Source organism: Peptoniphilus sp. Marseille-Q6390 (assembly GCF_965119475.1).
In genome coordinates, this window is record NZ_CBCPLS010000002.1 from 57672 (window position 1) to 288357 (window position 230686).

Annotated in this window: 211 protein-coding genes, 18 tRNA genes, 6 rRNA genes, 2 other RNA genes, 2 pseudogenes, 3 riboswitches and 1 other annotated feature (2 of these 243 only partly in view); of the genes and pseudogenes, 199 read left to right on the forward strand and 40 right to left on the reverse strand. The window is 35.6% G+C overall.

Annotated elements, in window-relative coordinates:
• On the forward strand, positions 1-2047 hold the 3' portion of the coding sequence (locus ACWPVO_RS06120; protein WP_454207268.1) for a glutamine synthetase III. Its footprint begins 26 nt before the window's first position; the window shows 2047 of its 2073 coding nt (coding positions 27-2073); its start codon lies off the left edge, out of view; it ends in the stop codon at positions 2045-2047.
• An 8-nt stretch (positions 2048-2055) separates the two neighbouring features.
• The gene (locus tag ACWPVO_RS06125; RefSeq protein WP_060799755.1) at positions 2056-3654 is read left to right on the forward strand and encodes a CTP synthase; all 1599 of its coding nucleotides are present in this window, start codon (positions 2056-2058) and stop codon (positions 3652-3654) included.
• Positions 3655-3846: 192 nt separating this feature from the next.
• On the opposite strand, the gene ACWPVO_RS06130 is transcribed toward ACWPVO_RS06125, so the two are convergent.
• Positions 3847-4647, reverse strand: coding sequence for an NAD(+)/NADH kinase (locus ACWPVO_RS06130; protein WP_454207270.1), 801 nt, complete (start codon positions 4645-4647; stop codon positions 3847-3849).
• A gap of 76 nt (positions 4648-4723) precedes the next feature.
• Here ACWPVO_RS06130 and ACWPVO_RS06135 point away from each other — a divergent pair, with 76 nt between their 5' ends.
• The 14 genes from ACWPVO_RS06135 to ACWPVO_RS06200 all read left to right on the forward strand — a co-directional run bounded on the left by ACWPVO_RS06135 (position 4724) and on the right by ACWPVO_RS06200 (position 18589).
• Positions 4724-5620, forward strand: coding sequence for an RluA family pseudouridine synthase (locus tag ACWPVO_RS06135; protein ID WP_454207272.1), 897 nt, complete (start codon positions 4724-4726; stop codon positions 5618-5620).
• A 34-nt stretch (positions 5621-5654) separates the two neighbouring features.
• A non-coding RNA gene (ssrS, locus tag ACWPVO_RS06140) (6S RNA) lies at positions 5655-5839 on the forward strand.
• Between the two features lie 133 nt (positions 5840-5972).
• On the forward strand, positions 5973-6530 hold the full coding sequence (locus tag ACWPVO_RS06145) for a YtxH domain-containing protein (protein WP_005957857.1): 558 nt from the start codon (positions 5973-5975) through the stop codon (positions 6528-6530).
• 17 nt (positions 6531-6547) lie between these two features.
• Positions 6548-7042, forward strand: coding sequence for a hypothetical protein (locus tag ACWPVO_RS06150; RefSeq protein ID WP_005957876.1), 495 nt, complete (start codon positions 6548-6550; stop codon positions 7040-7042).
• A gap of 59 nt (positions 7043-7101) precedes the next feature.
• On the forward strand, positions 7102-7995 hold the full coding sequence (locus ACWPVO_RS06155) for a diacylglycerol/lipid kinase family protein (protein WP_005957863.1): 894 nt from the start codon (positions 7102-7104) through the stop codon (positions 7993-7995).
• 10 nt (positions 7996-8005) lie between these two features.
• Positions 8006-9016, forward strand: a complete 1011-nt coding sequence (locus tag ACWPVO_RS06160; protein ID WP_060799759.1) for a LacI family DNA-binding transcriptional regulator — start codon at positions 8006-8008, stop codon at positions 9014-9016.
• On the forward strand, positions 9013-9540 hold the full coding sequence (locus ACWPVO_RS06165) for a LuxR C-terminal-related transcriptional regulator (RefSeq protein WP_454207275.1): 528 nt from the start codon (positions 9013-9015) through the stop codon (positions 9538-9540). Before ACWPVO_RS06160 ends, ACWPVO_RS06165 begins: the two co-directional genes overlap by 4 nt.
• A 64-nt stretch (positions 9541-9604) precedes the next feature.
• On the forward strand, positions 9605-10405 hold the full coding sequence (locus ACWPVO_RS06170) for a putative ABC transporter permease (RefSeq protein WP_454207277.1): 801 nt from the start codon (positions 9605-9607) through the stop codon (positions 10403-10405).
• Positions 10406-10822: 417 nt separating this feature from the next.
• Positions 10823-12347 (forward strand): 16S ribosomal RNA (locus ACWPVO_RS06175).
• A gap of 40 nt (positions 12348-12387) precedes the next feature.
• Positions 12388-12463, forward strand: a tRNA-Ala gene (locus ACWPVO_RS06180).
• A 129-nt stretch (positions 12464-12592) separates the two neighbouring features.
• Positions 12593-15439: ribosomal RNA gene (locus ACWPVO_RS06185) — 23S ribosomal RNA — on the forward strand.
• Positions 15440-15470: 31 nt separating this feature from the next.
• Positions 15471-15587, forward strand: a 5S ribosomal RNA gene (gene rrf / locus ACWPVO_RS06190).
• Together the 16S, 23S and 5S rRNA genes with 1 tRNA gene alongside form the textbook arrangement of a ribosomal RNA operon.
• A gap of 277 nt (positions 15588-15864) precedes the next feature.
• Entirely contained in the window at positions 15865-16497 is a 633-nt protein-coding gene (locus tag ACWPVO_RS06195; RefSeq protein ID WP_454207279.1) for a hypothetical protein, read from the forward strand.
• Between the two features lie 211 nt (positions 16498-16708).
• Entirely contained in the window at positions 16709-18589 is a 1881-nt protein-coding gene (locus tag ACWPVO_RS06200; protein WP_454207281.1) for an S-layer homology domain-containing protein, read from the forward strand.
• 162 nt (positions 18590-18751) lie between these two features.
• On the opposite strand, the gene nrdG is transcribed toward ACWPVO_RS06200, so the two are convergent.
• Positions 18752-19246: an anaerobic ribonucleoside-triphosphate reductase activating protein gene (nrdG, locus tag ACWPVO_RS06205; RefSeq protein WP_454207283.1), complete on the reverse strand. Its 495-nt coding sequence runs from the start codon at positions 19244-19246 to the stop codon at positions 18752-18754.
• The gene (gene nrdD, locus ACWPVO_RS06210) at positions 19246-21369 is read right to left on the reverse strand and encodes an anaerobic ribonucleoside-triphosphate reductase (RefSeq protein WP_454207953.1); all 2124 of its coding nucleotides are present in this window, start codon (positions 21367-21369) and stop codon (positions 19246-19248) included. The genes nrdG and nrdD overlap by 1 nt, the downstream gene beginning before the upstream one ends.
• A gap of 205 nt (positions 21370-21574) precedes the next feature.
• Between nrdD and ACWPVO_RS06215 the strand changes: the two genes are divergently transcribed.
• The 3 genes from ACWPVO_RS06215 (at position 21575) to ACWPVO_RS06225 (ending at position 24327) form a co-directional block, all read left to right on the forward strand.
• Positions 21575-22381 carry a disulfide bond formation protein DsbA gene (locus ACWPVO_RS06215; RefSeq protein ID WP_454207285.1) on the forward strand — a complete coding sequence of 269 codons (807 nt, stop codon included), beginning with the start codon at positions 21575-21577 and terminating at the stop codon, positions 22379-22381.
• A gap of 154 nt (positions 22382-22535) precedes the next feature.
• Positions 22536-23369: a pantoate--beta-alanine ligase gene (gene panC / locus ACWPVO_RS06220; RefSeq protein ID WP_454207287.1), complete on the forward strand. Its 834-nt coding sequence runs from the start codon at positions 22536-22538 to the stop codon at positions 23367-23369.
• Between the two features lies 1 nt (position 23370).
• Positions 23371-24327: a bile acid:sodium symporter family protein gene (locus tag ACWPVO_RS06225; protein WP_454207289.1), complete on the forward strand. Its 957-nt coding sequence runs from the start codon at positions 23371-23373 to the stop codon at positions 24325-24327.
• Between the two features lie 56 nt (positions 24328-24383).
• On the opposite strand, the gene ACWPVO_RS06230 is transcribed toward ACWPVO_RS06225, so the two are convergent.
• Entirely contained in the window at positions 24384-24860 is a 477-nt protein-coding gene (locus tag ACWPVO_RS06230) for a pyridoxamine 5'-phosphate oxidase family protein (protein ID WP_454207291.1), read from the reverse strand.
• A gap of 77 nt (positions 24861-24937) precedes the next feature.
• On the opposite strand from ACWPVO_RS06230, the gene ACWPVO_RS06235 reads away from it, so the two are divergent.
• Positions 24938-25243, forward strand: coding sequence for a cupin domain-containing protein (locus ACWPVO_RS06235; RefSeq protein WP_454207293.1), 306 nt, complete (start codon positions 24938-24940; stop codon positions 25241-25243).
• 807 nt (positions 25244-26050) lie between these two features.
• Here ACWPVO_RS06235 and ACWPVO_RS06240 read toward each other — a convergent pair.
• Entirely contained in the window at positions 26051-28351 is a 2301-nt protein-coding gene (locus ACWPVO_RS06240; protein ID WP_454207295.1) for a bifunctional dihydroorotate dehydrogenase B NAD binding subunit/NADPH-dependent glutamate synthase, read from the reverse strand.
• A gap of 158 nt (positions 28352-28509) precedes the next feature.
• On the opposite strand from ACWPVO_RS06240, the gene proB reads away from it, so the two are divergent.
• The 10 genes from proB (at position 28510) to ACWPVO_RS06290 (ending at position 40826) form a co-directional block, all read left to right on the forward strand.
• Positions 28510-29292, forward strand: coding sequence for a glutamate 5-kinase (gene proB / locus ACWPVO_RS06245; RefSeq protein ID WP_060800791.1), 783 nt, complete (start codon positions 28510-28512; stop codon positions 29290-29292).
• Positions 29270-30526 carry a glutamate-5-semialdehyde dehydrogenase gene (locus ACWPVO_RS06250; protein WP_454207297.1) on the forward strand — a complete coding sequence of 419 codons (1257 nt, stop codon included), beginning with the start codon at positions 29270-29272 and terminating at the stop codon, positions 30524-30526. Before proB ends, ACWPVO_RS06250 begins: the two co-directional genes overlap by 23 nt.
• 228 nt (positions 30527-30754) lie before the next feature.
• A complete protein-coding gene (gene gltS / locus ACWPVO_RS06255) occupies positions 30755-32008 on the forward strand; it encodes a sodium/glutamate symporter (protein ID WP_005956931.1) in 1254 nt (417 codons plus the stop codon).
• A 190-nt stretch (positions 32009-32198) separates the two neighbouring features.
• The gene (locus ACWPVO_RS06260) at positions 32199-33131 is read left to right on the forward strand and encodes a CPBP family intramembrane glutamic endopeptidase (RefSeq protein ID WP_454207300.1); all 933 of its coding nucleotides are present in this window, start codon (positions 32199-32201) and stop codon (positions 33129-33131) included.
• A gap of 546 nt (positions 33132-33677) precedes the next feature.
• Positions 33678-34406 (forward strand): TraX family protein, encoded by a 729-nt coding sequence (locus ACWPVO_RS06265; RefSeq protein ID WP_454207302.1) that lies wholly within the window; start codon positions 33678-33680, stop codon positions 34404-34406.
• A gap of 253 nt (positions 34407-34659) precedes the next feature.
• A complete protein-coding gene (locus ACWPVO_RS06270) occupies positions 34660-35601 on the forward strand; it encodes a D-2-hydroxyacid dehydrogenase (protein WP_060800786.1) in 942 nt (313 codons plus the stop codon).
• 163 nt (positions 35602-35764) lie between these two features.
• Positions 35765-37375 carry a MutS-related protein gene (locus tag ACWPVO_RS06275; protein ID WP_454207304.1) on the forward strand — a complete coding sequence of 537 codons (1611 nt, stop codon included), beginning with the start codon at positions 35765-35767 and terminating at the stop codon, positions 37373-37375.
• A 119-nt stretch (positions 37376-37494) separates the two neighbouring features.
• Positions 37495-38100 carry a histidine phosphatase family protein gene (locus ACWPVO_RS06280; RefSeq protein WP_454207306.1) on the forward strand — a complete coding sequence of 202 codons (606 nt, stop codon included), beginning with the start codon at positions 37495-37497 and terminating at the stop codon, positions 38098-38100.
• Between the two features lie 9 nt (positions 38101-38109).
• Positions 38110-39045 (forward strand): NAD(P)/FAD-dependent oxidoreductase, encoded by a 936-nt coding sequence (locus ACWPVO_RS06285; RefSeq protein WP_454207308.1) that lies wholly within the window; start codon positions 38110-38112, stop codon positions 39043-39045.
• Positions 39042-40826 (forward strand): thioredoxin domain-containing protein, encoded by a 1785-nt coding sequence (locus tag ACWPVO_RS06290; RefSeq protein ID WP_285072534.1) that lies wholly within the window; start codon positions 39042-39044, stop codon positions 40824-40826. Before ACWPVO_RS06285 ends, ACWPVO_RS06290 begins: the two co-directional genes overlap by 4 nt.
• A 68-nt stretch (positions 40827-40894) precedes the next feature.
• Here the strand turns inward: ACWPVO_RS06290 and ACWPVO_RS06295 are convergent, their stop codons facing one another.
• Positions 40895-41530: an HAD family hydrolase gene (locus ACWPVO_RS06295; RefSeq protein ID WP_454207310.1), complete on the reverse strand. Its 636-nt coding sequence runs from the start codon at positions 41528-41530 to the stop codon at positions 40895-40897.
• A 76-nt stretch (positions 41531-41606) separates the two neighbouring features.
• On the opposite strand from ACWPVO_RS06295, the gene ACWPVO_RS06300 reads away from it, so the two are divergent.
• The 6 genes from ACWPVO_RS06300 (at position 41607) to ACWPVO_RS06325 (ending at position 46661) form a co-directional block, all read left to right on the forward strand.
• Positions 41607-42647 carry a DNA polymerase IV gene (locus tag ACWPVO_RS06300; protein ID WP_285072535.1) on the forward strand — a complete coding sequence of 347 codons (1041 nt, stop codon included), beginning with the start codon at positions 41607-41609 and terminating at the stop codon, positions 42645-42647.
• Positions 42648-42713: 66 nt separating this feature from the next.
• Positions 42714-43436 (forward strand): TMEM164 family acyltransferase, encoded by a 723-nt coding sequence (locus ACWPVO_RS06305; RefSeq protein WP_454207312.1) that lies wholly within the window; start codon positions 42714-42716, stop codon positions 43434-43436.
• A 130-nt stretch (positions 43437-43566) separates the two neighbouring features.
• On the forward strand, positions 43567-44487 hold the full coding sequence (locus tag ACWPVO_RS06310; RefSeq protein ID WP_454207314.1) for a glutaredoxin family protein: 921 nt from the start codon (positions 43567-43569) through the stop codon (positions 44485-44487).
• Positions 44488-44657: 170 nt separating this feature from the next.
• Entirely contained in the window at positions 44658-44921 is a 264-nt protein-coding gene (locus tag ACWPVO_RS06315) for a CD1871A family CXXC motif-containing protein (protein WP_454207316.1), read from the forward strand.
• 13 nt (positions 44922-44934) lie between these two features.
• Positions 44935-45828, forward strand: a complete 894-nt coding sequence (locus ACWPVO_RS06320; protein ID WP_454207318.1) for a TlpA family protein disulfide reductase — start codon at positions 44935-44937, stop codon at positions 45826-45828.
• 14 nt (positions 45829-45842) lie between these two features.
• Entirely contained in the window at positions 45843-46661 is an 819-nt protein-coding gene (locus ACWPVO_RS06325; protein ID WP_454207320.1) for a CPBP family intramembrane glutamic endopeptidase, read from the forward strand.
• Between the two features lie 43 nt (positions 46662-46704).
• Here the strand turns inward: ACWPVO_RS06325 and ACWPVO_RS06330 are convergent.
• The 3 genes and pseudogenes from ACWPVO_RS06330 to nhaC (ACWPVO_RS06340) form a co-directional block, all read right to left on the reverse strand.
• A pseudogene (locus tag ACWPVO_RS06330) lies at positions 46705-46974 on the reverse strand (IS30 family transposase); the annotation flags it as partial.
• Positions 46975-47179: 205 nt separating this feature from the next.
• Positions 47180-47935, reverse strand: coding sequence for a formate/nitrite transporter family protein (locus ACWPVO_RS06335; protein ID WP_454207322.1), 756 nt, complete (start codon positions 47933-47935; stop codon positions 47180-47182).
• A gap of 77 nt (positions 47936-48012) precedes the next feature.
• The gene (gene nhaC / locus ACWPVO_RS06340; protein ID WP_454207324.1) at positions 48013-49416 is read right to left on the reverse strand and encodes a Na+/H+ antiporter NhaC; all 1404 of its coding nucleotides are present in this window, start codon (positions 49414-49416) and stop codon (positions 48013-48015) included.
• Between the two features lie 113 nt (positions 49417-49529).
• Here nhaC (ACWPVO_RS06340) and ACWPVO_RS06345 point away from each other — a divergent pair, with 113 nt between their 5' ends.
• The 5 genes from ACWPVO_RS06345 (at position 49530) to ACWPVO_RS06365 (ending at position 54459) form a co-directional block, all read left to right on the forward strand.
• A complete protein-coding gene (locus ACWPVO_RS06345; RefSeq protein WP_060800808.1) occupies positions 49530-50039 on the forward strand; it encodes an adenine phosphoribosyltransferase in 510 nt (169 codons plus the stop codon).
• Positions 50040-50259: 220 nt separating this feature from the next.
• Positions 50260-51561 carry a phosphomethylpyrimidine synthase ThiC gene (gene thiC, locus ACWPVO_RS06350; protein WP_454207326.1) on the forward strand — a complete coding sequence of 434 codons (1302 nt, stop codon included), beginning with the start codon at positions 50260-50262 and terminating at the stop codon, positions 51559-51561.
• Between the two features lie 73 nt (positions 51562-51634).
• Positions 51635-51738: riboswitch (TPP riboswitch) on the forward strand.
• 28 nt (positions 51739-51766) lie between these two features.
• The gene (thiW, locus tag ACWPVO_RS06355; protein ID WP_454207328.1) at positions 51767-52261 is read left to right on the forward strand and encodes an energy coupling factor transporter S component ThiW; all 495 of its coding nucleotides are present in this window, start codon (positions 51767-51769) and stop codon (positions 52259-52261) included.
• 10 nt (positions 52262-52271) lie between these two features.
• Positions 52272-53078: a bifunctional hydroxymethylpyrimidine kinase/phosphomethylpyrimidine kinase gene (gene thiD, locus ACWPVO_RS06360; RefSeq protein WP_454207330.1), complete on the forward strand. Its 807-nt coding sequence runs from the start codon at positions 52272-52274 to the stop codon at positions 53076-53078.
• Positions 53068-54459: a hydroxyethylthiazole kinase gene (locus tag ACWPVO_RS06365; protein WP_454207332.1), complete on the forward strand. Its 1392-nt coding sequence runs from the start codon at positions 53068-53070 to the stop codon at positions 54457-54459. Before thiD ends, ACWPVO_RS06365 begins: the two co-directional genes overlap by 11 nt.
• A gap of 132 nt (positions 54460-54591) precedes the next feature.
• Here the strand turns inward: ACWPVO_RS06365 and ACWPVO_RS06370 are convergent, their stop codons facing one another.
• A complete protein-coding gene (locus ACWPVO_RS06370) occupies positions 54592-55092 on the reverse strand; it encodes an LURP-one-related/scramblase family protein (RefSeq protein ID WP_285072541.1) in 501 nt (166 codons plus the stop codon).
• A gap of 108 nt (positions 55093-55200) precedes the next feature.
• Complete coding sequence (locus ACWPVO_RS06375) at positions 55201-57192, reverse strand: urocanate hydratase (protein WP_454207955.1); 1992 nt, start codon at positions 57190-57192, stop codon at positions 55201-55203.
• 747 nt (positions 57193-57939) lie between these two features.
• On the opposite strand from ACWPVO_RS06375, the gene hutI reads away from it, so the two are divergent.
• From hutI to ACWPVO_RS06475, 20 genes are all read left to right on the forward strand, one after another.
• Positions 57940-59205, forward strand: a complete 1266-nt coding sequence (hutI, locus tag ACWPVO_RS06380; RefSeq protein ID WP_148466307.1) for an imidazolonepropionase — start codon at positions 57940-57942, stop codon at positions 59203-59205.
• 331 nt (positions 59206-59536) lie between these two features.
• Positions 59537-60916, forward strand: a complete 1380-nt coding sequence (locus tag ACWPVO_RS06385) for a Na+/H+ antiporter NhaC family protein (protein ID WP_005956907.1) — start codon at positions 59537-59539, stop codon at positions 60914-60916.
• Positions 60917-61437: 521 nt separating this feature from the next.
• On the forward strand, positions 61438-62973 hold the full coding sequence (nhaC, locus tag ACWPVO_RS06390) for a Na+/H+ antiporter NhaC (protein ID WP_060800769.1): 1536 nt from the start codon (positions 61438-61440) through the stop codon (positions 62971-62973).
• Between the two features lie 64 nt (positions 62974-63037).
• Positions 63038-63547, forward strand: coding sequence for a hypothetical protein (locus ACWPVO_RS06395; protein WP_250342423.1), 510 nt, complete (start codon positions 63038-63040; stop codon positions 63545-63547).
• Positions 63548-63622: 75 nt separating this feature from the next.
• Positions 63623-63775, forward strand: coding sequence for a hypothetical protein (locus ACWPVO_RS06400; RefSeq protein WP_412622379.1), 153 nt, complete (start codon positions 63623-63625; stop codon positions 63773-63775).
• A 159-nt stretch (positions 63776-63934) separates the two neighbouring features.
• On the forward strand, positions 63935-65536 hold the full coding sequence (locus ACWPVO_RS06405) for a gamma-glutamyltransferase family protein (RefSeq protein WP_454207336.1): 1602 nt from the start codon (positions 63935-63937) through the stop codon (positions 65534-65536).
• A gap of 11 nt (positions 65537-65547) precedes the next feature.
• Complete coding sequence (gene uvrB, locus ACWPVO_RS06410) at positions 65548-67539, forward strand: excinuclease ABC subunit UvrB (RefSeq protein ID WP_195444930.1); 1992 nt, start codon at positions 65548-65550, stop codon at positions 67537-67539.
• A gap of 12 nt (positions 67540-67551) precedes the next feature.
• Positions 67552-70368 (forward strand): excinuclease ABC subunit UvrA, encoded by a 2817-nt coding sequence (uvrA, locus tag ACWPVO_RS06415; protein WP_454207339.1) that lies wholly within the window; start codon positions 67552-67554, stop codon positions 70366-70368.
• A gap of 1 nt (position 70369) precedes the next feature.
• Entirely contained in the window at positions 70370-71170 is an 801-nt protein-coding gene (locus ACWPVO_RS06420) for a L,D-transpeptidase (RefSeq protein ID WP_454207341.1), read from the forward strand.
• A 113-nt stretch (positions 71171-71283) separates the two neighbouring features.
• Complete coding sequence (locus ACWPVO_RS06425) at positions 71284-72138, forward strand: transporter substrate-binding domain-containing protein (protein ID WP_454207343.1); 855 nt, start codon at positions 71284-71286, stop codon at positions 72136-72138.
• 60 nt (positions 72139-72198) lie between these two features.
• The gene (locus tag ACWPVO_RS06430) at positions 72199-72873 is read left to right on the forward strand and encodes an amino acid ABC transporter permease (RefSeq protein ID WP_005953908.1); all 675 of its coding nucleotides are present in this window, start codon (positions 72199-72201) and stop codon (positions 72871-72873) included.
• Positions 72866-73588, forward strand: coding sequence for an amino acid ABC transporter ATP-binding protein (locus tag ACWPVO_RS06435; RefSeq protein WP_005953850.1), 723 nt, complete (start codon positions 72866-72868; stop codon positions 73586-73588). The genes ACWPVO_RS06430 and ACWPVO_RS06435 overlap by 8 nt, the downstream gene beginning before the upstream one ends.
• A gap of 110 nt (positions 73589-73698) precedes the next feature.
• On the forward strand, positions 73699-74232 hold the full coding sequence (locus ACWPVO_RS06440) for a hypothetical protein (RefSeq protein WP_454207346.1): 534 nt from the start codon (positions 73699-73701) through the stop codon (positions 74230-74232).
• Positions 74233-74374: 142 nt separating this feature from the next.
• Positions 74375-74584, forward strand: a complete 210-nt coding sequence (locus ACWPVO_RS06445; protein WP_285072548.1) for a hypothetical protein — start codon at positions 74375-74377, stop codon at positions 74582-74584.
• A gap of 443 nt (positions 74585-75027) precedes the next feature.
• Complete coding sequence (gene hutH, locus ACWPVO_RS06450) at positions 75028-76566, forward strand: histidine ammonia-lyase (RefSeq protein WP_005953765.1); 1539 nt, start codon at positions 75028-75030, stop codon at positions 76564-76566.
• 80 nt (positions 76567-76646) lie between these two features.
• The gene (ftcD, locus tag ACWPVO_RS06455) at positions 76647-77540 is read left to right on the forward strand and encodes a glutamate formimidoyltransferase (protein ID WP_005953758.1); all 894 of its coding nucleotides are present in this window, start codon (positions 76647-76649) and stop codon (positions 77538-77540) included.
• A 9-nt stretch (positions 77541-77549) separates the two neighbouring features.
• Positions 77550-79229, forward strand: a complete 1680-nt coding sequence (locus ACWPVO_RS06460; protein ID WP_454207349.1) for a formate--tetrahydrofolate ligase — start codon at positions 77550-77552, stop codon at positions 79227-79229.
• 15 nt (positions 79230-79244) lie between these two features.
• Positions 79245-79871, forward strand: coding sequence for a cyclodeaminase/cyclohydrolase family protein (locus tag ACWPVO_RS06465; RefSeq protein WP_060800759.1), 627 nt, complete (start codon positions 79245-79247; stop codon positions 79869-79871).
• A complete protein-coding gene (gene glmL, locus ACWPVO_RS06470; protein ID WP_005953831.1) occupies positions 79868-81211 on the forward strand; it encodes a methylaspartate mutase accessory protein GlmL in 1344 nt (447 codons plus the stop codon). The genes ACWPVO_RS06465 and glmL overlap by 4 nt, the downstream gene beginning before the upstream one ends.
• A 295-nt stretch (positions 81212-81506) precedes the next feature.
• A complete protein-coding gene (locus ACWPVO_RS06475; RefSeq protein ID WP_454207351.1) occupies positions 81507-83201 on the forward strand; it encodes a DUF2207 domain-containing protein in 1695 nt (564 codons plus the stop codon).
• Positions 83202-83276: 75 nt separating this feature from the next.
• Here ACWPVO_RS06475 and ACWPVO_RS06480 read toward each other — a convergent pair whose 3' ends face one another.
• Positions 83277-83774: a hypothetical protein gene (locus ACWPVO_RS06480; protein ID WP_454207353.1), complete on the reverse strand. Its 498-nt coding sequence runs from the start codon at positions 83772-83774 to the stop codon at positions 83277-83279.
• A gap of 280 nt (positions 83775-84054) precedes the next feature.
• Here ACWPVO_RS06480 and ACWPVO_RS06485 point away from each other — a divergent pair, with 280 nt between their 5' ends.
• The 11 genes from ACWPVO_RS06485 (at position 84055) to ACWPVO_RS06535 (ending at position 92632) form a co-directional block, all read left to right on the forward strand.
• Complete coding sequence (locus ACWPVO_RS06485; RefSeq protein ID WP_005953848.1) at positions 84055-84543, forward strand: NUDIX hydrolase; 489 nt, start codon at positions 84055-84057, stop codon at positions 84541-84543.
• Positions 84544-84579: 36 nt separating this feature from the next.
• Positions 84580-85977: a cysteine--tRNA ligase gene (gene cysS / locus ACWPVO_RS06490; RefSeq protein WP_285072550.1), complete on the forward strand. Its 1398-nt coding sequence runs from the start codon at positions 84580-84582 to the stop codon at positions 85975-85977.
• Positions 85962-86369: a Mini-ribonuclease 3 gene (locus ACWPVO_RS06495; RefSeq protein WP_412622354.1), complete on the forward strand. Its 408-nt coding sequence runs from the start codon at positions 85962-85964 to the stop codon at positions 86367-86369. Before cysS ends, ACWPVO_RS06495 begins: the two co-directional genes overlap by 16 nt.
• Positions 86366-87127: an FAD-dependent thymidylate synthase gene (gene thyX, locus ACWPVO_RS06500; protein ID WP_282925004.1), complete on the forward strand. Its 762-nt coding sequence runs from the start codon at positions 86366-86368 to the stop codon at positions 87125-87127. Before ACWPVO_RS06495 ends, thyX begins: the two co-directional genes overlap by 4 nt.
• Positions 87124-87831, forward strand: a complete 708-nt coding sequence (rlmB, locus tag ACWPVO_RS06505; protein WP_256466637.1) for a 23S rRNA (guanosine(2251)-2'-O)-methyltransferase RlmB — start codon at positions 87124-87126, stop codon at positions 87829-87831. Before thyX ends, rlmB begins: the two co-directional genes overlap by 4 nt.
• 12 nt (positions 87832-87843) lie before the next feature.
• On the forward strand, positions 87844-88389 hold the full coding sequence (locus ACWPVO_RS06510) for an NYN domain-containing protein (RefSeq protein ID WP_005953837.1): 546 nt from the start codon (positions 87844-87846) through the stop codon (positions 88387-88389).
• 10 nt (positions 88390-88399) lie between these two features.
• The gene (locus ACWPVO_RS06515) at positions 88400-89413 is read left to right on the forward strand and encodes a zinc-ribbon domain-containing protein (RefSeq protein WP_454207357.1); all 1014 of its coding nucleotides are present in this window, start codon (positions 88400-88402) and stop codon (positions 89411-89413) included.
• A gap of 431 nt (positions 89414-89844) precedes the next feature.
• A complete protein-coding gene (locus ACWPVO_RS06520) occupies positions 89845-90075 on the forward strand; it encodes a FeoA family protein (protein WP_005953854.1) in 231 nt (76 codons plus the stop codon).
• A 3-nt stretch (positions 90076-90078) separates the two neighbouring features.
• Complete coding sequence (locus tag ACWPVO_RS06525; protein WP_005953898.1) at positions 90079-90321, forward strand: FeoA family protein; 243 nt, start codon at positions 90079-90081, stop codon at positions 90319-90321.
• A 1-nt stretch (position 90322) separates the two neighbouring features.
• Positions 90323-92470 carry a ferrous iron transport protein B gene (gene feoB / locus ACWPVO_RS06530; RefSeq protein WP_454207360.1) on the forward strand — a complete coding sequence of 716 codons (2148 nt, stop codon included), beginning with the start codon at positions 90323-90325 and terminating at the stop codon, positions 92468-92470.
• A gap of 21 nt (positions 92471-92491) precedes the next feature.
• Entirely contained in the window at positions 92492-92632 is a 141-nt protein-coding gene (locus ACWPVO_RS06535; protein ID WP_005953888.1) for a FeoB-associated Cys-rich membrane protein, read from the forward strand.
• A 254-nt stretch (positions 92633-92886) separates the two neighbouring features.
• Here the strand turns inward: ACWPVO_RS06535 and ACWPVO_RS06540 are convergent, their stop codons facing one another.
• Positions 92887-93081, reverse strand: a complete 195-nt coding sequence (locus ACWPVO_RS06540; protein ID WP_081451848.1) for a transposase — start codon at positions 93079-93081, stop codon at positions 92887-92889.
• A gap of 148 nt (positions 93082-93229) precedes the next feature.
• Here ACWPVO_RS06540 and ACWPVO_RS06545 point away from each other — a divergent pair, with 148 nt between their 5' ends.
• The 10 genes from ACWPVO_RS06545 (at position 93230) to ACWPVO_RS06590 (ending at position 102421) form a co-directional block, all read left to right on the forward strand.
• Positions 93230-93625 (forward strand): DUF4418 family protein, encoded by a 396-nt coding sequence (locus tag ACWPVO_RS06545; RefSeq protein WP_148466328.1) that lies wholly within the window; start codon positions 93230-93232, stop codon positions 93623-93625.
• Complete coding sequence (locus ACWPVO_RS06550; RefSeq protein ID WP_148466329.1) at positions 93625-94302, forward strand: ABC transporter ATP-binding protein; 678 nt, start codon at positions 93625-93627, stop codon at positions 94300-94302. Before ACWPVO_RS06545 ends, ACWPVO_RS06550 begins: the two co-directional genes overlap by 1 nt.
• A 2-nt stretch (positions 94303-94304) precedes the next feature.
• Complete coding sequence (locus ACWPVO_RS06555) at positions 94305-95642, forward strand: FTR1 family iron permease (RefSeq protein ID WP_060800747.1); 1338 nt, start codon at positions 94305-94307, stop codon at positions 95640-95642.
• Between the two features lie 9 nt (positions 95643-95651).
• Positions 95652-96317: an iron transporter gene (locus tag ACWPVO_RS06560; RefSeq protein WP_005953869.1), complete on the forward strand. Its 666-nt coding sequence runs from the start codon at positions 95652-95654 to the stop codon at positions 96315-96317.
• A 95-nt stretch (positions 96318-96412) separates the two neighbouring features.
• Positions 96413-97636 carry a Fe-S-containing protein gene (locus ACWPVO_RS06565; RefSeq protein ID WP_412593803.1) on the forward strand — a complete coding sequence of 408 codons (1224 nt, stop codon included), beginning with the start codon at positions 96413-96415 and terminating at the stop codon, positions 97634-97636.
• 8 nt (positions 97637-97644) lie between these two features.
• Positions 97645-98928 carry an ABC transporter permease gene (locus ACWPVO_RS06570; protein ID WP_005953865.1) on the forward strand — a complete coding sequence of 428 codons (1284 nt, stop codon included), beginning with the start codon at positions 97645-97647 and terminating at the stop codon, positions 98926-98928.
• Positions 98918-100066, forward strand: coding sequence for an ABC transporter permease (locus tag ACWPVO_RS06575; RefSeq protein ID WP_454207364.1), 1149 nt, complete (start codon positions 98918-98920; stop codon positions 100064-100066). Before ACWPVO_RS06570 ends, ACWPVO_RS06575 begins: the two co-directional genes overlap by 11 nt.
• An 11-nt stretch (positions 100067-100077) precedes the next feature.
• Positions 100078-100797 (forward strand): ABC transporter ATP-binding protein, encoded by a 720-nt coding sequence (locus tag ACWPVO_RS06580; protein WP_195444902.1) that lies wholly within the window; start codon positions 100078-100080, stop codon positions 100795-100797.
• The gene (locus ACWPVO_RS06585; RefSeq protein WP_195444901.1) at positions 100794-101219 is read left to right on the forward strand and encodes an FMN-binding protein; all 426 of its coding nucleotides are present in this window, start codon (positions 100794-100796) and stop codon (positions 101217-101219) included. The genes ACWPVO_RS06580 and ACWPVO_RS06585 overlap by 4 nt, the downstream gene beginning before the upstream one ends.
• Positions 101219-102421 carry an ABC transporter permease gene (locus ACWPVO_RS06590; protein ID WP_195444899.1) on the forward strand — a complete coding sequence of 401 codons (1203 nt, stop codon included), beginning with the start codon at positions 101219-101221 and terminating at the stop codon, positions 102419-102421. The genes ACWPVO_RS06585 and ACWPVO_RS06590 overlap by 1 nt, the downstream gene beginning before the upstream one ends.
• A 178-nt stretch (positions 102422-102599) precedes the next feature.
• Here the strand turns inward: ACWPVO_RS06590 and ACWPVO_RS06595 are convergent.
• Together ACWPVO_RS06595 and ACWPVO_RS06600 are read right to left on the reverse strand one after the other, a co-directional pair.
• Positions 102600-102923 (reverse strand): annotated as a pseudogene (locus ACWPVO_RS06595) (ISL3 family transposase); the annotation flags it as partial.
• An 11-nt stretch (positions 102924-102934) separates the two neighbouring features.
• On the reverse strand, positions 102935-103336 hold the full coding sequence (locus ACWPVO_RS06600) for a transposase (protein ID WP_454207958.1): 402 nt from the start codon (positions 103334-103336) through the stop codon (positions 102935-102937).
• A gap of 411 nt (positions 103337-103747) precedes the next feature.
• Between ACWPVO_RS06600 and ACWPVO_RS06605 the strand changes: the two genes are divergently transcribed.
• From ACWPVO_RS06605 to ACWPVO_RS06645, 9 genes are read left to right on the forward strand one after another with little or no spacing between them, the layout of a single operon-like run.
• Positions 103748-104080: a hypothetical protein gene (locus ACWPVO_RS06605; RefSeq protein WP_412428456.1), complete on the forward strand. Its 333-nt coding sequence runs from the start codon at positions 103748-103750 to the stop codon at positions 104078-104080.
• A complete protein-coding gene (locus tag ACWPVO_RS06610; protein WP_454207367.1) occupies positions 104073-105080 on the forward strand; it encodes a V-type ATPase subunit in 1008 nt (335 codons plus the stop codon). The genes ACWPVO_RS06605 and ACWPVO_RS06610 overlap by 8 nt, the downstream gene beginning before the upstream one ends.
• Before the next feature lie 4 nt (positions 105081-105084).
• Positions 105085-107010, forward strand: a complete 1926-nt coding sequence (locus ACWPVO_RS06615; RefSeq protein ID WP_454207369.1) for a V-type ATP synthase subunit I — start codon at positions 105085-105087, stop codon at positions 107008-107010.
• A gap of 14 nt (positions 107011-107024) precedes the next feature.
• Positions 107025-107444 (forward strand): ATP synthase subunit C, encoded by a 420-nt coding sequence (locus ACWPVO_RS06620; protein ID WP_005953789.1) that lies wholly within the window; start codon positions 107025-107027, stop codon positions 107442-107444.
• Positions 107444-107758: a V-type ATP synthase subunit F gene (locus ACWPVO_RS06625; protein ID WP_005953787.1), complete on the forward strand. Its 315-nt coding sequence runs from the start codon at positions 107444-107446 to the stop codon at positions 107756-107758. The genes ACWPVO_RS06620 and ACWPVO_RS06625 overlap by 1 nt, the downstream gene beginning before the upstream one ends.
• On the forward strand, positions 107759-108400 hold the full coding sequence (locus tag ACWPVO_RS06630; protein WP_454207372.1) for a hypothetical protein: 642 nt from the start codon (positions 107759-107761) through the stop codon (positions 108398-108400).
• Entirely contained in the window at positions 108381-110153 is a 1773-nt protein-coding gene (locus ACWPVO_RS06635) for a V-type ATP synthase subunit A (RefSeq protein WP_005953829.1), read from the forward strand. Before ACWPVO_RS06630 ends, ACWPVO_RS06635 begins: the two co-directional genes overlap by 20 nt.
• Positions 110150-111541 (forward strand): V-type ATP synthase subunit B, encoded by a 1392-nt coding sequence (locus tag ACWPVO_RS06640; protein WP_454207374.1) that lies wholly within the window; start codon positions 110150-110152, stop codon positions 111539-111541. Before ACWPVO_RS06635 ends, ACWPVO_RS06640 begins: the two co-directional genes overlap by 4 nt.
• Positions 111531-112175 (forward strand): V-type ATP synthase subunit D, encoded by a 645-nt coding sequence (locus ACWPVO_RS06645; protein WP_454207376.1) that lies wholly within the window; start codon positions 111531-111533, stop codon positions 112173-112175. The genes ACWPVO_RS06640 and ACWPVO_RS06645 overlap by 11 nt, the downstream gene beginning before the upstream one ends.
• 110 nt (positions 112176-112285) lie before the next feature.
• Here ACWPVO_RS06645 and ACWPVO_RS06650 read toward each other — a convergent pair whose 3' ends face one another.
• The gene (locus ACWPVO_RS06650; RefSeq protein WP_454207378.1) at positions 112286-113416 is read right to left on the reverse strand and encodes an aspartate-alanine antiporter-like transporter; all 1131 of its coding nucleotides are present in this window, start codon (positions 113414-113416) and stop codon (positions 112286-112288) included.
• A gap of 404 nt (positions 113417-113820) precedes the next feature.
• Between ACWPVO_RS06650 and ACWPVO_RS06655 the strand changes: the two genes are divergently transcribed.
• The 5 genes from ACWPVO_RS06655 (at position 113821) to ACWPVO_RS06675 (ending at position 117347) form a co-directional block, all read left to right on the forward strand.
• Positions 113821-114180 (forward strand): GntR family transcriptional regulator, encoded by a 360-nt coding sequence (locus ACWPVO_RS06655; protein WP_005953798.1) that lies wholly within the window; start codon positions 113821-113823, stop codon positions 114178-114180.
• Positions 114177-114863 carry an ABC transporter ATP-binding protein gene (locus ACWPVO_RS06660; protein WP_412593813.1) on the forward strand — a complete coding sequence of 229 codons (687 nt, stop codon included), beginning with the start codon at positions 114177-114179 and terminating at the stop codon, positions 114861-114863. The genes ACWPVO_RS06655 and ACWPVO_RS06660 overlap by 4 nt, the downstream gene beginning before the upstream one ends.
• A complete protein-coding gene (locus ACWPVO_RS06665) occupies positions 114863-115627 on the forward strand; it encodes a hypothetical protein (RefSeq protein ID WP_454207381.1) in 765 nt (254 codons plus the stop codon). The genes ACWPVO_RS06660 and ACWPVO_RS06665 overlap by 1 nt, the downstream gene beginning before the upstream one ends.
• 162 nt (positions 115628-115789) lie before the next feature.
• Positions 115790-116635: a 4-(cytidine 5'-diphospho)-2-C-methyl-D-erythritol kinase gene (gene ispE, locus ACWPVO_RS06670; protein WP_454207383.1), complete on the forward strand. Its 846-nt coding sequence runs from the start codon at positions 115790-115792 to the stop codon at positions 116633-116635.
• Entirely contained in the window at positions 116622-117347 is a 726-nt protein-coding gene (locus ACWPVO_RS06675; RefSeq protein WP_454207385.1) for a hypothetical protein, read from the forward strand. Before ispE ends, ACWPVO_RS06675 begins: the two co-directional genes overlap by 14 nt.
• Positions 117348-117379: 32 nt before the next feature.
• Here the strand turns inward: ACWPVO_RS06675 and ffs are convergent.
• Positions 117380-117644, reverse strand: an RNA gene (ffs, locus tag ACWPVO_RS06680) — signal recognition particle sRNA large type.
• A 3-nt stretch (positions 117645-117647) separates the two neighbouring features.
• Positions 117648-117737, reverse strand: a tRNA-Ser gene (locus ACWPVO_RS06685).
• Positions 117738-117796: 59 nt separating this feature from the next.
• On the opposite strand from ACWPVO_RS06685, the gene ACWPVO_RS06690 reads away from it, so the two are divergent.
• From ACWPVO_RS06690 to ACWPVO_RS06755, 14 genes are all read left to right on the forward strand, one after another.
• On the forward strand, positions 117797-118777 hold the full coding sequence (locus ACWPVO_RS06690) for a biotin--[acetyl-CoA-carboxylase] ligase (protein ID WP_454207387.1): 981 nt from the start codon (positions 117797-117799) through the stop codon (positions 118775-118777).
• Between the two features lie 58 nt (positions 118778-118835).
• A complete protein-coding gene (locus ACWPVO_RS06695) occupies positions 118836-120188 on the forward strand; it encodes an aminotransferase class I/II-fold pyridoxal phosphate-dependent enzyme (RefSeq protein ID WP_454207389.1) in 1353 nt (450 codons plus the stop codon).
• Positions 120185-120793 carry a dTMP kinase gene (gene tmk, locus ACWPVO_RS06700; RefSeq protein WP_148466343.1) on the forward strand — a complete coding sequence of 203 codons (609 nt, stop codon included), beginning with the start codon at positions 120185-120187 and terminating at the stop codon, positions 120791-120793. Before ACWPVO_RS06695 ends, tmk begins: the two co-directional genes overlap by 4 nt.
• Positions 120790-121116: a cyclic-di-AMP receptor gene (locus tag ACWPVO_RS06705; RefSeq protein WP_062571767.1), complete on the forward strand. Its 327-nt coding sequence runs from the start codon at positions 120790-120792 to the stop codon at positions 121114-121116. Before tmk ends, ACWPVO_RS06705 begins: the two co-directional genes overlap by 4 nt.
• Before the next feature lie 8 nt (positions 121117-121124).
• Positions 121125-121409: a cyclic-di-AMP receptor gene (locus tag ACWPVO_RS06710; protein WP_040541191.1), complete on the forward strand. Its 285-nt coding sequence runs from the start codon at positions 121125-121127 to the stop codon at positions 121407-121409.
• Positions 121409-122347: a DNA polymerase III subunit gene (locus ACWPVO_RS06715; protein ID WP_454207392.1), complete on the forward strand. Its 939-nt coding sequence runs from the start codon at positions 121409-121411 to the stop codon at positions 122345-122347. The genes ACWPVO_RS06710 and ACWPVO_RS06715 overlap by 1 nt, the downstream gene beginning before the upstream one ends.
• The gene (locus ACWPVO_RS06720; RefSeq protein ID WP_454207394.1) at positions 122344-123237 is read left to right on the forward strand and encodes a PSP1 domain-containing protein; all 894 of its coding nucleotides are present in this window, start codon (positions 122344-122346) and stop codon (positions 123235-123237) included. Before ACWPVO_RS06715 ends, ACWPVO_RS06720 begins: the two co-directional genes overlap by 4 nt.
• Before the next feature lie 29 nt (positions 123238-123266).
• Positions 123267-125369 (forward strand): MFS transporter, encoded by a 2103-nt coding sequence (locus ACWPVO_RS06725; protein ID WP_454207396.1) that lies wholly within the window; start codon positions 123267-123269, stop codon positions 125367-125369.
• A gap of 86 nt (positions 125370-125455) precedes the next feature.
• Positions 125456-125938, forward strand: coding sequence for a ferritin (locus ACWPVO_RS06730; RefSeq protein WP_005953759.1), 483 nt, complete (start codon positions 125456-125458; stop codon positions 125936-125938).
• Positions 125939-126050: 112 nt separating this feature from the next.
• A complete protein-coding gene (locus ACWPVO_RS06735; RefSeq protein ID WP_454207398.1) occupies positions 126051-126902 on the forward strand; it encodes a MerR family transcriptional regulator in 852 nt (283 codons plus the stop codon).
• Positions 126903-127142: 240 nt separating this feature from the next.
• Entirely contained in the window at positions 127143-127697 is a 555-nt protein-coding gene (locus ACWPVO_RS06740; protein WP_285072570.1) for a biotin transporter BioY, read from the forward strand.
• Positions 127698-127707: 10 nt separating this feature from the next.
• Positions 127708-128391 (forward strand): dethiobiotin synthase, encoded by a 684-nt coding sequence (gene bioD / locus ACWPVO_RS06745; RefSeq protein ID WP_454207401.1) that lies wholly within the window; start codon positions 127708-127710, stop codon positions 128389-128391.
• 15 nt (positions 128392-128406) lie between these two features.
• Positions 128407-129609 (forward strand): adenosylmethionine--8-amino-7-oxononanoate transaminase, encoded by a 1203-nt coding sequence (gene bioA / locus ACWPVO_RS06750; RefSeq protein ID WP_454207403.1) that lies wholly within the window; start codon positions 128407-128409, stop codon positions 129607-129609.
• 82 nt (positions 129610-129691) lie between these two features.
• Positions 129692-130372 carry an HAD family hydrolase gene (locus tag ACWPVO_RS06755; protein WP_454207405.1) on the forward strand — a complete coding sequence of 227 codons (681 nt, stop codon included), beginning with the start codon at positions 129692-129694 and terminating at the stop codon, positions 130370-130372.
• A 113-nt stretch (positions 130373-130485) separates the two neighbouring features.
• Here ACWPVO_RS06755 and ACWPVO_RS06760 read toward each other — a convergent pair whose 3' ends face one another.
• Both ACWPVO_RS06760 and mnmA read right to left on the reverse strand, forming a co-directional pair.
• Positions 130486-131121, reverse strand: a complete 636-nt coding sequence (locus ACWPVO_RS06760; RefSeq protein ID WP_005953813.1) for a 50S ribosomal protein L25 — start codon at positions 131119-131121, stop codon at positions 130486-130488.
• A 15-nt stretch (positions 131122-131136) separates the two neighbouring features.
• The gene (gene mnmA, locus ACWPVO_RS06765) at positions 131137-132198 is read right to left on the reverse strand and encodes a tRNA 2-thiouridine(34) synthase MnmA (RefSeq protein WP_454207407.1); all 1062 of its coding nucleotides are present in this window, start codon (positions 132196-132198) and stop codon (positions 131137-131139) included.
• 321 nt (positions 132199-132519) lie between these two features.
• On the opposite strand from mnmA, the gene ACWPVO_RS06770 reads away from it, so the two are divergent.
• Entirely contained in the window at positions 132520-132786 is a 267-nt protein-coding gene (locus tag ACWPVO_RS06770) for a Veg family protein (protein ID WP_005953776.1), read from the forward strand.
• Between the two features lie 267 nt (positions 132787-133053).
• Here ACWPVO_RS06770 and ACWPVO_RS06775 read toward each other — a convergent pair whose 3' ends face one another.
• Positions 133054-134238, reverse strand: coding sequence for a coenzyme F420-0:L-glutamate ligase (locus tag ACWPVO_RS06775; protein ID WP_005953873.1), 1185 nt, complete (start codon positions 134236-134238; stop codon positions 133054-133056).
• Positions 134239-134454: 216 nt separating this feature from the next.
• Here ACWPVO_RS06775 and ftsE point away from each other — a divergent pair, with 216 nt between their 5' ends.
• The 9 genes from ftsE to ACWPVO_RS06820 all read left to right on the forward strand — a co-directional run bounded on the left by ftsE (position 134455) and on the right by ACWPVO_RS06820 (position 143883).
• Positions 134455-135153, forward strand: a complete 699-nt coding sequence (gene ftsE, locus ACWPVO_RS06780) for a cell division ATP-binding protein FtsE (protein ID WP_005953895.1) — start codon at positions 134455-134457, stop codon at positions 135151-135153.
• Positions 135128-136030, forward strand: coding sequence for a permease-like cell division protein FtsX (gene ftsX / locus ACWPVO_RS06785; RefSeq protein ID WP_148466357.1), 903 nt, complete (start codon positions 135128-135130; stop codon positions 136028-136030). The genes ftsE and ftsX overlap by 26 nt, the downstream gene beginning before the upstream one ends.
• Positions 136031-136038: 8 nt before the next feature.
• Positions 136039-137280 carry a murein hydrolase activator EnvC family protein gene (locus ACWPVO_RS06790; RefSeq protein ID WP_454207410.1) on the forward strand — a complete coding sequence of 414 codons (1242 nt, stop codon included), beginning with the start codon at positions 136039-136041 and terminating at the stop codon, positions 137278-137280.
• Complete coding sequence (locus ACWPVO_RS06795; RefSeq protein WP_005953879.1) at positions 137280-138449, forward strand: S41 family peptidase; 1170 nt, start codon at positions 137280-137282, stop codon at positions 138447-138449. The genes ACWPVO_RS06790 and ACWPVO_RS06795 overlap by 1 nt, the downstream gene beginning before the upstream one ends.
• Before the next feature lie 1112 nt (positions 138450-139561).
• On the forward strand, positions 139562-140455 hold the full coding sequence (gene murB / locus ACWPVO_RS06800) for a UDP-N-acetylmuramate dehydrogenase (protein WP_454207412.1): 894 nt from the start codon (positions 139562-139564) through the stop codon (positions 140453-140455).
• Positions 140456-140477: 22 nt separating this feature from the next.
• Complete coding sequence (rapZ, locus tag ACWPVO_RS06805) at positions 140478-141344, forward strand: RNase adapter RapZ (protein WP_060800709.1); 867 nt, start codon at positions 140478-140480, stop codon at positions 141342-141344.
• On the forward strand, positions 141329-142297 hold the full coding sequence (locus ACWPVO_RS06810; protein WP_148466360.1) for a gluconeogenesis factor YvcK family protein: 969 nt from the start codon (positions 141329-141331) through the stop codon (positions 142295-142297). The genes rapZ and ACWPVO_RS06810 overlap by 16 nt, the downstream gene beginning before the upstream one ends.
• 47 nt (positions 142298-142344) lie before the next feature.
• Positions 142345-143361: a type 2 isopentenyl-diphosphate Delta-isomerase gene (fni, locus tag ACWPVO_RS06815; RefSeq protein ID WP_454207415.1), complete on the forward strand. Its 1017-nt coding sequence runs from the start codon at positions 142345-142347 to the stop codon at positions 143359-143361.
• Positions 143362-143883 carry a HutD family protein gene (locus tag ACWPVO_RS06820; protein ID WP_454207417.1) on the forward strand — a complete coding sequence of 174 codons (522 nt, stop codon included), beginning with the start codon at positions 143362-143364 and terminating at the stop codon, positions 143881-143883. It abuts the gene before it with no gap.
• Between the two features lie 59 nt (positions 143884-143942).
• Here the strand turns inward: ACWPVO_RS06820 and ACWPVO_RS06825 are convergent, their stop codons facing one another.
• A complete protein-coding gene (locus ACWPVO_RS06825; protein ID WP_454207419.1) occupies positions 143943-144830 on the reverse strand; it encodes a DUF2207 family protein in 888 nt (295 codons plus the stop codon).
• Between the two features lie 66 nt (positions 144831-144896).
• Between ACWPVO_RS06825 and trxB the strand changes: the two genes are divergently transcribed.
• Positions 144897-145847: a thioredoxin-disulfide reductase gene (gene trxB, locus ACWPVO_RS06830; protein ID WP_005953782.1), complete on the forward strand. Its 951-nt coding sequence runs from the start codon at positions 144897-144899 to the stop codon at positions 145845-145847.
• A gap of 58 nt (positions 145848-145905) precedes the next feature.
• Here the strand turns inward: trxB and ACWPVO_RS06835 are convergent, their stop codons facing one another.
• Positions 145906-147270 carry an MATE family efflux transporter gene (locus ACWPVO_RS06835; protein WP_454207421.1) on the reverse strand — a complete coding sequence of 455 codons (1365 nt, stop codon included), beginning with the start codon at positions 147268-147270 and terminating at the stop codon, positions 145906-145908.
• A gap of 268 nt (positions 147271-147538) precedes the next feature.
• Here ACWPVO_RS06835 and hydE point away from each other — a divergent pair, with 268 nt between their 5' ends.
• The 6 genes from hydE to ACWPVO_RS06865 all read left to right on the forward strand — a co-directional run bounded on the left by hydE (position 147539) and on the right by ACWPVO_RS06865 (position 152392).
• On the forward strand, positions 147539-148579 hold the full coding sequence (gene hydE / locus ACWPVO_RS06840) for a [FeFe] hydrogenase H-cluster radical SAM maturase HydE (protein WP_454207423.1): 1041 nt from the start codon (positions 147539-147541) through the stop codon (positions 148577-148579).
• 22 nt (positions 148580-148601) lie between these two features.
• Entirely contained in the window at positions 148602-150023 is a 1422-nt protein-coding gene (hydG, locus tag ACWPVO_RS06845) for a [FeFe] hydrogenase H-cluster radical SAM maturase HydG (RefSeq protein WP_454207960.1), read from the forward strand.
• On the forward strand, positions 150023-151198 hold the full coding sequence (hydF, locus tag ACWPVO_RS06850; RefSeq protein ID WP_454207425.1) for a [FeFe] hydrogenase H-cluster maturation GTPase HydF: 1176 nt from the start codon (positions 150023-150025) through the stop codon (positions 151196-151198). The genes hydG and hydF overlap by 1 nt, the downstream gene beginning before the upstream one ends.
• Positions 151199-151549: 351 nt before the next feature.
• Positions 151550-151795, forward strand: coding sequence for a hypothetical protein (locus ACWPVO_RS06855; RefSeq protein ID WP_148466368.1), 246 nt, complete (start codon positions 151550-151552; stop codon positions 151793-151795).
• Positions 151795-152226, forward strand: a complete 432-nt coding sequence (locus tag ACWPVO_RS06860) for a GTP pyrophosphokinase (protein WP_148466369.1) — start codon at positions 151795-151797, stop codon at positions 152224-152226. The genes ACWPVO_RS06855 and ACWPVO_RS06860 overlap by 1 nt, the downstream gene beginning before the upstream one ends.
• Positions 152219-152392 carry a hypothetical protein gene (locus tag ACWPVO_RS06865; RefSeq protein ID WP_454207427.1) on the forward strand — a complete coding sequence of 58 codons (174 nt, stop codon included), beginning with the start codon at positions 152219-152221 and terminating at the stop codon, positions 152390-152392. The genes ACWPVO_RS06860 and ACWPVO_RS06865 overlap by 8 nt, the downstream gene beginning before the upstream one ends.
• Before the next feature lie 82 nt (positions 152393-152474).
• On the opposite strand, the gene ACWPVO_RS06870 is transcribed toward ACWPVO_RS06865, so the two are convergent.
• Complete coding sequence (locus tag ACWPVO_RS06870) at positions 152475-153845, reverse strand: Na+/H+ antiporter NhaC family protein (protein WP_454207429.1); 1371 nt, start codon at positions 153843-153845, stop codon at positions 152475-152477.
• 227 nt (positions 153846-154072) lie between these two features.
• On the opposite strand from ACWPVO_RS06870, the gene ACWPVO_RS06875 reads away from it, so the two are divergent.
• The 31 genes from ACWPVO_RS06875 to ACWPVO_RS07025 all read left to right on the forward strand — a co-directional run bounded on the left by ACWPVO_RS06875 (position 154073) and on the right by ACWPVO_RS07025 (position 172361).
• Positions 154073-154813 (forward strand): DNA/RNA non-specific endonuclease, encoded by a 741-nt coding sequence (locus ACWPVO_RS06875; RefSeq protein ID WP_454207431.1) that lies wholly within the window; start codon positions 154073-154075, stop codon positions 154811-154813.
• Between the two features lie 168 nt (positions 154814-154981).
• A complete protein-coding gene (gene trmB, locus ACWPVO_RS06880; protein ID WP_285072586.1) occupies positions 154982-155623 on the forward strand; it encodes a tRNA (guanosine(46)-N7)-methyltransferase TrmB in 642 nt (213 codons plus the stop codon).
• Positions 155624-155685: 62 nt separating this feature from the next.
• Entirely contained in the window at positions 155686-156651 is a 966-nt protein-coding gene (gene bioB / locus ACWPVO_RS06885) for a biotin synthase BioB (protein ID WP_285072587.1), read from the forward strand.
• Positions 156652-157070: 419 nt separating this feature from the next.
• Positions 157071-158595, forward strand: a 16S ribosomal RNA gene (locus ACWPVO_RS06890).
• 40 nt (positions 158596-158635) lie between these two features.
• Positions 158636-158711, forward strand: a tRNA-Ala gene (locus ACWPVO_RS06895).
• A gap of 129 nt (positions 158712-158840) precedes the next feature.
• Positions 158841-161687: ribosomal RNA gene (locus ACWPVO_RS06900) — 23S ribosomal RNA — on the forward strand.
• Between the two features lie 31 nt (positions 161688-161718).
• A 5S ribosomal RNA gene (rrf, locus tag ACWPVO_RS06905) occupies positions 161719-161835 on the forward strand.
• A 21-nt stretch (positions 161836-161856) separates the two neighbouring features.
• Positions 161857-161931: transfer RNA gene (locus ACWPVO_RS06910), tRNA-Asn, on the forward strand.
• Positions 161932-161944: 13 nt separating this feature from the next.
• Positions 161945-162033: transfer RNA gene (locus ACWPVO_RS06915), tRNA-Leu, on the forward strand.
• A gap of 28 nt (positions 162034-162061) precedes the next feature.
• Positions 162062-162138 (forward strand) — tRNA-Met (locus tag ACWPVO_RS06920).
• Between the two features lie 11 nt (positions 162139-162149).
• Positions 162150-162226, forward strand: a tRNA-Met gene (locus ACWPVO_RS06925).
• Between the two features lie 44 nt (positions 162227-162270).
• Positions 162271-162345 (forward strand) — tRNA-Glu (locus ACWPVO_RS06930).
• A 4-nt stretch (positions 162346-162349) separates the two neighbouring features.
• A tRNA-Val gene (locus tag ACWPVO_RS06935) sits at positions 162350-162425 on the forward strand.
• A 5-nt stretch (positions 162426-162430) separates the two neighbouring features.
• Positions 162431-162507: transfer RNA gene (locus ACWPVO_RS06940), tRNA-Asp, on the forward strand.
• 54 nt (positions 162508-162561) lie between these two features.
• A tRNA-Thr gene (locus ACWPVO_RS06945) sits at positions 162562-162637 on the forward strand.
• Positions 162638-162663: 26 nt separating this feature from the next.
• Positions 162664-162749: transfer RNA gene (locus ACWPVO_RS06950), tRNA-Tyr, on the forward strand.
• A gap of 26 nt (positions 162750-162775) precedes the next feature.
• A tRNA-Gly gene (locus tag ACWPVO_RS06955) sits at positions 162776-162849 on the forward strand.
• A gap of 6 nt (positions 162850-162855) precedes the next feature.
• Positions 162856-162932 (forward strand) — tRNA-Arg (locus ACWPVO_RS06960).
• Between the two features lie 9 nt (positions 162933-162941).
• Positions 162942-163017, forward strand: a tRNA-Gln gene (locus ACWPVO_RS06965).
• Positions 163018-163022: 5 nt separating this feature from the next.
• Positions 163023-163098, forward strand: a tRNA-Lys gene (locus ACWPVO_RS06970).
• Between the two features lie 21 nt (positions 163099-163119).
• A tRNA-Ser gene (locus ACWPVO_RS06975) sits at positions 163120-163208 on the forward strand.
• A 45-nt stretch (positions 163209-163253) separates the two neighbouring features.
• A tRNA-Lys gene (locus tag ACWPVO_RS06980) sits at positions 163254-163329 on the forward strand.
• Between the two features lie 462 nt (positions 163330-163791).
• Complete coding sequence (locus ACWPVO_RS06985) at positions 163792-163938, forward strand: CD1871A family CXXC motif-containing protein (protein WP_197407902.1); 147 nt, start codon at positions 163792-163794, stop codon at positions 163936-163938.
• Positions 163931-164815 carry a 4Fe-4S binding protein gene (locus tag ACWPVO_RS06990; protein ID WP_005957338.1) on the forward strand — a complete coding sequence of 295 codons (885 nt, stop codon included), beginning with the start codon at positions 163931-163933 and terminating at the stop codon, positions 164813-164815. The genes ACWPVO_RS06985 and ACWPVO_RS06990 overlap by 8 nt, the downstream gene beginning before the upstream one ends.
• Positions 164808-165377 carry a TlpA family protein disulfide reductase gene (locus ACWPVO_RS06995; protein WP_060800439.1) on the forward strand — a complete coding sequence of 190 codons (570 nt, stop codon included), beginning with the start codon at positions 164808-164810 and terminating at the stop codon, positions 165375-165377. Before ACWPVO_RS06990 ends, ACWPVO_RS06995 begins: the two co-directional genes overlap by 8 nt.
• Before the next feature lie 195 nt (positions 165378-165572).
• Positions 165573-167180: a hydroxylamine reductase gene (hcp, locus tag ACWPVO_RS07000; protein WP_285073071.1), complete on the forward strand. Its 1608-nt coding sequence runs from the start codon at positions 165573-165575 to the stop codon at positions 167178-167180.
• A 315-nt stretch (positions 167181-167495) separates the two neighbouring features.
• A complete protein-coding gene (locus ACWPVO_RS07005; RefSeq protein WP_412446747.1) occupies positions 167496-168500 on the forward strand; it encodes a methionine ABC transporter ATP-binding protein in 1005 nt (334 codons plus the stop codon).
• The gene (locus tag ACWPVO_RS07010) at positions 168501-169154 is read left to right on the forward strand and encodes a methionine ABC transporter permease (protein ID WP_454207435.1); all 654 of its coding nucleotides are present in this window, start codon (positions 168501-168503) and stop codon (positions 169152-169154) included.
• A 65-nt stretch (positions 169155-169219) separates the two neighbouring features.
• Positions 169220-170047: a MetQ/NlpA family ABC transporter substrate-binding protein gene (locus tag ACWPVO_RS07015; RefSeq protein WP_454207437.1), complete on the forward strand. Its 828-nt coding sequence runs from the start codon at positions 169220-169222 to the stop codon at positions 170045-170047.
• Positions 170048-170085: 38 nt separating this feature from the next.
• On the forward strand, positions 170086-170928 hold the full coding sequence (locus ACWPVO_RS07020) for a MetQ/NlpA family ABC transporter substrate-binding protein (RefSeq protein WP_148465647.1): 843 nt from the start codon (positions 170086-170088) through the stop codon (positions 170926-170928).
• A gap of 173 nt (positions 170929-171101) precedes the next feature.
• Entirely contained in the window at positions 171102-172361 is a 1260-nt protein-coding gene (locus ACWPVO_RS07025) for a S1C family serine protease (protein WP_454207439.1), read from the forward strand.
• A gap of 67 nt (positions 172362-172428) precedes the next feature.
• Here ACWPVO_RS07025 and ACWPVO_RS07030 read toward each other — a convergent pair whose 3' ends face one another.
• On the reverse strand, positions 172429-173397 hold the full coding sequence (locus ACWPVO_RS07030; RefSeq protein ID WP_454207440.1) for a LysR family transcriptional regulator: 969 nt from the start codon (positions 173395-173397) through the stop codon (positions 172429-172431).
• Positions 173398-174525: 1128 nt separating this feature from the next.
• Between ACWPVO_RS07030 and ACWPVO_RS07035 the strand changes: the two genes are divergently transcribed.
• The 12 genes from ACWPVO_RS07035 (at position 174526) to ACWPVO_RS07090 (ending at position 185965) form a co-directional block, all read left to right on the forward strand.
• On the forward strand, positions 174526-176373 hold the full coding sequence (locus ACWPVO_RS07035; RefSeq protein ID WP_454207442.1) for an LTA synthase family protein: 1848 nt from the start codon (positions 174526-174528) through the stop codon (positions 176371-176373).
• Positions 176374-176381: 8 nt separating this feature from the next.
• Positions 176382-177569: a M20 family metallopeptidase gene (locus ACWPVO_RS07040; protein ID WP_285044362.1), complete on the forward strand. Its 1188-nt coding sequence runs from the start codon at positions 176382-176384 to the stop codon at positions 177567-177569.
• Positions 177570-177635: 66 nt separating this feature from the next.
• Positions 177636-178691: an L-threonylcarbamoyladenylate synthase gene (locus ACWPVO_RS07045; RefSeq protein WP_454207445.1), complete on the forward strand. Its 1056-nt coding sequence runs from the start codon at positions 177636-177638 to the stop codon at positions 178689-178691.
• 8 nt (positions 178692-178699) lie between these two features.
• On the forward strand, positions 178700-179131 hold the full coding sequence (gene rpiB, locus ACWPVO_RS07050; protein ID WP_005957310.1) for a ribose 5-phosphate isomerase B: 432 nt from the start codon (positions 178700-178702) through the stop codon (positions 179129-179131).
• Position 179132: 1 nt separating this feature from the next.
• The gene (gene upp / locus ACWPVO_RS07055) at positions 179133-179759 is read left to right on the forward strand and encodes a uracil phosphoribosyltransferase (protein ID WP_005957347.1); all 627 of its coding nucleotides are present in this window, start codon (positions 179133-179135) and stop codon (positions 179757-179759) included.
• Positions 179760-179768: 9 nt separating this feature from the next.
• Positions 179769-180797, forward strand: coding sequence for a glycosyltransferase family 4 protein (locus ACWPVO_RS07060; protein WP_005957336.1), 1029 nt, complete (start codon positions 179769-179771; stop codon positions 180795-180797).
• Position 180798: 1 nt separating this feature from the next.
• Complete coding sequence (gene wecB / locus ACWPVO_RS07065; RefSeq protein ID WP_454207448.1) at positions 180799-181902, forward strand: non-hydrolyzing UDP-N-acetylglucosamine 2-epimerase; 1104 nt, start codon at positions 180799-180801, stop codon at positions 181900-181902.
• A gap of 167 nt (positions 181903-182069) precedes the next feature.
• On the forward strand, positions 182070-183254 hold the full coding sequence (locus ACWPVO_RS07070; protein WP_060800448.1) for an acetyl-CoA C-acetyltransferase: 1185 nt from the start codon (positions 182070-182072) through the stop codon (positions 183252-183254).
• Positions 183255-183259: 5 nt separating this feature from the next.
• Complete coding sequence (locus tag ACWPVO_RS07075; RefSeq protein ID WP_285074338.1) at positions 183260-184036, forward strand: enoyl-CoA hydratase-related protein; 777 nt, start codon at positions 183260-183262, stop codon at positions 184034-184036.
• Between the two features lie 14 nt (positions 184037-184050).
• Positions 184051-184887: a 3-hydroxyacyl-CoA dehydrogenase family protein gene (locus tag ACWPVO_RS07080; protein WP_195445638.1), complete on the forward strand. Its 837-nt coding sequence runs from the start codon at positions 184051-184053 to the stop codon at positions 184885-184887.
• A 42-nt stretch (positions 184888-184929) separates the two neighbouring features.
• A complete protein-coding gene (locus tag ACWPVO_RS07085) occupies positions 184930-185427 on the forward strand; it encodes a group II intron maturase-specific domain-containing protein (RefSeq protein WP_454207451.1) in 498 nt (165 codons plus the stop codon).
• A gap of 181 nt (positions 185428-185608) precedes the next feature.
• Positions 185609-185965, forward strand: a complete 357-nt coding sequence (locus ACWPVO_RS07090; RefSeq protein ID WP_454207453.1) for a hypothetical protein — start codon at positions 185609-185611, stop codon at positions 185963-185965.
• A gap of 301 nt (positions 185966-186266) precedes the next feature.
• Here the strand turns inward: ACWPVO_RS07090 and ACWPVO_RS07095 are convergent, their stop codons facing one another.
• The 6 genes from ACWPVO_RS07095 to ACWPVO_RS07120 form a co-directional block, all read right to left on the reverse strand.
• Positions 186267-186941, reverse strand: coding sequence for an HAD family hydrolase (locus tag ACWPVO_RS07095; protein WP_454207455.1), 675 nt, complete (start codon positions 186939-186941; stop codon positions 186267-186269).
• A complete protein-coding gene (gene ribH, locus ACWPVO_RS07100; protein ID WP_005957919.1) occupies positions 186934-187401 on the reverse strand; it encodes a 6,7-dimethyl-8-ribityllumazine synthase in 468 nt (155 codons plus the stop codon). Before ribH ends, ACWPVO_RS07095 begins: the two co-directional genes overlap by 8 nt.
• Before the next feature lie 43 nt (positions 187402-187444).
• Positions 187445-188656, reverse strand: a complete 1212-nt coding sequence (locus ACWPVO_RS07105; RefSeq protein ID WP_454207457.1) for a bifunctional 3,4-dihydroxy-2-butanone-4-phosphate synthase/GTP cyclohydrolase II — start codon at positions 188654-188656, stop codon at positions 187445-187447.
• Positions 188657-188672: 16 nt separating this feature from the next.
• Entirely contained in the window at positions 188673-189317 is a 645-nt protein-coding gene (locus tag ACWPVO_RS07110) for a riboflavin synthase (RefSeq protein WP_454207459.1), read from the reverse strand.
• The gene (gene ribD, locus ACWPVO_RS07115) at positions 189310-190425 is read right to left on the reverse strand and encodes a bifunctional diaminohydroxyphosphoribosylaminopyrimidine deaminase/5-amino-6-(5-phosphoribosylamino)uracil reductase RibD (protein ID WP_454207461.1); all 1116 of its coding nucleotides are present in this window, start codon (positions 190423-190425) and stop codon (positions 189310-189312) included. Before ribD ends, ACWPVO_RS07110 begins: the two co-directional genes overlap by 8 nt.
• Before the next feature lie 49 nt (positions 190426-190474).
• Positions 190475-190586: riboswitch (FMN riboswitch) on the reverse strand.
• Between the two features lie 55 nt (positions 190587-190641).
• Entirely contained in the window at positions 190642-191178 is a 537-nt protein-coding gene (locus tag ACWPVO_RS07120) for a guanylate kinase (protein ID WP_195445441.1), read from the reverse strand.
• A 114-nt stretch (positions 191179-191292) separates the two neighbouring features.
• Between ACWPVO_RS07120 and pyrB the strand changes: the two genes are divergently transcribed.
• The 13 genes from pyrB to ACWPVO_RS07185 all read left to right on the forward strand — a co-directional run bounded on the left by pyrB (position 191293) and on the right by ACWPVO_RS07185 (position 203405).
• The gene (gene pyrB, locus ACWPVO_RS07125; RefSeq protein ID WP_005958019.1) at positions 191293-192204 is read left to right on the forward strand and encodes an aspartate carbamoyltransferase; all 912 of its coding nucleotides are present in this window, start codon (positions 191293-191295) and stop codon (positions 192202-192204) included.
• Positions 192201-192632, forward strand: coding sequence for an aspartate carbamoyltransferase regulatory subunit (locus tag ACWPVO_RS07130; protein ID WP_454207464.1), 432 nt, complete (start codon positions 192201-192203; stop codon positions 192630-192632). The genes pyrB and ACWPVO_RS07130 overlap by 4 nt, the downstream gene beginning before the upstream one ends.
• Before the next feature lies 1 nt (position 192633).
• Positions 192634-193335, forward strand: coding sequence for a dihydroorotate dehydrogenase electron transfer subunit (locus ACWPVO_RS07135; RefSeq protein WP_454207466.1), 702 nt, complete (start codon positions 192634-192636; stop codon positions 193333-193335).
• Entirely contained in the window at positions 193325-194230 is a 906-nt protein-coding gene (locus ACWPVO_RS07140; protein ID WP_195445435.1) for a dihydroorotate dehydrogenase, read from the forward strand. The genes ACWPVO_RS07135 and ACWPVO_RS07140 overlap by 11 nt, the downstream gene beginning before the upstream one ends.
• Before the next feature lie 273 nt (positions 194231-194503).
• The gene (locus ACWPVO_RS07145) at positions 194504-195229 is read left to right on the forward strand and encodes a DUF5058 family protein (protein WP_454207468.1); all 726 of its coding nucleotides are present in this window, start codon (positions 194504-194506) and stop codon (positions 195227-195229) included.
• Between the two features lie 5 nt (positions 195230-195234).
• The gene (locus ACWPVO_RS07150) at positions 195235-195942 is read left to right on the forward strand and encodes a hypothetical protein (RefSeq protein ID WP_454207470.1); all 708 of its coding nucleotides are present in this window, start codon (positions 195235-195237) and stop codon (positions 195940-195942) included.
• 1 nt (position 195943) lies between these two features.
• Positions 195944-196861: a glutaminase A gene (glsA, locus tag ACWPVO_RS07155; protein ID WP_454207472.1), complete on the forward strand. Its 918-nt coding sequence runs from the start codon at positions 195944-195946 to the stop codon at positions 196859-196861.
• Between the two features lie 49 nt (positions 196862-196910).
• Positions 196911-198269, forward strand: coding sequence for a sodium/glutamate symporter (locus tag ACWPVO_RS07160; protein WP_454207474.1), 1359 nt, complete (start codon positions 196911-196913; stop codon positions 198267-198269).
• Positions 198270-198300: 31 nt separating this feature from the next.
• Complete coding sequence (locus ACWPVO_RS07165; RefSeq protein WP_454207476.1) at positions 198301-199701, forward strand: amidohydrolase; 1401 nt, start codon at positions 198301-198303, stop codon at positions 199699-199701.
• On the forward strand, positions 199702-200880 hold the full coding sequence (locus ACWPVO_RS07170) for a M20 metallopeptidase family protein (protein WP_454207478.1): 1179 nt from the start codon (positions 199702-199704) through the stop codon (positions 200878-200880).
• A gap of 181 nt (positions 200881-201061) precedes the next feature.
• Complete coding sequence (locus ACWPVO_RS07175) at positions 201062-202018, forward strand: threonine ammonia-lyase (RefSeq protein WP_250342343.1); 957 nt, start codon at positions 201062-201064, stop codon at positions 202016-202018.
• A 10-nt stretch (positions 202019-202028) separates the two neighbouring features.
• Entirely contained in the window at positions 202029-203210 is a 1182-nt protein-coding gene (locus ACWPVO_RS07180) for a pyridoxal phosphate-dependent aminotransferase (protein WP_454207480.1), read from the forward strand.
• A gap of 30 nt (positions 203211-203240) precedes the next feature.
• Complete coding sequence (locus tag ACWPVO_RS07185) at positions 203241-203405, forward strand: hypothetical protein (RefSeq protein ID WP_005957975.1); 165 nt, start codon at positions 203241-203243, stop codon at positions 203403-203405.
• Between the two features lie 14 nt (positions 203406-203419).
• Here ACWPVO_RS07185 and ACWPVO_RS07190 read toward each other — a convergent pair whose 3' ends face one another.
• From ACWPVO_RS07190 to ACWPVO_RS07205, 4 genes are all read right to left on the reverse strand, one after another.
• On the reverse strand, positions 203420-205135 hold the full coding sequence (locus ACWPVO_RS07190; RefSeq protein WP_454207482.1) for a hypothetical protein: 1716 nt from the start codon (positions 205133-205135) through the stop codon (positions 203420-203422).
• Complete coding sequence (locus tag ACWPVO_RS07195) at positions 205125-206036, reverse strand: AAA family ATPase (protein WP_282925349.1); 912 nt, start codon at positions 206034-206036, stop codon at positions 205125-205127. The genes ACWPVO_RS07190 and ACWPVO_RS07195 overlap by 11 nt, the downstream gene beginning before the upstream one ends.
• Positions 206037-206401: 365 nt before the next feature.
• Positions 206402-206485, reverse strand: coding sequence for a putative holin-like toxin (locus ACWPVO_RS07200; protein ID WP_350310031.1), 84 nt, complete (start codon positions 206483-206485; stop codon positions 206402-206404).
• A gap of 257 nt (positions 206486-206742) precedes the next feature.
• A complete protein-coding gene (locus ACWPVO_RS07205; protein WP_005957914.1) occupies positions 206743-206880 on the reverse strand; it encodes a putative holin-like toxin in 138 nt (45 codons plus the stop codon).
• Between the two features lie 95 nt (positions 206881-206975).
• Positions 206976-207139 (forward strand) — a binding site (T-box leader).
• A 37-nt stretch (positions 207140-207176) separates the two neighbouring features.
• Here ACWPVO_RS07205 and serS point away from each other — a divergent pair.
• On the forward strand, positions 207177-208463 hold the full coding sequence (gene serS, locus ACWPVO_RS07210; RefSeq protein ID WP_454207485.1) for a serine--tRNA ligase: 1287 nt from the start codon (positions 207177-207179) through the stop codon (positions 208461-208463).
• 185 nt (positions 208464-208648) lie between these two features.
• Positions 208649-211345, forward strand: coding sequence for a cation-translocating P-type ATPase (locus ACWPVO_RS07215; protein ID WP_454207487.1), 2697 nt, complete (start codon positions 208649-208651; stop codon positions 211343-211345).
• Positions 211346-211432: 87 nt separating this feature from the next.
• Here the strand turns inward: ACWPVO_RS07215 and ACWPVO_RS07220 are convergent, their stop codons facing one another.
• Positions 211433-211702: a hypothetical protein gene (locus tag ACWPVO_RS07220; RefSeq protein ID WP_005957922.1), complete on the reverse strand. Its 270-nt coding sequence runs from the start codon at positions 211700-211702 to the stop codon at positions 211433-211435.
• Between the two features lie 302 nt (positions 211703-212004).
• Here ACWPVO_RS07220 and ACWPVO_RS07225 point away from each other — a divergent pair, with 302 nt between their 5' ends.
• From ACWPVO_RS07225 to gltX, 11 genes are all read left to right on the forward strand, one after another.
• Positions 212005-212685: an AzlC family ABC transporter permease gene (locus ACWPVO_RS07225; RefSeq protein ID WP_454207489.1), complete on the forward strand. Its 681-nt coding sequence runs from the start codon at positions 212005-212007 to the stop codon at positions 212683-212685.
• Between the two features lies 1 nt (position 212686).
• Positions 212687-212989, forward strand: coding sequence for a branched-chain amino acid transporter permease (locus tag ACWPVO_RS07230; RefSeq protein ID WP_454207491.1), 303 nt, complete (start codon positions 212687-212689; stop codon positions 212987-212989).
• Between the two features lie 180 nt (positions 212990-213169).
• Entirely contained in the window at positions 213170-214177 is a 1008-nt protein-coding gene (locus tag ACWPVO_RS07235; RefSeq protein WP_454207493.1) for a CPBP family intramembrane glutamic endopeptidase, read from the forward strand.
• Positions 214178-214270: 93 nt separating this feature from the next.
• The gene (locus tag ACWPVO_RS07240) at positions 214271-214651 is read left to right on the forward strand and encodes a GntR family transcriptional regulator (RefSeq protein ID WP_060800470.1); all 381 of its coding nucleotides are present in this window, start codon (positions 214271-214273) and stop codon (positions 214649-214651) included.
• The gene (locus ACWPVO_RS07245; protein WP_454207496.1) at positions 214648-215487 is read left to right on the forward strand and encodes an ABC transporter ATP-binding protein; all 840 of its coding nucleotides are present in this window, start codon (positions 214648-214650) and stop codon (positions 215485-215487) included. The genes ACWPVO_RS07240 and ACWPVO_RS07245 overlap by 4 nt, the downstream gene beginning before the upstream one ends.
• The gene (locus ACWPVO_RS07250) at positions 215484-216101 is read left to right on the forward strand and encodes a hypothetical protein (protein ID WP_454207498.1); all 618 of its coding nucleotides are present in this window, start codon (positions 215484-215486) and stop codon (positions 216099-216101) included. Before ACWPVO_RS07245 ends, ACWPVO_RS07250 begins: the two co-directional genes overlap by 4 nt.
• The gene (locus tag ACWPVO_RS07255; protein WP_454207500.1) at positions 216098-216718 is read left to right on the forward strand and encodes an ABC-2 transporter permease; all 621 of its coding nucleotides are present in this window, start codon (positions 216098-216100) and stop codon (positions 216716-216718) included. The genes ACWPVO_RS07250 and ACWPVO_RS07255 overlap by 4 nt, the downstream gene beginning before the upstream one ends.
• Positions 216715-217353: a hypothetical protein gene (locus ACWPVO_RS07260; RefSeq protein WP_454207502.1), complete on the forward strand. Its 639-nt coding sequence runs from the start codon at positions 216715-216717 to the stop codon at positions 217351-217353. The genes ACWPVO_RS07255 and ACWPVO_RS07260 overlap by 4 nt, the downstream gene beginning before the upstream one ends.
• A 148-nt stretch (positions 217354-217501) precedes the next feature.
• On the forward strand, positions 217502-218827 hold the full coding sequence (locus tag ACWPVO_RS07265) for an NCS2 family permease (RefSeq protein WP_005957948.1): 1326 nt from the start codon (positions 217502-217504) through the stop codon (positions 218825-218827).
• 351 nt (positions 218828-219178) lie between these two features.
• Positions 219179-220741 carry an S-layer homology domain-containing protein gene (locus tag ACWPVO_RS07270; RefSeq protein ID WP_454207504.1) on the forward strand — a complete coding sequence of 521 codons (1563 nt, stop codon included), beginning with the start codon at positions 219179-219181 and terminating at the stop codon, positions 220739-220741.
• Positions 220742-220758: 17 nt separating this feature from the next.
• Positions 220759-222234, forward strand: coding sequence for a glutamate--tRNA ligase (gltX, locus tag ACWPVO_RS07275; RefSeq protein ID WP_454207506.1), 1476 nt, complete (start codon positions 220759-220761; stop codon positions 222232-222234).
• 608 nt (positions 222235-222842) lie between these two features.
• Here gltX and ACWPVO_RS07280 read toward each other — a convergent pair.
• The 4 genes from ACWPVO_RS07280 to ACWPVO_RS07295 form a co-directional block, all read right to left on the reverse strand.
• Positions 222843-223853, reverse strand: coding sequence for a polysaccharide deacetylase family protein (locus tag ACWPVO_RS07280; protein ID WP_454207508.1), 1011 nt, complete (start codon positions 223851-223853; stop codon positions 222843-222845).
• 64 nt (positions 223854-223917) lie between these two features.
• Positions 223918-225918 (reverse strand): YcdB/YcdC domain-containing protein, encoded by a 2001-nt coding sequence (locus ACWPVO_RS07285; RefSeq protein ID WP_454207510.1) that lies wholly within the window; start codon positions 225916-225918, stop codon positions 223918-223920.
• A gap of 79 nt (positions 225919-225997) precedes the next feature.
• Positions 225998-226207 carry a DUF1858 domain-containing protein gene (locus tag ACWPVO_RS07290; protein ID WP_454207512.1) on the reverse strand — a complete coding sequence of 70 codons (210 nt, stop codon included), beginning with the start codon at positions 226205-226207 and terminating at the stop codon, positions 225998-226000.
• A gap of 33 nt (positions 226208-226240) precedes the next feature.
• Positions 226241-227143: a hypothetical protein gene (locus ACWPVO_RS07295; protein ID WP_454207514.1), complete on the reverse strand. Its 903-nt coding sequence runs from the start codon at positions 227141-227143 to the stop codon at positions 226241-226243.
• An 86-nt stretch (positions 227144-227229) separates the two neighbouring features.
• Between ACWPVO_RS07295 and ACWPVO_RS07300 the strand changes: the two genes are divergently transcribed.
• The 3 genes from ACWPVO_RS07300 to ACWPVO_RS07310 form a co-directional block, all read left to right on the forward strand.
• Positions 227230-228183, forward strand: a complete 954-nt coding sequence (locus ACWPVO_RS07300) for an AEC family transporter (RefSeq protein ID WP_148465719.1) — start codon at positions 227230-227232, stop codon at positions 228181-228183.
• Positions 228184-228226: 43 nt separating this feature from the next.
• A riboswitch (SAM riboswitch) is annotated at positions 228227-228319 on the forward strand.
• 138 nt (positions 228320-228457) lie between these two features.
• Positions 228458-229630 (forward strand): methionine adenosyltransferase, encoded by a 1173-nt coding sequence (metK, locus tag ACWPVO_RS07305; protein WP_195445381.1) that lies wholly within the window; start codon positions 228458-228460, stop codon positions 229628-229630.
• Positions 229631-229744: 114 nt separating this feature from the next.
• Positions 229745-230686, forward strand: partial view of a hypothetical protein gene (locus tag ACWPVO_RS07310; RefSeq protein WP_005957944.1) — the 5' portion only. 15 nt of this gene lie beyond the right edge of the window; the window shows 942 of its 957 coding nt (coding positions 1-942); it begins with the start codon at positions 229745-229747; its stop codon lies beyond the right edge, outside the window.

The window sequence follows — 230686 nt, forward strand, 5'->3', positions numbered from 1 at the left end:
TTTTAACAAGAAGAAGATGAAGGAATCACTACCCTATCCAATCTACTTAAAGTGGAAGGATGCACTAAGAAACGAAAAAGACCTAGACAGGGAGACAGCAGATGCCATTGCCCACGCCATGAAGGACTGGGCTTTAAAAAATGGTGCAACGCACTTTGCCCACTGGTTCTTGCCACTCTCTGGTCACACTGCAAAGAAGCACGAGGCCTTTATATCTAGGACCTCTGACAACGAACCAATTAATAGGTTCTCTGGCAAGGAGCTTGTCAAGGGAGAGCCTGACGCATCATCCTTCCCATCTGGAGGTATGAGGTCAACCTTTGAAGCAAGAGGTTATACTTATTGGGACCTTACAGCAAATTCCTTTGTAATTGGAAGTGTCTTATACATCCCAACTATTTTTATGTCCTACAAGGGAGAAAAACTTGATAAGAGGGGTCCACTCATTGACTCCACAAAAATCTTAAGCGAAGAAGGAACAAAGGTTGTTAACTTATTTGAAAAGGACGAGTATGCCTACAGGATGAGGGTCAAGGTTGGACTTGAACAAGAATTTTTCTTACTTGATAAGGAAGTCTACAAGAAGAGAAGCGATCTTAAAAATATTGGAAGGACCATTGTTGGTGCTCCATCTCCAAAGGGGCAAGAGCTATCAGACCATTACTTTGGTCAAATCCCTGCAAGGGTAGAAAAATTTTATAAGGACGTAGACAAAAAACTTTACGAGCTTGGAATTTATTCTGAAGCTGAGCACAACGAAGTTGCCCCAAATCAATTTGAAATGGCAATCCTATTCGAAAATGTAAATGTGGCAATAGATGACAATCAACTTTTGATGAATATCTTAAAGGAAACTGCCCTAGAAAATAATTTGGTATGCCTCTTCCATGAAAAACCCTTTAATAGTGTAAATGGATCTGGCAAGCACAACAATTATTCCATTGTCACAAACTATGGACTAAATGTCTTTGACCCAGGCGATGACCCTTACAATAACAATGTATTTTTATTATTTACTGCAGCGATTATCGAAGCTACAGACAAGTACCAAAGTCTTTTGAGGGTAAGTGCATCATCAACTTCCAACGACTTTAGGCTGGGAGCAGACGAAGCACCTCCAGCAATTATTTCCCTCTTCCTTGGATCTGACTTAGAAGAATTATTTAGGGACATTAAGGAAGACATCGAATACAAAAAAGATTCTGACAATAGCTTTAGGGGCTACAACCTCTTAAGTGTTCCTAGGGACTCAAGCGACAGAAACAGGACAGCTGCTGTTGCCTTTACTGGTAACAAGTTCGAATTTAGGATGCTTGGCTCATCTAAGACTGGGTCTGATTTAAACATTGCATTAAATTGTGCCATGGCAGACTCTCTTGCAAATATTTATGAAAAGTTAAAGGACTTCCAAGATGATCCTAATAAGTTAAGGGAAAAAACTCTTGGAATTGTAAGAGAAATTATGGAAAACCACGACAGGATAATTTGCGATGGCGATAATTATTCTGATGATTGGAAGGAAGAAGCTAAGAGAAGGGGACTTGCCAACCACAAGACTTATTTTGATGCCCTAGTTTCTTTGAGGGACTTTGACTTCCACGACATTTTCATCAAGAGGGGAATTTATACAGAAAAGGAAATCAAGGCTTCCTATGAGGTAAACCTTGAAGAAGTTGTAATTTATCAAAGTCTTGAGGCCAAGACTATGGTCTCAATGATTCACAAGGACCTAGTTCCTATGGGGATGGCTGAATTAAATGACCTATCTCAAATTTTAAAATTCAAAAACAATGAAAAACTAAGGATTAAGTATGATAGAATAGACAAGATGATTACGGACTTACTTGAATGTGGAGATGAAATCAATCTTCTCCTTGATCATTCAAATAATATAGATGACATATACAAAAAGGCAGAGTATGTTGAGAGAAATATTGCCACTAAGCTCCTTACAACAAGAAGGATAGCAGACCAAATGGAAAGATTAATCTCAAGAAAGAATATGACTTTGCCATCTTACGAAGATATTTTTAATTCATTAAGCTAGGAGGAAGTATGACGAAATTTATATTTGTTACAGGTGGAGTTGTTTCAGGAATTGGAAAGGGAATTTCTGCAGCAAGTATTGGTAGACTTTTAAAGGACAGGGGACTTTCTGTCTTTATGCAAAAATTTGATCCTTACCTAAATGTTGACCCAGGAACTATGAGTCCCTACCAACATGGGGAAGTTTTTGTAACTAAGGATGGAGCAGAAACTGACTTAGACCTTGGTCACTATGAAAGATTTATTGATGAAGAGTTGACTAAGGGTGCGTCAATTACAACTGGCAAGGTTTATTCAACAGTTATTGCCAAGGAGAGAAGGGGAGACTACGACGGAGCAACTGTCCAAGTAATCCCTCACATCACTAACGAAATTAAAAATGCAGTTTACAAGGCTGCCAAGGAATCCAAGGCTGATGTTGTAATAACAGAAATTGGTGGTACAGTAGGTGACATTGAATCCCTTCCATTTTTGGAAGCTATAAGACAAATTCACTCAGAAAATAAAAAATCTGACGTCCTATTTGTTCACACAGTTCTTGTGCCAAACATTCCTGGTTCAGATGAATTAAAGACAAAGCCAACTCAACACTCCTTCAAGGAGCTAATGTCTAATGGAATTAAAACAGATGTAATAATTGTAAGGTCTAATGGTCTAGTTACAGATGACTTGAGAGAAAAGATTTCATTGTTCTGTGACGTGCCAGTGGAAGCAGTTATCCAATCAACAAATGTTGAACTTATTTATGAAGTTCCCCTAGTTTTCCACGAACAACACCTTGACGACTACATCTTAAAGGAACTTGACCTAGAAGACAGACCAGCTTCCAAGGGCAAGTGGAGAGATATGGTTAAAAGATTTAAGGACGTCAAGGGTGACGTTACCATTGGACTTGTTGGAAAATATGTAAGCCTTCACGATGCTTATCTTTCTGTGACTCAAGCTTTAACTGATGCAGGTTGCGAAAATGGCTACAAGGTAAATATCAAGTGGATAGATGCAGAAGATATTGAAAAAGATGCAAGCATACTCGATGGACTTGATGGGATAATTGTACCAGGTGGCTTTGGATCACGTGGAACTGAAGGAATGATCATGGCTTCTAAGTACGCTCGTGACAACCACATCCCTTACTTTGGAATTTGTTACGGAATGCAAATCGCACTTATTGACATTGCAAGAAACAAGCTTGGATTTAAGGATGCCAACTCTACAGAGATAAATCCAGATACAAACTATCCAATCATTGACCTTTTAGAAAACCAAAAGGACATTAAAAATGTTGGAGGAACTTTAAGACTTGGCAATTATGACTGCACAATTGAAAAGGACTCCCTAGTTTACTCTCTTTATGGTCAAGAAAAAATTAAGGAAAGACACAGACACAGATACGAATTTAACAACGACTTCAGGGGCAAGATTAGGTCAGCTGGCGTAGTCTTCTCTGGTATCAACGAAGACAAGGACCTAGTTGAAATAATTGAACTAAAGGACGAAGACTTCTTCGTGGCTTGTCAATTCCATCCAGAATTTAAGTCAAGACCTACAAAGGTTCACCCATTATTTAACGGCTTTGTGAAAGCAGTAATCCAAAAGAAAAATAAATAAAAATATAAAAAATAAAATCTCATCCATCTTATGTGGGTGAGATTTTTTTTCTTTTGAAACTTTGAATTTTAAATTTTAATTTTTGGATTTAAATTTTAAATTTTGGATTTTAGTTTTAGTTTTAGTTTTAATTTCATATTAAAAGCAATTTATTAAAAAATAAAAAAGTCCTGGTTCTTGACCAGGATTTTCTTATAGGAACTTGTCTTTTAAATTATCCCAGTAGGAATTATTTGAGAAGACAAGTTTTTTTATTGTTTTGTTTGAGAGTCTTATGTTGACCCTGTGTAAGTTGTTGAAGAAGTATTCTGACCCGTCAACTAAGAGCAAATTGGAGTCCTTGTATCTTTTTTCAACAACAAGTGAAATTGTGTGAGCCCCTGGTACAATAACTGATGAGCCAAGAGACCTATAGGCAGCTGAGTTCATTGGGGAGATGGGAGTCATCTGCAAGACGTGAAGACTTGGATAGACTATGGCGCCTCCAGAAGAAAAGTTGTAGGCAGTTGATCCTGATGGAGTTGAAACTAGGACGCCGTCGCCAGAAAATTTTTCCACGTGGTTCCTATCTATAAAGACATTCATGTGAATTGTCTTTGAGTGAGCCGCCTTTAATACAACTTCGTTGATGGAGTAAAACTTGTAGGTCTTGCTTTTTGTGTAGATGTCAGACCTAATTAGTTTGATGTCGTCAACTTGGTAGTTGCCATCCTTGTAGTCCTTTACAAATTTTTCAACTTCTTCAGGTTTTATCTCTTGATAAAAACCTAGGTGGCCAGTGTTTATTCCCACGAAGGGCATTTCTGGAAAGTCGTTCTTGTGGATGGCCTTTATGAAAGAGCCGTCGCCCCCTATACAAATAGAAATCTCAGCATTTTTTTTGAAACCGTTAAAGGGTTCATATCCATATTTTGTTAAAACCTTGTGCAAATTTGTAGCAGTTTTCTTTGACTCGTAATTTGCGTTGGTAAGTATATTTATAATTTTTGACAAGACTTAAACCCCCTTGATTTTTTTTATCATTATTTATATTATAAACGAATAAAGTTCCCTTGACTAGAGGTGTATAATGTATAGATTAAATTCAAAAGATTTTATAAATTTTAAGTTCAACGGAAATTCGGGAAATAAAATAAAGGTAAATGACTTCTTAAAGGAGAGAGGACTTTCCTCAAGACTAATAAGAAAGTCAGTTAAGAGTGGAAATATTTATTTGAACTCCAGAGTAAATAGGAAAAATAAATTTTTAAAAAAGGGCGACCTTGTATCACTTAGGTTTGAAGATGAAGATCCCAATGGAGTAGTAGAACACAAAGACCTTGACATCATATACGAGGACGATGACCTTGTCATAGTGAACAAAGAACCCTTTATGGTGACTCACACTGCCAAGGACGATGCTGATGGGACTCTTTTAAATTATCTCTTGGGATATTTTGAAGATGAAGGCCTAAAGAGGAAGGTCAGGTTTGTAAATAGACTTGACAGGGACACTTCGGGTCTTGTCGTGGCAGCAAAAAATTCTTTTGCTCAAGATAAAATTTCCAGCGACTTTAAAGAAGATGTGGAGAAAAAATATCTGGCTGTAGTTGAGGGAATTCTTGAAGAGAAGGAAGGACTTATTGACGGACCAATTGCCACAAGTGAAGACGGTATAAGACGTGAAGTAAATTACGTCATCGGGAAGAGATCTCTAACTTCTTATGAAGTCCTAGATGAGTACAAGGATATGAGCCTAGTCCTCTTGACCCTTCACACAGGAAGGACTCATCAGATAAGAGTTCACATGGCCCACATAGGTCACCCTATCCTAGGTGATAGTCTTTATGGTAAGAAGTCAGATCTTATTAATAGGCAGGCCCTTCACTCCTATTCATTAAAATTTAAACTCCCAAGGAATAATAAGGAGATAGAAGTTTATGCAAAGCTTCCCAAAGATTTTTCCTTTTTTCCCTGCTCTTATTGAAAAAACACTTTCATTGCGTTATAATTTACTTAGGTAAATTCTGCGATGTACGAAGAATGCCTATTTAATTCAACCGACAAATTACACACGGGAAACTGTGTATGAGCGTCCTATGGCAATCCGTCTTTGAGCGGAAGTCAGAATACGCTATCAAGTTTTTTACCCACCATAATTTTTGGCGGGTGTGAATTAACTAGGTATCGGCATTGCGGTTTTTACTATTATTTTAAATGTTTATTTATATGAATTTTATTCTTGTTTTGAATAATCTTGAGTTAATGTGATTAATTTAAATGTTAAAGGGTAAAATATTAACAAGTATAACAAACAAACAATATAAAGGAGAGTTATTATGGGATTATTCGATTATTTAGAAGAAAAAAGAAATCAAGCAGTTAGAAGAAGAAGACTTAAAGAAATTTCAAAAATTGGTACTGGTCTTGCACTAGGAGCACTTGGTGGAATTCTTTTTGCACCTCAAGAAGGTAAAAAGACTCGTGAAGATATAGCAAACAAATCTAAAGAAGCAGCTAACCAAGCTTTAAACGCAGCTAATGATGCTAAGGACACTCTTGAATTCAAGGCTTACCAAGCTGGCGAACAAGCTAAGAAGACTTATGCTGACTTAAGAGAAAGAGCTGCACAAAAAAAATATGAATTTGACGAAGATGTTGAAGTAGCTAAGGCTAAAGCTAAAGCAATTGGCGAAGTTGTAAGAGCTGGCGCTGAAGACATTAAACATGATGTAAAAAATACAACAGAAGAAGTTAAAGATACAGCTAAAGACGTTAAAGAAGACCTAAAAGAAGGCGCTAAAGAAGTTAAAAAAGAAGCAAAAAAATCAGCTGAAAATGTAAAAGAATCTGTTGAAGAAACAAAAGACAAGGTAGAAAAAGAAGCAAGAAAATAAGATAGGGGGTATATAGGATGTTAGATCAAGCATTTACTATAGGTGGCCTACTTAGTTTCCTACTTTATGTAGCTGGTATAGCTGCACTTGTTGCACTATTCTTAGTGCTTATTAATGTATTTAAAATTTTAAAGAATGTTAATGAAATTGTTGAGAGAAACCAAGGAGAAATTGATCACACAATAAAGACTGTTCCTTCTATTATGGATAATGCCAAGGATATTTCTGACAATGTGAATGCAATTTCAACTGATGCTACAAAGCTTGTAAATGATGTAAAACCAGAAGTCGAAAGACTTATGTCAACTGTAGGTTCTGTTTCAGATACAGTTAATGGTATTACTAGACAAGTCGATGATACTTCTTTTAGAGTGTCAAATACAGTTATGAATATATCAGATGTTATTTCTGATACAGCTAAAACTATTTCACTTAGTTCAAATAACGCCATCGACTATTTTTATATTTTAAGAGAAGTTGCAAAGACTGTTAAAGAAGTCTTTCTAAGATAAACTAGGGACGGAGTTATTCTTCGTCTCCTTTTATTTTTATAAGTAGACAAGAGGAAAAAATGAAGAGAGTTAAAATTATTGCCAACCCAAACTCCGGCAGAGGGGCAGCGTTAGGCAAAATATTAGAACTTATAGAGTTGATGAGTGAGGACAGGTATGAGATTGAACTCCTATTCACTCACGAAGAGGGCGATGGCACTAGGTTTGCCTACGATTACTCTGGAGAGGACTTTATAATTTGTAGCGGTGGAGATGGGACAGTAAATGAAGTTGTAAATGGAATGTACCTATCAGGTAGGGATATTCCCTTGGGAATCCTTCAAAGTGGTACGGTAAATGATTTTGCCAACGCACAAGGACTACCAACATCCCCCAATGCCTTCTATAAAATGATAAAAAATTATAAGACAAAGACCATTGACCTGGGACTTGCTGGCGAAAGAGCCTTTATTAATGTTGCAGCAGGTGGCATGCTTACAGAGATTGCCTACACTGTTTCAGCTGAGAAAAAAGCAACTTTAGGTGACATGGCTTATTATCTTGAAGGTGCAAGGGTCCTTTTAGAAGAAAAAATTTTTAAATATAAAAAGAGTTTAAACTTTTATATAGAAAGTGAAGAGTTTACTGGAACTATTGAAGGACTTTTGTTTCTAATAACAAACTCGACTTCAGTTGGAGGCTTTAAAAAAATGGCTCCCTTGGCAGATATTTCAGATGGATTTCTGGATGTACTTATTTTTAAGGAAATCAGGATTTCTGATGTTCCTGAACTTTTTGCCTCTCTAATGGGTGGACGACATGTTGACCATAACAAGGTAATGTACTTAAAGACTAAAAATATAAAAATATCTAGTGATGAAAATCTAACAATTGATGTTGATGGAGAGAAAGCTTCAACACTTCCTATGACTTTTAAAGTTTTGGAAAATAAATTAAAAATAATAGTACCATAAGGAGGAAACTATGGCATCTACAATTAAAGATGTAGCAAAAATGGCAGATGTATCCATATCTACAGTATCAAGGGTAATAAATGACTCAAAACCTGTTAGCCCTGAGGCACGAAGAAGAGTCCTACACGCTATTGACGTTTTGGATTATAAACCAAACGAAGTTGCGAGAAGTTTAGTTACAAAGAAATCAAATTTAATTGGTGTAATTGTAGAAGACATTGGATCCAATTTTATTTCACAAATCCTTAGAGGGGTTGAAGAAGTTGGAAGAATGTACAAATACGACATACTTTTATCAAGCTCCTATGGTGACGCAGAATCTGAAATGAAGTTTGCCAACCTATTGGCACAAAAACAAGTTGAAGGTATTATTGTAATTTCAAACTTACACAATCCTAAACTTGAATACAAACTTGAAGAAAGCAAGATACCATATGTAATCATTTCAAACTTCTATGAAATTGAAAAATTCTCAACAGAAATAGACTATGAAAAAGCATCCTATGAAATGGTTAAGCTTTTAATAGAAAAGGGACACAAGAATATTGCTTCTCTTGCTGTAAGGAAGGACTATGACAGGACTTTTGAAAAGAAAAAGGTTGAAGGCTACAACAGGGCCATGGAAGAGGCTGGCTTAAAGAAGATAAATCTTTTTGTTGAAGGTCGTGATGCAAAGGACATAGAAGATGAAGAAGGAAAGATTCTTGACACAGTTAAGAAGGAGGGAGTTACAGCTTTCTTCACATCCTATGACACAATTGCCATCCACCTAATGAACATGTTGTTAGACAATGGCTACAAGACTCCAGATGATATTTCCGTAACAGGCTTTGGAGGATCTTATATTTCTGATATCTATAGACCAAAACTTACAACTGTAAAGATTCCTTACTACGACATCGGTGCAGTTTCAATTAGGAAGATCCTAAAGAAAATTGACAAGAAGGAAAGCGACCTATCAGAAAATCTTGTACTTCCATCACAAATTCTTGAAAGAGAAAGTGTAAAGGAATTGAGATGACAAGAGTTTCTATTGAGACCAAAAGTGAAATTATAATGAAGGGACTTCAAAATATCCTAGAAGGATATGAAGTCCTTGATTTTTATGAGGACGCAGGAGAAGACTTTGACATCCTAATCTTTGAAGACAAGAATTTAGAGAAGCTTGAAGTTGATAAGATCAGATTAATAGACGAGAAAAATATTCCCCTTGTAATAGACTATTCACTACTTAGCTATTGGGCGTCAGCTGATGATGTAAGAGAAGGGATAGATAAGACCCTAAGAGGCTACATCTATATAGAAGAAAGTTTAAAAGAAGCTAAGACTAATAGGAGCTATAAGTTTGAAAAACTAAAAACTCTCAACAGGAGAGAGAAAAAGCTTTTAGAAGAAATAATTTTGGGCAAGACCAACAAGGAGATCTCGAGAGAAATATTTATTAGTGAGAAAACAATAAAGAACAACTTAACTTCTGTCTACAAAAAATTAGGAGTCAGTGGAAGAAAAGAAATAATAAAAAATTACAGCCAAATTAAATATTAATAGTTTATAATATGTTAGTAAGACTAACATATTTTTTTTTACATAAAATTAGAAAGAGGAAGACATGAGAGACTATTTAATTTATTTTTTTATCTACGCCTTCATAGGTTGGGTAGTAGAAGTATCCTACCACGCAGTCACAAAGGGGAAGTTTATTAACCGTGGCTTCTTGGCAGGACCCTACTGTCCAATATATGGTTTTGGTGCCATATCAGTAATATACTTTTTGACAGACATAGCAGAGAAGAACAAGTTGGTCTTGTTCCTTGGCTCAATGTTAATAGCGACCCTAATAGAATTCGTGGCAGGCTTCTTGCTTGAAAAAATATTTCACGAGAGATGGTGGGATTACTCCGATAGAAAATTAAACATAGGAGGCTACGTCTGCTTAGAATTTTCAGTAATATGGGGGATGTTTTGCTTCCTATTATACGAAGCAGTCCATCCACTAATAAGAAAACTTGTGGGCTTTGTGCCAGATGCTTTTATAAAATATCTGGGGATTGGTTTAGTAATAATTATGACCCTAGATCTAATTGCTACTATTGTTACACTTATTGGATTGAATAAAGAATTTAAATCCATAGATAAGATTAGTAGAGACATTAAAAAAGTATCCGATAAGATTGGAGTAAGAGTTTACGACAAGACAGTCAAAATTGAAAGTAGACAAGAAGAACTAAAGAAGAAGCCAGAGTTTATAGAAATTGAAAATAGGATCAAAGATTTAAAAGAAAGAAAAGCTCAATTAGAAGAAAAGAGAATATTAAAATCCTTCCCTAACTTAAGTAAGAGACTAGGAGAAAGACAAAGAGAGATAGAAGAGTTAAGAGAGAGGATAAGAGATCAATACTCAAGAGACTAAGAGTAAAAAAATAAAAAACTTTTAAAAAAGTCATTGACAGATAAAAAAGAAAATAGTAATATATAGCAGTTGTCAAAAAAACAGCTGCTATATATTTTTTTTACAAAAAAATAAAAAAACAGTTGACAGATGATTTTCTAGATGCTAATATATAGAAGTTGTCACTTAAAGACAGCAAAAAAACTACTGGTTAGTTAAGTAAAAACAAAATAAAAAAAATGTAAAAATTACTTGACAAAGAAAAAACACGGTAGTATAATAAACAAGCTACTTCAAAAAGGTAGCAAATGAAACATGATAATTAAATAGTGTGAAGATAAACAAATTCGTGATAGAATCACAGATTCTTGTCAAAGAATCAAAAAGCAAACCAGATATTCGTTTAGTTTTGAGAAAACTAATGAGTCATACAAATTTTTAATTGAGAGTTTGATCCTGGCTCAGGACGAACGCTGGCGGCGCGCTTAACACATGCAAGTCGAGCGATGAAACCTTAACAGAACCCTTCGGGGCGAAGATAAGATGGATTAGCGGCGGACGGGTGAGTAACACGTGAGTAACCTGCCTTAGACATTGGGATAGCCTCGGGAAACCGGGATTAATACCAAATGAAATCACATATGCACATGCATAAATGATCAAAGCTCCGGCGGTCTAAGATGGACTCGCGTCCCATTAGCTAGTTGGTGAGGTAACGGCCCACCAAGGCGACGATGGGTAGCCGGCCTGAGAGGGTGAACGGCCACATTGGAACTGAGAAACGGTCCAAACTCCTACGGGAGGCAGCAGTGGGGAATATTGCACAATGGAGGGAACTCTGATGCAGCGACGCCGCGTGAACGAAGAAGGCTTTCGAGTCGTAAAGTTCTTTTATATGGGAAGATAATGACGGTACCATAAGAAAAAGCCCCGGCTAACTACGTGCCAGCAGCCGCGGTAATACGTAGGGGGCTAGCGTTGTCCGGAATCACTGGGCGTAAAGGGTTCGCAGGCGGAAATGCAAGTCAGGTGTAAAAGGCAGTAGCTTAACTACTGTAAGCATTTGAAACTGCATATCTTGAGAAGAGTAGAGGTAAGTGGAATTTTTAGTGTAGCGGTGAAATGCGTAGATATTAAAAAGAATACCGGTGGCGAAGGCGACTTACTGGGCTCATTCTGACGCTGAGGAACGAAAGCGTGGGTAGCAAACAGGATTAGATACCCTGGTAGTCCACGCTGTAAACGATGAGTGCTAGGTATCGGAATAATTCGGTGCCGCAGTTAACACATTAAGCACTCCGCCTGGGGAGTACGTGCGCAAGCATGAAACTCAAAGGAATTGACGGGGACCCGCACAAGCAGCGGAGCATGTGGTTTAATTCGAAGCAACGCGAAGAACCTTACCAGGGCTTGACATACTGAGGACCGGTATAGAGATATACCCTCTTCTTCGGAAGCCTCAATACAGGTGGTGCATGGTTGTCGTCAGCTCGTGTCGTGAGATGTTCAGTTAAGTCTGGCAACGAGCGCAACCCCTATCTTTAGTTACCAGCATTTCGGATGGGGACTCTAAAGAGACTGCCGATGATAAATCGGAGGAAGGTGGGGATGACGTCAAATCATCATGCCCTATATGCCCTGGGCTACACACGTGCTACAATGGAAGATACAAAGGGAAGCGAAATAGTGATATTAAGCAAACCTCAAAAAGTCTTTCCCAGTTCGGATTGTACTCTGCAACTCGAGTACATGAAGATGGAGTTGCTAGTAATCGCAGATCAGAATGCTGCGGTGAATGCGTTCCCGGGTCTTGTACACACCGCCCGTCACACCATGGAAGCTTGTAATACCCGAAGCCTGCGAGCAAACCGTAAGGAAGCAGCAGTCGAAGGTAGGATAGGTGACTGGGGTGAAGTCGTAACAAGGTAGCCGTATCGGAAGGTGCGGCTGGATCACCTCCTTTCTAAGGAAAATAATCTTCACACTATTTTAATTATATATATGGGGGTATAGCTCAGTTGGGAGAGCGCCTGCCTTGCAAGCAGGAGGTCAGGAGTTCGAATCTCCTTATCTCCACCATGAATAGCATGAAAATGCTACTCTGAACCTTCTTTGAAAAAAGAAGAGAACCATAACAACTTAAAAACTAATCAAAATTTCTTAAACAAACAATTAAACTGGAAATAAACAGAAATGTTTATTAACAAAGGTCAAGTTAAAAAGAGCACTAGGTGAATGCCTAGGCACCAAGAGGCGACGAAGGACGTGACAAGCTGCGAAAAGCTACGGAGAGGAGCAAATATCCATTGACCCGTAGATATCCGAATGGGGAAACCCACCGTAAGGTATCCTATAGCCAATCCATAACTATAGGAAGCGAACCAGGTGAACTGAAACATCTAAGTAACCTGAGGAAAAGAAAGAAAACTCGATTCCCTGAGTAGCGGCGAGCGAACGGGGAAGAGCCCAAAGTGTAAAAAGAGACAATAGCCAGCCAAATAATCTGGGAAGATTAACCAAAGAAGGTAAGAGTCCTGTAGGCGAAAGCGAAGATATCCGACACAAAAGAGTACCACGGAACACGAGAAATTCAGTGGGAAGATGGGGGGACCACCCCCTAAGGCTAAATACTACTTGGTGACCGATAGCGAACAAGTACCGTGAGGGAAAGGTGAAAAGAACCCCGAGAGGGGAGTGAAATAGAATCTGAAACCTAGTGTTTACAAGCAGCGAAAGTGGCATACGCCACGATCGTGTACTTTTTGTAGAACGGGCCAGCGAGTTACGATTACTAGCAAGGTTAAGCATTACAGATGCGGAGCCGAAGCGAAAGCGAGTCTAAATAGGGCGAAAGTTAGTGGTTGTAGACCCGAAACCGTGTGATCTATCCATGAGCAGAGTGAAGTTGAAGTAAAATTCAATGGAGGCTCGAACCGGGTAACGTTTAAAAGTTATCGGATGACTTGTGGATAGGGGTGAAAAGCCAAACGAACACGGAGATAGCTGGTTCTCCTCGAAATAGCTTTAGGGCTAGCCTCTAGTAAGACATGAAAAGGGGGTAGAGCACTGATTGGTTGCGGGGCATGCATATGTTACCAAAACCTATCAAACTCCGAATACCATATCATGCACTAGGGAGTCAGACTATGTGGGATGAGCTTCATAGTCGAAAGGGAAAGAGCCCAGACCATCAGCTAAGGTCCCAAAATTATAGTTAAGTGGGAAAGGATGTGGAGTTACTGAGACAACTAGGATGTTGGCTTAGAAGCAGCCACTCATTTAAAGAGTGCGTAATAGCTCACTAGTCAAGTGACTCTGCGCCGAAGATAACCGGGGCTAAACTATATACCGAAGCTATGGAACGAATAACGTTGGTAGAGGAGCAATGTATGAAGGACGAAGCATAAGCCGTAAGGCAGTGTGGACATCATACAAGAGAGAATGCTGGCATGAGTAGCGAGAGGTGAGTGAGAATCTCACCCGTCGAAAACCCAAGGATTCCTGAGCAAGGCTCGTCCACTCAGGGTAAGTCGGGACCTAAGGCGAGGCTGAAAAGCGTAGTCGATGGACAACAGGTTGAAATTCCTGTACCGATACAATCGTTAAAGGAAGTGGGGACGCAGGAGGATAATAAGAGCGCCCAGTTGGTGAGGCGTGCAAGCGCAAAGTCTGGAGAGTAGGCAAATCCGCTCTCCGAAAAGGATGAAGCGTAATGCGGATCGAAAACAAGTAGAGAAGCTTATGACTCCACACTGCCAAGAAAAGCCACTACAAGAGAAGTATCGCCCGTACCGTAAACCGACACAGGTAGGTGAGGAGAGAATCCTAAGACGAGCGGAAAAACCTTTGTTAAGGAACTCGGCAAAATGACCCCGTAACTTCGGGAGAAGGGGAGCCCCTGTAACAGGGGGCCGCAGTGAAAAGGCCCAAGCGACTGTTTACCAAAAACACAAGTTTCTGCTAAGTCGAAAGACGAAGTATAGGAGCTGACACCTGCCCGGTGCTGGAAGGTTAAGGGAAAAAGTTAGCGCAAGCGAAGCTTAGAACTGAAGCCCCAGTAAACGGCGGCCGTAACTATAACGGTCCTAAGGTAGCGAAATTCCTTGTCGGGTAAGTTCCGACCCGCACGAAAGGTGTAACGATTTGGGCACTGTCTCAACAAAGGATCCGGTGAAATTGTAGTAGCGGTAAAGATGCCGCTTACCCACGACAGGACGGAAAGACCCCGTGGAGCTTTACTGTAGGCTGAGATTGAATTTTGGGATTAAATGTACAGAATAGGTGGGAGGCAGAGAATTAGGTACGCCAGTATCTAAGGAGCCACCGTTGGGATACCACTCTTTTAATGCTAGAATTCTAACCTAACCCCATGAATCTGGGGAAGGGACACTCTCAGTTGGACAGTTTGACTGGGGCGGTCGCCTCCGAAAGAGTAACGGAGGCGTTCAAAGGTTCCCTCAGCACGGATGGAAATCGTGCGTAGAGTATAAAGGCAGAAGGGAGCTTAACTGCGAGACCAACAAGTCGAGCAGATGCGAAAGCAGGACTTAGTGATCCGGTGGTACCGAGTGGAAGGGCCATCGCTCAACGGATAAAAGCTACCCCGGGGATAACAGGCTTATCTCCCCCAAGAGTCCACATCGACGGGGAGGTTTGGCACCTCGATGTCGGCTCGTCTCATCCTGGGGCTGAAGTAGGTCCCAAGGGTTGGGCTGTTCGCCCATTAAAGAGGCACGCGAGCTGGGTTCAGAACGTCGCGAGACAGTTCGGTCCCTATCCGTCGTGGGCGTAGGAAATTTGAGAGGAGCTGTCCTTAGTACGAGAGGACCGGGATGGACAAACCTCTGGTGCACCAGTTGTACTGCCAAGTGCATAGCTGGGAAGCTAAGTTTGGAAGGGATAAGAGCTGAAGGCATCTAAGCCCGAAGCCCCCCTCGAGATGAGATTTCCCTCGAAAGATAAGACCCCTAGAAGAAAATTAGGTAGATAGGCTCAAGGTGTAAGTGTAGCAATACATTCAGCTAGCGAGTACTAATAGGTCGAAGACTTGACCAAAGAGTTAAAGGAAGATTAGTTTTTAAGTTAATCTGGTGAGAATAGGACAATGGACACACCTGTACCCATACCGAACACAGAAGTTAAGCATTAGTCCGCTGATGGTACTTGGTTGGCAACGACCTGGGAGAGTAAGTTATCGCCAGTTAAAAGGTCTATTGATGTAAGGTTTCCTTTGTCAATAGACTTTTTATTTTAAATACTCCTTTTAAAATTAGTAAAATATTTTGCTTTAATTATTCCACAATGAGTAATCTCATTACATATTAAAGATAAGAAGATCTTCCAAAACCTCTTGGGAGATTTTTTTATTGGAAAAATTTATATAGTATGGAAATCTTTAAAGGAATTATAAATAATCTGCCTGACCTTAAAAGTTGATGATATTGAATTATTTTTAGGGTAAACTATAAGTAGGTGATATTATGAAAAGTAAAGTCGCAAAAGTTTTTGCTATTGTAATTATTCTTACAATAATTTTATTTGCAGCCATTCAAATTTATTTTTCTCCAACTCCAAATTTTAGTAGGAATAATTCTATGAACGGCGTTAAAGTAAATATTCAAGTTTCCAATGATGAGAGAAAACCAATTGTAAGGACCTTTGAGAGAGAGGAATTTGAAAGTTTACCTGAGAGTAAGGTCATGAAAGTAAGGGATAAAATTGCTGGAAGGATAGAAGGCGACATTCCTTGTATTCATTTAAATTATGATAATAAGATTTATTTTGAATTTACAAAAGATGGAAAAGTTTATGAGCCAGAAATACCTAAAATAAAAATCTTTGCCTCTGCCTCTCACTATGCTGACGATCAAAAACAGAGGGTAATAGAGGGAGAACTAGACAGACTTGATGATGGAAGGTATTTTTATGAGACTAAAAGATATAGCACTCAATTTGAAAAATATTTTCTGGAATACTTAAGGATTGAAATTTACTACACAATTGATGGTGTGGACTACCTTTCTACCTTTGGGACCTTCCAAGATAATGCAAATGACGGCACAGACTTTTTTGACAATGAAAATTTAGAAAAGCCAATCCCACCAGAAGAATAAAATAGGACAAAAAAATTCAGGATAGATAAATCTACCTTCTTTATTGGACAATCCAGTAAGGAAGGTATTTTTTGTTTATAATTACAAAATCGATTTTTGTTTTTTTGATTAAAATCATTACATTAATATAAATTATTTTAAAATTTGAGCTCTGATACAATTAATATTGTCTAAAAATTGTATGAATAAAGTATAGACTAAGGAGGAATTGATGTTAAAAAGATTTGTTAATTTATTAGTTATTTTAATGTTTTTGTCGGTCTTTAATATAAGTGTATTTGCTTCCAAGGATAATGAACTTGAGAAAGTAATTTTTTTAAAGGAAAAAGGGATAATAGATGGTTATCCAGATGGTAGTTTAGGTCTTGAAAACAATTTGAAAAGAAGTGAGATAACGAAAATTTTAGTTTATTCACTTGGGAATAAAAATAAGGCAATTGAATTACAAGGAAAAGAAATACCTTTTAGCGATGTAGGGAAAGATTACTGGGCCAACGGTGTGATTTCTTATGCAAAGAATAACATGAACTTAATAAGTGGGTATCCAGATGGAACATTTAAAGGTGAGAAAAATATTACTAATGCAGAGCTTCTAAAGATTCTTGTTTGCCACAAAAAGAATTTAAATAAGACTGCAATAAATAATGCTAAGTGGCCTTATGACTGGATTAAATGGGCTGAAGAAGAAAACATATGTGGGAAAAATATTAATCCAAATTCATTCGCACTTAGAAAAGATGCTTTTCAGTTTTTATTTAATACAATTTATTCCAATTCAGAAAATTATAAATCTGAAAGCAAGAAATCTAAAAATGCGTCTATAATTACAAAAGAAACTAAAGAATCAAGACATAATTATAACTATTATGAAAATAAGGAAAGTAATAAAAAAAGTAATAATACATTAGTAAGTGAGAGTAGCTCAGAGAATCAACACGTTATTGAATTGAAAAAGATTTTAAAGGCAATAATCGATTCGAGAAAAAATGATTTATTAGAACTAGGAGGAGTTAAGACTCCCAAAAATGAAAAATCAATAGCTGATTTAAAATCTCTTATAGAAGAAGCTAAGATTTTGTTAAACAAAAAAGACTTATCTTCAGATGAGATAAAAAAACTTGAAGAATTAACAAAATTTGAAGGTAAAAAGTATATAGGATCCTTTAGAAAAATTGCAAAGAATATTCTAGTTGATTCCGAGGTATTGGGTGAAAGAGATGCTAGAAATAAAAACAATGGTAAGTATTATACATCTTTAAAGAATAATCAAATAAGAATAAAAACACTTCTTAGTGATGTTAAAAAAATAGGAGAATCTGAGGAGAGATATATTAAATTAAATTATATTTCTAAAAAGGATTATGACAGTGTTGATGCAATTTCTAAATCTACACCAAAATATAAAAAACAAGAGTTAAATAAAGATCTTTATAGTGTTGAAGAAAAAGATGGAATAATAACAGTTACTATAAATGGTGAATTGCCAGAAGATGTAAAAATCTTGAAGCCTATCATTTACTTAAAATATGCTGACAATATTTACTTTGAAAATGGTGATTTAGTTTATACAAAAATTCCAATGAAAACTTTCATTCAATTAGATATGGATGACACAACTTTTAATAAAGAAACAATTAAAGAACACCTTGAAATGGATAATGTCGAAAATGTAAAAGACATTATAGTAGATGAAGGGAAAATACAAGAAGTACAAGATGTATTAGATGGTTTATCACAAGAAAAGGAAATAAAATTTAATGCTGAAGTTATATTTAATGATGGTAGAATTGGTGAATTAGAAGTGTCAATAGAAGTTGATAAAACAGAGGACCATGATATTGAATTTACAGATATTTCTATAAAACAAGGAGATGAAGTTACTTTAGAAATGATTAAAAATGCAATATCAACGCCTAATTTACCTGAAATAAAAGAAATAAAAGTAGATAAAAATAAATTAGAGGATATAAAAAAGGCTGTAATTACTCCACCTTTAGAAGAGATAACGGTAATGTTATCAGTTGATATTGATTTTGCCGATAGAACAAGTGGCAGTGGTTTCTTTAATGTTATAATAAAAAAAGCAGATTAATAAAAACATAATTATAAAACCCCAGATTAAACCTAAAGGAGACCTACTTTTGTTGGATTTAGACCAACTTTAAGGTTCACTTTATTAATACTGGGGTTTTTATTATTTTTATCTAAGCAGTTATATCTTGAGAGAATAGAAAAATATTTTCGTAATTAAATTTTACAGGTCAAACAAAACTACTTCATTGGCTTCCAAGGATTTTTTTATATTTATTATTCTTTGGTTGGAGGATCCTCGAAATCTAAGACTCAAGTCTTTTAAGGCTTCTACAAATCTTCCATCAACTAGGACGTCACACTCTTCTAGTAATTTCTTTTTGTCCTGGTCTTTTAAAATTTCTTCATAAGTATAGCCAGAGAAGATCCAAATTTCCTTTTGGACTTCTTTTTTTATGTCACGAAGAACTTGCAAGAGGTCCACTTCATTTTGGAAGGGCTCACCACCTAAGACTGTCAAGCCCTTAACTTCATCTAACTTTAAATCTTCTATAACTTCATCTGTTTCTTTGCGAGTCCAAGGGTTACCAAAGTTAAAGTCTTGGTACTCTTCATTAAAACAATTGGGGCACTTGTGAGTGCAGCCTGTCACAAAAATTGTGGTCCTTATGCCAGGGCCATTGGCAACATCATACTTTCTTATTTGGGCAAAGTTCATTATATGTGAAGAACCCTTGCGTTAATTTCCTTAGTACGGCCTTCGTTCCAGAAGTTTTCACCAAGGTAGCCACAAGTACGTCTTACCACTGTAAGGCTTGACCTGTCAGTGTTGTGGCATTGTGGGCATTCCCAATCGCCATGGTCGTTTAATTTGATTTCACCATCAAAGCCACATTCTGCACAATAGTCTGACTTTGTGTTAAATTCTGCATATTGGATGTTGTCGTAAATATATCTTACAATTGTCTCTAGGGCTTCTAGGTTGTGACCCATGTTTGGAATTTCTACATAAGAGATGCAACCTCCAGTTGACTTGTCTTGGAACTTTGCCTCGAAGTTAAATTTTTCAAAGGCAGAAATTTCTTCTCTAACGTCAACGTGGAAGGAGTTGATGTAGTAACCCTTGTCAGTTACATTTTCTATGATGCCAAATCTTTCTCTGTCGATGTTGGCAAATCTTTGTGTAAGTGACTCAGCTGGTGTTGCATATAGTGTAAACTTAATTCCATATTCTTCAGTCCACTTATTAACAGCATCGTTAAGTGTGTCCATGATCCTCATGGCAAAGTCGTAGCCCTTCTTGTCTGTGTGGCTCACTCCCTTAATAAGCATTGTGGCTTCGTAGATTCCAATGTAGCCAAGGGAAACTGTTGAATAACCATTTAAAAGAAGAGGAGCAATGGATTCGTGCTTGCCTAGTCTTGCAATGGCACCATGTTGCCAGTGGATTGGAGATGAATCGCTGCTAACCTTCTTTAGGTGTTCGTAACGCAATAGTCCAACCCTCTTAACTAGGTCTAGTCTCTTTTCTAGGATTTCAAAGAATTTTTCTTCGCTTCCTCCTGCAAGTATTCCTATTTGAGGAAGGTTGATAGAGCAAGCTCCCATGTTAAATCTTCCTTCAAACTTGTAGTTGCCCTTTTGGTCCTTATAAGGTGGAAGGAAGGCCCTGCAACCCATTGGAGAAAATACGTTGCCTTCGTAGTTGGCACGCATCTTCTTGGCAGAAATGTAGTCAGGGTACATCCTCTTAGCAGTACATCTAATTGCAAGAGAAGTTAAATAATAATATTTTGAGTCCTTGTTGATGTTGTTTTCATCAAGAACGTAAATTAACTTAGGGAAGGCTGGTGTAACATAAACACCTGCGTCGTTTTTAATGCCTTGAATTCTTTGCTTTAAGATTTCTTCTATTATCATTGCAACTTCATCAACATATTGGTCGTCGTCTTCAAGCCACATAAATAAGGTAACAAAAGGTGCTTGACCGTTGGAAGTCATCAAAGTATTTATTTGATATTGAATAGTTTGGATTCCGCTTTCAAGATCCTTCTTAGTCATTTGATTTGCCATTTTTTCAGCAAGTTCAATATCTCCAAGAGTATCAAGGGCAAGAGAAAGATTCTTTTCGTAAGACCTTCTTAGGTACTTGCCAAGGCAGGAAATATTAATACTTTGACCACCATATTGGTTTGAGGCAATTTGGGCAATGATTTGTGTCATAACATTGCAGGCAACTTGGAAGGACTTAGGAGTTTCAATCATCTTGCCATTAACTACAGTTCCATTGTCAAGCATGTCCTTCATGTTAACTAGGCAGCAGTTGAAAATTGGTTGGATGAAGTAGTCCATGTCGTGGATGTGGATGGCGCCAGATTCGTGAGCTTCAACTAAGTCGGCTGGGATCATTTTTCTCTTGGCTATATCCTTAGAAACTTCACCAGCTATTAGGTCTCTTTGAGTAGAGGCAATAACAGCGTTCTTGTTGGAATTTTCATCCATTAAGTCTTCATTAGTTTCGTTTAATAGACCAAGAATATCCTCGTCAGTAGTATTTTGTTCACGCTTGTATTGTTGAACTGACTTGTAAGATTCGTAAGCCCTAGCAGTAGCTGGGTTGTTGTTTTGAATCAAACGATAATAAACTTCTCCCTCAATGTCATAGATTGATAGGGGAAGGCCCTTTGAGTTAGCAAGTTCTTCAATTTCTTTGGCAATTTCAAGAGCCTGGTCCTCAATGTAGACACCGGAACTTGAGTGCATAGCTTTTTCAATAGCGATTACAATTTTGTCCCTGTCGAAGGCAACCTTCTCGCCATTTCTCTTAATAACTTCTGGCATTTTTTCCATCTCTCCTTTTATATAAAAAATAATAATTCCATTTCTAATGCAGATATAATTATACTACATATAGTATATGAAAACCATAAGGAAAACATATATTGTGGTGAATATTGTAAAATATTTAAAAGTCAAGTCCTTTGTAGAAGAATTTGCTGAAAAAATTTTTTCTCTTTGATATAATCGACCTAGATTAGGAGGACCTATGTTAAAAATTTTTACAGACGTATTAGATCCCTTCTTGTGGGGACTATTTCCAATAATTAGAAAATTTGAAAGAAAATATAAAAACTTTTCCTATGAATTTGTCATGGGAGGACTAATTGGTAACTACGAAGAATTTTTGCCAAAGAACTTCAGAGACAAGAACTCAGTTGACCTTGGGAACCAAATCCTCTTTGACATGTATAGGGCAAGTGGAACCATAACTCACATGCCTGGCTTTGAAGCTTCGCCAGACCTCTTCACAAAGGACTACAAGTCGTCCTATCCCTTGGACAAGTACTTCATATCAGTAGAAGAAATGAATAAGGACCTAGCCAGGGACTACATGAGAAAAACTTTAGAAGAAGCCATAGTCTTTCAGAAAAATATATTTAAGCTAGAAGTTCAAAAAGAAATCTTAGAAGGCTTTGGCTTAGACTATGATGAGTTTTTATTTAATTACGAAAACTCTCATGATTTATTTTTACAAGATAGGATGGAGGCCTTTGACTACAGGATAAAAAAACTCCCAGGCTTCTTGATTACAAAAAATTCTAGAGTCTTGCAAAACATAATGGACTTCTCAAGAGTAGAAGAATTTTTCTTAGAAAACCTAGAACTAGAAGAGAGAGAAGAAAACTTAAGCGACGAAGAAAAAATTATGGACTACATAAGGTCCTACAACTTAGTCTTAAAGGAAGAAATTAAAATAGTCTTTGGAGGAGGAAAAATCTTAGAAGACCTTATAAGAGATGGAAGAGTTGGAATTAAAAAAATAAATTCCTTTGAGGTAGTGAAAATAATTTAAAACTTTTAAAGAAGGCACTAATTTAGTGCCTTTTTTTCTGCAAAAATTTATTATTTTTGTTATAATATTGCCGGAGACGGTATTATTTTTATAAACCGTACTTAAATATTTATAATTAAATATTTCTCCAAAATAAATTTTTAAGGAGAGAATGATGAAGGTACTAAGAAATGTAGAAGATGCTTTGGAATTTACCAAGGGAAATTACCAAAAGTCTGTGGGTTTGGTTCCTACTATGGGATTTTTGCACGCAGGTCACAAGTCACTTATTGATGAAGCAAGAAAGAACAACGATATTGTAGTCGTGTCTATTTTTGTAAATCCAACTCAATTTGGACCTGGCGAAGACTATGAATCTTACCCAAGAGATGAAGAAAGAGATTTTAAACTCTGTGAAGAGGCTGGAGTTGACGCAGTCTTCACACCAGACCCTAAGGAGTTTTATCAAAATCACAAAACTTATGTAACTATCGAAGATTTAAAGGACAACTTATGTGGCAAGACTCGCCCAATTCACTTTAGGGGAGTTTTAACTGTCTTAACAAAGTTATTTCATATCTTTAGACCTACTAGAGCCTACTTTGGCAGGAAGGACGCCCAACAATTTTTAATTGTTAAGAAGGCGGTTAAGGATTTGAATTTTGGAATCGAAATTGTTCCTTGCCCAATTAAGAGGGAAGAGGACGGCCTTGCAATTTCATCAAGAAATGTTTACTTGTCTGATGAAGAGAGAAAGGCTGCACCAGTTCTTCATAGGGCCCTAGAAAAGGGTAGGGCTGCCATGACAAAGGGCATGAAGGCTGAAGATTTAATTAAGATTATTGAAGATGAAATAAAAACCGAAGAACTTGCTGATATTGAGTATGTTCAAGTTGTTGACACAGAAGAGATTAAAGACATGGATGTCATTGATAGGGACTGCCTTGTTGCTCTTGCTGTTAGGTTTGGTACGACTAGACTTATTGACAACTTTTTCTTCGAGGTGTAAATTGTTTAGAAAAATTTCACTTTATATAGAAAAATACTTGATCTTAATTATCCTGCTACTATCTGCAACTGCCTTGAGGTACCCAGATGCCTTTAAGGGGATGACAAATTACACAGCCCTATTCTTGGCAGCGGCAATGTTTGGTATGGGAACTAACATAGAAATTGAGGACTTTAAAAATCTTTTAAAGGCACCAAAACTTATATTTTTGGGAGCTCTTTGCCAGTACACAATTATGCCCCTCTTGGCACTTCTCTTATCAGTGATTTTTAAATTGCCAAAGGACATAAGCCTTGGGGTTATCCTTGTTGGGACTTGCCCGGGTGGAACTGCATCTAATGTATTGAGTCACATTGCAGAAGGCGATCTTGCCTATTCTGTTTTATTGACAGTTGCTTCAACCCTACTTGCACCAATTATGACGCCACTTCTTGTCTACATGATGGCAGGATCTCTTGTTGAAGTTTCCTTTGTGGCAATGTTTATGTCTATTGTGAAGGTAATTGTATTGCCAGTTGGTCTTGGAATTATTGCCAAGGCACTATTAAGAGAAAGAATTAAGAAGGTGGACTTTGTCTTCCCACTTATTTCTTCTATGGCGATTGCCCTAATTATTGCAGCAATTGTGGGACTTAATGCAGAAAAAATTATGACTTCAGGACTTTTAGTCTTTGGAGTTGTTATTATCCACAATATTTTAGGTCTTGGCCTTGGACTAGGACTTGGGAAATTAATGGGGCTTGATTACGACAAGCAGTCAACTCTTTCAATTGAAGTTGGGACACAAAACTCTGGTCTTGCAGTAGTTCTTGCAAACACAAACTTTGCCATGAATCCACTTGCAGCACTACCAGGAGCAATTTTCTCTGTGGTTCAAAACCTAATTGGTTCAATTTTTGCCCACTATAGGGAAAGTCAAAGGGAAAAGAAATTAGAAGAAATTGAATTAAATATATAAAAATAAAACCAAGGTTTTAGGTAATACTAAGACCTTGGTTTTTTGCTTGTGATTTTTTATTTTTCGTGAACTCTCTTGCAAGTCATGTGCTGGATGTTAAGGGAATAGACTAGGGCATTTTTAAAACTTCTCTCCATGACTTCATTTATTTCTTCCATTGAAGGGAAATATCTTGAAGCAAGTCTTATTAATTTTTGGGCTGCTAGGTCTCTGTCCTCTATGATTTCAATTTCTCCAAAGGCAACTAGGCTCTTTAGATAGTAGGACCAGCCATTTTCTGAAAGTTTTTCGTCTCCATAGGTCACGAAGCAGGCCTTATTATTTTTCTTGATGCAGTCTAGCTTGTAGCCACTCTTAGCTCCGTGAAAATAAATTTTATTTTCTTCCTCGTAATATAAAAAATTTATGGGAATGGCATAGGGGTAGTCATCTTCGCCATTAAAGGATAGGACTCCTCTTTTATTTTTCATAAGCAAGCTCTTAGCTTCTTCAAGGGGAAGCTCTTGCTTTATTCTTCTCATTTCTCTAAACATTTTCCACCTCTCTTATAATTATAGCAAATTACTTTGGTATTATATATTGAGATTTAAAGTCATGCTATAATTAGCCTATGGATAAATTATACAATGTTTTTAAAAATATAAGATTTTCTAGTGAAGAAGAAATTGAAGAAAAAATTTATGAAGATGAGGGAATAAAAGTTATTAGGACTATGTCACTTAATCAGGTCACAGGCTTTTATGACCAAGAGGAACTTGAAATTGTATTCTTATTAAGGGGCAAGGCCCAAATAGAATATGAAGATGGAAGGAGACTTGACTTAGGAGAAGGGGACAGCCTAGTAATAAGACCCCACGAGATCCACAAGGTTTCATGGCAGGAGAAGGCAGTTTGGCTCTGTATTTTTAGGAAGTAGGATTTTAGTGTCAGGTGAAAAAACTTATGACTTATAAAAGAATAGGACTTTGTAAAAATTTGTGGACTTATAAAAAGTTTGTAAGCTTGAAAATTATTGTTTTAATTTAGATATTTCATCAGTTTTTTCATATAACCCCTTTCTTTAATTACCAATGTTTAATTCACTAAATTCTTCTCTAAAATCATTTTTACCTGGATAAATGCTGTTTTCTTTTCTGTATTTTTCCATTATATTATTATAAATTTCCTCATAATCTGAATAATTGAGTTTTAAATAAGATTCTAAATCATAAAATGGAATTTTAATGATTGTTCTTTCACATAACTCTATGAATTATTCTAAGGCGTTTATTAATAATACTGCTGATAACTCCTCATTCTCATCTGAAACAACTTCTTCAAGATAGTCTACTAAGTAATAATTGTAGAAATTATTTAATAGAACATTAAAGTCTTTTAATTCTAAATTCGTTAATTTTACCCCACTTTTCTATTTTTAAAAATTATACCCTTAAAAATTTCAATATACAAATTGAAATCAAAAAGCAATCGATCCCCTATGGTCATAATCCGATTCACTTGCATCATTGCCACAGCTGATTGACCTAGCAAGAGATATAATTGTAGCAATAACTACCTCTATCTTTTAGTTCTTCATTTTATAATATTTTTTCAAAACTATATAAGAAGATTTAAAGATATAATTATGTTTTAAAAAATATTTCAAAACATCTTAACTTAAGTAATAAATACACAAAAATAGGGAAGAGGTAAAACTCTTCCCTTAATTTATTTATCTATAATCTTATTTATTTCTCAAAAATTCGTCGATAGACTTTGCGGCATTTTTACCAGCACCCATGGCAAGGATTACTGTTGCTGATCCTGTAACTGCATCGCCACCGGCAAAGATTTCTTGGCGAGATGTTTGAGACTCTTCATTTACAATGATGCCGCCCCATTTTTCTATGTCAAGATTCTTTGTAGTTGAAGAAATTAGTGGGTTCGGATTTGTTCCAAGGGCCATGATAATTGTTTGGAAGTCCTCTTCATAGTCGCTACCTTCTACGGCAACAGGTCTTCTTCTACCAGATGCATCGGGTTCTCCAAGTTCATTTCTCACACACTTCATTCCCTTAACCCAGCCTTGGTCGTCTCCAAGGATTTCAACAGGAGCAGTTAGCATTTCAAACTTAATGCCCTCTTCCTTGGCATGGTGGACTTCTTCAGTCCTTGCAGGAAGTTCCTTTTCAGTACGTCTGTAGACAATGGAAACATCAGCTCCAAGTCTTTTTGCAACTCTTGCAGCATCCATGGCAACATTGCCGCCGCCAATAACTGCAACTTTTTCTCCTACATTAACTGGAGTGTCGTACTCTTCATCAAAGGACCTCATGAGGTTGTTTCTTGTCAAGAATTCGTTGGCTGAATAAACTCCATTTAGGTTTTCACCAGGAATATTCATAAACTTAGGTAGGCCGGCACCTGATCCAATAAAGACTGCTTCAAAGCCATCCTTGATTAGGTCGTCTATGGTCTCAGTTCTTCCTATAACAAAGTTGTTTTCAAATTTAACTCCAAGTTTTTTAATATTTTCAACTTCGTATTCAACAACTTCGTCTGGAAGTCTAAATTCTGGAATACCGTAGATTAAAACTCCACCAGATTGTTGAAGGGCTTCAAAAACTGTTACGTCGTAGCCCATTTTTGCAAGTTCGCCTGCACAAGTAAGACCAGCTGGACCTGCTCCAACCACTGCAACCTTCTTGTCAATCTTTCTGATGTCAGAATTTTCTTGGACTTGGTGACGTCTTGCATAGTCAGCTGAAAATCTTTCAAGCTTACCAATGGAAACTGCGTCGCCCCTATTTAAGAGGACACATCTTTCTTCACATTGAGATTCTTGTGGACAAACCCTACCACAAACTGCTGGAAGGGAAGTGTAAAGGGAAAGAACCTTGTAGGCTTGTTCGAAGTTGCCACTAGCGATTTCCTTTATGAAGCCAGGTATGTCAATGGAAACTGGGCAGCCTTCAACGCAGCCAGGTTTCTTACAGTTTAGACATCTTGAAGCTTCAGTGGCTGCTTCTTCTGCAGTGTAGCCAAGACAAACTTCCTTGAAGTTTTTATTTCTTTCATCAGGTGCTTGTTCAGCAATTGGAACTTTTTTAAACCTGTCTTCAGCCTTCTTTATTACAAGACCTTGATTATCTTGGGCAGAAGATTTGGCTAGGTGGTCAGACACTGCTAGGTCCATTGTGCAGTGGTGGTCAGCTATTGTGTGAGTCTTCTTGTTGTCTATATATTGTCTTTGCCTCTTCATGGCAGAATCGAAGTCCACTAGGTGGCCGTCAAATTCGGGTCCATCAACGCAGGCAAATTTAGTTTTTCCACCTATAGAAACACGACAGGCACCACACATGCCAGTTCCATCAACCATAATTGGATTTAGGGAAACTGTTGTTGGAAGGCCGAACTTCTTAGTTGTTAGGCAGACAAACTTCATCATTATCATAGGTCCAATGGAAACGACTTGGTCGTAATGTTTTTTTTCATTTTCCACAAGATCCACGATCTTGTCAGTTACAAGACCCTTGAAGCCATAGGATCCGTCGTCAGTTGCTATGTATAGGTTGTCGCAAACGGACTTTAATTCATCTTCAAGGATTACAAATTCCTTGGACTTTGCTCCAATGATTATGTCGCAGTGAAGACCCTTATCTTTGAAAAATTTAGCTTGAGGATAAACTGGTGCAGTACCAACTCCACCTGCTACGAATAGGTATCTCTTGTCCCTTAAGTCCTCTAGGTCCATGTAATAAAAATCTGATGCGTGGCCAAGAGGTCCAACAAAGTCCTTAAAGCTTTCGCCCTCTTCAAAGGCTGCAATTTTCTTTGTAGATTCGCCAGAAGCTTGGACTACTATTTGAACGCTGCCTCTATCTATGTCGTAATCAGAAATAGTTAGGGGAATTCTCTCGGAATACTTGTCGGCAATTAAAATAATAAATTGGCCTGGTTTTGCAGAGGCTGCAATTTTAGGCGCATATATGTCGAATAAAAATATATTTGGCGCAAGTTCTTTTTTTCTTAAAATTTTTGGCAAAATCATCACACTCCCAAGCTTATTATAGCATAAGGTCAATTACAGGTGAGAAAAATTTAATATAGTATGATTATTTATTTAATTGAATTTTGCTAGCAAGGGAGAAAAATATTTACTAATGTGTAAATTTCAAGTATATTATAGGTAAGGTGGTTGAAATGAGAAAATTTTCAAAAGAAATAAAGAAAGTCGTGATAAAGGTTGGATCATCTTCCATAACCCACGACAATGGAAAAATAAATTTACAAAAAATTGACGAGCTCTGCTTTGAGATAGCAAACTTAAAGAATCAAGGCTATGATGTTGTCCTTGTTTCTTCAGGTGCCATTGCAGCAGGACGTGCAAAATTAAATCTAAAGGAAAGACCTAAAGAAACTTCTGACAAGCAAGCTGCTGCAGCTGTGGGTCAAGTTGCCCTTACAAATATTTACGACAGGTCCCTTGTGTCCTATGGTTACAACTCTGCCCAAGTCCTTCTTACTAGGACTATAGAAGTTGACCAAGAGATGAGGGTCAATGCAGAGAACACCTTTGAGAAACTCTTAGGTATGAATGTAATACCAATAATAAACGAGAACGACACAATTTCTACTTATGAAATTAAATTTGGGGACAACGACACCCTTTCAGCAGTTATTGCCAGGATGATTAAGGCAGACCTACTTATTATGCTTACAGACATTGAGGGACTTTATACAGATGACCCAAGGAAGAATCCTGATGCAAAAATTATCCACGAGGTTGCAGATATAAATGAGGTTGAAGGCATGGCAAAGGAAACTGAATCCAATGTTGGAACTGGTGGCATGTACACCAAGATAAAGGCTGCCAAGCTTGCCATAGAAAAGGACATAGAAGTTGTTATTGGATCTGGAGAAAAGATGAAGATAATAAGAGATATAGTTAAAGGAGAAGAAATTGGAACATACTTTAAGTGTTAAGGAAATGGGGAAGATTGCAAAGGAAGCTTCCTACAAGTTAAAGAAATTAAAAACTAAGGAAAAAAATGCCATGCTTCTTGAAATCAAGAAGGCCCTCTTAAGCCAAAAGGAAAATATTTTAAGAGCCAATGAAGAGGATATCAAGAAGGGCAGAGAAAATAATATGCCAGAAGGCCTAATCGACAGACTTCTCTTAACTGATGAGAGAATCGAAGCTATGGCCAAGTCCATTGATGAGGTAATTGACTTCAAAGACCCAGTGGGCAAGGTCCTATCAATGGAAGAAAACTACGCTGGGCTTTTAATTGGCAAGAAAACTGTCCCAATGGGAGTTATTGCCATAATTTATGAATCAAGACCTAACGTAACTCTTGATGCGGCAATTTTATCTCTAAAGGCTTCAAGTGCCATTATCCTTCGTGGAGGCAAGGAATCTATCAAGTCCAACATCGCCATTGCAGATGCCATTAGACTTGGGATAAAAAATTCTGGCTATGACGAGAACTTTGTTCAAATTGTAAAGGACACATCGAGAGAATCTTCAAAGGAATTAATGCAACTAAAGGGTTATGTTGACTTGCTACTTCCAAGAGGATCAGCTTCACTTATTAATTCAGTAGTTGAAAATGCCAAGGTGCCTGTAATTGAAACGGGAGTGGGCAATTGCCACATCTATGTTGACGATGAGTGCGACATTGAAAATGCGGTAAAAATTATTGAAAATGCAAAGACTCAAAGAATTGGAGTTTGCAATGCAGTGGAATCTCTTGTCTTAAATAAGAATTTACCAGATATATTCTTTGACTTATTCAATGAAGTCATAGAAGAACATAAGATAAAAGTTCACGCTGATGAAGCAGCTCTTCCTAAGCTTAAAAATGCAGTGAAGGCAGAGGAAGATGACTACGGTAGAGAATACTTGGACTACGAAATTTCTGTTAAGACAGTTGATGATGTAGATGAGGCAATAGACCACATTACAAAGTATTCAACAGGCCACTCAGAGTCAATCTTGACAGAGTCCTATGAGAGGGCTATGAAGTTCCTAGAAGAAGTTGACTCAGCCTGCGTTTATGTAAATGCTTCAACAAGATTTACAGATGGAGGAGAGTTTGGCAAGGGTGCAGAACTTGGAATCTCAACACAAAAACTTCACGCAAGAGGACCAGTGGGACTTGATGAACTTGTGAGCTACAAGTATGTGATCTTTGGTCACGGGGAATACAGGAAGTAAAATATAATAATATATTATAAATTGAAAATTAATAGGATACATGCCAGAGTAAATAAAAACTCTTGTTTTTTTATGAAAAATTATTGATTATAAAATCTATTACTTTCTAACAGAAAAGCGATATTAAACTAAAAAACATAAAAAAAATCCTATTGCAAATATGAAAAGGTTTTATTATAATATATGTGTCAGATAAAGACAAATATTTTTATAAAGGAGGGAGATTAAATGAATATTTCATTTAATGTCATGCAAACTGTTGGATTTGCAATAATAGTTTTTTACATAGGTAAACTTATTAGAAGCAAAGTCAAATTTTTTCAAACATTTTGTGTACCTGCACCAGTAATAGGAGGATTCCTTTTTGCAATAATTAGATTCTTATTACAACTTGGTGGAATTTGTACTTTCGAATTTGACCAAACACTAAAAGATCCATTCATGATGGTATTCTTCACATCAATTGGTGTAGGAGCAGACCTTGAAACACTTAAAAAAGGAGGAAAAGGTTTTATCCTTTTTGTATTAGTTTCAACTGTATTAGTTATATTCCAAGACGCCATTGGACTTGTACTTTCACAAGTTACAGGAGTAGATTCACTACTTGGTTTAATTTGTGGTTCAGTTACAATGGTAGGTGGACACGGTTCAGCAGGAGCTTGGGGTACAACTTTTGAAGAACAAGGTCTTGTTAACGCGTCAACATTTGGTATGGCGGCAGCTACATTCGGTGTAATCATGGGATCATTAATTGGTGGACCTATTGGTTCTACACTTATTAGAAAGCATAAATTAGCTAGTCCACTTGACAAAAACGGTTCTAATATTGACGTTCTTGAAAACTTAGAAAAGAACAATGCTGGAGAAAGCTATAAGAAAGTTGTTCCACTAGAAGCATTAGATTTTATCAAAGTTTTAGGACTTATCTTTGTATCAGTTGGACTTGGCGCTATTCTTCAAGTGTTCATCAAAGAACATGTTTCTATTATGGGTAACCCATTAAGCTTACCAGCTTATGTAACTGCCATGATTCTTGCAGGTATTTTTGTAAATACAATTGGTAAGAAAGGTTCAAAATGGGCAGTTGATGATAGAGCAAACTCTATCTGTGGTGATGTTGGACTTAATGTATTCTTAGTAATGGCACTTATAGACATCAACCTACTAGACCTAAAGGAAGTTGCAGGACCAATGCTTGTAATTCTATTTGCACAAACTATATTCATGGCATTCTATGCTTACTTCATTAACTATTGGGTTATGGGTAGAGATTATGATGCAGCTGTTTTATCAGGTGGTATTTGTGGATTTGGTATGGGCGCTACTTACAACGCACTTGCAAACATGGACTCAATTACTGAAAGATTTGGTCCATCTCCAAAAGCATACTTTATACTACCAATGGTAGGAGCTTTTGCAATTGATATCATTAACTCATTCTTTATAACAGTATTCTTAAATGTTGCTCAAACATTAAGATAATAGTAAATTATTTAAGACCACGAAGTTAGACTTTGTGGTCTTTTTTGAATCTATAAAAGCTGCTTGTTATTTATATTTGAAAGTCAGGGAAAACTGTATGCATTAAAGAAATGTTCTTTTGTTAATAAAAATATTTTCGTGAATATAAATAAATGAGTGAGTTAATAAATATAGTAAGAGAGGAGTTAATATGAGCACAAAAAAAGAAATAAAATACTTTTTATTTATAGTTTTTTTTCTAGATTTTTTGATAGGAATTACATGTAAATATTTTTATAAAGTAGATAATGCAGGGGTTATAACACTTGTTATGAGTTTAGTTCCTGCTTTTATTGCAATTTTATTAGAAAAAGATTTTAAGTTAAAAGATTTATCTAAAGATAAATTTAGTGTGATATATTCCTTATACTTCATATTATTTATATTTTTTTACATATTGTCATTCTTTTCAGAAAAAGTTTTAAATAATATAAATTTTGTCGTGTCTTTGGGTTGGCTAATTAGTCTTTATGTATTAACGATAGATGATAAAAGATTAAGAGGAAAATTTAATTTTTCTTTATTTCTTAAATGGGCTTTTATTGTAATTATAATAGATTTATTTAGATTGGGAATATTAAGTTTTTATTTTCAATCAGAAGTTGATTTTACTGATCTTCTTAATAGATTAGCTGGAACCTTTACAGTAGGATTAATTAGTACAACTTTTAATTTAATATTTACAATGGGTGAAGAATATGGTTGGAGATATTTTTCACAAACAAGGCTTCAATCATTATATGGCAATAGAATAGGAGTTTTGTTAACTGGTCTTATGTGGGGCTTGGCTCATTTTCCTTTGTATTGTGTGGTATTTTATTCTGGAACAGAAGGTCTCTACGCAGGTATAGAAATTACTGTATTTTGTATCGCCATTGGGATAGTGCTTGGACTCATCTACATGGAGAGTAGAAGCGTTATTATGGTAACCTTTATCCATCTTTTGCACAATATGTTTATGGCTAATGTTACTAGTGCAGAATACAATCAAGATTTTATTTTTACAAAAGAATTTTTATTTGTATCTGTAATAATTAATATAGTTTTTTATACTCCATTTTTATTAAATAAAAAGTATAAATGAATTTTAACTTGAATTAAAAAGTTATTCATTCTTTATAGATAATGACAAAATTGTTGTATTCGGGTAATTAATTATTATCATCATATATTTCATGAATTTGTAATTATAAGGAGTTAAAATCTTGCGGTTTTTAGAAAGCCCACAAAGTTTTTAATATTTAGTATAAAATTTTTCGTGGAGTTTTGACAAATATTTCTACATCATATCCAGCATACCCAATTTCAAATACTTTTGGACTTAGGATGATTTTCACAGGTATCTTTGCTCCAGACCAGGTGAGAGATGAAATTAAGAAAGAATAATAAAAAAGATTATAGACAATCCTTTTGACGTCAACTTGGTAATGATTCATAGAGAAATTAAGAAATTAAATAAAATGCTTATGATAAGTGAAGTGGAAATTATCACTTGTGTAACAGATAATTCAAAAATTTTTGACTATAGGTTAAATGAAAGCTAAAAAATACCTTTTAAGAGTAATTAAACTTTACAAGTGTAGGAGTCTATTGTAAAATAATTCTCTAACAAAAAATAAGGGGGAAGATTGTGGAAAGATTTAAGCACAAAAATTTACAAAAATTCCAAATTTTAAATGGAGCTCAGCTTAAATATATTGCCTTTACTTCCATGTTAATTGATCACATAAACAAGGCACTAATTTGGCCCAACTTAGAAGGTGGAGGAGCTTTGCAATTTATAAGTTCTATCTTTGATGTAATAGGACGAATTGCCTTTCCGCTTTTCTCCTTCTTTATAGTAGAAGGATTTTTTAGGACCCACGACAAAAAGAAATATCTTCTACACCTAATATTCTTTGCAGTGATATCAGAAATTCCCTATGACATGTTTTCGTCGAAAGTCATATTAGAGTTTAGACTTAACAACGTCTTGTTTTCACTTGCCCTGTCCCTAATTAGCATTTGGATACTAGACGAGTTTAGAAAAAGATACGAGGATAAACTTGGAAAGTTTTGGATTCTTATTTCTATTCCGCTTTTAATTATTATGTTTTTTGTGTCCAACTTTGTATCAGGCGACTACGACTTTCATGCAATCTTGACAGCCTTTGTCTTCTATATGCTTTATGAGAGACCAGTGGCTGGAGCAATCTGTGCCTACCTTACAATAGTGAAAGAAGTTTGGTCCATCTTAGGCTTTGGTCTTACGATTTTATATAACGGAGAGAAGGGAAAACAGAATAAAATTTTTAATTATTTATTTTATCCAGTCCATCTATTTATACTTGGACTCTTGAGATTTTATTTTAATATTTAAGGAGGCAGGCTTGCCTCTTTTTTTATTTTTATTTTTGTAAGCAATTTAAAAAGACCATAAAGAATTGTCATATAATATAGAAGAAAGTGATCTCAAAATCTTTTAACTTTAAGTAAATATCCAAGGGTTTTCCAAGGACTTTTTTAAAGAAAAGTGCTAATTGGGCTAAGCTTATAAATGACCTTGAAAAAGATAATGATTTCATCTAAAATAGAAATGTAACGAAGTACATAAAATTTTAAGGAGGATGTAAATGAAAGCGTTAATGGTAGATTACATGTCAGACGTAATTGACAAGGGACTTGAAGAAAGAGGTATTGAACTTGATAAGGTTATGCTTCCAACTTCAGAAAAATTAGCAGAAATTATTGAACCTTATGATTTCTTATTCATGAGAGTTGACCCATTCATCAACAAGGAAGTTCTTGATGCTGCTAAAAACTTAAAGGCAATTTTTGTTGGTTCAACAGGAACTAACCACATTGACCTTGAATATGCTAAGGAAAAAAATATTCCAGTTAAAAACTCTCCAGGACAAAACGCAAACGCAGTTGCTGAACTAGTATTTGCTAAGGCTCTTGACCTATACAGAAACTCTGTACAAGCTCAAAACGAAGTTAAGGGTGGAATCTGGAACAAATATAGATGGATTGGTAGAGAACTTAGAAATAAAACTCTAGGAATTTGTGGTTTTGGTGCAATCGGAAGAAGAGTTGCTGAAATCGCTAATGTATTCCATATGGACGTTCTTGCTTATGACCCATTCCTAAAACCAGAAGACATTAAAGTTGATTATGTTAAACTTGTTGATTTCGACGAAATCGTTAAAAACTCTGACATTATCACTCTTCACATGCCACTAACTCCAGACACTAAGGATCTTTTTGGAGCAAAAGAATTCGAAAAGATGAAAGACGGCGCTTGCATTATCAACGCTGCACGTGGTGGAATTGTTAACGAAGATGACCTATACGACTACATCAAGAATGGCAAACTAGGTGGAGCAAACTTAGATACACTTTCTAACGAACTTGGCTCTGGCGGACTTGACACTCAAGATGTTCCAGTAGAAAGTAAATTATTCGAACTTGACAGACTTTATGTAACTCCACACATTGGTGGATCAACAATTGATGCTCAAGACGATATCGGAAATGTAATCCTAAGAAACTTTGATGAACTTTTCGGAAAATAAGAATAAATAAAATTTAAATTTTAAAGGCTGCTTGCTTAGGTGAGCAGTCTTTTTTTTGCAAACAAATAGTTTTGTTGACAGGAAAAATAATTAAGGATAAAGTTTATTTAAGTAAATCATATGAGCTTATGAAGCTAATTTGTTGATACCAAAAGGAGGCTGCATGAAGGACTACTATTCACTTGTGATTTTATTTTTTGTCTTAATTGGACTTATCTTCCTCTACAACTTCTACGTGAAGCAGAGAAATGAAAAAATTTTAAGACAAGAGATAATAAAGAATTTTGGAAAAGTTCATTCTAAGAAGTTCAAGGGAAAAATCAATGGACTACATAAGAGGCTTGGAGGAAATGTCAGTGACATCACAGCCAATGACCTAAACCTTGACGAAATTTTAGAGAAGATGAACCACTCTATGTCGAAGATGGGCTTAGAATATTTTTACTATAGACTTAGGGATTTAATTTTAGATAAGGATGAACTTACAAGGCTTCAAGAGAAGAGAAAAATTTATAAGGATAGGGAAGAAGATCTTGAGGACTTGCAATTTCAACTTGGAAAGCTTGGTTACTTTAAGGAAGACCTACTTGAGCTTGTGGAAGAAGAAATTAAAATCCAAAGAGAGCTTGAAATCTTAGCAAGGATTTTTTCTTTTACGCCACTTTACATCTTGATTTTATTTATAACTTTAAGAGCTCAGGCAATTTTATTTATCTTTGCCCTCTTGGCAGCAAATACCTTTATTTACAAAAAATTTAAGGAGATGACTTTGGGTAAATTAGATACTTTAGTTAGACTCAAAAGTCTTCTCAATGTATCAGAAGGCTTGCTTAAAAATAAAAGCCGAATTTTCAAAGATGAAATTAAGGAAATAGAAAATATTTTAGCAGAGCTTGGTCCCTTAAAGAGGAGCTTGAGGTCCTTTGGATTTTTGACAGGCAACATGGAGATGGACTTCGCAGAAACTTACAAGAATATTTTGTTTTTGTCAGAGGCAAGGAGCTTTTCAAAAACTCAAAAATATTTTAAAGTCTACAAGGACGAAATCTTTAGACTTTATTACCTCTTGGGAAAAATCGACTGCGAAATAGGAATTATTTCTCTATCAAAGGCCTACGAGACTGGAGAAGCAGTTTTTGGAAATAAAATTTTTGGAAAAAATCTCTACAACCCTTTGATAAGGAATCCTGTTTCCAATGACCTTGACTTGGACAAGTCAATTATCTTGACAGGGTCCAATGCATCAGGCAAGTCAACCTATCTTAGGACTCTTGGAATAAACGTGGTATTTGCCCTTAGTTTTGGAATCTTCTTTGGAGAAGAATTTGAAATCAAACCAATAAAAATCACTTCAGCCATAGACATCAGCGACTCAATAATGAAAAACCTCTCTTACTTCATGGCAGAGTCCAAGGCAATTGGCGACATGATAGAAGATGAGAGCGAAAAAATAATTTTGCTAGACGAAATATTTAGGGGAACTAACACAATTGATAGGATTGCATCGGCAACAGCAACCCTAAAGTACCTGGCAAAGAATGATCACGTCATAGCAGCAACCCACGACATAGAACTTACAATTCTTTTAAAAGATTCATTCGTTAACAAACACTTTGAAGAAAAGATAGAAGATGGGGACATAAAGTTTGACTATCTTTTAAAAGATGGACCAGCAAGAAGTCGTAACGCCATTGCAATCTTGGATAGCCTAAATTATCCAAGAGATATAATAGAAGAAGCAAAAAAACTTTCGAGAGAGATGGAAGAAAAATAAATTTTATGACCATACTTAGGTAAAATTTTACCTAAGTAATTTTTTTGCCTTTAATACTTGATTTTTATCCTTTATACTATTAATAAGTGAGAAAATGTTTTTATGACTGTGGGGGAAAGATGAGAATTTATTTTACTAGACATGGGGAGACTGAGTGGAACAAGCTTGGTATTATCCAGGGACAATTGGACTCGGCATTAACTTCTGAGGGCATTGAGATGGGAAAGAGACTTAGAGAGATGTCAAAGGACCTTCACTTTGATAAGATCTATTCATCTGACCTTGGTCGTGCTTATGACACTGCAAGGTTAATTTGCCCTGACAGGGAAATTATTAAGACGCCCCTTCTTCGAGAAATTGATGTTGGGTCTTGGTCAGGAAAAAATATCAAGGACGTCAAAGTAGATGATGAGGTCTTATACAAAAAATATTTTGAAGATCCAAAAAATTATGAAAGAGCTGATGGAGAAAGTATCCATGACCTTAGAGATAGGGTGGAGAAATTTTTTGAGGAAGCAATTTATCCAAATGAAGATGAAAATATTCTTCTTGTGACTCACGGCGTTACTATTGTTGCCATTTATTCTCTAATTGAGGGGATACCTATTGAAGACTTTTGGTCCAACAGGGTGAGACGAAATGGCGAGTTTAATATAGCGGACTACGAAGATGGGAGTTTTAAAATTATTAAGAAGGCTCCTAAGAATCCAGTGGATTCAATTTGAGGTGATAATATGACTACTTACGATTTAATAATTATTGGTGGAGGAGCAGCTGGTCTTAGCTCAGCAATATATGCAGGCAGGGCTCTTTTAAAAACTCTTGTCATTGAAAAATTTTCCTATGGTGGCAGGGTCAACGATACTCCCAAGATTATAAATTATCCTGGCTTTAAGGAAATCTCTGGTAGAGATCTTATTAACGAATTTAGGAAGCAGGCAGAGGGCTTTCCTACAAATGAATTTGCCTTTGGAACTGTTAAGGAAATTGAAAAAACTGAAGATGGTTTTGTCTTGAGGACTTTAAGAAGGAGAGAATATACTGCCAAGGCTGTGATTATTGCAACGGGAACCTATGCCAAGATGCTAAATGTGCCTGGTGAAACTGAATTTGCAGGTCGTGGAGTTTCCTATTGTTCCACTTGTGATGCAGATTATTTTAAGGACAAGGACATACATATTTTAGGTTCTGGTGACTTGGCTCTTGAAGAGGCTGACTATCTTTCCAACTTTGCCAACTCTATTAACATGATAATTATCCACGAAGAAGGTAAGTTTGATGGCAACAAGTTGGAAGTGGAAAGGATAATGAAAAATCCAAAAATTTCCTACACTTGGAATTCAAAACTTGAGGGCATCAATGGAAATGAAAGAGTCAACAGCCTTGACATCCTAGATCTATCTGACAATACCAAGACTAGGGTGACTTCTGATGGAATTTTTATTTTTGCAGGCATGAGTCCCAACTCCAACTTCGTTAAAAATCTTGTAGAAGTAGATGACTTTGGATTTATAAAAACTGACGAAGCTATGAGAACTTCTGTGGAAGGAATTTTTGCAGCAGGAGATATTAGGGACAAGGTCCTTAGACAAATTGTAACTGCAGCTAATGATGGTGCAGTGGCAACAGTTTATGCAGAAAGATATATTAGGAAGAGGGGTGTCTTATGAGAGTCTATCCAAGGGGGACAGTAGTTTACAAGAGAGAAAAGGCCTACAATGGCATAAATTTAATTTCCACTGCCAAGGACGGGGCCCTTATAACAAAAATGGATGGAACAGAGCTTAAGAGGTATTCTGTTAACCCCATGCCGGCGAAGATGCTGCCAAATAAAAATATCATGAGTATTTCTTCCTTTAGGTCATCGGACTTTGGTGTCAGTGATGGGATTGATCTATTGGAATTCGATAAGGATGGCAAAGTTGTCTTTGACTTTAACAAGTTTAAGTTCACAGAGGACAGGGGCTACAGGCCTAAGTGGATGGCAAGGGCACATTCCGACTTTCAAAGGGAGGGCAACTCTGTTGGCTATTATTATCCAGAACAAAAAATTGTGGAAGATGGGAAGACTCTCCTTCTTGTTCACGATGCCATTGTTGATACTAGGATTTCTGACAAGGCCCTGCTCGATGACGTTATCTTGGAAGTTGATGAAGATGGAAATATAATTTGGAAGTTTTCCTTTAGCGAACACTTTGAACAGTTGGGATTTTCTGAAGAAGCAAAAAACGTAATTTATAGAAATCCAAACTTGAGGATTACAGAGAGACCTCTGGGCAACTATCTTGACATAACTTCAATTTCGACAATTGGAGAAAACAAGTGGTACGACCAGGGAGACCCACGCTTTCATCCAGACAACATTTTATTTACAGCAAGGGCTGCAAATATTATTGGGATAATCGACAAGAAGAGGTCAAGAATTTGCTACAAGTTGGGACCAAACTTCTCTGACTTCACTAAGGTGGACCCAGTTGTTGGATCTGCCTTTGCAAGTATTGTACCAAAGGGTCTGCCAGGAGAAGGGAACCTCTTAATTTTTGACAACGGGGGAAGGTGTGGCTACGGTTCGCCAACTCTTACATCTCCTTCAGGTCTACTGCCATTTGTGAGAAATTATTCTAGAGTTCTTGAGATAAATCCAGTTACCCTTGCAGTAAATTGGTCTGTGGACCCAAGAGACTTTGGCTTTTCCATTCCAATGAATGGCTACAAGTTTTATTCTCCATATGGGGGCAACCTTCAAAGACTGCCTAATGGAAACACCTTGATAACTCTTGCCACAGAGGGGCTTGTAATTGAAGTTACCCCATCGAAAGAAATTGTCTGGCAGTGGACCTGCCCTTATAGGACAACGACAGAAAACCTCTTGAAGAACAATATGATTTACAGGGTTTATAGGTATCCTTACGACTACCTAGACATTGATGAAGAAGAAAATGAAATTCAAGAGATAGAAGACGCATCCTACTTCAAACTTCCTGGGGCAGGAGATTTTAAGTCAGTTGAGATTACAAATGTAAATAGGAGTAGGCTATCAATTGACATCGACCCACTTTCTCAAGAGTCAGAGTCTGTAAGGGACCTTGTGGAAAATAAAAAGGTAATCAAGAGAAATGAGTCTGTGATTAAATACATTGCGGCAAATCATTTTGACGAGACAATTAGAGAGAACAAGATGGCGATATTAATTTATGGGGCAGAGAGGTGTTCTCACTGCGAGCCACTTATGGAAGTTATGGAAGTCCTCTTGGAAGAAGAGTTCAAAGACGTGTCTTGCTTCTACATGGACCTTGACAAGAACAAGTCCTTCGCAGAAGAACATGAAATCTTTCAACTTCCTAGAGTTTCCTTCTACAAGGATGGAGAAAAAATTTACGAGTTCATGGGAGAAAAATCCTATGATGAAATTGCCGGCCTAATAGAAGAATATCTTTTAGAATTAAATTGAGAAATAAAAAACTGGGATTGAGTTCCCAGTTTATTTTTATGCTTTACATATTAACTTGTCTTTAAAGTTTATTTAGTTTCTTCTGTGTGCCAAGATAAATTTTCGTAGCCCTTCTTCTTGACTTTAGAGTTTATTAAAAATCTATTTTTTGTCATCCTAAGCATATACTTGTCATCATCATAGGAGTCAGAATAGGCAGAGGAGTTTTCGTAGTCAATTTCAATCCCCTCTTGCGCCAAGAGGTCTCTAATGTTTTTGACCTTTACGCCCTTCTTGTTGTTGCCTCTTGTGAGCTTGTAGTCAATTCCAAGATCAGTACCAATTATGTAGTCAAAGGGATAGAGGTCCTTTACATACTTTAGGTAGGGAGTAGCAGATGCTGAGCAAAGAATTTTTATTGTGTCCTCGTCGTGAGAATAAAATTCGTCTTCAAACTCCACAAAGAAAAATTTGGGGAAGAGGTAATCAGTTACAAAGTCCTTTAGCTCATCTTCGGTAAAATATTTTATAATAGAGACCATTTGGTTCTTCATGATGTTAAAGTCAGATTGCAGCTTAGACCTTATGTAGGCAGAAGCAAGACCAGCCATGGTCCTCGCAAATTTTATTTTTTTATTTTTAAATCCATACTTATAAAGCTCTACAATTGATTCGCAATCAACTACAGTTTTGTCAAAATCATAGAGCGCAAGCTTTCTTTTCAAAATCTCACCTCAATAGAATTATATCAAATAGACTTCATTATAAAAAGTTTTATGATATACTAAAGCCGTGATATTTATGGGAATTATTATACATGTAGACATAGACGCCTTCTACGCATCGGTAGAAGAGCTTGACGACAAATCTATTATAGGCAAACCTCTAGTCGTAGGTGGCAGGTCCAATCATGGAGTTGTAACTACGGCTAATTATGTTGCAAGAAAGTATGGCATCCACTCAGCCATGCCCATGTATATGGCAAAGAATCTCTGCGACCATCTTATAATAAAACCCATGAGAAGAGAGAGGTATCTGGAGAAGTCCAGAGAAGTCTTTGAAGTCCTAAGGACCTACACAGATAAAATTGAAAAAGTCTCCATTGACGAGTCCTATCTTGACATAAGTGGACTGGGTTACGACGAAGACATTGTATATGATTTGCAGAAAAAAGTTTTTGAAAAGACTGGCTTAAATGTTAGCTGCGGCTTGAGTTACAATAAATTTTTGGCAAAACTTGCCAGCGATTGGAACAAGCCCAAGGGAGTAAAAATTATTAGGAAGTCAGACATACCAGAGATTTTATTTCCCCTAGATATAAGAAAGGTCCACGGGATTGGAAATAAGACGGAGAAGAGACTGAGAAACATAGGTATAAATACCGTTGAGGACTTATATTCCCTCTCCTATGATTTTTTAGTAACCATGTTCAAGAAGAGTGGGGAAGAAATCTATAAGAGAATCAGAGGGATTGACAATAGGGAGGTCACTCCCAACACTGTGAGGAAGAGTCTTGGGACAGAGTCCACCTTTGAGGTTACAAGTAAGAGGGAAGAATTGATTTCTTACCTTAGTGATTTTTCTAAAGAAGTTTCAGAAGACTTAATTGTAAAAGAAATTTCTGGCTACACCTTGACCCTAAAGATGAAGGACGAGAACTTCAAGGTCAAGACTAGGTCAAGGACTTATGAGAATGCCATCTATGAAGAAGAGGATATCTTTAACAAGTCCATGGAAATTTTCGAAGAAGCCTATGAGGGCGACAAGCTTAGACTTATTGGAATAACAGTTTCAAATCTTGTAGACTTAAACATAAGACAACTTTCTTTCTTTAATGGATAAAAAATTCAATCTTTTTTTGAAATTTTATGCTAAAATATTCAAGAAATAAGAAAAAGGAATTTAATTATGAGAAATTTTTGGGACTTAGACTATGGTGAAGTTGGCTTCAAGTTTTTTGGGACCTACCACTACGCTTGTCTAGCTATTATTTTTATATTTGCAATAATTTTATACAAACCCTGGAGAGCAAGTAGAAACTTTAGAATCTTTCTTGCCCTAACACCAATTAGCTTGGAAATGATTAGGCTTGTTGGAGTCTTAATAAGTGGCCATTACGATTCTTCTTACTTGCCCTTCCACCTCTGCCTAATTGGCGCCCAGTTCATGGCAGTAGATGCCTTTGTGGATAGGAAGTTTATAAAAGCCTGCCTCTATTATCTTTTTATGCCAGCAGCAATCCTAAGTCTTTTCACACCAGGCTGGGACCAAGTAAATAAATATTCTTATGTGGCAATTATTTCTTGGATCATTCATGGGGTCAATGCCTTTTATCCAATCTATCTTGTCATTTCAAAGGAATACCTACCAAAGATAAGAGATATAATATATCCAATAATTTTTATTCTTGTGACTCTTCCAATAATAAAAGTTTTAAACAAAAAGCTTGATGCAAACTATTATTTTATAGAAGAGCCCTATGAGGGATCAGCCCTTGCAACTATAAAGGATGTCTTTCCCAATTACGTGGTGGGACTTTTTATAGTGACAGTCTTTGTAATGGTCCTCACATTTTTTATTTATTGGATAATTTCAAAATTAAAAAAAGATCAGTTACCTAAGTTAAAGTAATTTTAGCTTAGGTTTTTTACTAGAAATTACAGAGTAATAATTTTTAAAAATTAAAAATACCTTTGAAAGATGCTGGTAACTTTTACTAAATGATGTGATAAAATATACTATATAAATTAGGAGGGATAACGTGAAAAGATCAATTATCTTATTGGGACTTCTAATTCTCTTAAGTCCCTTGGCAGTAAGTGCAAGTAGTAAAAGATCAGAAGCTAAAGTAAAAGAAGTAGACTTGGCTTCAGATGAAAAGATGGCATTTGTTTCAGGTGAAAATGTCAGCTTCGACGGAAGAGACCTAGAAATAAATGCTTACCTAATAAATAGGTCCAACTATGTAAAAATTAGGGATGTAGCTGCCTTACTAAAGGACACTCCTGCCAAGTTTGACCTAGCTTATGATAATGAAAAGCAAAGTGTAATCATAAGCAAGGGAAAAAATTACAGTGATAGCTTTATTTATAAGGAAAGCAAGTTAAAAGAAGAGAGAATTGCCAAGGATACAAGGCAAAAAATTGTTGATGATAAGGGACAAGAAATTGAACTTAAGGGATATTTCATAGATGGCTACAACTATTTTCGCCTAAGAGACTTGGGTAAAGTTTTGAACTTTGGAGTAGCCTACGACTTTAAGGATCAAAGAGTTCTTCTAAACTCAGACAATCCTAAATTAGCAGATGTATTTGAAGAAGATTACTTCACTCCACCTGTAAATAAAATAAAAACTAAAGGTGGAGAAGAAAATATTAGCTTTTTAATCTATGGTTTCGATGAATGTCCTTATTGCCAAAAATTAAAAGCCTACTTAGATGGCAAGGGAATTAAATATCTTTCAAGGGACATTAGAGATTGTGAAGGTAAAAAGGATGAAGTCTTCAAAGAGTTTTATGGAGAATTTCCAGAATTTAACGACAGGGTTTATTATCCAACTCACATTATGACTTTGGAAAAAGATGGCAAGAAGATTAGCAAGTGTGTGGTAGGTTTTGAAAAAGAAAATTACGACGAAATATTTAGACAAATAGAAGATAACACTTACTTTGTAGAAAAATAAAATTTTATAAATTAAAAATTAAAGCCAAGAGCTTGGATTAAACTCCAGGCCCTTGGCTTTTATTTGTGTCGCATTTAATTTTACAACCTATCTTAACAAAAACTTTACATCGTTCATGTTATAATCCATTTTGTCAATAGGACAAGCAAGAAGGACAAGGATGTATATGTATGGATAAGATAACTTTCAAGTCTACCAAGCAAAAGCTTATAGTACAAGTAATATTACTTGTCATATCGGTTGCTTTCATAGGCTTTGGGGCATATCGTGGAGAAGCTAAAACTGTATTTACTAAAGCAATGAACTTATGCTTAGAGTATGTGAAGGTCTGTCCTACAAAGGCAATCAGTGTAAACTGGGGACCTGAAAAAATGAAATTGCTTGAAAAGGCTTGTGAGCTTAACAAGAATAAAACAACAAAAAGTGTAAATTAAGGAGAAAAAAACAATGAAAACAAAGATGAGAATTAAGAGAATTTTACCTGTATTTATGATAACAGCAATGCTTGCAGCAACAATGACAGCTTGTAGCAGCAAAAATAACTCAGGAAGTATGACGACTGGAAGCAAGACTGTGGCAAGCAGCAATAAAGCTGCCGGAGAGAAGTTTCCTGGCTTTAAGGGTAAGGATTTTGAGGGAAATGATGTTGATGAAAGCTTATTTAGTAAAAATGAGGCAACACTTGTTAATTTTTGGTTTAATGGTTGTTCAGCCTGCGTAAACGAGATGCCTGCACTTGAAGAGTTTAGTAAAAAGCTTAAAGAGCAGGGTGCAGAGCTTATAGGTATAAATGCAGGTACAGCGAGTGATGAAAAGGGACTTGCAGAGGCAAAGGATATACTTTCAAAGCAGGGTGTAACCTATAGAAATCTTATCCTTCCAGATGACCACGAGTATGTTAGAAAGATATTCAGCTTCCCTACAACTGTTATAGTTGATAAGAATGGTAATATAGTTGGAGATCCAATATTAGGAGCTATTGAAGATGAAAAGAAGCAGGCAGAAATCCTTAAGGTAATCAAGGAGATAAAGGCTGGAAATGGTGTAACTTCTTCAGTAACTTCAGACAAGTCAGCTACTAATGATGACCCTACAGCACCACTTTATGAAGAAGAAAACAAAATTTTTGCGGAAAATCAGGATACTTGGAATAAGTTATTCTCAAAAATAAAGAAGGATCAGGCGGAAGAAAATGTTGAAAAGCCTTATGGTGAGTTTTTAAAAGAGCAGTTAGAGGCATCAAAGTCTGATTTTACAGAGGATGAGATTAAGACTATTAAGGAAGGTCTTAAAAAGATTGATGAAATTGAAAAGAAAATCGCAGAGTTAAAGAAAAAATAATTTAGAGGCAAACCATGACTAAAAATAATGAAAATTTGTGGTCTAAAATTGGATTTATAGCATTAGCTATGCTTTCGATTATAGCATACTATTATCTAACAAAGTATCTAAATGTGCTTGCACTCAAACTGTTTTTAGGAATTTTGAAGATACCTATGCAGCAGTTCATCAAATTTATGTATCTTTCAGATATTCTTATAGATTTAATACAGTTAATTATATTCTTTGTCATATATAAGCTGTTAGTAAAAAGAAATGACGATGAGTTAAGAACCAAGCTTAATCTAAAGGATATAGGACTCAGCTTTGCAGTAGGTGTCGGAGTCTCAGGTCTATCTTTAATATGGATTACGATTGCGGGAAAGATACCTATGTTTCAGGCACAGCTTGCTGCTATGAAAGAAGGAAATGCGATGATTGGTGGAGGAAGCCTACATGGAGTGTTCTTAAGTGCAGTAATTGCTGCCCCTATTGTTGAGGAAGTTATATTTAGGGGAGTTGTACTTGGTTCATTTAGAAAGGTATTTCCTGCCTGGGTATCAATAATGGTTTCAGCATTAATCTTTGGTATCTATCATATGAATCCTGTTGCAATTGTATATGCATCTATTATGGGAATTATAGCCGGTGTAGTTTATGAGAAGAAGCAAAATTTATTATTCACAATTATTCTGCATATGGCAAATAACCTTATGGGACTATTGCAGGATTTTGTTCCGGCAGGCATAGGGGCAACTGTAGTAAATGTAGTTTCTATAGCTATGATTATCCCTATGTGTTACATAGTGTACAAAATACTTAATGGTGATTTTTGTAAAAAGGCTTATGTTTAATAACTTTTTTATATTTGATGAATTGCAAATAAAATTGCGACACCTAAATTAAACTAAGTTCATGTAAAAACAATTCAAATGGAGTTCGATAATTTAGACACTTTCTAGGTCTGTTATTGAGCTCCATTAAATTTTTAATAAGTTCTTCTATAGATATATCTGCCAAACCCGTCTTTTTAGGATAATACTCTCTTAGCAAACCATTAGAGTTTTCATTACTTCCTCTTTGCCATGCTGAGTATGGATCAGCAAAGTAAAAGTCTATTCCGAGTTTTTCAACTTCATCATAACAAGCAAATTCTTTAGCGCTATCTTATTTCTTTCGTTTAGTGAAAGATGTTTATAGCTCATATTGATCTCCGTGTTAGTTTTTGGCCTTATTAACATTTTACACGAAGTTAGTATGAGTTTTTTATTTGTGTCGCATTTAATTTTACAAGCTATCTCATTAAAAAACTGACCTCCTTAGTTGGTTTTTAAGTCCAAATTTGGGGGTCAGTTTAAAGCCTCGTCTTATTTTAGTTTTCGCTACCTAGAATATTATAGGTTATGGCAACTAAAGAACCGCCAATAAAATTTCCGATAGTAACTGGTATTAAGTTTTTGAAAATTAGTGCAAATCCAAATTCAGGATTTAACATTTTTGCTAGGGCAAAGCAAGTCATATTTGCCACGCTATGCTCAAAACCAAGGCTTACGAAAGCCAAGATACACCAGAAGATTAAAATCAACTTTGATGAATCAGATATGGGTCTAGAGCAAATTAAAACTGCAAGACACACTAGAATGTTACACATTATTCCCTTAAATAAAAGTGCAGTGAAGTCAAAACTTGACTTTGTTGTTGCTAGTTTTAAGAGGGCTTCGTTATATTCAGGGGAAACTCCTGTCATTTTAAATAAGAAAGAAATTAAAATTGATCCCAAAAGATTTCCTATGTAGGAAAAAACTAAAATCTTTAAAAGTGTGGAAGTTTCAATTTTTTTGTTTAATCTTCCAATACTTGTCACAAGGACATTACCTGTGAAAAGTTCGCCACCAGCAAAGATTACAAAGGAAAGGGCGAGGGAAAAGACAAAGCCATTTATAAATTTAACAGCTGGAATTTCAAGCCCTGAAAAAACACTTGCAGATAGGGTCATGATTAACATTCCCATTCCAATAAAAAATCCTGCAAGAACTGAAGCGACCATGTACTTAAAAAGAGAATTTTCAAGTAAATTTTTCTTAGTGTTTGCAGAATTTGTAAGTCCACCAATTATATCCTTATACATATCACACCTCTTTTTTTACTTTAATAACTATTATATCAAAAAGAAGCAGTTTTTCAATTGATGAAAGTCCTTTTATATTAGTCTATTCTGTACTTTTTTGAATCTATTGCCACTATTATTACTTGAACAAGAGGCATCAATAGGTTGAAAAATAAAAATGGTAGATAGTGGACTGTGGAAACACCAAGGACTGTTGACATATAAGTTCCGCAAGTGTTCCAAGGAATCATGGCTGATGTAACAGTTCCACCTGACTCAAGAGTTGATGATAGGAGTCTAGGATCTATCTTCCTATCCTTATATTCATTTTTAAACATTCTTCCAGGTACAACTATGGAGATGTATTGCTCAGGCATAGTTGCGTTGGTGAAGAAGCAAGTTAAAATTGTAGAAATCACAAGTCCAACCACAGACTTAACCTTGTGGAGGAATTTTTTAACTATGGCTTCAAGTATTCCAGTTTCTTCTGCAATTCCACCAAACATCATGGCAATGATAGTTAGAGAAATGGAAGACATCATGTTGTTTAAGCCACCAGTGGTTAAAAGTTTATCCACTGCTTCGAGGCCAGTGTTTGAAACGTAGCCATTGAGCCCAGCTGATAAAATGTCTCCAAAGTTTACGCCTTGATAGATTGGTCCCAGGATTGCAGCAATAATAATTCCAAGACTTATGCCGGGAACTGCTGGGAGCTTCTTGGCAATGGAAATTATTACGACTAAGGGTGCCAACAAGAGAACAGGTGAAATTGTAAAAGATTCTTTTAGTCCATTAGCGATGACGTCAACGTTTGATAAGTCGGCGCTAGCTCCCTTGTACTTGAGAGATAAAAATCCAAAAATCAAAAGTGTCAAACCATAGGCAATAAGAGTTGGCTTAAACATTGCCTTGATGTGGGTGAAGACATCTGTGCCTGCCATTGCAGGAGCAAGGTTTGTTGTATCAGAAAGAGGACTCATCTTGTCTCCAAAGTAGGCGCCAGATAAAACTGCACCAGCAGTCACAGGAGCAGGTATTCCAAGTCCACTTGCTATCCCCATAAGGGCAATCCCCATGGTGCCAGCAGTACCCCAGCTTGTTCCTGTGGCAAGAGACGTTATTGATGTAATCAAAACTGTTGCAACAAGAAAAATTGAGGGTTTTAAAATCATAAGCCCATAGTAAATCATTGTAGGCACAACGCCAGCCAAGATCCAAATCCCAATTAAGACACCAATTATGGCAAGGATTATTATGGACTGCATGGCTTGTGAAATTCCTTTGATCATTGAGTTTTCTATAAACTTCCAAGAGTAGCCAATCTTTAGAGCGACAAGAGAGGCGATTAAAACTCCAATGAGCATAGGGATGTGGGGGCTCTCTTCATACTTAATTATGCTTATAAACATAATTATTGTAAGAGAGACAAAGGTGAAGAGGGCTTCTGCAAAGTTTGCCTTCCTCACTTCTTTTTCATATTTATTTATATTTTTTTGGCTCATAAAACACCTCTTATAAAATTCAAAAATTTAACCCATTATATCATTATAAAGTCCTTATTTAAAGTTTTTATTGGGTGGCAAAGATGATATACTATAAGGGAATGGGGGAAATTATGGAATTAAAAGACACAATTCGTGCAATTGAAGATTATCCAAAAGAGGGAGTTATCTTTAGAGACATAACAACTCTTTTAAAGGACAAAGATGCTTTCAAAAAAGCAGTTGATGAAATGGCAGCAAAAATAGATGAAGACGTTGATAAAATAATAGGGATTGAAGCAAGGGGCTTTATCTTTGGAGCAGCTCTTGCCTACAAACTAAACAAGGGCTTTATACCTGTTAGAAAACCTGGCAAACTTCCTTGGGACAAGTTAAGCGAGTCCTATGACCTTGAGTACGGACAAGACTCCATTGAGATCCACAAGGATGCCCTTGAGCCAGGAGAAAAAGTTGTAATAGTAGACGACCTACTTGCAACTGGTGGAACATCAAAGGCTTGTTTAAAACTTGTTAGGAGTCTAGGAGGAGAAGTTTCTTCACTACTTTTCTTGGCAGAGCTTGAAGGACTTAAGGGAAGAGATGTATTAAAGGGCGAAAAAGTTCTTTCTGTAATAAAGTATTAATTTAAAATTTTAAAATTTCTTGTAAATATATTTCAATTGATTTAAACTGTATCAAGTACGCATATTATTTTTTTAAGAATAATATAATAATTAAATAAATAAACTTATGGGAGCAATATGCTGAGAGGAGTTAAGACTCGACCATTTTACTTGTTAGGATAATGCCTTGGCAAGGAAAAGTATTATTACTCCTATAATTTTATAGGAGGTTTTTTTATTTATGAAGTATGCTACTCAAATGGAAGCAGCAAAAAATGGATTTGTTACAGAAGAAATGAAAATTGTAGCAAAGAAGGAAAATGTCTCTTGTGAATACTTGCTAGAGAAGATGGCATGTGGTGAAATTGTAATTCCAAAAAACAAAAATCACAAATCAATTTCTCCTGAGGGTATTGGGACTGGACTTAGGACTAAGATTAATGTTAACCTTGGAATTTCTAAGGACTTAAATGACATTGACATGGAAATGAAAAAGGTAGACATGGCACTATCTATGGGTGCAGAAGCCATAATGGATCTTTCAAACTATGGCAAGACTCAGGAGTTTAGAAAAAAGCTAATTGAAAAATCCACAGCCATGATAGGAACTGTTCCCATGTATGATGCAGTTGGATTCTTAGACAAGGGTCTTTCCTTTATTAAGGCAGAAGAGTTTTTAGATGTAGTTAGAAACCATGCTGAGAATGGAGTTGACTTTGTTACAATTCACGCAGGGATAAATAGGGCCAATGCAGAAATCTTCATGAGAAATAGACGTGTTAATGAAATTGTATCTCGTGGAGGTTCTCTTCTCTTTGGTTGGATGAAGATGAATAATCAAGAGAATCCCTTTTATGAATACTATGATGAACTCTTGGATATCTGCCGTGAATATGACGTAACCCTTTCTCTAGGAGATTCATTAAGACCAGGTGGAATTCACGATGCAACTGACCCATCTCAAATAGCAGAGCTCATTACACTTGGAGAACTTACAAAAAGAGCCTGGGATAAGGATGTGCAGGTAATAATTGAAGGACCAGGTCACGTGCCAATTGGTGACATCGAGATGAATGTGAAGCTTCAAAAGAAGCTTTGTCACAAGGCTCCTTTCTATGTATTGGGACCCCTTGTTACAGATGTTGCACCAGGCTATGACCACATAACATCTGCAATTGGTGGTGCAATTGCTGCAGCTCATGGTGCAGATTTTCTTTGTTATGTAACACCTGCTGAACATTTAAGACTACCAGATGTTAATGATGTTCGTGAAGGGATTGTTGCTTGCAAGATTGCAGCCCATGCAGGAGACATTAATAAGTTAAAGGATGCAAGAGCTTGGGATCTTGAAATGAGTAAGAGACGACAAAAGATTGATTGGGAAGGCATGTTTGAGCTTGCACTTGATAAGGAAAAACCAAGAGAGTACAGAAATTCATCAATGCCTGAAGAAGAAAACACATGTACAATGTGTGGATCAATGTGCTCTGCAAAAAATATGAACCTAATACTTGAAGGTAAAGATATAAAAATAGAAGCTTAATTCAGGACTATTTATTGATAAGAGTTTCTTGCTAAAAAATAATTTAATGAAAGATAATTTAATTAGAAAATAAAAAATAAAAATAGGGAGCTTGTTGACAGGCTGAGAGGAAATTGTTAATTTCGACCGTTACCTGATTTGGATAATGCCAACGTAGGGATATAAGGACTTTTGCTGCTCTGTCAACATTTCTCGGGAGGTTAATATGAAATCTAATACTAAGAAGTTGACTATGGCAGCTTTTTTTGTTGCCCTTGGCGTTGTTTTTTCCTTTGTAAATATACCTGTGGGTCTTGCAAAATGTTATCCAATTCAACACATGGTCAATGTTTTATCAGCTGTCCTATTGGGACCACTCTACTCAGTCCTTGTTGCCTTTTGTACATCACTTATTAGGAATATGTCTGGAACAGGATCCTTAATGGCATTTCCTGGTTCAATGATTGGCGCATTTTTTGCAGGAATTTTATTTTACAAGACAAAAAAACTTTCCCTTGCCTTTTTAGGGGAAGTAATTGGCACAGGTCTTATTGGTGCACTCTTAGCTTATCCTATTGCTAAGTTTGTGCTAGGAAAAGAAATGGCATTATTTGGAATGCTTATTCCTTTTTCTGTAAGTACCCTTGGTGGCTCAATAATTGCCATAATAATTATTTTAGGAATTAAAAACACAGAGCTTAACAAATATTTTAATTTATAAGGAAGTAGAAATGGAAATTAAAAAAATCCTCACTATAGCGGGATCTGACTCCAGTGGTGGTGCAGGCATACAGGCAGACTTAAAGACTATAAGTGCATATAGGTTTTATGGGATGAGTGCAATTACAGCCATAACAGCTCAAAACACCTTGGGAGTCCAAGACTCATTAAGTCTTGATGAAAGAATACTTAGGGAGCAACTTGAATCTATTTGTGATGACATTCTTCCTGATGCTGTAAAAATTGGAATGCTTGCAAGCCCTGGTCAGGTAGAAGTTATAGGGGAAGTAATTGATAGATATTTGAAGGATATTCCCATTGTCTTAGACCCAGTTATTACATCTACAAGTGGCTTTACCCTTGTGCCTGATGATACAGTTGAGAAGATGAAGGAAGTTCTTTTTGATAAAGTTAGCTTAATCACTCCAAATCTTATTGAAGCTGGGATTATTTATGGGAAAGAAATTGAAAATCACGATGGTATGAAGGAAGCAGGCAAATTTTTACTTGAAAAATATGGGACAGCCTTCTTAATTAAGGGTGGACATCTTGAGGGATCAAAGGATGACCTTCTTTGTGATGAAGATGGAATCTTTCTCATAGAGGGAAAGAATATTGAAAATAAAAATACACATGGAACTGGCTGCACCCTTTCCAGTGCTTTGGCATGCGAACTTGCCAAGGGAAAAAATCTTTTTGATGCAGTTAGAGATGCAAAAAAATATTTAAGTGGAGCAATAACCTTTGGTCTTGATATAGGAAGGGGCAGAGGTCCTCTCTATCATATGTACAATTTGAGTGATAAAGATGAAAATTAAATGCAATCTAAAAAAACTAAGGGACAAGGCTCCCTTAGTACATATTATCTCCAATGGGGTTACTAGGGGAAGGGTAGCTGACTTTGCCCTCTCCATAGGTGCAAGTCCAATGATGGCAGAGTACTCAAAAGAAGTATCTGAAATTACAAAAAAATCTTTAGCCCTAGTTTTGAATATGGGAATGTTAAATGAAGATAAGATTGAAGCAATTAAAATCGCAGCAAAAACAGCGAAAGAAAATAATATTCCCCTTGTCCTTGATCCAGTTGGAGTTGGATCTAGCAAGATAAGAAGGAATTTGGCAAAATACCTTCTGGACAATTTTAAGTTTAATGTCATTAGAGGAAATTTTAATGAAATAAATTATTTGGCTGGGGGAAAAGCCTCTGCTGGTATAGACTCAAGAGATAAAAATTTATCTGAAGAGGACTTTATAGAACTTGCACTAAAAGTGAATAAAAAAACTGGGGCAACACTTGTCGTAAGTGGCAAGTATGAAGTAATAGCTAACTCTCACATGCTTATATCTATACCAGGTGGCAATGATAGCTTGAGAAAAATAAGTGGGCTTGGGGATATGGAATCAGCAATGATAGGTTCACTTTTGGCTGCACCCATGTCAAACCTAAAGGCTTGTGCTATTTCGTCAATATTTTTTAGGCAGCTTGCAAGAGAAGTTATAGTTGATGGAAGTATAAATGCTCAAGATATAATAAGTAAAATTCAAAGGCTTGAGGAAATAAGTGGAGATATTGAAATTTTATCGCCAAGCTATAAATTTGCGAGACCAAGCTTATATGGAATTTCTGATGGCAATGATTTGTTAAAAATAAAAAATGCAACAAGAGCTGGCATGAAAATTTATCAGCTAAGGGATAAGACCTCAGACGAAGCCTTGCTTGGAGAAAAAATATTAAAGATAAAAAAAGAAATTCAAGAAACTTGTCTCTTCATCCTTAACGATAATTTAAAACTTGCCAAAGAATATGAAACGTCTCTTCACCTAGGACAAGATGATGAAGAAATTTATCTTGCAAGAAAAATTTTGGGCAGAGACCCAATAATTGGTGCTACAGCAAAAACCACTGAGCTTGCAATAGAGGCAGAAAATATGGGAGCATCTTATATTGGTTCTGGAGCTTTTTTTGAAACAGAAACCAAGAAAGATGCATCAATGATTAATTTGGAAAGATACAAGGAAATAAGAGATAGTGTTTTGATACCTGCATTTCCAATAGGTGGTATAAACAAGGAAAACCTAGACTTATTTAAGGGGGAGGATATCCCTGGCCTTTGTATGTCCAGTGGAATTTTTTCTCTTGAAGAGAATGAAGTAGAGAAAAATGTAATAGAAATAATAGAGAAATTAAAAATTTTATAATATAAAAAAATCTGCTAGGACTTTTATGATATCTACCATCCTTACTGGTTTGTCCAGTAAAGAGGGTACATATCAAATTTTTTAGCAGATTTTTATTTTTTACTTTAAATTTTCTTGTATTATTTATATTTTTTAGCCAGCAGAATTAGATCTTGATTTAGCAGTGTCCTTAATATTATTTAGGCAAAGGGTAAGGGCAAGGAGAGCTTCTCTATAATTATCGTCGTGAACTGTGAGCCTATAAGTGTCAGTCATGGCAAATAAAGTTTTCTCAATTTCGCCAATTAAGTCAGAACCCTTATAAATGTCAAAATTCATGTCCCAAAAACTGCCTTGCAAATTTAAAATCTCGCCATCATAGTCTACGTCAATTTTTCTTTTTAAAAGGCTAAATTTTGATTCAACTCTCATATATCTTCCGTCAGTAAAATTTACATTAAATTTTTGAAAGAGACTGAAAATATCTTTGTCAATGTCAAAGATGGGATTTTTATTTGCATCAGAAAGACTTGACTTGTAGCCTAATAAAGTAAAATCTTGGTTTACATAATAGGCAGCATTTCCATCGTCGTCTAATATAGGGTAGTGGTCTGTAATTTTAAAAAATTTTTCTTTGAAATAATAATTTTTCATTACTCCTCCTTAGACTAAAACTATATCTTAAATTAATTTTATAAGTTTATGAAGGCTTTTACAATAAAAAAACCCCACAAGGTCCTGCGGGGTTGAAATATTTTGATATTAGTCAAGATTTAGTGAATCAACAGCATTATCAATTAATTCGTCCTTAACAAAGTAAGGAAGTGTAATGTGTCCGAATTCATTATCTTCGTTAAATTCTTTTGAAACTTCGATAGCGTGTTCGTTTCTAGCCCAGTTACGTCTAGCAACACCACTCATAACGTCCCAAGTAAGTGAAAGATCGATGATTTCATCAACCATTTCAGATCCGTCAAGAACTAGACCGAATCCACCGTTAATTGATTTACCAATACCAACTCCACCACCATTGTGAAGAGCAACTAGTGACATACCTCTAGCACAGTTTCCTGCGAAACATTGTGTAGCCATGTCAGCTGTTACGTTAGAACCATCTTTAATGTTAGATGTTTCTCTGAATGGTGAGTCTGTACCAGATACGTCGTGGTGGTCACGTCCCATCATAACAGGACCGATTTTTCCTTCTCTAACAAGTTCGTTAAATTTATGAGCTATTGCAACTCTACCCTTAGCATCTTGGTAAAGGATTCTAGCTTGAGTACCAACAACTAATTGGTTCTTTTCAGCGTCTCTAATCCAGTTGTAGTTGTCACGGTCTTGGTATCTTCTGTTAGGATCGATACATTCCATAGCTGCGTGGTCAGTAGCAACTAAGTCTTCGTGTTTACCGCTTAGGCAAACCCATCTGAATGGTCCATATCCATAGTCAAATAGAAGTGGTCCCATGATGTCTTCAACGTAAGAAGGCCAAATAAATCCGTCTTTATCGTCTTTACCATTCTTAGAAATTTCTTTAACACCTGCATCATATACAGCCTTTAAGAAAGAGTTACCGTAGTCAAAGAAGTAAGTTCCCTTTTCAGTAAGTTTCTTAATAACTTCAAAGTGTCTTCTAAGAGTTTTATCAGCAAGTTCGTGGAATTTCTTTTTATCAGTTCTTAATAGTTCAGTTCTTTCTTCGAAAGTGATTCCTACTGGACAATATCCACCATCGTAAACGTTGTGGCAAGAAGTTTGGTCAGAAAGTAGGTCAATATGAACATTTTCTTTTTCCATATATTCAAGAAGGTCTACGATATTACCGTGGAAGGCAATTGAAAGAGCTTCTTTCTTTGCAAGAGCATCTGTAGCAAGCTTAACAGCTTCTTCAGGGCTTTCAGCAAGTTTCTTAATCCAGCCTTGTTCAAGTCTAGTTTCGATTCTTGAAATATCTACTTCAGCGATGATAGAAACAGCACCAGCGATATCTCCAGCCTTACCTTGAGCACCAGACATTCCACCAAGTCCAGAAGAAATGAATAATTTACCAGCTAGGTTATCTTCATTTCCAAGACCAAGTTTTAATCTACCAGCGTTAAGGATTGTGTTGTAAGTTCCGTGAACGATACCTTGTGGTCCAATGTACATCCAACCACCAGCAGTCATTTGACCGTAGTTAGTAACGCCCATTTCTTCTGCAACTTCCCAATCTTCAAGGTTGTCATATTCACCGATCATAAGACCGTTAGTGATTATAACTCTTGGAGAGTTCTTTCTTGATTTAAATAGTCCAAGTGGGTGACCTGAAGCCATTACAAGAGTTTCGTCATCGTGCATGATTTCAAGATATTGTTTAATTAGGTTGTATTGCATCCAATCGTGACAAACTGAACCAGTTTCTCCATAAGTTACAAGTTCATATGGATATAAAGCAACATCAAAGTCTAAGTTGTTGTCAATCATTACTTGGAAAGCTTTACCAGCTAAACAATTTCCCTTGTATTCGTCAATTGGTTTACCGTAAATTCTTCCTTCTGGTCTGAATCTGTATCCGTAGATTCTTCCTCTAGTAGTAAGTTCTTCTAAAAATTCAGGAATAAGTTCTTCATGATATTTTTCTGGGATATATCTTAGAGCATTTCTAAGAGCAATCTTAGTTTGATCCTTTGAAAGTCTAAATCCTCTATCAGGAGCTCTTCTAATTCCTTGTTCAAAAGATTTTTTTTCTGGAAGGTTTGAAATTTCTACCTTCATAATCTTTTGAACTTCTGCGTTATGATTATTTATCACTTTTATCAACCTCCATTTATTAGTCATTATAAAATAAAAAAATTGAAAAGTAAATACAAAGGGAAATTAATTTCCTAAATTTTTAAAAATATCTCAAAAAAGTGATTAATTTTCTTAAATTGCCTTGAAAACTCAAGTGTCAAGGACATAATTCCCTAAAAAACCCAATTAATTTACCATGATAAATTGAAGAAATGAATCGTTTTCAAATTTATATATAGAAAGGAGTTTACAAGGACATGAAAAATTATCTCATATATTTACTCTATAATTGATGCGAAAGATTATGGACTTGAGAATTATTATGAGGCGACAAGGGATCATAAAGTGGCGAATAAATATAAACTTGTAAATAAATATAAAGTCGTAAATCTTTATAAAGTCATGGTTTAATATTAAGTTGTGACTTCTTATAGAGTCACAGATAATTTTAAAGTTGCAAATACTTATAGATCTAAAGAAGTTTATAAAGTCACAAAGATTTATAAAGTCATTACACTTGATGAGTTCCTAAAAAATAAAAATTAAAACTTAAGATAGTAAGAAAATATTTTTCTAAAAATATAATATTGAAATTTTTATCTATAAAAATAATTGTAAAAATACCGCTATAAAAGGTCAAAAATATTTTGAAAATCTAAATAAAAATATTTTCATATTTATTGGGTATATAATATGTGTTAAGATATTGACAGAAAAAAGGAGGAATTTATGAAAGCGGATAAAATATTAGTTAATCTTGAACAGGTTTTCTCACCAAGGGATATTGGTAGACCACTTAGGGGAGAAGAAATGAACCAAGCTGACATCTTAGAAAATGCTTACATTGCTATTAAAGATGGTAAGATTTTAGAAGTTGGCGAAGGTAATGGCTACGAAAAATTAAAAGATGACAAGACTGAAATAGTTGACCTTACAGGCAAGACTGCAACTCCAGGTCTTATTGATGCTCACACTCACCTTGTTTATGGTGGAAGTCGTGAAAATGAATTTGCCATGAAGCTTAATGGAATGGAATATCTTGAAATTCTTGAAGCTGGTGGAGGAATTCTTTCTACACTAAAGGCAACAGATGCAGCTAGCTTTGATGAACTCTATGATAAAACAAGAAACCTTCTTGAACACATGCTAGTTCATGGTGTAACTTCTGTTGAAGCAAAAAGTGGTTACGGAATCACTCTTGAAACAGAATTAAAGGAACTTGAAGTTCTTAAAAAATTAAATGAAGATTTCCCAACAGAACTTATCACAACATTTATGGCAGCTCACGTTATTCACGAAAAATATAAGGATAACCCAGACGAATATGTTGACATTGTTATCGACATGATGCCAGAAGTTGCAAAGAGAAATCTTGCAGAATTCTGTGACGTATTTTGTGAAAAGGGAGTATTTACAGCAGAAGAATCTGAAAGAATTCTTGAAGCTGCAAAGAAACATGGCTTTAAACTAAGAATCCACTCAGATGAAATTGAAAATGTTGGTGGGGTAGATGTTGCTGCTAAGGTTGGAGCAGTTTCTGCAGAACACTTAATGGTAGTTGATGATGAAGAAATTGAAACACTTGCAAAGGCAAATGTAATTGGCAACCTTCTTCCAGGAACAACTTTCTCACTTATGCTAGACACTTATGCACCAGCAAGAAGAATGCTTGATAAGGGAATGGCAATTACACTATGTACAGACTCTAACCCAGGATCATGTCCAACAGCAAACCTTCAATTCATCATGCAACTTGGTTGCCTAGAAATGAAACTTACACCAATTGAAGTTTATAATGCAGTAACTATTAACGCTGCTTACTCTGTTGACAGGGCAAAAACTATTGGATCCTTTGACAAGGGCAAGAGGGCAAACATTGCAATCTTTGATGCACACAACATTGATTACACACTTTACTTCTTCGCAACAAACCTATGTAAACAAGTTTATATTGATGGAGAATTAGTTGTTGAAGATAGAAAGCTTGTAAAATAATTAAGCAGGAAAACAATATAGGATTTTAAAATAAGGGAGCTTCGGCTCCTTTATTTTTTGCACAAAATAATGTTTATTTTTAAAAATAAAAAATACAATAGTTTATATTATAAAACAGTATTATGAATTTTGCATAAGAGAGATGAAATAAAAAGATATGATACCTCATAAAAACAAGTAAAATAGTAAAAGTTGGCAATTACCACTTTAATAAATTAATAGAATATTTAGACTAAAGGATTGTATAATTTATCATAATAGAGAATTAGTTTATTGACAAAAGTACAATAATATGAGAAAATAAAGAAAACATTTTCAAAGGAGGAATAATATGTTATTATTTAACCCCGTAGTAGTATCGGTACTATTACTCGTAGTTTTATGTATGTTAAAGCTTAACGTACTACTTTCACTTTTAGTAGCAGGTGTTGTTGCAGGATTAACTGCAGGCATGCCACTATACGTATTTAACCCAGACTCTTGGCAAGCTAATACAGTTGGAAAGCTTCCAGGATTTGGAACTGAAGGCGATGCAATTATTGGAACAATCATTGGCGGTATGGGAACAATGGCAGAGACAGCTCTTGCTTATATCCTAATCGGTATGTTCGCATACTCAATTGGTAAATCAGGACTTATTACTATACTTGCTAAAAAGATTTCTAAGTTAGTAGGAAACAATAAATTTTATTTGATTTTCCTTATAGCATTTATATCAATCTTTTCACAAAACCTTTTACCAGTTCACATTTCCTTTATACCTATTCTAATTCCACCTCTACTAGGACTTATGAATAAGTTAAAGATTGACAGACGTGCAGTTGCATCAGCTCTTTGCTTTGGATTAAAGGCACCTTACATTTCGATCCCAGCAGGATTTGGACTTATTTTCCACAACATTATCGCATCAAACATGACAGATGCAGGTATGCCAACAACAGTTGCAGATACTCAAAAAGTAATGTGGATTGGTGGACTTTCAATGTTAATTGGTTTAATCTTTGTAGTATTTGTTCTTTACGGAAAAGACAGAGAATATGATGACGTTGAAATCCCAGGAGTTATTTCTCTTGATCAAGAAGTTCATATGACTGGACAAGCTTGGGGAGCATTAATTTCAGCTCTAGCAATGCTTATAGTTCAAATCATTACAACTAACCTTCCATTCTCAGCATTAATTGGAATTATCTTCCTATTAATTACTCGTTCAATTAAATGGAAGGAAATTGATGAAATGGTTAATGGTGGACTTGACCTAATGGCATTTATCGCATTCGTTATGTTAGTTGCAGGTGGCTATGCTAATGTTCTTAACACTTCAGGTGCAGTAGTTCACCTAGTTAATGACACAGCAGCTATGATGGAAGGCGCTTCACTTGTAGTATCAGCAATTGTTCTATTAGCAATTGGTCTTGTTATTACAATGGGTATCGGTACATCTTTCGGTACAATCCCAGTAGTAGCAGCAATCTACGTTCCACTAGCTCAACAATTAGGCTTCTCTAAATCAGCTATTATACTTTTAATTGGTATAGCAGCAGCTCTTGGAGATGCAGGATCACCAGCATCTGACTCAACAATGGGACCTACATCTGGTCTTAACGCTGACGGACAACACGATCACATTATGGATACTTGCGTACCTACATTTATCGCATTTGACGTATTCCTAGTAATCGGTGGTGTAATCGGATCAGTATTATTATCTTAATAGAATAATTTTAAATTTGACTTTAGTCATTAAGACAGGCACACTTAAGTGCCTGTTTTTTTATCTGTTATTAAATAAGTAATCCTAATTATGTCTTAGTTAAAAAAAGTCTAAATGAAAACTTTATCCTTAAAAAGATTATACAAAACTATAGACAATCCATTAATCAATAAATAAAACATATAATACTTAAAATAGAATTAATAATAATGAAATTGTAAAACTCGAAAATACAATGATTTAATACTTTTAACTAAGAAGCTGTAAATCTTTAAAAATACTATCTTACATATATAAAGGCTAAGCTAGTTTAATAAATTAGCATAAAAACAAGGAAAGTTATTGTATTAAATAAAATACAATAAAAAAATCTTTATAAATTATTATTGACTTATACTTCTTGCAGGAGTAAGATGAAGCTAGAAAACATTTGCAGCGATACAAAAATTTCATATACTGTATCGCAGACACACTAAATACTTTATAGCGTGCCTTACAATATGTTTTAAGGAGGTTATTTTATGAAGAACGACGGTCAAAAAACTGTTAGACTACCAAGTATTGTTGAAGCGTTCTTGCCAATCATTACAATGGTATGTTTGATGGTATATGTTTTCAACTTTTCTGATGGCGGTTACGACGCAGCTCACATGCCACTAGTAATTGCAATTTGTATTGCATGCATAGTAGGTGGAATTTGTGGACACAGTTTTTCTGACATGTTAGAAGGTATAATCGAAAGACTTACAGCTACTCTTGAAGCAATTTTAATTCTACTTACAGTAGGTCTATTAATATCATCTTTCATGATATCAGGAACTATTCCAGCAGTTATTTACTACGGTTTGAAATTACTTACACCACAATTATTCTTACCAGTAGGTTGTATGCTTATCGCAGTCGTATCTCTTGCTTGTGGTTCATCTTGGACAGCAACAGGTACAATAGGTATTGCCTTTATGACAATAGGTGTTGGTCTTGGAATCAGCCCTGCACTAACAGCAGGTATGGTAATTTCTGGTGCCTATGTTGGAGATAAATTCTCTCCACTATCTGATACTACAAACCTTGCATCAGGTGTTTCTGGAACAGGATTATTTGACCACGTAACAGCAATGGTTTCTACAACAGGTCCTGTATTTATAATTTCCCTAATCCTTTATACAATTCTTGGATCAAGAATTGATGTTGTAAATTATGATCCATCAATTGCACAAGGTATTGAAGATTCACTTGCAGCAAACTTTAACCTTAACCCACTAGTACTTTTACCTATAGCAGTTATCGTTGCAGTTTGTATTTTAAGAGTTCCTGGACTTCCAGGCGTTATTATTTCTGTAGTGACTGGTGTATTATTTGCAGTTATCTTCCAAGGTCATCACAATGTAGCGGAAATTTTTAGCGTGCTACACTATGGACCATCTGTTGAAACTGGAAATGAATTTGTAGATAAGGCTCTTGCAAAAGGTGGTATGGACCATCAAATGTGGACAGTTAACTTAATTTTACTTGCAGTATCCTTTGGTGGTGCTCTTGAAAAATGTGGTTCTGTTGAAAGAATTTTTGGCAATGTTAAACATAAAATTCACACTGTTGGTGGACTTGTATTCGCAACAATGCTTACATCAATCTTCTGTGACGCAGCAATGTGTGACCAATTCCTAGGAATCGGTGTTCCAGCTCCTTTATACGACAACAAGTATGATGAACTTGGTCTTGCAAGAAATATGCTTTCAAGAACACTTGAAGATGCTGGTACACTTTGGGCATGTATGTTCCCATGGACTGCCTGTGGTGCTTACCAATCAGGTATACTAGGAATGAACCCATTTGTATATTTCCCATTTGCCTTTGTTAATTTACTAAATCCAATCTATGCTTGTTTAACTGCATTCATGGGCAGAAATATCTTCTGGGCTGACGGAGCTTATACAAATGTATTTGGCAAAACTACTATGAGAAAAGCAGCTAAGGCTCCTGAAGAAGCACACAAATATGCTCTTGCTCAACTTGAAAAATTAAGAGCAGAAGGTAAGGCTCCAAAGGTTAACGCTTAATTAAATATTAAGTGCTAATAAAAAATTAAAATTTAAAATGTAAATAATAGAAAGAAGTGATTATGTGTCAGATATAAAATTACCTTGGGATGACGACAGCGAAGCAATTAAATACGTATATGTAAATCCTAGAAATAAATTTTCTGAAAAGTATGCCTACATGATCACTTCTCTTTTGATTATACTGGGCATATTCACAAAGTATAAGTTGACAGTAGTCCTTGCCCTACTCCTCTTGCTTTCCCTAATTACAAAAAGATATGTGGCAGCAAGCTCCAAAGGCCTTGAGATGTACACTGATATGAAAATCACTAAGACCTACAAGCTTTGGGAGTGGTCAGAGATCGATGCTATAACTTATGAAAAAGTGCCTAATCAAAAGGGTAAGATTCTTTTATATTTTACTAAGGGTGATGTCACAAAGAGATTCTTCTTCGACGAAAATGATCAAGATAGGGTCTTTGAAGTGGCAAAAAGCCATAACAAAAAAATAAAAATTTACGATGCCTATGAATATAAGCAAAATTTAAAGAGATTTAAAGAAAGTATGAAAAAATCTAAAAAAAAGAAATAGTAAATTAAATTTTTGAGAGACTTCAAGTGAGAGGTCTCTTTTTTCTTGTTTAAAATTATAAAGGAAGATTAGTTATTGAAAATTTGCGAAGTTATAGAAAGCTATAGACTCGTAAAAAATTTTAACTCTGCGAAAGGAAGTGACTTCATAGATTTTTATGGCTTTATAAAATGCAAGAACTTAATAAGACTTTATAAGTTCCTAGAAGTTGAATTATTTACTCTTTAATTATAGAATAAACTTTGTTAGTAGACACTTATTTAGAAAGTTCGTCATATGAATTTAAATATAAATTTATAAAAACAAATTAACTTAAATAGGTTAATCTGCTTTTGTTTAAGACTTTATAGAAGTTAAACTCATGGAAATATTTTAAAGGATGATAAAATGAAATTTGATTACAACTCCTATCCCTATCCTTCAACAAGAAGGACAATTTTTGGAAAAAATGGAATGGTTGCCACATCGTCACCCTATGCAACAAGTGCTGGGGCAAAAATTCTCCTTGAAGGAGGAAATGCTATTGACGCTGCCCTTGCGGCATCAATGGCCTTGCCAGTAGTTGAGCCTACAGGTAATGGACTGGGATCAGATATGTTTGCCTTAATTTATTTTGAAGGCAGGCTCTATGGAATAAATGCCAGTGGCAGAAGTCCTAAAAATATTTCTATTGAAAAAGTGAGAAAAAAGGGCTACGATAAAATGCCTTCATGTGGGGTAAATGTAATTAATACACCGGGACTTATTGGTGGGGTCATGAAAGTTCATGAAGACTTTGCCAGCCTCAGCCTGGATAAAATTTTTGAGCCTGCAATATCTTATGCAGAAGAGGGCTATCCAGTTACTCCTCAAATCGCAAAACTTTGGGGAGAGAGCGTGGAAAAATATAAAAATTTAAATAGGGATGAGTTTGAGGAATTTTTCAAGTCCTTTACTATAAATGGAAGGGCTCCAAGGGCTGGAGAAGTTTTTAAGTCTCCTGACTTGGCAAGGACCCTGAGAGAAATTCGTGATACCAAGGGAGAATCCTTTTACAGAGGAGGGCTTGCAGAAAAAATTGCAAGTGAAGTTGAAAGGCTTGGAGGTTTTTTAAGTCTTGATGACTTAAGAGAATTTGAAGCAAGCTACGTTGATCCAATCTCTACCAACTACAAGGGAATTGATATTTGGGAAATTCCTCCTAATGGCCACGGCATATCTGTCTTAATGGCTCTGAACATTTTAAGTGAAATGGAAATTAAAGACCGTGAAGACCCTAAGACCCTTCACAATATTATTGAGGCCATAAAATTATCTCTTACTGATGCTAAGGCCTATGTGGCTGACCCAGCTAAGATGAAAATTGAAATAGAAAGGCTCTTGTCTAAGGACTATGCTGATGACAGGAGGGTAAAAATAAGTGACAGGGCAAAAAGTCCTGAAGCTTTTAAAATTAATTCTTCTGACACAGTTTATTTTGCAACTGCTGACAAGGATGGCAACATGGTTTCAATGATTCAATCAAACTACGCTGGCTTTGGGTCAGGTATTGTCGTACCTGGAACTGGGATAAGTTTAAACAATAGGATTGAAAACTTTTATTTTGAAGAAGGACTTGCCAATTCACTTGATGGAGGAAAGCTTCCTTATCACACAATAATTCCTGGCTTTATGACAAAAAATAAGGAGGCACTTGGAGCCTTTGGAATAATGGGAGCCTTTATGCAACCTCAAGCCCATGTCCAAGTCCTCATGAATATGATAGATTTTAATTTAAATCCACAAGCTGCCCTTGATGCGCCAAGAATCATGTGGATTAATGACAAAAAGATTCAGGCGGAAAAGGACTTTGGACCTGAAATAATAGATGAACTAAAAAATCTCGGCCACGAAGTTGAAGTTGTAAGTGACTTCAAAGACATGGGTAGGGGCCAGATTATTTTAAAGGATAAAGACGTTTATATTGGTGGAACAGAAAAGAGGACTGACTCCAATATTTTTTCTTACTAGAAGGTGATTAAATGGAATTTAAAATTCATTCTGAATACAAGCCCACAGGTGACCAACCTCAAGCAATTGACAAATTAACTGAGGGTATCAAAAAGGGTTACAAGCACCAAAATCTACTTGGGGTAACAGGTTCGGGCAAGACCTTTACCATGGCAAATGTAATAGAGAGGGTTCAAAAGCCCACTCTTGTAATTGCCCACAACAAGACTCTTGCCTACCAACTTTGCTCTGAGTTAAAGGAATTTTTCCCAGAGAATGCTGTAGAATTCTTTGTTTCTTATTACGATTACTATCAACCAGAGGCCTACGTGCCAGGGACTGATACCTTCATTGAGAAGGACTCCTCTATTAATGATGAGATAGATAAACTTCGTCACTCTGCAACTATGGCTCTTTTCGAAAGAAAGGACGTAATTATTGTTGCGTCAGTTTCCTGCATCTATGGCTTAGGGGACCCAATTGATTATGAAAAGTTGGCGATTTCTCTAAGACCTGGCATGATAAGGGACAGGAACGAAGTCATGAGTAAGCTTGTTGACATCCAATATGTTAGAAATGATTATGAATTTAAGCGTGGGACTTTTAGGGTTCGTGGGGATATTTTGGAAATCTTCCCAGCCTCATCATCAGAAAATTCTATTAGAGTCGAATTTTTTGGAGATGAGATTGATAGGATAACAGAAGTAAATGCCTTGACAGGCCAAGTCCTCCACTATCTTAACCATGCCTACATCACTCCAGCATCTCACTTTGCAACTTCGGAAGAAAAGGTAAAGCGTGCCATAGTAACAATAGAAGAAGAACTTGAGGAAAGACTTAAGGTCTTAAAGGACCAAGAAAAACTTTTAGAGGCTCAAAGGTTGGAGCAAAGGACAAGGTACGACTTGGAAATGTTGTCTGAGATGGGATTTTGCTCTGGCATAGAAAACTATTCAAGGCACTTATCAGGTAGGGCTCCAGGCTCAAGACCCTATACATTAATAGATTATTTTCCAAAGGACTTCTTGACAATAATTGATGAGTCTCACCAAACTATTCCACAAATTAGGGGTATGTACAATGGGGACAGGGCACGTAAGGAAACCCTTGTTGAATATGGTTTTAGACTTCCTTCGGCTTTAGACAACAGGCCATTAAGATTTAATGAGTTTGAAGAAATGATGAACCAATGCGTTTATGTTTCTGCAACTCCAGGACCCTATGAACTTGAACACACTGAGCAAGAGGTTGAACAAATTATTAGGCCAACAGGTCTTCTTGATCCAATAATAGAAGTAAGGCCAATTAAAAATCAAATTGATGATATTATAAATGAAGTAAATGGAGCCATTGAGAGGGAAGAAAGAGTCCTTATCACAACCCTAACTAAGAGGATGTCTGAAGATTTATCAAGACATTTAAAGGAAATTGGGTATAAGGTTACTTACATGCACTCTGACGTGGATACCTTGGAGAGGATGAAGATAATAAGAGACCTAAGGCTTGGCAAGGTTGACGTCCTCGTTGGAATTAACCTATTGAGAGAGGGTCTTGACCTGCCAGAGGTTTCAAGGGTTTGCATACTTGATGCAGACAAGGAAGGTTTCCTTCGTTCTGTCACATCACTTATCCAAACTGCTGGTCGTGCTGCGAGAAATGCTGGCGGAAAAGTTATTATGTATGCAGATACTATAACTCCTTCCATGAGGGTAACTATTGATGAAACTTCTAGAAGAAGAAAAATTCAAGAAGAATACAATGAAGAGCATGGAATCACTCCAAAGACCATAGTCAAGAGTGTTCGTGAAGTCATAAATACTGCCATTGCTGCAGAAGAGTCCATTGACTTTAAAGATATTAAAGATGAAGAAAATGAATTTACTAAGGATGAAATAAATGAAATGATAGATGCCCTAAAACCTGAAATGTACAGGGCAGCAGAGGAACTTGATTTTGAAAAGGCTGCTGAAATTAGGGACAAGATAAAGGATCTAAGGGAGAAGAAAAAATCTGCCATCCTTTAAAGAGGTGTTATATTGAAAGACGAAATAATAGTAAAGGGAGCCAGGGTCAACAATCTAAAAAATGTTGACCTTAAAATTCCTAGAAATAAATTTGTAGTTTTCACAGGACTTTCTGGATCGGGCAAGTCATCCCTTGCTTTTGATACAATTTATGCAGAAGGTCAAAGAAGGTATGTGGAATCTCTATCTTCCTATGCAAGACAGTTCTTGGGACAAATGGACAAGCCAGAGGTTGACTACATCGAAGGCATGAGTCCATCAATTTCCATTGACCAAAAGACTACGTCAAAGAACCCAAGGTCAACAGTGGGTACAGTTACAGAAATCTACGACTACCTAAGGCTCTTGTATGCAAGGGTTGGTCATGCCTTTTGTCCAGAGTGTGGAAGAGAAATTTCTTCCTATACTATAGACCAAATGGTGGACGAAATTATGAAACTAGATGAGAGGACAAGGATCCAAATTCTTTCTCCAGTTGTTAGACATAGGAAGGGTCAACACAAAAAAGTTTTTGAAAAAATAAAAAAAGATGGATTTTTAAGAGTTCTAGTTGACGGAGAAATGCACGACATCGGGGAAGAAATTGAACTTGAAAAAAATAAAAATCACGACATAGACATTGTCATTGATAGGATAATAATAAAGGAAAAAATTGAGTCAAGACTTGCAGATTCGCTAGAAATTGCAACAAACCTAAGTGATGGGATAGCAAAGATAAATGTAATAGATGGAGATGATATGATTTTCTCCACAAAGTTTGCCTGTCCTCACTGCAACATTATAATAGAAGAAGTTACTCCAAGATCCTTCTCTTTTAACTCTCCTATGGGAGCCTGTGACGAGTGTAAGGGACTTGGATTTTCAAAAGAAGTTTCAAGAGATTTGGTTATTCCCAACAAAGACCTTTCCATAGATGAGGGGGCAATTGCTTGCTACTCTAACTCTAAGGGAACTTATTATTATGAAATAATTTCACAAATTGCAAAGAAATTTAATTTTTCTACTAAGGAACCAATAAAAAATGCTCCAAAGGAATTTATTGAGGCAATTTTTGAAGGCTACAAGGGAAAACTTAGCTTTACTTTTAATTCCTACTTCTCTGGAGAGAAAAAATACTCTGGAGGCTTTGAGGGAATTTTAAAAAACTTAAAGAGAAGATATACTGAGTCAAGCTCTGATAGGATGCTAGATAAGATTGACGAGTTTATGGAAGAAGTCCCATGTCCTAAGTGTCATGGAACAAGATTAAAAGATTCATCTCTTGCAATAAGGGTTGGAGGTCTAAATATCCATGAACTAACAGAATTGTCCATTGACAAGTCCCTAGAATTTTTTAAAAATTTAGAGTTTACAAAAAATGAAATGATAATTGCTGAGGAGCTCTTAAAAGAAATTAAGTCAAGGCTAGAATTTTTGGTAAATGTTGGTCTCGAATATTTATCCTTATCCAGGATGGCAGGAACTCTTTCCGGTGGCGAGGCACAAAGAATTAGGTTGGCAACGCAAATTGGTTCCCAACTTGTTGGAGTAATATATGTTCTTGATGAGCCAAGTATTGGACTCCACCAAAGGGACAATGCAAAGCTTCTTGAGTCTCTTAGGAACTTAACAGATATTGGCAACACCTTAATTGTAGTTGAGCACGATGAGGATACCATGTTTGCTGCAGATGAGATTGTAGACATTGGACCCCTTGCAGGTATTAACGGTGGAAGAATTGTTGCCCAAGGAACTGCAGAAGAAATTATGGAAGTTCAAGAGTCTATAACTGGTGCCTACCTAAGTGGGAGAAAGAAGATTGAAGTTCCCAAGAAAAGAAGGGAATACACAGGTAAGTCCATCAAGATAATAGGTGCAGAGGAAAACAACTTAAAAAACATTGATGTTGAATTTCCATTGGGACAATTTGTCTGCGTGACAGGAGTTTCTGGATCAGGCAAGTCTTCTCTTGTAAACGAAATTCTCTACAAGAGCCTTGCCCAAAAGATAAACAAGTCTAGGATAAAACCTGGCAAGCACAAGTCCATTGAAGGTCTTGAAAATATTGATAAGATTGTTGACATAGACCAGTCGCCAATTGGTAGAACACCAAGGTCAAACCCTGCCACTTATACAGGCGCTTTTGATATAATAAGAGATGTATTCGCCAATACCAACGAGGCAAAAATGCGTGGCTACAAGAAGGGAAGATTCTCCTTTAACGTCAAGGGTGGAAGATGCGAGGCCTGCAAGGGCGACGGGATCTTAAAAGTTGAGATGCACTTCTTATCAGACGTTTATGTTCCTTGCGAAGTTTGCCATGGAAAGAGGTACAACCGCGAAACTCTTGAGGTAAAATACAAGGGCAAAAATATTTACGATGTCCTTGACATGACAGTTGAAGAGGCCATTGACTTCTTCCAAAACCACGAGAGAGTCTTGAGAAAACTTGAAACCCTAAGAGATGTTGGACTTTCTTATATAAAATTGGGACAGTCCTCTACCCTCCTATCAGGTGGTGAGGCCCAAAGGATAAAACTTGCAACAGAATTATCTAAGAGGGCAACGGGAAGAACTCTTTACATCTTGGACGAGCCAACAACTGGTCTTCACTCAGAAGACGTAAATAAATTAATTAAGGTCTTGGAAGAACTTGTGGACAGGGGCAACACCGTGATAACAATTGAACACAATCTTGATGTTATAAAGTGCGCTGACCACATAATCGACCTTGGACCAGAAGGCGGAGAAGGTGGGGGTCAAGTCATCTTCACTGGAAGGCCTGAAGAAATTATTAAGTGCAAGGATTCTTACACAGGAGAATTCTTGAAGAATAAATTGGAGGATTAATTTGAAAAAAAATAAAAAAATGGGAGCCCTTATCTTGGCATTAAGTCTCTTACCAAGTTTTGTTTCAGCAAAGGGATTTGTGAGACAAAATGACTTCATGAATAAGTCTGGAAGTGAGAGAACTCATTCCCTAAAAAAGTGGCAGGCAAGGATGAACCTTCCTGTAACTGGTGGGATGAACGCTAAGACAAAGCAGGCTCTTTATACAGAAAATTACGAAGTTTATGACATGGTAACTAATCCACCAACAAGTGGCAACTGGATAGTGGTTAATAAGTCTAGGAGGACTCTTACTCTTTATAAGGGTGGACAAGCTCTTGGAAAGTTTCCTGTAACTCTTGGGACAGGATCTACTCCAACGCCATCAGCAAAGGCAAGGATTCACAACATGCACAAGAACCCAGCTTGGGGTGGAATGGGAGGCAAGTACACTCCAGTTGCATCCAATGATCCAAAGAATCCACTTGGAGAAAGGTGGATGGGCTTAAGTATACCTGGTAAAAGTGGTTATGGAATTCATGGCAACATTAAACCTCTCCAAATTGGTGGTTACTATTCCAATGGTTGCATAAGGATGTTTAACTACGATATAGAAAATGAAATTTTTCCAAAGATGAAGGTTGGAGCACCAGTTTGGTTGGGAACAGATGCAGAGTTAGAATCTTGGGGAGTTTACCAATTCTCAAGACCTAAGAAGGCAGAGGCAAAGCCAGTAGAAAAGCCAGTAGAAAAGCAAAAACCTATAGAAGAAAATAGGAACCCAATAGAAGAAGCGCAGGCAGGTGACCTATTAGAATTTTAATTTAATAAAGTAGTCTTAAGCCATTGAAAATCATAAGCCTTTACGTTATAATGTTTTTTAAATTTAAAGCACAAGCTTTAGAAGGCTATTTTAAATTATATTGGGAGGAAATCATGAAAAAGAAAATTTTTAATATTGCACTTGTTGCAATGACAGCCCTCTTATTATTCGGTTGTGGAAAAAAAGAGGAAGCTAAGGAAGAAGCTAAGGAAGCAGTGAAGTTTGAAATAACAACTACTGGACCAACAGTTGACGCTATTAAGAAAAAGGGAAAAATAGTTCTTGGAACTTCAGCAGACTTCCCGCCAATGGAATGGACATCCTTCCAATCTGGTAAAGAAGAATTCACAGGTGTTGACATTGCAATTGCACAGTCCATTGCTGATTCACTTGGAGTTAAACTTGAAGTTAAGAACATGGCTTTCGAAGGACTTCTTGCTTCTCTAAACTCAGGCGACGTTGACATGGTTATAGCAGGCATGGGTGCCGACGAAGAAAGAAAGAAACAAGTTGACTTCTCTGAAGAATATTCAAAAGGACAACAAGTTTTACTTGTAACTGAAGAAAACAAAGACAAGTACAAAACTTTTGATGACCTAGAAGGAAAAATTGTTGGTACACAACTTGGTACACTTCAACACAAGTTTGCAACAGAAAAATTTGGAGACAACTGCAAGGGATTTGATCTTAACAATGTCATCATTGAACAATTAAAGAACAAGTCCATTGATGCAGCTTTCTTATCAGAATTACCTGCTAAGCAATTTGCTTCAATCGCTGACGGACTAGTTATTATAAAGGACCTAGGAATTCCAGATGACAGTGGGTTTGCAGTAGCAGTTAAAAAAGGCAACGACGACTTAACAAAAGCTGTTAACGAAGTTGTTAAAGGATTAAAAGATTCAGGCCAAGTAGACAAATGGTTTGATGAGTATATTGAACTATCTAATAAAGAGGCAATGAAATAATTAAATATTCCCTACATTAAATGTGGGGAATTTTTATTTTTAAAAAATTAAGGGGATAAAATGGGAATTATGAATCAAATATCTTTCATAGAGAGGTACTTACCGACCTACTTAAATGGTGCCATAACCACTATTGAACTTTCAATAATTGGCGTCATTTTAGGTTTCACACTTGGGGTAATTCTTGCTCTAATGAAAATATCAAAATTAAAAATATTTAATATCTTATCAAGTGTTTATATAGAAATCGTAAGAGGAACACCAATGCTTGTGCAAATAATGATTGTGTACTTTGGACTTAAAAAAATTATTCCAGAACAATTTACACTTTTGACTGCGCCAATGTTCTTGTGTGCCCTTTCTATTTCTTTAAACTCTGCTGCCTACATAGCAGAAATTATAAGATCTGGAATTAGTTCAGTTGACTATGGTCAAATGGAAGCTGCAAGGTCTCTTGGACTTAATGAAAAGCAAGCCATGAGAAAAATCATCATGCCACAGGCAATAAAAAATATTTTGCCAGCCCTAGTTAATGAATTTATAACACTTATTAAGGAATCATCAATTACTTACACAGTTGGCGTTGGAGAGTTAATGTACGCAGGTAAAAGTATTTCATCGGGAACTTTTGAACTAGTAAGGCCTTTTATATTCACAGCCTGCATCTACTTCATTATGACCTTCAGCCTTTCAAAGGCAATGGGACGTCTGGAAAGGAGACTTGCAAATGATTAAGGTAGAAAATCTTACAAAATCCTTTGGAGAACTTGAGGTCCTAAAGGGAATAAACCAAGAGATAAAAGATGGAGAAGTTGTAGTTGTTATCGGACCATCAGGTTCAGGTAAGTCAACTTTTTTGAGATGCTTAAATCTTTTAGAAAGCCCAACAAGTGGCAAGATCTTTGTAGATGATGAAGAAATTACTTCAAAGAAGATAGACATAAATAAGGTTCGTGAAGATATGGGAATGGTATTCCAATCCTTTAATCTCTTTAACAACTTAAACATCTTGGATAACATTACTCTTGCTCCTACACTTGTAAAGAAAATGGAAAAGGCTAAGGCAGAAGAAAAGGCAAGAGAATTACTTGCAAGAGTTGGACTTCCTGACAAGGCAGAGGCCTTTCCAAAGTCTTTATCAGGTGGACAAAAACAAAGGATCGCAATTGCAAGAGCTCTTGCAATGAATCCAAAGGTAATGCTCTTTGATGAACCAACATCAGCCCTTGACCCAGAAATGGTTGGAGAAGTTCTTGACATAATGAAGGACCTTGCAAGGGAAGGAATGACCATGGTAGTTGTTACTCACGAGATGGGTTTTGCAAGAGAAGTTGGCGACAGAATTATCTTTATGGATGGCGGCTACGTCGTAGAAGAAGGTAGCCCAGAAGAAATTTTTGGTAATCCACAAAACGATAGGACCAAAGACTTTTTAGGAAAAGTTCTTTAATAAATATGATAATTTAAATCAAATGACTTAGTTAAGGCTAGGTCATTTTTTATTGCAATCTAATAAGGGAAAATATTTTTATGATATAATTCTTTTAAGGAGCGAGTGCAATGAAGTGCTTAATGAAAAATTTAATTATTCTTTTTGCTCTTTTATTCCTAAGCTTAGTCTTTCTTGGAGGGACTGTCTACAGGTCCTATACCGAAGGCTCGAAAGTTCATAAGCAAGAAGAAGTAAACTTAAATCAAGGCAAGGGCAATAAAAATTTTGAAATCTTAGAAGTGCCAAGTGAAAAGAAGAAGCAAATGGAAGAAAGTCTTGGCTATGAAATTGCAGAAGTAAAACACATTAGGTTCCTTGATAAGGCTGACTACACTGAAGAAGAAGTAAATAGTAAAGAAGGCTATACAATTGAAAACATTTCAGAAGTTAAAGATGCAATAGAATTTAGTGGACGTGATCTTTACCAATCAATTTGTAAAAATGAAAAGGAAGAAGATGCTGAAATTAAAATTGGAGAAAGAATTTTAAGAAATGATTACATGGCAGACCTTCCCATGGACCCAAAAATAATTTCTAATTCCCTAGGTTTTGATGTGGAGAAGAAAATTAAAGTTAATTTAGATATTGAAGTAAAAGTTTAAGGAAAAACTTTTGCAAGCCTGAGTCTTTTCCCTGAGATAAATCATTATGACTTTGAAGTACATAAAAATGGAAGGGAGACATCAAAAGGGACTGCAAAGAAAGTTGTAGGAGGATATTTAATAGTAAGAAAGGAGAAAACAAATGAAAGCTAGAGACAAGTATATTATAACTGGCGTGGTATTGACTATTTTATTAATAATATTCATTCACTTCATGCCACTTTTGGACTTGAAGTTGACATCCTCTTATCAAAATAATTTAATTGATTATCTTAAAGATGACCTTACATTAAAAATTGCCTTTATACTTTCCATAGGACTTATTATCTATGGACTAATAAAGAAAGATTAATATGAAATTTATGACTTAGGCGACTAAGTCATTTTTTATGTAAACTTTATTCTTGATTTTATTAATGAGAATTTAAATATAGATTAAAACTAATAACATATTTTATTTAAAGTATTTCTGAATAAAAAACATTAAAAAGTAGTTTTTGTGGGAAAAAGATAACAAGTTACATTATAACACGCAAGCTGAGAAACATACTATTGAGAAAACGTATTAAAAGATTGTACTTTTTAAGCAAATAGAGTTTTATTTCTGTGAAAATTATTGACAATGATTTATATTTAGAATAAAATCTACTTAGAAAACATTTGCAAGGATTCACCATGCAGATGAAGAAATTTTGGCAACTACTTTTTCAAAAGATGACTTAATATTTCATCTTTAATATTTTCTTTTGAATTAGTAAGTAAGATGCAATGTATTAAAAGAAAGGGAGTACAATTATGAACAAAGTAGTATTAACAGGTAACGATCTTGATCTTGAACAATTAGTAGCCGTATGTAGAGACCATGTTAAGGTAGAAATTGATGAAAAGGCAATTGCTGATGTAAACAAATCAAGAGAATACGTTGAAGAAATTGTTGAAGAAGAAAGAGTTGTTTATGGAATCAACACAGGTTTTGGTTCTCTATCAAGAGTAAGTATCTCTAAAGAAGATTCAGTTCAACTTCAAGAAAACATTATTAGAACTCACGCTTCTGGATTTGGCAACCCACTTCCTGAAGATGAAGTAAGAGGAGTTATGCTTATTAGAATCAACTCACTTCTAAAGGGTGTTTCTGGTATCAGACTTTCTACTATTGAATTACTTCTTGAAATGTTAAATAGAAACGTAGTTCCATTTATTCCAGAAAAAGGATCTCTTGGAGCTTCTGGTGACTTAGCACCACTTGCACACATGGTTCTTCCAATGCTTGGATTAGGAAAAGCTTACTATGAAGGCGAACTTCTTCCAGGTAAAGAAGCTATGGAAAAAGCTGGCTTAAAACCAATCGCACTTGCAGCTAAAGAAGGTCTTGCACTAATTAACGGTACAACAGTTCTTACAGCAACTGGAGCACTTGCAACTTACGATGCACTTAAACTTTCTAAGATTGCTGATATCGCTGGAGCTATGGCTTGTGAATCTGCTAGAGGAATCATCGACGCATTCTGGGAAGAACTTCACACAATTAGACCACACGCAGGATCACTTAAGACTGCTGAAAACTTAAGAAATATTCTTGAAGGTTCAACTTATATCACTCACACAGCTGAACTTAGAGTACAAGATGCTTATACATTTAGATGTATGCCACAAATTCACGGTGCTTCTAAAGACACTCTTGAATATGTTAAAGAAAAAGTTGAAATCGAACTTAACTCTGCAACTGATAACCCAATCATCACTCACGATGGTAAGGTAATTTCTGGTGGTAACTTCCACGGAGAACTTATGGCACAACCATTTGACTTCTTAGCAATTGCAGTTTCTGAACTAGGTAATGTTTCTGAAAGAAGAATTGAAAGAATGGTTAACACTACACTTTCTGGAATGCCTTCATTCTTAGTAAAACACCCTGGTCTAAACTCTGGTTTCATGATCACACAATACGCAGCAGCTGCTTTAGCATCAGAAAACAAAACTTTATCTCACCCAGCAAGTGTTGACTCAATAACATCTTGTGAAAACCAAGAAGACTTCGTTTCTATGGGTAACTGGGCATCAAGAAAAGCAAGAGAAGTTATTAAGAACACAGCTAGAATCCTTACTACTGAACTTATGATAGCTGCTCAAGCTCTTGATTTCAGAATGGAAATGGAAGACAACAAATATCAACTTGGTAAGGGAACAAAAGTTGCTCACGATGTAATTAGAAAACAAGTTGCATTAATCGAAGATGACAAGTCTATCGAAATTTATGAAGAACTTGAAAAAGCTCAAGAACTTATTAACACTGGAAAACTTCTTGAAGAAGTAGAAAAAGTAGTAAAATTTTAATAAATAGTAAGATAGTTAACTTATAATATAGAAGTAAGAAAAAAGTATTAAATAATTCAAATTAATAGGAGGAAAATTAATTGAAAAGAGTAATGTGTATTCCAAACTATTCTGAAGGTAGAGACCTTGAGAAAGTTGAAAAAATTACTGAATGTTTTAGAGCAAAGGAAAATGTAAAACTTATCGATTACCAACCAGATGCTGACCACAACAGACTTGTTGTTGAAGTAATTGGTGAACCAGAAGCTGTTATAGCTGCAGTTCTTGAATCTGTAAAGGTTGCTACTGAAATAATCGATATGTCTAAACATGAAGGTGCTCACCCAAGAATGGGCGCAGTTGATGTTATACCTTTCGTTCCAGTAACTGAATGTACAACTGAAGAATGTGTTGAATATGCTAACAAAGTTGGTAAGGCAATAGGAGAAATGGGAATTCCTGTTTACCTATATGAAGATGCTGCAACAAGTCCAGATAGAAAGAACCTTGCTAAGGTTAGAAAGGGACAATACGAAGGATTCTTCGACAAAATCAAAGAACCTGAATGGAAACCAGACTACGGTCCACAAGAAATGAACGTTAAATCAGGAGCTACAGCTGTTGCTGCAAGATTCCACCTTATCGCATTTAACGTAAACTTAAATACAAGCGACTTAGCTATTGCTGATAAAATTGCAAAAACAGTTCGTCACATTGGTGGAGGACTTAGATTCTGCAAGGCTATCGGTCTTGAACTAGAAGAAAAGGGTCAAACACAAGTATCAATGAACCTTGTTAACTTCGAAAAAACTGCAATTTACCAAGCTCTTGAAATGGTAAAATCAGAAGCTAAGAGATACGGAGTAACTGTTGTTAACACTGAACTTATTGGACTTCTTCCACTACAAGCTCTTGTTGATTCAGCAGCTTACTACATGCAAATTGATGGATTTAAGCAAGAACAAGTTCTTGAAACACTTTTAATAGAGGAGTAATTAAGTAAAATGGGATTTAAAACAGATATACAAATAGCTGATGAAGCAAAAATGCTTCCAATTGAAGAAGTAGCTGCAAAGATTGGATTTGAAAAAGACGATCTTGAACAATATGGTAAATATAAGACTAAGATTTCTTGGGATGCAATCAAGAGAATCGAAGAAAACAGTGAAAATGGTAAACTTATTCTAGTTTCTGCTATTTCTCCAACACCAGCAGGTGAAGGTAAATCAACAGTTTCTATTGGTCTTACTCAAGGACTTAACAGAATCGGAAAGAAATCAGCAGTAGCTCTTCGTGAACCATCTCTTGGACCTGTATTTGGTGTTAAGGGTGGAGCTGCAGGTGGTGGATACTCACAAGTAGTTCCTATGGAAGACATTAACCTTCACTTCACAGGAGACCTTCACGCAATGACAGCTGCAAATAACCTTATTTCAGCTTGTATCGATAACCACATCCACCAAGGAAATGCTCTAAGAATTGACTGTAGACAAATCACTTGGAAGAGAGTTATCGACATGAATGATAGATCTCTTAGAAATGTTGTTATATCTCTTGGTAAAAAAGCTGATGGTTTCCCTAGAGAAGACCACTTCATGATCACAGTTGCATCTGAAATCATGGCAGTTCTTTGTCTATCAGAAAACATTGAAGACTTAAAGAACAGACTAGCTAAGATGATTATTGGCTACAACCTAGACAACGAACCTGTAACAGTTGCTGATCTTGAAATCCAAGGTGCTGTTGCAATGCTTCTTAAGGATGCACTAAAACCAAATATGGTACAAACTCTTGAAAATACACCAGCATTTATTCACGGTGGACCTTTCGCTAACATTGCTCATGGATGTAACTCAATCCTAGCTACTAAACTTGCACTTGCAACAAGTGATTACGCAGTTACAGAAGCTGGATTCGGTGCTGACCTTGGTGCTGAAAAATTCATGGACATTAAATGTAGAATGGCAGGTCTCTCTCCAGATGCAGTTGTAATTGTTGCTACAATTAAGGCTCTTAAGATGCACGGTGGAGTAGATAAAAAAGAACTTAAGACTGAAAATGTTGAAGCTCTTGAAAAAGGATTTGCTAACTTAAGACGTCACGTTGAAAATATTAAAAAGTTTGGCGTTCCAGCTATTATTGCAATCAACAGATTTGCTGATGATACTGAAGCTGAAATTGCTAAATTAGAAGAACTTTGTAAAGAACTTGGAGTAAGAATTTCACTTTGTGAATGTTTCGCAAAGGGTGGCGAAGGTGCAGAAGACCTTGCTAAACAAGTTGTTGAACTAATCGACGAAGGAAAAACTGACTTCAAACCACTTTACGATGTAAATGCATCTATCGTTGACAAGGTAAACACAATTGTTAAAGAAATCTACAGAGGTAGAGAAGCTAAATTCACTAAGGCTGCAATGAACCAAGTTAAAAAACTTGAAGAAATTGGTCTTGACAAGCTTCCAATTTGTGTAGCTAAGACACAATTCTCATTTACAGATGATCAAAAGATAATGGGCGCACCTACAGACTTTGACATTGAAATTCAAGATGTAAGAGTATCTGCAGGAGCAGGCTTCATCGTTGTTCAAACTTCAAACATCATGGTAATGCCAGGACTTCCAAAAGTTCCAGCTGCTAACAAGATGGATATTGATAACAACGGAGTTATTACTGGATTATTCTAATTCACGGGAGGAAAAATGCTTAAAGATTTAAATATAGTAGAATTTGCTAATGAAACAGCTTCAGATTCACCAGCACCTGGTGGTGGATCTATTGCTGCACTAAATGCATCAATGGCTGCTTCACTTCTTGCAATGGTTGCAGGACTAACTGTTGGCAAGAAAAAATATATGGACGTTTCTGAAAGAATGGAAGAACTTCAAGCAAAACTTTTAAAATACAAGGATGAATTTGTTGATGGAATCGACAAAGACGCTAGCTCTTTTAATGGTGTTATGGACGCTATGAAACTTCCTAAGGAAACTGAAGAAGAAAAAGCTCTAAGATCAGAAAAAATTCAAGAAGGATACAGAAATGCAATTGAAGTACCTCTTGGACTTGGAATGAAAGTTACTGAATTATACGATTACGCAAGAGAACTTGCTGAAAAAGGTAATTCAAATGCAATCACTGACGTAGCAGTAGCTCTATTAAACATTGAAGCTGCAGTTCACGGAGCTTTCTTAAATGTAATCATCAACCTTAACTCACTTAAGGACCAAGATTACAGACACGAACTTGAAGAAAAAATGGCTGCTACAAGAAAGATTGTAGAAAAGAATCACGCAGAAATTATGAAAGTGGTAGATGAAAAATTAGCATGATTTATCTTTTAGTCGATGTTGGATCAACTTATACAAAGTTGCATTTAGTGGATACAAATAAAAATGTAATTTTGGCTGGAGCTTCAAGTTATACTACTGTGGAGACCGATGTTAGAGAGGGCTTTAACAAGGCTTACAAAAAGCTAAGGGAAATCTCTGATGTTAAATACGATAAAATATTAGGTTGTTCTTCGGCATCAGGAGGACTAAAGGTCATAGCTATAGGTTTTTCAAAAAGCCTTACTACTGACGCTGCAAGACTTGCGTCACTATCAAGTGGTGCCAGGATTTTGAATGTTTATTCCTACGAACTCAAGGATGAGCAAGTAGAAGAAATAAAATCTGCTGGTGCCGATATCATAGTCTTATGTGGAGGAACTGACCACGGCAACAGGGATAACATAATCTACAATGCAAAGAAACTTGCAAAGGGATCTGTTAAAACTCCTGTAGTTGTGGCAGGAAACATTGACACTCATGAAGAAATAAGGGACATCTTTAATAAAGCTGATGTCCCTTGTGACTTCACAGAAAATGTCATGCCAACAACAAACACAATAAATTATAGGCCTCTTAGGCAGACAATTGGAGATCTTTTCATAAAGACTATCGCCCATGCCAAGGGAATTGATCTACTAAGTAAAGATTTTGAAATATTATTGCCAACTCCAGTTGCAGTTCAAAAGGCCATGTCAGTTTACGCCAAATATTTGGATAAGGTTATTTTATCTGTTGATATTGGCGGGGCAACTACAGATATCCATTCCATAGGAAAAACTTATTATGGAGAAGAAAATGTCATCTCACCTCCTATTGATGAGCCCTATGAAAAGAGGACTGTGGAAGGCGATATGGGTATGAGGTATTCTGCCACTGCTCTTTACGAGTCAGTTGGTGATGAACCCTTCCTTAAGTTTGGAATAAAAGATGCGAAGGAAAAAACTGAATTTCGCTTTAACCATACTAACTACATTCCAGACAATGACGAAGACCTATTCTTTGACAATGTCTTGTGTTATATAGCAACTCATACATCACTAATGAGACACGTTGGCCACATAAAAAAAATTAAGACACCTACTAGAACTATTTATGAACAGTATGGAAAAGATTTGAGACCGGCAGAAATGTTTATTGGAACTGGTGGATCTCTCATCAACTCTGATGATCCAAAGAAGATCCTATCAGCCATTAGGGACTTAGATGAAAAATATCTAATTAACAGGGACGTAAAATGTTATTTAGATAAGGAGTATATCCTGTCATCAGCTGGACTAATTTCTACTGTGGATGAAGAAGCTTCATACAAATTATTAAAGAAATATCTTAAAGAACTATAAATTTTTTAGAAGTTACCATTTTTGGTAGCTTCTTTTTTTATTGAATTTTAAATTGTCTTGCCTATTAAGATAAAGAATATTTTTTATTGAATCGAAAGAAATTATAAACTTGTCTTTGCTTATGAGCTTGTGACTTTTGAATGAAAATTAAAATTTTTGTACTTAAAAGAAAATTATAAAGTGGGATGAAATTACAAAATAAAAAATAACAAGAAGCTGGGAACTATAAATAAAAAATTGAAATCTTCTTATAAAAGTTATATGCTAAACTTATAAAGTATAAAGGAGCTGCGACATGAAATTAAAAAATTTATTTAAACTTACAATGTTATTTGTCTTACTACCTGTTCTCGTCTTTGCAGAAGATTTTAAGTCTATAAAAATTGATGCAAACATAGATAGGGATGGAGTTGCCAAGGTAAAGGAAGTTTGGCAAATAAACGAAGACAATAAGGACTACACAGAGAGATACAAGAGGATAGAAAACTTGCAAGGTATAAAGATTGAAAATTTTTCTGTCAATGCTCTTGGAAGAGACTTCACAGAAAAAACTCCTTGGGACCTTGATGCATCCTTTGAAGACAAGGCCTACCACTATGGAAGGATTGACAAGGAGGACCAAGTTGAACTCACTTGGGGCATAAGTGAATTTAAGGACAACACCTACAACTTGTCCTACACAATAAATCCCCTTGTAGTGGGACTAAAGGACGCTGACATGGTCTTCTTTAATTTCGTGGGAGAAAACTTTAATCCAAAACCAGAAAATGTTGAGATAAACATCAAGGGCTATGAAGCCTTTAAGGATGTAGAAATGTGGGGCTTTGGTCTTAAGGGTGAAATCCATAATGTGGACGGAGTAATCCAAATGAAATCAACAGATTATGTTGACTATGCAACAGTCATGCTGAAGTTTCCAAAGGGCTACTTCAACACTGCCTACAAGATTGACAAAAACTTCGACGACTATGCCAATATGGCAGCTAAGGGATCAGACTGGGAAAACAGAGAAGGCCAGGCCTATCAAGAGCCAATGTCAAATACAGAAAAATCAGTTCTAGGTCTTGTTGGGGCTCTTGTACTTGGAGTAGTTTATTTTGTGGCAAGAGCTGCAAGCCTATCCTTTAACAAGAGAAAAATTGAAAATAAAAAATCTCTTCCAACAATTAAGGACCTAAAGGGAGAATATTATAAAAAACTACCTTATGATGGACCAATGGAAGACTTGTCTTACTTTATCGGCCAAGCCTACCTTGTTACAAGTGACTTAGTTGGAAATTATATAAACGCCTTTATCTTGAAGTGGAGCCTTGAAGGAGCCATTGAATTTATAGAAGAGGGCAAGGGCTTTGCCGACAATAAAATAAAAATTATAAAAAGGCCAGAAGACATGGGGCCTATGGAAGAAGAACTCTTTGACATGATTAATGCTGCCAATGAAGAAAGCCAAGAGGACTTCATCACTGCCAAGGCCTTTAAGAGATATGTCAAGGACCACAAGAAGGAAATGGAAAATTACTACGAAGAATTCCAAACTTCATCCATCAGAAACCTAAGAGAGGCAGGTTACCTTGAAGATTATGTCTATGAAAAGAAATTCCTCTTCTCCAGAAGGACTGGCAAGGAACTAAGAGTTACTGAAAAGGGAAAAGTTCTTTACGAAAACTTAATTAAGTTTAAAAATTATTTAAAGGACTGTCTTGATGAGGTCACAGAAGAAGTTGACTTCAAGGAGTGGGAAGAGTATTTAATCTATTCATCAATCTTCTTCTTGGACAAGGAATTTGTGAAGGGTGCCAAGGCCTATCCAGCAACTGCAGGAGAATTTTCTGTTTACAACGCCCACCTTATTGCAACAAGAAACTTCTCCAGCAAGTTAAACAGGTCCTACCAATCAGGAACTGGTTTTGCCAGCCCTGGCGTGGGAGGAGCAACATCAGTTGGAGGCGGAGGAGGATCCTTCGGTGGTGGCGGCGGTGGCGGTCGCTAAAATTTAAAAATTTTTAAGCTATTAAAAAATGCTGTTTGTAAATCATACAAGCAGCATTTATTTTTATGAAAAATTTTATTTTATAGATTTGAAAATCAAAAAATAATTTTCAGCATAAAGAATTATATTAAGTAAAAGAAAGCTAATGAAATATTTTTTATTAACAGCTTCAAGCTTTGAAAACTTATATAGGTTTAAGAAGAAAACAGGTAGGGTAAGTATGAGTCCCAAATAAATATCAGAAGATCTTGTGAAGCCAGATTCAGTAAGAGGAACAAAGATGCCTAAATCAAAAATAATAAGTAGGGGCAAGATAATCAATATAATAAGTTCAAAAAAGATTGGTTTAAGACTTTTTACCTTATCATTGTAAGCAGTAATAATGAATCCAAGAATTAAAATTAAGGAATAGATTATCATTTGATCTAAGAGCAAGGCAAACAACATGGAGGTAAACTGAATATTGGTTGCAATTGTATTTAGATCATCTATTCTTTTACTAAATTTTGGAAAATAATTTATAAAAATAAATCCCAATAAAAATATAATTAAAAATACTCTTTGAAAGTTCATATAATCACCTCTTTATCCAATTATAACATAAGTCGTAAAAGCAACTAAAGTAAATCTCTATCTATTTTTATGATTTATATTAATGAAGTGAACTAGAAGTGGAAGCTTTTCATACTTGTTTAAAATTTTGAGAAAAATAATGTCAGATTATAGGTAAAAAAATCATAAAAAATCATAGGAAATATCCCAGCATTTTTAAGCCTAATTTTACTCAAATAAAGTCTTTATAATCTTTAAAAAAGGCTGAAAATAGTGTAAAATAACTGTAAGGAGTTTTGTCGTGGAATATTGGGATGTATATGATAAAAAAGGAAAATGGAAGAGGCGAGTCATAAGAAAGGGCGAGCGTCTTAAAAATAGTGATTACCACCTTATAGTTGAGGGATGGATCCTAAGAGATGATGGAAATTTTATTATCCAAAGAAGGTCTCTTAATAAAAAATCCTTTGCTGGCATGTGGTATTGTTCTGCAGGTGGGTCTGTTATATCGAGAGAGACTCCCAAGGAGGGCATGATCCGTGAGTTTAAGGAAGAGCTTGGTATCGATATAAGAGAAGATGAGCTCAAGCTCAAGAGGATAATCACTGAAAAAAACACAATATTTTATATTTTTCTAGTGCGTAAAAATGTTTCTCTTGATGAAATAGTCATGCAGGAGGAAGAGGTTATGGATGTTGACATAGCCAGCGTGGAAAAGATTCAACAAATGATTGAAGACAAAACTTTTATTGGACTTGATTACTACGAAAAATTTTTCAGAGGTATATAATCGTCTCAATTGAGGCGTTTTTTTATAGGAGGATTTATGAAATTATACAATACTCTAACGAGGAAGAAGGAAGACTTTGTTCCCATTAAGGAAGGCGAAGTTGGAATCTACAACTGTGGTCCAACTGTTTACAACTTTATCCACGTTGGTAACGCAAGGCCTCTAGTTGTCTTTGATACCTTGAGAAGGTACTTTGACTACAAGGGGATGAAGGTTAAATTTGTAGTTAACTTTACAGATATTGACGACAAGATGATTAACAAGGCAAATGATGAAGGCGTTAAGGTTTCTGATATTGCAGAAAGATATATAAAAGAATTTAAAAAGGATGCAGGTGGACTCCACCTTTATGACTACGAAACTATAAATCCTAGGGCAACTGAACACATTGATGAAATTATAGACTTCATTCAAACCCTAATTGACAAGGGTGCAGCTTATGTTTCCAATGGAGATGTTTACTTTGACATTAGCCATGCCAAGGACTATGGCAAGCTTTCAAAGAAAAATCTTGAAGACCTAATTTCTGGCCACAGGGTCGATGTCAATGACAACAAGAAAAATCCACAAGATTTTGCCCTTTGGAAGAATAAAAAAGAAGGAGAACCCTACTGGCAAGCACCTTGGGGAGAAGGAAGACCTGGCTGGCACATTGAGTGTTCTGTAATGGCAAAGACTATTATTGGAGACAACATTGACATCCATACTGGTGGCGAGGACCTACAGTTCCCTCACCACGAAAATGAAATTGCCCAATCAGAAACTTGCAACGGAGTTCCTTTTGCCAACTATTGGCTTCACAATGGAATGATAACTGTTGACAATGAAAAGATGTCAAAATCTAAGGGCAACTTCTTCACAGTTAGAGAAATATCTGAAGAGTTTGACTTAGAAGTTTTGAGATTTTTCCTTTTGACAACTCAATACCGTTCACCAATTAACTTCTCAAGAGAAGTAATGGAACAAACAAAAAATTCAAGCAAGAGACTTTACAATGCAAAGTACAAGCTTGAAGATGCCATAGAAAAAACTTCTGTAGAAAAAATCACAGAAGAGGAAGAAAATTTATTAAAGGGCTATGACAAGCACATTGAAAAGTTTGAAAGAGCTATGGAAGATGATTTAAACACTGCTGATGCCATTACTGCAATTTTTGACCTAGTTAAGGACATCAACTTAAATCTTGACGAAAATTCTTCAAAAGAAATCTTAGAAAAATCCTTAGAACTTCTTAAGAAGCTTACTAAGGTTCTTGGAATTATGGAAGAAGAAAGAGAAGAAATCTCAGGCGACATTGAAGAACTTATCAAGGAAAGAAATGAAGCTAGGAAGAACAAGAACTTTGCTAGGGCTGATGAAATTCGTGATGAGTTAAAGAATATGGGAATTGAAATAGAAGATACGAGAAGTGGAACAACTTGGAAGAGAATTTAAAATTTTTAGAAGTCAAAAACTACAGTGAAGCTGAGGTAAGGGAGCTAAGTCCCCTTGCCCTAGCCTATATAGGTGATGCTTGTTTTGAAATCTTAGTTAGGAGTGAAATCTTGGATATAAGAAAGAACCCCAACAAGCTTCACAGGGAAAGTATAAGGTATGTAAGGGCCAAGGGCCAAAGAGAACTTTTTGAAAAAATAGAAGACATCTTAACAGAAGATGAAATGAGGATTTTTAAGAGGGGAAGAAATGCCAAGTCCCACACAGTTCCCAAGAATGCAGACCCCATAGATTATAGGATTGCAACTGGAGTGGAGGCCCTTTACGGTTACCTCTACCTCTTAAAGAGATATGATAGGATTAGAGACTTATTTAAGGAGATGATAGGATGAAGGTAAAAATTATTTCCCACACAATTGATCCAGATAAGACAATTGCTGCGGCTGCTAAACTTTGCTATTCAAGAGTTGGTGTTGAAGAAATTACGGAAAATTTGACAGAGGAATCTACAGAAAAGTTTTTAAATAGACTTATGTCCTTTTCTCACTTATCACCACTTGAACACGTTAGCTTTACCTTTGCCATTGAAGGGGTTTCAAGGACTCTCACTCATCAACTTGTAAGACACAGACTTGCATCCTATTCACAACAATCCCAAAGGTATGTAAAACTTGATTCCTTTGAATACATTATTCCACCTCAAATTGAAAGAAATGAGGAAGCAAAAAAAGTTTTTATAGAAGCTATGAAGAGGGACCAAGAGGACTACGACAAGCTAGTTGAAATCTTAGTAGAAGAAAATGCAAGACCACTAATAGCAGAGGGTATGGATGAGGCCAAGGCAAGAAAGTCTGTAGAAAAAATGTCCATAGAAGATGCTAGATATGTCTTCCCTAATGCTTGTGAAACAAAAATTGTTGTCACAATGAATGTTAGAACTCTCCAACACTTCTTCACAGTTAGGTGTTGCGAAAGAGCCCAATGGGAAATTAGAGACCTTGCAACAGAAATGCTAAGAGAAGTAAAGGAAGTAGCACCACTCCTATTTAGGGACGAAGGGCCAGCTTGTGTAAGTGGACCATGCCCTGAAGGAAACATGACTTGCGGCAAGGCAAAAGAAATTAGAGAGAAGTTTAAGAATTTAAAATGAAATATATATACGGAAGAGGCCCCGTTATGGAGGCCATTAAAAATGAAGAAGTAGAAAAAATTTATGTAGGGAAAAATGCCAGTGGGTCTATTAAAAAAATTATTGGTATGGCAAGAGATGCAAAGGTCCCTACAGTTACAAGTGACAATGAAAAGCTAGAAGAACTTGCTGGTACAAAAAACCACCAGGCAGTAGTTGCTCTTGTAAGTGACTTTGAATATATTGAGCTTGAAGACCTAATAAGAAAGTTAGAAGACAAGGAAGACGCGAGGATTTTCATCCTTGATAAGATAGAAGATCCTCACAACTTTGGGGCTATAGCAAGAAGCTGTAACTTCTTTGGAATTGATGCCATAATCTTCCCAAACAGGAGGGCTGCAACAGTAAACGACACTGTAGTAAAATCTTCTGCAGGTGCAATCTATGACATTGATGTATGCAAGGTTTCAAATATTTCTCAGTCCATTGAAAAGTTAAAGGAAGCAGGCTTTTGGATTTACGCAACAGATCTTGAGGGAGAAGACATAAGAGAATGTGACTTCTCTGGCAAGGCAGCTGTGGTTATAGGCAACGAAGGCAAGGGAGTTTCAAAAAATATTTTGAAGAACTCAGACAAGACTATAACTATTCCAAACTTTTCTGATTTTGATTCCCTTAATGCCTCAGTTGCAGCAGCAATTGTAATGTATGAGATTAGAAGATAACAGAGAATAAAAATGAGAAGGCGAGCAAGTAGGTACAAAAGAGATGTAAACTATCTCTTTGTAGACGGATACAATATAATAAATTCTTGGCAACCCCTAATAGAATTAAAAAATGTGTCCCTTGAAGATGCGAGGAATGAGTTAATCGATATTATGATTGAATTTTCTCACACAAGAAGGGAACACATAATCCTAGTCTTTGATGCCTACTTGGTGAAAAAATCTGGAGGCAAGACCTACAAGAAAGATGGGATTGATGTGATCTTTACCAAGGAGTTTGAGACAGCAGACCATTATATTGAAAGGCAGCTAGATGAAATAGGAAGGCTCACCAATGTTCGTGTAGCTACAAGTGACAATGTGGAGCAGCAAATAATTTTATCTCGTGGCGGGACTAGGATCTCTGCAAGAGAGCTTGAGGCTGAAGTAAATAATTCCAAAAACAAGGTGAATTATGTTGCCAAAAGACTAAAGGAAGAAAGGGTTACAGCCCTTGATGAAGATATAATTCATAAACTAAGAAAATTAAAGCACGATATGTCAAAGAAAAATAGTTAGGAGGTTTAATATGAAGTGCAGAAATTGTGGAAAAGAAAATAAAGAAGATGCTTTATTTTGTATGGACTGTGGTCACGACTTAAGGGAAGATAGAGATTTTTCAAAAACAGAAATAATAAATAAGGACCGCAATTATTATGAAGAAGATGATGATAACATAGTAAAGAATAATTCCTTTAAAGATGACTCCATGGGCTTAAAACAAAAGGGCCTAATCTTTGGATTAGTTGTTGTTGGATTATTAGCTTTCTCCCTAATATTTAATTTTGGATTTAGCAAATACAGGTACTCAAAACTAGAGACATCTGCAAAGGCTAATCTTGAGGCAAAAAATTATAAGGAAGCTAGAGAAAAGTTTAGCCAACTTTATGAAAAGTCCTCTAATCAAAAGTACTTAGATGAAATCAATAACATTGATAAAATTTTAGAAACAAAGGACCTTTTAACTAAGGCCAATAAAAAATATGAAGCTAGAGACTATGAAGCTTCACTTGCCAACCTAAAGGAAATTCAAGTTGAAGACGACGATGAATTGCAAGAAAAGCTTGATGGACTCATTGAGAAGAACTACGCTGGAATGAAGTCTGAAATAATGCAACTTAAGTCTAGCAGAAATTATGATGGAGCAATCAACAGGTTAAATGAATACCTTGCTCTTGATCCTGACAATGCAGACTTTAAAAAGATGCTAGAAGAAATAAATCTTGAAAGGACAGACAACGAAAAGAAGGCTCAAGAAGAAAGTGAAGCTACAAAGCAAAAGGCAAGAGCTGATGAGTTGGAAGCTCAAATACAAAGACTTCAAAATCGTGAAGTATCAAGCTTAGTTGGCACTTATCAATTTGTAACTTCAGGCAAGGCCAATGTAAGAAGTGGACCAGGATTTGCCTACAGCATCTCTTATGTTCTTCACAGAGGCGACCCAGTTTACGTTTACGACACTAAAAGATCTGATGGAAGAACTTGGTGTAACGTTGGTAACGGATGGATAAGTTACAGGACATTAAACGGCGAAGCAAAATAATAAAAATTAGACAGTCGAGAGGCTGTCTTTTTTTATGCTCTTTTATAAGCTCTTTATAAATAGAAAGAATTTTATTTTAAAATATAAAATTTTTATTTAAGAAGATGTAAATAAATGTAAGTTGTGAAGTGAAAATAATATTTTAATAAGGAAGCAAGAACTGCATTTTAATAGAGAAGTCAGAACTATTTTTTAATAAAGAAGTAAGAACTATATTTTTATTTTTAAGTAATAATCAGTTATTAATCAAACAATTAAAAAAAAGAAAAATTTTTAAAATATTAATAATATTAAGTATCTGCTCATGTTTAAAAAATCAATCGTATTAAATTGAATTTTATGTTAACTATGGTATAATGTTTAAGCAAACGATAATCAAATTCAAATATTAATTTATTTTAATAAAATAAAAACAAGAAACGAGTGGTTAAATGCTTAGCTTAGTAATGGCGCCCTTAAATGTTAATTATAAGATTTTAAGGATTAAGTCTTTAGGAGATAGTAATATAACTGAGTCTCACCTGGCTAATCTTGGTTTTGTCAAAGATGCAGTTATAAAGGTTGTTAATGAGAACGATGGAAACTTAATTGTATATGTTAAAGATTCCAGAGTTGCATTAGGTAAGGATATTGCAAAAAAAATATTGGTAGAGGAGTTGTAAGAATTGATTACACTAAAGGATGCAGTTGTAGGAAAATACTACATCGTTAAAAAAATCAATGGTTCTGGTCCTTTAAAAAGAAGGATAATGGACATGGGTATTACAAAAAATTCAGAAATTTACATAAGGAAGGTAGCGCCACTAGGCGATCCTGTGCAAATTAATATTAGGAATTATGAACTTAGCATTAGAAAAGCAGATGCTGAGTTAATTACAATTGAAGAAACAGAAAAGAAGGAGGACTAAGATGGCTATTACTATTGCACTTGCCGGAAACCCCAACAGTGGTAAGTCCACTCTTTTCAACAACTTAACTGGTTCAAATCAATATGTTGGTAACTGGCCAGGGGTAACTGTTGAAAAAAAGACTGGTAAGTATAAAAAAGATAAGGACGTAAGTTTTACAGATTTACCGGGAATTTATTCCCTTTCACCTTACACATTAGAAGAAGTTGTTTCCAGGGATTATTTATTAAATGAAAAACCTGATGTAATTATTGATGTTATTGACGCATCAAATATAGAAAGAAATTTGTATCTTGCAACACAATTAAGAGAAATAGGAATTCCACTTATTGCTGCTCTTAACATGATGGACGTTGTGGAAAAGAACAAGGACTTTATTGATGCTGATAAATTATCAGAAATTTTACAATGTAAGGTTGTAGAAATTTCTGCTTTAAAGAACAGAAACATTGATGAATTAATTACTGAAGCGAAGAGCATCGCTGGAAAGCAAAATAATGAAATAAAAACTTTTACAGATGACATAGAAGCAGCTCTTCAAGAAATTGAAAACTTCAGTCAAATTAAAGATCTTAGTTCAAAAAGATGGCTTGCTATTAAACTTTTCGAAGATGACGAAAAAGTTGTTAAGGCCTACAAGTTAAATGATCAAGAAAAAAATAGACTTGAAGAAATAAGAACTAGCCTTGAAGAAAAATACGATGATGATGCAGAAGGTATCATAACAGATGCTAGATATGAATTCGTAACTGGAGTTGTTAAAGAATCTGTTAAGAAGAATAACAGGGGACTAACTCCTTCTGATAAAATCGATAAAATTGTTACAAATAGATTTTTGGCAATTCCAATTTTTGCAGCAATAATGATAGTAGTTTATTGGTTCGCTGTAAAGGTTGTTGGAGGACCTATCACTGACTGGGTTAACGACACCTTCTTTGGTGATATAGTTGGCGGCAGTGTTCAAAGCTTCTTAGAAGGAGCAGGAGTAGCTGAATGGTTAACTTCACTAATAGTTGATGGTATCATAGGCGGTGTTGGTGCTGTTCTTGGTTTCTTACCAGTAATTGTTTCCCTATTCCTATGTATCGCAATCCTTGAAGACTGTGGTTATATGTCAAGAATTGCCTTTATCCTAGATAGAATCTTTAGAAGATTTGGTCTATCAGGTAAATCCTTTATCCCAATCTTAATTGGTACAGGTTGTTCGGTACCAGCAATTATGGGAACAAGAACTATTGAAAATGACAATGACAGGAAGATGACAATTATGGTTTCATCCTTCATGCCATGTGGAGCAAAGACAGCTATTATTGCACTTTTTGCAGCTTTCTTTGGTAATGTATGGTGGTACGGACCTATTTGGTACTTTGGTGGTATCTTAGCGGTAATTGTGTCAGGTGTTATGTTAAAGAAAACTAACTTATTCCGTGGAGATCCAGCACCATTCGTAATGGAACTTCCAGAATATCACGTACCTTCAGCATACAATGTATTTAGAGCAACTTATTATAGAGGAAAGGCCTTCGTTGTTAAGGCTGGTACAATAATTCTTCTAATGACAGTTTTAATTTGGTTCGCAAAGAACATTTCAGTAGAAGGACACTTCGTAAACTTTGATGAAGCATCAACAGATTCAATTCTTGCCTTCATTGGAAAGGAACTTGCCTTTATCTTTGCACCACTTGGATTTGGTAACTGGATGGCAGCTGTGTCAACTATCCTTGGTCTTGTAGCAAAGGAAGTAGTTGTAGGAACTTACGGAGTTGTTGCAGGTCTTGGAGATGTAGAAGATAACGTAGCACCACTTGTACAATTACTACACACACAATTTAACGTTGTTACAGTATTCTCCTTTGTATTCTTCAACCAATTAACTATACCTTGCTTCGCAACAATGGGGGCAATTAAGTCTGAAATGGGATCATATAAGGGCTTCATTGTAGCAACTACCTATCAACTAGTATTCTCATACACAGTATCTCTTATGATTTATCAATTTGGTAGAGTCCTAGTATTAAAAGAAGCCTTTAACCTAGGAACAGGAGTTGCTATTGCAATCCTACTTGTTTACCTATACTTTATCTTTAGACCAGATAGGGTAAAGGAAAAAGAGTATGGTGCTTATAAAAAAAGTCAGTACGGAATTTAATTAATTTAAGAGGGTGAAAATATGGCTAACATAATAGTTGGAGCTGTAGTTTTAATTTTAATTGTTTTTGCAGTTAAAAAAGTTATTAAAAGCAAGGGATCTTGTGATTGTGGTTGTGACGCTTGTCATGGATCATGCTCAACAGATCACTTACACAAATAAAATTATTAAAGGAATATCTTTTAGGAGGTATTCCTTTTTTTTTTAGACTCTATGTCAAATATTGGGGAGACTTGTTAACTCGAGTCTCTTTCTTTGTGTAAAAATCAAATCTTAGACACTAATAAACTATCAAATCTAAAATAACTAAAAAACCATTAAAAATAAGCATAGCAATAAAACCCCTAAGGGTTTTGCGAATTTTCCTCTTTTACTATCACTACTTACATGCAAACATAATTCTTTTTCTAAATAAATTAAAAATTTTCATACCAAAACAATTTTTCTTTAAAGTTTTTTATTTTAGTATGTGTGCCTTCAAGAAGACCATTAGACCAAGGATAGTCAAAAGAATTGCATATTTCATCAAACCACTTATTAAAAGAAGTGACACAAGATCTAAATTCTTTTAAGTATTTATTAAATATATTTCGGAAAAATCTTGTAAAAATTTGGCGAAATTACATACTATAATTAAAAATAATGATTAAGTAATATTAATTACAAATTTATATTTAATTGATGTAATTTTCAAAAAAATATAAACACGTTTTTATATTACAATGTCATCAATAAAGAGAAGTAGAAAGGATAATTAAAATGAGTAGAAAAAAGATTTTAGGATATATTTCTGCTATTATAGGTCTCTTGTTAGTGCTTGCACCAAAATTTATAATACCAGTTTGTCCTCCTATGGAAAATGGGATGTTCATGAAATGCCATTGGATGGGAAATATGACTATGGGTATTGGCGCAGTCATTTTAGTATTAGCAATCATTCTTATTGTAGTTAAAGATTCAAAAATATCTTTAGGATTATCTATTTCAATTATAGCAATTGGTATTTTAGAGATACTAAACGCTCATGTACTTATTGGTGGATGCATGAAAGCTGATATGGCTTGCAGAGCAAAAACCATTCCATTTTGCACATTGTTGTCAGGCATATTGATTTTAGTTAATATTTATTATTGTATAAAAGAAAGAAATTCATAATGGAATCAATAATTAAAACTGAAAATTTAAGCAAGAGTTTTAAGAGAGGTTCTAATACAATTTTTGCAGTTAAAAATGTAAACTTTACCTTGGAAGAGGGAGATTTTGTCAATATAATTGGCAGAAGTGGTTCAGGGAAGTCAACTTTTTTAAATCTTTTGTCTGGTTTATTAAAACCGACTGAAGGTAAAATTTTTGCTAAGGGCAAAGATATGAGTGATTTTTCTGATAGAGAAATTAGCAAATATAGGAATGAAGTCATAGGTTTTGTGCCACAAAGTCTAGGAACACTTCCAAATTTAAATGTTTTAGAGAATGTGTCTCTTCCTTATTATCTATTTAAAAGAGATGACTCTGCTTATGAAAAAGCAGCTATGCTTCTTGATGAGATGGGAATTTTGCATTTGAAAGATGATTTTCCTAAAAATTTATCTGGAGGAGAGCTAAAAAGGGTGCTGATAGCCAGATCTATGATTAATTCGCCGGAACTTTTGATTTTAGATGAGCCCACAAGTGATTTGGATAAAAACACTACTATGGAGATAATGGATTTATTAAAAAAAATAAATTCTAAAGGTACTGCACTTATCATAGTTACTCATGAGCTTGATATTTTAAAATATGGCAATACACTTTGCCAAATGGAAGATGGAAGTTTAATAAAAAAAGAGGGATAGAGATGAATTTATTAAAGAAAAGGGCTAGCATTTTTGCAATGATAGTAATCATGATTAGCCTCACTTTCATGCCTGCTTTTGCAGCAGAAACAAATTATAGTAACTGGGTTGAAGTAGCTGATGCTATGTCAGAACATTTACAAAAAGCTGTGGAAGTTTACAAGCCTGGAGATAAGGATGCTAAAAAAGCAGCCACAGATGCAATTAATGTTGCTTACTTTAAATTCTATGAAAAAATTGGATTTGAAAAAACAACTATGTCTGCAATCTCAGGCCAAAGGGGTTCAATGGTTGAACATCAATTTTACAGAGCAAAAAATTCTATCAAAGAAGATGCAGACCCAAAAGAAGTTAAAGATGAAATTGATGCACTTATAACTTATCTTCATGAAGATGCCCATACTCTTGATGGAACCTCTGGAGATTCTAAGTCCAGTGGTCAAAGTCAAGAAGATGCAAACAGCCTTTCAACAGGTCAATTGTTGGGAGAGCTACTAAAAAGATTTGGCACATTTTTTGCAGTTCTTGGACTTACACTTCGTGAAGGACTTGAAGCCATTTTAGTTGTAGCTGCCATTGCTGCATATTTATCAAAGACTAATAATAGAATTTATTTAAAGGGTGTATATATTGGAGCCTTGCTAGGTATTGTTTTTTCAGTAGTCCTAGCTGGAGTATTTAATATCATCGCCAATACAGTGGGAGAAGTTGAGTCTGGAATGGGACAAGAAATATTCGAAGGGATTGCGATGTTTCTTGCTGTTATCGTACTATTCTATGTATCCAATTGGATGCTTTCTAAATCTGAAGTTGAAGTTTGGAATAGGTACATTAAAAACAAAGTTGAGCAATCTGTTTCCAAGGGTAATTATTTTGCCTTATCTTTCACTTCATTCTTAGCAGTAGCAAGAGAGGGTGCAGAACTTATTTTGTTTTTCCAAGGTATGAGAACAGGTATTTCTGAAAATCCAATGCATATGTGGATTGGACTTTTAGTTGCCGCCATAATACTTGCAATTGTATATTATTTGATTGCTAAAGTTTCTGTAAGGCTACCATTAAAACCATTCTTTACATTTACTTCTTGGCTAATGTTTATACTTTGCTTGTCTTTCTTAGGAAAGGGCATAGGAGAATTACAAGAAGCAGATGTAATAGGCAGAACTGTAGTTCCTTGGATGAATGGATGGTCTGCTGAAGTTATAGGTATATACGATAGGTATGAAAATCTTATTCCACAAATTATTCTATTAGTAGTAACCATTGTTTCTGTTATCTATCAAAATAATAGAAACAAAAAAATTAGAGCTGAGCTTGAAGCCAGCCAAGAAAAAAAATAGGAGGGTATTATGTTAAAAAAGAAGAGTTTATTTCTTGTTGTTATGACGCTTGTGTGTGCATTAATGTTTACAGCTTGTGGTAAAAAAGAAGATACAAAAGCTAATAATACAGCTAAAACTTCTACAGAAGAAAAAACACCAGCTGAAGGAAACAAGAAAGAAGCAGGAGATGCAAAAGCTGCAGCTCCAGGAGAAGATGCAGGATTTGAAGAATTTCCAATTGGCGATGACCAAACTAAAGGACCTTTAGTAATCTCTGGTGTATATTTCCAACCAGTTGATATGGAACCAGCAGGAAACTCAATTCCTAAAGAAGAAGCTGACTGCCATATTGAAGCTGACATTACAGCATCACAAGAAGGTTCAACATTAGGTTATGGTGTTGGTGATTTTGTTCCATGGTTAAAAGTAAAAGCTTATTTACAAAAGAAAGGTTCAGATCATGTTCAAGAAGTAGCTTTCATGCCAATGAACGCATCTGATGGTCCACACTATGGTGCAAATGTTAAATTTGACGAAGGTGTTGGCGTTTATGACGTAAAATTTGAAGTATCTGCACCAGGCAATGACTACTTACTACACGTAGATAAAGAAACTGGTGTAACAGGTAGATTCTGGACAGAACCACTTGTTGCAGAATGGACTGACTTCGAATGGAACGGACCACAATGGTAAAATTTTGAAAGTTTTTAATATTTTGAAGGGGAATTCATGTTCCCCTTATATGCATTTATGGGGGTGAAATTATTTTAAAAATTTTTATTAAAGTTATGGAGGCGGGAATAGCCTTTTCTCTAATGATTTCTTTAATACTTGCCTATTATACAACTAAAGAGAGCAAATATAAAAAGTATGTTATTATAATTTCTTTAGTTTTAGGGGTAATTGCAGCAATTGTTTCAATAATTATAAGAAATATACCTAATTTTATTAATAGAACAGAATTGAATTTCTGGTCTATGGTACCCATAGTTATCTCGGTATTTTTAATATTAATTTTTATGATATTTGAAGATAAGATAAATGCTAAAATTTATGATAATTTCATTTCAGCATCGGTTGTTGTTTATCTTGTAGGAATTTGTTTTTATTATTTACCGTATGTATTTAACCAATCAAACAAATTTGTATATTATGGCGAAAGTGCTGTTTCAACTATTGTACTTTTTAGGATTTTAGGCTTTGTTTTTGGGATAATCATGATGATTTTATCAGGGCTTGGCATATATAAGTCTTCAGTTAAACTTGAAGGTAAAAACTTAAAGATTATTGTTTTTTTGAGCTTGATATGTTCGGGTATCAGCCAATTTAATATCATAATTCAAAGGTTTTATTCTAAAGGGATTATTCCTAGAAATGTTAACTTTTTTAGAGTTATTGCATTTATAGCTAATCACGAAAATGTGTTTTTATTTGCAACAATGTTAATTATGATTGCTATTCCAGTAATTTTATATAAGCAAAATATTAAAGTTAATGAAGAATATAGCAATAGAGCTCAGTTAAGAAAAATAAAGTATAGAATGAAGAATAAAAGACGTTGGGCAATTTTTTTCCTTGTCGTTTTATTTATTAATACTTTTTCATTAACGGCTGGAAAGGCATATGCTAATAAGGAACAGGCTCTTTCACCACCAGAAGATTATCAAACTGAAAATGGAATGATTGTTATTCCTTTAAGCAGCTTAGAGGATATGCATTTGCACAGATATTTGTATAAGGCAAAGGATGGTGCACAAATGAGATTTTTTTGTATTAAAAAATCAGAAGGTTCTTATGGAGTTGTACTTGATGCTTGCGAGATATGTGGTCCATCTGGATATTTTGAAAGAGGCGATGATGTTATTTGTAAGTTGTGCGACGTTGTAATGAATAGGGGTACAATAGGTTTTAAGGGTGGATGTAACCCGATACCTTTCCCATACATTGTCCATGATGAAAAGATAAAGATTGCGCCAAAAGATCTTGACGCATTGTCTTATGTATTTAAGTAGGAGGGCTTATGTTTTGGAGAATAGTTAAAGGAGCACTTTTTAGACAAAAAGGAAAGATGGCTCTTATAGCATTTACAGTTGCCCTTGGAGCTTCTCTTGCCACTTCAATGTTAAATACCATGCTCGGTGTTGGAGATAAAGTTAATCAAGAATTAAAGACCTATGGAGCAAATATTAATGTATTGCCTAAGGAAGCTTCCCTTCTTGATGATTTGTATGGCATGCAAGAAAAAGAGGGGCAGGTTCAAAAATATTTAAAGGAATCAGAACTTCCTAACATTAAAACTATTTTTTGGGCTTACAATATTGTAGACTATACGCCATATCTTAACACTTGGGTTTCTTGTAATAATGATTCTAAACATACTAAGATGGTAGGAACATGGTTTAATAATCATATGGATTTGCCTACTGGAGAATCAATTGATACTGGTATGATTAGACTTAAAAACTGGTGGGAAGTTCAAGGCGAGTGGTTATCAGAAAATGATAGCGATTCAGTTATGCTTGGAAAGATTTTTGCAGACAGAAATGGATTTAAAGTTGGTGATGAAATCCAACTAAAAAGCAATAATTTAGACAAAAAATTAAAAGTTAAGGGTATTTTCTCATCAGGTTCTGATGAAGATGCATTTATATATGCTACTTTAAAAACAGCACAAGAATTTGCTGGAGTTACTGGAGTTGTAAATAAAGTTGAAGTATCAGCTCTTACTACACCAGACAATGACTTAGCAAGAAAGGCTGCCAAAAACCCACTATCTTTAACTATTAAGGAACGGGAAGTATGGTATTGTACAGCTTATGTTTCTGCTATTTGTTATCAAATAACAGAAGTAATGACTGATTCTGTAGCTAAGCCAATTCGCCAAGTTGCAGAAAGTGAAGGAGATATTTTAAATAAGACTACTCTTCTTATGGTTTTAATTACAGTATTAACTTTGATTGGTTCAGGCTTTGGTATTTCTAATCTTATTACAGCATCTGTAATGGAAAGATCTAATGAAATTGGACTTCAAAAAGCTATAGGGGCGTCAAATGGAAGAATAATTGGTGTAATTCTTGTGGAAATAATTTTGACAGCGATATTTGGAACAGTTATAGGTTACGGTGTTGGTCTGCTACTTACTCAGATTATTGGTCTAACAGTTTTTGGCTCAGCAATAGCTCCAACAGCTATGGTAGTTCCTATTGTAGCAATACTTATTATTCTTGTTACAATATTGGGTTCAATACCAGCTATAAGATACCTTTTGAATTTAAATCCAACGGAGGTACTACATGGCAGATAAACAAAGTAAAAATAAATTTTACTTAAAAATGATAATGACTTCCTTGGCAAGGAGACGTGCAAGAATGTTAACAGCACTACTTGCTATAGCTATGGGAGCAACAATTATTTCAGGACTTGTTACTATTTACTATGATATTCCTAGACAAATGGGTAAGGAGTTTAGGTCTTATGGTGCAAATATGTTGGTAATTCCCACTAACCCTGATAAAAAAATTACCAATGAACAGTTAGATGAAATTAAATCGTTAATTCCATCGGGAAAGCTTGTCGGTCAGGCACCCTATATTTATACAAATGCAAAAATTAATGAACAACCTTATATGCTTGCAGGTACAGATTTAAAGGGAGCGAAAAAAAATTCTCCATACTGGCTTATTGATGGTTCATGGCCTGAAAAACCAAGAGAAGTTTTAATAGGTAATGAAGTTTCAAAGGCTTTGGGATTAAAAGAGGGAGATAAAATTATTATAAATACTCCCAAAGTTAATGGAGAAGGTTCTATAGATACTAATTTTGTTGTTTCAGGAGTTGTAACAACAGGTGGTAAAGAAGAAGAACTTATTTTTATGGATATTGATGATATTTCACAGCTTGTTAAAGACAAAAATTATGATGTCGTAGAATATTCAGTAGAAGCTGAACAAAATGAACTTTCAAAAATAGTATCAAATATTTCACAAAAGGATGGATCTCTAACTCCACAAATGGTAAAAAGAGTTACCGCCTCACAAGATATAGTTTTGAATAAATTACAAGCTCTTGTCTTCATTGTAACGATAATAGTATTATTTATAATGATGATATGTGTATCCACAACAATGATGGCTGTTGTAACTGAAAGGCGTAAAGAAATAGGTCTTAAGAAAGCTTTGGGCGCCACAAATTCGTCAGTAATTGTTGACTTTTTAGGTGAAGGAGCATTTTTGGGGGTTTTTGGTGGACTTTTAGGTGTTGCATTAGGATATATATTTGCCAATAGAGTAAGTATTTCGGTATTTGCTAGAAAGGTAAGTTTCTTGCCTCTTTTAGTACCTATGACAATTATTGTCTGTATAGTAATAACTATAGTTGCATCTTTAATACCAGTATCTAAAACTGTTGATATTGATCCAGCTTTAGTGCTTCGTGGAGAATAGAAAGGAATTTTATGGATATATTAAAACTCGTAGATGTTTCAAAAATTTATGGTGAACTTAAAGCCCTTGACAAAATCAATTTAAGTGTAGAAAAGGGCGAATGGATTTCTATAATGGGTCCATCAGGTTCTGGTAAAACAACAATGATGAATATTATTGGTGCCATGGATAAACCTTCACTTGGCGAAGTTATTTTGGATGGTGAAGATATAGCAAAAAAATCATCTAAGGAACTAACAGTTATTAGAAGGGATAAGATAGGACTTATTTTCCAACAGTTTCATTTAGTTAATTATTTAAGTGCTTTGGAAAATGTAATGATGTCACAATATTATCATTCTATGCCAGATGCACAAGAAGCAATGGAAGCTTTGGCTGCAGTAGGTCTTGCTGATAGAGCCAAGCACTTACCCAACCAATTATCAGGTGGGGAACAACAAAGAGTATGTATAGCTAGAGCTCTTATCAATCATCCTGCTATACTTTTAGCTGATGAACCTACGGGAAATTTGGATGAAAAGAATGAATATATAGTTCTTGACATATTTGAAAAACTTCACAATGCAGGTTCAACAATTATTGTTGTAACTCACGACCCTGAAGTCGGTGAAGAATCTGAAAGAATGATAACTCTTGAACATGGTAAGATTACAAAAGAAGAAAAAATGAAAAGAAAAAGACCTGTTCTTGATTCTACAATAAAAGACGAAAAACTTAAGGAGTTTATATGAGAAAAATTTTAAATGCATTAATAATTTTATCTTTGGGTCTTGTCCTAGTTGCTTGTGGAGGAGATAAAAAAGAAGAAGCTCCAAGCGTAAGCTATAAGGACGGCACATATCATGGAGAATCTGCCAAAGATGAAAGAGGCGGACTTGTAAAAGTGGATATAAGTGTTAAAGACAATAAGATTGAATCTTGCACAATGCAAAACATTGATGGAGATGGAAAAGAAAAGGATGAATCTTATGGTCAAAGCCAAAATGAAGGACTATATAAGATTGCCCAACAAGCTATAAATCTTGCAAAGTCATACCCAGATAGATTAGTGGAAAAAGGAAGTCCTGAAGGAGTGGACGTTATTTCGGGAGCAACACAAACCTACAAGCAATTTATAGAAGCTTGCAACAATGCTCTTGCTGATGCAAAATAATGAAAGATTTATACACAGTTAATTTAGCAAAAAAGAATATAGAAAATAAAAAGACAAGGTCAATTACCTTGATTTTACTTGTAGGAATTTTAACTTTTATATTATTCATGTCATCATTTATAATTTTTTCTCTTAAAAACGGCATGAATTCTCTATCAGATAGAATGGGAGCAGACATTATAGTAGTCCCAGAAGGTTATGATTCCAAAATTACAGGTGCAATATTAAGGGGAGAACCTAATACATTCTTTTTTGACAAGGATATATTAAATAGAGTAAAAAAAATACCAGGAGTTGAAAAAGCCTGTGGTCAAGTTTATCTAGCTACACTTTCTGCTGGATGCTGTTCTTTTCCCATTCAAGTTATAGGAATTGACTTTTCTGATGACTTTAGCGTTAAACCTTGGCTTGAAAAACAGATTAAAACTCCAATTAAAGCTGGGCAAGTTGTTGTAGGTGCTAACATTGTGGGGACTATTAATCATAAGGTTAAATTTTTTAATCAAGAATTTGAGATAAGAGGTAGGCTTGCAAAAACTGGCATGGGTTTTGATAATTCAGTTTTTATGACAATAGAAGAAACTCATAGATTAGCCAAGGAATATGAAAAGATAATTAATCATCCGGTGGCAAGAAAAGATGATATATCTTCTATTTTAGTAAAAGTTGAAAAAAACAAAGATCCAAAAACAATTCAAAAACTTATTAAAGAAGAATTTAAAAAAGAAAAAGTGTATCCTTTATTGCCAAGAAAAATAATGACACAAGTTTCAGATTCAGCAAAAAACATGCTTGTGTATGTGTATATATTGATAGCTTTGATTTGGATACTAGCTTTCTTTATTTTAAGTCTTGTAAATACCTTATCAGTTAAGGAAAGGAAAAGAGAATTTGCAACCATAAGGATATTAGGAGCAACAAAGAAAAAACTCAGTGAAGTAGTTCTTATTGAATCTATGCTAATTAATGGTACAGGTGCAGTCATAGGTTCTGTGCTTTCCTTTGTTTTAAGTATAACTTTCAATAATGTATTTTCATCACTTTTGAATATGCCTTTTTTAAGACCGAATATATTCCTTATGATTTTAATGTTAATAATAGTAATTATTTTGGGAACCTTGTTAGGACCAATATCTTCAATTATTGCTATTAATAAAATAAATAAAGTAGAATTATTATTGATGCAAAGAGATAATGATTAAAATAGGCTCTATGTCAAATATTGGGGAGACTCGTTAATTCGAGTCTCTCTTTTCATTTAAAAATCAATACTTAGACGCTAATTAAACTATCAATTCTAAAACAACAAAAAACTACTAAAAATAAACATAGCAAATAAAACCACTAGGGGTTTTACGGAATTTTTCTGTTTTCCTATCACTACTTACAAGCAAACATAATTCTTTTTCTAAACAAATTGAAATTTTTCATACCAAAACAATTTCTCTTTAAAGTCTTTATCTTAGTATGAGTAACTTCAAGTAAACCATTAGACTAAGGATAATCAAAAGAGTTACATATTTCATCAAACCATTTATTAAAAGCAGTGGTACAAGATTTAAATTCTTTTAAATTAGATTCCTCAGCTCTTTTTATCCATTCCTTTAAAGATTTAGTGGCTCTAACTCTATTGGGTTGAGTAAGAACATATTGGTACCCACAGGGCATACAGTAAAATAATTCTTTTAACCTGTATACCAATTTTAAATCTTCATTTAAACAAGCATTAGAGAAACATCTTTAGCTTCTTCAGAGCTTAGTTTAGAAGCAGGTTTTGTAAGTAGACTCCTACTTCTCTTAAAATACTTTATAAGCTTAGAAGAAATATCTTTTTGAATTCTCTTTCTAACATTCTCTAAAGCCCATGAAACTTGTCTAATGAAATGATACCTATCAACTATATGAATAGAATTCTTAAAGAATCTATTCTTGACAGACTTAAAGGTATTGGACATATCACTTACAAAAAACTTAACACATTGTCTCTCCTTGTTAGGTACTTTTTTAAAGTATTTAAATAAAAAATTCTTATCTCTAGTAGGCAAAATATCAATGATAGAGTCCTTGGAACCATCTAGAGATTTTACTTCCCAACAGATATTATAGAGCCTTTTTATTTAAAACTAATACTTATGAGAATAAGATTAAAAAATTTGCTAGCTTGTGACTTATTATTAAGGAGTAGTCTCGAGGATAAGGATTGGAGTTTTGCAAATAAAAAATAAAAATAATCTCCCAATACTTTAGTAAAAAATATTTTCAAAAATCTAAAGAAAATTATTTGATGTAAAATATTTTCAATTAGTTAATAATAATTAAAAAAATAAAATAATAAATTCATTTTTTTATAAAAGTTTTAACAATAGTATTATTAGAAAAAACTTATGAAAAAAATTTTTGTATATGAAATTACAAATCATTATATGGAATGTGAAAAGAATGTGAAATTTTTAAAGCAAGCGTAAATCCCTTGAATTAGAAATTGAAAGTAATATAATGAAAGTTACGCAAGGAATAAAAGAAGAGTGGTGATATTTTTGAAAGAAAGCATAGATAGTATTTTGGCAATAGATAGAAAGACTAGAGAACTTGTCGAAAATACTGATAAAGAAATTGAACAAATAAAAAAAGATTTGAGAGAAAAGTTAACAGATCTTGAAAATGAATCAATAGAAAAGTCAAAGCTACTTGGTAAAGAGAAAAGCGATGAAATCTTATCAGACTTTGAAAAGAAGGCTGATGACTTAAGAAAAGAAAATCAAAAGAACCTAGAAGAAATTGAAGCTTATTATGAAAAAACTTCTGAGGACTTAATTAAAGTTGTATTCGACAAATTGATTGGAAGGGACTCTAATGTTTGAAGGTCTAAAGGCTTTAAATGCTAAGATTTTAAAAATGCATTCGGACTTTTTAGTCTACGATGACTTTGTGAATATGGCAGAGGGAGACAGCGTTAGGTTTTGTCTTAACTATTTAAAGGAAAAGAAGTTTCCAACCATTGATTCCTTTTCAGATATATATGAGATTGAAGAATTTTTAGAAGATTACAGAAGAAGACAAATTAAAAAACTTCAGGCCTTCTTGCCAGGCAAGTATTCAGACTTTATTAAGGCCTACATGGAAAGAGAAAAGATAGAAAAAATTGTAAAAATTCTTAGGGCTCTTAGGATGAATAAGGAGCCAAGAGTTGACAAGCTAATTATTGGGGCTAAGTCAATTCCCTTTAAAGAAGAAAGTTTTGAATCCTTCATAGATAATTTAAGGGACACTCCATATTACGAATATATGAAAAACTATAAGTCATCTACTGATGAGGAGGCTCTCTTCTCTATTGAGATGAATCTTGACAAGTTTTATTATAGGAACTTAACTGAATCTGTGAAGTCCCTATCTAAGAAGGACCATGCTGAGTTCAAAAATATTTTTGGGGTTAAGATAGACTTATTAAATATCATTTGGATTTATAGGGCAAAAAAATATTATGACATTTCTCCTGAAGAAATTTTTAATTTTACAATCTTTGGTGGAAATTATAATTCTGAAAAGCTCCTCCACCTATCCTACTTAGAGGAAGAAGAATTTGAAGAGGAAATTAAAAATTCAAAATATTCTATTCTCTTTGCAGATGGAAGAGTTATAAGAACTGGAAGAACTTCCAAAAAGCTCCTCTACTCTATAGCAAATAGAAACTTTAGGAAGACTGATGGTATAGGAAAATTCATGAGTTTTCTAATTCTTTTAGATTCAGAAATTGCAAATATAGAAAGAATCTTAGAGGCTACTAGGTTTGGCCTAAGTAAAGAAGAAAAATTGAGATACATGATCGTTGATAGAAAGGAAAGTGAAGAAGTTGGCCGTTGAAAGAATGAAGGTCGCTAATATAATGGGCGAGATTCAAGATATGGATTCCATCATTTTGGATATTTTAAATTTAAAATGTATGCAATTTATGTCTGCTGAGACAAACATTGCAGAAAACAAGTTTGTTTTCAGCCTAGATGATGAAAAGAATCTAGATAAGAACCTAGAAAGGAATCTTGAACTTAATTATATTGAACCTATTGAAGAAGATGAGTCTCACAAGGTCAGTGCAAAAAAGGCTGAAGAAATTATGAAGTTCTTGGGCATTGACAAGATTGAGGACAAGTACTTCGAAAGGATAGATATAAATGAAGATGTAGATTCCTTTGTCAAAAATATTAGCGAAAAGATGAATGAATATGAAAACACAAAGGAAAGTCTAAAGATTTTAGATACCCTAAAGGAAAATTATGAACTTTTCAAAAACGTTGATATAGACCTTAAGGATATTGCTGATCTAAAATACTTTAACACTAGGTTTGGTTTCTTGGACAAGGATGCAAGGCTTAGGTTAAAGAAAAATTATGGAAATATCCTTGCCATGATTTATCACACAGGCACAGTGGACAATAGGGAACTCTTCCTCGTTATCTATCCAAAGGAAACAGAAAAGGATATTGATAGGGTTTTAAATAGTCTAAACTTTACAGAAGTTGACCTTCTTGGCGAAAACGTCGAAGGTACGGCAGGTTTAATTTTTAAGAATCTTGAAGAAGAGGAAGAAAATATAAAGAGAAAGATTTTTGAAATCGAAGAGTATAAGAAAAATCTTTTAGAATCAATGAATGAAGAGCTAAGGACAAGCCTTGCCCACATGCTTTCCTATGAAGAAATTGAAAAGGCAAAGAAATATATGCTTAGGTCAAATAAGTATTTTTATCTTTCTGGTTGGATTGGTCTTAGCGATACAAAAAAACTAGAAGAAAAGCTCTCCAAGTACAAGGATATTGATATTGAATATTTTGAACCTAAGAAGGGAAGTAAGAAGACACCTACAAAGCTTAAAAATGCAAATTTTTTCAAGCCCTTTGAGCTATTAATTAACATGTATGGAACTCCTAGTTACGGTGAGTTTGACCCAACAGTGATTTTTGGAATTACCTACATGATTCTTTTTGGTGCAATGTTTGGCGACTTAGGTCAAGGGGCAGTATTTGCAGTTGCTGGGCTAATCTTAGCTAAGAAGAACAAGGACTTTGGAGGCCTCCTCTTGAGAATGGGAGCATCCTCAATGTTCTTTGGTTTAATGTACGGGTCAGTCTTTGGGATAGAAGAAATTATTCCTGCCCTTTGGTTTAGGCCCTTTGAAGACATCAATGGCACACTTGTAACAGCCATTTACTTCGGCATTATTTTACTTGCCATAGCCTATGGCATTGGTATTTACAATAGATTAAAGAGTGGTAGGCCTGATGAAGCCTTCTTCGCAAAGGAAGGATTCTTGGGAGTTCTAATTTTTATAGCCATGATTAACATAGGTATTTCCGTAATGGGAGGTTCATCTCCTCTTCCTAAGAATATTTCTATGGGAATTTTATTTGGATCTCTTGTGATCATGCTATTAAAGAGGCCTATTCTTAAGATTTTATTTAAGAAGGAGCCAGAAGAATCTGCCGCAGATTATTATATTGAGTCCTCTTTTGGACTCTTGGAAGCCCTTCTTTCAACTATGTCTTCAATTATTTCTTTTATAAGGGTTGGGGCTTTTGCAATTAACCACGTTGGTTTATTCTTGGCCTTTAAAACTCTTGGAGAAATGCTTGGATCAAGGGGAGGAAATATTGCAGTCTTAATTTTTGGCAATATCTTAATTCTTGCCCTAGAAGGTCTTATTGTATTTATTCAATCTCTTAGACTTGAGTATTATGAAATGTTTAGTAAGTATTATAGTGGGGACGGCGTATTATTTAAAGCCGACAAAATTTATTAATAAGGAGTTTAATTATGGAAAAAATTATTATTTTAGGAGTTTTAACTGTATTTTCAATGGTAGTTTCAGGTTTTTATTTTATATATAAGGGAACAGACAAGAACAGAAAGTTTGCTCGTGCCTTTATGAAATTAAACCTCTTTGTATTCGCACCAGTTTTCGTATTTGGTCTTATATCTCTAGTTCCACAAATGGCATCAGCTGCAGCTGCTCCAACAGGTGGTAACGGACTTGGATTCTTAGCAGCAGGTCTTTCAACTGGTCTTGCTTCACTAGGTGCTGGTGTTGCCGTTTCTAATGTAGGTTCTGCAGCAATTGGAGCTGTATCAGAAGACCCTAACATTCTTGGTAAATCAATGATTTATCTAGGACTTGCAGAAGGTATCGCTATTTATGGTCTTATCATTTCAATTATGATTCTTGGAAGACTATAATGAGATCAATTCTTTTAACATCAAACGACGATATTATTAACGGCCTTCGCCTAGCTGGCGTAAGGTCTGTTAAATGTAATAACAGATCTGAACTTTTAAAAAATTTTAAATCTTACACAAAAGAAGAGGGTATTGGAATAATTATCCTAACTTATTCTTCCTTTAAGGAAATAAAAGAGGAAGTCCTAGACTTTAAATTATCTGGAGCCCTTCCTCTAGTGGTAACTATCCCAGATCTTGACGGCAAGATGGAAGATGACTTTATTTTAAAATATGTCAGAGAATCTGTTGGTGTGAAAGCTGTAGGTGATTAAATGATTTTACTTGAAAACAAAATTGCCATATTCAACAAAATTGTTTTTCTAAAGCAAAAAGAAGAGTGTGAAAAGAGAATTAAGGAAGAAAAAGAAAAGGCAGCTAAGATTCTTGAAGACAAGATGAAATCTCTTGAAGAAGATGAAAAGGCCTATGTTGATAGAAGAGTTAACCTTGCTAAGAGAAGGGGCTATGAACTTATTGCCTCTGTCGAAGAGCAAAAAAGGGTTCTCTTCCTTGAAGAAGATGAAAAACTTCTAAATGAACTTCTAGAAACTCTTTCAGAAAGACTCTTAGAATTTACAAAGACAGATGAATATGTAGAAAAAGAAGCTGAATGCTTTAGAAATATTTTAGATGAAATAGACGAAAAGGCCATCTACCTTTATGTTAAGGACGATGAGAAAAAAGAATTAGTAGACAAGTTTAAAGAAATTGCAAAGGAAAAGGGAATTGAACTTAAGTTAGACCAGCTATTTGAATACCACTTAGGTGGCTTCATTGTGTCTGATATCAATCGAACTTACAACATCAACCTTTCTCTAAAGAATAAACTTGATGACATGAAATATGAAATTGGATCAACACTACATGAAAAATTAAAGGAAAGGGGTGAAGTCATTGGAAAGAGCAACAATTAAATCAGTTGACGGACCTGTTGTAATTGGTAAGAACATGGCTGACTACAAGATTAGAGAAATGGTCCTAGTTGGCGAAAAGAAATTAATTGGCGAAGTTATTTCTATTGATGGAGACCTTGGAACAGTTCAAGTTTATGAAGAAACTGAAGGTTTAAAACGTGATGAAGATATTATTTCCACTGGAGCACCACTTTCTGTTAAGCTTGGACCTGGTATGATAAGAGGTATCTTTGACGGTATTGAGAGACCTCTTGAAGTTATAAAAGAAAAACACGGTTCCTTTATGCCAGAAGGTATTGGACTTATTTCCCTTGATGAAGAAAAACTTTGGGATGTAAGCTTTAAGGTTAAACTTCACGACAAGGTCCATGGAGGACAAATCTTTGCAGAAGTTCCTGAAACCGACATCATAACTCACAAGGTCATGATTCCACCAGAAGTATCTGGTGAAGTTGTAGAGATCCTTGAAGATGGCAAATACAATATTGAAACAGTTCTTTTAAAAGTTAAGGACGAATTTGGAAAGATTAATGAAGTAAAAATGTATCAAAACTGGCCAGTAAGAATCCCAAGACCAGTTAAGGAAAGACTACCAATTGACAAGCTACTTGTAACAGGTCAAAGGGTCTTCGACGTATTCTTCCCAATTGCCAAGGGAGGAACTACTGCTGTTCCAGGAGGATTTGGTACTGGTAAGACAATGACCCAACACCAAATTGCAAAGTATTGTGATGCCGATATCATTATCTACATCGGTTGTGGTGAACGTGGTAATGAAATGACAGAAGTTTTGGAAGACTTTCCAAAGCTAATTGACCCTAACACTGGCAAGGCTCTTATGGACAGGACAATCCTTATAGCCAACACATCAAACATGCCAGTAGCTGCCCGTGAAGCATCAATTTATACTGGTGTAACAATGGCAGAATACTTTAGAGACATGGGCTATCACGTTGCCCTCATGGGTGACTCCACTTCTCGTTGGGCAGAAGCTCTTCGTGAAATCTCTGGTCGTCTTGAAGAAATGCCAGCTGAAGAAGGTTACCCTGCTTATCTTCCATCAAGAATTGCAGGCTTTTATGAGAGAGCTGGCTACGTAAATACCCTATCAGGAACTGAAGGGTCAGTAACACTTATTGGTGCAGTTTCACCAGCAGGTGGTGACTTCTCTGAACCAGTTACAGAAAACACAAAGAGGTTCGTAAATGTATTCTTGGCACTTGACAAGGAACTAGCCTACTCAAGACACTATCCAGCTATTAACTGGATGAACTCTTACTCAGGTTACATTCCACTTCTTAAAAATTACTACGACATGAGACTTGATGGTGACCTACCAGATTTAAGAATCAAATATCTTGACCTCCTTCACAAGGAAGCCAAGTTAAATGAAATTGTAATGCTTGTTGGTGAAGATGTTCTTCCTGACGAAGAAAGACTTGTCCTAGAAATTTGTCGTGTTGTTAAGGTTGGATTCCTACAACAAAATGCCTTTAACCCTATTGACACCTTTGTGCCACTTGAAAAGCAATTTGAAATGTTAAAGACTATAGACAACTTATATGAAAAGGGAAAGGAAGCCCTAAAGCTAAGGATTCCTATTTCTGTAATCAAGAATGACAAACTTTATGGAAAAGTAATTAACATGAAGTACGATATAGAAAACGAAAACTTAAAGAAATTTGTAAGCTTGAACAATGAAATTAACGACTTCTATGGAGAGCTTGCCTCAACTTATGGTGATGTAGAATGAAAAAAGAATATTTAACACTTGATAGAATTGAAGGATCCCTACTAGAACTTTCAAATCTTCACAGAGTTAGCTACGGTGAAGTTGTAAAAATTATTTCAAAAGATGGCAAGAGATTTGAAATTGGTCAAGTTATAAAAATAGATGAAGACAGGGCAGTTGTCCAAGTATTTGGCAACAACCTTGGCGTATCAACAAAAAATACAAAGGTTGAATTTTCTGCCCATCCTTTTGAAATACCTCTTTCATCAGATATCTTGGGAAGGGTATTTAATGGTACAGCAGTCCCTATTGACAAGGGCGGTGCCATTTATTCAAAGGATGTTTATAACATAAATGGTAGACCAATTAACCCATCAGCAAGAGAGTACCCAAGAAACTTTATCCAAACAGGTATCTCTTCTATTGATGGACTTATGACTCTAATTAGGGGACAAAAACTTCCAATCTTTTCTGGATCAGGACTTCCTCACAACGAAGTTGCTGCTCAAATTGTAAGACAAGCTAAGATTGCAGATGAGGGTGGAAAGGATAACTTTGCCATTGTCTTTGCAGCAATTGGTGTAAAGCATGACGAAGCTGACTTCTTTAGAGAAAGTTTTAAAAACTCTGGAGTAATCGACAAGGTTGTAATGTACATCAACTATGCCGACGACCCAATTATGGAAAGACTTATTGCACCTAAGTGTGCCCTTACTGCTGCAGAATACCTTGCCTTTGAAAAGAATATGCAAGTTCTTGTAATAATGACAGACATAACTTCCTATGCAGAAGCCCTAAGAGAAGTTTCATCTTCAAGAGAAGAAGTTCCATCAAGAAAGGGCTATCCAGGTCACCTTTATTCTGATTTGGCAGCTCTTTATGAAAGAGCAGGTATGATTAAGGACAGCGAAGGATCTGTGACTCTTATCCCAATCCTAACAATGCCTAACGATGATATCACCCACCCAATCCCTGACCTTACAGGTTACATCACCGAAGGTCAAATTGTAGTAAGTCGTGACCTCTTCTCCAAGGGAGTTTATCCACCAATTGATGTTCTTCCATCCCTATCAAGACTTATGAAGGACGGCATTGGTGAAGGTTACACAAGGGAGGACCATCCAGACCTATCTTCACAACTTTTTGCATCCTATTCAAAGGTGCAAGAGACTAGAGCCCTTGCTCAAATTATTGGTGAAGATGATATATCTGAGGACGAAAAATTAATTTTAAAATTTGGCGACGAGTTTGAAAAGAGATTTTTAAGTCAAGATCAAAATGAAAACAGAGATATTAAAGAAACCCTAGATTTAGGTTGGGAACTACTAAAGATTCTTCCAGCTCAAATGATTGATAGAATTGATCCTAAGTTAAAAGAAAAATATCTAGGTGATAATAATGGCGATTAAGGTAACTCCTACTAAGGCAAATTTAATTGCATCAAAGAATGCCCTTGTTCTTGCTGAGAAGGGTTACGACCTTCTTGACAAGAAGAGAACAGTCCTTATTAAGGAAATGATGGACTTAAATAAAAATGCCAAGGTCTTGCAAGACGAGATAGAAGAAAAGTTTGAAAAGTCTTACTCTGAACTTGTAATGGCAACTATATCCATGGGGGCATTGTCCCTTAAGGACATGGGAGAGTCAGCTCCCCTTGAAAATGACTATGAAATTATTTCTCGTTCAGTCATGGGGCTTGAGCTTCCAAAAATAAAATATGAAAAGCCCAGCGCTAGGGCAGACTATTCCCTCCACCAATCTAACGCAGCCTTTGACAGGGCAAAGATTAATATTGCAGAAATTCTTCCTGTTATCTATGAGCTTGCAGAGATAGAAACTTCTGTCTTTAGGCTTGCCAATGAAATTAAAAAGACTGCTAAGAGGGCCAACGCCCTTGACAAGATTCAAATTCCTAAGTACAAGCATATCATTAGGGAGATTGAAGACATCTTGGCAGAAAAGGAAAGGGAAGACTTCTTTAGACTTAAGAAGGTAAAGAATAAAAAGAATAAGAAAAATAAAGAGAATAAAGAGAACAAATAAAAAGACCCAAGTTGAAAATAAATTCAGCTTGGGTTTTTTGTATGACTTGAAAAAAGTGGATGCCTCAAGGGCATCCTAATTTTTTGAAAATTTTTATAAATCTCTCACTCTTAACTCATTGGAAAGAAAATATTAATTATCTGTGGCAAGAAAACCATCATCACAGTAGCAGTTGGTTGTGTAGCCGCATAGAAAGATGAAACCTTGTCGTCCCCATTAGTAACTTGGAGTAGGGCTCCAAGAGATGGGGCAGAGGTCATTGATCCTGTAGTAGCACCAAGAGCTGCAAAGAGTGGAAGCTTGAAGACCTTGTAGGAAATAAAAAGTGAAATTAAAGCAGGCACAAGTGTTAGGATAACTCCTGCAAAAAATAATTTTATTCCATACTGACTTACAACTTCTACAAAACCTGTTCCAGCACTTACTCCTGATTCCAACAAGAAGAAGGCAAGACCTAGGTCACGAACAAGGGCAAGTCTGTCGTTAGAAACAACTAAGTTAATCCTGCCAAGTCTTCTATAATGACCAAGGACGAGTCCTGCGATAAGAGAGCCACCGCCAGCACCAAGTGAAAGGCTAACATTTCCTATGGGAATTTTTATAGAACCAAGTAGAATTCCTAGTGTGGAAGCTAAGGCTATTGCAAAAAGTCCATTCTTTTCAAAATCAATTAAGTTTCCAAAATCTTTTTTTACAGTATTTGCATTATCTTTTGGAAGAATTAATTTTTTATTTTCTTCTTCCACGTCAACCTTTAATATTCGTGGTATAAGTTGAACAATAAGTACAACTCCAACAACACCAAAGGCATAGGCAATCCCGTAGCCAACGCCAGGCAAGTTTGATGTAGTAAGACTCTTTACAGTTCCAAGCATTGATGTTGAAGTCATAGCTCCAGTTGCAAGTCCCATGGATAGGGCGAGATCAATGTCAAAGAACTTAGACACTAGGACAATTAAAACTCCTCCAATAGAAACAGTTATAAATGAAATTGTCAAAAAGGAAAGACCATTTTTCTTTATGTTAGCCATAAAGCTTGGACCAGCCATGAGGCCAATAGGTGCAAGGAAAAGTACAAGGCCTAGGCTTGCTAAAAACTTTGGGACTTCAAATCCAAAGTGACCAAAGAAGAGTGCCACAATTAAAATTGCTGATGCACCAAACTTTAATCCGAAAAAGTTAATATGACCAAGGGCATATCCCAAGACCATGATCAAAAATATAATTAATAATTCCTTCATATAATACCTCCTTATATTCTTCCCTTGATAAGGCTCTGAAAATTCAATGTAAAGTAAGCTAATAGAGATAAAATCTGTTTTAAGAAAATTAAAAAAATATTATCATAAACTATCTAAGGAAGAAGATAAAAAAAGTAATACCCAAGATAAAAATTTTTATTTATTAATTTAATAAAAAGTCTTGCAAAAATAAAAGGGCTTGTATATAATAACTAGTGTATTAAGGAGTTGATACAACAATACAAAAAAACAAATCTCTTGTATTGGTAAAAAACTAATTAAGACAAAAGACAAAAGACAAAAGACAAGAGTTTAAGATTAAAATATTAATAAAATTTTACTTAATATAAAATGGATAGGTCGATTAAAAATTATTAATAAGCCAATCCCAGGAGGAGGTAAACATGGAATTTGATAACAACAGACCCATCTACATCCAGCTCCTAGAAGATTTTAAATTAAAAATTTCAAGTGGAGAGTGGAAGAGTGGAGAAAAAATGGAAACTGTTAGAAATCTTGCCCAAAGTTATGGAGTTAATCCCAACACAGTCCAAAGGGCCTTGCAAGAACTTGAGAGAGAGGGTCTTGCCAAGTCAAATAGGACTAGCGGCAGATTTATAACAGATGACGAAGAGCTAATAGAAGAAATTGCAAAGGGTGCCTTTTATAGGTCCTGCGACGACTTAATTGGAGTTGCAGGAGAACTCAAGATGACAAAGGAAAAATCACTGGAACTTTTAGACAAATATTGGAGGGAAGTATGAGCAAGCTAGAGATAAAAAATTTAAATATGGGCTATAAGAACAAGGTCCTTGACGACCTAAACCTAGAACTCGATAAGGGACAAATTGTTGGCCTAGTTGGACCCAATGGTGCAGGTAAGTCAACCCTACTTAGGATCCTTGCAGGATTAGAAAAAACTTACAAAGGAAGTGTGGTAATTGATGGAGAAGAAATTTCTTATAAGACAGCAGAAATTTTATCTTATCAACCAGACAAGTTTGCTCTTAGCGATAAACTTTCTGTAAAGGAAGTTGTTAGAACTTACAAGAAATTCTTCAAGGACTTTGACGAAGAAAAGTTTTATAGGATTTATGAAGAATTTAAACTTCCACAAGGGGCAAAGGTCAAAGAAATGAGTAAGGGCATGAGAGAAAAAATGCAAATCGCATTGAGCCTTTCAAGAAGGGCAGAGATCTTTCTCTTGGACGAACCAATTTCTGGAGTTGACCCTTCAGCTAGAAAGGCAATCATCCAAACTATTTTAAATAATTTTGAAGAAGATTCTCTAATTATTTTATCAACTCACTTGATAAATCAAATCGAGCCACTACTTGACAGGGTCCTCTTCCTTTCAGAAGGTAAGATTAGTCTTAACAAGACAGTAGATGAAATAAGAAGTGAAAAAAATATGAGTATAGAAGACTACTTTACGGAGGTATTTTAATGGGAAAATTACTTGGACATCAAATAAGAAATCACTTTAGAAATAATTGGTTTATTCCAGTCTTGCCAGTAGCCCTAATTATTTTTGGATTATTATTTTCAAATGTTAATCATTCAATTGGAGACAGTGCATTTGCACTAGGCATGATGGCCCTAATGTTTGGCTACATGGCAGCAGCTATAACAGTTATAGTTGGCGACTACAATATGTTCTTTGGCGACAGCGCCCTGTTTTATGAGTCAACACCAATAAGTCCATCAGCAAAAACTTTTTCTAGATTTTTATATTATCTTATAATGTTTATTATCTATTCACTTTATGTAGGATTAATTGTTTTCCTATTTATGGCTGTGCCTACTGTTGATGGTGGAGTAATAGATATAACTTGGGCAGATATAAATGAGCTAATAAATGAAGTTGGAGTAAGAAATATATTAATAGGTGTTGCTTGGGTTCTAATTGCTTTATTTAACAATATAATTAGCATAATCTTTGCAGTTACCCTTGGTGGTGGCAAAAAACTTAGAAGATTTGGACTAGGCGGACCGGTCCTTGTATATATAGGACTAGGAATGATAGAAGGAGCAGTTATCTATGTATTAGATAAATTTGACTTGTTTACAAATATAGAACTCTTCCTAAACAATGGAGATGTGTTCATGAGGGGGATGGGAATAGGAATACTAATCCCAATGATTTTAGAAACAATAGTCTTGTTCGCTGGAGTTTATTATATGCATAAGAAGAGGATTTCAGTAAGTTAAAGAAAATGGTTCGTGGGCTTCCCACGGGCCTTTTTTTATTACGATAAAGTTTTTATTTTTTTAAAAACAGAATCTAAAAATTTATTTTTCATTAAGGCATAATTAACTTCTAATTAGATGAAAAAATATTCTCAATGAATTATAATTATTTAGAGGTGTTTTATGATTACTAAGAAAGCCCACGCTAAGTTAAACTTGTCTCTCGACGTAACGGGAAAGAGAGAAAATGGCTACCACGATATCAAAACTTTAATGGTGATGACAGACCTTTATGACGAGATGAAATTTTCTAAGAGCGACAAGCTTGAAATCCTTGGCGACTTTGATTTTGATATGAAGGAAAATTTTATCTACAAGGCCTACCTTGCACTAAGAGACTACGTTGCTAAGGACCTTCCCTTTAAAGTTGAAATAGAAAAAAATATTCCCATGGCAGGGGGACTTGCTGGAGGAACTTCTAACGGAGCTGGGACTTTTTACGCCTTAAATGATTTGTACGATTTAAAAATTCCAAAGAAAGATTTAATAAAACTATCATCAAGTCTTGGGGCAGACTTTACATATATGATGACTGGAGGTACTAAGCTTGCCTCTGGTATAGGAGAAATTTTAGAAGAAGTAAGGCCAATTGAACTTGACAATGTCCTAGTAGTCAATCCTGGCTACGGAGTCTCCACTAAAGAAGTCTACGAAAGTATTAAGATAGAGGAAAAGAGAATAGACTTTGATGAAGTTCTACAAGCTCTCTATGATTTAGACATAAAAAGATTAAATAAAGTTTTAGAAAACAAGATGGAAGATGTGGTTTTTGAAAAACACAGGGACCTCTTAGAGATAAAAAACAAGATGAGAGAATTTAATTCTGCCTCCCTTATGAGTGGAAGCGGGGCAACAATTTTTGGAATTTTTGAAAATAAAAATGACTTAGAAGATGCCTACAGGCATTTCAAAAGAACTTATGACAAGACCTATAAGTTGAGAGTGGGTGAGAAATTTGGCAGTTTTTGATACAGGTCCAGGCATAGTTGGACTTTACGAAGTTCATAGAGACTACTTAAATTATTATGTCGATGATAAATTTGAATACTATGGACTCTATGACCGAGAAGCAGTTAATGAAAGGATAGAATTTTTAGAAAAGTCCTTTAAAAAGGCAAAAAAAATAATAGTCATGGACTTTGATGCCATTGACTACTTTAAAAATTCTCCGAAAGTCTTTTACGGAGAGGAAGCCCTAAAGAAAAATTTAAAGGATAAAAAAATTCTCTGTCTTGGATCAAAGTTAACTTGCCAGGAAGAGACTTTAAAAATTTTTACAGATTCGCCAGTGGATTATCTTGATGTCCCACTTTTGATTAATGGAGCCAACGACGGAGTTGCTGATGACATCATGATGATGATTTCTGATGAGTACTTCAAGGATTTTGACTTTTCAAAATACCAGATGATTTTTCTTGCCTCAAGTGGGCTCCACTTGAAGAAGAACTTTTTCATAAATTATTTTGCAAAGAAGGTCTTGGAGATAGAAATTTATTCCAATGTTGATGGAATTTTGGAAGATTATACTTATAAGAAGGAAAATTATATTAGGGATTATTTTTATGTGACAGGCTCTAAGAGTGGCTTTTACTCAAGGACAGAGAAGTATCTCAGGGAAAGAGGACTTCTTAAAGAGAGAGAACTCTTAAATGTTTCGAGACTTTTTAAAAAAGGGCAATAAAAAAAGTCCCATCACTGGGACTAAATATGTAGCCATGCACCCAAAGTCGAAAGTTAACCTCACACGTTACCCTTACAGTTAGCTCAGATTAGGCGACCCTTGCGGCACACAAAAGATCTTGCTTAGTGCTGCTTCGATCAAGATCTGACACGGTTCACAAGTTTCTGTTGCGCAGGACCCAATCGTCAACACCACTTATAAGGGGCAGACTGCAAAATTAAAATCCTCTATTGGGAATTCAGCCCTGCTGTAGCGAATCGCAGGTACAGGACATCGCTAATTTCCCGCTTAGCATGGCGATGGCGGAGAGAGGGGGATTCGAACCCCCGATACACTTTCGTGTATACTCGCTTTCCAGGCGGGCTCCTTCAACCTCTCGGACATCTCTCCACAGCCTAGAAATTTATTGTACAGTAGATAATTAATAATGTCAAGAATAAGGTGATAAATTGAAAACTAAGGATATTGTATTAAAAGAATTAGAAAGAAATAGGGCCTCCTATATTTCTGGTCAAGAATTGGCAGAAAAATTAAATATTTCAAGGACTGCAATTTGGAAGGCCATTAACAATTTAAAGGAAGAGGGCTTTCAAATAGAATCACAGACAAAGTTGGGCTACAAGTTAATGGAAAGCGACGACAAGCTCTCTGACCAAGGAATAAGAAAGGGACTTAGAGAAGAATTAAAGGACATTGACCTTATTGTGTTCGACGAAATAGATTCTACAAACACAGAAGCCAAGAGAAGACTCTACTCTTCAGATGTCAAGGACTTCACAGTAATAGTTTCTGACATGCAAAAGGGTGGAAGGGGAAGAACAGGCAAGACCTTTGCATCTCCAAAAGGAAGTGGAGTTTACTTTAGTATAATTCTTCACCCAAGGGACTTCTTTGACTTTTCCTACTTCGATTTAATTACAGTTAAGGCTGCAGTTTCTGTTGCTCAAGGAATCAAAGAAGCTACAGGCAAACAAGCTGAAATAAAATGGGTCAATGATTTATTTATTGATGGCAAAAAGATTTGTGGAATCCTATCAGAGCTTGATGCAGACTTTGAATCAAGGAGTGTAAAGTCAGTTATTGTTGGAATTGGAATAAATGTAAATGAGCCAAAGGACGACAGCTTTAAGGACTTGAAAAATATTGCCGGCTACATTGGAACTGATGTAATAAGAAATGAAATTCTCTCAGCAATTTTAAATGCCTTTTATGAAAATAATTATAATAAGTCCGACCAAGAAATTATAAAATACTATAAAGACCATTCACTTGTCATTGGCAAGGACTTGACCTTTGAATTAAACGGCAAAAAATATTCTGCTGTGGGTTACGACATCAATGAAAAGGGCAACCTTATTGTCGACACAGGAGAAGAAAAAATCACTCTTTCCAGTGGAGAAGTTTCTATAAAGGGGGACTTTTATAAGTAGGTCCTAACTTTTAAAGTCTTTGTAATTATAGTATAATTAAGAGAAGTTAGGAGAAGAGATGAAGAGGCCTTTAAGTAATAAGATAGATGAAGTAAAAAATAAAATATCCTTTGGGATGCCAGGTCATAAGGGAAAAGAATTTTTTGACTTGGATATAAAAAGAGACTTAACAGAAATTTATGGAACAGACAACTTGCTCAATCCATCGGGAGTCATTGAAGACCTCCACAGGGAAATTAGCAAGCTCTTTGGCTCAAAGGAATCTTTTATTACTACCAATGGGTCAACAGGAGCCCTTCACATTGCCATGGCAATGGCAACTAGACCAGGGGACAAGGTTTTGATTCAAAGAAACACTCACAAGTCTATCTACAATGGCCTTCTACTTAACGACTTAGACCCAATTTATTTAAACACAATTTATGACAAAAGCCGTGCCATGTATTTTGGCATTGACTTAGATGAACTTAGGGGAAAAATAGAGGGAAATAATATTGCTGCCTGCGTCTTGGTTTCTCCAAACTATTTTGGTGGAATTTTGAGGCTGAGAGAAATAATTGAAATCTTACATGAGAAAGATATTCCAGTTATAGTTGATGAGGCCCACGGTGCCCATCTCTATTTTTCAGACTTGAAAAAATATTCTGCCCTTGATGCAGGGGCAGACCTTGTAATAAATTCAACCCACAAGATGATTCCATCTCTTACTCAGGCTGCCCTTATCCACAGGGGGACAGATAGGTTTTCTCATGAAGACCTCTTGAAGTATGTAAATATTTATAACACAACTTCGCCATCCTACTTGGTCATGCTTTCAATTGAAGCAGGCCTCGACTATATGGATAGGGAAGGAAGAAGCGAATTAATAAAGAGATGTAAAGATATGGAAGGTCTTAAAGACGCAATAAATTATGACCTAGACCTAAGCCATGAGTCCATTGTTGCCAATGATCCCATGAAGTTTTTATTTAGGATACCTGGCATGACTGGAGAAGAAGTGGTTGAGGACTTTATTATAAATAAGGACATAAGGCTTGAGATGGGTGACCTTTATTATGCCCTTGGAATTATTTCTCCCATTAACACAAGTAGGGAGATAGAAGAGCTTAAGGAAGCAATTTTGTCCTATGAAGATGGGGAGTATAAAAAAATTATCCCACAAGATTTTCCTATCCCAGATAAGAAACTCTTGCCAAGAGAGGCCTTCTTAAGCCATGGAGAGAGAATTTCTTATAAGGATGCAAAAGGCAGGATTTCCAAAGAAATTATTGGAGCCTACCCACCGGGAGTACCCTTGGTGTCCTTTGGGGAAGTCATAAGTGAAGAAATAATTAATAAAATAGATGAATTTTTAGCAGAAGGAATAGAAGTCATTGGACTTTTAGAAGATGAGATTGAGGTAGTTAAATGAGCGCTTTTATAACTTTTGAAGGTCCAGACGGATCTGGTAAATCTACAATTTGCAACCTAGTGTATGACGAACTAATAAAAAATAATATAAAAACTATAAAGACTAGGGAGCCAGGTGGAACTAGGATTTCAGAAAAAATTAGAGACATAATTCTGGATAAGGACTTAAAGGAAATGGACATGAGGACAGAAGCCCTACTTTATTCTGCTTCAAGAGCCCAACATACTTACGAAAAAATTATTCCTGCCCTAGAGGATGGAGTGACTGTCCTATGTGAAAGGTATGTCCTTTCATCCCTTGCCTATCAAGGTCATGCAAGAGGGCAAGACCTTGAAGACATTAGGGCAATAAACGACTTTGCAACTGGTGGCAAAAAGCCAGACATTGTCTTTATATTTAGGACTAATAATTCTACTTTGACAAGGAAGGACCAAGCATGCTACGACAGGTTAGAGTGTGAGGGAGATGACTTCCACAAGAAGGTCAGGGACTACTACAACAATTTAGAAAAAGAAGAAAATTATTATTTTATAGATGTAAATCAGACTATAGAAGAAGTCTTCGGCGACTGTATGAAGATTCTTAAAGAAAGGAAGATTTTGTGAAACTTGTAATCGCAATTGTCCAAGATGAGGACAGCGAAAATCTAATAAGAAGTCTCAATGAAAATAATTTTAAGGTTACTAAGATTAGTTCCACTGGTGGATTTCTAAAGGCTGGAAATGTCACTATCCTTTCAGGTATAGAAGATGAAGAGCTTGACAAGTTTATGGGAATCCTCGAAGAGAACTCCAAGACAAGAGAAGTTAAGAGGACTATCCAACCAGTAAATATTCCAGGTCAAGCTATGATCCCGGTGCCAATCACAGTTAAGGTTGGGGGAGCGACAATTTTTGTAACTGATGTAGTGGATTTCAAAAGGTTTTAGGTGATAATATGAAAATGATGATTGCAATAGTGCAAGAAAAGTACACTGATGCACTTATAGATAGATTTTTAGATGAAGATATATATGTAACTAGACTTTCTTCAACTGGTGGATTTTTTAAAGCTGGTAACACAACTCTTCTTTTAGGATGTAAAGAAAGTGAAATTGACCAGATTTATGAAATCTTTAAAGAAGAAACAGAAGCCGAAGATGTTCACATGGAAGAAGGGGACTTCAAGGTTTCTGGAGCTACGATTTTTGTAGTTGATTTGGAAGACTCAAAGAGAATTTAATGTTTTTAGAAAATAAGTCCGTAATAAATAGCCTAGAGGGAGACCTCATCAACAAATCCTATAGTCACGCCTATCTTTTCTCTGGCAGCAAGGGTATAGGTAAATTTTCCCACGCCAAAAATTTTGCCAGGTCCATCCTAAAGGAGACACCTGAAGGAATAAGATTTTTTAGTGGGATTGATGACTTTGAAGATGCAGACCTCTTTGTGGTGCAAAAAAAGGACACAATAAAGAAACAAGATATAGAAGAGATAATCGAAAATTCATTTTCAAAACCCTTTTCTGGAAGCCACAAGATTGTTATTATTGATGACTTCGACAGGGTTACGGCTGAGGGACAGAATGCACTCTTAAAGACTTTGGAAGAGCCTATGGACTACTTAATTTTAATTTTAATTTCAAGCAACATGAGAAATATTCTTCCAACAATTATTTCAAGGTGTAGAATTTTAAAATTCCAAGACCTGACACAAGATAGGCTTGAGGAATTTTTACTTTCAAGGAAGGTTTCTCCTAGAAATGCCAAACTTTTCTCTAGGCTTTCTAATGGAGATGTGAGTCTTGCAATAAAATATTCTGAAGATCCTGAACTCCTATCCAAGAGAGAAGATATAATAAATATGACTGATAGGATAATCAGGAAGACAGAATTCATTTTTGATGAAATGAAATTTTTTAAGGACAAGAAGGATGACTTCAAGGATATTTTAAACTTCATGATAATTTGGTATCTTGACTTAGTTTATATGAAAAGTGGCAGAGAGGACTTTGTTGTTAACATCGACAAACTAGACCTCTTGAAGCTACAAGACCTTTCCATTGATAGGGCAATTCATTCTTATGATGCACTTATAAATGCCTTGGGTCGCAAGGAAAAAAATGTGAATTTCGATTTAAATATAGAAAAGCTTTTAATAGATTTAGGGGGAGTTAGATGATAGAAATAGCTGGAGTAAGGTTCAAGAGAACTGGAAAAATCTATTACTTCGATCCCATTGATATAGATTTAAAAATTGGAGATTATGTAATTGTTGAAACTGTGAGGGGCCTTGAGTTTGGAGCAGTTGAACTTATAAAAGAAGTAGAAGAGGAAAGCATTAAGGGAGAGCTTAAACCTGTGCTTCGTCTTGCAAGTGAAGAAGATAAAAATGTCAATGTGGAAAATAGAAATAAGGCCAAGGAAGCAATAATAATCTGTGACCAAAAGGTGGAAGAGCATGGACTTGACATGAAGTTAATATCCTGTGAGTATACCTTCGATAGGTCCAAATTATTATTTTACTTCACGGCTGATGGAAGGGTTGACTTTAGGGACCTTGTTAGAGACCTTGCAGCAATCTTTAAGACAAGAATAGAACTTAGACAAATTGGAGTTCGTGATGAGGCTAAATTTGTTGGTGGTCTTGGATGTTGTGGCAGACCAACTTGCTGCTCAACTTTCTTAAGTGAGTTCTCGCCAGTTTCAATTAAGATGGCAAAGGACCAAAATTTAAGTCTTAACCCAACAAAAATTTCTGGAATTTGCGGCAGACTTATGTGTTGCCTAAAATACGAACAAGATGGCTACGAATGTATTAACAAGAGGATGCCAAGACTTGGAGAAATTGTCAAGACAGAAAGAGGCAAGGGTACAGTTGTCTCAACTTATACAATACAAGAGCTTGTAAAGGTTATGTTTGAAGTTAATGATGAGAAAGAAACTGTCTATATGGAACTTTCTGAAGTCAAGAGGACTCGTGAGTTTAACAGATCCTTTATAGATGGATCAAGATCACTTAATGTTGAAGAGTACGACGAAAGAGAATTAGTAGAATTAGAGAGGGATTAGGGATAGGATAAGGTCTTATCCCCTTTGTTATGAAAATAAATAATTTTTTAGTTAAAATTTCCAATAAAATAAATAGTTTTTTTAAGAGACATTTTGGCAGGGCCAATGGCTTTGCTTTTATAATGGTGGCAATAATATCTTTGTTTTCGGCCACCTTTTTTTATTACTATATATCCGATTTTAATATTCCAAAGAGCTTGGCCTTCTTAGGTCTTTCAGTCCTATTTTATCTTGCCTATTTCATTCTTTGGCAACTTTTAAAAATTGGATTCTTACTTATAAAGAGGGTGAGGGCAAAGAACCTTGCCATCTACTCCATGCTAGTTTGGGGCTTGAAATATTTTTATGACCAGTGCCTCTACTATGTGGACATGGATTATTTTGAAATAATTTTTATTGCCACAGCCTTTATAGTTCTTGTAACTTTTTCAAAGTCATTAATTCCTTTTACAAGGAACAAAAAAAAGTTGGCACTTTTATTTTTACTACCAAGTGGAATAATTTTGGCCGCTGCAATTTATTTTATGGTCTTTCCAGGTTTTAATTCTGGAGAAATTTATAAATTTGAAGGCGAAAAAAATAAAATTGCTGGAAGAAGTGAAAAGTATAAGGTTGAAGTAATTGACTATGAAGCTACTCCAGTAGACTTAAGGGACTTTGTATCCTATTCTGGTAGTACAAAAAAAGTCAGGGACAAGTTCTTTGGCAAGGGCCTTAACAAAACAGAAGTCAAGGGAAGAATCTACGCACCTAAGGACTTAGACAAGGCTCCAGTTTTATTTGTGGTCCATGGCAACCACAGGTTCACAACAAAAAACTATCTTGGCTACGACTACCTAGGTCATTATCTTGCCAAGAGGGGAATAGCCATGGTCTCTGTTGACATGAATATGTTAAATGGATTCATGAACTTTGGACTCGGCAATGAAAATGATGCAAGAGCAGTCCTCTTACTTGAGAATATGGAAAATATTTTTAAGAGGAATAGGACTAAGGACAGCGTCCTTTACAATAGGTTTGACAAGGATAATATTGCCCTCATGGGTCACTCAAGAGGTGGCGAGGCAGCAGCCATTGCCTACAACTTTAACGAACTTAAACTCCACCCAGACAATGGCAAACTAACTCACAAGTATGACTTTAACATCAAGGGTATAATTACTGTTGCCCCAACCTACAACCAGTACCAACCAGGTGGTAAGAATTTAATTTTAAGAGATGTAAATTATTTGACCATTGGGGGAACAAATGATGCCGACGTAGATGGCTTCGAAGGCATGCTCCTCTATGACAATGTAATCTTTTCTGGCGAAAAGGACAATTTCAAGGCTGGAGTTTATGTTGGCTATGCCAACCATGGCAACTTCAACAAACTTTGGGGAGACTTTGACTCTGACCCAGGCGAAGGATTTTTCTTAAATAGGAAGGAGCTAATAGATGGCAGGAAGCAAAGAGAAATTCTATCAGCTTACACCCTTAACTTCTTGGAAAATGTCTTTGGCAGAACCTACAACAGAGAAATCTTTAAGGAAGGACCTTATAATTATGGAGACCTTCCAGAGACAAACTACTACACAAGATACATGGATTCCAATTTCATAAAGCTTGCAGACTTTGAAGAGGACTACGACATCACTACAACATCAATTCCTGGTGGAATCGTAAACTTTTCTAACTTAGCAAAAATTTATGAAGACAGCCACGAATATGGAGAAAAAAATTCTAAGACTACAGGAGTTTTTATTGATGCAAATGAAAATTCAAATTATTCTTTGAGGTTCACAGAAAAAATTCCTAGTGGTAGATTTTTACAGTTTGATATAGAGAATTTAAACTTCGAAGAAATTGAAGGAGATATAGATTTAGAGATCCAAGACACTTGGGGCAATTCTTCTACCCTAAGCCTTAGTGATTATAAAAAGCTTATACCAATGACAAAATCCTACCTCTATAAAATTGATTATCTTGAAGATGATTACTACAAGAGGTTTGGACCTCAAACCCTTATAATTCCATTAGAGGACTTTAAAAATCAAAATAATAATTTGAATTTAGTTGAGATAAACAAGATCGAATTTAAATTCAAGAATAATATAAAAATTTCTATAGACAACTTAGGAGTTTTAAAATAAATTGTTTAGTAATATATTTGAGGGGTAACATAAATTTAGAAGCAATAAGCTTATAAAGAAAATAAAAAACTGGGAGGTTTTTAATTATGGAAAGTAAACTAATAAAAGGACTTATTGACCAATACAATTTTGAAGTAGAATCAGGATATATTTATTATTCTATGGCAAACTATGTTAAAGATAAGGGCATGGACGGTTTCGCTCACTTCTTTGACAAACAAGCTGAAGAAGAATTTGAACACGCTGAAAAATTAAGACAATTCTTATTTGCAATTGATGTAAGACCTGATCTTGAAGGTATTAAAAAACCAGAAACTGAATTTGGTACATTTACAGAAACATTCAAGACTGCATTAGAACACGAAAAAGAAGTTACAAAGAGAATTAACAATCTTTACGATCTTTCAGTAAAGGAAAATGACCACAGAGTTACTTCACTTCTACAATGGTATGTTGACGAACAAGTTGAAGAAGAAGATCACTTCAGAGGACTTATCGAAAGACTTGAAAGAATCAACGAAAGCTGGTCTGGACTTTATATCTTCGACGCAGAACTTGGAAGAAGATAATTTAAAATTTATTTTAAGAGATACCCTTAGGGGTATCTTTTTTTATATAAAATTTTAAAAGGTCTTGACTTGACCGCAAGGGGCAGGCTTATCCTATACTTGGAGGTGGACTATGAAAAGAAATGAAGTAGAAAAAATTACTGGACTAACAAGAAAGGCAATTTTATATTATGAAGACAAGGGACTCATAAGACCTTCTAAGGGAGAAAATAATTACAGGTCCTATTCTCAGGAAGATGTGGATAGGCTTTTAAAAATTTCAATTTATAGGAAGTTAGGCCTTAGCCTCCTTGAAATAAAAAATATTTTATCATCTAATGAAAATCATCTTGGAAATATTTTAAGAGACCGCCAGTATAGACTTGAACTTGAAGAAGGTAAGAAGAACTTATTGGAGAAGTTAATTAAGTCCCAAGACTTTGAAGAAATTTCTAAAGACCTTGAATATTTAGAGAAGGAAGAGACTATATATGAAAGACTCACAAGGGTTTTTCCAGGATACTTTGGTCACATCTTCTTCATGTCTTATAAGCCTTTCTTAGTTGACAAGCTAGATAAAGATCAAGAGTCTTACTTTGATGAATTAATAAAATATTTGGACTCTCTTCCAGAAATTGATTTTACAGAAGAAGAGAAGGCCTACATTGAAAAGCTAACTAGTGGATTTGACTTAGAAAATTTAGAATCCCTTAACCAGGAAAAAATCCAAGCTGTATATAATTATAAAGACTGGATGGAAGACAACAAAGACAAGGTCAAGACCTATGAAGCCTTTAAAGAGAGTGAGGACTATAAGTCTAGTCAGGTGAAAAAAATTTCCGACAAGCTCCGAGCTTACATGGTAAAAAATAATTATTATGACTTGGTCATTCCTTTAATAAGGAAGATTTCACCTGCTTATGATGATTATTATAAAAAGCTTTTGGAGGCTAACGAAAAATTTTTAAGGGAGCGAAATAAATAAATTTATTAATTAAGAATTTGAAATCCTGTTTCATAAAAATGAAATGGGGTTTTTTTATAAAAATTTAAATTACTAGCAAATAAGATTTTTAGATTTTGACTTGAATTCTAGGGCAAAGGAGGAAAAAATAAGGACACAGAAACAAGGTTAACTATAAAAAATATATAGTTGACAAATAAAAAGTAAAATGTTAACTTATTTAAAGTAATTTATTTACTAATAAAATTTTTGGAGGTTAATGTGAAAAATTTAAAAGCGAGAGACCTAGTTATGTGTTCGCTTTTTGTTGCTCTTATTGTTGTGGGAACTTTTATTAGGGTGCCCATTCCAGTCTTACCCTTTACCCTGCAACTTTTATTTACCATGTTGGCAGGGCTTTTGTTGGGACCAGAGCTCGGTGCAACAGCAGTTGTTGTTTACATAATTTTGGGTCTTATGGGTCTACCAGTCTTTACTGAAGGCGGTGGTCTTGCCTATATATTTAAGCCATCCTTTGGTTACATAATAGGCTTTGCAGTTGGCGCTTATGTCACAGGAAAGATTGCAAACAAGGATAAGAGACCTGACATGAAGAGACTTCTTAAGGCAAATTTTGCTGGCCTTGCCATAGTTTATAGTTTTGGCATGATTTATTACTATTTAATCAGCAATTTTTATCTTGAATCACCAATTGGAGTTAAGGCAATTATAATTTATTGCTTCTTACTTGCAATCCCAGGGGACATTGTTTTGTGCTTCTTAGGTGCCTTCCTTGGCAAGAGATTAATTCCAATTTTTAACAAGTCCTATAATTAAAGGAGAAGAAATGAGTAAGAATATTTTTGTAACAGGAACAGGAACTGAAATTGGAAAGACCTACGTGGCAGGACTTCTTGTGAAGAAGCTCCACGAGGCAGGAGAAAAATCAGCCTACTACAAGGCTGCCATGAGTGGAAACGACAAGGATGCTGATGGAAATCTCATACCTGGTGATGCAAAATTTGTAAAAGAACTAGCAGGTATAGACCAAGATCTTAATGAGATGTGTCCCTACATTTATGAGAGAGCCTACTCTCCTCACTTGGCAGCTCAAATCGAGGGCAATCCTGTGAATCTTGACTATGTAGTGGAAAAGCTTAGGGACTTAGAGAAAAAGTACGACTACATTACTCTTGAAGGCTCTGGCGGGATTCTTTGTCCACTAAGATTTGATGATGAAGAAATTTATTTAGAGGACTTTGTAAAGAAGGCAAAGCTTTCTTCTATCATTGTTGCCGATGCAGGCCTTGGAACTATAAATAATCTTGTCTTGACGGCCTTTTACATGAAGGAAAAGGGAATGAAGATCAAGGGAATAATTTTTAACAACTTTATCCCAGGAGATGTGCTGCAAGAGGACAACATAAAAATGTGCCAGCACATGTCAGGTCTCAAAGTCCTAGCCTGCGTAAAGAAGGGGGACAAGGATTTGGATATAGATATTGATAAGCTGAAAGAGATTTATGAATAGGAGTTACTATATAAAATGATTTGGTATCCATACGAACAATTAAAGACCATGAAGCCACCCTACAAGGTCGTAGATGCTAAGGGAGTTTATCTTTACACTGAGGACAAGGAAATGATTGACTCAGTTTCATCTTGGTGGTCTACAATTTACGGCTACAAAAATGAAAAAATAAATGAAGCCCTTATAGGTCAAGTGAAGAAGTTTTCTCATGTAATGTTGGGAGGTTTAACTCACGAGCCAGTAGAAAGACTTTCCAACCAATTAAAGGACTTCTTGCCAGGGGACTTGGACTATCCCTTCTTCTCTGACTCGGGATCTGTGGCAGTGGAAGTTGCTCTAAAGATGGCCCTTCAATACTACATGAACAAGGGAGAAGCCGGCAGGACCATGATACTTGCCTTGACTCATGCCTACCATGGGGACACCTTCAAGACTATGGAAGTTGGCGACGATGAAGATTACCATTTTGTCCTAGAAACCTATGGCAAGAGCAAGTATGTTGTAAATATTCCAACTGAAATACAGGCCCTAGAAGATGCCTTTGAAAAATATGGGGACAAGCTAAACTCCTTTATAGTTGAGCCACTTTTACAAGGTGCTGGTGGAATGAGGATGTATGACATTTCTTTTTTAGAAAGAGCAAGGAAACTTTGCGATGAGCATAATGTCCTACTTATCTTTGATGAAGTCGCAACAGGATTTGGAAGAACTGGTAACAGGTTTGTAGCAGACCTAGTCCTACCAGACATAATATGCTTGGGAAAGGCCCTTACAGGGGGTTACCTTGGCCATGCTGCCACAGTTGCAAACAAGAAGGTCTTTGATGCCTTTTACGATGATAACCCAAGACATGCCCTCATGCATGGACCAACCTTTATGGGAAATCCCCTAGCCTGCACAGTTGCATCGAAGTGTCTTGAAATCTTCCAAGAAGAAGACTTCATGAGTAAGATAAAGAGGATTGAAGAAATTGAAAGAGAAGAAATTGAAGGCTTCACTCATGACAAGATTGAAGAAGTTAGGATCATGGGAGCTTGCGTCTGCATTGAAGTAAAGGATGGCAAGGACATAGAAGGATTCCAAGAGTTCGCCTACGAAAGGGGAGTCTTTGCAAGACCCTTTGTGAAATACATTTACTCTATGGTTCCCTATGTAATTAGTGAAGAGGAACTTAGAAAAGTAATGAGGACTATGAAGGAATGGTTTGAGAATAAATAAAATTTTGCCCTGCTTGTCAGGGCTTTTTCTTTTGGAGAATTTTAAGCTATAATTTACTTATAATAATTGGAAAGGAATAAAGATGATAAGGGCAATATTATTTGACAAGGATGGAACCCTCCTCCAGTTTACTGAAGGCTGGGTTGATTCAATTGTAGGATTTTTAGAAAATAAAATTTTAGATGATAATAAGAAGAGGGAAGTCTTTAGGGAAATTGGCATAAGGGAAGATGGTGGAGTGGAAGAAAATTCTATTCTCTCATCGGAGACTGCTATGGACTTGGCAATAATTTTTTCCAAGTATCTTGATGAGGACCTAGATGAAATTTATGGGGAGTTAGACGACCACCTCTTAAACTACTTGAAGGAAAATAATAAATTCATAAGGGAGACCTGCGACTTGAGGAAGCTTTTTGAAGCTTTAAGAGATAGAAAAATCCTAATAGGGATTTTCACATCGGATAATTACAGGCAGGCCAAGTATTCTATGGACTATTTGGGTCTTGACTCCTTTATAGATTTTTATGCAGCTGCAGATATTTATAAGAAGAAGCCCAACAAGGAGAGCTTGGAAGTTTTTAAAAAGAAATATTCACTTGAAGACCAAGAAATAATTATTGTTGGGGACTCAAGAGTTGATATGGTTTTTGGTGAAGACACCATTAAGGTTGGGGTCCTATGTGGGACTGGTTCGAGAGAAATGCTCGCCAAGTACACAGACAATATAATTGATGATCCAAGTCAAGTTTTGAAATTATTATAAGCTTGTAAAACATTTCTATCTTAAAAAATTAAAAATAAAAAAGCTCAAGGAATTTGGGCAAGAAAAAGAAGGGCTCCAAGAGCCCTTTTATAATATTTAAATTTATTAAATTATTATTCTTCTTCTTTTTCTTCAGTTTCAGAAACAGTAGGAACTTCTGCAGAAGCTTCTTCTGCTCCTTCTTCTGGTTCTTTTTCTTCTGTTGGTTCAACAAGAGTTGCAACAGCTTCATCAGCTTCAAGGTGTTCAATCTTAATGTTTTCGTCACCGAAAATGTCAAGGTCAGCAATTGTTTTAGTTTCACCAATTTGCATTTCAACAACATTTACAATAGCTTCTGATGGAAGATATTTTGGAAGACAAGTTACAGTAACTTCGTTTAGTACTTGGATTAATGAAGATGGTTGAACCTTAACTTCGTCTCTACCTTCAAGAACGATAGGTACTTCAACAGAAATTTCTGTGTTCATGTCGATTTCATATAGGTCAAAGTGAACCATAGCGTTTTTAATGTGGTGCATTTGAACTTCTTTGAAAAGAACAGAAGTAGTTTCTCCATCGATGTCGATATCGAAAATGTTTGAATAACCTTCTTGGCTATAAGCCTTTAAAAGATCTTTTTCAAGACCGCTTACCATTCTTGCTTCCTTACCCTTTGAGTAAAGAACTCCTGGGATTTCACCATTAGCTCTTAGTTTATCAACCTTGTTTTTACCCTTAGCATCTCTTTTGTTTAAAACTAATTTCATATATACCTCCAAAAATTATTTTATAATACCTGAACCAAGACAAACATCGCCTTGATAAAAAACACACACTTGACCAGGTGTGACACCCTTAAGTGGTTTTTTCAGTTTAACAACACATTTATCATTTTGTTTTTCCAATGTGGCAGCCTGATCACTGGCCCTGTATCTTATTTTAACAGATAAATCCACTGGAAGAGAAGGATTTTCTGTAATCCAGAAAATATCTTCAACTTCAAATTCATCCTTATAAAGAACTGGGTTGTTAATCCCCTGAGCCACAATTAAAAGATTGTTTTTTAAATCCTTATCAGCAACGAAGAAGGGTTCTCCACTTCCAACGCCGCCAATGCCAATTCCACGCCTTTGACCAATGGTGTAGTGCATAAGGCCAGAGTGTTCTCCTAATACCTTGCCCTTTTCGTCCACAATTTTACCAGGCTTAGTAAATAGGAATTGATCTAAAAACTCATTGAAATCTCTTTCGCCAATGAAACAGATTCCAGTAGAATCCTTCTTAGAAGCAGTTGAGAGTTCATATTTTTCTGCGATGCGCCTTACTTCATCCTTAGTTAAATCACCAACAGGGAAGAGAGTTTTTTCAAGTGCTTCCGACTTAACCCTTGATAAAAAGTAGGACTGGTCCTTATTATTATCTAAACCCTTTAAGAGGTAAGTCTTGCCATGGACTTTTTTAGTCCTGGCGTAGTGACCCATAGCAATATAATCAGCATCAAAATCCATTGCGTAGTCAAGGAAGGCCTTGAATTTTATTTCAGTATTGCACATAACATCTGGATTTGGAGTTCTGCCTTTTTTATATTCACTAAGAAAATAAGAAAAAACCCTATCTCTATACTCTTTTTCAAAGTTGACAGTAAAATATTTAATGCCAAGTTGAGAGCATACAGAGACAACATCTATATAATCTTCTCTAGCAGTGCACATGCCATCATCTTCTGCCCAGTTCCTCATAAAGACTGCTGTAACATCGTAGCCAGCTTCCTTTAAGAGAATTGCGGAAACAGATGAATCCACACCGCCACTCATTCCAAGAATGACTTTTTTCTTTTCTTGCATCAATACCTCCAATCCACTCAATAACAATACATAATTATACAATAGTTGTTTGGAAAAATCCACCTTTATTTAAGAAAATACGAGTTTGTAAGACTTTTGAAGAGAAAATAAAAAATATTTCTTGTAAAAATTTAGTCTATAAAAATTCTTGTCCTCTTTGTAAATTTTTATTAAAAATCTTTTGGAGAAAATTTAAAAATAATGGAGAAATTTTATTGACAAAGTTTTTACTATGGAGTAAAATTATAGATTTATTTGACAGACATAGCTTTTTAATGTATAATAAGTTAATATTAAAGCTCTGGAAGGAATGGGTGTCGAATGAATCAAATGCAAATTATCAAGAGAGAACTTGAGAACCACATTGGAAAGAAAGTTATTGTAAGGGCCAACAAGGGCAGGAAAAAAATTGTAACTAGGAAGGGAATCCTAAAGGCAACTTACCCAAGTCTTTTTGTACTTGAGGTTTTTAATGGAGAAGAATTAGTGACTGCAAGCTACACTTATTCTGACGTATTGACATCAACAGTTCAAGTTACAGTTTTAGATGAAGATGTGACATATAAAGATGCAAAGATGATATCATAAAATCTTTTTATATACTTAGATTTGTGGCAGGTGTTAAGACACCTGTTTTTTTATTGCAGAAATTTAATTAGTAGTAAGTAATTATGAAAAGAAATTATAAAATAGATTTTAAAAAAATTTTTGAATTTTAAGAGGATAAAAATTTTATTTAACTAAGATGAAATAAAAGTAGAATTTGTTAAACTATATTTATAAGTTTTATTTAATAATTAATATGTAAGAAATAAAAAAAGAAGCCACCCCTAGGGGTGGCATAAATTTTATATATTATTCAGTTGCAAAGTTGTCAAAGTAACCTTGGATGTAAATAACTGGAGTACCCTTGTCACCTGATCCACTTGTAAGGTCGCAAAGACTTCCAAGTAAGTCAGTGATTCTTCTAGGAGTAGTTCCAAGAGTTTCGTCTTTTCCAACAAGGTCCTTTTGCTTGTGAGAAATCTTTTCTTTCATTGCAGCAGTTGCGTGTTCAGTGTCCATATCCTTTAGGTCAGTGTCTGCAATGTATTTGATTTTAAGTTCGCTTGGTTGACCAGCAAGTCCATCTGTGTGAGCAGGTGATACAACTGGGTCTGCAAGTTCCCAAATTTTCCCAACTGGATCCTTGAAGGCACCGTCGCCGTAAATCATAACTTCAACTTGCTTGTTGTATTTTTCAATTAGTTTCTTTTGAACTTCTTTTACAAAAGCTTCTCCGTCTCTAGGGAAAAGTTTTAATCTAGTGTCAGATGCGAAGTTTGATCCAAGTAGACCGAATTCTTCGTTGTAGCCACTTCCATTAATGGATTCATTTAATATATCGTCAAGACCAAGAACAACTTTTGCTCCTTCGTCTTTTAAAAGTCTCTTTATTGAAAATCTTGTGTGAGTTGATCCAATAAGAACTTCATCTGTGTAATTTAGAATAGTCTTAGGATCATTTGAGAAGTGGATGTCGCAGTTGCCACCACAAATTTCCTTGTAAAGAGTTACATAATCAATACCTGTAAATTCGTGTTTAACTTCTTCACCAAAGATTCTTCTGTAATCTTTTTCTTCTAAGACATCTGCAAATGGATTTATTTTTGCTTCGTAAAGAAGGCTTGGATCCATTAGTGAATTTCCAACTTCATCAGATGGGTAGGAGAAGAGAAAATGTATTTTCTTTCCTGATTTTGCAATACCCCTTAGGATTGTTGAAAATCTGTTACGGCTAAGAATTGGGAATACAATTCCAATTTCCTTGTCGAACTTTTTGTTAATGTCTTCTGCTATGTCATCAATAGTAACATAGTTGTTTTGTGCTCTTGCAACTAAAGATTCTGTTACTGCAACAATATCCTTGTCCCTCACAGAAATATTTTCTGATTCAAGAGCCTTTCCTAGGGAATCAACGACAATATCAACTAGATTGTCTCCACTTTTTACAATAGGTGTACGGATTCCACGTACTACTGTACCAATGTATCTTTGCATAATTCCTCCTACATTTAAATAAATTACTTTTTTACTTCAAAATTATACACGAAGTCTTTAGAAATGTAAAATATTTTTTTTAAAAATTTTATAAATTTGCAATTAGCCTTTAAAAATATTACTATATCAAGGGTTAATTGGGAAAATTAATAAATTCACTGTACATTTGTAACCACTTTGTAATATAATTGATTAAGATTATAGAAAGGTGTTTTTATGATAAAATTTGAAAATGTTTATAAGGAATACAACAATGGTGTTGCTGCGCTTTCAAATATAAATATTGAAGTGCCTCGCGGCGATTTTGTTTTCTTAGTTGGCCCATCTGGTGCTGGTAAGTCTACAATGCTTAAACTTCTAATAAGAGAAGAGAAAGCTAATCGTGGTAAGATTTTTATCGGCGATGATGAAATAACTAAAATTTCAAAATATATGATTCCTAAACTTAGGAGAAATATATCTGTTGTCTTCCAAGACTTTAGACTTTTAGAAAAAAAGACTGTCTTCGAGAATGTGGCCTTTGCCCTAGAAATTCTTGGAGAATCAAAAAAAGAAATAAATAAAAAAGTTGATTATGCTCTCGACCTTGTTAACTTAAGTGACAAGGTAAAGGACTATCCTTCAGAGCTATCTGGTGGAGAGTCACAAAGGGTTGCCATTGCAAGGGCAATTGTAAATGATGCTCCTTATCTAGTTTGTGATGAGCCAACAGGTAACCTTGACGAGTCTACTGCTTGGGATATTATGTCTGCCCTAAAAAATATTAACGATGCAGGCAAGACAATTATAATGGCAACTCACGCAGTTAATATTGTAGACAAGTTTAACAAAAGGGTAGTTACCCTAGACAATGGTTCCATTGTTTCGGATATAAGAGAAGGAGGTTACTATGAAGGTAATAAGACAGCTCTCTAATCTTGTGAGGGAAGCCTTCTCAAGCTTGTGGAGAAACAAGACCATGTCCTTTACTTCTGTAATTTCCATTACAGCTATGCTTACACTTTTTGGTGTAGTTATGCTTATGGTTTTGAATTTAAACGGAATGGTATTTCAAACAGGAGAGAAGTTAGACAAGGTTGTATTTTTCTTAAAGGACGATGCAAAGCCTAAGGATGTAAATGCCTTTATTGATGAACTTGATGAAAACAAAAAGGTAAAAAAAGTTGCCTATGTTTCTAAGGAAGAAGCCCTAGAGGAATTCAAAGAAGGTTTTGGAGAAAACTCCTCAATCCTAGAAAATATTCCTGGTGGAAATCCACTTCCAGCTTCTATAACTGTTGAAATGAAAGAACTTTCCTATGGAAAGGAAATTGAAGACAAGTACAAGGATCTTCCAATTGTCGAGGACCACAATTATTACTATGACTTTGTAACTCAAATGATGAAAATTCAAAACGGAGTTAAGTATGTGGGAGCCGCAATTGTTTTAATCCTAGTTTTGATTTCTGTTTTAATTATTCACAACACAATTAAGATTGCCATTTCAAACAAGGAAAAGGAAATTAACATAATGAAGTATGTTGGAGCAACTAATACTTATATAAGGGGACCCTTCTTAATAAATGGAATTATTTTTGGAATTCTTGGGTCAGCCATATCAGGTTTCTTGACGCTGAGACTTTATGGAATAATTTTTGATAGGTTAAATCCACAACTCCATGAGATCACAGGAGTGGATATGTTAACTGCAGCATCTGTTAGGACAGACTTATATATTGTGTTTTTATGCATTGGTGTTGGAATTGGATTTTTTGGATCCCTATTCTCCACTAAGAAGTTTTTAGATGTGTAGGTGAAAGAATGTATAGTAAGAAAAAGATTCTTGCAATTTGCCTGGCTGCCATAATGGCTGCCCCAAGTGCAAGTTTTGCAAAGTCTTCTAAGACTCTAACTATTGAAAAAAATAAAAAAATTCAACAAAAAAAACAAATCAATTCAAAAATGAAGGAGCAAAAGACTAATATTTCTAATACAGAAACAGAAAAAAAATCTGTTTCCGATGAAATAGAAACTTTAGATGCCAAGATTCTAGAGAAGTCTAACAAGATTCAATCTCTTGAGAAAGAAATAAATAAACTCAACCAAGATATTGCTGAGAATCAAAGAAAGTTGCAAGAAGCTCAGGCAAATCTTGAGGCCAATACAAAGTCCCTAAGGTCAAGACTAAGGGAAATGTATAAGAGAGGTAATATTACCTACATTGAAGTTTTGTTAAATTCTAAGGATATTGAAGAATTACTTAGAAATAACGCAATTATTTCTTCTATCGCAAGGGCTGATAGGGAATTAATCGAGTACATCAAAACACAAATCGACACAATAAAAAAGACAGAAGAAAAATTAAAGATAGATAGGGAAAGACTTTCTGTTAGCAAGGCTGCTGTTGAATCTGAAAGACAAGGATATCAAGATGCGGTTAATGCAAAGAATGAGTACATGAAAGTTCTTGAAAAAAATATTGATGCCTATAAGATAGAGTTTGAAAAAGCTCAAACAGATTGGCAAAACCTAGACCTAGAAATTTTAAAACTTCAAAAGGAAATTGAAGTTCAAAAGAAAAAGGAAGAAGAAGCAAAGGCAAGAGCTCAAAGGGCTTCAGCTAACAGGACAAATAGGGTTAATAGCAACATAAGTGTTGCATCAAGACCAAGAGATGGACAAGCTTACACTTGGCCAGTGCCAGGTCATTACTCTATATCTTCGCCTTTTGGTTACAGGACTCACCCAATCCTAGGTTATTCTAAGTTCCACTCAGGTATAGATATACCAGCACCAAGTGGAACACCTATAGTTGCAGCTAAGTCAGGTACAGTAATTTTATCAAGACTTATGAGTGGATATGGAAATGTAATAATGATAGATCATGGCGATACAGTAACAGTTTACGCTCACTGTTCAGCACTTAACAAGTCAGTAGGCGACTCTGTATCAGCAGGAGATGTTGTAGCCTTTGTTGGTACAACGGGTCTATCAACAGGACCGCACCTTCACTTTGAAGTTAGGGTTAATGGATCACCAGTAAATCCATTGGGATATGTATAATGAAAAAGAATAAATTATTAAAAGTGGCAGCAGTTGTTATCTTAATCTTGACAACTGCTGTTGTTACGAGAATTTACACAGTAAAAAGTATTTTAGCTACAAATGAAAATTTTGGTAAGGTAGTCTTACTTGAAAAGTATTTAAAAGAAAACTATCTCTACAATAAGGACATAAAAGAAGAAAAACTTGAAGCAGGAATCCTAAAGGGTTTAGTTGCAGGACTTGAAGATCCTTATTCGCAATATCTCACAAAAGATGAGATGAAAAAATTGTCAGAGCAAACCACAGGCAAGTTCCAAGGTATTGGAGTTATAATTTCTCCTGCAGAAGATGGAACTGTAACTGTAGTATCTCCAATAAAGGGTTCACCAGCTGATAGGGCTGGCATTGAGTCTGGCGACAAGATTTTAAAAATCAATGGCAAGGACTTCTCTGCAGATAAAATTGACCAAGCATCAAAGGAGATGCGTGGAGAATCAGGAACAAGTGTCAAGATTTTAATTTTAAAGAAGAAAAATCTAAAGACAAAAGAAGTTGAGATAAAAAGAGAAGAGATAAAAATCGATTCTGTCCTAAAAAATAAAATTGGAGACTATGGCTACATTGGTATAACAATGTTTGACGAAGAGACGGGCAAGGACTTCAAAAAAGTTTTAAGAGAACTCACTGATGAAGGAGTCAAGGGAATAGTCCTAGACATGAGGGGAAACCCTGGTGGAGTTGTAGACTCCTCTTATGAGATTGGAGATGAAATCCTTCCAAAGGCAAGCTTCGTAACCTTAAAAAACAACAAGGGAGAAGTCATAGAAGACTACAAGACTGACGACAAGTACAACGACATCAAGATGGTAGTCCTCGTTAACGAAGGGTCAGCTTCAGCATCAGAAATTTTGGCAGGGGCAATAAGCGACCTTCACAGGGCAAAAATTGTTGGCAAGAAAACCTATGGCAAGGGAGTAGTTCAAAATGTAATAGCCTTGCCAGAAGGAGACGGATTAAAACTCACAACATCAGAATACTTCACACCAAGTGGCGACTCAATAAATAAATTGGGAATAAAACCCGACGTAGAAGTAGACCTTCCAGAAAATGTGAAGGGGATTGGAGTGGACTATCTCAAAACCGATACGCAACTCCAAAAAGCCCTAGAGATTTTAAAAGAAAAATAAAACTTATTAAGAAATTAAAGCAGCCGAGAGAAGGCTGCTTTTTTAGTGAAAATTATTTTAAAAGATTCGCTTTTAATTTCTTTAAGGCAAGTTTTATATTCAAAAGTTTTTAAAAGTTTGAGATATTAAATTTTTTGAAAAAGTTTTATTTTTAAATTAGCTTTTGTAAAGCTATGCTTTACTATTTTTATTAGGAGGGGGAGCCAGGGGCGAGCGAGGCCCCTGACCCCCTCCTTAAACCTCCCCCTGACCCCATCGCCCTAGCAGGGGCTCGACCCATTAATACGCAAAAAGCTCTCCGACTAAAAATTTCAAACTCGCTTAGCTCAAACAGTGAAATTTTTTTAACGTCTACTAACTTTTTGCTTACTACTTTATTAGCTTGCGATTTATTGGCTAAGCTCATAACTATATAACATTTCAGCGAGCTGGGGCACTCGATCAGCTCACTGTTTAAGTACAGAGTCGTCAATTGTTATAAAGTTATGACATCTTATAGCCTCGTAACTTATTATGAAGTTGTAGTTCCTTATGAAGCTATGAAAAGTTACAAGTTCACAAATAAATAGAAACTTTTAAAAAGAAAAAGCTTAATCTTCACTAATTAAGTTTTTTTGATGTAAAAGTTTTAATTTGTTGTTAGGTATTATTAAGTAAACTAACATAAGTTTGAAATTCTGTAGAGGTAAAATCGTAGACTAAGATTGAAAAACCCCGTAAGGCAAGACAGCCGTTAAGAAATTCAACTGTTTGAGTTAAGCGATTGAGTGCATGAGTAATTAAGACGTGATTTTATTGGGTTGATAATTTTTTTAATTTTAAAAGTGTAGCTTAACGAGTTTTGAATTTTAGGCTGTCTGCCGCTCGGGGTTGTTGGCAAAGGCCCCTGCCAGGTCGTTGAAGGTGTTGGGGGAGGCCCGGAGGGGGAAGGACCAATCGAAAGGTCCTAACCCCCTCCGGATAAAGAATAGTAAAGCATAGCTTTACAAAAACTAACTAAAGACAAAAACTTTTTAAGCCTCTATTGAAGATCTAAAAGAGGATATCAATTCTCTTTTTCTTTTCCCCTCTTTCAATGATATAATTAACTTAGTATTTAATTGAGGTGTTCTATGTTATTTGATATAAATGAAAATTTGGGAGATTTTTTCTACGATGAGCCTATGAAGAACCACACTTCTTTTTGTGTTGGTGGTCCTGCTAAGCTTCTCATTAAGCCTAGGGATGAAGAGGCTCTTGTGGAAATTTTAAAATCTATTAGAAAAAATAATTACAAGTATTATATTCTTGGTAACTGCACTAACATCATCGTAAGGGACAAGGGCTTTGACGGTATTATCATCAAGCTTAAAAACAAGTTAGATGATGTTAAAAAAGTTTCTGACAAGGAAATTTATGCGGGAACTGGTGCAAGCATGAAAAAAATCAGCGAGTTTGCCATGGAAAACTCTCTTACTGGTCTTGAGTTTGCTCACGGCATTCCAGGTTCTCTCGGTGGTGCCATTGTTATGAATGCTGGCGCCTACGATGGGGAAATAAAAAATGTGGTAAAGAGCGTCAGACTTCTTGATGAAAATCTAAATGTTATTGAAGTTCCTGGCGATGAGATGAACTTTTCTTACAGGCATTCTCTTGTTCAAGAGAGGAACTTAATTGTACTTGGAGCTACCTTCTCTCTTGAAGATGGCGATAAGAATAAGATAAGAGAAAAGTACGAGGACTTTGACCAAAGAAGGGCTGACAAGCAACCTCTTGATATGCCTTCTGCTGGATCCACTTTTAAGAGACCTACAGGTTATTTTGCAGGGAAGTTAATTGATGATTCTGGCCTAAGAGGCTTTACCCACAAGGGAGCAGGCATTAGCGAAAAACACTGTGGCTTCGTTGTAAATAAGAACAAGGCTACAGCCCAAGATGTACTTGAAACTATTGAAATAGTTCAAAAAGTTGTTCATGATAAGTTCGGCGTAACTATGGAGAGAGAAGTTAAAATTATTGGTGACTAAGTTGCTTTAAGTTGGTGATGAAATGGAAATTATAATTATTACTGGAATGAGTGGATCGGGTAAGTCCTATGCCCTTGATGTCTTTGAGGACCTTGGCTACTATGCCATGGATAATCTTGCACCAGCCCTTTTGCCAAAGTTTTGTAACATTGCCCTTGATGCTAAGAGCAAGAACTTTGAAAAAGTAGCTGCTGTTGTAGATATGAGGAGTGGTGAGCTCTTTAATGACTTTTATTCTGCCTACGAAGAGCTAAAGGGAATGAATTTAAAAATCAGGCTCTTGTTTCTCTATGCTGATATGGAAACTATTATTGCAAGATACAAGGAACTTAGAAGGCCCCACCCTATGAATAGGTCCATTGTTGATGGTTATAATTTTGAGGAAGCAACTCTTTCAAAGATTAAGGAGAGTGCCGACTTCGTCATTGACACCACTGGGCTTTCCACAAAAAATTTGAGGAAGCAACTCATGGCCTTTGTTTCTTATGACGAGAAGGACAACTTTGCCATTGAAGTCACAAGTTTTGGTTTTAAGTCTGGCATCTTAAAGGACGCTGATCTTGTTTTTGATGTTAGATTTTTGCCAAATCCTTTTTATATTAAGGAACTTAAAGATTTAAATGGAAATACCGAGGAAGTAAAGTCCTTTGTAATGAAGTGGGATGTCACTAGAGAATTTATAGATAAGACTGTAGACCTCTTGAAGTTTTTGATCCCCAACTACATGGCAGAGCAAAAGAGAGTCCTTACAATTGGGATAGGTTGCACTGGAGGCTTCCACAGGTCTGTTGCCATAGCTGAAGAGATAGGCAGGATCCTCAAGGAAGAGTACAAGTCCACCTATGTAACCCATAGGGATATGGAGAAAAATTTATGGAAAAAAAGATAGCAGTCCTAGGTGGAGGTACAGGCATCTCCACTATTTTGCGTGGACTAAAAGATTTTACTACAAATATTTCTGCTGTTGTCTCCATGTCTGATGATGGTGGGGGAAGTGGAATCCTAAGAGAGGAACTAAATATTCTTCCACCAGGTGATGTGAGAAGGTGCCTCATTGCCCTTTCCAACACCGACAAGACCATGAGGGACTTGTTGAGCTACAGGTTTAAGTCAGGATCCTTAAAGGATCAAAATGTGGGAAATATTTTAATTGCAGCCCTAACTGACATTTTTGGGTCCTTTGACAAGGCTCTTCTTGAAATGTCTAGTGTCTTTAATGTAACGGGCAAGGTAATCCCAGTTACTCTCGATGAAACTCATCTTGTGGCAGAGTTCGAATCCAAGGACAAGGTTGTGGGTGAGTCCTACATTCCCAAGATGTGCTACAGGTTAAACACAAAAATCGAAAAGATGTCTATGATTCCTCATTATCCAAGAGCAAATGAAGATGCTCTTGAAGCAATCCTATCATCTGATGTGGTTATTATTGGACCAGGCTCTCTTTACACTTCTATCATTCCAAACTTTTTAGTTGGAGGAATCAATGAAGCCTTAAGAGATACCAAGGCTAGAGTAATTTACATTGCCAATGCCATGACACAAAAGGGCGAGACAAAAAATTATTCCTTGAAGGACCACTTCGAGGCGATTTTAAAACACTCCAACTATGAGTTTATTGATGAAGTCATAGCCAATGACCTTAGGGCAACAGATGAAATTTATAAGTATTACTACAACAAGGATGAATCCACACCAATCTTTGCCACTGAAGAAGATAAAAAATATTTTAAAGAAAAAAATGTCCTGCTCACAGAGGGCGAGTTTATAGAAATTAAGGACGGCTTTATAAGACATGACGGCGACAAGATAGGGGCCAGCATTTTTAGAAGTCCTTTCTTGTAAAAAAAATTTAAAGATGATATTATTTATTTGTTATAAAGGAGGATGAAATGAGGAAATATAGAAAGACAGAACATATAGAAAACTTCCTTCGCTCAACCTATGTTGGCGACCCGCTTTTCTCTGATATCTTTTTGTATAATGACTCTCTTCCAGAGATAAATTATGATGAAATTGATACAAGTCTTAATTTTTTAAATAAAAAAGTAAAGTTTCCACTGATGATTAACGCCATGACTGGTGGATCTGATCTTTCAGAGGAAATAAATAGATCTCTTGCAAATGTAGCAGCAGAATATGACCTACCCATGGCAGTTGGATCACAAACCATTGCCCTAGAAGACAAGGACTCAAGAAAGTCCTTTGAAATTGTAAGAGAAATAATAAAAGATGGGATTGTAATCTCGAACCTATCTGGATTTGCTAGCACTGAAGATGCAAAGTTAGCAGTTGACCTCTTGAGGGCAGATGCAATTCAAATCCACTTAAACCCAGCCCAAGAACTTGTTCAAGTTGAAGGCGAAAGAAACTTTTGTGGCATCTTAAATAATATAGAAAAAATTGTAAAGACATCTGAAGTCCCTGTAATAGTTAAAGAAGTTGGCTTTGGAATGTCACAAAAAACTGTAAAGAAACTTCACGATGTTGGAGTTAAGTATGTAGACATATCAGGCTTCGGTGGTTCAAACTTTTTTGAAATTGAAAACCTAAGAGAACCCAATGCCGACATCTCAGATTTATTTTCCTGGGGAATTCCAACAGCCTTAAGTTTAATCGAAACAAAGAAGCTTGCCTATGATGACATGTGTCTAATAGCATCAGGCGGAATAAAAACTTCTGTTGATATAGTAAAGAGCCTTTGCATCGGAGCAGACATGACTGCTATTAGCGGCGAAATTCTTTCCTACATCGTTCGTGGTGGATACGAATACACCTTAAGATACATTGACGGACTAATGGAAAAGACAAAGATGCTAATGATGTTAAATGGAGCAAAAAATATTTCTGAACTTCAAAAAGTTGATTACAAGGTGACTGGAAAACTAAGAGAATTATTGGAGGACTAAATGAAATTTATAAAAAAAGAAGAATTTAAAGATTCAAATTGGTCTGCAGGAGTAACTACAGAAGTTTTTATCTACCCAGAAGGAGCAAGTGTTGGAGAAAAGAACTTTGACTTTAGAATTTCTACGGCAACTTGCAAAGACAAGGAATCAGTTTACACACCCTACACAGGTTTTTATAGATACATCACACCAATTGACAATGTGATGAATATTGAAAGTGATGGGAATAAATTTACATTAGATCCCTTTGAAGTTTTATTTTTTGACGGAGACCACTCCACAAAATCATCAGGCGATGTGAGAGACTTCAACTTAATTTATAAAAAGGGACAAGAAGCCAAGATGTTCTCCTTAAATATAAATAATTTTGAATTTAAGGCAGACAAGAGGGCAGTAATCTTTAACTACGATTCAGAACTAAAAGTCCAAGGCAAGAACTTTGAAAAATTCTCAGCCATCTATCTTGAAGAAGAAAAAATAAAAATAGAAGGTCAGGGAAGAATAATAATTTGCGAATTTTAAAAATTTATAAAAAAAGAAACTGTGAGTAAAATCACAGTTTTTTTAATGCAAATTTTTATTTAGTTTCTTACTAGCAAGTGGTCGCCTACTAGGGCTGTTTTTAATGTCTTGTAAAAGTCCTCGTCGAGGTAGATTTCATAGACCTTATTATTTATATTCTCGCAAATGCTTTTTACATTTTCATATTTAAGTCCAAAGCCAAGAGCTACTAGAAAGTCTTCTTCACTTGACCCTCTTCCAGCCTTTATTCCTTCTTCGACTTTTTCTAATTCTCTAAATTTTTTGTTTCCAAGCTCCGTCATCTTGGAGAAAGATTTTATTAAGGATGCGTAAAAGAATAGTGAGAAGACTATGCTTGCAATTCCAAAAAATTTTTCGTTATAAACTGTTACGATCCCCACAAAAAATAAAATTGAAAAAACTATGAAAGATAAAAATATTTTAAATGTATTTTTTTCTCTTGTGAAGAGTTTTTTCTTCACCATTTCGTCTTCTAGGAAGTAGATAAAGTCGTTGAACTTCTTGTTGTAATTGTCTGCTTCGGTCCTTCTAAGCTTATCCATTTGTCTTGTGGAAATTGAATCTCCATCTCCAAGAGAAAAAAGAGTTTCAAAAAGTTTTCTTTCTCCATTATCAAGTCTTGATGAATTTAAGTTTTTTAATATATATTCGACCGTATCTTCTCCTCTTTTGTTCGTGTAAATATTTTTTTCAATTTCAATATTTCCATTAGCCTTAGCTCTAAGGATCATAGCGATGATGGGGTTGTAGATAAAGTTTGGGCCCTTGTAGAGGTAGGCCTTTTCATAATAATTTAAATCGACGTCCTTATCAGTCTCATATGTTTTTTTCTTATTGAGTAGGTAAAACATAAAGAAGGATAGGACAAAAATCAAAACATTTATAATAAAAAAGTATGTAGTTGAAAAGTTCATTTTTAATTCCATTTAATCACCTATCTCTATTATATACAAAAATATATTTTTGGGTATAATAAGAATTGGAGGGATAGAATGTACGATATTATAATAATTGGTGGAGGTCCAGCAGGTTTAACTGCAGGTCTTTATGCAGCAAGAAGTAAAAAGAAAACTTTAATCATAGAAAAGGGCATTGAAGGCGGCCAAATCGCAGAAACTACTCAGGTGGAAAACTATCCAGGCATTGATTCCATAGATGGCGTTGAACTTGGTAAGAGAATGGCAGACCAAGCTAAGAAGTTTGGTGCAGAAATCATCATGGACCAAGTTGAGGATATGGAACTTGATGGAGAAGTGAAAAAAATCAAGGGCTATGTTGACTCTTATGAAGCTAAGGCTGTCATTATTGCAACTGGTGCATCTCCAAGAGAGATTGGGGCACCTGGAGAAAAGGAATACAAGGGACGAGGCGTAAGCTATTGTTCAACTTGTGATGCAGCCTTTTATGAAGATGAAACTGTTTATGTAGTTGGCGGCGGCGACTCTGCTGTTCAAGAAGCACTTTTCATCACAAACTTTGCAAAGAAAGTTTACATTATCCACAGAAGAGACGAGCTAAGGGCTTCAAAGGTTCTTCAAGAGCAAGCCTTTAACAACGACAAAATTGATTTTATCTGGAACACAACTGTTAAGGAAATCAAGGGAGACAAGATTGTCGACGAGATGATCCTTCATGACACTAAGACAGGTGAAGATAGGTCAATTAAGTCTGATGAACCTTTTGGAATTTTTGTATTCATTGGTTATATCCCAAGCACAGAAATGTTTGAAGGTAAGGTTGAACTTACAGAGGATAAATACATTAAGACTGATGATGAAATGAGGACTAATGTACCAGGCGTTTTTGCAGCTGGAGACATTAGGAAGAAGACTGTTCGTCAAGTTGTTAACGCAGCAGGCGATGGTGCAGTTGCAGCAATGAATGCTCAAAAATATATTGACGAAGTCGAAGGAAATCTTTACGAAGGTTTTAAAGAAAATTAAAAACTATCACGAAACAAAAAAAGCATTGGTTGAGAAAGTTCAATCAATGCTTTTATTTTTATGAAATTTTATTTTCTCCAATCCAGTCGACCTTTATGGTGTAGCCAACCATTAAGACGACCCCAATAAGCCAGGAGATGGGGTAAAGTCTGTAGACATTTTCTATTGTGTGATAATGTGGGATGACAAACTTTGCTGCCATTATCCTAAATAAACAAAGTGACAACAAAAGAATTATCATTGGTGGGACAGTTTTGCCAGTTCCCCTTACTGTGCCAGCAAGTGAATGCAAGATGGCAAGAAGGAAGTAGAAGGGACACAAGAATCTACTTGCAAGGACGCCAGCTTCTATAACTTTTAGATCTTTTGTGAAGAGACCAATTAGTTTTGGTGCAAAATGGTAAAGGAGGCTGCCGCTTATGAGAGTATAGAGGACTGTCATTATAAGTGTAGTCCACATGCCCTTCTTAATCCTTTCCATTTGTCCAGCTCCATAATTTTGACCAACAAAAGTTGTAATTGCCATGCTAAGACTTAAGACAGGCAAGATGTTAAAGCCGTCGATTTTTATAAAGGCACCAAAACCTGCCATAGGTAGGGCGCCAAAGACATTGACAGAGGACTGCATGATTACGTTGGAAAGAGAAATAACTGTGTTTTGAATAGCAGTTGGAATTCCAACTTTTAAAATCATCATCGCCATGTCCTTGTGAATTTTTAATTTTGAAAGACGGACCTTGTAAATCTCTGGAACCCTGATTAAAAATAAGAGGGCAAGTAGGGCTGAAAGGGCCTGACTAATATTTGTCGCAATGGCAGCTCCCTCAACACCAAGTCCAAATTCTTTAATAAACAAAAAGTCCAAGACCACATTAGTTGCAGAGGCAATACCGAGATACAAGAGGGACCTTTTTGAATTTCCTACAGCATTTAAGATTCCAGCTTCCATGTTGTAAATAATATTGAAGACAAGTCCAAAGGAAAAAATTCTAAGATAAGTAATGGATTCTTCCATAACTTCTGCTGGCGTATCCATTTGCTCCAAGAGCCAAGGGGCAAAGACGTATCCCATAAGAGAAATTAAAAGTCCAAGGATTATTGCTATAGCAAGAGAAGTGTGGACGGCAAGCTTCATTTCCTTTTGATTGGCTCCACCCATGGATTGAGAAACTAAAATTCCACAGCCCACAGCAATCCCCTGACTAAAAGAAATCAAGAGATTAATAAGAGGGGTGCTAGATCCAACTGCTGCCAAGGCATACCTTCCAAGATAATTGCCAACAATCATTGAGTCAATGGTATTGTAGGTTTGTTGGAGAATATTTCCAAGAATTAGGGGAAGGGCGAAGAGCAAGATGGTCCTCCAAATAGATCCCGAAGTCATTAAATTTTTTTCAACATTTGATATTGATTTACTTTTCAATTTTAAATCATCCCGATTAATTTTCTTTATAGTTAGATGTTAATTAATAAGTAATATTGTACTTTATATTGGAAGAAATTACAAAATTGGATTAAAAGGGAGAAAAGAATTATAATTTTATATGTAATATTTATAATCAAAATAAAAAATGATAAGTAATGGGATAGAGAAATAAAATTTTTCGGAAGACTGTCAAAATTTTTAAGCTTGATATATTAACTGTAAGTATTATAATAGATTGTGAACTTTTTAACTAAGATGTGATTATATGAATAAAACTTTAAATATTTGTGAACAATTTTATAAGACTAAGGAGATTTCCTTTGAAGATTTTTCTTACTTAATGAAATTAGAAGGCGAAGAGGCTGAAGTCCTCCATGCCTTTGCAAGAGAACTTGCAGTGAAAAACTTTGGCGAGGAAATTTACATCAGGGGCTTAATCGAGGTCTCAACCTACTGCAAAAATAATTGCTATTATTGTGGGCTTAGGTTTGCCAATAAGGAGGCCAAGAGGATTAGGCTTAGCAAGGAAGAAATCTTAGACCTTGCAAAGCATTCTGTGGACTTGGGAATAAAAACTATTGTTATGCAGGGTGGTGAAGATGATTTTTATAGCCTTGAATACCTGAAGGAGATTATTGGCGAAATCAAAGAAAAATTTTCTGATGTTGCCATAACACTCTCTCTTGGTGAAAGAGATTTTAAGGATTTTGAAGTTCTAAAAAACATGGGGGCTGACAGGTACCTCTTGCGTCATGAAACTTATTCTAAGTCTCACTATGAAAGACTTCATCCAAGCTCGATGAGTTTTCAACACAGGATAGACTCAATTTTAAAATTAAAAGAGCTTGGTTTTCAAACTGGTTGTGGCATGATGGTGGGCTCTCCCTATCAAAGGCTTGAAAATTTATATGAAGATTTAAAATTTATTTTAAAATTAAGGCCTCAGATGGTGGGGATTGGTCCCTTTATACCTCAGCATGACACTCCCTTTAGGGACTTTGAAGCTGGTAAGCTAAGAGATGTTCTGAATATTTTATCTATTGTAAGGATTGCAGACGAGAAACTTCTCTTGCCATCAACGACGGCTCTTGGGAGTATTGATGACTTTGGACGAGAAAAGGGGATCTTGGCAGGGGCCAATGTGCTTATGCCTAATGTTGGTGCAGAGAAACTTAGAAAGAACTATAAGCTTTATGATAATAAAATAGGCACAGAAGTACAAAATTCTGATGACTTTAAGGGTCTAGAAGAAAAACTAAGGAAGATTGGATATGGGATCTCCAAATCAAGAGGAGATTATAAGTAAGGATAAAGGAAGAAGGAAGACAATGTACAAGTTAGATTCAAAAATTGCAGAAGAATTTATAAACCATCAAGAGATTTTAGATACTCTTGACTATGCAGAAGAAAATAAAGATAACAAGGACCTCTTAGACGGTGTTCTTGAAAAGGCAAAGAAGGAAAAGGGACTAGGCCACAGGGAGGCTGCCCTACTTTTGTTAGCTGAAGATAAGCATTACCAAGAAGAAATTTATAAGCTTGCAAAGAAAATCAAAGAAGACCACTATGGCAATAGGATAGTTTTATTTGCACCCCTTTATCTTTCTAACTACTGCATAAATGGTTGTGTTTATTGCCCTTATCATGCAAAGAATAAATCCATAAGAAGGAAAAAATTAACTCAAGAAGAAATTAGAAATGAAGTAATTGCCCTTCAAGACATGGGTCATAAGAGACTTGCTCTTGAACTGGGAGAAGACCCAGTAAACAATACAATGGAGTATATCTTAGAATCAATTAAGACAATTTATTCTATTAAGCATGAAAATGGACAAATAAGAAGGGTCAACATTAATATTGCCGCAACAACAGTGGAAAATTATAAAAAATTAAAGGATGCAGAAATTGGGACCTACATCCTCTTCCAAGAAACCTACAACAAGAAGTCCTATGAAGAACTGCACCCAACAGGACCAAAACACAATTACGCCTACCATACTGAAGCTATGGATAGGGCAATGGAAGCAGGCATCGACGATGTTGGGATTGGAGTTTTGTTTGGACTTGAAACTTATAAGTATGAATTAGTTGGACTCTTAATGCACGCAGAACATTTGGAAGCAAGATTTGGGGTTGGGCCTCACACAATTTCTGTTCCTAGGATCCAACCTGCAGATGATATTGATCCAGGCGACTTTAAAAATGAACTTGCTGATGATATTTTTGAAAAACTTATTGCCCTAATTAGGGTTTCAGTACCTTATACTGGAATGATTATTTCAACAAGAGAGTCACAAAAAGTTAGGGAACGTGCCTTAGAGCTTGGTGTAAGTCAAATTTCTGGTGGTTCAAGAACTTCTGTTGGTGGTTACGTTGAAGAAGAAAAGGAAGAAGACAACTCTGCCCAATTTGATGTAGCAGACCATAGGACTCTTGAAGAAGTTATAGACTGGCTAATAGAACTAGGTTACATCCCAAGTTTTTGCACAGCGTGTTATAGGGAAGGAAGGACTGGCGACAGATTCATGCAACTTTGCAAGTCAGGACAAATTTTAAATTGTTGTCAACCCAATGCCCTTATGACTTTGAAGGAGTACATGTTAGATTATGGGAATGAAAAGACAAGAGAACTTAGCGAAGACTTAATTGCAAGCGAGCTTGAAAAAATTCCCAATGAAATTGTAAAGAAGAAGGCAAAAGAATATATCTACGAAATGGAAAAAGTTGGAAAGAGAGATTTTAGATTTTAATGGAACTTAACAAAACAAATTCTGGTAACAGGATACACATTGGATTTTTTGGTAAGGTGAATTCGGGCAAGAGCTCAATAATCAATGAATTTTCAGGTCGAGACATATCCATTGTTTCAAACCAAGAGGGGACTACAACAGACCCAGTTTACAAGTCCATGGAGATAAAAAGCTTGGGACCCTGTCTTTTAATGGACACGCCAGGCATAGGTGATGAAACAGTTCTTGGACAAAAGAGGATGAAGAGGACCGATGAAGTAATTTCGAAAACTGACATCGGAGTCCTAGTTGTATCAGATACTAAAACAGAGCCTGAAAGAGAGATGTTAAAAAAATTTAAGGACACTCCCATTCTTGTTTTAATAAATAAAATTGACATCTTGTCAGAAGATGAAATTAAAAAAATAAGAGAGGACTTTTCATCTTATAAGACCATAGAAGTTTCTGCCTTAGAAAAAAATGGTTTTGATATATTCTTAGAAGAACTTTTAAAATTTAAACCCAAGAAAGAAGAGAGACTTTTTGATGGAATGGTGGAAGAAAAAGACCTAGTCCTCTTAGTAATTCCACAGGATATTGCAGCACCAAAAAATAGGATTATACTACCACAGGTTCAAGCGATTCGTGAACTCCTCGATAGGAATGCCATAGTTTCCATGGTTAAGCTTGAAGAACTTCCTGACGTTCTAGAACTTTTAAATAAAAAACCAGACCTGATAGTTGCAGACTCATCTGTCTTCTTAGAAGTTTATGAAAAAATACCAAGAGATGTTAAGCTTACTTCCTTCTCAGTCCTATTTGCAAAACTAAAGGGCGACATTGATGAATATGTTAGGGGAGTAGAAGCTCTAAAAAAAATAAATGAGAATTCAAAAATATTAATAGCAGAGTGTTGCACCCATGCCCCAGCAGAAGAAGACATTGGAAGAATAAAAATCCCCAACATGATAAGGAAGAAGGTTGGCCAAGGCTTGCAAGTTGACGTGAGCTCAGGATCAGTATTCCCAGAAAATATTTCGGACTACGACCTTATAATTCAATGCGGCGGCTGCATGCTAAATGCAAAAAATATTAGAAGTAGAATAGAAAACGCAAAAGGAAAAAGCATCCCAATAACAAACTACGGAATAGTTATAGCATATTTCAAGGGGATTCTGGATAAAATAAATTATTAAAGATAATTAAATAATAAGTATTAAGAGCTGTGGTGACACAGCTTTTTTCATTGCTTTTAAGTTTTTGATTTATAGAAAAAATTTGTTTAATGGGATATAATATATATGGAATCGAAAATCTTATCATGATTCTTTCTCAATGAGGGCTTAAGCTTTTAAGCTCGTCTAAAACTTTTCTTGCGGTTTCGCAAATTTTTCATTTATTTTAATTTTGGATACTTGTCTTTATTTTTACAAGCAAGATATTTATCTGTTGTTAGCTACAAGAATTTATTTATTTTTAAGTTCAATCTTTAATTTAATAAGTAAATTAGAACAAATAACTTTGGGATTATTTAAGGAGTAATAATTTTGAAAAAAGATTTAAAAGGTATTGAAAAGAAGGCGCTAGGAAAAAGATTTTATTATTTACCAGATGACAAGAGGTATGCTAAAAAGGAAGGTGGAATATACTACTGGATAAACGATGGTAAGGTCGAACAACATCAAACATATATTGATATTGTTTTTGGTGATATCTATTCCATAGAAATAAGTGAAGAAGAGTTTTATGAAGCCTTAGAAAAAAGCAAAAAGAAAGTAAAGGGATACAAGTGATGATTGATTTATTAAGGGCTTTTTTTATCGCAGCAAGAGCTCACAAGGGTCAAAGGGATAAGGGTGGCAAACCCTACATCTTTCATCCTATAAATGTTTCCTTGAATGTTAAGGGCAGGGACGAAAAGATTGTCGCCCTTCTTCACGATATCATTGAAGACACAGCTTATACTATTGATGATTTGAAATTTTTGACAAAAGACCAAAGGGAGGCTCTTTTGCTTTTAACTCATGATAAAGACACGCCCTACATGACATACATTGATGCAATCAAGAAAAATAAAATTGCAAGCAGGGTCAAGCTTGCTGATCTTGATCAAAATATGAATTTAAAAAGACTTAAGATAGTTACGGAAAAAGATTTAGAGAGGTTGGAAAAGTACAAAAAGGCTAGAGACTTATTAAGGGAAGGATTGGTAAAAAATGAATAGTGAATATCTTTTAATTAGAATTGCATGTGGAGACACAAGTGCTGAGGCAAATAATATTGTCCTAACTCCAGAAGACAAAAAAGCTATCGAATGGTATAGGGCTGAAGCTGAGAAGGCAGAAAGAGAAGGCAGAAGTATTGTCTTTTATGCACCCGATGAGGATTGATTATAATAAAACAAAAAGAGGAAAATTATTTTAAAATAAACCCCAGACTTAGGTCTGGGGTTTTCTCATGTTATTTTGCGATTTAATTTTCTTCTTTCAACTTGTCCTTTTCAAAATCCCATTCGCCGCTTATGTCTGCGTATCTAACAAAGATAGATGCTATGGCAAAGAGGGCGAGGATGCCTTGATACCACAAGAAGGGGATTAGTTCCATTGGCGAAACAGCGTTGGCGCCGAGCTCTTTAGTGAGTCCTGCTGCAATCAGGATTTGTGCTCCGTAAGGTATTATCCCTTGCATGACACATGAGAAGGTATCTAAGAGGGCAGCCGATCTTCTTGGGTCAATCTTAAAGTCATTTGAAATTTCCTTTGCCACTGGTCCGTCGATTATTATTGCAACTGTGTTGTTGGCAGTTGCAGAGTCAGTCAATAGGGTTAGGAGGGCAATAGAAACTTCTGCAGATTTTTGTCCTTTTGCAAATCCTCTTATCTTTTGAACTAGCCATTCTATTCCACCGTTTTTGGAAACCATGTAAGAAAGTCCACCAGTTAGCATTGACAATAAAAATATTTCAAACATGCCCGAAAAACCTGTGAAGATGTTTTGAGCAAAGGTCATGAGGTCAAGTCCTCCTGTTGCTATTCCGATTATTCCTGATAAAATTATTCCACTTGTTAGAACTAAAAACACATTCATACCTGCAATTGCAGAAATAAGTACGAATAGGTAGGGGATAATTAAGACTGGGTTGTAAGGACGATCTTCTAGTGCAGGTAGAACTTCTGGCTTTCCGACGATTAACAAAATTACAAAAGTTATTATTGCTGCAGGTAGGGCCATCTTAATGTTGGCTCTAAACTTGTCCTTCATATCTACATTTTGAGTTCTTGTAGCAGCTATTGTTGTATCAGAAATAACTGAAAGGTTGTCGCCAAACATTGCACCACCAACAAGAGAACCTAAGACCAAGGCCATTGGGAGGTTTCCCTTTTGAGCAAGTCCAACTGCTATGGGTCCAACTGTTGAGATAGTTCCCACAGAAGTTCCTGTCGACATAGAAATGAAGCAGCCTATTAAGAAAATTCCACCTGTTATAAATTGAAGGGGAATTATTGATAGGGCAAAGTTTACAACTGAGTCAACACCACCTGATTCCTTGGAAACTGTTGCAAAGGCTCCAGCCAAGATGTAGATGAGACACATGATAATAATATTTTCATTGCCACAGCCTCTTACGAAGTCTGTGAACTTGTCGTCGACGCTACCCTTAAACATAAGAAAGGCGAGTATAATTGCCGGTAAGATGCAAACTGGTGCTGGCACTTGGTAGAATGCCATTTCAACTCCCAGTGAATTTAAAATTATCCCTGTTGCCATGTAGACTATGACAAAGACAAGAAAGGGAAGAAGCGCAGCCCCAGATGGACTAGGCTTATGATTTTGATTTTCCATTTTTCCTCCTAAGATTTTATGTAAACTACATAATCCATATAAATTAAACAAGGCTATTATATTATTAATAAATTCTTTTGTGAAGTCCTAGGCTCTATTTTAAAAATCTTTAAGAGTTGAAAATTAAAAGCTAAGCCCTAAACTTTTTTTAATTTATAGAATCCTATATAATAGAAAATATTGAAAATCTTATACTAAATTTGTAAGTAAAGGAGAGGGAAGAAGAATTGAAGAAAAATAAAAATTTAAAAGTTATAGGTGTCCTTGTTCTTACCCTAGTTGGAGTTTTATTTGGACACGAAAGCCTTCGAGATCTTGACAACAATTACAAGGCTTCGCCCTTAGACAAAATAGAAAACTTCTTATCAATTTTTTACAATCCCTATGAGCTTACGGAATCAAGTATTTATTATGAGATAGATAAAAACCCTCCTCAATTTACTGAAGAAGATTTAAAGATGGAGCCTGACTTCGCCCACTATTCAAACTTAGATAACTTGAACAGAGTTGGACCTGCCAATGCACTTTTGAGTCCTGACTCAATGCCCAAGAAGCCAAGAGGTGACATCTCGAAAGTTTATCCTTCAGGTTGGCATCAAAAGTTTTATGACTTTGTTGAAGGTGGTGCAGTTTATAACAGATGCCACCTCATCGCCTACCAGCTGACTGGAGAGAATGACAACTGGAAAAATCTTATGACAGGGACTAGGTCCTTTAACACAAAGGGGATGTTGCCCTTTGAAGAGGTCGTTGCTTCTTATATAAAAGATACAGGTAAGAAAGTTAGGTACAGGGTGACACCAGTTTTTAAAGATGACGAACTTGTTGCAAGAGGAGTTATTATTGAAGCTTATAGCATAGAAGACGGTGGCAAAAAAATTAACTTTAGGGTCTTTGCCAAGAATATGGAAAAGGGAGTAGACATAGATTACAAAACTGGAAGGACCAGACTGGCAAAGAAGAAGTGAGATATTAAAATTTAATAAAGAGCAAGAAGATAAATTTTAAAAGCCAAACCTAATGGGGATGGCTTTTTCTTTTGCAAAAAAAATTAAATTTATTAAAAGAAAATATAAATCATGTTGACACTAAGTTAGCTTGTGTTATAATTCCATAGAACAAAAAGGAGAATGAAAATGAGACTTAGAAAAAAACATTTTGCAATACCTGAAATGGCTGAGAACCCTTATGTTTTTTTTAATGGACAAGAGAACAAGGGCAAATGGAAAGAAGTCTTTGGAAACGACAATCCAATTTACTTAGAAATCGGTGCCGGCAAGGGAACTTTTACCATTGAGTCAGCTAAAAGAAATAAAAATATAAATTATATAATGGTAGACATAGAAACTAATGCACTAATTTATGCAACAAGAAAAATAATAGATGAAGAACTTACCAATGTAAGAGCTATGCCAATCAACGCAGAAAACATCTTAGACTACTTTGACAAGGATGAACTTGATAGGATCTATATAAACTTCTGTAACCCTTGGCCAAAGCTAAGACATAAGAAGAGAAGGTTAACTTATCCAAGGTTCTTAGAAAAATATAAAGTTATCTTAAAACCAAAATCACAAATTTATTTCAAAACTGATGACCTTGAACTCTTTGAAGAAAGTTTAGATTATTTTAAAGACGAAGGCTTCTCAACTCTTATAGAAGACTTTGACATGAAGCTTGAAGATTACCCCCAAAACATTGTGACAGAATACGAAAGCAAATTTAGAGGTCTGGGAGAAAAAATCAAATTTGGAGTCTTCGAACATTACGTTAACTAAAAATTAAAACGGATTGACAATAAAACTCCTGAAATATATAATAATTTTCAGGAGTTGAAGAGATGGATATAAATAACTTAAAAGAGAAAATAAAAAATGGCTACGCTATAAAGAGAGAAGAGGCAATAGAAGTTTACAATAGTGACTATGAAAGTTTAACTGCAGCAGCAGATGAACTTAGAGAATACTTTTGCGGCAATGACTTTGATGTTTGCACTATTATAAATGCAAAAAGTGGCAAATGTTCAGAAAATTGTAAATTCTGTGCCCAATCTGCTCACTACCACACAAATGTAAAAGAATACGACCTTTTAGACGAAGAGATAATAGTAAAAGATGCCTTAGACAAATATAAAAGAGGGATCCCTAGATACTCAATGGTAGCAAGTGGTAAAGGACTTACACCTAAAGATATAGATAAGATTTGTAGCATCACAAAAAAGATATACGAAGAAGCACCGGATATAAAAGTATGTATATCAGGTGGAATAATATCAGAAGAATCCTTTGAGAAATTAAAGGAAGCTGGTATAACAAGAATTCACAACAATCTTGAAACATCAAGAAACTTCTTTCCAGAAATATGCACAACACATACTTATGATCAAAAGATTGATACAATAAAAGCAGCTCAAGAAGCTGGAATGGAAATCTGTTCAGGTGGACTAATAGGACTAGGAGAAGATTTCACAGATAGGATTGACATGGCACTAGAACTAAGAGACCTAGATGTTCACTCAGTACCAATTAACCTATTAAATCCTATAAAGAACACACCGCTTGAAAACAACGAGCCCCTAACAATGGAAGAAGTAAATAGAACTTGCGCAACTTTTAGATTTATAATGCCAAAGGCCCTTATAAGATTAGCTGGAGGAAGATCTCTTATGGAAGAGTTTGGCGCATCAGCTTTCAAGTCAGGAGCCAATGCAGCAATATCAGGAGTACTTCTCACAACAAAGGGTATAAGCATAGAAGACGATATGAAGAGGATCAAAGAATTAAACTACCAAGTAAAGGCAGTGTAAAATATTTAATTAACTTTTTACAAAATGCTTGACAAAGAAAAATATAAATAGTAATATAAAACAGCTGTAAGAAATGCAGCTGTTTTCTTTTATAAAAAAGATTAAAAAAAGAATAAAAAAACAGTTGACAGATGATTTTCTAGATGCTAATATATAGAAGTTGTCACTTAAAGACAGCAAAAAAAACTACTGGTTAGTTAAGTAAAAACAAAATAAAAAAATTGTAAAAAATACTTGACAAAGAAAAAACACGGTAGTATAATAAACAAGCTACTTCAAAAAGGTAGCAAAAGAAACATGATAATTAAATAGTGTGAAGATAAACAAATTCGTGATAGAATCACAGATTCTTGTCAAAGAATCAAAAGCAAACCAGATATTCGTTTAGTTTTGAGAAAACTAATGAGTCATACAAATTTTTAATTGAGAGTTTGATCCTGGCTCAGGACGAACGCTGGCGGCGCGCTTAACACATGCAAGTCGAGCGATGAAATCTTGACAGAACCCTTCGGGGTGAAGATAAGATGGATTAGCGGCGGACGGGTGAGTAACACGTGAGTAACCTGCCTTAGACATTGGGATAGCCTCGGGAAACCGGGATTAATACCAAATGAAATCACATATGCACATGCATAAATGATCAAAGCTCCGGCGGTCTAAGATGGACTCGCGTCCCATTAGCTAGTTGGTGAGGTAACGGCCCACCAAGGCGACGATGGGTAGCCGGCCTGAGAGGGTGAACGGCCACATTGGAACTGAGAAACGGTCCAAACTCCTACGGGAGGCAGCAGTGGGGAATATTGCACAATGGAGGGAACTCTGATGCAGCGACGCCGCGTGAACGAAGAAGGCTTTCGAGTCGTAAAGTTCTTTTATATGGGAAGATAATGACGGTACCATAAGAAAAAGCCCCGGCTAACTACGTGCCAGCAGCCGCGGTAATACGTAGGGGGCTAGCGTTGTCCGGAATCACTGGGCGTAAAGGGTTCGCAGGCGGAAATGCAAGTCAGGTGTAAAAGGCAGTAGCTTAACTACTGTAAGCATTTGAAACTGCATATCTTGAGAAGAGTAGAGGTAAGTGGAATTTTTAGTGTAGCGGTGAAATGCGTAGATATTAAAAAGAATACCGGTGGCGAAGGCGACTTACTGGGCTCATTCTGACGCTGAGGAACGAAAGCGTGGGTAGCAAACAGGATTAGATACCCTGGTAGTCCACGCTGTAAACGATGAGTGCTAGGTATCGGAATAATTCGGTGCCGCAGTTAACACATTAAGCACTCCGCCTGGGGAGTACGTGCGCAAGCATGAAACTCAAAGGAATTGACGGGGACCCGCACAAGCAGCGGAGCATGTGGTTTAATTCGAAGCAACGCGAAGAACCTTACCAGGGCTTGACATACTGAGGACCGGTATAGAGATATACCCTCTTCTTCGGAAGCCTCAATACAGGTGGTGCATGGTTGTCGTCAGCTCGTGTCGTGAGATGTTCAGTTAAGTCTGGCAACGAGCGCAACCCCTATCTTTAGTTACCAGCATTTCGGATGGGGACTCTAAAGAGACTGCCGATGATAAATCGGAGGAAGGTGGGGATGACGTCAAATCATCATGCCCTATATGCCCTGGGCTACACACGTGCTACAATGGAAGATACAAAGGGAAGCGAAATAGTGATATTAAGCAAACCTCAAAAAGTCTTTCCCAGTTCGGATTGTACTCTGCAACTCGAGTACATGAAGATGGAGTTGCTAGTAATCGCAGATCAGAATGCTGCGGTGAATGCGTTCCCGGGTCTTGTACACACCGCCCGTCACACCATGGAAGCTTGTAATACCCGAAGCCTGCGAGCAAACCTTAGGGAAGCAGCAGTCGAAGGTAGGATAGGTGACTGGGGTGAAGTCGTAACAAGGTAGCCGTATCGGAAGGTGCGGCTGGATCACCTCCTTTCTAAGGAAAATAATCTTCACACTATTTTAATTATATATATGGGGGTATAGCTCAGTTGGGAGAGCGCCTGCCTTGCAAGCAGGAGGTCAGGAGTTCGAATCTCCTTATCTCCACCATGAATAGCATGAAAATGCTACTCTGAACCTTCTTTGAAAAAAGAAGAGAACCATAACAACTTAAAAACTAATCAAAATTTCTTAAACAAACAATTAAACTGGAAATAAACAGAAATGTTTATTAACAAAGGTCAAGTTAAAAAGAGCACTAGGTGAATGCCTAGGCACCAAGAGGCGACGAAGGACGTGACAAGCTGCGAAAAGCTACGGAGAGGAGCAAATATCCATTGACCCGTAGATATCCGAATGGGGAAACCCACCGTAAGGTATCCTATAGCCAATCCATAACTATAGGAAGCGAACCAGGTGAACTGAAACATCTAAGTAACCTGAGGAAAAGAAAGAAAACTCGATTCCCTGAGTAGCGGCGAGCGAACGGGGAAGAGCCCAAAGTGTAAAAAGAGACAATAGCCAGCCAAATAATCTGGGAAGATTAACCAAAGAAGGTAAGAGTCCTGTAGGCGAAAGCAAAGATATCCGACACAAAAGAGTACCACGGAACACGAGAAATTCAGTGGGAAGATGGGGGGACCACCCCCTAAGGCTAAATACTACTTGGTGACCGATAGCGAACAAGTACCGTGAGGGAAAGGTGAAAAGAACCCCGAGAGGGGAGTGAAATAGAATCTGAAACCTAGTGTTTACAAGCAGCGAAAGTGGCATACGCCACGATCGTGTACTTTTTGTAGAACGGGCCAGCGAGTTACGATTACTAGCAAGGTTAAGCATTACAGATGCGGAGCCGAAGCGAAAGCGAGTCTAAATAGGGCGAAAGTTAGTGGTTGTAGACCCGAAACCGTGTGATCTATCCATGAGCAGAGTGAAGTTGAAGTAAAATTCAATGGAGGCTCGAACCGGGTAACGTTTAAAAGTTATCGGATGACTTGTGGATAGGGGTGAAAAGCCAAACGAACACGGAGATAGCTGGTTCTCCTCGAAATAGCTTTAGGGCTAGCCTCTAGTAAGACATGAAAAGGGGGTAGAGCACTGATTGGTTGCGGGGCATGCATATGTTACCAAAACCTATCAAACTCCGAATACCATATCATGCACTAGGGAGTCAGACTATGTGGGATGAGCTTCATAGTCGAAAGGGAAAGAGCCCAGACCATCAGCTAAGGTCCCAAAATTATAGTTAAGTGGGAAAGGATGTGGAGTTACTGAGACAACTAGGATGTTGGCTTAGAAGCAGCCACTCATTTAAAGAGTGCGTAATAGCTCACTAGTCAAGTGACTCTGCGCCGAAGATAACCGGGGCTAAACTATATACCGAAGCTATGGAACGAATAACGTTGGTAGAGGAGCAATGTATGAAGGACGAAGCATAAGCCGTAAGGCAGTGTGGACATCATACAAGAGAGAATGCTGGCATGAGTAGCGAGAGGTGAGTGAGAATCTCACCCGTCGAAAACCCAAGGATTCCTGAGCAAGGCTCGTCCACTCAGGGTAAGTCGGGACCTAAGGCGAGGCTGAAAAGCGTAGTCGATGGACAACAGGTTGAAATTCCTGTACCGATACAATCGTTAAAGGAAGTGGGGACGCAGGAGGATAATAAGAGCGCCCAGTTGGTGAGGCGTGCAAGCGCAAAGTCTGGAGAGTAGGCAAATCCGCTCTCCGAAAAGGATGAAGCGTAATGCGGATCGAAAACAAGTAGAGAAGCTTATGACTCCACACTGCCAAGAAAAGCCACTACAAGAGAAGTATCGCCCGTACCGTAAACCGACACAGGTAGGTGAGGAGAGAATCCTAAGACGAGCGGAAAAACCTTTGTTAAGGAACTCGGCAAAATGACCCCGTAACTTCGGGAGAAGGGGAGCCCCTGTAACAGGGGGCCGCAGTGAAAAGGCCCAAGCGACTGTTTACCAAAAACACAAGTTTCTGCTAAGTCGAAAGACGAAGTATAGGAGCTGACACCTGCCCGGTGCTGGAAGGTTAAGGGAAAAAGTTAGCGCAAGCGAAGCTTAGAACTGAAGCCCCAGTAAACGGCGGCCGTAACTATAACGGTCCTAAGGTAGCGAAATTCCTTGTCGGGTAAGTTCCGACCCGCACGAAAGGTGTAACGATTTGGGCACTGTCTCAACAAAGGATCCGGTGAAATTGTAGTAGCGGTAAAGATGCCGCTTACCCACGACAGGACGGAAAGACCCCGTGGAGCTTTACTGTAGGCTGAGATTGAATTTTGGGATTAAATGTACAGAATAGGTGGGAGGCAGAGAATTAGGTACGCCAGTATCTAAGGAGCCACCGTTGGGATACCACTCTTTTAATGCTAGAATTCTAACCTAACCCCATGAATCTGGGGAAGGGACACTCTCAGTTGGACAGTTTGACTGGGGCGGTCGCCTCCGAAAGAGTAACGGAGGCGTTCAAAGGTTCCCTCAGCACGGATGGAAATCGTGCGTAGAGTATAAAGGCAGAAGGGAGCTTAACTGCGAGACCAACAAGTCGAGCAGATGCGAAAGCAGGACTTAGTGATCCGGTGGTACCGAGTGGAAGGGCCATCGCTCAACGGATAAAAGCTACCCCGGGGATAACAGGCTTATCTCCCCCAAGAGTCCACATCGACGGGGAGGTTTGGCACCTCGATGTCGGCTCGTCTCATCCTGGGGCTGAAGTAGGTCCCAAGGGTTGGGCTGTTCGCCCATTAAAGAGGCACGCGAGCTGGGTTCAGAACGTCGCGAGACAGTTCGGTCCCTATCCGTCGTGGGCGTAGGAAATTTGAGAGGAGCTGTCCTTAGTACGAGAGGACCGGGATGGACAAACCTCTGGTGCACCAGTTGTACTGCCAAGTGCATAGCTGGGAAGCTAAGTTTGGAAGGGATAAGAGCTGAAGGCATCTAAGCCCGAAGCCCCCCTCGAGATGAGATTTCCCTCGAAAGATAAGACCCCTAGAAGAAAATTAGGTAGATAGGCTCAAGGTGTAAGTGTAGCAATACATTCAGCTAGCGAGTACTAATAGGTCGAAGACTTGACCAAAGAGTTAAAGGAAGATTAGTTTTTAAGTTAATCTGGTGAGAATAGGACAATGGACACACCTGTACCCATACCGAACACAGAAGTTAAGCATTAGTCCGCTGATGGTACTTGGTTGGCAACGACCTGGGAGAGTAAGTTATCGCCAGAAAGGGACAAAAGTCCCCAATAGTCTTAGGTAGCTCAATGGTGGAGCAACCGGCTGTTAACCGGTAGGCTGTGGGTTCGAGTCCCACCCTGAGAGCCATTAAAAAAGATAAGCCGGGGTGGCGGAACTGGCAGACGCACAGGACTTAAAATCCTGCGGTGGTTAAACACCGTATCGGTTCGATTCCGATTCTCGGCACCAAAAAGAAATAGTAGCCGGGTAAAAATGACGCGGGATGGAGCAGCATGGTAGCTCGTCGGGCTCATAACCCGAAGGTCGGAGGTTCAAATCCTTCTCCCGCTACCATAAAAATATATGGCGGCGTAGCTCAGTTGGCTAGAGCATACGGTTCATACCCGTAGTGTCAGGAGTTCAAATCTCTTCGCCGCTACCATTTTCAAAATAACGGTTTGTGATTTATAAACCGCCACCATATTAGGCCCTGTGGTCAAGCGGTTAAGACACCACCCTTTCACGGTGGTATCCCGGGTTCGATTCCCGGCAGGGTCACCAAGATGGACGCATAGCTCAGTTGGGAGAGCATCTGCCTTACAAGCAGGGGGTCATAGGTTCGAGCCCTATTGTGTCCACCAAAGTTGGCCTGGTAGTTCAGTTGGTTAGAATGCCAGCCTGTCACGCTGGAGGTCGTCGGTTCGAGCCCGATCCAGGTCGCCAATTAAATTTATATAGCAAATTTGTTTCAAATGTGTTATGATTAATAAGTGAGATGCTGGTGTAGCTCAATTGGTAGAGCAACTGACTTGTAATCAGTAGGTTAGGGGTTCAAGTCCTCCCACCAGCTCCAAAAAATCTTATAGGGACTTACAACATGGAGGAGTTCCCGAGTTGGCCAAAGGGGACGGACTGTAAATCCGTTAGTTTAACTTTCAGTGGTTCAAATCCACTCTCCTCCACCAAAAATTTTATATAAGATAATTATTATGCGGGTGTAGCTCAGTGGTAGAGCCCCAGCCTTCCAAGCTGGTTGCGAGGGTTCGATTCCCTTCACCCGCTCCATATTAAGCACCTATAGCTCAGTTGGATAGAGCAACGGACTTCTAATCCGTGTGCCGGGGGTTCGAATCCTCCTAGGTGCGCCAAATAAATATTGGGGTGTAGCCAAGTCGGTAAGGCACCAGACTTTGACTCTGGCATGCGTAGGTTCGAGTCCTGCCACCCCAGCCAAGTGAGACCCATTAGCTCAGTCGGCAGAGCACTTGACTTTTAATCAAGGTGTCGCGCGTTCGAATCGCGCATGGGTCACCATTTTTTTAATTTAATATTTGTGGAGAGGTACCGAAGTGGTCATAACGGGGCGGTCTTGAAAACCGTTAGGGTGCAAGCCCACAAGGGTTCGAATCCCTTCCTCTCCGCCATTTTTAATCTGTGGTTGACACAGATTTTTTATTGAAACTTAATAAGACCCATTAGCTCAGCCGGCAGAGCACTTGACTTTTAATCAAGGTGTCGCGCGTTCGAATCGCGCATGGGTCACCAAGTTAGCTGTGAATTTTTCACAGCTTTTTTATTATAATTTTTTAGATTTTAAGAATAAGATTTTATTAAAATAGTAAATTTTATTCTGTTTGCTAGGGGATAAGAAATTAAAAATCAAAAAGACTTTCTTAAATAGCTTGTATGAATTTAAGTAGAAAATTTTTTGGGTTTTATTAATAGATTGTAGAGAAATTGGGAGATACTATTCTTGAAGTTGTTTCTTATTTTAGCTAGAACTTATTATTATATTTAAAATTTATTTGACTTAGAACTTATTATTGAACTTATTATTATATTTAAAATTTATTTGACTTAGAACTTATTATTGAACTTATTATTTTATTTGAAATTTATTTGACTTAGTATTGTTTCACTCTAAAAATTTTTTAAAAATTAAGATAATTAAAATTTCTTAACCTTATCTTTACACTCTGAATGCTATACTACTTGTGAGGTGAAAACATGAAGGATTTTGCAGAAAAAAAGTTATCATATCTTATGTTACTCTTGTCTATTGCCTTTGTTATCTATGGAGCTTATAGACATGAAGTGGATACAGTGCTTTCTAAGGCAATAAGAATTTGTTTGGAGTGCGTTGGAATTGGCTAATTTAATAAATCTTCTAAAAAATATTGGTAAAAAACGAAATTTATTTCAAGGAACATTTGCCCTTCTTACAAACTTACATATTCCAAACTTCATCAAGGGAACTATCTACACAGGTAAGACTAAGAGCCTTTGTGTTCCAGGACTAAATTGTTATTCTTGTCCGGGAGCTGCCTTCTCTTGTCCAATAGGATCCTTTCAAGCACTAGTTGGCTCGTCTAAATTTAATTTTGCCTACTATGTGACGGGACTAATGCTTTTCTTTGGAACTCTATTTGGAAGGCTTATCTGTGGTTTCATGTGTCCCTTTGGTTTTTTTCAGGATCTCTTGTATAAGATTCCTACAAAAAAGTTCTCTACAAGAAAATTTTCATTTTTAAAATACTTGAAGTATTTGATTTTAATTTTTGTAGTCTTTCTTTTTGGAATATTCTTAACTGACGAACTTGGAGGAGCTTCTCCATACTTCTGTCAGTATATTTGCCCACAAGGTATACTGGAAGGAGGAATACCTCTTTCTATTGCCAACAAATCTATAAGAGGAGCCTTGGGAAATTTATTTAAGTTAAAGTTTGCAATTCTCACACTAATAACTTTGCTTTCAATATTTTTCTATAGGCCTTTCTGCAAATATCTTTGCCCTCTTGGTGCTTTTTATGCCATAACTAATAAGTTTTCATTTTACAAGTACCATGTGGATGATTCTTGTATTTCGTGTGGCAAGTGTAAGAGAGTTTGTAAGATGGATGTGGACATGTCAAAGAACCAAAACGCTCTAGAATGTATAAGGTGTGGGGACTGCCTAAGGGCTTGTCCAACTTCTGCAATTTCCACCTCTATTAATAAAAATAAAGTTGACGAAGGAGTAAGTTATGAATAAAGTTTTTAATAAGATAAGTAAGTTATTTGTCCTTATGATTCTATTGGTATCTATGACTGCATGCACAAGTAAGGCACCAGAAGCAAGTGATATTTCTGGTGGAGATTCTTTCCCAAAGTTTGATGCAGTAGACTTTAAGGGCAACCCAGTAAGCAGTGATGTCTTTAAAGACCATCCGGTGACAATTTTAAGCATTTGGTTCACAGGTTGTAAGGGTTGCATTGATGAAATGCCAGCTCTACAACAAATTAGCGAAGAGTTAAAAGATAAGAATGTAAAGGTTATGTCAATTTGCCTAGACACTTATGAAAATAAAGAAATTAAGGAAGAAGCAGAAAAAATATTAGAAGCTAAGGGAGTAAAATATACTAACCTTGCTGTTAAACCTTCTGAAGAAATTGATGCTTACCTTAAAAACCTAACTGCCTTCCCAACAACTTTATTAATTGATAGACAAGGCAAGATCATAGGCGATGCAAAAGTGGGTTCAGTTGATGACAAAGAAAAGAAAGCTGAACTTTACAAGAAAATTGACGAAGCAATAGCTAATGACAAAAAATAAATTTTTAAATTGCAATCACTATATAAATCCTCATTAATATACACCTATGGAGACTCCGAGAGGGGTCTTTTTTTTTTTTTTTTTACTTCTTGTTGCATTTGCAACAGAAAAGTTTTTATCTTTCTATTAAAATATTTTTAGAAGTTAAGAATTTTTAAAATATTTTAATAAATAGAAGGGATGAAGATTATGGATATGTTTTGTTACCAATGCCAAGAAACTTTAAAGAATAAGGGATGTACAAAGAGGGGAGTTTGCGGAAAGACAGCAACTGTTGCCAACTACCAAGATTTTTTAATTTGGATATCTAAGGGACTTTCTGAAATCGCTGTGAAAAGCGGGAAGGAAGATAAAGAGGTAATAGACAGAGTTATTTTAAATCTCTTTACTACTATCACTAATGCAAACTTTGACGATGCGCAAATAAAAAACAGAATCATAGATACTATTGAGCTTATGAATTCTTTGAGAGAAGAAAAAACTTATAGCGATGCAGGAGCTTGGTCATCTGTAGATTTTTCTGAAATCGATAAAAAAATTGCAAGTCACGAAGTTTCTATTCTTAGAGAAGAAAATGAAGACCTAAGAAGTTTAAAAGAGCTAATAACTTATGGCCTTAAGGGAATGGCTGCCTACGCAAGACATGCTAAGGTCTTGGGATATGAAGACCAAGAAGTAAATAAATTCATCTTAAGAACTATGGCTGATCTCTTAGAAGAAAAAAGCCTTGATGAATTAATTGCTTTGACTCTTAAGACTGGAGATATGGGCTACAGGGCCATGGCAACTCTTGATGGCGCCAACACAAAGACTTACGGAAACCCAGAAATTTCTGAAGTAAACATTGGAGCAAGAAAAAGTCCTGGTATCTTAGTATCTGGTCACGACTTAAAAGACTTTGAAATGCTCCTAGAACAAGCAAAAGCTTCTGGAGTGGATATTTACACTCACTCAGAAATGTTACCAGCAAATTATTATCCAAAGTTTAAAAAGTACGAAAACTTTGTTGGCAATTATGGGAATGCTTGGTGGAAGCAAAGGGATGAGTTTGAGTCTTTTAATGGTCCAATCCTAATGACAACTAACTGTATTGTTCCTCCAAAAGATTCTTACAAGGATAAGTTGTTTACAACTGGAGCTGCAGGCTATCCTGGATGCACTTACATTGAAGAGGACAAAGATGGTCACAAGGACTTCTCAAAAATAATTGAGCTTGCTAAGACTTGTGAGCCACCAGTGGAAATTGAAAAAGGAAAAATTGTGGGAGGTTTCGCTCACAGTCAAGTTATGGAACTTGCTGACAAGGTAATTGAAGCTGTAAAAAATGGCGACATAACAAAATTTGTTGTTATGGCAGGTTGCGATGGAAGAATGACTGGCAGAAATTATTATGAAGATTTTGCCAAGGAACTTCCTAAGTCAACTGTAATTTTAACTGCTGGTTGTGCTAAGTATAGATACAACAAGCTAAACCTTGGCGACATTAATGGAATCCCAAGAGTTCTTGATGCAGGCCAATGTAACGACTCCTACTCACTTATCCAAATTGCACTTGCTCTAGTAGATGCCTTTGGAGTGGAAAGTGTAAATGATCTTCCAATTGCTTACAATATAGCTTGGTATGAACAAAAGGCTGTAATAGTTTTACTAGCTCTATTAGCCCTAGGTGTTAAAAACATTCACCTTGGACCTACTCTTCCAGCCTTTTTATCAAAGAATGTAGTAGATGTTCTTGTAGAAAATTTTGGAATCGCCGGTATCACTAGTGTTGAAGAGGATATGAAAATTTTAAAAATAAAATAAATATTATGCTTGACATTTAAAATCTAAGCTAATATAATCATAAGTAATTCAAAAATAAACTTTTGAGAAGAAGAGTAACCTAAAATTTTGATTAAAGAGAGCTTCGTTTTGGTGAAAGAAGTAGATGAATTTTTTGTGAACATGGCCTTCTCTAGGAAATACTGATATTAGGTATTTACGGGTCTTCCCGTTACAGAAGTAGAGTATGATAGTACTTGAAGAGGTCGCTTTCGTGAGGAAGCGATAAATTAAGGTGGTAACACGAGCTTTCGTCCTTATGGGATGGAAGCTCTTTTTTATTGTTTTGGAGGAAAAATGATTGAAGTAAAAAATTTGGTTAAAGAATTTAAAACTGAGGGAAGAAGTTTTAGAGCCATAAATGATGTTTCTTTCAAGGTCAATCGGGGAGAGATTTATGGGGTCATCGGTTTATCTGGTGCCGGCAAGTCAACCCTTGTTAGATGTATCAATAGACTAGAAGAGCCAAGCTCAGGTGAAATCCTAGTCAATGGCAAATCTATCATTGGCCTAAATGAAAAGGAACTCAGGGCTGCAAGAAAGGATATTGGAATGATCTTCCAATATTTCAATTTATTCATGCAAAAGACTGTGGCAGAAAATATTGCCTATCCCCTAGAAATCTCTGGGGTGTCTAGGGAAAAGATAAATAAGAGGGTAGATGAACTTCTAAACTTTATTGACCTAGAAGATAAGAAGAACTCTTATCCAGCAGAATTGTCTGGTGGACAAAAGCAAAGGGTGGCAATAGCAAGAGCCATTGCAACTAACCCATCGATCCTACTTTCAGATGAAGGGACATCAGCCCTTGACCCGGCAAACACAAAGTCAGTCCTTAGTCTTTTAAAGAAAATCGTAGATGAATTTGACATGACTGTTATAATGATCACCCATCAAATGGAAGTTGCTAAAGAAATTTGTGACAGGATTGCAGTTATGGAGGCTGGAAAAATTATTGAAGAAAATAACACAAAGGAACTCTTCACTAATCCAAAGACTGCTGTAACAAGATCCTTTATAAAAAATCTTGAAGACGATGTGGAAGAAGGCTATGTAAGAGCTAGCGACTACAAGGGAGATGTCCTTAGACTATCCTATGCAGACAACAACTATGACAAGCCAATTCTTTCCCAATGCGTCAAGAAGTTTGACATAGATTTTTCCATCTTATCTGGAAATATAAACAAGCTAAATGCGGCAAATGTTGGTTACCTTACAGTTCAAATCCTAGGTAAGGATGAAGAAAGAGCAAGGGCCATTGAATTCTTAAAAGAAAACAGCGTAATTGTGGAGGTGCTTTAAATGGATAGAATAATTGATATAGTTTTACCGGCAATTCCACAAACTTTAATAATGGTAATTGCTTCGACAATAATTGCCCTTTTAATAGGTCTTCCCTTGGGAATAATTTTAACAACAACAAGACCTGGAGGACTTACTGAATCCTTAAAAGTTTATTCAGTCCTAGATGGAATCATAAACATCCTAAGATCCTTTCCTTTTGTAATCTTGATGATAGTTGTATTCCCCTTATCAAGATTAATTGTTGGAAAGTCCTACGGAACTGCAGCGATGATAATTCCACTTTCAGTTTCAGCAGCACCCTTTGTTGCAAGACTAATGGAAGGTTACCTTATCCAAGTTGACTCAGGAATCATCGAAGCGGCTAAGTCTATGGGATCATCTAAGAGTGAGATAATCTTTAAGGTCTTGATACCAGAGGCAATGCCAATGATAGTGACAGGTATCACAATGACAGTAATAAATGTTATTGGTTACTCTGCTATGGCTGGTGTCATGGGAGGTGGCGGTCTAGGAGATGTGGCAAATAGGTATGGTTACCAAAGAAATGAGCCCCTAATCCTATGGTCAGCAGTTCTTGTTATTATAATCTTGGTTCAAATAGTCCAATTTGTTGGAAACTTTTTGACTAAGAAGATTGACAAGAAAAAATAGAGAAGAAAAAGCGGAAGAAAAGAAGAAGAAAAAAGAAAAAAGAAATGACAACAAGGAGAAAAAAGATGAAGAAGACGAAAATTTTATTTACACTAATTGGACTTATTGCAGTTTTAACAGCATGTGGAAAAGACAACAAGCAAGAAGTAAAGGACACAAAGTCAGGAGAACTAACTAAGGTGACAATAGGTGCATCAGAGACACCTCACGGAGAACTTATAAAGGCCCTTGAACCAGAATTTAAAAAGGAAGGCATTGACCTTGACCTTGTAGTTTTCTCAGACTATGTTCAACCAAATCTACAACTTGAATCTGGGGACTTAGACCTAAACTTTTACCAACACCAACCCTATCTTGATAGCTTTAACAAGGACAGGAAGACAAATATAGTTTCCCTAGAAAATTCAAAAATATTTATAACACCCCTTCTTGGATTTTCATCAAAGATAAAGGATATCAAAGAACTTGAAGATGGGGCAGAAATTATAATTCCCAACGACCCAACAAATGGAGCAAGAGCCCTACTAATTCTTGACAAGGAAGGACTTATAAAATTAAAGGATAAGAACAACTTAAACTCAACTGAAGTGGACATAGTGGAAAATCCAAAAAACTTAAAATTCACTGCAGTTGATGCACAAAATATTCCAAGAGTTTATCAAGATGCAGACCTTGCCTTTATAAATCCAAACTTTGCAATCTCCAATGGACTTGATCCAAAGGACGCAATAATTACAGAAGCTAAGGATTCACCTTATGCAAACATAGTGGCAGCAAGATCTGGCGAAGAAAATAATGAAGTTTATAAAAAAGTTGTAAAAGTTTTACAATCAGAAGCAAGTAGAAAGTACATCGAAGATACTTTCAAGGGAGCAGTGCTTCCAACATTTTAATATTAATTAGTTAATAATTTTTTTAGAGGAGGATATATATGAAAAATTTTAAAAAATTATTTTTACTAGGATCAGTGGTCCTATCACTTGCCCTAACAGGATGTGGCGGTGCAAAGAAAGAAGATGCTAAGGCAGAAGCTCCAGCAGATGGAGACAACAAGATTGTTATTGGTGTATCACCAACACCTCATGGAGAAATCATTGAAGGTTTAAAACCAGAATTTGAAAAAGAAGGTCTTGATGTAGAAGTTGTTAACTTTGATGACTACATTCAACCAAATCTTCAACTAGAAGCTGGTGACCTTGATGCCAACTACTTCCAACACAAACCATATCTTGACAGCTTTACAGAAGAAAGAAACATCGATGATCTTGACGTCCTAGGTTACGTTCACATCGAACCAATGGCTATATACTCTGAAAAGTATAAGTCAGTTGATGAAATCGAAGATGGTGCAGAAATCATCATCCCTAACGATCCAAGTAACGGTGCAAGAGCCTTAATCTTACTAGAAGATGCTGGTCTAATTAAGTTAAAGGACAAGACAAATCTTAACTCAACAGAAAAAGATATTGCAGAAAATCCAAAGAACTTAAAGTTCACAGCAATGGATGCACCTTCAATTGCACAAGTTTATAAGGATGCAGGTGCTGCAGTTATTAACTCAAACTTTGCAATTGGACAAGGACTTGACCCAACTAAGGACTCAATCTTCTTAGAACCAACAGATTCACCATATGCAAACTTAGTTGCAATTAGAAAAGAAGATGCTGATAAGGAAAAATTCAAAAAATTCTTAAAGGTTCTTAACTCTGAAGAAGCTAAGAAGTTTATAGAAGAAAAATTCAAGGGAGCAGTTATACCAGCTTTCGAAAAATAAAAATTTAAAGAGATCCGAGAGGGTCTCTTTTTTATGCGATTCAAAGTTAATTTACTTTTGAAAACCAAAGAGAAAAAAATAAAAATCATTTCAAAAAGCTTTTATTATAAATTCATTTATCTTTCACAAATCCATACTAAGATAAAGTCATAAATTATTAGAGGAGGAAGAATATGAAGAAGAATGACAATTTAAATAAAAACCCTGGCATGGGAAAGATTGTAATTATTATCGCCCTAGTTTTTTCCCTTATTGGGGGAATAATTGGTTCAGCAATTACAACTTACAAGCTCTTGCCACAGGGAGAAAGTAAGACATCAAATAGTGATTCCAATATTACTATTTCTGCTAAGGACAATGTCTCAGTGGCATCAGCCGTTGCCAAGAAGGCCATGTCCTCTGTAGTTGGAATAACAACTAAGGGAGTTCAACAATCCTTATTTGGACAAGTTGAGGTCCAAGGTGTGGGCTCAGGTGTAATTGTTGACCCAAAGGGTTACATCCTTACTAATGCTCACGTTGTTAAACTAAATAACCAAGTTGTAAAAGACGTAACAGTTAGACTTAACAATGAAAAGGACATCCAAGGCAAGACAATTTGGGCAGATGAAATGATTGACCTAGCCATTGTAAAGATTAACACTGATGAAAAGTTAAATGCAGCAAGTCTTGGAGACTCTGATGCTCTTTCCATTGGAGACACTGCCATAGCAATTGGTAACCCAATCTCCCTACAATTTTCTCAAACAGTAACTCAAGGTATAATCTCTGGACTTGACAGGTATGTTGGAGCAGTTAGTGGTGGAGGTTATATGACTGGCCTTATCCAAACAGATGCATCAATAAATGGAGGTAACTCTGGTGGAGCCTTATTAAATGCTGAGGGAGAAGTCATCGGTATCAACACAGTTAAGGTTCAATCAGCTGAAGGTCTTGGTTTTTCAATTCCAATAAACTTCATAAAACCAATTATTAAACAAGTTATTGAAACTGGAAAATACAAGGAAATGTCTATGGGAATGCTAACTATGAATGTTGATGTAGCAGCCCAAGTCTTAAATGAAAAGCCAGATCTTGACAAGGGAATTTTTGTCTACAAGGTTTACGATGGATCACCTGCAGCTGCAGCTGGCCTAGAAGCAGGAGACATTGTTACAAGAATTGGCAAAGACCAAGTCTCTGACAACAATGCCTTAAAGTCAATTCTTTACAAGTACCAAGTTGGTGACAAGGTAGAAATCGAATATGTAAGAAATGGCAAGAAGATGACTACTGAAGTAAGCTTCACTGACTACTCAATAGAAAATGACAAGGAAGCCCAAAAGGACTTAAGAGCCCAAAATAGAGAAAGATCTGCTGAAGAAGAAGCAAGAGCAAGAAGACAAGAAGAGTTCTTCAATAGGTTTAGACAAGAATTTGGAAACAATTTTTAAAGAAGATATAAAAGTTAAAAAAGATTTTTATAAAGTAAAAGTGACACCTCATGGTGCCACTCTTGCTTTATTTTTTTGCAATTCTTTCTAATTTATCTGCGTGGAAGGAATTAAAATATTCTTCCAAGAGCTCCACGAACCTCTTGGCGTACTTGGTGATGTAGCGATCCTTATTTTTTATGGCATAGATGCCAAGAGTCACAGGCTCATCTCCAGAATAAAGAGGGAAGATGTTGACGTCGTCATCAAACTCGTCAGTCCACCTCTTGATATTCATTTGAGAAATGAAAACTGCAGCTATTGCCTTGTTGCAAATAGATAGGGCAATCCTGGAGTAGCCTGTTTCAATGTAGTCATTGGGTCTTACATCAGCCGCCTTGAAGCTCTCGTTGATAAGGCTCCTTATCCTGTTGTCTTGTGTATATAAAAGAAAGGGAAGCTTGCTGAAGTCCTTGAGATCAACTTTCTCAATAGATTTTTTCTTTAAGGTCTTAAGATTTTTAACATGTTTTTTAAGTAGCCTATCGCTGACACAGAGGTAAAGTTTTTCGTCTAGGAGGAGGTGAGATTTTAAATTTTCATTTTGGTAGTTCTCGTCAATGGAGATGGCAAGGTCTAATTTATTTTCAAGACACATGGCCTCCAAGTCTTTGGACTGCTTCTCGTGGAGGACAAGCCCAACTTGGGGAAACTCTTCAGTAAATTTTTCTATAATCGAAGGGATAAACATATCTGCACGAGGTGAAGAGGCACCTAGGATGAGCTTACCAATGTTTTCGCTCTCAAGGTCTCTTATCTTATTTATCATGTCGGACTCATTCGTTAGGAGTCTCTCGGCATAGGCAAGATACTCCTCGCCAATTGGCGTAAGCATTAGCTTTGGCTTTCTGAAAAAGAATTTAGTCCCGTAATAGTCTTCAAGTCTTTTAATGTGGTTGGAGAGGGTTTGTTGTGAAATGTAAAGTTTTTCTCCAGTTTCATTCATATTTAAAGTCTTTGCAAGTTCTGTAAAGTAGTAGATACTTTCAAAATTCATATTTCCTCCTATCAAAAATAATTTGTCATTTATACAAATATTTATTAATTTATTTTGTCGTACTTTTATTATATACTATGTGTATGTTAATTGTGAAATAAAATATTAAGAATCCCTTATAGTTTACCAGCTTTTTTTCCTTAATATCACAATTACCGGAATCCCCTTGCACCCACCTCCTTGGGTGCTTTTTTTTTACAAAAATTTAAGTTTAGGAGATTTTAAAATTAAAAAGCTATGAACTTGTAGGAGAATAATACTTTGTAAAGATTAGTAAACTTGAAAACAACTATGATCTTATAAAGACTTGTAAACTCGTAAATAACTTTGAATTCATAAATATGTAAAAGTTGCAAATAACTTTGACTTTCTAAAAATTTGTAAAGTTGCAAGACTTGGGGACTTAATTAATATTTGAAAGCTTATTAGACATTAGAAGTTTATAAAAAATTGCGAATTGCGAATTCCTATGATGATACAAGTTTATAAAAATTTCTTACTTATAAAAATCCCCTAATTTCTTAAATATAAATCTAAAATTTTTAAATAAATTACGATAAGATAATTTTGATAAATTTTATCAAAAACCCTTTACAAAATAAATTACCTATACTATAATAAACACAGTTAATGATAGCTAATGTCATTTAACAAAAATTACTTTGATTTTGGGAACCCCATAACTCCTAAGATTAATAATAAAATTATACCAATCTTCACTCTGAAAAGAGAAATTAAGACTGCTTCGGCAGTCTTTTTTTTGCGGGAAAATGAATTTTTTAAATAAATTAAAATAATATATTAAATAATTTAAGATGCTTAGGCTTATATTAACTTATGGGAAAGTTGTGGCTTCCTTGTAAGCATATATAATTTATGGGAAATTTAATTTATGAATGTAATATTTAGCTTGACTCTATAAAAATTTTAGAGATCTTAAATGAAAAATATTGAAAAACTTCTAAGTTTGTAAATTTTTGTAGTTTAAAATTCAAACTTAGACCTAGCTTTATAAATTTAAAAACTCAAGCTAAAATCCTTTAGATAATAAAATATATTTACATAAACTTTACAAAAACTCCCCAAAATTTTAAAATATTGTATAATTAAAAATTAGAAGGTGATTAGATGTTTAATAAAAATAAATCAAAGGAGGTCAAGGCCTTTAATGTCTATGACATTTTGATTCATGGACTTTTTGGATTAATAATTGGTCTTGCCATGCTTGTATTGGCACCAGGTGGAGGGCTGCCTGACAAATTAATAAGAACTCCTCTGGTTTTAATTTTAAATTTTATCCCAATACTACTTACGGGAATTTTATTTCAAGGACTTATAGGTAGAAGAAGACCTGCCTTAATTTTAAATTCCATTTTTTACTTAGTGATTTTTGTTGTCAACAGAAATAAGGTTTTTTATAGGAATGCGCCACTTAAAATTTCTGATATTAGGCTTGCTGGCGAAGCTCTTAACATGACTAAGAATTCTTATTATCCTGACCTAAGGGGTAGTCTTACAGCTCTTGCTAGCTTAGTTGTCTTGCTTGTCATAGCATTTATATTTAAAAGTAAAAAAATTAGATTAAAGGACAGAATAATTTCAGTCCTTGTAGTTTTAATTTCATCAGCCTTGCTTATTACTTTTGTCTACTCTAAGGACGGTCTATACTACAAGCTTCCAGTTAAGGGAAATATTTACAATTCAATTGATCAGTGTAACTCAAAGGGCTTTAATTATTCCTTTTTATACAATCTGAAAAATTCTTTCATAAGGCCGCCAGAAGGCTACAATGAAAAAGAAATTGCAGAACGTGATTCCAAAGATCAAAGTAAAAACATTGAAGCCATAAAGAAGATGGAAAGACCAAACATAATTTGGATAATGGGAGAAGCCTTTACAGACTTGTCGCAAGATCCACAATTTACTTTTGAAAAGGGCAATGACCCTAACGAAAACTTTAAAATCTTGCAAGATAAATCTGTTCTACATGGAAGGGTTGTTGTCCCTGCATATATTGGTGGAACAGGCGACACAGAGTTTGATGTCTTGACAGGGGCAATGACTATTAATTGTGCACCAGACAACAACTACGCCTTTAATGCCATAAAAAGAGATGTTGGATCTCTTCCAAATCTTTTAAAAACTATTGGCTACAAGACCTATGGTTTTCACCCTGGCTTTGCCTGGTTCTATGGAAGAAAAGATGTCTATCCAAAGATTGGACTTGATGACAATATCTTCCTAGAAGATATAAAGGAACCTCTTATGAAGGGCGGATATGTAGATGAAAAACAATTCACAGAAATTTATAAGGAAAGATTTTTAAAGGCAGTAAAGGAATCTAAGGAACCAGTTTTATCTTACGCAGTTGATATCCAAAACCACGGACCTTATGATCTTAGCAAGTATGGAGAAATTTTGCCTTTCACATGTAAGTCACAACTTACTGAAGATGTGAAGAACAGTATTGGTTCTTACTTCTTGGGGGTAAAGGCCATGGATACAATGTTGGGAGAAATGTACAAGACCATGGAAGAACTTGACGAGCCAACTATTATGATCTTCTACGGTGACCACTTGCCAGGACTTGGCACAAATCAGTCAGGCTTCGATGAAATTGGAAAGCATCTTTCCAATGATAATATTGACAAGGAAGTAGAATTTTACTCCACTCCTTATATAGTAGTTGCTAATGAAAAGGCCAAGGTCCTCATGGATAAGAATAAGGTTGAAGTAAAGGATGGTCAGCCAATTGCTGCATGCTATCTTTCATCAACTGTGCTTGATATGTTGGGTTTCAACAAGGTAGATAACTTCTTTATCTACAATTCAGATTTGAGAAAGAAGCTCCCAATTATTTCAAGAAATTATGTATTTGATGGCAAGGAAGCTTACCCAAGACAAGAAGTAAAGGGTAAGGCCAAGGATTATTATGACGACTACAGGAGATACCAATATTACAGGATTAACAAGTAGGTGATTAAATGGAAAATATTTTAAATATAGTTGAAGAAATATCTGGTGAACTCGATTCCCTTAGAAAATTTATTTATGATAATCCAGAAATTGGCTTTGAAGAGTACAAGTCTTCAAAGGCCCACATAGATTTGTTAAAAAAGCATGGCTTTGATGTGGAGTGCCCTTATCTTGGATGCGAGACTTCCTTTAAGGCAGTTTACGATTCAAAAAAACCTGGGAGGACAATTTCATATTTGTCAGAATATGATGCCCTACCAGGAATTGGTCACGGATGTGGTCACAACATCCTAGGAGCTACTGCCACAGGAGCAGGAATAGTTTTGTCAAAGTTAATTGATGAAATTGGGGGAAGAGTTATTGTCTTTGGGACTGCTGCAGAAGAAGTTGGCGGCACAAAAATTGAACTTTCAAGGTCAGATGAACTAAAGGATGTTGATGTTGCCATTGAGATGCACCCAGGAGATATTAACTCAGTTACACCAAACTCCTTGGCCCTTGCAACAAGAAGATTTGAATTCTTTGGAAAGACTGCCCACGCTGCAGACACACCTCATGAGGGAATCAATGCTCTTGATGCACAAATAGTTTTATTCTCAGCTATAAATGCCCTAAGACAACAAACAAAGGACGGCTCAAGAATCCATGGAATTATAAAAGATGGTGGCAAGGCTGCCAACATTATTCCTGACTACACTGATTCAAGATTTTATGCAAGAAGTCCAGAGAAAAAATATCTCTTAGAACTTTTAGAAAAACTTGAAGCTTGTGCCAAGGGTGCTGCCCTTGCAACAGGTTGCCAAGTTAAAATTTCTGAATACGAAAAGGGAAATGATAACACAGTTAGAAATCTTGCCTTTAATGAAGTCCTAATGGAAAAAATGGAAAAGTATCTTGATGAAGAAGTTAAGGACATAGAATTAAACTCAGGCTCCACTGATGCAGGAGATATTTCTCACGAAGTTCCAACACTTCACGGCTATTTTAAAATCGCTGAAGAAGGAACACCATCTCACACAGTTGAGTTTAGGGACGCGACTATGACTGACTATGCTTTTGACCAAATGAAAAAAACTATTGCAGCCATTGTTGAAGTTGGAATAGAAGTTTTACAAAATGATGAAGTTTATGAAAAAATTATTAGTGAGTTTAAAGAAAGTGTAAAAACTGGTAAAATTATCCCTCACAAGAATTAAATAGCTATAAGGTATTAAAAAACGCCTCTCTTCTTGGTATAATATTAAGGATAGAGGTGTTTTTTTGTGAAAACAGACATATTTAAATTTAAGGGAAATGGCAAAGATAAAGTTTATCTAAAAAAAATAAGCCAGACCCTAAGAGATGGAGGCCTCGTTGTCCTGCCAACAGAAACTGTCTACGGACTTGGTGGCAATGGACTTAACAAGAGGACTTGTAAAAAAATATATGAAGCCAAGGGCAGGCCTAGCGACAACCCACTAATACTTCACATAGCAGACAATTCTCAACTAGATGATTTAGTTGCAGAAGTACCAGAAGTGGCAAAAAAATGTATTAAAAAGTTTTGGCCAGGTCCCTTAACAATAATTTTCAAGAGGTCAGACAAGGTACCTGATGAAGCGACAGGAGGTCTTGACACAGTTGCCATAAGAGAGCCAAGCAACAAGATTGCTCACGACATCCTAAAGTCAGTGGATTTTCCAGTAGCTGCCCCTTCAGCAAACTTATCTGGCAGACCTTCACCAACTAAGGTGGAACACGTAATAGAAGACCTTGATGGTCGAGTTGATATAATTGTAGATGGTGGCCACTCTGTTGTTGGAATAGAATCAACAGTTCTTGATGTGACAGTTGACCCACCAATGATTTTAAGGCCTGGTAAGATTACTCTTGAGGACCTACAAGAAGTTGATGAAAGAATAACTATTGATTCAGCAACTATTGATTCCAAGTCCCACGAAGTTCCAAAATCACCGGGACAAAAGTACAGGCACTATGCCCCAAGGGCAGAGGCAATTTGCTTTGGCGGTAGACTTGACAAACTTGTAAATGAAATCAAGAAAAATATAGAAGAGAACAAGGACAAGAAAATTGCAGTCCTTGCAACTGAGGAAACCTATGACGAGTATGAAAACACTGGTGTAGAATTACTTATAAACCTTGGATCAAGAGAGCATTTGGAAGAGGTTGCTACAAATCTTTTTGATGCACTAAGAAGATGTGACGAAGAAGATATTGACATAATTTTTGCGGAAGGTTTTGAACTTAGGGGAATGGGCCTTAGTATAATGAATAGACTTTTGAAGGCTTGCGGTGGCAAGGTAGTCATGAGAATTTAGGAGGAAATATGAAAATAGGAATTGGTTCAGATCACGCAGGTTTTTATTTAAAAAAAGACCTAATCCAATATCTTGAAGAAAAAAATATTGAAGTCAAGGACCTGGGACCCTTTGATGATTCAAGGGTAGACTATCCAGACTATGGTCATGCAGTTGGTCATGCTGTAATAGATGAAGGCCTAGACTTTGGGATAGTAATTTGTGGATCTGGAATTGGAATTTCAATTTCTGCAAATAAGGTTAAGGGAATAAGGGCAGCACTTTGCTCTGAACCCTACTCTGCAAGGCTTGCAAGACGTCACAACGACGCCAATGTATTGGCCCTTGGAGCAAGACTTATAGGTCATGACATGGCAATAGAAATACTAGATGCCTTCTTAGATGAAGAATTTGAAGGCGGAAGACACATTAATAGAGTAAATAAAATCGAGGAGGACTAAAATGGGATACACTTTAATAAAACACCCACTAATTGATCACAAGATGACAATCTTAAGGAAAAAAGAAACAAGCTCCATGGAATTCAGACAAGTTGCCAATGAAATAGCAACTCTTATGGGCTATGAAGTTACAAGAGACCTTGAAACTGAAGAAATTGAAATAGAAACTCCTATTTGTAAGACTACAGGTAGAGTTATCTCTGGTAAGAAGGTTGGAATTGTTCCAATCCTAAGAGCTGGACTTGGTATGGTAGAAGGTCTACTTACAATTATCCCTGCAGCAAGAGTTGGTCACATAGGAATGTACCGTGACCCAGAAACTCACAAACCAGTAACTTATTATTCAAAACTACCTAAGGACGTTTCATCAAGACTTATGCTTGTTGTTGACCCAATGCTAGCAACTGGTGGATCCCTAATAGAAGCTATAGACGAACTTAAGAGAAATGGTGCAAAAAACATTAAATCTATAAATCTTTTAGCAGCACCAGAAGGAGTTAAGGCAGTTCAAGAAGCCCACCCTGATGTGGAAATCTACCTTGCAGCCCTTGATGAAAGATTAAATGATGATAAATATATTGTACCTGGCCTAGGAGATGCGGGAGACAGATTATTTGGAACTAAGTAAGAGGTTAATATGTATAAATATATAATTCCTTTTTTGGCTGCCTTTATACTGACATTTATTCAAATGCCTTTTACTATAAAGATTGCTAAAAAGAAGGGTTTTTTAGATGTGCCTAAGGATGAGAGACGTGTCCACAAAAAGCCTATACCAGTAGGCGGTGGCATAGCCATGGTAATATCCGTATCCATCCTCATGGTCTATTTTCTGCCAATAAATAAAAACTTAATAATGGCACTTATTGCTTCTCTTATCATTGCCATATCTGGACTTTATGATGACAAGGAAGGTCTAAGTCCCAAGTTAAAATTTCTTTTTCAAATTTTAGCTGCAGTAATATTAATTATTGGCGGTATGAAAATTGAATTTTTTACAAATCCCTTTGACTCCCATGATGCCCTACTTATTTTAAATATCTTGTCCATACCAGTAACAATTTTTTGGGTTTGCGGAATAACAAACACAATTAACTTAATTGATGGACTAGATGGATTGGCATCAGGTGTCTCAATGATATGTGCCATCTCCATGTTCTTCATAACATACAAGATGGGAAGGTACGATGTGAGCCTTGTATGTGCCCTAGTAGCAGGAGCATGTCTGGGATTTTTACCCTTCAACTTCAATCCGGCAAAGATATTTATGGGAGATACGGGAGCCCTTTACCTTGGATTCATGCTTTCATATATAAGTATTTCTGGATTTTTAAAACAAGCTGCTATCTTAATGATATTTGTGCCAGTTTTAATCCTAGGAGTGCCAGTATTTGACACAGCCTTTGCCATGGTTAGAAGGAAATTATCAGGCAAGTCCATGGTGGAAGCCGATAAGGGTCATCTTCACCACAGACTTTTGAAGATGGGACTAAATCAAAGGCAGACTGTTGTAATTCTCTATTCTATATCTGCAATCTTTGGAGTTCTTGCAAACTTAATTTCAAGATTCCATTCATCCATTGCCCTTGTAATCTCAATAGGAGTTTTACTTATAATAATTGCAACGGGAGTTGCAGCAGGTATGTTAAAAAACAAGGAGGAATAAATTGAAGGTATTATTTGTATTTGGTACAAGACCTGAGGGCATAAAGATGGCACCAATAATAAAGGAAATTCAAAAGAGAAAGAACCTTGAGTGCTATACCTGTGTCACAGGTCAACACAGAGAAATGTTGGACCAAGTGCTAGAAATTTTTGATATCAAACCAGACTATGATTTAAATATTTTTAAGAAGGGACAATCCCTTACAGATGTAACTACAAAAACCCTTCTAGGTCTAGAAGAAATTTTAGATGAATTAAAACCAGACATCTTGCTTGTCCAAGGAGATACTACTACAGTATTTGCTGCAGCCCTTGCAGCCTTTTATAAAAAAATAAAAATTGGTCACGTAGAAGCAGGCTTAAGATCAGGCAACCTTTTTTCACCTTATCCAGAAGAAGCAAACAGGAAGCTAACAGGTGTTATTTCAAATTATCATTTTGCTCCAACTGAATCAAACAGGCAAAACTTAATAAATGAGGGCTATGATGAAAAAAATATTTTCATAACTGGAAATACTGTTATAGATGCACTCAAATATTCTGTAAGAGAAGATTTTGTTTTTGACGATGAAATTTTAAACGATTTAGATTATAATAGAGATGTAGTGTTACTTACTGCACATAGGAGAGAGAATTGGGGCAAGCCAATGGAAGATATTTTCAAGGCTATAAGGCGTGTAGTCTTGGAAAAAGAAAATCTTGAAATTGTATTCCCAAGACATTTAAATCCTATAGTAAGGGAAGCTGCTGAAAAGTATTTTGCTGATTTAGATAGGGTTCATTTAATTGAACCACTTTCCTACCTTCCTTTTTCAAACTTAATGGCAAGGGTAAAATTTGTCGTTACAGATTCAGGAGGTGTTCAGGAAGAAGCACCTGCTCTAGGGAAACCCGTTCTAGTTCTTAGAAATGAGACAGAGAGAATGGAGGGAGTAGAGGCTAAGACTGCAAAGCTTGTTGGTACAAAAGAACAAGATGTTTATGAGTCTATAGTTGCCTTACTTGAAGATAAGGACCTATATGACGAGATGGCAAAGGCTGTTAACCCTTATGGTGACGGTCATGCTGCAGAAAAAATTGTTGATGTACTAGAAGGTATGATTTGATTTTAGGATATTAAATCTATTTAGCTAGCAGTATAAATTGGCATAGCTTTTAGCAAAAGTTGAAATAAGAGAGAAATAATATTTTTACTCGCACAACTTGTACAAATCAAAGGGAGAGATTGTTTTACTAGTGGCAATTGCCACAGGGAAGTAATAAGGAGGAAAACATGGAAGATAGAATTGTTATAGCATCAGCTGCAAGAACAGCTGTAGGTAGTTTTGGAGGACAATTTAAGAACACTTCAGCAGTAGAACTTGGTTCAATTGCAGCAAAAGAAGCTCTTAAGAGAGCAAATGTTAAGGCTGATATGGTAGATGAAGCTTATATCGGTAATGTTCTTCAAGCAGCACAAGGACAAAACGTTGCAAGACAAGTTGTACTTGGAGCAGGAATTGATATTAAGACTCCAGCAGTTACACTTAACATCGTTTGTGGATCAGGACTTCGTGCAGTAAGTTTAGCAGCTCAAGTTATTAAGGCAGGAGATGCTGAAATCGTACTAGCTGGTGGTACTGAATCAATGTCAATGGCACCTTACGCTCTTACAAACGAAAGATGGGGAGCAAGAATGGGCGACAAAAAAGTTGTTGATACAATGATTAACGACGGACTTTGGGATGCTTTCAACGACTACCACATGGGTATTACAGCTGAAAACGTAGCTGAAAAATATGGAATTACAAGAGAAATGCAAGACGAACTTGCTGCAAGATCTCAAAACAATGCAGAAAGAGCTAAAAAAGAAGGAAGATTTAAAGACGAAATCGTTCCAGTAGAAATTAAAGATAGAAAAGGCAATGTAACAGTTTGTGACACTGACGAATTCATTAGAGACGGTGTAACAGCTGAAGGACTTGCAAAACTTAGACCAGCTTTCAAAAAAGACGGTACAGTTACAGCAGGTAACGCATCAGGAATCAACGACGGTGCAGCTATGCTTGTACTAATGAAAGAATCTAAGGCAAAAGAACTTGGAGTAGAACCTCTTGCATACATTATTTCTTATGCAACAGCAGGTGTTGACCCTAAGATTATGGGTACAGGACCTATTCCTTCATCAACTAAGGCACTTGAAATTGCTGGACTAAAGGCAGATGACCTTGACCTAATCGAAGCTAACGAAGCTTTTGCTGCTCAAGCTGCTGCAGTTAACAAGGAAATGGGCTTTGACATTAACAAAGTTAACGTAAATGGTGGAGCTATTGCAATAGGTCACCCAATTGGAGCAAGTGGTGCTAGAATCTTAACAACTCTATTATTCGAAATGAAGAAGAGAGATGCTAAGAAAGGACTTGCTACACTTTGTATCGGTGGAGGAATGGGAACAGCTCTTATCGTAGGAAGGGACTAAGCTAGATGGACTATAAATATCTAATAGTAGAAGAAAAACCTAATGGAGTTATTCTTATAACACTTAGTAGAGAAAAGAGCCTAAACGCACTTAACTCTGCTATGTTAAAAGAAATTCACCACTTCTTCTCAAATGTTGATGAAGATGTAAGATGTATTATAATAACAGGTGCAGGCAAATCCTTTGTTGCCGGTGCCGATATTGCAGAAATGGCAAACTTCACAGCTAGTGAAGCCTACGACTTTGCAAAACTTGGTATGGATACTTTCATGGAAATTGAAAAATGTAGAACACCAGTTATTGCGGCAGTTAATGGCTTTGCCCTTGGTGGTGGATGTGAAATTTCTATAGCTTGTGACATAAGACTAGCATCTACTAAGGCAAAATTTGGTCAACCAGAAGTTGGTCTCGGAATCACACCAGGATTTGGTGGAACACAAAGACTTTCTAGAGTAATAGGACCAGGATACGCAAAGGAACTTATCTATACAACAGAAATGATTGGTGCTGACAAGGCTTACCAAATTGGACTTGTAAACCACGTTTACGAACCAGAAGAACTTATAGATAAGGCTATTGAAATGGCAAACAAAATTGCATCTCACGCTCCTAAGGCTGTTGAATACGCTAAGCAATCTATTATCAATGGATCCCAAACAGATATTGATACAGCTATGCAAATTGAAAAAACTCACTTTGGCCTATGTTTTGCAACTAATGACCAAAAAGAAGGCATGGATGCATTTTTAAATAAGAGAAAATCAGAATTTACAGGGGAATAAAAGAGGGGATAACAATGAAAATAGCAGTAATTGGATCAGGTACTATGGGAGCAGGTATTGCTCAAGTACTTGCAACTCATCATGAAGTAATAGTTAGAGACATTGCACCAGAAGCATTAAAGAATGCTGAAAGCAAAATCGTAAAGGGTTACGAAAAAAATGTTTCTAAAGAAAGAATGACAAAAGAAGAAATGGATAAGGCTCTGGCAAATCTTAAATATTCAAGTGATATTGAAGATGTAGTTGACTGTGACCTTATCATTGAAGCAGCTACAGAAAATCCAAAAATCAAAAAAGCTATCTTTACAGAATTATGTGAAAAATGCGAAGCAAAAACTGTTCTCGCATCAAACACTTCATCTCTTTCAATAACTGACATTGGCGCAGCTACAAAAAGACCTGAAAAAGTAATTGGCATGCACTTCTTCAATCCAGTTCCAGCAATGAAACTTGTTGAAGTAATCTCTGGAAAGAAAACTGATCCTAAAGTTAAGGATATGATTATTGAACTTTCTAAAGAAATTGGCAAGACACCAGTAGAAGTTGACGAAGCACCTGGCTTTGTTGTAAATAGAATTTTAATTCCAATGATCAACGAAGCAATTGGTATTTACGCAGAAGGCATTGCATCAGTTGAAGACATTGACACAGCAATGCAACTTGGCGCAAACCACCCAATGGGACCTCTTGCACTAGGAGACCTTGTAGGACTTGATGTTGTTCTTGCAATTATGGAAGTTCTTTACAATGAATTCGGCGATCCTAAGTACAGACCTCACACACTTCTTAAGAAGATGGTTAGGGCTGGACTACTTGGAAGAAAAACTGGCGAAGGATTTTACAAATATTAATTTCAAAAAATTAGGGGAAGGCGAGAGCCTTCTCTTTTTTTTATGTTAATTTATCATAACGAGTGCAACACAAAATATCTAGGATATGGATTTTACCAAAACAATGAAACCCAATTAAAAGTACACAAAGAAATCCTAAAGAAACTAAAGGGAAAACTAAAACCAGTAACAAGCAGAAGTAATGTACTAGGCTATAGGAAAAGAAGAATAAAAATTAACCAAATCATAAGAGGATGGATACAATATTTCAAACTAGCAAATATGAAAAACCACTTTCAAAAACTAGACGAATGGTTAAGAAGAAGAAGAATAAGAATGTGTGCATGGAAGACTTGGAAGAAAGTAAAAACAAAATTTACAAATCTAGTAAAATTAGGGATAGCAAAATTACAAGCTTGGAAAAGGGCAAACACGCACAAATCCTATTGGAGAATAGCCAAAAGTCCAGTACTAAGCAGAGCTCTTAAAAATAAAAGAATAGCTGAAAGGGGCTATATATCCATAGTCAGCTATTACAATAAAGTTCATATTAAACTGTAGAACCGCCGTATACGGAACCGTAGGTACGGTGGTGTGAGAGGAGGTAGATGAATTAATCATCTACCTCCTACTCGATTTGGTATAATAAGATAATAACGATATCATAAAATATTTTATATTCATTGACTTAAAAATAATTTGTTGTATGATACAATTAAAATAATTTTATAGGAGGATTAATATGAAGAAAGAATTAGATATAAAGAATATACTTTTTATTTCTTTAACTGCTTTACTATTCAGTTATTTGGGAACTAAATTATACTTATATTCTGGAAATAAAGCATTGATGGCTGTAATGGATATTGTATATTATGTATTTATAGTTGTTGGTTTTGTAAAAATATTTAAAGCTATGTTTAAAGATAATATTAAGTTTTCAAATAATGAAGTTTTCTTTATGATAGCTGGTGCTATTTATACTTTTAGTTTAGTATTAATTCAAGAATTCAATGATATACATTCGAGAAGTCTAATTTTTTCTATTATATTGATACTTTCTTCAATTTATCTTATTAAAATCAAATTAAAAGTTTAATATATTTATTAAATTAGGGAATTAAATTGAAAAAAAGGTTCTAATGTATTAATAAATCTTAAAACGATTATAAAATGTATGTTGTATGTAGATAAAAAATATATTTTGGTTTGTTTATCAGAAGCTTCATTTAACGGATTAAAAAGGAGGACATTGAAGTCCTCCTTTTTTGTTAGGTTAATAATATTTTTAATTCTTTGGAATTTTAATTGTGTTTTTACTTTATCATCTTATTTTTTCGGCATTTGTTTTAAAATTTTTTCTTACTATAAAATAAGCTTTCACGATTTTTTTTAATGAATTATAGGATTTCTAAAATTTCTTTTATGGAATCAATTTTGTATGTCGCATCCTTGCCTTCCTCTGCTGGTCCAAAGCCGTAGGTGCAGAAGATGCTCCTCAGATTATTTTTGTGGGCTGCGTCCATGTCGTGGTGTCTATCGCCAACAAAGATAATTTCTTCTCTAAGATTTTTTCTATCTTGTCTAATGATCTCGTCCTTTGGGATGAAGTCAAAAGTTTCTGCTGCGTAGTATGTTTTGAAATATTTTTTTATGCCATAGATATCAAGGGCTTGGTCCAGGTAGGACTCACGACAGTTGGAAAGGATGTAGAGGTCGTAATTATTTGAGAGTTTTTCCAAGACTTCCTCTGTTCCGTCATAGAGCTTGCCGACTTTGTTTTTTATATTTTCGTCCATCCTTTGACCAACATGAGCCATTACTTTTAACTTGAAGTCTTCATCAGCATCAGGTGCTAAGAGGTCGTAGGCAAAGTTCGGTTTCTCACCTAAAAATCTTTTTACATTGTCTTCAGAAAGTTCAAAGTCTTTGGCATAGCCATGGTCCTTTAAAATTTTTACTCCCTCAGAGAAGGCAGGGTAATAAATTTTTATGGTGTCGTGAAGAGTCCCGTCAAAGTCAAAAATTATGCTTTTGACATTTTTCAAATCTTCTCTTATAGAATTTTTATCCACGAATCTCACCAAGTAGGTTTGCCATTTCAATAGCAGCTGTTGCAGCATCGAAGCCCTTGTTGCCAGCCTTTGTACCTGCTCTTTCAATAGCTTGTTCTATATTTTCTGTTGTTATAACTCCAAAGATAATTGGCACTCCAGTATCAAGTGAAGATGATGCGATTCCCTTGGCAACTTCAGCTGATACAAGTTCGTAGTGGGTAGTTGCTCCTCTTATAACCGCGCCTAGGGCAATAACTGCGTCGTATTTTTTGCTTTGAGCAAGGGCCTTTGAAGCTAGTGGAATTTCAAAGGATCCTGGTACCCAAATCACTTCGATTTCTTCCTCCTTAACTCCATGCCTCTTTAGTCCATCGAGACAGCCATCCAATAACTTTGAAACTATAAATTCGTTAAATCTTGCTAAAACTATTGCGTATTTCTTTCCTTGTGATTGTAAATTTGCACTGTAAACTTTCATAATTCCTCCAATTTTATTTTAAATTTTATTTTTAATTTACTAATTATTTGTTTGTATTAAATTCTGATAAGATGTGGTTCATCTTTTCTGCCTTAGTCCTCAAATAGAACTCGTCGTGTTTTGTTGAGTGAACTTCTATTGGAACTCTTTCCTTTATAATCATGCCAAACTCTTGAAGTGAATAGACCTTGTCTGGATTGTTTGTAAGAAGCCTTAACTCTTTAACACCAAGGTCCTGAAGAATTTGAGCACCAGTTGCATAATCTCTTGCATCTTCTGGGAAACCTAGAGCCAAGTTTGCCTCAACTGTATCCATGCCTTGGTCTTGAAGGGCATAGGCTCTGATTTTATTTACAAGTCCAATTCCACGGCCTTCTTGACGCATGTAGAGGAGGATGCCTCTGCCTTCCTTGTCAATTTGGTTCATGGCAAGGTGGAGTTGGTTGCCGCAGTCGCATCTTGATGAACCGAAGCAGTCGCCAGTTAGACATTCAGAGTGGACTCTTGTTAGGACGTCCATGCCGTCGCCAATTTCTCCCTTAACAAGGGCAATGTGGTGTTCGCCAGTTACCTTATCAATGTATGCATGGGCCCTAAAGTCTCCAAACCTTGTTGGAAGTTTTGCTTCAGCAACTTTTTCTACGATTTTTTCGTGTCTCTTCCTATAGAGAAGGAGCTCTTCAGTTGTTGTTATCTTCATGTTAAGCTTTTGGGCAAGCTTGAAGAGGTCTTCGCCACGCATCATGTGACCATCATCTTGCATTATTTCACAGCAAAGTCCAACTTCTTTAAGACCAGCAATCTTCAAAAGGTCAACAGTTGCTTCAGTGTGGCCACGTCTTACAAAAATTCCATCTTTTTTTGCAACAAGGGGGAACATGTGACCAGGTCTTCTAAAGTCTTCTGGCTTTGCATCATCTTCTGCAAGTTTGTTGGCAGTTAGGGCTCTCTCCCAAGCTGAGATTCCTGTAGTTGTATCTACGTGGTCAACGGAAACTGTAAAGGCAGTTTCGTGGTTGTCTGTGTTATCTGCCACCATTTGATTTAATTTTAATTTTTCTGCATACTCCCTAGACATTGGCATACAGATTAGGCCCTTGGCAAGGGAAGCCATGGTGTTTAGACTTTCACCAGTGGCAAACTCTGCTGCCTGAATCATGTCGCCTTCGTTTTCTCTGTCTGGCTCGTCAGTTACTATAATGATTTCGCCCTTTTTAAGAGCTTCAACAACTTCTTCTATAGAATTAACTTTCATTTTATCTCCTCTCAATTTAAAAACCATTTTCTAGTAAAAATGATTCAGTAATTTTGCTTTCACTTTTTGCATTTACAAAATTGTAGACATAGCGACCAATGATGTCGGTCTCAATATTAATCATGTCTCCAACTTTTTTATTTATAAGATTGGTGTCCCGAATAGTTGTTGGAATAATTGAAACTTCAAAATATTTTTCTCCAACTCTTGAGACAGTAAGACTTATACCGTCAAGGGCAATAGATCCCTTGGGGGCAATGTATTTAAAATTATCAGAGTCAAACTTTATCCTGTAGACAATTTCATTTCCGTGGTTGAGGATAGAAATTATTTCGCCAAGTCCATCAACATGGCCTTGGACTATGTGGCCGTCAAGTCTCTTTGCAGGACTCAGGGCTCTTTCAAGATTTAGCTTTTCTCCTCTTTTTAAATTTTTAAAAGTTGTGGACTTTATTGTCTCTACCATTACATCAGCCTTGTAAAAGTCTTCGTCTAAGTCTGTTACTGTAAGGCAAACTCCATTTGTTGCAATGGAGTCGCCAATCTTTGTTCCCTCCAAAACTTTTTTGCAGGAAACTCTTAAGCTGTAGAGATCGCTTTCTCTTTTAATATCAGATAGGCTGCCAATTTCTTCTATAATTCCTGTGAAAATTTTAATCACACCTTCCAGTGACTAGTATGTCATCAAATAATTTTTCGCACTTCATGTCCTTAATCCTAATTGCATCCTTAAGCTGGTCTATTTCAAGATCACCTATGGCAGGTATTCCCTTGGATCCAAGGAGGATTGGAGCAATGAAGAAGTAAAACTTATCAACTAAATTATTTTTTAGCATTTCTGCATTTAAGGTCCTTCCACCTTCAAGTAGGATAGAAGAGATGTCGTAGTCTTTTAATTTTTCCATAAGTTCTTTAAGGTCAACCCTCTTATCTTTGTCCTTACAAATTATGACTTCAACATTTTTCATAGCTTTTAATTTTTCTAACTTATCCTTGTCGCAGGATTCTGTTGTTGCTATTATTGCGATTGAATCTAAATCATCACTTAGGACCTTTGCATCAAGGGGGATCCTCAAGCTTGAATCTGTAATAATCCTAATGGGATTATTTTTATATTTGCCATGGCGGGTGTTAAGAGTAGGGTTGTCTGCAAGGACTGTTCCAATCCCAACCATTATTGCATCAAGTTGGCCTCTTAATTCATGACCGTGAGCTCGTGAAAATTCTGATGTGATCCACTGGGACTCGCCAGTCTCTGTTGCAATTTTCCCATCAAGGGACATGCCAGCCTTTAGGACCACAAAGGGTCTCTTATTTTTTAAGTAAGTGAAGAATCTTTCATTTAGATTTAAACATTCTTCTTCGCAAAGACCTTCTGTAACAGAGATGCCTGCATCTTCCAAAATTTTTATTCCCCTGCCAGAAACTTTTTCAAAGGGGTCAGCTGTTCCAATGACAACTCTTCTAATTCCTTCCTTTACAATTCTCTCAGCGCAGGGAGGAGTCTTCCCATAGTGGGAGCAGGGCTCAAGGTTAACATAGAGGGTTGCACCTCTTATGTCTTCGCCACGAGATTTGGCATCTAGGATGGCATTTACTTCTGCATGGTTTTCGCCAAACTTTAGGTGGGCGCCTTGGCCAATTATCTTGTCATCTTTTACAATTACGCAGCCAACAAGGGGGTTGGTCTTTGTCTTGCCAGTTCCCTCCCTTGCAATTTCAAGGGCACGTTCCATATAAAAGATATCGTTAAAATCTTCTAAATACATTAAATCACCTATAAAAAAAGAGCCCATGCAGGGCTCAAAAAATTCAAAAAATTATCTTCTTTCATCCAGACTATACTGTCGGTATTGGAATTGCACCAATTCAGCTTTCGCTCGCGGACTTTACCGCCGGTGAGGAATTGCACCTCGCCCTGAAGAGTTTTATTAACTTATAAATTTATAATAACACTAGAAATTAAATTGTCAAGAAAAAGTAAATCATTTTCCTTCCTTGATATTTTTCATTAGGCTAATGACATCTTCAAAGACAGAGTCTATGTCCCTGTCGGCATCAATGATATAGTCAGCGTAGGGGTCAAGGTCTTCTAAGACATCAAGCCTCTTTTCTATATCATTTTCATTGTCGTGCCTCTTTATCATCCTGTCCCTTAAAGTATCCCTTGAGCACTTTAGATAAATTGATTTGGCATTTTCAAATTCTTTTTTTATAGCTATGACGCCTTCCTTGTCGACAACAATTACGCAGTCCTTGTCCTTGTTGTTATTCTTTTCAAGGTCTTCCTTTAAAGTTGAGTAGTAGTTGCCTACGTAGCAAGTTGTTCCAATAAATAAATTGTCCTTGTCCATCTTCTTAAAAAGCTCTGAGTCAATGAAGTTATAATCCATACCATCAACTTCAGAGATTCTTGGTTTTCTTGTAGTGTAAGTAATAATTTTTTCGATTCCGTGTGAAGTCAGGGCATTTCTTATAGTAGACTTGCCTGAGCCAGAGTGTCCTAGTATTAAATAAATCATAATTGCTCCTTAAATTTTAATTTATTAAAGTATAACATATTTTTTCTATTATACTTTACAATTATAAAAATTTGAAGTAATATGGAAAAGATAAAATATTAGATGGAGGTTAGGATGAAACATTTAATTGAGCCACTAGATTTTACAACTGAAGAATACGAAGAAATTTTTAGACTAGTTGATAACATTATCGCAAATCCAGGTGATTATTCTCACGTTTGCGACAATAAGTTATTGGCTAGTCTTTTTTTTGAGCCTTCCACTAGGACGAGACTATCCTTTGAGACTGCCATGCTAAGACTGGGAGGACAAGTAATTGGTTTTTCTGACGCAGGTGTAAGCTCATCGACAAAGGGAGAGACCCTACTTGACACAATTAGGGTTATAGAAAATTATGCGGACATTTGTGCCATGCGACACCCAAAGGAAGGGGCAGCTCTTATGGCATCAAAGGCTGTGAAGACCATGCCAATTATAAATGCTGGAGATGGGGGACACTTCCACCCAACGCAAACTCTTGCAGACTTAATAACAATTAGGCATTACAAAAAGTCCTTTGACAATTTGACTGTGGGACTTTGTGGCGACTTAAAATTTGGAAGGACAATTCACTCTCTTGTCAGAGCCCTTAATCGATATGAAAATGTGAAATTTATTTTTATTTCGCCAGAGGAACTCAAGATGCCAGATCCTTTTAAGAACTTTATAGACGAAGAAAACTACACTGAGACCAGGGACCTTGTAAGTGTAATTGATGACTTAGACGTCCTCTACATGTCAAGGGTTCAAAAGGAAAGATTTGTTTCTTCAGACGAGTATGAAAGATTAAAGGACTACTACATCTTAACTGAAGAAAAATTAAAAAATGCGAAAAAAGACATGATTATACTTCATCCTCTACCAAGGGTAAATGAAATTGCTCCTGAAGTGGACAAAGACCCTCGAGCAGTTTACTTTGAGCAAACAAAATTTGGAATGTACGGTAGGATGGCGCTAATCATGAAACTTTTGGAGGCTACAAAATGATAAATGTTTCAAAAATAAAAAAAGGAATTGTACTTGACCACATAGAAGCAGGCAGGGCTCACGTTCTTTATAAAGCTCTTGAACTTGACAAGGTCACTGATGCAGTTGTACTTATGCAAAATATTTTCTCAACTTCCATGGGCAAGAAGGACCTAATAAAAATAGAAACAGATTACAACTTGGACTTCACAGTTCTAGGACTAATTGCTCCTCACACAACAGTAAACTTTATTGAAGATGGAGAAAGGGTGAAAAAAATTCGCATGGAATTGCCAGAGGTTGTTGAGGATGTCTTAACTTGCAAGAACCCAAGATGTATCACAAACTCTGAAAGAGAAATACCAGGCAACAAGTTCTTCCTATACAACAGAGACAAGAAGGAATACAAGTGCGAATATTGTGATACAGTAACCACATATGGAGAATGATATGGCAAAGATAATAGAAAATATTAACGTGTGCAAGGACTACTTCATACTGAGGACAGACCTAGATGTAAAAGTTTATCCAGGGCAATTTTTTATGCTAAGGGCCTGGGATTCTTACCCAACTCTTTCAAGACCGATTTCAGTTTATGATGTCACAGAGGGAGTTGACTTTCTCATCGAAAAGAGAGGAGAGGGGACAAAGATACTTGAAAAATTGCAAGTAGGCGACGAGATAAAATTGTTTGGTCCCTTTGGCAATGCCTTCTACGCCAACGTAGATGAAGTTGCCCTAGTTGGTGGTGGAGTTGGAGTCGCTCCCTTCCACTATCTAATTAAGGAAATTCAAAAGCTTAAACCAAATTCAAAAATTACTCTTTACATTGGAGAAAGAGAAGAGCTTGAACTTGAAAATGCCTTTAAAGATATTATCTGCGACATAAAGATAAAAAAAGGCGGCTTCATAACAGATATAATTGATTTTGAAAACCACGATTTGATTTACACATGTGGGCCAGAAATTATGATGAAGAAAGTTGTCGAACTTGCAAAAGCTCATGACATAAGGACCTATGTGTCTCTTGAAAAGAGAATGGGATGTGGCGTGGGCGCCTGCCTATCATGTTCTTGTGAAACAAAAAAGGGCAGAAGAAGATCATGCAAGGAAGGACCAATATTTAAGGGGAGTGATTTAATTGACTTCTAGGACTGAAATAGATTTAGCAGGAATAAAATTAAAAAATCCAATAATAATGGCAAGTGGTACCTATGGATTTGGAGAAGAGTTTAAAGACTTTTACGATCCAAAAATTTTAGGGGGAATTTCTTCCAAGGGAATCACAAGACATCCCAAGAAGGGAAATGATGGCATAAGAATTTGGGAAACCCCATCAGGAATTTTAAACTCAATAGGACTTGAAAACCCAGGAGTTGAAGAATTTGTTAAGACAAAAATCCATGACATGAATAAACTTGGGACAGAAGTTTTCGTCAACCTTGGTGGCAATACCATTGAAGAATACATTGAGTCAGCAGAAATTTTAAATGACTATGACTTTGCAGCCATTGAATTAAATATTTCTTGCCCCAATGTCAAGGAAGGTGGCATGGCCTTTGGCATGGACAAGGACTCTGCCGCAAAAGTTGTTAGAGAAGTTATGAAGGTTACAAACAAAAAAGTTTTTGTAAAACTTTCTCCTAACGCTGGCGATATTGTTGGCATAGCCAAGGCAGTGGAAGCCGAAGGTGCAACAGGTCTTTCTCTTATAAATACAATTCTCGGCATGGCAATTGATTTAGATAGAGAAGAAATTCCCTTTGACAACACTTACGCAGGTCTATCAGGTCCAGCAGTAAAACCAATTGCCTTAAGGATTCTTCATCAAGTTGCAAAAAATGTAGATATTCCAATAATTGGCATGGGAGGAATTTCAAACTACAGAGACGTCCTTGAATTCTTAATGGCAGGAGCGACTGCAGTAGAAGTTGGAACCTATAACTTTATGAATCCAAATGGAGGAGCAGAAATTATCTCAGACCTTGAAAGATATTTGGAAGAAAAAAATAAAAATGTAAATGACTTTATAAAAAAATTAGTTTAAAGATTATAAATTTTAATTTCAGGACTCCTGAGCAGGGAGTTCTTTTTTATTAAGAAAAATTTTACATGATGTAAAAATTATTATAGTATACAGAAATTTTGTACATAAAAAAGGCAAAAATTGATTAAAACGAAGAATTAACAATTTATTATATTATTTTACTAAATCACGGTTTAATTTAAATTAAATCTTAGTTATAATAAATATATCGAACATTAAGTCTTTGCTTAAAGGACTTAATAGATTCGAAATTTTTTGAAAGGAGATGAGTTTATGGATTTATTAAGTATTTTAAATTCAAAACCACTTTATCTTTTAGTTGGAGTATCGTTAGCTATAATTTTTGGAATGTGTATCTTTTTTTGCAAAAGAGCAATTAAAAGAGCAAAAGAATTGAACATTACGCAGGACAAGATTAATTCTGTAATTAGATCTTCAGTAATTTTTTCAATAGTACCTTCAATTTCTGTTATTATTGGACTTATTACTCTTGCACCAATTCTTGGAGTACCATGGCCATGGTTTAGACTTTCAGTAGTAGGTTCTTTACCTTATGAACTAATGGCAGCAGACCTATCTGTAAAAGGAGCAGGTTTCACTGGATTTGAGGACTTTCTAGCAAATGGTACATCAAGTATAATTGGAGCAATTATGTTTGTAATGAGTATTTCTATTATGGCTGGAATGGTTTTCAACATTTTTGCTCTTAAAAGAGTACATACAGGAGTACTTAAGGCTGGAGAAAAGGATACTCCTTTTGTTGACCTTGCCTTATCAGTTCTTGTAGTTGGTATGATGTCAGTGTTTGTACCAGTTCAATCAGTTAAGTCAACTATTCATTTACTTACAATTATAGTTAGTATGCTTATTACAGTAATTTGTTCAAAGATTGCGACAAAATACAAGGTCACTTGGTTAAACGATTTTACAATGTCCTTTGCACTTGTTGGAGCAATGGCAGCATCAGTTGTTTTTACTAATATGGGAATAGGAGGTTAATTATTATGATGTCAAATTATATGAAAAATACTTATAGATATGGAATTATTGCAACAATTCTTGCTATGGGTCTTATGCTTGGTATACCAGCAGTCATGTGTACAATTTATGGAATGTGGCCACAGTGGTCCCTTATAGCATCTGTTGCAGGTCCGCTAATGGCACTTTTTGTACCAACAGCCTTGGCAGAACAACTTTCTATGATTCCAATTGGTGGTACAACTTGCTATTTAAATTCAATTCTTGGTAATGTTATGAATATCAAATTCCCTTGCTACTTATCAGCAATTGCAACTGTAGATGCAACTCCTGGTACAGAAGAAGCAGACGTTATGGGAATGATTGCAGTAACAGTTTCAGGAATGGTTTCAATGATTACTATAGTAATTGGAGTTATTCTTTTGGCACCATTAAAACCAATCCTTCAAACAGAAACTGTTGCAACAGCTACAACTTATATTTTACCAGCTCTTTATGGTTCCATGGGAATTTCTGCTTTTATTTCAACAAGTGCAGGTTCCAAGTACAAGGCACCAAGAAGACCATTAATAGCAATTGTAGCTTTAGCAATAGTATATGCTTTTAACTTCCTAGTAATGCCAATAGCAGGAAAAGAAGGTTATGCCATGTTAATTATGTTAGTTGTGACACTTCTAATTTCCTACTCTTTTTATAAGTCAGGAATCGTAAAATTAGTGAAGAAGGAAGATTAATATGGATAATTTTTTAAATTCAGTAATAGAATATGGAAAAGATTTTGTAGATCAAGGCAAACTAGTTGATTACATTCCAATTTTAAAAGATGCAGATAAGACTGCTTTAGGAGCTTGTATAGTAGATAAAGATGGAAGGGTTTTTGAGGCTGGTAAATCTCGTGAAGAGTTCGCAATTATGTCAATAGTAAAAGTTATTTTATTTGACATAGTACTTGATAATTATAAACTTGATGAGATAACAAAATACATGAGACTTGAAGGGTCATCTAAACCTTATAACTCTATACTGGATTTAGAGGCAGAAGGTGGGAAGCCTGTTAATCCTTTTATTAATGCCGGTGCAATTACATCAGCCTACCTTATTTATAAAAAGTTTAAAGATAAATCTATAGACGTTCTTATGAAAAGAGCAAAGCTAGTTATGGAAAATGATGATTTAGTTTACAATCAAACTCTTCTTGATACAGTAAAAACAGGTGGGGAGAACAACTTAGCACTAGCTTGGATTCTAAAAAAACATGGAACTATAGATAAGGAGACATCAGTAGATGATGTACTTTATATTTATAATTTAGCATGCTGTATTATGGTGAATACAAAAGATCTTGCTGTATTTGCATCAATGATTTCTAAAAATGGTAAGGATTTACAAGGAAATCAGATTATAAAAGAAGAAAATGCAAGAATTCTAAGAACTCTTATGGCAATTTGCGGAACTTATGACTATTCTGGAGATTTTGCTATAAATATTGGAATACCTGCTAAGAGCGGCGTTGGTGGTGGCATAATGGCTACTACAAACAAGGATATTGGAATCTGCACATTTTGCCCGGGATTGGACTCCTATGGGAATTCTGTTGCTGGAGTAAAAATGATGGGAAAAATTTCGAGAGAGTTAAAACTAAATTTTTATTAAAGTTTAGTTAATTAAAAAAGAAAGGGAGATGATTTATATGACGGGTGCAATGCTAACTACTTTATTTCAAAGTGTATGTTTCTTATCACTGTTTTTATTGATAGGATTTTTATTAAGAGCAAAAATTAAGGCTTTTCAAGAAACTTTTATACCAGCCAGTGTAATTGGAGGTTTTATCCTTTTATTACTTGGACCAATAGGTTTTGGTATTCTTCCAATTCCAGAAGAATGGATTAAAATCTGGTCACTTATACCAGGTATTTTAATCGTACCAGTTGTTACAGCTACACCACTTGGTCTTGATTTAGGCGGAAAAAATGCAATGAAGAAGTTTAAGCCAGCAGTTCCACTATTTTTTATAATGTTTGCAGCTTATTATCTTCAAAATGCTATTGGTTTTGGTACTAACGAGCTATTTAGATCAATGGGTCAAGATTTATATGATACTTTTGGATGGGAACTTTGTATTGGTTATACTGGTGGTCACGGTACTGCAGGTATTCTCGGAAATATGCTTAGTGAACTTAATATTCCTTACTGGGAAACTGCACAAGGTGTTGCGGTTACAATGGCTACTTTTGGTCTAGTTGGTGGTATATTAATTGGTATGGTATTGATTAACTGGGCTGCAAGAAAGGGTGAAACAGCTATACTTAAAGAGCCTGGAGACATTCCAAAAGATGTTAAAATTGGTTATGAAAAGGATGTTACTAAACAAGGATCACTTGGTAGAGAAACTACAAAATCAGCATCTATGGATACAGTTACATTCCACTCAGCAGTAATATTTTTAGGTTGTTTAATTGCTTACGGTATTTTAGCTGTGTCTAAAAAATACAATATACCAGGACTAAAATCAATTTCTGTATGGGCATATGGTATTCTTGTTATGTTTGTAATTTGGGCAATTATTAAAAAATTAAAATTAGACTTTTTAATTGACTCAAATGTTAAAGGTAAAATCACAGGATCATTAACTGAGTTTGCAGTAATTGGGGCTGTTGCTTCATTACCACTAAAGACTGTTTTCACATATTTTGTTCCAATTATGGTTATGGTAATATTAGGATATATCGGAACTGTTGGAATACTTTTAATTTTATGTAAGAGATATTTAAAAGTTGACTGGTTCGAACACATGATAGCTACTTTAGGAATGTCTACAGGAGTATTCTTAACTGGACTTTTACTTTTAAAGATTTGTGACCCAGATTCAGAAAGTACTGCTCTAGGTAACTATTCAATTTCCTTCTCAATAATATCAGCCGTTACATTTGCTATTATGCCTTTAATTTTAAACATAATATTAACAAATGGACCAGGCACGGCTTTTCTATTAACTAGTGGTCTTACAGTTTTTGGAATAATAGCAACAATAATTACATCAAAAGTTCTTTTAAAGGATTAAGTTAAAAAAAGAAATTTTTAAGGAGAATGACATGGATAAATATAATAACGAACTTATAGAGCTCGCTAAAAATATATGGGATTATGCGGAAATTAAGTGGAAAGAATATAAATCCGTTGAAGCTCAGAAGGAAATTTTAAAAAAACATGGTTTTAAAATCAATGAAAATCTAGCAAATCTTCCAACTGCTTTCAGTGCAGAGTTTGGAAAAAATGGCGGAGTAAGCATTGGTTTTTTAGGGGAATTTGATGCATTATCTGGACTATCACAAGTTGAAGATTTAACAGAGAGAGTAGAAAAGGTTAAGGGAGAGTGTGGCCATGGCTGTGGTCACCATCTTTTGGGAACAGCTTCAATTGGTGCTGCTCTTAAATTGAAAGATTATATTGAAGATAATAATCTTGATGCTAAAGTAGTTTATTTTGGATGTCCAGCAGAAGAAGGCGGAAGTGGAAAAGCCTTTATGGCAAAGGCTGGTTGCTTTGATGTCGTTGATATTGCAATAACATGGCATCCATTTACAGGAAATGCAATTTTTACTGGTTCCCTTCAGGCAAATAAGCAAGTTTATGTTAGGTTTAAGGGTAAGGGAGCTCACGCTGCAGCTTCTCCGCACTTGGGAAGATCTGCACTCGATGGGCTAGAGCTTGTTAATATAGGAGTGCAGTTCCTAAGAGAACACATGCAAGACTTTGAAAGAATTCACTATTCAATAACTGATCCAGGTTCTTCATCCCCAAATGTTGTACAACCGTATGCGGAAGGAATGTATTTACTTCGTTCCAAAGATACAGAACATGTAAATAGACTTTATGAAAGATTTGAAAAAATTGTTGAAGGAGCAGGTCTAATGACTGAGACTGAGCCTGAAATAATTTTTGATAAGGCTTGTTCCAATGTAATTCCAAATCCTATAATAGAGGAAGAACTTTATAAAGCTTTCTTGGAAGAGGGACCAATGGAATTCACTGAAGAAGAAATCAATTATGCAAAAGAATTCAGAAATACTTTTCCAGAAGAAAATATTGAAAGTGAAAATACAATTGGATTTTCTCAAGATAAAGCTGGTGAATTGAATTATTTAAAGAGTAAGATACTTTATGATAAAATTTTGGACTATAAACATTCTAATGAACTTGTAATGGGATCTTCAGATGTAGGGGATTGCTCAAATGTAGTTCCAACAGCGCAAATCATTACAGCATGCTTTGCTATTGGTACAACTGCACACTCATGGCAAGAAGTTGCTCAAGGAAAGTCTTCAATTGCAATGAAAGGTATGTTAAAGGCATCTGATGTAATGGCAAGAGCTGCGAAAAGCTTTATAGAAAATCCTGAACTTATCAAAAAAGCCCATGAAGAATTTATTAAAGTTCGTGGAGAAAAATTTGTTTCGCCAATACCAGATGGTGCTAGACCAAGGATGAATTAAATGAATACTATTTTAAATGAATCAAAGAAAAATCAAGAACTTTTAGTCAAAATAAGAAGAGAACTTCATATGAACGCAGAAACTTCACAAAATGAAATTGAGACTTCAAAGATAATTATGAAATATCTTGATGAATTCAACATTCCTTATAAAAGTGATGTTGGTGGGCATGGAATTGTTGCGGAAATAAAAGGTAATGAACCAGGTAAAATTGTTGCTCTAAGAGCTGATATGGATGCACTAGAAATGGAAGAAGAAACTGATATTGACTTTAAATCTAAAAATAAAAATGTTATGCACTCATGTGGACATGACTCTCATATGACTTTTCTTCTTGGCGCAGCAAAATTATTGAATGATAACAAAGATAAGATAAAAGGCAAGGTAAAACTTGTATTTCAACCAGCAGAAGAATTCTCTCCAATTGGTGGAGCACCAAAAATTTTAGAATCAGGACTTCTTGATGATGTTGATGCAATATTTGGGTCACACGTATGGCCTGATCTTCCATTTGGGAAAATTGCTATAAAAGAAGGACCTATGATGGCTAACTCTGATCATTTTACAATAAAATTTATTGGAGCATCATCTCATGCGGCAAAGCCTCATGAAGGAGTTGATGCAGTTATAATGGGTTCACAATTTGTAAATGCAATGCAAACATTAATATCCAGAAATACTGATCCAATGAATTCTGCAGTTTTAACTGTTGGAAGATTTATATCAGGGACAAGGTACAATGTTATGGCAGAAGAAGCCCTAATTGATGGAACTTGCAGAACTTTTTCCCGTGATGATAGAATGAGAATTTCTAAAGATATGGAAAATTTGGCAAAAGCCATTGCCGAAGTCAATCATGGAAAATGCGAATATAATTATGGATTTGGATATCCAGCAGTTATTAACGAAAAAGAATCTGTAAGAGTTGTAAAAGAAAGTGTTGCGGAACTTTTTGGAAGAGAAGCGATTTTAGAGATAGAAAAACCAGCCATGACTGCAGAAGATTTTGCTTTTTATCTTGAAAAGATAAAGGGAGCTTTTTATTGGGTAGGAATTGGCAAAGAAGGCGAAAAAAATTATCCACTTCACAGCAAAAGGTTTTATCTAAATGAGGATATTTTATATAGAGGCGCGGCCTTAATGTATGAAATAGCCACAAATTTTTTAAACAAAAATTAATAATAATAATTTTTAGGTCTCTACGGAGGCCTTTTTTATTTTGATTTGATGTTCAAAAATTTTTTCTTCAATAAATTCTTTTATTTATCTTAAGAGGCAATATCATTTTACAAATTCACTTTAGCATATTATAATATCAAAAAAGGCTAGACTATATTTTTTATTTTATAAAGGAGTCAAAATGGATTATAAAAACGGATACAAGGAAACCATAAAGGCTAGAGAAAGAATAGGGGATTTTATTTATGAAACTCCCCTAATAAGACTTAATTATATTTCTGAAATGCTTGGCACATCTGTCTATGCAAAACTGGAAAATATGCAAAAGACAAATTCCTTCAAGATTAGAGGTGCCTTAAATAAAATTAGAAAGCTTTCTGATGAAGAATTAAAAAAGGGTGTTGTCACAGCTTCTAGTGGAAATCACGGCAAGGGGATTGCAACTTGTGCAAAAATGTTAGGCATACCAGCAAAGATTGTCTTGTCAGATACTTCTACTGAAGCCAAGAGACAAATGATAAGAGACCTTGGCGCAGAAATTGTAATCACAAGCGTTGAAACAAGATTTGAAGTTGCAAAGGAAATTTCTGAGAAGGAAGGCATGACCTTCATCCATCCTTATGACGACTTAGATGTCTCTGAAGGACAAGGGACTATTGCAGTTGAAGTCTTAAACAAGATGGACAACTTGAAGATGATTGTTCCCATTGGTGGTGGCGGACTAATCTCTGGCATTGCCATGTATACTAAGGGAGTTTCAAAAGGATCCGAGGTAATTGGAGTTGAACCAGAAAATGTTGCAAGGTATACTTTATCACTCAAAGAAGGTGAGCCAAGTCAAGTTAAGAGGGGAGCAACTCTTGCTGACGGACTTCTTTCTGTTAAGCCAGGAGATCATGTATTTCCTCTTGTAAGAGATCTTGTTGACGATGTTGTAACTTGCCAAGATAAAAATATTAAAAAAGCTTTAGATTTATTGTATAATAAAGAGAAATTAATTGTTGAGCCATCTTCTGCCATAGGCCTTGGTGCAATTCTTGAAGGCAAAATAAAATATGATGACAATGACAAGCTTGTTCTCATTATCACAGGCGGTAATGTAGAAGGCAGAGCAATTGAAGAAATTATAAATTCTTAGGGAGGAAATCATGAGAGATTTTATTTGTAGTAAGTTTAACAAGGTGGGACCATCTGGAATTAGAAAGATTAATGAAAAAACCCTTGAGATGGAAAGAGCCGGCAAAAAAATCTACCACTTTGAAGTAGGCAGACCAGATTTTGATACTCCAAAGATAATAAAAGATGCAACTATAAAGAGTATTGAAAATGGAGATGTTTTTTACACTTCAAATTATGGAATTATGCCTCTAAGAGAAGCTGTGGCTGAGAAACTTAGAAATGAAAATAATTTAGACTATACTGCAAAGGAAGTCTTGATAACAGCAGGTGCTAGTGAATCTATTTATGATTCTTATTCGCTAATCCTTGAAGAAGATGACGAGATTCTTTTACCAAACCCATGCTGGCCAAATTATGTTAACGCAGCTCACATTATGGGAGCAGTGCCTGTAAGATATAGCCTTGCAGAAGAAAATGACTTCCAAATTGATTTTGATGAGCTTGAAGGTCTTGTTACAGAAAAGACTAAGGCAATTGTAATTATTAACCCATCAAACCCAATTGGATCCATGTTCACACTAGAAACTTTGGAAAAGCTTGCTGACTTTGCAAAGAAAAAAGATATCCTAGTAATTTCTGATGAAATTTACGAAAAGATTATCTACGGAAACAAAAAGCATATCTCCATAGCATCTCTTGATGGAATGAAGGAAAGAACTATTACTATTAATGGTTTCTCAAAAACTTATTCTATGACAGGCTTCCGCCTTGCTTATGTTGCAGCGCCAGAAGAATTTATTAGAGTTCTAAATATTATCCACCAACACAACACTTCTTGTGCAACTTCCTTTGTTCAATATGGAGGTATAACTGCTCTTAAAGAAGGTGGAGATGCTTCTGAGGAAATGGTGAAGGAATACAAGAGAAGACGTGACTATATTGTTGAAAAAGTTAACTCCATTGAAGGACTTAGCTTAAATGCTCCTGATGGTGCCTTTTATGCCTTCATTAATATTAAGGGATTAGGAGTTTCTTCAGAAGAATTTTGCAATTACCTTCTTGATGAAGAGTGTGTTGCAATTGTTCCAGGAACAGTTTTCGGAAGTGCAGGAGAAGGCTTTGTTAGATTTTCCTACGCATCTTCTTACGAAGATATAGTTGAAGGTCTTAACAGGATGGAGAAAGCTTGTAAGCATTTTTTAAATAAGTAAGCTATCTTGATTTTATAATCAGGTGAAATAATGAAAAAATTTTTAATAATTATATCAAATGTTATTATTTTCGCACTAGCGTCAATATTACTTTCAAGATCTCAAAAAAGTGGAGATTTTATGTTAAAATTATTTTATTCAATAGCCCTAGTTAAGGCAGGATTTAATATAACGAAAGCATTAAAAATAGAGTAGGTTTCTCATTGAACCTACTCTATTTTATTTGCATAAGTTTTTAAAAATATCCCAACTACCTTGTGGAAGCGGGCGATGTCAGTTATATATGCGTAGTCGTTGCCGTAAATCTTTTTGATGTTCATGCTTTCTGCTTCTTCGCCAGTGAAGACTCCAAAGGTGTTAATTCCCTTAAGCCTTGTCAAGAGGACTTCCTTTGATGTGTCCATGACAGCTTCTTCGTCCTTGTAATTTTCTCCTGGCGTCTTTGATGCGCCGACTACTCCAATGTCAATTTCATCAAAGGGAAGGCCATCAGTCAAGACAATTAAAAATCTTCTTGAGCCCCTATTTTTTGAAACCAAGTGTCGCATAAATTTTATTGCAAGTCCATCTCTGTTGGAGCCTGAAGGGGAGTACTTGAAGATGTCCTTATTTTTTATCCTTGGGTCAATGTAGTCCCTGTATTTTTTTATAACAAGATAATTGTAAAAGTTGTTGTAAGAGAAGACCCTAGTTTTTATATTTAAAGAAGTTAGGGCCTCTGCAATGATATAGCTTTCTGTTGCAAGAATTTCTTTTCTTTCATTTTGCGAAGCAGAGGAGTCCAAGAGGATGTCTACAAAAATCTCATTGGAGTCCTTCCTGTTAATTTTTTCGAAAATCCTATCTTCATTTAATTCTCTTGTCTTCCAAATTTCTGATGGAATAATTTTTCCAGAAGTAGATTTTAATATTTCATCTTCAGATTCCTTCAAGAGGGAATTTTTTATGACACCAGCAAGTTCTCTTATGGCACGAGAGTTCTGCAACTTGTTTCTTTCATAAAAGTTTAAGTTGTCAGAGTAATTTCTCATTTCTTCCTGAGCATAATAGGATGATTTGTTTTCAAATTCTCCCACAGGGAAGAAAAATTTTATTTCCTCGTGGATGCCAGTTGAAATTTCTTGGGCAATCCTATCAGCAGTGTGTCTTTTTATTTTTTCAATACCATAGCGTTTGACTAGAGCCTTATAAATATTTTTGTCACCAGGCTTACTTACCAGGGCATCTTCTTCAACATTTATATCCCTGTAGTCGTCGTTAAAGAAGGTAAACTCTGCTGATTCAATGTTGTATCTCTCAAGAAAAGTGTTGTCCAACAAATTTTTTCTTTGATAAGGAGAATTCTTCTTAGAACTTGAATTAGACTTAGCTTCTTTTTTAAATTTTTCGTAGGACTCCTCTGTGTCATGGGGAAGGTCCTTGTTAATGTGAAAATATTTTTTGAAAATATATCTTAAGAAGTCGAGATACTTAAAGGTGTCTCTTTCCTTAAAATTATAAATTTCTCCTAACATCTCTTCTAAAACTCTTTGAACTTTTGGATATTGGCCTCTTTCTTTTCTAATGTAGCCAATTTTAAGTTCTGTGGTCATAATAATTTTTCGTCTGTTAAGATTTTTTAAGATTTCTTCATCGTGGTCATTTTTAAAATCTAAAGTCCCTGGTCTTTCTAAAATCATTTCTTTAGAAAAAATATTTTCCAAAACTAATTTTGAAATTTCCCACAAGTCCTTTTTGTTGTTTAATAAATTTACATACTTCTTGAAGAAGTCATCAAGTACATAAAAATCAAAATACCTAGAGGCATGGCCAAGAAGGGCAGCCTCATAGGAGTCCTCAGGTTTAAGTGAAAAATTAAAAATATCAAAGTTATAGAAGTCTGAAAGAGTCCAAAAAATATTTTTTAGCCTATTTTCATCCTTCAAAGAGATCAGCTCTTTCGATATTTTTTACAAAAAGGGTGTCAATGACGTCGTTGACAATTTCCTTTTCGTAGGAGTCGAAGGTCTTGTCAACAATGCCCAGATCAAGAGACTCTCTTATGCCAAGTCCACGATTCATGAGCTCAATACTTGACATAAGTCCACGAAGGTCAATGGCCTTGGAAGAAATTTCTGAGTTAAGAGATTTCTCTTGAAGGTCTAAAAATAATCTTGTGAAAATTTTTATGGCATCCTTGTTGAGTCTTGTGTTTTCTTTAAATAACTTGGCAAGGTCCTCTTCAGTTATTGTTGGCATGTCGATTACCAAAAATCTTGAAACCAAGGCTTCGTTAAGGTCACGTGTACCAATGTAGCCGTAGTTCATTGTGGCAATAAATCTTGTCGCGTCGTTTAGGATAAGTCTGTCGTAGCCAGAAATATCAAGAACTCTTCTGTAGTCAAGAGTTGAGTGAACAACAGAAAGGGCTTCGTTCTTAGCCATGTTGATTTCGTCAAAGACTGCAAAGCCACCTTCTTCTGCTGCTTCATAAACTGGTCCCTTCTTAAGAGTTACCTCGTTGTTCTTGAAGGTATCAGATCCAATTAAGCTTGAAGGGTCTGATGCAATGTTTAAAGAAACAGTCCATAGTGGTCTCTTAAAGAGATAGGCCAAGTTTTCCGCCAACACATTTTTGCCCGTTGCCTTTGGACCAGAGAGGAGGATGTTGTCGCCAGATAAAATTGCAGCGATGGCCTTCTCCCAAGTTTTTTTGCCGTAATATTTGTATTTTATATTTGGAATTCTATATTCAAAATCTTTATTCAAATCATGTTTTTCTATAAATTCATCTACTCCGTCAAGTAGATCCTTTGAAACGCCTTGTGAAAGTAAAAACTCTCTCATTTCATCACCTCTTGCCTATTATAACAAAAAGTAAAATTATGTGTGGGAAATAAATTTTGAAAAAGATTGTTTTATTGTTATAATGTAAGAAAGTATAAAGGAGGATTTATTATGGCTTTTACTTCTAAATCACTTATTGCTTTAATTTTAGGTTTTGGAGTTTACATAGGAATTTTTGTACTTATAATCTTGGCAATCCTTGCCCTTATAAAGTATCTTAAAAAATAAAAAAAAGCCTAGCAGCCTTTAAAAATAAAAATCTTGTGTTATAATGTAGATAAAGAGGACACCGTTAAAAGCGGTCGCCCTACAAGGTTATATTTCTATACCACCAGTAGTTGCGATACAGGTGGTATTTTTATTTCCTAATCTTTTTTATAAAGTGTTAGGATGGCGATTATAAGTGTTAAAATTTTAAGCATAATACTTAGAATTTCATAGTCACTCATAATTGCACCTCCCAATAGTTAAATTGGGCGACCACCATCTGCATGTCCTCGACTACATTATACATATTTTATAAAACTCCATCAATTAATAAATTGGTAAGACTAAGTCATAAATAAAGAAAAGGCCTTGCAGCCTTTAAAAATAAAAATCTTATGTTATAATATAGATAAAGAGGACACCATGTAGATGGTCACCCTCAATGACTAAATTTTAATTAAGCCATCTGTAGTAGTGATACAGGTGGCTTTCTCATTTCTTACTTATCTTTTCTAATGATAAGGGCTATAAGTGTGCCAAAAGCAATCATTAAAGACAAGGTCTCAAATATACTCATAGCACCACCCCCTCCCTTTGGAAGGGTAACCATCTGTATGTCCTCGTCTACATTATACATATTTTTTAAAACTCCATCAATTAATAATAATAAAATTACTTTAAAGTACAAAAAGCTTGAACTTATTTTTACTTATGTTATAATAAAAAAAACTAAAAAAGGCGATAATTGAGAATAGTAATTTTAAAAAGTTTTTAAGAGAGCAGGTGGCTGGTGAGAACCTGTAAAATTTTTAAGACGAATCCACCTCATAGTCTATGAAATTTTAAGTGAACCATTTGGTTAATTAGGGTGGCAACGCGGGTCTCTCGTCCCTTTAGGGATTGAGGGGCTTTTTTTATTTTAAGGGAGGATTTATGTTAGACATTAAATTTGTAAGAGAAAACCCAGAAGCAGTTAAGGAAAACATCAAAAAGAAATTCCAAGATGACAAACTTCCACTAGTTGATGAAGTTATAAAGATTGACGAGGACCTAAGAGCTGCAAAGACTAAGGGCGACAATCTTCGTGCAGAAAAAAATCAAACTTCAAAAGAAATTGGTGGCTTCATGCAAAAGGGAGAAAAGGATAAGGCAGAAGAAGCAAAGAAAAAAGTTGCTGAAATTAATGAAGAGATAGCAAATCTTGAAGCTGCTGAAAGAGAACTTGCTGAAGAACTTAAGAAGAGGATGCAAGTTATTCCACAAATGATGGATGAAACAGTGCCAATAGGAAAGGACGACAGCGAAAATGTTGAGCTTGAAAGATTTGGCGAACCAGTAATTCCTGACTTTGAAATTCCTTACCACATTGACATCATGGAAAGCTTTAAGGGAATTGATCTTGACTCTGCAAGGAACACATCAGGTGCAGGTTTCTACTATCTAAAGGGAGACATTGCAAGACTTCACTCTGCAATCCTAGCTTATGCAAGAGACTTTATGATTGATCGTGGATTTGAATACCACATCCCACCATTTATGATTAGATCAGATGTAGTTACTGGTGTTATGAGTTTTGCTGAAATGGAAAACATGATGTACAAGATTGAAGGCGAAGATCTTTATCTAATTGGTACTTCCGAACACTCAATGATTGGTAAATATATAAATACAATTACTCCAGAAGAAGATATGCCTCTTGCACTTACTTCTTATTCTCCTTGCTTTAGAAAAGAAGTTGGAGCTCACGGTATTGAAGAAAGAGGAGTTTATAGGATTCACCAATTTGAAAAACAAGAAATGGTTGTAATTTGCAAGCCAGAAGAATCTAAGGACTGGTATGTAAAATTATGGCAAAACACAGTGGACTTCTTCCGTTCACTAGACATACCTGTAAGAACTCTTGAATGTTGTTCTGGTGACTTGGCAGACTTAAAGGTTAAGTCTCTCGACGTTGAAGCCTTCTCACCAAGACAAAATAAATATTTTGAAGTTGGATCATGTTCAAACCTTGGCGATGCCCAAGCAAGAAGACTTAACATCAAACTTCGTGGCAAGGATGGCACATACTTTGCCCACACATTAAACAACACAGTTGTTGCACCACCAAGAATGTTAATTGCCTTCTTAGAAAACCTACTTCAAGAAGATGGCAGCGTAAGAATTCCTGAACCACTACAAATGTATATGGGTGGAATGACAAAGCTAACTCCAAAGAAATAAAAATAATATATTAAGTCTTATTCATTGTTTTAAAGAAAGTAATTTGATATAATTTATTCACTTAGGGGAGTAACTTTTAAATTTTCAGTCGTCATTACGGCATTGCCCGGCTGGAAAGCTTATTATGTAAGTATGTGAGACCGATGTAACAGTCGGTCTCTTTTTTGTATTATAAAGGAGGAAGTATGGAAAAAAATTGGTATAATCAATCCCCCGACGAAGCCCTAAAAAATCTTTCAACGACGAAAGACAAGGGACTAAGTCAAGATGAAGCCAAAGCTAGGCTTGAAAAATATGGGAAAAATGCTCTCGAAGCAGAAAAGAAAAAATCCTTTGGAGAAAAGTTAAAGGAACAAATCCTTGACCCAATGATTATCATCCTAATGGCAGCAGCTCTTGTATCAGCCTTCAATGGCGAAGCCCTTGATGCAGGAATAATTATTGCCATTGTAGTTGTCAATGCCTTTTTATCAATCTACCAAGAAGGTAAGGCAGAAGAAGCTATTGCAGCCCTACAAAAGATGTCATCACCAAAGGCAAAGGTCATAAGAGATGGTGACCACATAGAGGTTGACTCCAACACACTTGTGCCAGGAGATATTATCATCCTTGAAACAGGTGACATTGTCCCAGCTGATTTAAGACTACTTGAGTCATCAAACCTAAAGATTGATGAGTCATCCCTAACTGGTGAATCAGTTCCAGTAGAAAAGGAAGCTTCTATAGTCTATGATGGCAAGATGGAAATTGGTGACAGAGAAAACTTGGCTTACTCATCAACCATTGTAACTTACGGTAGGGGAATGGGACTTGTTATAGAAACTGGTCACGAAACAGAAATTGGAAAGATTGCAACTTCAATTGCCACAGTTGGAGATGAGCAAACTCCCCTTCAAAGAAAACTTGCAAAGTTATCCAAGACTCTTGGTATTTTAGTTCTTGTTATTTGTGCTGTGGTTCTTGGAGTTGGCGTACTTTATAAGCACGATCCAAGAGAAATGTTTATGACTGCAATTTCCCTTGCAGTAGCAGCAGTGCCAGAAGGACTTCCTGCTATTGTAACAATTGTACTTTCAATTGGTATGGGCAAGATGGCAGAAAAAAATGCTATTGTTAAAAAACTTTTGGCAGTAGAAACTCTTGGAACAACTACAGTAATTTGTTCTGACAAGACTGGTACTCTTACACAAAATGAAATGACTGTTGTAAAGGTATTTACTGACGGACATGTTTACGATGTTTCAGGAACTGGTTACTCTCCAGAAGGTGACGTAACAAGAAAAGATGCAAAAGTTACAATTGAAGAAGACGAAAACCTTAAAATTTTATCTTCTATCGCAGCCTTAACTAATGATGCAAAACTACAAGTTAAGGGTGGGGAAGCATCAATTATTGGTGACCCAACTGAAGGAGCCCTTCTTACTTTTGCAGAAAAAGCAGGAAATGGACTTAAGGAACTTTACAACAACTTTGATAGAATTGAAGAAATTCCTTTTGACTCTGACAGGAAGATGATGACAACCTTCCACGACAAGATTTTTGATGACATCACATCCTTTACAAAGGGAGCGCCAGACGTTGTTCTTGAAAGATGTAGCAAAATCTTAATAGATGGAAAAGAAGTAGACCTTGATGAAAAATTAAGAGAAGAAATTTTATCAAAGAATAGCGAGTTCGCAAGATCTGCCCTAAGATGTCTAGGTTATGCTTACAGAAAACACAAGGACATGCCAAATGAAATCACATCAGAAAATATTGAAAAGGACATGGTTTTTGTTGGACTAACAGGCATGATTGACCCTTCAAGACCAGAAGCAAAGGCAGCAATAAAAGAATGTAGAACTGCAGGCATAAGACCAATTATGATCACAGGTGACTACCTTGAAACAGGTCTTGCTATTGCAAAGGACCTTGGTATTGCTACATCAGATGACCAAGCAATCATGGGTAGGGAACTTAACGAAATGTCTGAAGAAGAACTTAGAGAAGTTGTAAAAGAAAAATCTGTCTTCACGAGAGTTTCTCCAGAAAACAAGGTTCAAATCGTTACAGCCCTAAAACAAAATGGTCACATAACAGCCATGACTGGAGATGGTGTTAACGACGCCCCAGCAATTAAAAAGGCAGACATTGGTATTGCCATGGGTATAACAGGTACTGACGTTGCAAAAAATACTGCAGAAGTAATTTTGACAGACGATAACTTTGCAACAATCGTAAACGCAGTTGAAGAAGGAAGAATTATCTATTCCAACATCAAAAAGTTCGTTGCTTATTTACTTTCATGTAACCTTGGGGAAGTTTTAATAGTATTGATTTCAATCCTAATGAACCTTCCAGTGCCACTAATTCCAATTCAATTGTTGTGGCTTAACCTTGTTACAGACTCCTTCCCAGCTCTTGCACTTGGAGTGGAAAGAGGAGAGGCAGACATAATGAATGAGCCGCCACGTGATCCAGACGAGCCAATTCTTGACACAGAAATAAAAATCACTGTTGCAATTCAATCTATTGCAATAACAGTTGCCACACTTCTAGCGTATTTTGTTGGACTTAAGTGGTATGGACAAGGCGAAGGACTTGGACACGCAAGGACAATGGCCTTCTCAGCATTAATTATTTGTGAACTTCTAAGAGCTTACACATCAAGATCAATTGACAAGACTGTATTCGAAATTGGAGTCTTCACAAATAAAAAGTTAGTGTTTGCAACTTTATTCTCCTTCTTACTAATGCTAGTAGTAATTTATGTACCAGTATTAAACGATGCCTTTGGACTTATGGACTTAGAACCAAAAGAAATCGCAGTAGTAATTTGCTCATCACTTATCCCACTAGTTGCAGGAGAAATCCAAAAGAAAGTAAGATTCAAGAAAAAATAAATTTAAAATGATAAAATCAAAAGTGTCCTTAGACTCTTATAGTTTAAGGACACTTTTTTTATTTAATATATAGTTTTATAGAAAATCTTATTTTTTGAAAAAATAGGTAATTAGAGAAATAATAAGACCAAATAAACTAGCCGCCATTAAGTCTCTAGCAAGACCATACAAAGAGATACTAAATATTCTTTCAATCCCAGATAATTTGTAAAAAATAAAGAAAAGGATTCCTAATATAAAAAATATTACAGTCATTTTACAGGCATTTAATAAGTAAAAATAAATGTCGTCATTTACATCAATTTTTTTATAGTGTTTTAAAATAAATTTTTCGAGCAATAAATTTATTTTTTTCATAATTTCTCTCCTATGCATTGAAAAGTATTGTAAATATAATTGTGATAGTAGCTACATATTTAACACCATAAAATTATCATGAATCTCAAAATCAGTCAACCCATAATTTAATATGAGTAAACCTTTTTATTATCTGCATAATTAAAGTTAATAGTAAAACTTCTCTAGCTATTATCTAGGGAAATAATATCGCTTGGTTTATTTTAGCACTCAAAAGTGGCTAACTTATTGTTGCAATTAAGATGATAAAAAAATTTTTTACGTGTTATAATATTTACTAATTAACTTTAAGGAGGGAAGAGATGATAAAAAATTTAAAAAAAGTTTTTCCAATTACAATTCCAATTTTAATTTCCTTTTTATTTATTGGACTTAGCTTTGGGATATATACATCTTCCTTTGGATATGATTTTTGGATGCCACCATTGACATCAGTGGTAATATTTTCGGGCTCAATTCAATTTGTAGTCGTTGAAGCCATGCACTCAGGCATGGACATCTTATCCTACATCCTAATAATTGCCATGATGAACATAAGACACTTTTTCTATGCCCTAACATGTCTTGGCAAGTTTAAAGGTCTAAGTGGGAAGAGAAAAACTTATGCCTACTATGCCCTTTGCGACGAAGCCTATTCCATGATAATGGGAACAAAAGTGCCAGATGATATGGAGAAGGAAGATTTTTATCTTTCAATTTTAATCTTGCTCCAGTCCTATTGGTTTATAGGCACAATCCTTGGGGGCATCCTTAGCAACTTTATAAATTTTGAAATCCAAGGAATAGATTTTATCTTGACAGCCCTCTTCCTTGTAATATTTTTGAGTCAATGGAAGCAAGTGGAAGATCACTTCCCAGCTCTACTCGGACTTGTGGCTTCGATCTTAGCTTTGATAATCTTTGGAGAGAACTTCATCCTTCCTGCCATGATTATTATCTTGCTTGTCCTTTATCTAGCTTACAGGAGGGAAAGAAATGACTGAAATGAAATATATTTTTCTTGCTGGTGGAATAACAATTCTTGCAAGGTTCCTCCCAAGAATTATTTTTAGGAAGAGAGAACTCCCAGGCTTCATAGCCTATCTTGGAGAAAAGCTTCCTTACTCACTAATGGGACTACTTCTAATCTTTTGCATAAGAGGAGTGGACTATACAAATTCAAGTGAAGTCTTGCCATTAGGACTTGCCTTCGCAGGGATAATCTTGTACTTTAAGTTTTTGAAAAATTTCTTGCTCTCAATCTTTTTTGGGACAGGTATCTACATGACATTAATTTATTTTTTGTAAATGACAAGTAACGAGCGAAGAATAAAAATTAAAAATTAAAATTTTGAAGAAGAGACTAATTAAATTTAGTCTTTTTTTATTGAAAAATTTTATAAAATCTTGACAAAATTATTTACTGGGCTTATAGTGTAAATATAAAGTATATACACTTAAAATTTAATTTAAGGAGTTGACGATTTTATGAAAAAAGATTTAAAAATTTTTATTGGAATATCATTTATTATTCCCTACTTAATGGGATTTGCCATTTATTACTGCAACTTACACGACATAAGCACAAGTATTTATCCTTTATTTCAAATGTTCATTCCATTTTTGGGCGTAGTGGCACTTTTGCATAAAGAAGATAAAAATATTTTAAAAATTTCTGCAATTAGAATATATTTAGTGACAAGTATTATCTTATTTACACTTTCGATAATAAATATTTTCTATCCAAAGTTTAGTGGATTGTCTGAATTTGTTATTTTAATTTCTGCTATTCCAATGATTATAAGCATCTTCACTATGGATAAAGATATTAAAAAGAAATTATCTCTAAACAATCCAAATAAAAAGATGACGCTTTTAATGTGTTTAATTTTTATACTTATATACTTTTTAAAGTTATTTATTGGCTGCATTGTAGAAGGAGAAACAAGTGGAATTGTAGAAGTTTTTAATCTTCATAGTTTAAAAGTTTTTATTTCCATTATTATTTTCTCTTTTTTAAATATTATGCCATTCATTGGAGAAGAGTATGGTTGGAGGGCATATTTAGCACCAAGGTTAAAAGAAATTTATGGTGTAAAAAAGTCTATTCTATTTACAGGTTTTATTTGGGGAATTTGGCACTTGCCTCTTAACTTATTTTATTATTCAGATGGAGTTTTGACATCACAAATTTATTCCATACTTATACAACTTGTATTCTGTACATTTTTGGGAATATTTTTAACTTATGCCTACAACAAGACAAAGTCAATCTGGGCTCCAGTTATGATTCATTATTTAAACAATAATCTTGCCCTACTATTTGTCACAGATTTATCTAAAGATATATTTTCTGGACAACATTATGATTTAAAAGAAACTTTATTTTCAATAGTAAGTTCAATAATATTATTTGGAATTTTCATATTTTCAAAGTATATAAAGGATGAAGAACTTTGGGAAAAATCTGTATATGAGAAAATTAAGGAGTCTTAATTGTTTTGTGCTTTCTAGAATTATTACAGTATTTAATACAAGTACTGTGTAAAAGCAAAAATATAAAGTATATAGGCTTAAAGGTGGTGTGATATGAAAATTATTATTTCCAATGACTCTGGCCTTCCGATTTACGAGCAGATAAAAAATCAAATCAAGGCTCAAATTGTTGCTGGAGAATTAAAAGCTGACGAAGATCTTCCTGGTATGAGGACTCTTGCCAGCGACTTAAAGGTCTCTGTCATTACAACAAAGCGTGCCTACAATGACTTGGAGCAAGAGGGATATATTTACTCCATGCCAGGCAAGGGTTCTTTTGTAAAAAAATTAAATGAAGAAGTTGTAAGAGAGAATGCTCTTTCAGAGATAGAAAAATATTTTACTGACGCAATGACTGTTGCCAAGGCTGCAGGCATTGAAATAGAAGAATTACAAGAAATTTTAAAGACATTAGATGAGGTGGGTGAAGTATGAAAGCAATCGAAATAAAAAATTTGAGAAAAGAATTTAAGGACTTTGACCTTGATATAGAAAATTTAGAAATTCCAGAAGGAGCAGTTCTAGGACTAATTGGAGAGAACGGTGCAGGCAAGACAACACTTTTAAAATGCATCTTGGACCTCTATAGGTATGATGGAGACATAAAAGTTTTTGGAGAAAAAATCCACAAGGAGTCCTTCGAGAAAATTGGGGCAGTGATACCTGACTCCTTCTTCAATGATACTTTTAAGATTAAAGACGTTGTTGATATTTTAAAAGTTGCCTACAAAAATTTTGATGAAGAAATGTTTTATGATTGTGAAGATAAATTTAAGATGCCAAGGGACAAGAAGTTAAATGAACTCTCCACAGGTAACCTAATGAAGCTGAAAATTATTTCTGCAATTTGTCACGACCCTGATCTCTTGATCCTTGATGAACCAACATCGGGCCTCGACCCAGTTATTCGTGACGAGATTATAGGATTTTTATTTGACTACATCAAGGATGGGGACAAGACAATTTTATTCTCATCACACATCTTGTCTGACATAGAAAAAATTGCTGACTATATAATTTATATCCACGAGGGAAGAGTTATCTTATACGATGAAAAGGACTCCCTAATAGAAAAATATGGAATTTTAAAAACTTCTGAAGAAAATTTAAAAAATTATGGAGACTTTATTTTAAAGACAAGAAAAAATAAATACTCAACAGAAGCACTTATAAAAAACGTCCAAGTTTTCAAAGAATTTTATCCAAATGAAGTTGTTGACAGGGCAAATGTGGAGGACATAATGATATTTTTATCAAGAGGTGGACAATGAAAGCAGTTTTATATAATGACTTTAAACTTGTAAAGAATATTGCCCTTCCACTTGTAATTGTTATTGGAGCAATCCTAGCTTTGAGTGTTGTGATTACAGGGGAAAAATCTGAGCAATTTTTTATACAATGGTCATTTATTATGGTCTTTACTTTGAGGTCACAAGTTGTATTTGGAGATAATTTCAAAGATTTTCAAAAGTTCATGACCATGCCAAGCTCTTTGGAAGATTACTCTCTTGCCAAGAATATAAAAAATCTAATAGTGTTTCTTATTACTAGTCTTGTATTCTTAATTGGATTAATTACTAGCGCTGACGAAGACAGACTTATTTTAAATATGTATGTCAACATCCTAATAGCCTTGGACTTTTTGTCCCTTAGCTTTAGTCACCTAATTTTTACAAAATACAAAAAGAGCTTAGTGTCATTACTATACGGCTTATTGATTGTTGGTTTCGGTTTTATTTTTGGAATGATTTACATGACAAATTATGAAACATTAATTAGATACAGGCCAATATTTATAGGAGGAACAATAATAATTTGCATCTTGTCTTTTAGCTTAGACTACAAATATTCTACAAAATTTTTAAGGGAGAAGGAGATAGTATGAAAGCAGTATTAATAAATGACTTTAAACTTGTAAAGAATATTGTCCTACCAATTGTTATATTTATTACTGCCATACTTTTTATAGGTTTTTTGATAACAGGACAAGCTTTCAACAAGTTTTTTATCCAATGGACTCTTACAATGATCTTTATCATTAGGGCACAAAGTGTTTTTGGAGATAACTTCAAAGATTTTCAAAAGTTCATGACTATGCCAATATCTATTGAGGACTATTCTCTTGCCAAGATAATAAAAAACCTAATTATCTTTGTAATTACTTCCCTTGTTTTATTAATGGGATTAATTCTTAGTAATGAGGAAGATAAAAATATTATCATAGACATTTATACGAGCCTATTTATAGCCCTAGACTTTATGGCACTTAGTCTTACCCACATTGTTTTTACAAGATATCAAAGGGGATCCATAGTATTCCTTTATACCTTAATTGGAATAATTTTTGGAGCAGGCTTGGCTTTTATTTACTCAAGCTTCTATGAAAGCTTCATGATTTACAGACCGATATGTATAGGAGTCTCAATAATAATTTGCATATTGTCCTTTAGCTTGGACCATAAATATTCAACAAAATATTTGAGGGAGAGGGGGATAGTATGAAAATTCTTTTAAAAAATGATTTTAAAATTAGAAAAAAATTTATTATTGTTTATCTCATATTTATTACAATGATTTTTGCAATTAAGAGCCTAGGACTTTTTACGAAAGAATTTAGCTTCTTTGCGGAAAAGCCCTTTGCCCTACTTTTTCTAGTAGCTATCCTATTACATTATGCCTTATACGTAATATCTAGTGAAGGTATGATAATTGATAAGAGCAAGCCCTACCTTTTGACTCTTGGTGCATCAAGGGCTGACATAATAAATGTAAAGTTCTTGAAGGTATTAAGTATATTTATAATAGATTCACTTTTAATGACTTACATCTTGCAAAATGTTGAAATAAATGGTCTTGAATTTAAGGTTGGATTTTTTGTTACATTGTATGTGATGGCATACTACCTTATAAGTATCCCTATCTATCTTTACTTTGGACAAACAAGTGGTGTGGGAACAATATTTACAAGTTCACCTGCCTTTCTTCCCCTCTTAGATAAGCTTGGAAGGAATCCCGCAGGATTTTTCCTTGGCATAATAAAAAGAACAAGTTCTCTTAAATTGACTTTATTCTTGCTTGCCTTTGTCGCAGCAATTTATATCATTGCTCGAATAATAGGAGAGAGAAAAGATTATTAATAGAGAAAGACTTTTGAAGTCCCACTTCAAGAGTCTTTTTTTCTTAATTAAATTTAAATGAAAGAAAATAAAAAAATATTATCATCACACTTTCATTTGTCATGCAATGTGATAGAATAAAAAATGTATTTTATATGAGGAGGAAAAAATGGAAACAAATTCAAGTTTTTTAGAAAGAACATTTTCTCTCAATGAGAGAAAGACTAATGCCAAAACAGAATTTTTGGCAGGACTTACAACTTTTATGACAATGTCATATATTCTTGTTGTTAATCCAAACATGTTATCTGAAACTGGAATGGACAAGGGTGGAGTTTTCACTGCGACCATAGTTGCTTCAATTATTGCAATGCTCTTTATGGGGTTATTTGCAAACTTGCCCTTCGCACTTTCAGCAGGAATGGGACTTAATGCTTTCTTCACTTACACAGTTGTATTAAGTATGGGTCACGATTGGTCCTACGCCTTAACGGCAGTATTCTTAGAAGGTATCATCTTTATAGTGATGAGCTTCTTCAACATTCGTGAAGCAATATTTACTTCAATACCAATGTCACTTAAGAATGCAGTATCTGTTGGTATAGGATTATTTATAACCCTAGTTGGGCTTATTTCAGCAGGAGTTATAGTAAATAATGACGCAACTTTAATTTCTCTTGGCGAAATTGCATCAAGACCATCTCTTGTTTTTATAGTATCACTTATGGTCATGGCACTTTTGACAGCAAAAAATGTCAAGGGAGCACTTTTATATGGAATTATAACAGGAACTGTACTTGCTCTTATCTTGGGAGTTAGTCACTTACCCGGAGGAATGTTATTCTCACTTCCACCATCACTTAGCCCTGTTGCCTTTAAACTTCACTGGGGAGATTTATTTACCTTTGATATGTTTTCAGTAATGTTTACATTTTTATTTGTAGACTTATTTGATACAGTGGGAACCTTAACTGGAGTTGCCACAAAGGCAGGCTTAATCGACGAAGATGGAAACCTTCCAGGAGTTGGTCGTGCACTTTTATCTGATGCCATTGGTACAGTTGTGGGAGCACTCTTGGGAACATCTACAGTTACAACTTTTGTTGAATCAGCATCAGGTGTTGCAGATGGAGGAAGAACTGGACTTACATCACTATCTTGTGCCTTCTTCTTCTTTGTATCCCTATTTTTATTCCCGATTTTTTCAATTGTGCCAGCACAAGCAACATCAGCTGCTCTTGTAATGGTAGGACTTTTTATGATTAGTCCAATTAATCAAATAAAATTAGATGACTACACAGAATCAGTTCCAGCCTTTTTGACAATGGTTACAATGCCCTTTGCATATTCAATTGCAGAAGGTATTTCTGTGGGAATGATCTCTTATGTAATCTTAAAAGTAGCAACAGGACGTGGAAAAGAAGTTTCACCTGTAATGTATTTATTGGCTCTTATCTTTACACTAAGATACCTAAGACCAATCTTACCTTTATAAGAAATTTATAGTAAATTTTTAGGACTTCAAAAATTATTTTGGAGTCCTATTTTTTTTACGAGTGATTTTAAATTAATGAGTGAAAAATTTTTATAAGCTAATGACTAATGATAAAGTTGTAAGCTTTTATAAAGTCATAATTATTCATGAAGTTATAAATTATTATAAAGTCCTACTTTTTTGCAAAGTTATAAAGTTTTATAAAGTCCTTTGATTTTAAATTTTTATAAGTAGAGCTTAGCAAAAATTTTTTATTAGTTTTTCATGACAGCATACATTTAAAAAAGCCTCATTTATTGAATTGTTAAGGCCCCTTTAGTATAATTATAAATATATTAAGGGGGCGTTCTTATGAAAAAAATGTTTTTATACATTCTTATGACTTTCACTCTTTTTGTAAATGTATTTGCAGCTGAAGACATCCAAGTTGTCCTAGAACAACCTGGTTTATCTCAGGCCAAGAGTGGCGATAATCTGAAGTATAATTTAATTGTAAATTTGCCAAGAGACTACAAGGAAAAGTATTCATCTTTTTCTGTAACTCTCTTGTTTGATAAGGCACTTGAAGTCAAAGAAACAAGACTAATTGACGAGAAGGAAGTGGCAGGTAAGCTAGACATTAGGGAAACTTCCATTAAGGGAAAGGACCAAAGCATTGTTACAATTAATGCCAACGACCTTTCTGTTATCAAGGGCGATAGGCTAAACCTAGAAATCTCTACTAGGGTAAAGAGCGATGTTGGATCAAGTTCCAACTTGAAAAACTCCTTTGTCTTATCCTATGTGGACAAGGAAGGAGCTACTAAAAGTGACCAAAAAAATCTTGAGTCATCAACAAAAACTCAAAATGGCGTTTTGACTATCAAGGACCTTTATGATGGAGCAAGTGAAATCCAAGGCACAACAGAAAAAAATGCTGACTTAAGACTTGCCATTGATAAAAAACTTGTTGCCACTACTAAGGCTGATGAAAAGGGAAACTTTATCTTTGAAGGTCTTGATTTAAAAGAAGGATCTTTACTTAGGATAGTTGCGACTACAAAGGACAAGGAAGCAAGCCTTGATTACATGGTAAAGGCTAAGCTTGAGGCTAAAAAATCAACAGAACTTGTCAACGAAAACAACGATGAACTAGAAACTTATAGCACAATAAAAACTCTTGAAAAGTTAACAGACTATGTGGATTTTGCGAAAAATCTTTCAACTGCCAAGGCAGGCATCCAAAATGAAAGAAGAATTCGTGCAGCAATTGCCTCAGCTGAGTATATTGTAGTTAAAAGTGAAGTTTCAACTGATGAAATAAATAAGTCACTTGCAGAACTTCAAAAGTCTATAGACCTTATTAGACTTCCATATATGTCAGGTATATCTAGTGATAAGTTCGCTCCAAACGAAAAAATAACAAGGGCAGAGGCTGCCTCAGTTTTAAAGAGATTAATTGACGATAAGGCCAAGGCCAATGGAGAGTCTTCCTTTAGCGACTTGAAGGAGGGCCAATGGTTCTACGATAACATTGTCTTTATAGAAAAACGAGGACTAATTTCTGGTTATGAAGATGGAACTTTTAAACCAAATGAGCCAATGACTAGGGCACAATTTGCCAGCATGATGGCAAATTATTTGAAATTAAATGTGGGCAAGCACCCAATTGATTTCAAGGACGTAAAGGAAAATTATTGGGCAAGTGAGGCTATAAATGCCTTGTCAAGTCATGGAATTATGGTTGGAAAGTCAAAAAATGAATTTAAACCAAATGATAAGATCACAAGGGCAGAAGCTGCCACAATTTTTAACAAGATTTTAGATAGGAAGATTAACAAGTCTTTCTTAGATAAATATTCAAAGAACCCATTTAAAGATTTAAATAGAAATCACTGGGCTTATTATCAAGTTATAGAAATTACAGCAAAGTAAATAGAAAGGAAGAAAAAATGTCAGATATTAAATTAAGATTTGCACCATCACCAACAGGTTACCTTCACATTGGAGGTTTGAGAACAGCTCTTTACAATTACTTATTCGCAAAGAAAAATGGCGGCAAATTTGTTTTGAGAATTGAAGATACAGACAGGACAAGATATGTTGAAGGTGCTATTGAAAACCTAATTGAATCCCTTGAATGGGCAGGCATAACTCATGATGAGGGTGTCGTAGTTAAGGACGGTAAGCTAGCAGAAGTTGGCGACTGTGGACCTTACATCCAATCAGAAAGATTAGATATCTACAAAAAATATGTTGATAAATTAATTGAAGATGGCCACGCTTACTACTGCTTCTGCTCCAAGGACAGATTAGATCATCTTAGAGAAGAACAAAGAATTAAGGGTAAGGTACCTAAGTATGACGGACTTTGTCGTGGAATTCCTCTTGAAGAAGCTAAGAAGAGAATTGCAGCTGGCGAAGATTATGTTGTAAGACTTAAACTTCCAAAGAACAAGGACATCACTTTCAATGACGCAGTTCGTGGAAAAGTTACAATTAACACAGACGAAATTGACGACCAAGTTTTAATGAAGTCAGATGGTTTCCCAACTTACCATATGGCTGTAATTGTTGACGACCACCTAATGGGAATCACTCACATTGTTAGAGGGGAAGAATGGCTTCCATCAACTCCAAAGCACGTTTATCTTTATGAATGTCTTGGTTGGGAGGCACCAGAATTTGTCCACCTTCCAACAGTTTTAAATAAGGACAGGAAAAAACTTTCTAAGAGACAGGGAGATGTTTCTGTAGAAGACTTTAAGAAGAGGGGTTACCTACCAGAAGGAATTGTAAACTACCTTGCACTTGTTGGCTGGTCTCCAGAAGATGGAGAAGAAATTATGTCCCTAGACGAGTTAGTAGAAAAATTCTCCTTCGACAGGGTAGGAAAGTCTGGAGGAATCTTTGACACAGACAAGTTAAACTGGGTTAACTCTCATTATATGAAGTCCTATGACCTAGAAAAACTTGCTGAACTTGCTATTCCATTTGTAACTGAATCAGGACTCTTAAGTGAAGAAGAAATTAGAAACAACTTTGAATGGTACAAGATCTTAATTGACACAGTGAGAGAAGCTTGTGACAAGTTAGAAGATATTCCAGGACACATTAAGTTCTTATTTGGCGACATTGAAATCACAGAAGATGCCGCAAAAGGAGAATTAGCACAAGAACACGTGCCAGGACTCCTTGACTCCTTTATAAAGATTGTAAAATCACACGACGAGATTGACATGGAAACTGCTAAGGGACTAATGAAGGAAGTTCAAAAGGACTCTGGAGTAAAGGGCAAGCAACTTTACATGCCAGTAAGAGCTGCAATATCTGGAAATGTTCACGGACCAGAAATGCAAAATATACTTTACCTATTAGGAAAAGATAAACTAATTGAAAGAGCAGAAAAAATAAAAAATTCACTTTAATAAAAAAGTAGGACTAGTCATAGAGATTAGTCCTATTTTTATTTTAAGCTTAAGATAAAATCCTTTAAGAAAATAATTTTAAATATTTTAATGGTAGATAATTTTTAATTTAATATACTATAATATTAGTACAAATAATTTCTAGGTGGGGTTATAGTTGACAAAAAACATAAAAAAATTTTTACAAATAATTCTTTGGCAGTATCCTAAAAGATCGAATATAATTTATAGGATTTTAATTCATGCCTTTATAATTTTTTTAAGTTTGGGTTGGGTTTATATTTTTACTGATAATATAAATACTATTTTTATTAAAGTTCTTCTTATTATCTATACTTATCTTAGTTTTTTATCTTTTTTACCCAGCCTATTTATCCTTGGAAGTCTAGATGAGAAAAGTGGAAAGTTTTTATTTATTGTGTATATATTATTTTCTTATATACTGGCCTTTGTCAGCCTATTTGTTTTAATCTATTTAATAAAAAAGGACTTAGCATAATTTAAAAATTAATAATCTTGCTTTTGTCTATAAATGATTTATGGCAATAAAAAGAGGACTGAAAATAAAATCAGTCCTCTTATTTTTTTAATTTTGTGAGAATTTGGAATTATTTTAAAAGTCCAAATTCATAGTCCCTGTCTCTGAAGTATTTTATAACTTCTGATAGGGAGTCGGCTGTTAGTTGTTTGTTCATTGCATCGTGGGAAAGAACAACTGCAATTTTTGTGTTCTTATTTTCGTTAAGTGACTTGTCAAGATATTCTACTTGACCTTGGATTGTTGTTGGTCTCACAGATTTTTTCTCTGCATCACCAACAAGGCAGTTCCAATCAATCCAATTTATATCTTTTGATGCTAGATAAGAATTGCAAGCCTCTGTGTTGTTCCATGACATTTCGCCGCCTGGATACCTAAAGACCTTAGAATGAAAATCATCGCCTAAAATATTTTGAAGTCTTTCATTAGTCTTTTCTATTTCATCATAAACTCTTTCAACATTTACAGTTCTTCCTGGGTAGAGGTAGTCGTAGTCGTGGGTGAAGGAGTGAGTGGCAATGGCATTACCATTTGCTAGAATTTCTCTTACACGTCCTGCAGTCTTGTCGCCAATAGACTTGCCAACAAGGAAGAAGGTTGCACGAGCATTTTCCTTCTTTAAAATGTTTAGAACTTGTGGAGTGATTTCGTTATTAGGTCCATCGTCAAAGGTCAAGAATACAATTTTCTTTTCTCCCTTGTAGTTTTGGTGGACTGTGAAGTCACGAATTTTTTTTGCGTCGTAGGCATACTTATCAACCTTCTTTAGGTGGTTGGATCCCTTGACTATAAATTCATCTTCCATTTTACTTAATTTGTCCAAGGCAACATTGGAGATGTATTCTTTTTCATAAAAGATTTGCCTTGGCCTGTCCTTGTAAATTTCATTTGTGTAGTACCACATTAGGGCAGGTGAAACTTCTGTGTCTTTTGAATGTTTTATTCCAGAAAAGATTTTTGAAAATATAAAAATAAGTACTAAGACAAAAATTGAAATTGAAATAGTTTGTCTAATTCTCTTCTTTCTTCTAGCCTTTTGTCTTCTTAATCTTTTTTTTCTTTCGTAGCTTGTTTGGGTCATAAAAAACCTCCCATTGATAATATACATCAGTGGGAGGTAAGATGCAATTACAAAAGAATTACAATTACTTCATTGAGTTATAGATTAAATATAGGATTTCTTCAAGGGTCATTTCTTTGTTAGGATCTATGTCGCCATCAATATAGCCGAAGCCCCTGGCGATTATATAATAAGATTCGTAGTCACCCAAGGATTTTTGATTTTTAAAGATGTCCTCTTTAAAAATTCCCTTGGCTTTTGTAAATTTTTCAAGATTATTTTTTGTCACAAGAGTCTTAACGACATCCTTTTCTAAAATATTTTTGTCCTTTAATTTTTCAAGGTCAAGTCCAAAATTATCCATGTAGGAGGAGTTCATCCCATTAGGGCCATTTAAAAGTTTAACAAAATCTTGGTAAGTTATCTTGTCTGAAAGATTTCTTCCTATTAAACCAATTTCCATATCTTTTAAGAAGAGGATGGCATTCTTATTCCTTGCCTTATTAAGGTCAGGATAAGTTATTTGTTCCTTAAAGTTAATAATCTCGCCATTATAGTCTCTAAGAATTTTATCTTGACCAATGACTGGGTCAAAGTCCCTTATATTTCCGTAGAAAAGTTTAGGTCCCTTGTCAGTAATAACATATTTTAAGCCAAAGTTCTTAGAAGATAAGAAAATCTTGTTGGCCTCTTCTTGGGTCAAAGTATTTTCACTTGCCTTGGAGAAATCAACTTTTGAAAAAGTTCTCTCGTAGGAAGAAATTTTCTTATCTTGGTCCACAAAGATATTCACACCTTCCTTTAGGAGTGGAAGATTATTTACATATCTTGGGATGTAAATAGCAGTTCCCATCTTAGAAGAGTCAATTGAAATTTTATCTAGTTTGAGTTCAGTCTTGTCTCCATATTTTTCTAAGAAGCCTAGAGCAAGTTTCTTGGCATCTTCTTCTTTGATTTTATTATTGTAAACTTTTCTATCAGACCATAAATCTAGAGAAACAAGATTTAAGTTCTTGGCATTAAGAGTGATGTTGCCATAATTTTTATCTTTTTCTAAATTTATATTGTAATAGTAATTGTCCTTGTCAGAGTTTAAAGAGATTGATGTAACTTGATAGCCATCGCCAGCAATTTCATAGGCTCTTTTCTTGGCTTGAGATTTTTTCTTTAAGTCCTTTAAGCCGTCAATCTTTTTAATCTCTACATCAGTTAGACCTTCAGCATCAGCAGCTTTATCCATTTCATAAGGCATAAATCCTAAATTATTATTTTTTACAAGCTTCCCATCTTCTGCATCTATATCAAAAATTTCTGAATGATAGACCTTCTCTACAGATTTGCCATCATTAGAAATCTTGTAGGAAAGCCTAAGTGGAAATTTTTCTGCAAATATTTTTTCTGCTTCTTCCTGACTTAACTTGGACTTGTCTGGAAATTCCTTGTCACTTAAGAAGGATGTGGCAGGTCCAAAGTCGGAGGTAAGTCCCATCTCTCTTATTTCTTTAGAAGTAAGAGAAATATTTACATAAAGTGAATCTGATGCAAATGGTATTCCATTGACTAGTCTCTCATAAAATAAACTTAATTCCTTTCCATCGTCTAGGAGAGTGAAATCTTTTAATTTATATTTTTTGTCAAAGTCAGGAATAAGTTTAGCCAATTTTTCTTCTGCAATGTTTTGTGCTTGATCTTTTGAAATTTTTTCAGAATTTTTATTGCTATCTTGATCCTTGCTCCATTTTGAATAAGAGTAGAAGTCGCCATCACTTGTATAGGCAACTTGAAGACTTCCCAATTTTTCGTCAGACCATTGGTAGGAGTCAATGGTTTTGTTCTTTGCTTTTTTATTCAAATAATAAGTAGACACTTTGTCAGAATTTATTGGTTCCTTAATCAAATTAAAATCTTCATAGGCCTCTGTAATATTAAATTTTTCTTTTATATCCTCAACTTTTTCTTTTTCTTTCTTCGTTATGTCAACTGACAATGCCTCATCAGTTGGATTGTAGTTAGCCTTTTCAACTGAAGCCATAACAGGTCCAACAAGAAGGGCAAGGGAGAGGGCATAAATTATTTTCTTTTTCATAATTATCTCCTTATTAAATCATTAAAGTATTTATGTAAAAAAAGAAGAGGCTCCTGCCTCTTCAAAATTAAGCTTTAGATTAAGCTTCTGCTTCTTCTTTGCTATCTTCATTAAGAGCAGCTACAAGCATATTGGGATCTATACCATGAACCATTGCAGCTTCTTCAAGACTTTCCATTTGAGAAGATGGGCACATGATGCATCCCATTCCAAAACTCATTAGGGTACCAATTGATTCAGGTTTTTCTGCAAGAATTTGTCCGATTAACATATCTTTTTTAATTTTCATTTTCTAACACCTCCCTAATTAATATACCCAAAATTATTTATACTTAAAAGATGAGTACTTAACAAAATGATCCTTGCTCTTTGCTCCAAGACTAATTTCAAATTCGCTTGTGGAGTCAAAGCCCTTGGATGTTAAAGTTTTTGCAACTTCGAATTCCTTTTCATAAGGAAAGACTTCAGATTTTTCTCCTTGGTCAATCTTAATATAAGGAGTGTAAGTTAGCTTGCCATTGTACTTAGCAGAAGTTGGTAGGACTTCTACAATATTTTCAGACTTAACATAAATTGATTCGCCACTAAGCTTGCCTTCTTCAGCTGTTGCAAGTACTTCGTTTTTAATATTAGCAAGAAATTTCGAAATGTCAAGAAGAGGGTCCTTTAAAATGTCTAAGTTCTTTTCTTCATAGTCAGTTGCGTAGTCAACAATTTTTACATCGACTTGGTGGTTGACAAGGGAGCGACCAGGAATTGATTTTGAATCAATTAGGACAGAATTATTTTTTTCGTCAAAGTTGACGTCAAATCCAATTGTCTTGCCAAGTTGTCTCAATTGAAAATAATTGTAGCCGTCAATTGTGTAGACGCTAAAGGAATGTCTAACTCCATTTACAAATACCTTGTGAGTTGATTCTTTTATTTCGCTGTCGCTGTCCTTTAAAGCTACTAGATCATTTTCAGTTTTCTTGTAGTCAGACTTGCTCGTAATCATAACAGCTTCTCTGTCATTGTCGTAAGAAACATTAAACTCAGCGTCCTTTCCATCAAGTAGTGCTGCAATGTCTCTTAACTTAAAGTAGTTGTTGTCATTAATGTTGTAGCCCTTAACGCCAGTATCCTTTCCATCCACGTAGACGCTTTGACTAGAAACTTTTGCACCAGCAAAAACATTTGTAATTAAAACAAGGGATGTAAGCCCTATAGATATTATTTTTTTCATAACATGACCTCCTAGGTCTATTGTATTTTAAAAGATTGCCCTCGACAAGCCTAAATATTTACCCTATAATTTAATATGGTGATTTTATGAGTAACTTACTTATGGGTTTTAATATTGTATCGCCCGTTTTTATAGTTTTGCTACTTGGATATTTTGCAAAACAAAAAGGATACATTGACAACAACTTCGTAGACAAGGGAACCTGGATAGTCTTTTACATGGCCTTGCCCTTTAAATTATTTTATGACATAAAGAATGCAAGGATTGAGTCCCTTCATCCAAAATATGTTGCCTATATTCTTTTGGGAGTTATTTTTATAATTTTTATTTCTCTTATAATAGGTAAGTCTATGAGTATCAAAGACAGGAGAAAATTATCTGCCTTCGTTCACTGTGCCTATAGGTCCAACTTCGTTTACGTTGGCTTTCCCATTTTAGACATAATTTATAATGGAGCTCCTTCAATGGAACACATGATAGTAATAATTGCCTTTGGACTTACTCTTTATAACATAGCTGCTATAGTCCTCTTGACTTATTATTCTGAGTCAGAAGACAAGTCAATTTCTATTTCTAATATTCTTATAAAAATTATTAAGAACCCAATGATTGCTGGTGTAGTCTTTGGTGCAATATTTAACTTCTTAAACCTACCAGTCTATCAAGGAGTGGATAAGGCGATAGAAATGGTGGCAAAGATTTCAACACCAATGTCCCTTATATTAATTGGGGCAAGTCTAAACTTTGAATCATCAAGGTCAGACTTTAAGATCATGTTCACATCAGCCTTTATAAAGACAGTTTTAGCTCCGCTTATTCTTATACCAGTGGGAGTTAAGCTAGGATTTACAAATATGGAGCTGGGAATAGCCTATGTGTTTTGGGCAACTCCATGCGCAGCCAACTGCTTTATCTTTACAAAGCAGATGAAGTCAGATCATGAATTTGCTTCAAAGGTAATAACTCTTTCTTTTATCATGAGTATTATTACTTATCCTGTAGGCATATCCCTAATGAACTATTTTAATTTGTTGCACTAAAAAATTTTAAGTGCTATAATCTAATCTACAAAATGTAAATAATACCTTATTGAGAGTGGTGGAGTGAATGGGCACTGTGAAACCCGGCAACCTAGTTGGTGCTAAATCCCACAGATTTTTATCTGGAAGATGAGGTTTAATGGTCCTCACTTTTTGCGTGGGGATTTTTTTATGGATTAAAATTTTATATGACTTTATAAATTTGACCAAATAGAAAAGAAAAAATAAATTCATACATTAAATCAAGGTATTTAAAATGGAGGAAAGAAACAAAATGAAAAAATGGCAATTTAGTTCAGAGTCCGTTACAGAAGGACATCCTGACAAAGTTTGTGACCAAATATCAGATGCCATCTTAGATAAGATTTTGGCGGAAGATAAAAATGCGAGAGTGGCATGCGAAACTATGGCATCCACAGGAATGATAGTTATAACTGGAGAAATCTCAACAGAAACTTATGTGGATTTTGAAAAAACTGCAAGAGAAGTCCTAGAAGATATTGGATACAACAGGGCAAAATTTGGTTTCGATGGAAGAACTTGTGCAGTCCTATCTGCAATCAAGGAACAATCTTCTGACATAGCCATGGGTGTCGACAGGTTCAAGGAAGATGGAGTAGATGAACTTGACTCCTTTGGAGCAGGGGACCAAGGTATTATGTTTGGCTTTGCTTGCAACGAAACTGAAGAGTTGATGCCACTTCCAATTTCACTTGCTCATAAGTTATCAAGAAGATTAACTGAAGTAAGAAAAGATGGAACTCTTGACTACCTAAGACCAGATGGCAAGACTCAAGTTACAGTTGAGTATGAAGAAGACAAGCCTGTAAGACTTAAGAATGTTGTAGTATCATCTCAACACGCTCCAAATGTTTCTATGGAACAAATTAGAGAAGACATCATTAGAGAAGTTGTTGAAAAAGTTGTGCCAGCAGAATTTATCGACAAGGACACAGAATTTTTCATCAATCCAACTGGCAGATTTGTTATTGGTGGACCAATGGCTGACGCTGGACTTACTGGTAGAAAAATAATTGTTGATACCTACGGCGGCTTTGGAAGACATGGCGGTGGAGCTTTCTCTGGAAAGGATCCAACAAAGGTTGACAGGTCTGGTGCCTACTACGCAAGATACATTGCAAAAAATCTTGTTGCAGCAGGACTTGCAGATAAAGTTGAAATTGGACTTGCCTATGCAATTGGTATTGCAAGACCAACTTCAGTTTATGTAGAAACTTTTGGAACTGGTAAACTTTCTCATGAAGAAATCGAAAAAATTATTATGGAAAACTTCGACATGAGACCAGCTGCAATTATTCGTGACCTTGACTTACTAAGACCAATTTATAGACAAACTGCATCCTATGGTCACTTTGGTAGAAATGACTTAGACCTTCCTTGGGAAAGAACAGATAGGGTAGAAGATTTAAAGAAGTATCTAAAATAAGCCTGCGTTAAAAATTAAATTTCGGGTAAGATAGGATTAGTTGTTAAAAAATACTAACTTAGTATGCTATAATTAAAGAGTAAATTTATTTTTAGAGTCAAGAAGAGGATGGTTATGAAGAAAACTTTTAATTATTTTAGAGCGAACCCATGTGGAAATATAACAGGCTTTGTTGTAGCTCCTGTTTATCCAGGATATAGAAAGGCTTATACAGACTGTATTATTGAACAAATAGATAAGGATGTTGAACAAGTTGGATTTATTTCTCCAGCCTATGAAGGTGCACCTCTTAGGATGGACATGATGGGTGGAGAATTTTGTGCCAACGCAACAAGAGCTTATGGACTTTACTCTGCAGGCTTCTATGACACTGATGGACTTGTTGATATTGAAGTTTATGTAAGTGGTCATAAAGGAACAACTGATGTAATTGCAGATGTTAAAAATCAAAAGGCCTATGTTGCCCTTGATGGTCCTATTGAAAGAGAAAACTTGACAATAGCTGGCAAGGACTGCACTCTTATTAAACTTCATGGAATTAGTCACTTAGTTGTTGAAGCTGAAGAAGACAGAGAATTTGTAGACAAGGCTCTTGAAGTCCTTAAAAAGGATTACAAGGATGATGCCTATGGAGTTCTTTTCTTCAACAAGGAAAAGCTTGAAATGATTCCTTACGTTTATGTAGAAGGTTCTGAAACTTTATTTAGAGAAGGCTCTTGTGGATCAGGCACTGTAGCTGTAGTTAATTATCTTGAAAGCGACATTGATAAGCTTGATGAAGATTACAAGATTGCAATTAAGAACCCGGCAGGAGAACTTGAAGTTTTTGTTTATGAATTTGAAGACGGTAAAAAATTCTGCGTTGGTGGCAAGGTTGAACTTTCTGAAGTAGAAAAGAAATCTATTGAGATTCCACAAGACGTGGCTCTAGCAGTTATAGCTGAGCACGATAAGATCGTGGAAGAACACAAAAAGAAAATGGCTGAAGAAGAAAATCAAGAGCCAGTTGATGAAAACGACCTAACAGATGAAGAACTTAAAATAATGAGAGATAAA

What these genes read in the sequence shown, in the direction of transcription:
- ACWPVO_RS06125 (WP_060799755.1), top strand. Translation starts at nt 2,056, where the DNA reads ATGACGAAATTTATATTTGTTACAGGTGGAGTTGTTTCAGGAATTGGA.
- ACWPVO_RS06135 (WP_454207272.1), top strand. Translation starts at nt 4,724, where the DNA reads ATGTATAGATTAAATTCAAAAGATTTTATAAATTTTAAGTTCAACGGA.
- ACWPVO_RS06145 (WP_005957857.1), top strand. Translation starts at nt 5,973, where the DNA reads ATGGGATTATTCGATTATTTAGAAGAAAAAAGAAATCAAGCAGTTAGA.
- ACWPVO_RS06150 (WP_005957876.1), top strand. Translation starts at nt 6,548, where the DNA reads ATGTTAGATCAAGCATTTACTATAGGTGGCCTACTTAGTTTCCTACTT.
- ACWPVO_RS06155 (WP_005957863.1), top strand. Translation starts at nt 7,102, where the DNA reads ATGAAGAGAGTTAAAATTATTGCCAACCCAAACTCCGGCAGAGGGGCA.
- ACWPVO_RS06160 (WP_060799759.1), top strand. Translation starts at nt 8,006, where the DNA reads ATGGCATCTACAATTAAAGATGTAGCAAAAATGGCAGATGTATCCATA.
- ACWPVO_RS06165 (WP_454207275.1), top strand. Translation starts at nt 9,013, where the DNA reads ATGACAAGAGTTTCTATTGAGACCAAAAGTGAAATTATAATGAAGGGA.
- ACWPVO_RS06170 (WP_454207277.1), top strand. Translation starts at nt 9,605, where the DNA reads ATGAGAGACTATTTAATTTATTTTTTTATCTACGCCTTCATAGGTTGG.
- ACWPVO_RS06195 (WP_454207279.1), top strand. Translation starts at nt 15,865, where the DNA reads ATGAAAAGTAAAGTCGCAAAAGTTTTTGCTATTGTAATTATTCTTACA.
- ACWPVO_RS06200 (WP_454207281.1), top strand. Translation starts at nt 16,709, where the DNA reads ATGTTAAAAAGATTTGTTAATTTATTAGTTATTTTAATGTTTTTGTCG.
- nrdG (WP_454207283.1), bottom strand. Translation starts at nt 19,246, where the DNA reads ATGAACTTTGCCCAAATAAGAAAGTATGATGTTGCCAATGGCCCTGGC.
- nrdD (WP_454207953.1), bottom strand. Translation starts at nt 21,369, where the DNA reads ATGCCAGAAGTTATTAAGAGAAATGGCGAGAAGGTTGCCTTCGACAGG.
- ACWPVO_RS06215 (WP_454207285.1), top strand. Translation starts at nt 21,575, where the DNA reads ATGTTAAAAATTTTTACAGACGTATTAGATCCCTTCTTGTGGGGACTA.
- panC (WP_454207287.1), top strand. Translation starts at nt 22,536, where the DNA reads ATGAAGGTACTAAGAAATGTAGAAGATGCTTTGGAATTTACCAAGGGA.
- ACWPVO_RS06230 (WP_454207291.1), bottom strand. Translation starts at nt 24,860, where the DNA reads ATGTTTAGAGAAATGAGAAGAATAAAGCAAGAGCTTCCCCTTGAAGAA.
- ACWPVO_RS06235 (WP_454207293.1), top strand. Translation starts at nt 24,938, where the DNA reads ATGGATAAATTATACAATGTTTTTAAAAATATAAGATTTTCTAGTGAA.
- proB (WP_060800791.1), top strand. Translation starts at nt 28,510, where the DNA reads ATGAGAAAATTTTCAAAAGAAATAAAGAAAGTCGTGATAAAGGTTGGA.
- gltS (WP_005956931.1), top strand. Translation starts at nt 30,755, where the DNA reads ATGAATATTTCATTTAATGTCATGCAAACTGTTGGATTTGCAATAATA.
- ACWPVO_RS06260 (WP_454207300.1), top strand. Translation starts at nt 32,199, where the DNA reads ATGAGCACAAAAAAAGAAATAAAATACTTTTTATTTATAGTTTTTTTT.
- ACWPVO_RS06270 (WP_060800786.1), top strand. Translation starts at nt 34,660, where the DNA reads ATGAAAGCGTTAATGGTAGATTACATGTCAGACGTAATTGACAAGGGA.
- ACWPVO_RS06275 (WP_454207304.1), top strand. Translation starts at nt 35,765, where the DNA reads ATGAAGGACTACTATTCACTTGTGATTTTATTTTTTGTCTTAATTGGA.
- ACWPVO_RS06280 (WP_454207306.1), top strand. Translation starts at nt 37,495, where the DNA reads ATGAGAATTTATTTTACTAGACATGGGGAGACTGAGTGGAACAAGCTT.
- ACWPVO_RS06285 (WP_454207308.1), top strand. Translation starts at nt 38,110, where the DNA reads ATGACTACTTACGATTTAATAATTATTGGTGGAGGAGCAGCTGGTCTT.
- ACWPVO_RS06290 (WP_285072534.1), top strand. Translation starts at nt 39,042, where the DNA reads ATGAGAGTCTATCCAAGGGGGACAGTAGTTTACAAGAGAGAAAAGGCC.
- ACWPVO_RS06300 (WP_285072535.1), top strand. Translation starts at nt 41,607, where the DNA reads ATGGGAATTATTATACATGTAGACATAGACGCCTTCTACGCATCGGTA.
- ACWPVO_RS06305 (WP_454207312.1), top strand. Translation starts at nt 42,714, where the DNA reads ATGAGAAATTTTTGGGACTTAGACTATGGTGAAGTTGGCTTCAAGTTT.
- ACWPVO_RS06315 (WP_454207316.1), top strand. Translation starts at nt 44,658, where the DNA reads ATGGATAAGATAACTTTCAAGTCTACCAAGCAAAAGCTTATAGTACAA.
- ACWPVO_RS06320 (WP_454207318.1), top strand. Translation starts at nt 44,935, where the DNA reads ATGAAAACAAAGATGAGAATTAAGAGAATTTTACCTGTATTTATGATA.
- ACWPVO_RS06325 (WP_454207320.1), top strand. Translation starts at nt 45,843, where the DNA reads ATGACTAAAAATAATGAAAATTTGTGGTCTAAAATTGGATTTATAGCA.
- ACWPVO_RS06335 (WP_454207322.1), bottom strand. Translation starts at nt 47,935, where the DNA reads ATGTATAAGGATATAATTGGTGGACTTACAAATTCTGCAAACACTAAG.
- nhaC (WP_454207324.1), bottom strand. Translation starts at nt 49,416, where the DNA reads ATGAGCCAAAAAAATATAAATAAATATGAAAAAGAAGTGAGGAAGGCA.
- ACWPVO_RS06345 (WP_060800808.1), top strand. Translation starts at nt 49,530, where the DNA reads ATGGAATTAAAAGACACAATTCGTGCAATTGAAGATTATCCAAAAGAG.
- thiC (WP_454207326.1), top strand. Translation starts at nt 50,260, where the DNA reads ATGAAGTATGCTACTCAAATGGAAGCAGCAAAAAATGGATTTGTTACA.
- thiW (WP_454207328.1), top strand. Translation starts at nt 51,767, where the DNA reads ATGAAATCTAATACTAAGAAGTTGACTATGGCAGCTTTTTTTGTTGCC.
- thiD (WP_454207330.1), top strand. Translation starts at nt 52,272, where the DNA reads ATGGAAATTAAAAAAATCCTCACTATAGCGGGATCTGACTCCAGTGGT.
- ACWPVO_RS06365 (WP_454207332.1), top strand. Translation starts at nt 53,068, where the DNA reads ATGAAAATTAAATGCAATCTAAAAAAACTAAGGGACAAGGCTCCCTTA.
- ACWPVO_RS06370 (WP_285072541.1), bottom strand. Translation starts at nt 55,092, where the DNA reads ATGAAAAATTATTATTTCAAAGAAAAATTTTTTAAAATTACAGACCAC.
- ACWPVO_RS06375 (WP_454207955.1), bottom strand. Translation starts at nt 57,192, where the DNA reads ATGAAGGTAGAAATTTCAAACCTTCCAGAAAAAAAATCTTTTGAACAA.
- hutI (WP_148466307.1), top strand. Translation starts at nt 57,940, where the DNA reads ATGAAAGCGGATAAAATATTAGTTAATCTTGAACAGGTTTTCTCACCA.
- ACWPVO_RS06385 (WP_005956907.1), top strand. Translation starts at nt 59,537, where the DNA reads ATGTTATTATTTAACCCCGTAGTAGTATCGGTACTATTACTCGTAGTT.
- nhaC (WP_060800769.1), top strand. Translation starts at nt 61,438, where the DNA reads ATGAAGAACGACGGTCAAAAAACTGTTAGACTACCAAGTATTGTTGAA.
- ACWPVO_RS06405 (WP_454207336.1), top strand. Translation starts at nt 63,935, where the DNA reads ATGAAATTTGATTACAACTCCTATCCCTATCCTTCAACAAGAAGGACA.
- uvrB (WP_195444930.1), top strand. Translation starts at nt 65,548, where the DNA reads ATGGAATTTAAAATTCATTCTGAATACAAGCCCACAGGTGACCAACCT.
- ACWPVO_RS06425 (WP_454207343.1), top strand. Translation starts at nt 71,284, where the DNA reads ATGAAAAAGAAAATTTTTAATATTGCACTTGTTGCAATGACAGCCCTC.
- ACWPVO_RS06430 (WP_005953908.1), top strand. Translation starts at nt 72,199, where the DNA reads ATGGGAATTATGAATCAAATATCTTTCATAGAGAGGTACTTACCGACC.
- ACWPVO_RS06435 (WP_005953850.1), top strand. Translation starts at nt 72,866, where the DNA reads ATGATTAAGGTAGAAAATCTTACAAAATCCTTTGGAGAACTTGAGGTC.
- ACWPVO_RS06440 (WP_454207346.1), top strand. Translation starts at nt 73,699, where the DNA reads ATGAAGTGCTTAATGAAAAATTTAATTATTCTTTTTGCTCTTTTATTC.
- ACWPVO_RS06445 (WP_285072548.1), top strand. Translation starts at nt 74,375, where the DNA reads ATGAAAGCTAGAGACAAGTATATTATAACTGGCGTGGTATTGACTATT.
- hutH (WP_005953765.1), top strand. Translation starts at nt 75,028, where the DNA reads ATGAACAAAGTAGTATTAACAGGTAACGATCTTGATCTTGAACAATTA.
- ACWPVO_RS06460 (WP_454207349.1), top strand. Translation starts at nt 77,550, where the DNA reads ATGGGATTTAAAACAGATATACAAATAGCTGATGAAGCAAAAATGCTT.
- ACWPVO_RS06465 (WP_060800759.1), top strand. Translation starts at nt 79,245, where the DNA reads ATGCTTAAAGATTTAAATATAGTAGAATTTGCTAATGAAACAGCTTCA.
- glmL (WP_005953831.1), top strand. Translation starts at nt 79,868, where the DNA reads ATGATTTATCTTTTAGTCGATGTTGGATCAACTTATACAAAGTTGCAT.
- ACWPVO_RS06475 (WP_454207351.1), top strand. Translation starts at nt 81,507, where the DNA reads ATGAAATTAAAAAATTTATTTAAACTTACAATGTTATTTGTCTTACTA.
- ACWPVO_RS06480 (WP_454207353.1), bottom strand. Translation starts at nt 83,774, where the DNA reads ATGAACTTTCAAAGAGTATTTTTAATTATATTTTTATTGGGATTTATT.
- cysS (WP_285072550.1), top strand. Translation starts at nt 84,580, where the DNA reads ATGAAATTATACAATACTCTAACGAGGAAGAAGGAAGACTTTGTTCCC.
- thyX (WP_282925004.1), top strand. Translation starts at nt 86,366, where the DNA reads ATGAAGGTAAAAATTATTTCCCACACAATTGATCCAGATAAGACAATT.
- rlmB (WP_256466637.1), top strand. Translation starts at nt 87,124, where the DNA reads ATGAAATATATATACGGAAGAGGCCCCGTTATGGAGGCCATTAAAAAT.
- ACWPVO_RS06510 (WP_005953837.1), top strand. Translation starts at nt 87,844, where the DNA reads ATGAGAAGGCGAGCAAGTAGGTACAAAAGAGATGTAAACTATCTCTTT.
- ACWPVO_RS06515 (WP_454207357.1), top strand. Translation starts at nt 88,400, where the DNA reads ATGAAGTGCAGAAATTGTGGAAAAGAAAATAAAGAAGATGCTTTATTT.
- ACWPVO_RS06520 (WP_005953854.1), top strand. Translation starts at nt 89,845, where the DNA reads ATGCTTAGCTTAGTAATGGCGCCCTTAAATGTTAATTATAAGATTTTA.
- feoB (WP_454207360.1), top strand. Translation starts at nt 90,323, where the DNA reads ATGGCTATTACTATTGCACTTGCCGGAAACCCCAACAGTGGTAAGTCC.
- ACWPVO_RS06535 (WP_005953888.1), top strand. Translation starts at nt 92,492, where the DNA reads ATGGCTAACATAATAGTTGGAGCTGTAGTTTTAATTTTAATTGTTTTT.
- ACWPVO_RS06545 (WP_148466328.1), top strand. Translation starts at nt 93,230, where the DNA reads ATGAGTAGAAAAAAGATTTTAGGATATATTTCTGCTATTATAGGTCTC.
- ACWPVO_RS06550 (WP_148466329.1), top strand. Translation starts at nt 93,625, where the DNA reads ATGGAATCAATAATTAAAACTGAAAATTTAAGCAAGAGTTTTAAGAGA.
- ACWPVO_RS06555 (WP_060800747.1), top strand. Translation starts at nt 94,305, where the DNA reads ATGAATTTATTAAAGAAAAGGGCTAGCATTTTTGCAATGATAGTAATC.
- ACWPVO_RS06560 (WP_005953869.1), top strand. Translation starts at nt 95,652, where the DNA reads ATGTTAAAAAAGAAGAGTTTATTTCTTGTTGTTATGACGCTTGTGTGT.
- ACWPVO_RS06565 (WP_412593803.1), top strand. Translation starts at nt 96,413, where the DNA reads ATGGAGGCGGGAATAGCCTTTTCTCTAATGATTTCTTTAATACTTGCC.
- ACWPVO_RS06570 (WP_005953865.1), top strand. Translation starts at nt 97,645, where the DNA reads ATGTTTTGGAGAATAGTTAAAGGAGCACTTTTTAGACAAAAAGGAAAG.
- ACWPVO_RS06575 (WP_454207364.1), top strand. Translation starts at nt 98,918, where the DNA reads ATGGCAGATAAACAAAGTAAAAATAAATTTTACTTAAAAATGATAATG.
- ACWPVO_RS06580 (WP_195444902.1), top strand. Translation starts at nt 100,078, where the DNA reads ATGGATATATTAAAACTCGTAGATGTTTCAAAAATTTATGGTGAACTT.
- ACWPVO_RS06585 (WP_195444901.1), top strand. Translation starts at nt 100,794, where the DNA reads ATGAGAAAAATTTTAAATGCATTAATAATTTTATCTTTGGGTCTTGTC.
- ACWPVO_RS06590 (WP_195444899.1), top strand. Translation starts at nt 101,219, where the DNA reads ATGAAAGATTTATACACAGTTAATTTAGCAAAAAAGAATATAGAAAAT.
- ACWPVO_RS06610 (WP_454207367.1), top strand. Translation starts at nt 104,073, where the DNA reads ATGTTTGAAGGTCTAAAGGCTTTAAATGCTAAGATTTTAAAAATGCAT.
- ACWPVO_RS06615 (WP_454207369.1), top strand. Translation starts at nt 105,085, where the DNA reads ATGAAGGTCGCTAATATAATGGGCGAGATTCAAGATATGGATTCCATC.
- ACWPVO_RS06620 (WP_005953789.1), top strand. Translation starts at nt 107,025, where the DNA reads ATGGAAAAAATTATTATTTTAGGAGTTTTAACTGTATTTTCAATGGTA.
- ACWPVO_RS06625 (WP_005953787.1), top strand. Translation starts at nt 107,444, where the DNA reads ATGAGATCAATTCTTTTAACATCAAACGACGATATTATTAACGGCCTT.
- ACWPVO_RS06630 (WP_454207372.1), top strand. Translation starts at nt 107,759, where the DNA reads ATGATTTTACTTGAAAACAAAATTGCCATATTCAACAAAATTGTTTTT.
- ACWPVO_RS06640 (WP_454207374.1), top strand. Translation starts at nt 110,150, where the DNA reads ATGAAAAAAGAATATTTAACACTTGATAGAATTGAAGGATCCCTACTA.
- ACWPVO_RS06645 (WP_454207376.1), top strand. Translation starts at nt 111,531, where the DNA reads ATGGCGATTAAGGTAACTCCTACTAAGGCAAATTTAATTGCATCAAAG.
- ACWPVO_RS06650 (WP_454207378.1), bottom strand. Translation starts at nt 113,416, where the DNA reads ATGAAGGAATTATTAATTATATTTTTGATCATGGTCTTGGGATATGCC.
- ACWPVO_RS06655 (WP_005953798.1), top strand. Translation starts at nt 113,821, where the DNA reads ATGGAATTTGATAACAACAGACCCATCTACATCCAGCTCCTAGAAGAT.
- ACWPVO_RS06660 (WP_412593813.1), top strand. Translation starts at nt 114,177, where the DNA reads ATGAGCAAGCTAGAGATAAAAAATTTAAATATGGGCTATAAGAACAAG.
- ACWPVO_RS06665 (WP_454207381.1), top strand. Translation starts at nt 114,863, where the DNA reads ATGGGAAAATTACTTGGACATCAAATAAGAAATCACTTTAGAAATAAT.
- ispE (WP_454207383.1), top strand. Translation starts at nt 115,790, where the DNA reads ATGATTACTAAGAAAGCCCACGCTAAGTTAAACTTGTCTCTCGACGTA.
- ACWPVO_RS06695 (WP_454207389.1), top strand. Translation starts at nt 118,836, where the DNA reads ATGAAGAGGCCTTTAAGTAATAAGATAGATGAAGTAAAAAATAAAATA.
- tmk (WP_148466343.1), top strand. Translation starts at nt 120,185, where the DNA reads ATGAGCGCTTTTATAACTTTTGAAGGTCCAGACGGATCTGGTAAATCT.
- ACWPVO_RS06710 (WP_040541191.1), top strand. Translation starts at nt 121,125, where the DNA reads ATGAAAATGATGATTGCAATAGTGCAAGAAAAGTACACTGATGCACTT.
- ACWPVO_RS06715 (WP_454207392.1), top strand. Translation starts at nt 121,409, where the DNA reads ATGTTTTTAGAAAATAAGTCCGTAATAAATAGCCTAGAGGGAGACCTC.
- ACWPVO_RS06720 (WP_454207394.1), top strand. Translation starts at nt 122,344, where the DNA reads ATGATAGAAATAGCTGGAGTAAGGTTCAAGAGAACTGGAAAAATCTAT.
- ACWPVO_RS06725 (WP_454207396.1), top strand. Translation starts at nt 123,267, where the DNA reads ATGAAAATAAATAATTTTTTAGTTAAAATTTCCAATAAAATAAATAGT.
- ACWPVO_RS06730 (WP_005953759.1), top strand. Translation starts at nt 125,456, where the DNA reads ATGGAAAGTAAACTAATAAAAGGACTTATTGACCAATACAATTTTGAA.
- ACWPVO_RS06735 (WP_454207398.1), top strand. Translation starts at nt 126,051, where the DNA reads ATGAAAAGAAATGAAGTAGAAAAAATTACTGGACTAACAAGAAAGGCA.
- bioD (WP_454207401.1), top strand. Translation starts at nt 127,708, where the DNA reads ATGAGTAAGAATATTTTTGTAACAGGAACAGGAACTGAAATTGGAAAG.
- bioA (WP_454207403.1), top strand. Translation starts at nt 128,407, where the DNA reads ATGATTTGGTATCCATACGAACAATTAAAGACCATGAAGCCACCCTAC.
- ACWPVO_RS06755 (WP_454207405.1), top strand. Translation starts at nt 129,692, where the DNA reads ATGATAAGGGCAATATTATTTGACAAGGATGGAACCCTCCTCCAGTTT.
- ACWPVO_RS06760 (WP_005953813.1), bottom strand. Translation starts at nt 131,121, where the DNA reads ATGAAATTAGTTTTAAACAAAAGAGATGCTAAGGGTAAAAACAAGGTT.
- mnmA (WP_454207407.1), bottom strand. Translation starts at nt 132,198, where the DNA reads ATGCAAGAAAAGAAAAAAGTCATTCTTGGAATGAGTGGCGGTGTGGAT.
- ACWPVO_RS06770 (WP_005953776.1), top strand. Translation starts at nt 132,520, where the DNA reads ATGAATCAAATGCAAATTATCAAGAGAGAACTTGAGAACCACATTGGA.
- ACWPVO_RS06775 (WP_005953873.1), bottom strand. Translation starts at nt 134,238, where the DNA reads ATGCAAAGATACATTGGTACAGTAGTACGTGGAATCCGTACACCTATT.
- ftsE (WP_005953895.1), top strand. Translation starts at nt 134,455, where the DNA reads ATGATAAAATTTGAAAATGTTTATAAGGAATACAACAATGGTGTTGCT.
- ftsX (WP_148466357.1), top strand. Translation starts at nt 135,128, where the DNA reads ATGAAGGTAATAAGACAGCTCTCTAATCTTGTGAGGGAAGCCTTCTCA.
- ACWPVO_RS06790 (WP_454207410.1), top strand. Translation starts at nt 136,039, where the DNA reads ATGTATAGTAAGAAAAAGATTCTTGCAATTTGCCTGGCTGCCATAATG.
- ACWPVO_RS06795 (WP_005953879.1), top strand. Translation starts at nt 137,280, where the DNA reads ATGAAAAAGAATAAATTATTAAAAGTGGCAGCAGTTGTTATCTTAATC.
- murB (WP_454207412.1), top strand. Translation starts at nt 139,562, where the DNA reads ATGTTATTTGATATAAATGAAAATTTGGGAGATTTTTTCTACGATGAG.
- rapZ (WP_060800709.1), top strand. Translation starts at nt 140,478, where the DNA reads ATGGAAATTATAATTATTACTGGAATGAGTGGATCGGGTAAGTCCTAT.
- ACWPVO_RS06810 (WP_148466360.1), top strand. Translation starts at nt 141,329, where the DNA reads ATGGAAAAAAAGATAGCAGTCCTAGGTGGAGGTACAGGCATCTCCACT.
- fni (WP_454207415.1), top strand. Translation starts at nt 142,345, where the DNA reads ATGAGGAAATATAGAAAGACAGAACATATAGAAAACTTCCTTCGCTCA.
- ACWPVO_RS06820 (WP_454207417.1), top strand. Translation starts at nt 143,362, where the DNA reads ATGAAATTTATAAAAAAAGAAGAATTTAAAGATTCAAATTGGTCTGCA.
- ACWPVO_RS06825 (WP_454207419.1), bottom strand. Translation starts at nt 144,830, where the DNA reads ATGGAATTAAAAATGAACTTTTCAACTACATACTTTTTTATTATAAAT.
- trxB (WP_005953782.1), top strand. Translation starts at nt 144,897, where the DNA reads ATGTACGATATTATAATAATTGGTGGAGGTCCAGCAGGTTTAACTGCA.
- hydE (WP_454207423.1), top strand. Translation starts at nt 147,539, where the DNA reads ATGAATAAAACTTTAAATATTTGTGAACAATTTTATAAGACTAAGGAG.
- hydG (WP_454207960.1), top strand. Translation starts at nt 148,602, where the DNA reads ATGTACAAGTTAGATTCAAAAATTGCAGAAGAATTTATAAACCATCAA.
- hydF (WP_454207425.1), top strand. Translation starts at nt 150,023, where the DNA reads ATGGAACTTAACAAAACAAATTCTGGTAACAGGATACACATTGGATTT.
- ACWPVO_RS06860 (WP_148466369.1), top strand. Translation starts at nt 151,795, where the DNA reads ATGATTGATTTATTAAGGGCTTTTTTTATCGCAGCAAGAGCTCACAAG.
- ACWPVO_RS06865 (WP_454207427.1), top strand. Translation starts at nt 152,219, where the DNA reads ATGAATAGTGAATATCTTTTAATTAGAATTGCATGTGGAGACACAAGT.
- ACWPVO_RS06870 (WP_454207429.1), bottom strand. Translation starts at nt 153,845, where the DNA reads ATGGAAAATCAAAATCATAAGCCTAGTCCATCTGGGGCTGCGCTTCTT.
- trmB (WP_285072586.1), top strand. Translation starts at nt 154,982, where the DNA reads ATGAGACTTAGAAAAAAACATTTTGCAATACCTGAAATGGCTGAGAAC.
- bioB (WP_285072587.1), top strand. Translation starts at nt 155,686, where the DNA reads ATGGATATAAATAACTTAAAAGAGAAAATAAAAAATGGCTACGCTATA.
- ACWPVO_RS06985 (WP_197407902.1), top strand. Translation starts at nt 163,792, where the DNA reads ATGAAGGATTTTGCAGAAAAAAAGTTATCATATCTTATGTTACTCTTG.
- ACWPVO_RS06995 (WP_060800439.1), top strand. Translation starts at nt 164,808, where the DNA reads ATGAATAAAGTTTTTAATAAGATAAGTAAGTTATTTGTCCTTATGATT.
- hcp (WP_285073071.1), top strand. Translation starts at nt 165,573, where the DNA reads ATGTTTTGTTACCAATGCCAAGAAACTTTAAAGAATAAGGGATGTACA.
- ACWPVO_RS07005 (WP_412446747.1), top strand. Translation starts at nt 167,496, where the DNA reads ATGATTGAAGTAAAAAATTTGGTTAAAGAATTTAAAACTGAGGGAAGA.
- ACWPVO_RS07010 (WP_454207435.1), top strand. Translation starts at nt 168,501, where the DNA reads ATGGATAGAATAATTGATATAGTTTTACCGGCAATTCCACAAACTTTA.
- ACWPVO_RS07015 (WP_454207437.1), top strand. Translation starts at nt 169,220, where the DNA reads ATGAAGAAGACGAAAATTTTATTTACACTAATTGGACTTATTGCAGTT.
- ACWPVO_RS07020 (WP_148465647.1), top strand. Translation starts at nt 170,086, where the DNA reads ATGAAAAATTTTAAAAAATTATTTTTACTAGGATCAGTGGTCCTATCA.
- ACWPVO_RS07025 (WP_454207439.1), top strand. Translation starts at nt 171,102, where the DNA reads ATGAAGAAGAATGACAATTTAAATAAAAACCCTGGCATGGGAAAGATT.
- ACWPVO_RS07030 (WP_454207440.1), bottom strand. Translation starts at nt 173,397, where the DNA reads ATGAATTTTGAAAGTATCTACTACTTTACAGAACTTGCAAAGACTTTA.
- ACWPVO_RS07035 (WP_454207442.1), top strand. Translation starts at nt 174,526, where the DNA reads ATGTTTAATAAAAATAAATCAAAGGAGGTCAAGGCCTTTAATGTCTAT.
- ACWPVO_RS07040 (WP_285044362.1), top strand. Translation starts at nt 176,382, where the DNA reads ATGGAAAATATTTTAAATATAGTTGAAGAAATATCTGGTGAACTCGAT.
- rpiB (WP_005957310.1), top strand. Translation starts at nt 178,700, where the DNA reads ATGAAAATAGGAATTGGTTCAGATCACGCAGGTTTTTATTTAAAAAAA.
- upp (WP_005957347.1), top strand. Translation starts at nt 179,133, where the DNA reads ATGGGATACACTTTAATAAAACACCCACTAATTGATCACAAGATGACA.
- ACWPVO_RS07060 (WP_005957336.1), top strand. Translation starts at nt 179,769, where the DNA reads ATGTATAAATATATAATTCCTTTTTTGGCTGCCTTTATACTGACATTT.
- ACWPVO_RS07070 (WP_060800448.1), top strand. Translation starts at nt 182,070, where the DNA reads ATGGAAGATAGAATTGTTATAGCATCAGCTGCAAGAACAGCTGTAGGT.
- ACWPVO_RS07075 (WP_285074338.1), top strand. Translation starts at nt 183,260, where the DNA reads ATGGACTATAAATATCTAATAGTAGAAGAAAAACCTAATGGAGTTATT.
- ACWPVO_RS07080 (WP_195445638.1), top strand. Translation starts at nt 184,051, where the DNA reads ATGAAAATAGCAGTAATTGGATCAGGTACTATGGGAGCAGGTATTGCT.
- ACWPVO_RS07085 (WP_454207451.1), top strand. Translation starts at nt 184,930, where the DNA reads ATGTTAATTTATCATAACGAGTGCAACACAAAATATCTAGGATATGGA.
- ACWPVO_RS07090 (WP_454207453.1), top strand. Translation starts at nt 185,609, where the DNA reads ATGAAGAAAGAATTAGATATAAAGAATATACTTTTTATTTCTTTAACT.
- ribH (WP_005957919.1), bottom strand. Translation starts at nt 187,401, where the DNA reads ATGAAAGTTTACAGTGCAAATTTACAATCACAAGGAAAGAAATACGCA.
- ACWPVO_RS07105 (WP_454207457.1), bottom strand. Translation starts at nt 188,656, where the DNA reads ATGAAAGTTAATTCTATAGAAGAAGTTGTTGAAGCTCTTAAAAAGGGC.
- ribD (WP_454207461.1), bottom strand. Translation starts at nt 190,425, where the DNA reads ATGTATTTAGAAGATTTTAACGATATCTTTTATATGGAACGTGCCCTT.
- ACWPVO_RS07120 (WP_195445441.1), bottom strand. Translation starts at nt 191,178, where the DNA reads ATGATTTATTTAATACTAGGACACTCTGGCTCAGGCAAGTCTACTATA.
- pyrB (WP_005958019.1), top strand. Translation starts at nt 191,293, where the DNA reads ATGAAACATTTAATTGAGCCACTAGATTTTACAACTGAAGAATACGAA.
- ACWPVO_RS07130 (WP_454207464.1), top strand. Translation starts at nt 192,201, where the DNA reads ATGATAAATGTTTCAAAAATAAAAAAAGGAATTGTACTTGACCACATA.
- ACWPVO_RS07135 (WP_454207466.1), top strand. Translation starts at nt 192,634, where the DNA reads ATGGCAAAGATAATAGAAAATATTAACGTGTGCAAGGACTACTTCATA.
- ACWPVO_RS07145 (WP_454207468.1), top strand. Translation starts at nt 194,504, where the DNA reads ATGGATTTATTAAGTATTTTAAATTCAAAACCACTTTATCTTTTAGTT.
- ACWPVO_RS07150 (WP_454207470.1), top strand. Translation starts at nt 195,235, where the DNA reads ATGATGTCAAATTATATGAAAAATACTTATAGATATGGAATTATTGCA.
- glsA (WP_454207472.1), top strand. Translation starts at nt 195,944, where the DNA reads ATGGATAATTTTTTAAATTCAGTAATAGAATATGGAAAAGATTTTGTA.
- ACWPVO_RS07160 (WP_454207474.1), top strand. Translation starts at nt 196,911, where the DNA reads ATGCTAACTACTTTATTTCAAAGTGTATGTTTCTTATCACTGTTTTTA.
- ACWPVO_RS07165 (WP_454207476.1), top strand. Translation starts at nt 198,301, where the DNA reads ATGGATAAATATAATAACGAACTTATAGAGCTCGCTAAAAATATATGG.
- ACWPVO_RS07170 (WP_454207478.1), top strand. Translation starts at nt 199,702, where the DNA reads ATGAATACTATTTTAAATGAATCAAAGAAAAATCAAGAACTTTTAGTC.
- ACWPVO_RS07175 (WP_250342343.1), top strand. Translation starts at nt 201,062, where the DNA reads ATGGATTATAAAAACGGATACAAGGAAACCATAAAGGCTAGAGAAAGA.
- ACWPVO_RS07180 (WP_454207480.1), top strand. Translation starts at nt 202,029, where the DNA reads ATGAGAGATTTTATTTGTAGTAAGTTTAACAAGGTGGGACCATCTGGA.
- ACWPVO_RS07185 (WP_005957975.1), top strand. Translation starts at nt 203,241, where the DNA reads ATGAAAAAATTTTTAATAATTATATCAAATGTTATTATTTTCGCACTA.
- ACWPVO_RS07195 (WP_282925349.1), bottom strand. Translation starts at nt 206,036, where the DNA reads ATGAGAGAGTTTTTACTTTCACAAGGCGTTTCAAAGGATCTACTTGAC.
- ACWPVO_RS07200 (WP_350310031.1), bottom strand. Translation starts at nt 206,485, where the DNA reads ATGAGTGACTATGAAATTCTAAGTATTATGCTTAAAATTTTAACACTT.
- ACWPVO_RS07205 (WP_005957914.1), bottom strand. Translation starts at nt 206,880, where the DNA reads ATGTATAATGTAGACGAGGACATACAGATGGTTACCCTTCCAAAGGGA.
- serS (WP_454207485.1), top strand. Translation starts at nt 207,177, where the DNA reads ATGTTAGACATTAAATTTGTAAGAGAAAACCCAGAAGCAGTTAAGGAA.
- ACWPVO_RS07215 (WP_454207487.1), top strand. Translation starts at nt 208,649, where the DNA reads ATGGAAAAAAATTGGTATAATCAATCCCCCGACGAAGCCCTAAAAAAT.
- ACWPVO_RS07220 (WP_005957922.1), bottom strand. Translation starts at nt 211,702, where the DNA reads ATGAAAAAAATAAATTTATTGCTCGAAAAATTTATTTTAAAACACTAT.
- ACWPVO_RS07225 (WP_454207489.1), top strand. Translation starts at nt 212,005, where the DNA reads ATGATAAAAAATTTAAAAAAAGTTTTTCCAATTACAATTCCAATTTTA.
- ACWPVO_RS07230 (WP_454207491.1), top strand. Translation starts at nt 212,687, where the DNA reads ATGAAATATATTTTTCTTGCTGGTGGAATAACAATTCTTGCAAGGTTC.
- ACWPVO_RS07235 (WP_454207493.1), top strand. Translation starts at nt 213,170, where the DNA reads ATGAAAAAAGATTTAAAAATTTTTATTGGAATATCATTTATTATTCCC.
- ACWPVO_RS07240 (WP_060800470.1), top strand. Translation starts at nt 214,271, where the DNA reads ATGAAAATTATTATTTCCAATGACTCTGGCCTTCCGATTTACGAGCAG.
- ACWPVO_RS07245 (WP_454207496.1), top strand. Translation starts at nt 214,648, where the DNA reads ATGAAAGCAATCGAAATAAAAAATTTGAGAAAAGAATTTAAGGACTTT.
- ACWPVO_RS07250 (WP_454207498.1), top strand. Translation starts at nt 215,484, where the DNA reads ATGAAAGCAGTTTTATATAATGACTTTAAACTTGTAAAGAATATTGCC.
- ACWPVO_RS07255 (WP_454207500.1), top strand. Translation starts at nt 216,098, where the DNA reads ATGAAAGCAGTATTAATAAATGACTTTAAACTTGTAAAGAATATTGTC.
- ACWPVO_RS07260 (WP_454207502.1), top strand. Translation starts at nt 216,715, where the DNA reads ATGAAAATTCTTTTAAAAAATGATTTTAAAATTAGAAAAAAATTTATT.
- ACWPVO_RS07265 (WP_005957948.1), top strand. Translation starts at nt 217,502, where the DNA reads ATGGAAACAAATTCAAGTTTTTTAGAAAGAACATTTTCTCTCAATGAG.
- ACWPVO_RS07270 (WP_454207504.1), top strand. Translation starts at nt 219,179, where the DNA reads ATGAAAAAAATGTTTTTATACATTCTTATGACTTTCACTCTTTTTGTA.
- gltX (WP_454207506.1), top strand. Translation starts at nt 220,759, where the DNA reads ATGTCAGATATTAAATTAAGATTTGCACCATCACCAACAGGTTACCTT.
- ACWPVO_RS07280 (WP_454207508.1), bottom strand. Translation starts at nt 223,853, where the DNA reads ATGACCCAAACAAGCTACGAAAGAAAAAAAAGATTAAGAAGACAAAAG.
- ACWPVO_RS07285 (WP_454207510.1), bottom strand. Translation starts at nt 225,918, where the DNA reads ATGAAAAAGAAAATAATTTATGCCCTCTCCCTTGCCCTTCTTGTTGGA.
- ACWPVO_RS07290 (WP_454207512.1), bottom strand. Translation starts at nt 226,207, where the DNA reads ATGAAAATTAAAAAAGATATGTTAATCGGACAAATTCTTGCAGAAAAA.
- ACWPVO_RS07295 (WP_454207514.1), bottom strand. Translation starts at nt 227,143, where the DNA reads ATGAAAAAAATAATATCTATAGGGCTTACATCCCTTGTTTTAATTACA.
- ACWPVO_RS07300 (WP_148465719.1), top strand. Translation starts at nt 227,230, where the DNA reads ATGAGTAACTTACTTATGGGTTTTAATATTGTATCGCCCGTTTTTATA.
- metK (WP_195445381.1), top strand. Translation starts at nt 228,458, where the DNA reads ATGAAAAAATGGCAATTTAGTTCAGAGTCCGTTACAGAAGGACATCCT.